Origin of the sequence: Micromonospora sp. NPDC050276 (assembly GCF_044459545.1) — a bacterium.
Taxonomy (GTDB): domain Bacteria; phylum Actinomycetota; class Actinomycetes; order Mycobacteriales; family Micromonosporaceae; genus Micromonospora.
This window is the reverse complement of record NZ_JBITJA010000005.1, coordinates 1-228,565: the sequence shown is the minus strand read 5'-3', so window position 1 is coordinate 228,565 and position 228,565 is coordinate 1. Positions and strand designations below refer to the sequence as shown.

Here is a 228,565-nt window from a genome sequence, read left to right as displayed (position 1 = left end):
GCTCGGCGAGATCGCGCTGTTCTCGTTCATCGTGCTGCTGCTGACCGGTGTGTTCCTCACCTTCTTCTTCGAGCCGGCGATGACCGAGGTGGTCTACGACGGCAGCTACGCGCCGTTGCAGGGCACGCCGATGTCCGCCGCGTACGCCTCCAGCCTGGACATCTCGTTCGACGTCCGGGGCGGTCTGGTGATGCGGCAGATGCACCACTGGGCGGCGCTGCTGTTCATGGCCGCGATCGTCGTGCACATGCTGCGGGTCTTCTTCACCGGAGCCTTCCGCAAGCCGCGCGAGACCAACTGGATCATCGGTTCGCTGCTGTTCTGGGTCGGCTTCCTGGCCGGCTTCACCGGTTACTCGCTGCCGGACGACGGCCTGTCCGGCACCGGCCTGCGGATCGCCTCGGCGATCATGCTGTCCATCCCGGTGATCGGCTCCTGGGTCACGTCGTCGATCTTCGGTGGCGAGTTCCCGGGCACGATCATCATCAGCCGGTTCTTCATCGCCCACGTGCTGCTCATCCCGGGTCTGCTGGTCGCGCTGATCAGCGTCCACCTGGGCCTGGTCTTCAAGCAGAAGCACACCCAGTGGCCCGGCCCCGGCCGGACCAACAACAACGTGGTCGGCGAGCGGATGTTCCCCCGGTACGCGCTGAAGCAGGGCGGCTTCTTCATGGTCGTCTTCGGCGTCATCGCGCTGATGGGCGGTCTGTTCCAGATCAACCCGATCTGGCTGTTCGGCCCGTACGAGGCGTGGGTGGTCTCGGCCGCCAGCCAGCCCGACTGGTACGTCATGTTCCTCGACGGCTCGACCCGACTCATGCCGGCCTGGGAGATCAACATTCCGATCGGCGACGGGTACGTCATTCCGCCGCTGTTCTGGCCGACGGTCGTACTGCCCGGCATCCTGGTGGGCCTGTCGACGATGTACCCGTTCCTGGAAGCCCGGCAACTCAAGGACCGCAAGAGCCACAACCTGCTCGAGCGTCCCCGGGACGCGCCGGCCCGGACCGCGGTTGGCGCCATGGCCGTCGCGTTCTACATCGTGCTGACGCTCTCCGGCGCCAACGACGTGATCGCGGACAAGTTCCAGATCAGCCTGAACGCGATGACCTGGGCGGGCCGGATCGGTCTGCTGGTGGTCCCGCCGCTGGCGTACTACGTCACGTACCGGCTCTGCCTGGGTCTGCAGCAGCACGACCGGGAGGTGCTCGCGCACGGCGTGGAGACCGGTATCATCCGGCGCCTGCCGGACGGCCGGTTCGTCGAGGTGCACCAGCCGCTCAGCGCGTCGAACGGGCACGCGGACGGTCACGGCCAGCTGGAGTACGTCGGCTGGGTCGTGCCGAAGAAGATGAACCGGCTGGGCGCCCTCGGGCCGGCCATCCGGGGCTTCTTCTACCCGATCGAGAAGCCGGTCGAGGCGCCGGTCTCCCCGGGGCACCCGCCGGTCGAGGCCCGACCCGAGCGCGAGGAGATCGGCAGCGGCGAGCGCCGCTAACCGCCCCAGCGCACCGTTACGTGACGCCCGCCGGTTCTCCGGCGGGCGTCACGTCGTTTCCGTACCGGACGCCCATCCGAGGCGGAGTCGGACGGCCACGGCGGGACCGGCCGACCCCGCGCGACGGGCGATCGCAGGAATAACCCCGGTGAGCCGGGTATCCGTGCGGTCCAACGTCTCAAGGGGGGGAAGCATGTTGGGTATCAAACGCCTCGGCCTGTTGGCCGCGCTGGTACTGGTCGGTGTCGCGCCGGCCGCGGCCGCGCAGGCCGCGGCACAGCCGTCGACGCAGGACACCCAGTACCTGCAGGCGGTACACCAGGTCAACCTGTTCGAGATCACCGCTGGTGACCTGGCCCAGCAGAAGGGTCAGGACCAGGGGGTCAAGGACCTGGGCGCGATGCTGAAGACCGACCACACCCAGCTGGACCAGACGGTGCAGCAGACCGCGTCCCAGCTCGGTGTGGAACTGCCGAACGAGCCCAGCGCCGATCAGCAGGCGGTCATCGACCAGCTGAACAACGCCAGCGGTGCGGAGTTCGACCGGCTCTGGGTGACCAGTGAGCTGGCCGGTCACGTCCAGGCCATCCAGGCCACCCAGACGGAGATCTCGCAGGGCTCCGAGCCGTCGGTGGTCCAGTTGGCCCAGACGGCGCTTCCGACGCTGCAGGCGCACTACGACGAGCTGGTACAGCTCGCCAACCAGTTGGGCATCCCGGTTCCGCAGACCAGCCCCAGCGGTACGCCCAGCCCGGGCGGCACCGGCACTGAGTCGCCGGCTCCGGGCGGCACCGGCACTGAGTCGCCGGCTCCGGGCACCGGCACCGAGTCGCCGGCTCCGGGCGGCGGCACCACCGAGGTGCCGGCTCCCAGCGAGAGCTGACGTAGCCGCAGCAGACGGCCGGTCCACCCGCGCGGTGGACCGGCCGCCCTGCGTACCGGGGTCAGTCGGCGTTGGCCAGGCCGATCGCGAACGCCTCTTCCAGGTCGTGCTGGGAGTACGCCCGGAACGCGATGTGCGATTCGGTGTTGAGCACGCCCGGCACCTTGGAGATGCTGCCCGCGATGACCTGGGCGATCTGGTCGAACTCGCGGACCCGGACGATGGCGATGAGGTCGACGTGCCCGGCCACCGAGTAGACCTCGCTGACACCGGGAAGGTTGGCCAGGGTTTCCGCCACCTCGGGGATCGCATCGGTGGCGCAGTCGATCAGCACGATCGCGGTGATCACGGGGCATTTCTCCGTTCGTCGGCGTCGTCGCCCATGCTAGATGTTCCAGCGCGGGGCCGGAGGCGGGAGCCGTCGGGGCTCAGCCCTGGGCGGCGCCGGGCACGGTCAGATCGCTCCCGGCCCGGATCGCGTCGCGCAGCCGCTCGCCGTGGTGCACCGCCGCACGCGGCCACACCACCGCGCGGCACACCTCCCCGTCCACCCGCGCGCCCGCGCCGACCACCGACTCCACGCACCGGCCGGTCACGATCGCGGTCGGGTCGACGAGAGTGCCGCCGGCCGCGGCGTGCAGGTTGGCCGCCAGGTAGTCGGCCGGGGTGCCGGTGTCGAAGAAGGTGCCCGGATAGGGCACCACTTCCAGGGCGCCCGCCGCCTCGGCCGGCCGCCACACCGCCCGGACCAGGTCCGAGAAGACCACCGGCAGGTCGCGGACCAGCCGCCAGGGCAACAGTGAGAAGCCGGTGAAGCAGTGCCCGGCAAAGGTGCCCGGAGCCGCCGGGTCCGCGGCGGGCTGACCGAGCAGGCGTACGGTGTGCCCGTCCCAGCCGTCGAGCAGGGCGGCCACGTCCGGGCCCGGGGGAGCGGCCGGGTCGGCGAGGTACGCGTCGGCGTTGCCGACCAGCACCGGCCGCCCGTCGATCCAGTCCCGCAGATTGGCCACCCCGCCCGCGGTGCCCAGCGGGTCACCCGGCTCCACGGACAGGTGCGCGCGGTCGCCGACGTACGCCACCACCTGGTCGCCGAGGTAACAAGCGTTCACCGCGACCCGGTCGGGACCGGTCAGGCCCAGGCCGGCCAACCGCGTCAACGCCCGTTCCAGCAGGGGCACGTTGCCCACCGGGCAGAGTGCCTTGGGCACCCGTTCCGTGAGCGGACGCAGCCGGGTGCCCTCGCCGGCGGCGAGCACCACCGCGCACAGCTCCGCCGGCACCCCGACCGCGCCGGTCATGGCATCTCGTCGGGCACCGGTGGCGGGAACTGCCCGGCCAACGGCCCGATGTCGTAGTAGGCGAGCAGCCGGGCCGTCGGCCAGGTCAGCTTGGGCAGGTCGTCCAGGGGATGCCAGGCGGCCTCGAAGACCTCCCCACCGTCGACGGTCAGCTCGGTGCTCGACGCCGGGACCTCGGTCTCGAAGACCATGTCCACCCAGCCCTTGGCGTGCACGATCGCGTTCGGCACCGCCGGGCGCAGCCGGGACGGGGGGAGCCGGACGCCGGACTCCTCGAACAGCTCGCGGGCCGCGCCGACCACCGGGGCCTCGCCCCGGTTGAGCAGACCGGCGGGGAGTGACCAGCCCTTGCCGGGTGGCTGGCGCAGCATCAGCAACCGACCCGCGCCCGTCGCCTCGGCGTCCCGGACCAGGGTGACCGCGCCGACGATGTACTTGGGCACGGCCAGCCGCACCAGGCGCCGACGCACCGGCAGCGGCAGCCGATAGAAGGCCTGGTAGAAGACGGCCCGACCGGTGGCGCGGGAGCGGGGGATCATGACTCCAGGCTAGTGGTCACGAATGTCCTTCGGACGCGCTGGGGCCCGCCGGGTCACTGTCGATGGTCGACCAGGTCGATGAGCTGGCGGACCACGGTGTCCGGTTCGATCACCCGGTCGAAGACCGCGACCAGCAGGGTCTCCAGGTCGGGGTAGCCCAACTCCTCGGAGAGGCGCAGCAGCGGCAGGTCACTGGCCAGGCCCCGGTTGTGCTGGCGCAGGGCGAGCCCGATGGTGGCCCGACCGAGGCGGACCTTGTCACTGATCGTGATGCCCGGCTCGGTGTGCTCGGCGAACCACCGGTTGATCTGCATCTGCGCGTGCGGCGACTTGACGAAGCTCAGCCATTCCCGGCGGGGACCGCGCGGCGCCACACCGGCCTCGAAGCCGTTGTCGCCGTCGTTCTCGGTGAAGATCTCCACCACGTCGCCCTCGTCCAGCTCGGAACTGAGCGGGGCTAACCGACCGTTGATCCGTGCGGCGAGGCAGTGGTCGCCCCGGTCGTTGCCCAGCTCGTAGGCGAGGTCGACCGGCGTCGCGCCGGCCGGCAGCACGACCTGCCGCCCGTCGGAGAAGACCTGGATCTGCCCCTCGGCGAGGTCGCAGCGCAGCGACTCGTAGAACTGTGCCGGGTCGGCGGCGTCCGGCTCCCAGTCCAGCACCCGGCGCAGCCAGTCCAACTGCTCGGCCCGGGCCGCCGCACTGCTGCTGCCCGAGCGGGGGAACCGGAAGTCGGCGGCGATGCCGTACTCGGCCGAGCGGTGCATCTCCTCGGTGCGGATCAGCACCTCCACGGTGCGGTCCTGCGGGCCGCAGACGCTGGTGTGCAGCGAACGGTAGAGGTTGTTCTTCGGTGAGGCGATGAAGTCCTTGAAACGGCCGGGCACCGGTCGCCAGGTGCCGTGGATCGCGCCCAGGGCGGCGTAGCAGTCGGTCGCCGGGCCGTCGACCACCACCACGATCCGGGGCAGGTCGTACGGGGCGGTGTGACCGCCGGCGATGGTGTCCTTCCAGATCGAGTAGAGGTGGCGTGGCCGGGGGCTCACCTCGGCGTCGACCCGGCTGCGGCGCAGCGCCACCCGGGCCCGGGTGACCACCGAGTCGAGGTAGCTGTCCCAGCCCGGCCGGTCGTGCACGTGCCGGGCCAGCCGGGCGTGCTCGTCGGGCTCGAGGTGCAGCAGCACCACGTCGTCCAGCTCGCGCTTGAGGGTCTGGATGCCCAGCCGGTCGCAGAGCGGGACCAGCACCTCCTGGGTCTTGCGGGCGATGCGTTCCCGCGACGACGCCGAGCGCACCCCGAGCGTGCGCATGTTGTGCAGCCGGTCGGCGAGCTTGATGATCAGCACCCGGACGTCCTTGGCGGCCGCGACGATCATCTTGCGGATCGTCTCCGCCTCGGCGGCCTTGCCGTAGAACGCCTTGTCGAACTTGGTCACCCCGTCGACCAGGTGGGCCACCTCGCCGCCGAAGTCCTCGGAGAGCGCCTGGAGGGTGTAGCGGGTGTCCTCCACGGTGTCGTGCAGCAGCGCCGCGACCAGGGTGGTGGTGTCCATGCCCAGCTCGGCGCAGATCTGCGCCACCGCGAGAGGGTGGGTGATGTACGGTTCCCCGCTCTTGCGGAACTGCCCGCGGTGCATGTTTTCCGCGATCGTGTAGGCACGGCGCAGCACCGCGGGGTCGGTGCCGGCGTGGATGCCCCGGTGGGTGCGGACCAGCTGGGTGACCGGGTCGGAGTCGGTGGTCGGCCAGCTGAGCAGCGACCGCAGCCGGCGGGCGAGCGGCAGCTCACCCGGCTGTGTCGGCAGGGCGCCCCCCAGGGCGGCGCCGTGTCCGGCGTCGACGTCCACGAGGGACACCTCCTCACCCCGGCTCCACACCGCCGGGACCCGGCGGCGGGAGCAGGCCCACGAAACGGGCAGGACTGCACTTCTCTAACAGCCTAAGCGAGTCGACGTAGTCCGATCGGTCAGTTGGTCATGAGCGTTCGGTCGAGAGTTGGTGGGACGCGCCGTTCTCGGCCTTCGCCAGCAGGTCACGGAACCGGCCCGCGCCAGTCGCCGGAGAGGACCAACCGGAGGACATCTCGACGAGTCGGGTCTCCGGTCGCTCCAACCAGGACAGGATTCGCTCGGACTCCTCGGCGGTCGCCGCCGGCACCGGGCCGTGCCCGCCCGACACCGTCTCCGCGGTGGCCCGGATCGTGGTCAACGTGGGCCGCGGGTGCGCGCCCGGCGGGGACACCCCCGCGCCGGCCAGCCGGCCGTGCCGGACCAGCGCCAACTCCCAGCCGCCCCGGGCGGCCGGCCGGGCCGCGGCCAGCTCGACGATCCCGGTCAGCGCGGCCAGCCGCTGCATCCGCAGGGTGGCCCGCAGCACGGCCGCCAGCCGGGACCGCACCACGGCGGCCTCCTCGTAGCGCTGGTCGCGGGCGAGCACGTCGATCCGGGCGAGCAGCGCGTCCACCACCGGCTGGGGGTCGCTGGCCGTGGCGGTGCGGAAGGGCGCGGCGGCGCTGTGGTCGTACTCCTCAGGGGTGATCTTGTGCTCGCAGGGTGCCGGGCAGCGACCCAGCTCGGCCAGCGCGCAGGCCGGCGTGACGGTGCGCAGCGAGAGCCGGTGCGTGCACTGGCGCAGCGGCACCGCGTCGTGGAAACCGGCGGCGGCCAGCTCGGCGGCCCGCCGGGAGGTGAACGGCCCGAGGTACGCGGTGTCGGTGGGGGAGAGGTCGCGGACGATCGACAGGCGAGGGTACGGGCCGTCGGTCAGCTTGAGCCAGACCATCCGTTCCGGATATTTGCTCCGCCGGTTGTACGGCGGGGCGTGCGCGGCGATCAACCGCAGCTCGCGGACCTCCGCCTCCAACGAGTGGGCGCACTCCACCGCCTCGACCCGCTCGGCCGCGCCCAGCATCTCGGAGATCCGGGCCCGCTTCTCGCCCGCGGTGAAGTAGCTGCGCACCCGGGTGGCGATGTCGACGGAGGTGCCCACGTAGAGCGGTCGGTCGTCGGCGGCCCGGAAGATGTAGACCCCGGGAACCTTGGGCAGCCCCTCGGCCAGGTGCCGTTTGCGGCGTTGGGTCGGGGTGACCGCGCGGGCGAACTCGATGGCGTCGCCGACGGTGTCCACCCGGTGCCCGCCGAGCCGACCGATCAGCCCGTGCAGCACGTCGACGGTGGCCTTCGCGTCGTCCAGGGCCCGGTGCGTGGGCTGGGTCGCGGTGCGGAAGTAGGCGGCCAGGGTGCCGAGCTTGCGGTTGGGCACCTCGTCACGGGTCAGCACCCGGCGGGCGAGCGCCGCCGTGTCCAGCACCCGGGGGTTGGGCCAGCGGTAGCCGTGTTTCGCGCAGGCGGCCTTGAGGAAGCCCACGTCGTACGGGGCGTTGTGGGCCACCAGCACCGCGTCGTCGATGAACTCCAGGAAGCTCGGCAGCACCTGCTCGATCGGTGGCGCCGGCACCAGCATGGCCTGGGTGATGCCGGTCAGCACGGTGATGAAGGGCGGAATCGGCTGCCCCGGGTTGACCAGGGTCGCCAGCACGCCCAACTGCTCGCCGCCGCGCACCTTGACCGCGCCGATCTCGGTGATGCCGCCGCCGTCCGGCGCGCCGCCGGTGGTCTCCAGGTCGACCACCACGAAGGTGGTGGCGTAGAGCGGCAGCGCCGGGTCCACCCCGCCCACCGCCGGGTCGAGACCGGCCAGTGACTCCTGGACGTACTCCGCCTGTGCCATCGGCGGCACGCTAGCGCCCCGGTCCGACACTCCCGTCGCAGCCGCCCCACCCGTCACCATGGGGCTAGGATGAGAGATCGGCTCACTCACCGGGCGGTGGGCCCGGTCGCGGTGGGAGACTTGCCACATGCCCCTCACCGAGCCGTACGACGACCACCTCCCGCAGGAGGATCAGGTCGCGCTCGACGGTGCCCTGGGCAACCCGGACGACAACGTAGTCAGTGACACATCTGGCGCATCCGACCCGACGACGGGCGACGGCCCCGGTGTCGAGCCGGAGCCGACCCTGCCCGAGCCGGTCCGGCAGCGGATCGTGACACTGACCGCGGCGGTGCTGCCCACCCTTCCCGCCGACGAGGTGCCGGTGCCGTTGCGCCGGGTGGCCAAGTTCGCCCCCAACCGGCGGGCCCGGCTCGGTGCGCCGGCCATCGCCGCCCAGCTCGCCGCCGATCCGCTGTTTCGACAGCGGGTCACCGCACGGGTCCTGGCCGACGCCGGTGATCTCGGTGCGGCCGTGGTCGAGGGCACGGCTCCGGCCGCCGCCGACCCGGTCGAGGTGGCCGCGCTGGCCTACCTGGCCCGCCCCCGTGGCTGGCGGGAGCTGATCGACGCCAGCGGCGCGGCCGTGCGCGCCGAGGCGGACAGCGCCGTCGTCGCCGAGTTGGTCCGCGAGGCCGAGCAGCGGGCCACCCGCGCCGAGCACGACCGCGCGGTGGCCCGGGTCGAGGCCGACAAGCTTCGCGACGAGCTGGCCCGTGTCCGCGAGGAGTTGGGCCAGCTGCGCGAGGAGTCCCGGCAGGTGGCCCGCACGCTGCGGGAGACCCAGGCCCGCGAGCGGAAGGCCACCGAGCTGCTGGCCACCGAGCGCGGCCGGGCCGCCCGCGCCAGCGCCGACGTGGACGCCGAACTGCGCCGCGCCCGAGCCCGACTGGCCGAGGCCGAGGCCGCCGCCGGGGTGGCCCGGGCCAGCGCCAAGGAGGCGCGTTCGGTCGACGACGCCCGGCTGTGGCTGCTGCTGGAGACCATCGGCCAGGCCGCCGTCGGGTTGCGCCGGGAGTTGGCGCTCGACCCGGTCGACAAGCTCCCCGCCGACTTCGTCGCCGACGCGTACGCCGAGCAGCCGGGCACCGCCCCGGCCAGCCCCGCCACCCGGGCCCGCGACACCGACGACCCGGCCCGACTCGACCAGCTGCTCGCCCTGCCCCGGGCGCACCTCGTGGTGGACGGTTACAACGTCACCAAGCGCGGCTTCGGTGAGATGTCCCTGGAGCAGCAGCGCAAACGCCTGATCACCGGGCTGGGCGGGATCGCCGCGCAGACCGGCGACGAGGTCACCGTGGTCTTCGACGGCGCCGAGCGGATGCACGGGCTGCCGCCCGCGCCGCGCGGCGTGCGGGTGCTCTTCTCCCGCAAGGGCGAGACCGCCGACGAGCTGATCCGGCGGCTGGTCCGCGCCGAGCCGGCGGGCCGGCCGGTGGTCGTGGTCTCGTCGGACCGCGAGGTCGCCGACGGGGTACGCCGGCACGGGGCGTACCCGTTGGGAGCGGACTCGCTGCTGCGGAGGCTCGCCCGCTCCTGACCCTTCCCTGTCGTACCCGAGGGCTAGCGTTGCCGCTGTCGTCGACGGGAGGAAGTTGCCATGACCCAGGACAACGCCATGGTCTTCGTCGACAGAGACCTGCGGGGTGCCCGGTTCACCAGATCGACCCTGGCCGGCGCGGTGATGCGCGGCGTCGACGTGAGTGGCCTGGACATCGACGCGCCGTGGCTGGCCGAGTCCGCGCTGCTGGTCAACGGGGTCGATGTGGTGCCACTCGTCGAGGCCGAGCTCAACCGGCGGTTCCCCGGCCGCGAGCTCCGGCAGGCCAACGACCCCGCCGACCTCCGGGCGGCGTGGGCGGCGCTCGAACGGGCCTGGGCGGCGGGGGTCGACCGGGCCCTGTCCATGCCCGAGGGCGCGGTCGACGTCTCGATCGACGGGGAGTGGTCGTTCGCGCAGACCCTGCGCCATCTCGCGTTCGCCGCGGACGCGTGGTTGGGCAAGGCGATCCTGCGCCGGCCGCAGCCGTTCCACCCACTCGGTCAGGCACATGTCGAATACGAGACCGACGGCTTCGACATGTCGGTCTTCGCCACGGAGCAGCCGACCTTCGACGCGGTCCTCCAGGTGCGCGCCGAGCGGCAGGCCATGGTGCGCGACTTCCTGGCGACCGCCACGCCGGAGTTGCTCGCCGAGTCCCGGCCGAGTGCCTGGTGGCCCGAGCACATCGTGTCCGTCCTGCACTGCGTTCACGTGATCTTGGGCGAGGAGTGGCAGCACCTCCGCTTCGCGCTGCGTGACCTCGACGCGCAGGGCTGAGACGGCGGGACGGCGCAGTCTCGCCCGACCGCCGGCCGACCGACACGGGTTGGGCGAAGTCGCGGTGTCCGGGCGGTCAGGATGGCCCGATTTCGCTGATCTGGAGTGGATCTAGCCCCGAAACGGTCGGACGGACGGGATTTCTGTCGTACCCGGTGGTTAGCGTCGATGTGACCGACGGTGCTCGGTCGGCGACGACTGGGCGTCGGCCGGGCACCGCGAGCCGACCAGGAGGCGTGATGCTCATCGACTGCGACCGGTGCGCGAAGCGGGCCGACGGCTGCTCCGGCTGCCCGCTGACCGCCCTGTTCGACGAGACGTCCCCGGCGGCCGGGCTGGTCGCCGCCGAGGTCGAGGCCATCGAGGTGCTGGCCCGGGCCGGCTTCGAGGTGGACGTGCTGGCCGCGCCCGCGCGACCGGAGGCGGCTCGCCGCCGGGCCAACCGCCGGGTCGCCTGAGCGCGACACCGTGCCCGGCAGCGGGCTTTTCGCGGGCCATAGGATGGGCGGTCACGGCGGGAGGAGCGGGGCGATGGGCGGGGCACGACAGGCGGTGACGCGGTGACCCCGCGCGGCTGGGCGCTGCTGGCCCTGGCCGGGCTGACCATCGCGCTGGTCGTGCTGGCCGCGCTACTCATCCCGTGGCACCGCCCGCCGGCACCTCGGGCCGACCAGCTCGCCGCGCTGCGCGACCTGCCCGCCGAGCAGGTGGCCAAGGGTCGGGAGTTCCGCGCCGCGCTGCGCCCCGGCGGCTACGCCGCGCTCGCCGTTGGGCTGCTGGTCGCCCTCGCGCTCGGGTTGACCCCGCTGGGCAGTCGCCTGGTCGAGCTGGTGGGCCGGCCGTTCGGTGGGCACTGGGCCGCGCAGGCAGTGCTCGGCGGGCTGGCGGTGGTGCTCGTCGCCGACCTGGTGACGCTCCCGTTCGCCGCCTGGCGGCAGAGTGTGCTCACCCGCTACGGGTTGAGCACCAACGGCTGGAGCGGCTGGGCGGTCGACCTGCTCAAGTCGTACGCCGTCAGCGCGGTGATCGGCGCGGTGGCGCTGTTCGGCTTCTACGCGGTCATCCGGCTCGCGCCGCGCTGGTGGTGGGCGTTCGGCGCGGCCGGCGCCGCGGTGCTGGTGGTGCTGCTGTCGTTCGTGCTGCCGGTGCTGGTGGAGCCGGTGTTCAACCGGTTCACCCCGATGGAGCAGGGCCCGCTGCGCACCGAGCTGATGAGCATGGCCGCCCGCGACGGGGTGCCGGTGCGTGACGTGCTGGTCGCCGACGCCTCCCGCCGCACCAGGGCGGTCAACGCGTACGTCTCCGGTCTCGGGCCGACCCGACGAGTCGTGGTCTACGACACGCTGTTGCACGAGGCGACCCCGGCCGAGGTGACCGCCGTGGTGGCGCACGAGTTGGGGCACGCGAAGGACTCCGACGTGGCGGTCGGCACGCTGACCGGGGCGCTGGGTGCCGCGGCGGCCGTGGTGGCGCTCTACCTGCTCGGCTCGTGGGGGCCGCTGCTGCGGCTGGCCGGTGTCGACTCGGTGGCCCAACCGCGCGCGTTTCCGCTGCTCGTCGCCCTGGTCACGGTGGCCGGCCTGGTCGCCGCCCCGGTGCAGGCGCTGATGTCCCGACGGGTGGAGGCGCGGGCCGACGCGCATGCTCTCGCGCTCACCAACGACCCGGAGTCCTTCGAGTCGATGCAGCGCCGGCTCGGCTCGGTCAACCTCGGCGATCCCGACCCGCCCCGCTGGGAATACCTCTATTCGGCCTCACATCCGTCCACCGTGGAGCGGATGGCCGCCGCCCGAGCGTACGCCCGGGAGGCCGGCCGATGAGCCGCACTCTGCTGATCACCAACGACTTTCCGCCTCGTCCGGGTGGGATCCAGTCCTTTGTGCACAACCTCGCTGTCCGCCAACCGGCCGGCTCGGTGGTCGTCTACGCGTCGAGCTGGCGCGGGGCCGCGAAGTTCGACGCCGACCAGCCGTACGAGGTGATCCGGGAGCGCACCCGGGTGTTGTTGCCCACCCCGCTGATCGCCCGCAGGGCGGCGCGGCTGGCTCGCGCGTACGACTGCGACACGGTGTGGTTCGGCGCGGCGGCCCCGTTGGGGCTGCTCGCCGGCGGCCTGCGGCGGCGGGCCGGCATCCGCCGGGTGGTGGCGCAGACCCACGGTCACGAGGTCGGTTGGGCGGCGGTGCCGGCCGCCCGGCCGGCGTTGCGGCGCATCGGTCGGGGCGTGGACGTGACCACCTATCTCGGTGAGTACACCCGCAGCCGGTTGGCGCGCGTGCTGGACGGGGTGACCGAGCTGCGCCGCCTCGCGCCCGGGGTCGACGTGGACACCTACCACCCGACCGTGGACGGTGAACAGGTTCGGGCCCGGCTCGGGTTGACCGATCGGCCGGTGGTGGTGTGTGTGTCCCGGCTGGTGCCGCGCAAGGGCCAGGACACGCTGATCCGGGCACTGCCGGAGATCCGCCGCCGGGTGCCGGACGCCGCGCTGCTGATCGTCGGCGGCGGGCCGTACCGGGCGACCCTGGAGAAGCTGGCCCGTCAGACCGGCGTGGAACGGGACGTGGTGTTCACCGGCACGGTGCCGTCGGTCGAGCTACCGGCCCACTACGCCGCCGGCGACGTCTACGCGATGCCGTGCCGCACCCGCAACCGTGGCCTGGACGTGGAGGGGTTGGGCATCGTCTACCTGGAGGCATCAGCGGCCGGCCTGCCGGTGGTGGCCGGTGACTCCGGGGGCGCACCGGACGCGGTCCGCGAGGGGGAGACCGGCTACGTCGTACGCGGTCGGGACGTCGCCCAGCTCGCCGACCGGGTCGCCCGGCTGCTCGCCGACCGGGACCTGGCCCGCCAACTGGGCGCGGCCGGTCGGGCGTGGGTGGAACGGGAGTGGCGCTGGGAGGCGCAGGCGGAACGGATGGCGGCACTGCTCGCCGGCTGATCGCCGCCCGTGATCAGCCCTCCCGGGCCGGCGCGTAGCGCGGCACGTACTCCTGGCCGCTGAGCTGTTGGATCGCCGCCATCACCTCGTCGGTGATCGTCCGGATGTCGCGCGGCCCGTCGATTCGTCCGGCGACCGGGATCGGTGGGCCGAACCGCAGGGTGACGGGGTGTCGGCGGGGCAGCCGCGCGTCGACCGGCAGCACTTCGGCGGTGCCGGTCACGCCGACCGGGATGATCGGCACCTCGGCGTCGCGGGCCAGTCGGGTCATTCCGACGCGACCCCGGTAGAGCCGCCCGTCCGGAGAGCGGGTGCCCTCCGGGTAGACGGCGACGAGGCCGCCGGCCCGCAGCACCGGGATGGCGGCGTCGAGGGCGCGTAGGGCGGCCCGGCCGTCGGCGCGGTCGACCGGGATGGCACCCATGCCGGCGACGATGCGTCGGTTGAGCCAGCCACCCGGACCACGGCCGTTGAAGTACTCGACCTTCGCCCAGAAGGTGACGTGTCGGGGCGTCGCGGTGACGAGGAACAACTCGTCGGCGACGGACAGGTGGTTGCCGGCGAGGATCGCACCGCCGTGTCGGGGCAGATGCTCCAGCCCTTCCACCCGGGGCCGCCAGCCCAGCCGCAGCGTGGTGCCGACGGTCAGCTTGGTGAGGTCGTACAGCAGGGGCACGTGTTCTCCGGGTTCGGATTCAGACGGGGGACGGGCCGAGATGGGCATCGAGCGCGGCACGCAGCAGGGCGTCGTCCTCCGTGGCGCCGGTTGCCAGCGGCAGGCTGCCCCAGGCCCAGAGCTGGGCGATGCCGTGCAGGTTGGCCCAGAGCGCGCCGGCGAGCACCGCCGCCGGCGCGTCGGTCGGCCGGCGTACCTGCGCCACCAGGTCGGCCAGGACACCGAACAGCGGCAGGCTCGTCTCGCGCAGCCGCAGCCGGCCACTGCCCAGCAGGTCGTGGCGGAACATCAGCTCGAACATGCCGCGGTGGGCCGCCGCGAAGTCCAGGTACGTCCGGGCCAGCGCGGTCAATCGGGTACGCGGGTCCGGGCCGACGTCGCGCATCGTCTGCTCGACCCGGGCGGTGAGGTCGGCGAAGCCCTCCCGGGCGATGGCGGAGAGCAGGTCGACGTGGGTGGGGAAGTAGCGGCGCGGCGCGCCGTGCGAGACCCCGGCACGGCGGGCGATCTCCCGCAGCGACACCGCCGACTGGCCCTCGCGCAGCACTAGGTCCACCCCGACGGCCACCAGCCGTGCCCGCAGTCCCTGCTCGTCGGCGTTCATAGACGCTGTCTACCAGGTGGCGTAGACAGTGTCTATCTCTGGTGTGGGATCTCTCCCGGCGAGCCGGGCGGGGTGGCGGGCGCAGATAGTGGTCGGTCACCCGGGCCAGGGGCGGGCGGGCCGACCCCCCAAATCGGGACAGCCCGCGTGACCCGGGATCGCTGGCCGGTGTGATCCACTCGGGTTTCAGGAAGCCGGGGTATCCCTGGCACCAGGACACCCCGGCTTCAGGAAAGACGAGTGGATCATGCTTGCCTCGGGGAGGCTCAGCGGATGCGGGCCAGGATGCGGTCGGCGGGAGCCGGGCGGCCGAAGTGCCAACCCTGTGCGGCGTCGCAGCCGATCGCCCGCAACCGCTCGGCCTGCCCGGCGGTCTCCACTCCCTCGGCGGTGACCGTCAGGTCGAGCGCGTGCGCCAGCGAGACCAGCGAGGCGAGGATCCGCTCGTCGGTGCGGGCGACCGAGGGCGATCGCAGACCGGCCACGAACTCACCGGCCACCTTCAGTTCGGTCACCGGCAGGTCCCGCAGGTACGCCAGGTTGCTGTAGCCGGTGCCGAAGTCGTCGATGGCGATGCGGACCCCGAGGTCGGCCAGGACCCGGAGGGCGCGCACCGGCTCCTCGGCGGTGCTCATCATCGTGCTCTCGGTGATCTCCAGTTGCAGCCGCTCCGGCGGCAGCCCGGTCTGCCGCAGCAGCGCGCGGACCTCCTGTACCAACCCGGGCCGGTGCACCTGCCGCACCGCGAGGTTGACGCTGACGAACGGCGCGGCGGCGCCCCCGGCCGACCATGCCTCGGCCTCGCGGCACGCCTCGGCCAGCACCCACCCGCCCAGCTGGACGATCAGGCCGGTCTCCTCGGCCAACCCGATGAAGCTGTCCGGACGCAGCACCCCCAACTCCGGGTGCCGCCAACGAACCAGTGCCTCCACGCCGACCAGGCTGCCGTCGCGCAGTGAGGTCAGTGGCTGGTAGTCGAGGTAGAACTCGCCCCGCTCCAACGCCGCCGGAATGGCCGCGGAGAGCGCGTACCGGGCCAGCTCACGTTGGTTGCGCTCGGCGTCGTAGAGCGCCCAGCGCGCCCCACCGGCGGACTTCGCCCAGTGCAGGGTGCTGTCGGCGGCCCGCATCAGGTCGGTGGGATTGGCCCCGGCCACCTGCCGCTCGACGATGCCGATGCTCGCCGAGATCTGCAGTTCGTGCCCGTCGACCAGCGCCGGTGTCCGGACCGCGGCGAGCGCGGTCTCGGCCACCGCCACCATGTCCTCGGTGCCGCCGGTGCGCTCCACCAGGATGACGAACTCGTCGCCGCCGAGGCGGGCCACCAGGTGCTCACCCATGGCCTTGCACAGCCGCTCGGCCACGGTGGCCAGCAGCAGGTCACCGATCTGGTGCCCCAGGGTGTCGTTGACGACCTTGAAGCGGTCCAGGTCCAGGAAGCACACCCCGACCCGTTGCGCCCCCCGGCCCGGCTCGTTGAGCGCGGCGGTGAGCCGCTCGGTGAACAGCGTCCGGTTGGGCAGGCCGGTCAGCGGGTCGTGGGTGGCCTGATGCCGAAACCGGGCCTCGCTGGCCCGTAGCGCCCGCTCGGCCTGGGTGCGGGCCTGCATCGCGGCCCGGCGGATCGACTCCTGCTCGTCGAGCGTCCGGTCGCGCAGCGCACGGGCGTAGCCGGTCGCCACGGCTGCCAGCAGGCGGGCCATCCGGTCCTCGACGTCCTCGGCCACCAACCCCAGGTCGCGCACCAACCGCAGCTGGATGACCTCGACGGTACGGCCCAGCCCCTCGGCGGAGGCGATGTGCGCGGCGACCAGCTCGGCACCGACCCGATGCCCGGCCCGCAGATCGAACGGGTCGGTGAGCAACGCGCCGGCCAACTGCCCGGTGAGCCGGTCCAGCAGGGTCTCCAACTGGGCCTGGGTCATCGGCAGATAACTGGTGCCGGAAACCGCCTTCGCCCAGGCCCGGGCGAACGTGCCCGGGTGGGAGGTCACCCCGGGCGACTCAGTCACCGAGGCGCCCGACGCCGCCCATGAAGACCGCTTGCTCGGCGTTCTCGGCACTCTCCGGAGTGTCCGGTCGCCACTGGGGCACCCAGACCACGCCGGGGTCGAGCAGCTCGAACCCGTCGAAGAGCGCGGTCAGCTCGTCCCGGCTGCGCACCCACAGCGGGTTGTCGGTGCGCCGGTAGACCTGCTCCGCCACGAGGCGCTCGTCCTCGCTGCGCCCGTCGTCGCTGGCCTGCGACAGCACCAGATAGCTGCCGGGGACCAACGCCTCGCGCAGCGTCCGCAGCAGCTCCGCCGGCCGGTCGTCGTCGGAGACGAAGTGCAGAACGGCCACGACCATCACCGCCACCGGCTGGCTCAGGTCGAGCAGCTTGCGCACGTCCGGATGGGCCAGGATCGCCTCCGGGTTCCGCAGGTCCTCCTGCACCACCGCGGCCCGCTCGTTGCCGGCGAGGATCTCGCGGCTGTGCGCCACCGCAACCGGATCCACGTCCACATAGACCACCCGCGACTGCGGGTCGAGCCGCTGGGCGATCTCGTGCACGTTACCGACGGTCGGGATACCGGAACCGATGTCCAGGAACTGCCGGATCCCGGCCTCGGCGAGGTGGTGCACGGCCCGGCGAAGGAACGCCCGATTGGCCTGGGCCATCAGCGGCGCCTCGGGCACCGCCGCGACCATCGCCTGTGCCGCGGCCCGGTCGGCGGCGAAGTTGTGTGAACCACCGAGGTAGTAGTCGTACATCCGGGCGACGCTCGGGCGCTCGATGTCGATGGTGTCGGGTGCCCAGTCCGGCCGCTGCATGCGTTCACCCCTCGAGTCCGCGACGCGAGCGTCGTCGCCCGCGCGGGTATTGTGCACCCGCCACGCACGCCAGACCATAGCGCGCCGAAGGTTCGCCGCCGACGTCGGTCGATGCGCGACGGTCCGCGCCGGGGAGAAGCTGGCGCGGACCGCCGGCCGTGTCGTGCCGCTCGACGAACGGGCGGTGGGTCAGAACTTCGGCGCGTCCGGTGCCTCGAGCAGGCCGAGCCGGAGCGCGGTCATCAGGGCCTGGGCCCGGTTGGCCGCGCCGAGCTTCTCGTAGAGCTTGGAGATGTGCGTCTTCGCCGTGGACTCGCTGACGAACAGCTGCTTGGCGATGCCGGCCACGCTCATCCCGTCGGCGAGCAGCCGCAGCACCTGCCCCTCCCGGGGAGACAGCTGCGGGCCGGACGGGGCGAGCCGGCGCTTCATCGCCTCGGCGAGGTCGGCGGCCGTGAACGCGCTGGGGGAGGAGGCGGCGTGCCGTGCGGCGGCCACCACCTCGTCGGCTGGGGCGGTCTTTGGCACGAAGGCGCTCGCGCCGGCCTCCAGGGCGCCGAAGAGCTGGTCGTCGCCGGCATACATGGTCAGCACCACGATGCCCATCGACGCGCTGGACTTGCGCAGCGCGCGGGTGGCCTCCAGGCCACTGCCGTCGGGCAGCCGCAGATCCATGATCACCACGTCCGGCTGCAAGGCGCCGGCCTGGCGTACGCCCTCCGCCGCCGTGGCCGCCTCACCGACGACCTCGAACTGGCGGTCGCGCTCGAAGGCGTGCCGCAGGCCCTTGCGAATCAGGTCATGATCGTCGACAAGGAGGACCTTGGTGCGGGTGGCCGGTATCGGACTTGTGGTCATCCTCGGGTTACTCCCCTTCTGGTGCTGCGCTACCGCGCACGTTATCGCGCCGGGCCGAGGTACCGAGAACCACCGCCACGGTCGTGCCGCTGGGTTGCCGCGGCCTGATCTCCAACCGGCCCCGGATACGTTCCGCCCTCTCGGCCATGATCGCAAGACCGTACCGCCCGTCGGGGCGCTGGTCAGCCATCCCCTGACCGTCATCCGACACTTCTATTTGCGCGTACGGGGGGTCGACCTCACAGGTGACCCACAAATTCGACGCCCCGGCGTGCTTGCGCGCGTTGGTCACCGCCTCCTGCGCGATGCGCAGCAACTCGGCCTCGGTGGCGGCCGGCAGTCGGGCGGTGGACTCGTCCAGCGAGAGGTGCACCCGCAGCCCGCCGGACGCGCCGACGGTGCGCGCGTACTCGGCGATCGCCGCGGCCAACCCACCCTGCCGGTCCACCTCGCTGCGCAGCTCGAAGAGGCTCAGCCGCAGCTCCTGGATCACCCGGGTCACCTCGCCGCGGAGCGTACGCAGGGCCTCGGCGGTCTCGTCGGCGTCGTCGAAGACGGTGGCCATGGCGTTGTCGATGCCGTAGCCGACCATCACCAGCTCCTGCGCCACCCCGTCGTGGATCTCCCGGGCCAGCCGCTGCCGCTCCTCGTTGGTGGCCAGCGAGCGCACCTCGTCGAAGAGCAGCGCCGCCTCCAGCCGCAGCGCGGCCGGACGGGTCAGCGCGGTCACCCGGGACACCACCGGCGGCGGGTACGCGTGCGCGGCGTCCGCCTCCAGCACCACCAACCCCACCGTGCGCACCCCGGCGACCAGCGGCACGATCAGCGCCGACACGTCGCCGCCACGGTGCGAGCGGGACTGCGACCGGGCGGCCGTGGTGGCCTGCTGGCTGGCCCAGGCGTCGGCGATCGCCGAGTCGGCGTCCAGCGTCGTCTCCCAGTCCACCCGGTCGACGCCGGCCTGGGCGAGCACCACGAGCCGGCCGCCGCCGCTGGCCGACAGGACCGCCCCCCGGTCCGCGCGGGCCACCGTGCGCAGCTCCTCCAGCAGGTGCTCGGAGATGCCGCCCGGGTCCAGGGTCGCTCCGGGCAGCTGCCGGGCCACCGTCCGCAGCTGGGTCAGCAGTCGGGTGGCCTCGGCGTACGGCTGGGGTTTGCCCTCACCGCGGACCGCCAACACCCGGTGCAGGGTGCCGGCGGCGTAGAGCCCCAGCGCCGCCAGGATCAGCCACTGCGCGCAGACCGCGAGGTAACCCGGCTGGCCGAGCTGCGGCCCTGCGCCGACCTGGGTCAGCGCGCCGCTGACCAGCAGGGTGGCGGCGGTGACCGCGAGCAGGGCGGCGCCCTCGGAGAACCGGCGACGCAACGCGGTGACGGTCACCGGGACGGCCAGGTAGGGCAGCACCGCCGAGGCGCCCAGACCGTCGACCGTGCCACCGATGGACGCGACCGCAGCGACGTGACTCGCGGCCAACCCCAGCACCACCACCTCGGCCACCCGGCTCAGTGGGCCGATCAGCCGGTGCTGCGGCGCCAGCAGCGATGGCAGCCCGGCCACCGCCAGCAGCGCGATCCACCACAGCTGGGTGACGTCGCGGGTGGCGAACAGGGTCAGGATGGCGATCAGCGCCAGCATCACCAGGCGGGCGGCCGCGGCGAGGGGATGCGGGTGCGGTGCGGTGGCTGTGGATGCGGGCACGTGACGGATGGTAGTCAGCCTCGGTAGATATCGGCGATCTCTGCCGCGTACGTCTTGTGCACAACCTGGCGCTTGACCTTGAGCGACGGGGTCAGTTCGCCGGTGGCTTCGGCGAAGTCGCGGGGCAGGACCCGGAACACCTTGATCGCTTCGGCCTTCGACACCGCCTGGTTCGCGGTGTCGACGGCGGTCTGGATCTCGTTGCGCAGGCCCTCGTGCTCGCGCAGCTGCTCGACCGAGGTGTCGGGGGGCATGCCGACGTTCTCCAGCCAGGTCGGCAGCGCCTCCTCGTCGACGGTGACCAGCGCCGCGATGAACGGCTTGGCGTCACCGACCACGACACACTGGCTGATCAACGGGTGCGCCCGGACCAGGTCCTCCAGCACCGCCGGGGCGACGTTCTTGCCGCCGGCGGTGACGATCAGCTCCTTCTTGCGGCCGGTGATGCTCAGGTAGCCGTCGGAGTCGAGCTGGCCCAGGTCGCCGGTGCGCAACCAGCCGTCGGCGCTGATCGTCTCGGCGGTCGCGGTCTCGTTGCGCCAGTAACCCTGGAAGACCAGCTCGCCGGAGATCAGGATCTCGCCGTCGTCCTCGATCCGCACGGTCACGCCCGGCAGCGGGCGGCCCACGCTGCCGATCCGGGTGCCGGTGGGCAGGTTCGCCGCGGCGGCGGGGGAGGTCTCGGTGAGGCCGTAGCCCTCCAGAACCGTCACGCCGATACCCCGGAAGAAGTGACCGAGCCGGGCGCCGAGCGGCGCACCGCCGGAGATCGCGTCCCGGCACCGTCCGCCGAGCGCGGCGCGCAGCTTGCGGTAGACCAGCCGGTCGAAGACCACGTGCTGGGCGCGCAGCGCCAGACCCGGGCCGCCCGGGGTCTCCAGCGCCTCGCTGTACGCGATGGCGACCTGCTCGGCGCGGGCGAAGATGCCACCCTTGCCGTCCGCCTCGGCCTTCTGCTTGGCCGCGTTGTAGACCTTCTCGAACACCCGGGGTACGGAGAGCACGAAGGTCGGCCGGAACGCCTGCAGCTCGGCGACCAGGTTCTTGGTGTCGGCGCAGTGCGCCATGGTGGCCCGCGCCTGCACGACGCCGATCTGGATGAGCCGGGCGAAGGCGTGCGCCAGCGGGAGGAAGAGCAGGGTGCTCGCGCCGGCGTTGAACAGGTTCGGCAGCACCGGCACCGCGTTGGCGATGTCGGCGTACATGTTGCGGTGGGTGAGGACGCAGCCCTTGGGCCGGCCGGTGGTGCCGCTGGTGTAGATGATCGTGGCCAGGTCGCCGGCGCGGATGGCCTTGCGCCGCCGCTCGACCTCGGCCAGCTCGACCGTGGCGCCGGTGGTGACCAGCTCGTCGACCCCGCCGAGGTCGATCTGCCAGACCTGACCCAGCTCGGGCAGCCGGTGCCGGACACCGGCGATCAGGGCGGCGTGCGCCTCGGTCTCCACCACCACGGCGACCGCGTTGGAGTCCTCGAGGATCCACGCGGCCTGCTCGGCGCTGGACGTCTCGTAGATCGGCACGGTCACCGCGCCGACGGCCAAGATGGCGTAGTCCAGCAGCGTCCACTCGTAGCGGGTGCGGCTCATCAGCCCGACCCGGACCCCCGGCTCGATGCCGGCGGCGATCAGCCCGCGGGCCACGGCGGCCACCTCGTCGCGGAACTGGAGGCAGGTCACGTCGGTCCAGGCGGTGACGGTGCCGTCGGCGCCGGGGACGGGACGGGCGAACTGGACGGTGTCGGGCGCGACCTCGGCGTTGTCCCAGACCGGATCCGTGAGGTTGGCCGCGTCGCCAACGGTGACGATCGGCGGGACGGAGAACTCGCGCACCTGCACTCCTTCGTGCTCGCACTGGCCGGGCCGGCCGCCACCGTGGGCGTCGGCTGTGTCGAAACCTACCCGGCGGGCGGTCGGGGTGGGACAGGCAGGAGGTACTCGCCGGGTAGCCTCCCCCCATGGCGGACTCCTCCACTCAGTCGATCATCATCGGCGCCGCACCGGATCGGGTGACGGCGGTCATCTGCGACTTCGCGCGCTACCCGGAGTGGACCGACGCGGTGCGTCGCGCCGAGGTCGTCGAGGAGTACGAGGACGGATACGCCAGTCAGGTGCATTTCACCATCGACGCCGGGGTGATGGCCGACGAGTACGTGCTCGCCTACGAGTACGCCGAGGACCTGTCCCGGATCGAGTGGCACCTGGTCGCCCCGTCGAAGATGCAGAAGGCCCAGCGCGGGTCGTACGACCTGGTGGGTAATCCGGACGGCAGCACCACGGTGACGTACACGCTGGAGGTCGACCTGTCGGTCGGCATGCTCGGGATGTTTCGGCGCAAAGCCGAGAAGATGATCATGGACACCGCGTTGAAGCAGCTCAAGCGTCGGGTAGAAGCAACCGGTGCGGCGCAGTGACGGGTCCGGTGGCACGGTAGAGGAGCCGACGGTGGGCGGAACGGATCCGGGTTCGGCCCGGGAAGAGGCGGAGCGGCTGGTCGCCACCCTGCTCGCGGGGGCGCGACTGGCTTCCGCCGGGTCGGCGGGTGGCGCGTTCGGCTCGTTGGGCGGGATGCTGTCCGGTGTCCTCGGTCACAGCGCCGGCCCGGACGGGCGCCCCGGCGCGGGCGGTGCTTTCGCCACCGGTTCGGCCGAATGTTGCGTCTGCCCGGTCTGTCGGGGCATCGCCGCGTTGCGGGACCCGAGTCCGGAATTCGCCGAACGTCTCGCCACCGGCGCCGGAGACCTCGCCGCGGGCGTCGCCAGCCTGCTCCGCGCGTTCTCCCCGCCGGAACCGCCCGCGACGAGCCCATCCGACCCGGCCTCCGAGCCGACCGCCGGTCCAGCGCCGGCACCCGACGTGAGCACCGACGACATGCCCCCGAAGCCAGCCCGGAGCACCCCGTCCAGCCCGACCGGCGACGACCACGTGTGGCGCGATGCCACCCGCAGCGGGCATGATTCTCAGCCGGCGCCGGAGCGGGATGTCTGGTCGGTCGCCACCCGGACGGCGGACCCACTCGCCCCGGCCGCCGTACCACCCGTCGACGACGCCGGGCCGGCGACCGTACCGGCACCGACCACCCGTCCCGTGGTGCCCGCCTCGCGGGTGTCCGACGACACCGGCGCGGAAGCATCGGGCGACGGCGCCTGAGCGCGGGACATTCCGACCCGGACCGGCACTGGGCCGGCACGCGGGCCGGACAGCACAGCAGAGGGGGGCGGCAGCGGTGACGCTGACCATCGGAGTCGACGTCGGTGGCACGAAGGTGGCCGGCGGTGTCGTGGACGACACCGGCACGGTCCTCGTGCAGGCCCGACGGGACACTCCCGCCGATGACGTCGCCAAGACCCGCGACGTCATCATCGAGCTGGTCGGTGAGCTGGCTGCCGGGCGGACCATCGAGGCCGTCGGCATCGGCGCGGCCGGTTGGATCGACGCCAGCCGTTCGACCGTGCTGTTCGCCCCCAACCTGGCCTGGCGGGACGAACCGCTGCGCGAGTACGTCGGCGAGGCCGTCGGCCTCCCGGTGATCGTGGAGAACGACGGAAACGTCGCCGCCTGGGCCGAGTTCCGCTACGGTGCGGCCCGGGACGCCGACGACTCGATGATCATGTTCACCATCGGTACCGGCGTGGGCGGCGGCATCGTCCTGGGCGGCGAGTTGATGCGCGGGGCGCACGGCATCGCCGCCGAGCTGGGCCACATGCTGGCCGTGCCGGACGGACACCAGTGCGGCTGCGGCCGGTTGGGCTGCATCGAGCAGTACGCCAGCGGCAGCGCCCTGGTCCGGTTCGCCCGCGCCGGCGCCCGGCAGGAGCCCAACCGGGCCACCGCCCTGCTGGACCTGGCCGGTGGTGAGGCCGAGGCGATCACCGGCCCGATGGTGACCGCCGCCGCGCAGGGCGGCGACCCGGTCTCCGCCGAGGCGTTCGCCCAGATCGGCCGGTGGCTGGGCACCAGCCTCGCCGACATGGCGCAGATCCTCGATCCGCAGACCCTGGTGGTCGGCGGTGGTGTGATCGACGCCGGTGACCTGCTGCTCGGCCCGACCCGCCGCTCGTACCGCGACGCGCTCGCCCAGCGTGGTCGCCTGCCGGTGGCCGAGGTGCTCCCCGCGGAGCTGGGCAACAGCGCCGGGGTGATCGGCGCCGCCGACCTGGCCCGCCGGATCTGAGACGGTCCGGGATGGGCGTGCCGCTGCGGGTGGTGTCGTACAACATCCACAGCCAGCGTGACGACACCGCCGCGCTGGCGGCGGTGGTCCGGGCCGCGACGCCGGACGTGGTGATCGTGCAGGAGGGGCCGCGCCGGTTCCGGTGGCGGCAGAAGTCCGCCACGTTGGCCGAGTCGTTCGGTCTGGTGGTGGCCGCCGGCGGGCTGCCCGCGCTGGGCAACCTGCTCTTGACCAGCCTGCGGGTCCAGGTCCGGGGCACCCGCTGCCAGCGCTTCCCGCTGACCCCCGGCCGGCACCTGCGCGGTGCCGCGTACGCCGACTGCCGGGTCGGCGACGCCCGGTTCACCCTCGCCGGTTCGCACCTGTCCACCGACCCGGCCGAGCGGCCCTCCCAGGCCGCCGAGTTCAAGCGTGGCCTGGACGCGGCGACCAGCCCGGTGCTGGCCGGGGCGGACCTCAACGAGGGTCCGGACGGGCCCGCCTGGGCCACCGTGTCGCGCGGGTTGACCGACGCCGCGGTGGCGGCCGACCGGGCCGACCGACTCACCTACCCCTGCGCCGACCCACGCCGCCGCATCGACGCGCTCTTCGTCGACCCGCGGATCACCGTGGTCGACTACGACGTGGTGGACACCCCGCAGACCCGCCGGGCCAGCGACCACTTCCCGGTCCTGGTCGACCTGCTGCTGCCCACCGACGGCTGACCCCCGACCCCGGCCCGACCGTCGACGTGTCCGCCGCAGGACTGGACATCCGGCTCCGTTGTGGAGAGGATTTCGCGGCGACCGGCACGCCTGCCGTACCAAAAGGAGATGTCCCCGGTGTCCACCTCCACCGACCACGGCCGGCCCGACCCGGAGGCGACCTCGCCCGCGGCGAACAGCGACGGCCGCCCGGTCTCCGACCGGGGCGACACGGTCTGCGTCATCGGGGCCGGGGCCAGCGGCCTGACGGCCATCAAGAACCTGCGCGAGCACGGGTTCGGCGTGGACTGCTACGAGCGGGAGACGGGCGTCGGCGGCGCCTGGAACTGGCGGCACGACCGCAGCCCGGTGTACGCCAGCACCCACCTGATCTCGTCGAAGCCGTTCACCCAGTTCCCCGACTTCCCGATGCCGGACTCCTGGCCGGACTACCCACACCACGGTCAACTGTTGTCGTACTTCGAGCGGTACGCCGACCACTTCGACCTGCGCTCACACATCTGGTTCGGCACCGAGGTGATCCGGGTCGAGCCCGCCGAGGGGGAGCGGTGGGACGTGACCACCCGCTCCACCGGCGGGTACGGCCCGGAACGCACCTCCCGGTACGCCGCCGTGGTGATCGCCAACGGCCACAACTGGTCGCCGAAGCTGCCCCGTTACGAGGGTCTCGAACAATTCCGCGGCGAAATCATGCACGCCTCGTCCTACAAGGACCCGGCGCAGCTGCGCGGCAAGCGGGTGCTGGTCGTCGGCGCCGGCAACACCGGCTGCGACATCGCGGTCGAGGCCGCCCAGCAGGCGTCGCGTTGCTGGCACTCCACCCGCCGTGGCTACTGGTACGCGCCGAAGTACGTGCTCGGCCGTCCCGCCGACCAGGTCAACGACACCCTGCTGGCGTTGCGGGTGCCGCTGCGGGTACGCCAGTGGCTCTACCACTGGACGTTGCGGCTGACCGTCGGCGACCTGACCCGCTTCGGCCTGCCCAAGCCCGACCACCGGGTGTTCGAGACGCACCCGATCGCGAACAGCCAGCTCGTCTACTACGTGGGCCACGGCGGGATCGGCCCGGTGCCGGACATCGCCCGGTTCCACCCGTACGCCGTGCAGCTGACCGACGGCCGCGAAATCGACCCCGAGGTGGTCGTCTTCGCCACCGGCTACCTGCCGCGCTTCGAGTTCCTCGACGCGTCGGTGTTCGGCGACAGCGCGGGCGCGGGCCGGCCCACGCTCTGGCTCAACGCGTTCACCCCCGGGCACCCGACGCTGGCCGTCGCCGGCCTGCTCCAGCCGGACTCCGGGCTGTTCACCCTGTCGCACTGGCAGACGGTGCTCTTCGCCCGACTGCTGCGGGCCCGCCGGGACCGACCGGAGCGGGCCGCGGCGTTCGCGCAGCGGGTGCGGGACCGCGCCGGGGAGCGGTACTCCGGGCCGGTCAAGGACAGCAGTCGGCACTGGTTCGAGGTCGGGCACGCCGACTACCTGCGCGCCATCCAGCGTGCCCTGGTCGAGTTGGAGGGCAAGTGAGCCGCCGGCCCCAGCGTCGTGAACGAGAGGCAGACCAGTGAGTGAGCTGCGGATCATGCGGGGCCGGGAGTGGTCCCGCCCGGTCCGGCCGGCCCGGCGCGAGGTGCTCAGCGCGATCCCCGAGCTGGAGGAGGGACGTCCGCCGCTGCTCTTCGTCCCCGGGTTCGGGCACGGCGCGTGGGCGTTCGCCGAGCACTGGTTGGGTCACGCGGCGTCGCGGGGTTTCCCGGCGTACGCGGTGAGCCTGCGCGGGCACGGCGGCAGCGAGCCGGTGCCGGAGGCGACGCTGCGGGCGTACGCCCACGATGTGGTCCAGGTGGCGGCGAGCCTGCCGCGGCAGGCGGTGCTGGTGGGGCACGGCGCCGGCGCTCTGGTGGTGGCGCACGCGTTGGCCCGCTACCCGGCGCGCGGCGCGGTGCTGGTGGCGCCGGTCTTCGGCGGCTGGGCCGTGTTGGGCGCGGCGTTGCGCCGCAACCCCGCAGGGACGCTGCCGGCGGTGTTCGGCGGGCCGTTGCGGCTCAACCGGGGGCAGTTGTTCAGCCGCGAGTTGCCCGACGAGGAGGCCCGGCGGTACGTGGCCCGGCTGGGTCGGGCGGGCCGGAGGGCGCAGTGGGCGCTGCTGGGTGAGCCGGCGGCCGAGCCGGCCGTGGGCGCGCCCCCGGTGTTGGTGCTGGGCAGCCCGGACGACCGGGTGGTGCCGGCGTCGACGTTGACCCGGGTGGCCCGCCGGTACGGTTCGGCGCCGCTGCTCTTTCCCGGGATGGGCCACGACCTGATGCTGGACGCCCGGTGGGCGGAGCCGATCGACGCGATCCTGGACTGGTTGGAGAAGGAGCCCGCGGCGCACTGAGACGACCAGGTTGCCGCCGCCGGTCAGCCGCTGACCTGGTGGGCGGCCGGGCTGTCGGTCGGGGTGGTCGGCCGGGGCACCAGAGCGGTGCCGTCGGAACTGGTGTCGGTGCTGGTCAGGCGATTGATCAGCGCGCCGCCCTCGTCCAGTGCGCGGAGGTAGGAGCGGGCCCAGGCCCGGATGTCGTGCTGGTGCAGGTGGGCGCGCATAGCCCGCATCCGCTCGGTGGTGTCGGCCGGGTTGGCCCGCAACGCCGCGCGCAGGCCCTGCTTGAGCCCTTCCAGGTCGTGCGGGTTGACCAGGTACGCCTGGGACAGCTCGGCGGCGGTACCGGCGAACTCACTGAGCAGCAGAGCGCCCGTGTCGTCGACCCGCGCGGCCACGTACTCCTTGGCCACCAGGTTCATCCCGTCGCGCAGCGGGGTCACCGCCATCACGTCGGCGACCCGGTAGAGCGCGGCCAGCTCGGCCCGGTCGAAGGGCTGGGTGAGGTAGTGGATGGCCGGTTCGCCGACCCGGCCGAACTCGCCGTTGATCCGGCCGACCTCGCGCTCGATGCGCTCGCGCAGGATCTGGTACTGGCCGACGCGTTCCCGGCTCGGCATGGCGACCTGCACCAGCACGGTGTCGCGGACCTTGACGTCGCCGGTGGCGAGCAACTCGCTGTACGCCTTGAGGCGTTGCTCGATGCCCTTGGTGTAATCCATCCGGTCCACGCTGAGGACGACCTGCCGGGGATCGCCGAGGTCCTGGCGCAGCCGGCGGGCCCGAGCGGCGACGTCCGGGCGGGCGGCGAGCGCGGCCATCTCGGCGGTGTCGATGGAGACCGGGAACGCGCCGATCCGGACGACCCGGTCGTCGATGCCGATCCGCCGGTCGGTGGCCGGCAGCTCCAACACCCGGGTCACCAACTGGGCGAAGTTGTGTGCCGCCTGCACGCGCTGGAAACCGACCAGGTCGGCGCCGAGCATGCCGCGCAGCAGTTCGGCCCGGCGGGGCAGTTGCATGAAGAGCTCGGGCGGTGGGAATGGCACATGCAGGAAGAACCCGATGCGGAGGTCCGGGCGGAGCGCGCGCAGTTGACCGGGGACCAGCTGCAGGTGGTAATCCTGCACCCAGACCACCCCGCCCGGCTCGGCCACCTCGGCGGTCGCCTCGGCGAAGCGCTGGTTGACCCGCTGGTACGCCTCCCACCAGCGGCGGTGGTGCTGCGGCTGCTCGACGGCGTCGTGGTAGAGCGGCCAGAGGGTGGCGTTGGCGAACCCCTCGTAGTGGTCGCGCAGGTCTTCCGGGCTGAGCGCGACGGTGTGCATCCGCACGCCGTCCACGTCCGGCAGTGCGGGGGCCGGCCCGGTGCCGCCGGCCCAGCCGACCCAGGTCGCCGGGGTGTGCCGCAGGAGTGGGTGCAGCGCGCTGACCAGCCCGCCCGGGCTGCGCCGCCACTCGCAGGCCCCGTCGGGCGCCTGATTGTCGTCGATGGGGAGGCGGTTGGCCACCACCGCGAGGGAACTCTGTCGCATCTCGGGCATTCCGATCAGCAGAGGACTGACCGCCGCGAGCAAGGGAAAACCGGTCAGTCAGCGGGGGAAGTGACGTACAGCGGTATTCCTACTGACAGTAAGTTACACCACTGTTACGCCCCCGGCGGGGCGCTGCTGTCCCGGGATGCGGGCCGACCTCAGACGACGGCGCCGTTGTCCGGGTCGTCCTCGTCCTCGTCACCGGGGCGGAGCCGCCAGATCAGCGTGACGAAACCGGCCAGGATGCCGGTGAACCCGAACAGGGTGACCGCCGAGCGGTCGATCGGGAGCAACCACGGGAAGAGGAACAGCACGAACCCCACGACCACGCCCAGCACGCCGATCACGGCGTACTTGCTGAACCGGGGCAGCGGCGGCGGCGGGGGCGGGTGGTAACCCTCGTCGTCCTCGTCGTCGGGCAGGTCGGCGCCGAAGGTGTCCAACCCGTCGAGCAGGGAGGGCTCGTCCGGCCGGGTGCCGCGCCCCACGGAGATCCCGGAGATGTCCGTCGCGGACGGTAGCCGGCGAACGTCGGTGGCGGTCGGACCGGGCTCGTCGGCGCCGGAACGGGTCAGCGGCCCGGAGGTCGGCTCGTCCCGCGCGTCCCGTTCATCCACGTCCTCCGCGGCCGGCCACGGGTGCTCGCCGGGCGTGGAGGTGGTGTGGAAACCTTCCACGATCCGCGCCCACTCGGCGTCGATGTCCGGTTCGTCGCGAGCCGGCGGCTGCTCCGGAGCGGTCTCGTCGGCGAGCTGGGTCAGATAGTCCCGGGCGGTGGTCAGGTGCGAGCGGTCGACGTAGAGCCGGTCGACCGGACGGGCCGGCACGGTGGTGGTGCGGGTGACCGGGTTGAGGTCGGCGGAGGGCTGCAGGTAGGCGGCGATCCCGCCGGCGGCCAGCACGTCGAGCAGGTGCTCACCGACGCGCGGATCGACGTCGCCGACGACGGCGTACTCGTTCGCGTCGAGCCCGTTGTCCCGCCGTCCCCGGCGGGCCCCACCCGCTGACACCCGGACAACCCCCTTAACGCGCCTTCCGGCGCGGCCACCGCTGCCCTTCGGCGCCCGTCCGCACGCCGTGCTCTGAATCGTGACACGTCAGGGCATGGTTCCGGGAGTGCGTTGTGTCGCGTCTTCCAAAGTCAGCGCCCCTGCCGCTGGTCACGGCGGGGGCTCTTTGTCCGTTCTTGCTCAACAAGTGCGATCTCGATGATCGTTGGCACCTGGGCGGCTCGACACGCCGAGCGTTGTCCTGCTGGACTGACAGACATCGGGAACGGAGAGGCACGCGTGGCTGGTGGTGAGTACGAGGAACTTGACATCCCACCGCGGTTCCAGACCTTCGCGGACCGTCACCACCTCGAATACCGACAGACGCCGCCCGGGATCGCGCTCTATCTGGGCCTGGGCTCGGTCTTCCTGGGGCTGCTGCTCGCCACAGCCCCGAAGATCCCCGACGACCGGATCCTCGGCTACCTGATGCTGGGTGGCGGTGCCGTGCTCCTCATCGCCTCCCGGGTGCTGCACCGGCGCCTGCGACGGCGGGAGGAGGAGTTGTACCGCGGGTACCTACAGTGGAAGAAGGGGCGGGACGAGTAGCCAGCCGAGCGTCATCGACGTGACTTGGGTCACACTCGGATCTGCACGCCCCGTCTGCCGATCGCACCACACCCCGAGTGACGAGGACCTGTCCGACGAATCCGACCGATCCGTTCCGGCGCGCATTGACTTGTCAATGCATTGATCAACGCATACGGGTGTTCCTATGCTGCGCCGACATTCGGACCCGATACGGGGGCTGTGGTGGACGAGCAGTGGGGTACCGGCGTTTTCGTGGCGCTGACGGGTGGGGCCTTCGCCCGCTGGGCGCGACGGGTCGTGGTGCTGATGCCGAAGGCGCACCCGCGCGGCCTAACCTTCGGAAGCAGGGTGAGTAGGTGGCGAGGCGGGTGGATCTGACAGACGAGTGGCCGCACGGGAGGACGCTGGCTGACCCGGGCAGCCTCGCGGTGCGCCTGATGGCCGCTCCGGTGGCCTGGTTGACGGCGCTGGCCGACGACGCGTCCACCCTGCGTCGGGAGACTGTCCAGGCGCCCACGCACTCCGTCGAGGCGAATCTGCGGAGTCAGGAGCGGGCTTACGCCTGGATGGTGCTCGCCGCGGCGTGGGGGGCAGCGGGCGTGGCGGTCGTACTCCTGATTGAACCGGTGGTCGGGGAGGCGACGGCCGACATGGCGTTCGGCGTGGTCCTGTTCGGAGTGGCGTTCGCTGCGCTCTGCGCCGGTCTGAGCGGGTTGCGGGCTGCGGTCGCAGATCGTTGGGGCTGGATCGTGTTTCCGGATGACGCGGCAGAGAAGCCGACCCGGCTGCGATTGGCCCCCCTGTTAGGCCGGAAAGGGTCCGCCCACCGACGGCGGGTTCAGGTCCTCCGATGGCTCTGTTGGCCGTCATCTTGGGATCTACTATTCGCGGCGGTTCTCGCCACACCCTTCGGTCTGGCCGGCGCTGCCATGTGAACAGGAAGCACCAGCGTCACCGGTCGTGTCGCAGGACGACGGTCGTTCGTCCGTTGTGGGTAGAGCTGACGCTTCGTAGGCTCGTCGGCGACGGCGTTCCCGGCCTGGCGCTGTCGCGGGCACACCACGGGAAAGGACGCCGGTGCTCTACTGGCTGCTGAAGTACGTCATCCTCGGTCCGCTGCTCAAGCTGATCTTCCGCCCGCAGGTGGAGGGGCTGCGCAACGTGCCGGCGACCGGTCCGGTGATCCTGGCGAGCAACCACCTCTCCTTCTCCGACTCGATCTTCACACCGTTGATCACCGCGCGGAAGGTCACCTTCGTCGCCAAGGCCGAGTACTTCACCGGCAAGGGGATCAAGGGTTGGCTGACCAAGATGTTCTTCGTCGGCACCGGCACGATTCCGGTGGACCGTTCCGGCGGCCGGGCCGCGCGCGCCGCCCTGGACACCCAGTTGCAGGTGCTGCGGGCCGGGGGAGTGGCCGGCATCTACCCCGAGGGCACCCGCTCCCCGGACGGGCGGCTCTACCGGGGCAAGACCGGGGTGGCCCGGCTCGCCCTGGAGAGCGGCGCGGTGGTGGTGCCGGTGGCGATGCTCAACGCCGACGAGATCCAGCCGCCGGGCAAGCTCATCCCCAAGATCGACCGGGTGAAGATCCGCTTCGGGGCGCCGCTGGACTTCTCCCGCTACGCCGGGCTGGCCGGCGACCGGTTCGTCGAGCGCGCGGTCACCGACGAGATCATGTACGAGTTGATGGAGCTCTCCGGCCGGGAGTACGTCGACATCTACGCCCAGAAGCTCAAGGAGCCCGTCCCGGCGCCGCTGGCCGCCTAGCCACCCGCCGCGCCCGACCAGTCGGCGGTCACGGCAGGTGCAGCAGGGTGGGCGCGTGGTGGCGGGCGGCGAAATCGTGCAGGCGGGCGCGGGTCGTCTCGGCGGCGGGTGGGTCGGTCTCGGTCAGCGGGCCGATCGCCAGCGCCAGCGTGATGATCTCGTCGGTCACGTCGGTCATCCGGGCGTAGCTCGCCGCCGCCGAACGCAGCAGGTCCGCGGCGGTCGAGACGTCGCCGTCGTGCCGGGCCAGCGTGGCGTCGGCGACCTGACCGGCGGCGCGCGCCCACGGGGTCACCCGGGGCGCCCGGTCGAGCATCTCCCGGACCAGCCGGGCAGCGTCCGCGCCCAGCACTCCGGCGACGTGCCCGACGGCCGGCACCCACTCCGCGAACGGGATCATCCGGGTCCGCCGCCAGTCGTCGTCCAGCTCGGTGAGCAGCGCCATCGCCTCGTCTCGGCGGCCCTGCACCGCGCGGCACAACGCGGCGTGCGCCAGGGTGGAGCGCAACACCCGGTGGAATCCACTGCGCCGTGCCGCGACCAGCGCCTGCTCGACCAGGTCCGCAGCCGGCCCCGCGGCGCCGTCCGGCCTGGCCAACCCGTCCGGCCTGGCCAACCCGTCCGGCCTGGCCAACCCGTCCGGCTCGGCCAACCCGTCCGGCCCGGTGCCGGCCAGCCCGCGCATCCAACCGGAGACGGCCACGATGTGCAGATCCCACTCCGCGGTCGGCCGTCGGGTCGACTCCGCCGCCATCGCCAGCGCCGCCGTCCAGTCGCCCGCGTAGTACGACCGTGCCCACTGGTCGGCGAAGCTGGTGGCGAGGCTGTGCTCGCCGCCCAGGTCGAGGGTGAGCTGCTCGTCGACCAACCGGGCCGAGCCGGCCAGGTCACCCTCCTCCTGCAACGCCCAGGCCAGGTTCTGCACCGCCCGGCGCCGGCTGGTCAGCCGCTCCACCCGGCAGTGCTCGGTCACCTCCGCCAGCTCCGGGAACGCCTCGGCGGAGCCGGCCAGGTAGCGGGCGACGGCCAGGGTGATCCGGGCGTTGGCCTGGACCTCCCGCAGCTGGAGCCGCTCGGCGAGGGAGGCCGCCGCGCGGGCGGCGGTGCACGCCGGGTCGGTCTCCGCGTTCAGCATGTGCACCCGGGCCAGCTCCAGCAGGGCGCCCGCCTTCTCCTGACTGTCCGGTAGGTCGTCGTAGATGGCGATCGCCTGGTCCAGGCAGTGCAGGGTCGCCGAACGGTCGGCCCGACTCCACGCGGCGGTGGCGAGCAGCGTCCAGGCCCGCGCCGCACCCGTCCGGTCGCCGCTGGTGGCGAGCCGCTCGGCCAGCCGGGCCAGGGTGTCCGTGCCCCCCTCCACCAGAAAGGCGTCCCCGTCCCGATAGAACGCCAGCTCGGCCTCGAACAGCTCCAGCGCCGGGTCCGGCCCGACGTCCAGGGCCAGCGCCCGGCCGACCAGCGCGGCGGCGGTGTCCAGCGCGTGCAGCTCGTACGCCCGGCGGGCCGCCCGGTGCAGCGCGGCCCGCGCCGCCGGGGCGTAGGGGGCGGGGTCCAGCCCGACGGTCCGGGCGATCTCGTGTGCCGCCCAGCGGTGGTTGGCCAGCACTTCGGCCAGGTCGTACTGCCGGCCGTCGGTGAGCTGCGCCATCCAGTCGGCGGTGCGTTGGTGGCGCAGCACCCGCTCGGCCCGGGGCAGCCGCTGATAACAGACGTCCCGGACCAGGATGTGCCGGAAGCGGTACTCGGACTGGCCGAGCATCGTCGACGTGCTCTGCTCGTACACCAGGTCGCGACGTTGCAGCCGGTCCAGCGCGCGCTCCACCCACTCCACCGGTCGCCCCAGCGCCGTCGCCACCGGCGCGGCCCAGAACTGCACGCCGACCACCGCGGCGGCCTGGAGCACGGCCCGGTCGGCCGGGTCCAGCAGGTCGAGCCGGTTGGCGATGACCGCCTGCACCGTCCGGGGCATCTCCGCGCCACCGTCGAAGTCGAGGCGGGGGGCCGAAGGGACCGCGTCGAGCAGGCCGCCGTCCAGCAGCATCCGGGCGTACTCCTGGGCGTAGAGCGGGTTGCCGTCGGCGAACTCGATCAGCGGGGTACGCGCGCCGCTGGGCAGCGTCGCCTGCCCGAGGAGCAGCGAGTAGAGCGTGTCGATGTCGGTGTCGTGCATCGGCGGCACCGAGATGGACATCGCGCCACTGATCGTGCCGGTCCACGCCGGGTGCCGTTCCCTCAGCTCCGGCCGGGCGGTCGCGACGACCAGCAGCGGTACGCCCCGCGCCGTCGCGCCCAACTGCTCGACGAAGGCGAGCATCGCCTGGTCCGCCCAGTGCATGTCCTCGAAGACCAGCACGGTCGGGCCGGTGGCGGCCAGGGCGAGCAGGAACCGCCGCCAGGCGGCCTCGGTCTCGCCAGGGGTGAGTCGTTCGCCGGGAACGCCGATCAGCGGGCCGAGCGCCTCGGCCAGCCGGGTCGCGTGCGGGTCGGCGAGCTGCCCCAGACGGGCCCGCAGCCGCTCGCGCAGCGCGGCCGGGTCGTCGACCTCCGGCACACCCACCCAGGTCTTCACGATGTCCGACAACGCGGCCCAGGTGACGTTCTCACCGAACGGCGGGCACTGGCCGACGAGCCAGGTGATCGGCGCGCCGGGCAGGCTGCCAGCGTGGCGGGCCAGCTCGCGTAGCAGTCGGCTCTTGCCCACACCGGCCGGCCCGAACACCGTCACCAACTGGGAGGTCCGCTCGGTCACCATTCGGTGCAGCGCGTTGACCAGCAGGCCGCGCTCGTGCTCCCGGTCCACCATCGGCGTCAGCTCGGCGGCGCGCGGGTCCCGATGTGGCCGTACCTGGACGGCCAGCCAGATCCGGCTCACCGCGGAACGGCCGCGCAGGGTGACCGGCGGTTGGTCGGCGTACTCCATCTCGTGTCGGGTGGCCGACCAGGTGCTCTCGTCGACGACGACACCGCCCGGCGGGGCGAACGCCTGCAGGCGGGAGGCCGTGTTGACCACGTCTCCGGTCACGAAGGCCTGCCCACCGTCCCGGGTGGCCGAGAGGTCGACCAGGGCCTCGCCGGTCGCGATGCCGACCCGGAAGCCGAGCGGCGGCTGCGGACCAGCGGGCTGGCGGGCCAGGTTGCGTTGCAGCTCCAGGCCGGCGCGGACGCACCGCAACGCGTCGTTGTCGGTGGCCACCGGAGCGCCGAACAGCGCCATCGCCGCGTCGCCGATGTACTTCTCGACCACCCCGCCGTACTGGTGCACGATCCGGCGCACGGTGGCGAAGTAGGTCTGCTGCAGACTGCGGGCCTGCTCCGGGTCGGCCCGTTCCGCGTACCGGGTGAAGTCCACGATGTCGACGAAGAGCACGCTGACCTGACGCCGGTCCTCCTGCACCACGGCGACGTGGTCGCGCAGCGGTTGTCCGCAGCTGGTGCAGAAGTTGACCTCGGTGTTGTTGGCGTGCCCGCAGTGCGCGCAGTTGACCGTGAGCGGCTGGCCGCACCCACCGCAGAAGCGGTCGTCCGGCCCGGCCGCGCGTGCGCAGTGTCCACACTTGAGGTCGATGTTCAGCTCCGTGGGCGAAAGAGGTCAGTATCGCGTCCGGCCTTACCAGTCGGGTACCCGACGTGCGGACGGGCAACGTCATCGATCGGTCGGGGTTAGTGTTCCGTACCAGGAAGTTTCATGTCAGGGAGAGTGCCGTGCAGGTACGACTGTCCGCCTCGTGGACCGATCCGGGTGGCACGCTGTGGGCTCCGGGGGACACGATCGACGTCGATGCGGTAACTCTCGCCGAACTGGAGGAGCAGGGCATGGTGGAAGAGCCTGAGGGTCAGTCGGGCGGGTCGGGGGAGACCACGACCACCTCGTCGAGCACGTCCACGGCCGACAAGCCGACCGATCCGAAGAAGATCGGTCCGGGGCCGGGCGCGCCGCCGGCCGACACCACGAAGAACTGATCGCCCTGGGTGCGACCGGCGGGCCATCGATCCGCCGGCCGCACTCGTTCGGCGTGCGACATCGCTGACGCCGGCTGCCACTGGCAGCCGGCGTCAGCCATGCGTACGGGCGGGGGAGTTGGCCGGCGACGGATGCCGGGCGTCCACATAGCTCTGGTCGGCGACGAACGCGGGTCGGGTCGGTCGGTCAGCGGTCGGCCATGCCGGCGCGGCGGCGCAGCGCGGCCACGTCGGTCACCACGATCCGGCGGCCCTCGGTACGCAGCCAGCCACGGCTCGCGAACGAGCCGATCGCCTGGTTGACGCTCTGCCGGGAGCCACCGGCCATCTCGGCCAGCTGACTCTGGTTGAGCTCGATCGTGATCATCGGTGCCTGGCTCTCGCCGGCCAACCGGACCAGCGTCTTGGCCACCCGACCGGGCAGGTCGAGGAAGACGTGGTCGGCGTTCTGCTCGGTGAGCCGGCGGATCAGCCCGCCCAGCGAGCGCATCACCGCGTCCAGGATGCGCGGGTTGGAGTGCACCAGTTCCATGAACGCCCCACGGGAGAGCGCGAGCGCCGTGCAGTCCTCGATGGCCTCCGCCGAGGCGGACCGGGTGGACGCGTCGAGCAGGGAAACCTCACCGAGCACGTCCGGCGGACGGATGACCGACAGCACGGCCCGCTCGCCGGTGGGTGCGGTGCGGAACACCGCCACCGCGCCCCGGCGCAGCACGATCAGGGACTCGCCGGGGTCGTTCTCCACGAAGAGCAACTGGCCCTTGCGGTAGGTACGCGGAACGGCGGCAGCGATCACGCGCTGCCGCACCTCGGGCTCCAGCCCAGCGAACATCTCCACACCCGTGAGCGCGTCACCCGGCTCTGGCAGGCGAACCTCCACGGCCCAACCCCTCCCCATGGACCACAACTCGCTCACCGGGCGAACCTGATAGGCCCCGACAAGGTGAACTGACACCGATTCGGTGTCCGGTAGCGGTACACATCAGATCATGACGGTCCGGTCGCTTGCTGTACACCCCTCGAAGCACTTCCGTGACCGTCGCGAGCTGCGGCGTACCGTTTTCGGAGGTGTCGATGCGGCTCGGCCCCCGTCCGGGCGGCCCCGCCGGGCACGGCCGCCCGGTGGTGGGCGAAGATGGCCGGAATGGTCTACCGCTACTTCTACGACTGCGAGTTCATCGAGGACGGCACCACCGTCGACCTCGTCTCGATCGGTGTCGTCGACGAGTACGGCCGCGAGTTCTACGCGGTCTCCACCGAGTTCGACGACTCCCGCGCCGTGCCCTGGGTCCGCCGCAACGTGCTGGACAAGCTGCCCTCCCCGGCGGACCGGGCCTGGCGCTCCCGCGAGCGCATCCGCGACGACCTGTACGACTTCCTGGTCGAGCCGATCCGGGACCGGCCGGGGGAGCAGCTGGAGCTGTGGGCCTGGTTCGCCGCGTACGACCATGTGGTGCTCGCCCAGCTCTGGGGCGCGATGCCGGCGCTGCCCCGGGAGATTCCCCGCTACACCAAGGAACTGCGGCAGCTCTGGGACGACCGGGGCAGGCCGCCCCTGCCGGACGCGGACGCGGCCCGGCACGATGCTCTGGTCGATGCCCGGCACAATCTGGCCCGCTGGCGGGCGATGACCGCCAGCTGAGGGGACGGCCGCACCGCTGTAGGTTTGACCGGTTCTGTCCCGGGCAACGGTTCGACAGCCGAGCCGAGGGAGATTGCCATGAGCGACCAGCCGACCAGTGCCGCGCAGGCACGGGCCAGGGTCACCGAGCTGGCCCGGGCCGCGCGGATCTGCATGCTCACCACGACCGCTCTGGACGGGCGGCAGGTGAGTCGGCCGATGGGCCTGCAGGAGGCCGAGTTCGACGGCGACCTGTGGTTCTTCGCCTACGCCGACTCGGCCAAGGTCCGCCAGATCCGGGTGAACCCGGAGGTCAACGTCGCCTTCTCCGACCAGCGGCACAACGCCTGGGTGTCGATCTCCGGTACCGCCACCGAGGCGTTCGACCGGGCCCGGGCCGAGCAGCTGTGGAACCCGCTGCTCAAGGCGTGGTTCCCCGACGGGCTGGACACCCCTGGTCTCACGCTGATCAAGGTGCACACCAGCTCCGCCGAGTACTGGGACTCGCCGAGCAGCACCGTGGTGAACCTGCTCGGTTACGCGAAGGCCGCGGTCACCGGCCGGCCACCGAAGGCCGGCGAGAACCACGAGGTGACCTACTGACCGGGGGTGGGTGGCCGGGGCGCGCTGTCGCCGTACCGGCGGGCCGACTACAGTGCGCAGTGACGGCCCGCCCCGGGCCGGCAACGGCGCCGATGGTCTGACCTGACACATATCCTGGGGCATATCGGGCTTTACCTGATGCTCCAGGAGGATGAGCGGATCATGCGTATCGGCGTGCTCACCGGCGGCGGGGACTGCCCCGGTCTCAACGCGGTCATCCGGGCGGTGGTCCGCAAGGGCGTCGCCACTTACGGTCACGAGTTCGTGGGCTTCCGGGACGGCTGGAAGGGCCCGCTCGAGGGTCTCTCCCGGCCCCTGGGCATCGCCGACGTCCGCGGCATCCTGCCCCGCGGCGGCACCATCCTCGGCTCGTCCCGGACCAACCCGTTCAAGATCGAAAACGGCGTCGAGCGGATCAAGGACAACCTCGCCGCACAGGGCGTGGACGCGCTGATCGCGATCGGCGGCGAGGACACCCTCGGCGTGGCCACCAAGCTCTACGAGCTGGGCGTGCACGTCGTCGGCGTGCCGAAGACGATCGACAACGACCTCGGCGCCACCGACTACACCTTCGGCTTCGACACCGCTGTCAACATCGCGATGGAGGCCATCGACCGGCTGCACACCACCGCGGAGAGCCACCACCGCACCCTGGTCGTCGAGGTGATGGGCCGGCACGCCGGCTGGATCGCCCTGCACGCCGGCCTGGCCGGCGGCGCCAACGTGATCCTGCTGCCCGAGCGGCAGTTCGACGTCGACCAGGTGGCCGGCTACGTCGAGAAGCGCTTCCAGCACCAGTACGCCCCGATCGTCGTGGTCGCCGAGGGCGCCCAGCCGCTCGACGGCCAGATGGTCCTCGCCAACCAGGAGCTCGACTCGTTCGGCCACGTCCGCCTCGGCGGCATCGGCCAGTGGCTCGCCGAGCAGCTGGAGGCCAAGACCGGCAAGGAGGCCCGCACCGTGGTGCTGGGCCACATCCAGCGCGGTGGCACCCCGACCGCCTTCGACCGGGTGCTCGCCACCCGCCTGGGCCTGCAGGCCATCGACGCCGTGAACGACGGCGACTGGGGCAAGATGGTCGCGATGCAGAGCACCGACATCGTCCGGGTGCCCCTCGCGGATGCCACCCGTGAGCTGAAGACCGTGCCGCTGGAGCGGTACGCCGAGGCCGAGGTCTTCTTCGGCAGCTGATCGACGGTCGGTGGCGCGGCGGGCCTGCGGGTCCGCCGCGCCGCGACCCAAGGCGAGGGGGTACGGCCCGACATGTCAGCCGGTGTGCACACGGTCGCGGTGATCGGCGCGGGCAAGATCGGTGAGCTGATGCTCTCCGGGCTGCTGCGCTCGGGATGGCCGGTGGACCGGCTACTGGCCACCGCCCGCCGACCCGCTCGCGCCGAGGAGTTGACCGCCCGGTACGGCGTACGGGTGGTCGACAACCTGACCGCGGTGGACGAGGCGGCGGTGCTCGCGGTGTCGGTGAAACCGCAGGACGCCGCCGCGCTGCTCGACGAGATCGGCCCCAAGGTGCCGGCCGACAAGCTCGTCATCTCGCTCTGCGCCGGCCTGCCCACCAGCTTCTTCAGCCGCCGGTTGCCCGACGGCACCCCGGTGGTGCGGGTGATGACCAACACCCCGGCGCTGGTCGACGAGGCGATGACCGCGATCTCCGCCGGCGCGTACGCCACCGGGGCGCACCTGACGTTGGCCGAGGAGATGTTCAAGCCGCTCGGCCAGACGATCCGGGTGCCCGAGTCGCAGCAGGACGCGGTCACCGCGCTCTCCGGCTCCGGCCCGGCCTACTTCTATCTGCTGGTCGAGGCCATGATCGACGCAGGCATCCTGCTCGGGCTGCCCCGCCAGGTGGCGCACGAGTTGATCGTGCAGACCGCGATCGGTTCGGCGGTGATGCTGCGCGACTCCGGCGAGCACCCGGTCAAGCTCCGCGAGGCGGTCACCTCGCCCGCCGGCACCACCATCTCCGCGATCCGTGAGCTGGAGAAGCACGGCGTACGGGCGGCACTGCTCGCCGCGCTGGAGGCCGCCCGGGACCGCGCCCGCGAGCTGGCGGCACAGGCCGACTGAGCGTTCGGGGCACGTCGCGGGCCCGTGCGTGCCGCATACTGGCCCGGTGTTCACACTTGCCCAGGCCCGGCACCTGGTGGCCACCTTGCAGCCGCGCGTCGACGAGCTGATCCGGGTCCGGGCTGACCTGGCCGAGTTGCGCGCCGACCTGGCTGACCACGGCGTCAGCGCGCTCGGCGGGCTGGCCGAGGTGAAAGGGCTGGAGGCCCGGCTGCACGCCGTCGTCGACGAGCTGCACCAGCACGACATCCAGGTCAAGGGCATCGCCCCGGTGCTACTCGACTTCCCCGGCGAGCGAGCCGGCCGCGCCGTGCTCTGGTGCTGGCTGGAGGGCGACTCCGACGTGCGCTGGTACCACCGGGCCGAGTGCGGCTTCGCCGGCCGCCGCCCTCTCTGACACCCCGCCCGTGGGGCCGTGGGGCGCTGCTTGATCCACTCGGGATCCTGAAAGTCGCGGCATCCGGGCCCGCCGGACACCGCGACATCCTTAAACCCGAGTTGATTAAGCGGCACGCCGGACTTCGCGGCGGGCCCATGCCGGCCGAAGGCGTGGGTTCAGCCCGCCGCCGACGTCGGCAGGACCGGGCCGGGGGCCTCGGTGACCGCGAACACCACCACGTTGTCGACGTAGTGGCCCCGCCGCCGGTCGAAGTCACCCCCGCAGGTGACCAGGCGCAACTCCGCCCGGGGCGTCGGCCCGTAGACGACGGCCGTCGGGAACCGGTCCTTGCGGGTACGCAGCGACCCGGTCACCCGGAACGACAACCGCTGCCCGCCGCGCCACACCTCCACGCGGTCGCCGGGCCGTAGCTCGCCGAGCCGGGCGAAGACCGCCGGGCCGCGTCGTGAGTCCAGATGCCCCGCCAGCACGGCCGGGCCGGTGTCACCAGGGGCCGGGCCCCCGCCGTACCAGCCAGCGGTGTCGAAGTCGGCGGGCGGAATCAGCGCGCCGGCGCGGTCCAGACCCAGCACGGTGAGCGGAGAGTCGACGCCGATGCGCGGTACGCGTACCCGCGTGGGTGGACCCTGCGGCGCGGGCGCGGCGGCCACCGACGGACAGTCGTCGACGCAGCCGGGGTGCCACCTGGCCACCGGCGGCGGCGGGCCGGTGGTGGCCAGCCCGACGCCGGTGCCGGCGGCGACCAGACAGACCGCCGCGCCGGCCGCGACCAGCGCGGCCAGCGGCGCTCGGCGGTCCCGGTGCCGCCGGATCGACAGGTCCGGCCCGGCGCTCACCAGGTGGTGCGCCGCCGCCGACGCCAGAGCAGCAGGGCCACCGCGCCGGCCGCCGCGGCCAGGGCGCCGGCAACCAGGGGGTACGCGTCGAGCCCGCGGTCCGCGGTGCCACCGGCGCCGGTGTCCACCCCGCCGGCCGGGACGACGGTGCCGCCCTCGGCGTCGCGGCGCAGCTCGGCGGTGAGCCCGCCCTGCTTCGCGTCGAGCACCAGCAGCGAGTAGACCGCGCCGCCGGTGAGCCGGACCTCGGCGTCGGTGCTCGGCCCGCCGGCGCCCGTCAGCTTGAGCCGCCAACTGCCCGGCTCGACCTGCTGGTAGTCGGTCGTGGTGGCGAACTGCACGCCGCTGGCGATCATCGGACCGTCGGCGGCGGCCACGTCGAGCACCGGGGTCCGCACGGACGCCTGCACGACCCGCACCTTGGCGCGACCGTCGGCGGGGGCGCTGAGATCGTCGTTGAGTACCCGCAGACCGAGGTCCGCGTGCCGACCGACACCGGCCACCGTGTAGGCGGCGCCGCTGGTCACCGCGACCTCGGTGGTGAGCACCGGGGGATCGGTGGCGGGGGCGCCGGCCTCGCGCATGGCCACCGCGTACCGGCCCGGAGGCAGTTCCAGGTAGTCGGAGACCACGCCGTAACCGACCCCGGGGAACACCTGCGGCTTGGTGGCGTCCGGCGCGGCGAGATAGACGTCCACCGCTGGGGTGTCCGGGGAGAGGTGCGCGAGCCGGACGTAGCCGACGGTGTCCGCCGCGCTGGCCGGCACCGGACTGGCGGCGGCGGCGAGGGCGGTGCTGAGCAGGAGCGCGCCGGAGCCGGCCAGCAGCCGGCGGGGCACGGTACGGAGCGTGTGCATGTCGCCTCCGGGGGCACGTTCGGTGAGCGGGCGGCAACCCAGGGGAACAGGGTCCCGTGAACAGGACTGCGACGCAAGTTGCCGCGTCGATGTTTTTGCCGCCCCACGCGCAGAGGCCCCGCGCGGGTGCGCGGGGCCTCTGCGGGGAACTCCCCTCGTCGTCGTCCTCCACGACCAACCCCATGGGCGATCGTGGGCCGGGCGGCGGCGGTCCTCAGCGGGTGGCGGCGGCCAGGGCGGCGCGCAGCTTCTCGGCGTCGCCCGGGGCCGGGTGCTCCCAGTCGGTCGGGCTGGCGGAGTAGAGCGTGCCGTACGCCGGGGTGTCCGGCTGGTAGCGCCACCCCTCGGCCAGCGGGCCGACGTCCACCGCGTCGTAGCCGATGCGGTCCAGGAAGGCGGTCACCTCGGCCTTGGCGGCGGCGTCGTCACCGGCGATCGCCAGGGCGCTGCGGTCGGCGGCGCCGGACGGCCGGTGCAGCGTGGCCAGGCCCTTGAAGTAGATGTTGTTGAAGACCTTGACCACCCGCGACTCCGGCAGGTGCCGCTGGAGCAGCTCACTGCTGGTGGTCTCGCCCGAGTCCAGCTCGGGGAAGGTCCCGTCGCGTTGCGGGTAGTAGTTGTTGGTGTCGATGACGACCTTGCCGGCCAGCGGCTGCACGGGCACCGCGCGGTACGCCTTCAGCGGCACGCTGACCACCACCAGGTCCCCCACCTGTGCCGCGTCCTGCGTCGTGCCGGCGCTGGCGTGCTCGCCGAGGGTCTCGACCAGGTCGGTGAGGGTTTCCGGGCCGCGCGAGTTGCTGAGCACCACGTCGTAGCCGGCGTCGACGGCCAGCCGGGCCACGGTGCCACCGATGTTGCCGCTGCCGATCAGTCCCACAGTTGTCATGCTCGTTCCCAACTCCGTCCACCCACGACGCATTCCCGACCGGCCTGGTGGGGTATTCGGTTGCCCGCTGCCGGCCGCTGCGCAGACTGCCGGGCATGCGCTGTCTCGTCGAGGACCTCGCGACCTTCGCCTGGTTGCGCCGCGAGCCCGTCCCGCACAACGTACTGCGCACGCTGGTCGCCGACCGGCTCTCCGGGGACGTGCCACTCTCCGGTGACGAGCGGCGGGGTCGCGGAGGTCGGGAGGGGCGGTGCGGTCGTCGATCATGGAGTTGTGGTGGGGGATGATTTCGGCGTACCGGGGCACCCCGGGCACCACGATTCCATGATCGACTGGGCTGGGCTGGGCTTCAGGCGGGCAGGACCTTGTTGATCGCCGCCTGGAGGTCGGTGGACTCGGGCTCGACCGTGGGGGCGAAGCGGGCGGCGACCGAGCCGTCCGGGGCCACCAGGAACTTCTCGAAGTTCCATCGCACGTCACCGGTGTGCCCGTCCGCGTCCGGGGTGTTCACCAGCGCGGCGTAGAGCGGGTGCCGGTCGGGGCCGTTGACGTCGACCTTCTCGGTCAGCGGGAAGGTGACCCCGTAGTTGACCTGGCAGAAGTCGCTGATCTCGGCGGCGCTGCCCGGCTCCTGCCCGGCGAACTGGTTACACGGCACCCCGAGCACCACCAGGCCCCGGTCGGCGTACGAGTCGGCGAGGGCCTGGAGGCCGGCGTACTGGGGGGTGAGGCCGCAGCGGGAGGCCACGTTGACGACCAGCAGTGCCTTGCCGCGGTAGCGGTCCAGCTCGGCGGGGCCGCCGCTGAGGGCGTCGATCGGGATGTCGAAGACGGTCATGGCCCGAGGCTACGCGCCGGCGGGGCGGGAGCCCGGGGTGGGCGCAGCGTACGCACTCCATGCACCAGGAGAAATCGAAACATGCACATCTTGACGAAGTGATGACGCCGTGAGTACCGTCTCACCATCTCTTTTGGAAAGTTTCCTAACAGTTCGGGAGACGCCTCATGAAAAGATCGCTCCGCCGGGCCCTCTGGGCCGGTGCCGTGGTCGCCGTGACCGTCGCGGCGGTGCCGGTGACCACCGCGTTCGGTGCCGGCACGGTCACCACCACGTTCACCAAGGCGCAGGACTGGGGGACCGGTCACGAGACCAGGGTGACCGTCACCAACGGTTCCAGCGCCACGGTCACCACCTGGCGTATCGAGTTCGACCTGCCGTCGGGCACCACCATCAGCAGCGCGTGGGACGCCGACGTCACCAGCAGCGGCAACCACTACGTCGCGGTCAAGAAGAGCTGGGCCGGCGGCCTCGCCCCCGGCGCCTCGTTCAGTTGGGGCTACAACGGCACCGGTGCCTACAAGGCGCCGCTGAACTGCACCATCAACGGTGCCGCGTGTGGCGGCGGAACGACCCCGCCGACGACGACGCCACCGACCACCACCCCGCCGACGACGACGCCGCCCACCACCCCGCCACCCACGACGCCACCGCCGACCACCAACCCGCCGAACCCGGGCGGCAAGAAGGTCGTCGGCTACTTCGCCGAGTGGGGCGTCTACGGGCGCAACTACCACGTCAAGAACATCCAGACCAGCGGCTCGGCCGCCAAGCTGACCCACATCCTGTACGCCTTCGGCAACACCACCGGCGGCCGTTGCGCCATCGGTGACAGCTACGCCGACTACGAGAAGGCGTACACCGCCGCGGACAGCGTGGACGGCGTCGCCGACACCTGGGACCAGCCGCTGCGCGGCAGCTTCAACCAGCTGCGCAAGCTCAAGCGGCTGAACCCGCACCTCAAGGTGATCTGGTCGTTCGGCGGCTGGACCTGGTCCGGCGGCTTCACCCAGGCCGCGCAGAACCCGGCCGCGTTCGCCGAGAGCTGCTACAACCTGGTCGAGGACCCGCGCTGGGCGGACGTCTTCGACGGCATCGACGTCGACTGGGAGTACCCCAACGCCTGCGGTCTGACCTGCGACAGCAGTGGCCCGAACGCGTTCAAGAACGTGATCAGCGCGTTGCGGTCGAGGTTCGGGTCGAGCGCCCTGGTCACCGCCGCCATCACCGCGGACGGCAGCAACGGCGGCAAGATCGACGCCACCGACTACGCCGGCGCCATCGGCAACCTCAACTGGCTGATGCCGATGACCTACGACTACTTCGGCGCGTTCAACGCGCAGGGCCCGACCGCCCCGCACTCGCCGCTGACCTCGTACACCGGCATCCCGCAGCAGGGCTTCAACTCCGACGCCGCGATCCAGAAGCTCAAGAGCAAGGGCGTCCCGGCCAACAAGCTGCTGCTCGGCATCGGCTTCTACGGTCGCGGCTGGACCGGTGTGACCCAGGCGGCACCGGGCGGCAGCGCCACCGGCGCGGCACCGGGCACCTACGAGGCCGGCATCGAGGACTACAAGGTTCTCAAGAACACCTGCCCGGCCACCGGCACGGTCGCCGGCACCGCGTACGCCAAGTGCGGCAGCAACTGGTGGAGCTACGACACCCCGTCGACCATCAACGGCAAGATGACGTACGCGAACAACCAGGGCCTCGGTGGCGCGTTCTTCTGGGAGCTCTCCGGTGACACCAGCAACGGCGAGCTGATCGGCGCCATCAGGGGCGGTCTCGGCTGAGCCGACGGCCGACGCACCACCCACACGGCGGGAAGGGGCCCGCACCGCCCCTTCCCGCCCGTGCCACCGCGGCCCGGTCGACGCCTCGCGTCGGCCGGGCCGACGCCGTTGGGCTCGACCAGCTCGATGTGGCAGACTCGCGGCTCGGTACGTCTCGATCTCACCGTCGACGGAGGTGATCATGCGCCCGATCCAGCGCAGGCTGGCGGCGACCGCAGCCGGGTTGGTGCTGCTGCCGATCGCCCTGGTCGGCTGCGGCATCGGCGGCGAGGACACCGACGAGCCCGCGAAGCCGGCGCGCGTCCCCGCCGAGGAGGCCACCGCCCGCTCCCGTGAGCGCGTGCAGGCGTACCTCGACGCGATGGCGGCCAAGGACGTGGCGGCCGGCCGCAGCCAGCTCTGCGCACTGCTGCACGACGGCTTCGACCTGGGCGCCACCGGCCCCAACGGTGACTTCGCCGATCACTTCCAGGTGCCCGAGGCGGCCATCACCGACATTCGGTCCGGTCCGCTCGGGCAGGAGGTCAGCGTCTCGGTCTCGGTCGCGATCGGCAAACGCACCGTCGCCCGGCCGCTGGTGTTCACGGTCACCCGCGACGGAGGCGACTGGTGCATCGCCGGGGAGGCGCCGGGCAGCACCCCGGCGGCCAGCCCGTCGCCGAACGGTCCCGTTCCCTCGCCCGCGTCCTGACCGCTCGTTCCCTCGCCCGCGTCCTGACCAGCGCCTGGCGGATTGATCTCCCATCTGCCGGAACCGTCCCCCTCGCCGCCCGGGCACCCCGACCGTCGCCGTACGCTTTCTGTCATGCGCCATGAGTGGCATCAGCTGAGCCATCCCGCGGTGGGCAGCCCGGGCCTGCAGACCAGCCGACCGACCGTCGACTCCGCCGAGGACGCCGCGCTCGGCCTGGACCGATGGCGGGAGCTGCCCCGCGAGCAGGTCCCGCCGTGGTCCGACCCCGCCGCGGTGGCCGAGGTCTGCAAGGTCCTCGACACCGTGCCGTCGGTCGTCGCGCCCTACGAGGTGGACCAGCTCCGGCAGAAGCTCGCCCTGGTCTGCGAGGGCAAGGCGTTCCTGCTGCAGGGTGGTGACTGCGCCGAGACGTTCGTCGACAACACCGAGAGCCACCTGCTGGCCAACGCCCGCACCCTGCTCCAGATGGCGATCGTGCTCACCTACGGTGCGTCGCTGCCGGTGGTCAAGGTGGCCCGGGTCGCCGGGCAGTACACGAAGCCCCGCTCGCTGCCGACCGACGCGCGCGGCCTGCCCGCGTACCGCGGCGACATGATCAACTCGCTGGAGGCCGACCCGGCCGCCCGGGTCGCCGACCCGCAGCGCATGATCCGCGCGTACGCGAACTCGGCGGCGGCGATGAACATGCTCCGGGCGTACCTCGCCGGTGGGCTCGCCGATCTGCACGCGGTGCACGACTGGAACAAGGGCTTCGTGAAGAACTCCCCGGCGGGAGAGCGCTACGAGGCGATCGCCCGGGAGATCGACCGGGCCCTGGCGTTCATCCGGGCGTGCGGCATGACCGACGACGAGGCGCTGCGCACCGTCACGCTCTACTGCTCCCACGAGGCCCTCGCCCTGGAGTACGACCGGGCGCTCACCCGGGTCTCCGACCGCCGGGCGTACGGGCTCTCCGGGCACTTCCTCTGGATCGGCGAGCGCACCCGGCAGATCAACGGCGCGCACATCGACTTCATCTCCCGGATCGCCAACCCGATCGGGGTCAAGCTCGGCCCGACCACCTCGCCGGACGAGGCGATCGAGCTGTGCGAGAAGCTCAACCCGGACAACATCCCCGGCCGGCTCACCCTGATCAGCCGGATGGGCAACCACCGGGTGCGCGACGCGCTGCCGCCGATCGTCGCCAAGGTCACCGCCGCCGGGGCCAAGGTGGTCTGGCAGTGCGACCCGATGCACGGCAACACGCACGAGTCGTCCAACGGCTACAAGACCCGGCACTTCGATCGGATCGTCGACGAGGTGCTCGGCTACTTCGAGGTGCACCGCGGGCTGGACACCCACCCCGGCGGCCTGCACGTCGAGTTGACCGGCGAGGACGTCACCGAGTGCCTCGGCGGCGCCCAGGGCATCGAGGATCTCGACCTGCCCGACCGGTACGAAACCGCCTGCGACCCGCGACTGAACACCCAGCAGTCGTTGGAGTTGGCGTTCCTCGTCGCGGAAATGCTCCGTGGCTGAGCTGGCTGAACCCGCAGTCGGCGGTCGAAGGGATGACAGTGGCTGATCTGTTCGTGGACCTGCGGTCCGACACGGTGACCCGACCCACCGCCGGGATGCGCGAGGCGATGGCCACCGCCGAGGTCGGTGACGACGTCTACGGCGAGGACCCGACCGTCAACGCGCTGGAGGCCGAGGTCGCCGCGCTGTTCGGGCACGAGGCGGCGCTGTTCGCCCCGAGCGGGTCGATGGCGAACCAGATCGCCCTGCAACTGCTGGTGTCGCCCGGCGACGAGTTGCTCTGCGACGCCGACGCGCACGTGGTCACGTACGAGATCGGTGCCGCTGCCGCGTATGGCGGGATCTCCACGCGGACCTGGCCTGCCGTCGGCGCGGACATCGACCCGGAGGTCGTGGCCAGGATGATCCGGCCGGACGGTTACTTCGCCGTCCCCACCCGCGCGATCGCCGTCGAGCAGACCCACAACCGCGGTGGTGGCGGGGTGATCCCGCTGGCGACGCTGCGGGATTTGCGGGGCGTCGCCGACGAGGCGGGCGTCGCGCTGCACTGCGACGGGGCCCGGATCTGGCACGCGCACGTCGCCGACCGGGTGCCGCTGATCGAGTACGGCCGGCTCTTCGACACGCTGTCGGTGTGCCTCTCCAAGGGGCTCGGCGCGCCGGTCGGCTCGCTGGTGGTGGGCAGTGCGGAGAAGATCGAACGTGCCCGACTGATCCGTAAGCGGATGGGCGGTGGCATGCGCCAGGCCGGCATCCTCGCCGCCGCCGGCCGGTACGCGCTCGCGCACCACGTCGACCGGCTGGCCGAGGACCACGCCAGGGCGGCTCGGCTGGCCGAGACGGTCGCGCCGTTCGGTGTGCTGGCCACCACGGTTCGTACCAACCTGGTCGCACTGGACCTCACCAAGCACACCCTGGACGCCCGTGCCCTGGCTGCCGCCGCGCGAGCCGAGGGCGTACTGATCTCGGTGCTTGGCCCCCGCACCGCCCGCCTGGTCACCCACCTGGGCCTCAACGACGCGGACATCGACCGCGCCGTCGCCGTCCTACCCCGAATCCTCGCCGCGCCCTAACCCGCCCCCAACCCCCAACCCCCCACCCCCCTACCCCCTACCCCCCGCTCCCCTCGGTGATCAAGAGGTTTGCGTCACTCCGGACCCGGATTCTGACGCAAACCTCTTGATCACCGCGGCGGTCCGGGTGGGGTGGGGTGGGGGCAGGGGGTCCGGGTGGGTTAGGGGTTGGACAGGCGGGTCAGGGTTTCGATGTCGGCGGTGTGGCCCAGCTGCTTCTCGCTGGGGGTTTCCACGACGATCGGGACGCCGGCGGTTGCCGGGTGGGCCATCAGCTCGGCGAAGGCGGGCTCGCCGATGGTGCCCTTGCCGATGTTCTCGTGCCGATCCCGGGTGGAGCCGCACAGATCCTTCGAGTCGTTGGCATGGACCAGTCGCAGCCGGTCCGCACCGACCGTGGCCACCAGGGTGTCCAGGGTCGCCGTCATGCCGCCCTCGGCCGCCAGGTCATGGCCGGCCGCCCAGGCGTGGCAGGTGTCGAAGCAGACCCCGAGCATGGGGTGCCGGTCCACCGCGTCCAGGTAGGGCCCGAGCTGCTCCACCCGGGAGGCGAGTGACCGGCCTCCGCCCGCGCTCGGCTCGACCAGCAACATCGGCCCACCAGCGTCGGCGGCCCAGTCGAGCAGTGGCAGCAGCTGCTCGCGGACCTGTCGCATCGCCGCCTCGGCGTGCCCCTCGTCGACCGAACTGCCCGCGTGGAACACCACCGCCCGCGCGCCGATCGCCACGCCCCGACGCAGCGCGTGCGCCAGCGTCTGGGCCGACTTCTCGACCGTGGCCGGGGTGGGCGAGCCGAGGTTGACCAGCAGCGAGGCGTGGATGAACGCCGGAATGCCCCGTTCGGCGCAACCGTCGCGGAACAGGGCGTCCTGCGCGGGGTCACCGTTGGGCAGTGCCCAGCCCCGCGAGTTGGAGACGTAGACCTGCACGACCCGCGCACCGGTCGCGTCGGCGTACGGCAGGGCCGCCTTGGCCAGCCCGCCGGAGGTCGGAGTGTGCGCGCCCACCGGCCGCGCGGAGATCGCCGGCATCAGAAGCACGTGATGACGACCGGGGTGCCCGGCGGCACCTGCGAATTCTCGCTCGGGACCTGGATCCGGGCCACCGCATTCGGGTTGACCGCAACCGTCGTCGGCAAGCCCTGGCTCTCCAACACCTGCTTGGCCTGGAGGCAGGGCAGGTCGATCACCCGGGGCACGACGACCAGCGGCGGGCCCTTGCTGACGTCCAGCTTGACCTGGGTGCCCTTCTCCACGCCGGTGCCATCGGCCGGGCTCTGGCCGAGAATCTCGTCCTTCGGCTTGTCCGAGTCCTTGTAGGTCTCCACCAGCACCAGCTCCAGCTTGGCCAGGGCCGCCCGGGCATCGGTCAGGCTCTTACCGACCAGGTTCGGCACCGTCACCGGCGCCCTGCCCCGACTCAGAATGAGGGTGATCTTCGCACCTGGCTTGACCTCGGTGCCCACCTTGGGGGAGCTGTCCACCACCACCCCGGCCGGCAGGCTGTCGTCGTAGCGGGCGGCACCCTTGGCCACCACCAGCTTCACGTTGACCAGGTCTGCCTCGGCGAGCTCGAACTCCTTGCCGATGACGTCCGGCACCGGAAAACGCTCCGGGCCGAGGGAGAGGGTCAGGGTGATCGTGCCACCCTTGACGATCTTGGATGCGGACGCCGGACTCTGCCCCAGCACGCTGTCCTTCGGGGCCTTCTCGTCGAAGCGCGGCTCCGCGTACCTGAGGACGAGCCCGGCACGGTCGGCCTGCGCCTGCGCCTCGGCCTTGCTCAGGCTCACCAGCTGCGGAGCATCCGTGTAGCGGCCGACGCCGAACCACCAACCCCCGATCGCGGCCACCAGGCCCAGCGTCACCACCACGGCGGCGACGGCCAGCCGGCCACGGGGGTTGCTCAACATCGTGCCGCGCAGCGCGGCGAGCCGGGCACCCAGGCCCTCCGCCGGCTCCGGGGTCGCCCGACGTCGGCCCGGCCCCTGGCTGCTGGTGCCCTCGGGCAGCCGGGCCCAGGCCGGGCGGTTGGGCGGCTGAACCGTCGCGACCATCATGGTCGCCTGCGAGATCGGCGCCTCGTCGCTGACCGGACGGAGTACGGCGGTGTGGCTGTTGACATCGCCGAGACGATCCCGGGCGACCTGCACCTCGGCCAAGAGCGCGCCGGCGTCGGCGGGCCGGGCGCCGGAATCGCGTCGAGTGGCCCGCTGCACCAGGTCGTCGAGCACCGACGGCAGGCTGGGCACCAGCGTCGAGGGAGCCGGCACGTCCCGATCGACGTGCTGCCAGGCGACGTCCACCGGGCGGTCGCCGTCGTACGGCACCCGGCCGGTGAGCATCTCGAACAGGACGATGCCGGCCGAGTAGACGTCGGTGCGGGGATCGGCGCGGCCCTCGGTGACCAGTTCCGGGGCGACGTACGCCACGGTGGCCATCAGCTGGTTGCCCTGCTCCTCGTCGGCGCTCGCCTCGACCGCCCGGGCCAGGCCGAAGTCGGCCACCTTCACGACGCTGTCGACCAGGTTGGCGACGCCACCGGTGGGCGCCTCCGCGACCAGCACGTTCTCCGGTTTGACGTCGCGGTGCACGAGACCGGCCCGGTGCGCGGCGGCGATCGCGGCGAGCATCTGCTCGGCGATGGCCAGCGCCTCGTCCGGGTTGAGCCGGCGTCGCTCGGCCAGCACGTCGCGCAGCGTGCGGCCACGGACGTACTCCATCACCAGGTACGGCAGGCCGGCGTGCGTGCCCTGGTCGTAGACCGCCACCACGTTCGGGTGGGTCAGCCGGGCGATCGTCTTGGCCTCGTCGGTGAATCGGGCCACGAAGTTGGCGATCCGGGCCCGTGCCTCGCTGGCCTGGGTCGGATGAATGATCTTGACTGCGACGGTGCGCTCAAGGCGTTCGTCGGTGGCGGTGTACACGGTCGCCATGCCACCACGGGCCACGCGACCGCGAATGCGGTAGCGCCCGTCGATCAGCGAGCCCAGCAACGTGTCGGCGACCTGTGTGTCCATCGGCAGGCAGTCTATGTGTCCAGGGGGTGAGGGTTGAACAGGATGCTACAGCCGTACGCCTAACTGGGCCGTCCCCGCCGCGCTCGCCGCCCCTTATCGGCTGGTCAGCGGCGGTCCAGGGAGTGGGCGCGGATGGCTCGCCCGGGGTGCCGGTGGCTCGTCGCGGCGGCGGCGTGGCAGGGTGGTCGGGTGACCGAACCCGTACCCCACCAGGCCGCGCCCGACCTGGAGCTCGCCGGACCCACCGACCCGGCCGGCTGGTTGACTCTGCCCGACGTCGCCGAACGCCTCGACGTGTCGATCAGCAAGGTGCACCAGATGATCCGTGACCGGGAGCTGCTGGCGGTCCGCCGTGACGGCGTCCGCCGGATCCCAGCGGACCTGGTTGCCAACCAGACCGTGCTCAAGCACCTGCCCGGCGTGCTCAACCTGCTCTCCGACAACGGCTACGACGACGAGGCCGCCCTGCGCTGGCTCTACGAGCCGGACGACACCCTTCCCGGCGCCACCCCGGCCGCCGCCCTCTCCGGCGACCAGGCCCGCGAGGTGAAACGCCGAGCCCAAGCCCTCGGCTTCTAACCTCCCGGGGCGTCCCCGCGCCCGTCTGCGTTGATCATGAAGTTATTGCCACGACACGCCGAGCGGGCTGGCAACAACTTCATGATCAACGCGCCGGGGAACCGGGGAGGGGGAACCGGGGAGGGGAGGGGAGGGCTGGTGGGTGGGGTTGGGTTAGTCGGCTCGGCGGGTTGCGGCTATGGCCAGGTCCACCAGGGCCTGGCGGGCCTCGGTGTCGAGGTCGACGGCGGTCAGTGCGGCCAGGGCGGCGTCGGTGAGCGTGACGATCCGCTGCTCGGTACGGGCCAGTGCCCCGCTCGCCGAGATCACCTCGCGTAGCCGGGCCACTCCCTGCTCATCCAGCTCCGGGTCGCCGAGCCGGCTGAGCAGCAGCTCGCGGCCCGCGTCGTCGGTGGCCTCGACGGCCGCCGCCACCAGATAGGTGCGCTTGCCCTCGCGCAGGTCGTCCCCGGCCGGCTTGCCGGTCAGCGCCGGATCACCGAAGACCCCCAGCACGTCGTCACGGAGCTGGAACGCCTCGCCCAGCGGCAGCCCGTACGCCGAATAGGCCGTCCGCACGTCGTCCGTCGCGTCGGCCAGCGCGGCGCCGAGCAGCATCGGCCGCTCGACCGTGTACTTCGCGGACTTGTACCGGGCGACCTTGCTGGCCCGTTCCACCGAGGTGTCCCCGGTGACCTGGGTCAGCACGTCGAGATACTGCCCAACGGTGACCTCGGTGCGCATCTCGTCGAAGACCGGTCGGGCCCGGGCCAGCGACCACAGGTCCAGGCCCGCGGAGTGCAGCAGCTCGTCGGACCAGACCAGGCACAGGTCACCGAGCAGGATGGCCGCGGCGTCGCCGAAGCCGTCCGGGTCACCACTCCAGCCAGCCTCCCGGTGCCGGGCGGCGAACCGCCGGTGCACCGCCGGCTCGCCGCGACGGGTGTCGGAACGGTCCATCAGGTCGTCGTGGATCAGGGCGCTGGCCTGAACGAACTCCAGCGCGGCCAGGGCGGTGAGCACCTGGTCGCCGTCCACCCCACCGGCGCCCCGGAACCCCCAGTACGCGAATGCCGGACGCAACCGCTTGCCCCCGCCGAGCACGAACGCCTCGATCGCCTCGGCCACCGGACCCAGGGCGTCGTCCACGGCGGCGAGCCGGACCCGTTGGCTGGCCAGGAACTCGGTGAGCGCCTTGTCGACCCGCTGTCGCAGGCCGGCGCGGTCGACGGGAGAAACGGGAGCAGCGTGGGTCACGCTCCGACGCTAGCGGGTGGCCGTGGCTCGTGCTCCACCGCCACGCGTAGTGCCACCGGTGCGGCCAGGGCCCGCTCGACCGGCCCGTCGCGCGCCGGACCCGGCGGCGCGGCCCGGCCCGGTGACCCGTGTCGCGCCGGCTCGACGGGTGGTTGCGGCGGCCTCGGCGAGCGCCAGCAGCGGCACGTCCAGGACGACGGCGAGCCAGCCGAGCCAGAAACCGCCCGGCACGCGGCGCTGTCGTTCCCACCGGGAGACCTCGTGCCGACTCAACGTCGGCACCCCGGAGGCGGCACACAACTCGGCGGCGGTGCGTTGCTGGCTCCAGCCACGGGCCAGCCGGCACCGGGCCAGCAGCGGCCCGAGCTGCGCGGGGCGCGGCGATGCGGGCGGAATCATGGGTCCTCCTGGCGGGCGTCGGTGCGATGACGACCCACCCGCCCGACCGGACGGGACCGGCGTCACCGCTCGGTTGCTGACCCCCGTGCGGGGACCCCCGGGCCGCCCCCGCCGCCCCTTCCGCACCACCCATTCCTACCTCGGAGGTACGACGCCTTTGCCCTGCACCGGGCCGGAGCGCGCCGGTTCGGCACCGGCCGCTGGGTGGGAAGGGCCTGGGTCCTGGTGACATCGACCGCTAGAGTCGGGGCGTGGCGCTCGGTCTTCCCTCGATACTCCCCAATCCGCAGCCGGCGATCGGGGAGCTCATCCGTGAGCACCAGCCGACCTTCTCGTTCGAGTTCTTCCCGCCCAAGACCGAGGCGGGCGAGCAACTGCTCTGGCAGGCCATCCGCGAGCTGGAGTCGCTGCGCCCGTCGTTCGTGTCGATCACGTACGGCGCCGGCGGCTCGACCCGGGACACCACCGTGGCGGTGACCGAGCGGATCGCCACCGAGACCACGCTGCTGCCGATGGCCCACCTGACCGCGGTCAACCACTCCGTCGCCGAGCTGCGCCACGTGGTCGGCCGGCTCGCCGGGGTGGGAGTGCGCAACGTGCTGGCCGTTCGTGGCGACCCTCCGGGCAACCCGGGCGGCGAGTGGATCCGCCACCCCGAGGGCGTGGACTACGCCGAGGACCTGGTCCGCCTGGTGCGGGACGCCGGCGACTTCAGCGTCGGGGTGGCGGCCTTCCCGTACAAGCACCCTCGCTCACCCGACGTGGCCAGCGACACCGCGCAGTTCGTCCGCAAGTGTCGGGCCGGCGCGGAGTTCGCGATCACGCAGATGTTCTTCGACGCCGATGACTACCTGCGGCTACGCGACCGGGTGGCCGCTGCCGGTTGCGACACCCCGATCCTGGCCGGGGTGATGCCGGTGACCCAGATCGGCACCATCGAGCGATCCGTGCAGCTGTCCGGCGCGCCGTTCCCACCGGCGCTGGCGGCCCGCTTCGAACGCGTCGCCGACGACCCGGAGGCCGTCCGCCGGCTCGGCATCGAGCAGGCCAGCGAGATGTGCCGCCGACTGTTGGACGAGGGCGTGCCCGGAATCCACTTCATCACCCTCAACCGGTCCACCGCGACCCGCGAGGTCTGGCAGAACCTGAAGGCCGGCGCGCGCGTGTGAACGCTGCACCTGCGACACCTGTTGCCCGGCGCGACGGTTGATCCGTGGTGGGCACACAGCTGAACTGGGATCAGTACGCCACGGCGTGGGCGCGGTTGCACGGCGGGTTCGACCCTCGGGTCGCGGCGCCGGTGGTGCGCGCCTGGCTGCGGTTGGCGTATCACGTCGGGTACGTGCTGGGTCGGCTGCGGGTCAGCCCCACCGCGGTCACCGTGGCCGGGGTGCTGCTCTGCTTCTGCGTACCGCTGCTGGTGACCCGGCCCGGCGACGGGCCGTTCCTCGGCGCGTTGTTCGTGCTGCTCGCCGCCGTGGCGGACAGCGTGGACGGCGCGGTGGCGGTCGCCACCGACCGCACCACCCGGCTCGGCTACGTCTACGACTCGGTCGCCGACCGGCTCGGTGAGGTGGCCTGGCTGCTGGCGTTCTGGCTGGTGGGCGCGCCGGGTGGGCTGGTCGTCGCGGGCGGCGCGCTGTCCTGGCTGCACGAGTACGTCCGAGCGCGGGCGGTCGCCGCCGGGATGCGGGAGATCGGCGCGGTGACCGTAGGCGAACGCCCCACCCGCGTCTCGGTGGCGCTGGCCGGCCTGCTGGTCGCCGGGCTGGCCGGCCTGATCGAGCCGGACCTGGCCGCCGGCACCATCACCATGGCGACCGCCGTCTGGGTGCTGCTGGCCGGCTTCGGTCTGGGGCAACTGCTCTCCAGCATCCGTCGCGCCCTGCTCGACGCCGGCTGAGCGGCGGGCCGGGCCAGCTCACGCCGGCTGAGCGGCGGGCCGGGCCAGGCGCCGGCCGACACCGGCACGTCGCCCTACCAGGCGGGGCCGATCTCGTCGGCGACGATCTGCGCGGAGAGGGTCACCATCGGCAGCCCGCCGCCCGGGTGGGCGGAGCCACCCACCAGCCACAGCCCGTTTGCCGGGCCCCGGTTGGCCGGGCGGAGCAGCCCGCCGGCGGTGCCGTAGATCGCGCCACCGGGCGCGCCGGTCGCCACGTCCAGGTCGGCGGGGGTGCGGATCTCCCGGAACAGCAGCCGGTCGCGCACGTCCACGCCGCGCCGCGCCAGCACGTCCAGGATCCGATCGGCGTACGCGTCGGCCAGCCCCGGCCGGCGCCAGTCGACCGCGCCCGCTGCGGTGCCCTGCCGAGGGGCGTTGACCAGCACGAACCACGCCTCGTGTCCGGCCGGGCGGACCATCGGGTCGTCGGCCACGGTGACGAACACCGCCGGGTCGGCCGCCGGCCGGGCCGGTACGCCCCGGCCGGGGTCACCGAAGACCGCGTCGAACTCGGCGTCGTAGTCGTCCGGGAAGAAGACGTTGTGGTGGGCCAGCCCGGTGCTGCCGGAGACGCCCAGCAGCAGCACGAAGCCGGCGAGGCTGCGGTCGGTCAGACCGGCCAACCGGCGCGGGTGCGGCAGCAGGTCACGGTAGACGGTCAACGCGTCCACGTTGGCCACCACCACGTCGGCGGGCACCGGCGCGGCGACGCCGGTGAGGCGTACCCCGTGCACCCGGCCGCCGGTGGCGTCGATCCGGGTGACCGTGGCGTCGGTCTGCACGACCACGCCGAGGTCCAGGCAGCGGGTCAGCAGCGCGTCGGCGAGCGTGCCCAGCCCGCCGCGCAGGTACCAGCCGCCGAAGGCCAGCTCGGCGTAGGGGACCGCGACCAACGCCGCCGGTGCCCGGCGGGGGTCGGCCCCGGTGTAGGTGGCGTACCGGTCCAGCAGCATCCGCAACCGTGGATCGGACAGGTGCCGGCGGCCCAGGCCGCGCAGACTGCGGCCCGGGGCGATGGCGGCCAGGTCGCCGACGCGCCAGGCCAGCGACGCGAGGTCGCGGGGAGAGTCGACGGTACGGCGCAGGATGTCCCGCGAGGAGGCGTGCCACACGCGCGTGGCTCGACGCCACAGCCGCTGCCAGTCGGCTGCCGCCCGGTCACCGAAGGCGGCCCCGATCCGGGCGGTGAACTCCACCGGGTCGGCGCACGAGTCCAGGGTCGGGCCGCCACCTCCGAAGACGTGCCGGACGATCGGGTCCAGCGGGACCAGGTCCAGGTATTCGTCGAGCTTCGCCCCGGTCGCCTCGAACAGGTCGTGGAAGACCTCGGGCAGGGTGAGCAGGCTCGGCCCGGTGTCGAAGTGGAACGACCCGGCCGGGGTGTCGTGCGCGTACCGGCCGAGCTTGCCGCCGACCGTGTCGGCGGCCTCGAAGACGGTCACCTGGTGCCCGGTGGCGGCCAGCCGGGCGGCGGTGGCGAGGCCACCCACCCCGGCGCCGACGACCACGATCCGCGCCATGCCGCGCCCTCCCTAGCTGACCGGGCGGCCCCGCCAGGTCAGGCGGCGTCGCTTTCGCAGATGGTACGACCGCAGGGTCAGCCAACCGAGGACCACGACCGACACGGGGTGTGCGAGCGCGTCGGGCCACCACCGGCCGCCGGTCGCACGGGCGGTGAGCACCCGTCCAGCCACCCCGAGCAGGTAGCCGGCCACTCCCACGGCGACCACCCCCGGCGCGCTGGCCGCCGCACCCACCAGCGCGATCAGCGGTGGGGCGGTGTAGAGCAACAGCAGTGCCGCCACCACGGCCGCCGCCGCGCCCGGGTGCCCGAACGACGCCCAGAGCGACTTCGAGTACCCGTCGCGCAGTTGCGGCCAGTCGTCGTACATCCGGCAGGTGGCCAGCCGGGAGCCGTCGGCCAGGGCGATCCGCCCGCCGGCCCGCTTGACCGCCCGGGCCAGCTCGACGTCCTCCAGGATCCTGTCGGCGACCGCGGCGTGCCCGCCGGCGGCGGTGTAGCCGGCCCGGTCCACCACCAGGAACTGCCCGCCCGCCGCCGCCAGCGACGGCCGCGGCGAGCGTTCCATCGCGCGCAGCGGCAGGAAGGTCAGCCAGAGCCACTGCAACAGCGGCTGCACCAACCGGTCGGCCGCCGTCGCCACCACGATCCGGGGGTACGGCGACAGCAGCGTCACCCGGGCGGCGCGCAACTCGGTGACGGCCGCGGCCACGGCGTGCGGGGCGAGCACCACGTCGGCGTCGACGAAGACCAGCGCGGTGGCGCTCGGGTCGGCCCGGGTGGCCAGCTGCCAGCAGGCGTGCGGCTTGCCCAGCCAGCCCGGTGGTGGGGCGACCCCGGTGAGCAGCGTGACCCGGGGATCGTCGCCGGCCACCGCGCGGACCACGTCGGCGGTGCCGTCGGTGGACCCGTCGTCGAGGACCACGACGCGCAGCCCGGGTACGCCGCGCTGGGCGAGCAGGGCGCGCAGGCAGGGCGTGACGCGGGTGGCCTCGTCGCGCAGCGGCAGCAGCACGGCGACCGGCTCGTCGACGTCGTCGGGCCGGTCGGTGGGCCGACGCAGCCACCGGGTGGCGTTGAGCCAGGTGTGCCCGGTCAACGCGGCGACGGCGGCGATCAGCAGGGCGAGCAGGACGGTCATCGGGTCGCGTCGACGCCGGGGCGGTGCGGCTGGCGGTCCGCTGGCCGGATGCGCCGGCCGCGTTGGGCGCGCAGCAGGGTCACCGCCAGGGGTACGGCGGTCACCGACATGCCGGCGGCGCCCCAGAGCGCCGAGGCGGGCAGGTCCAGGAAGACGGCGTGGGCCAGGATGCTGGAGAAGTACGTCCACAGGTAGAGCGCGATCATCGGGTGGTCCCGCCGATCGGTGTGCGCGGCGGCTGGCCCGGCCAACGGGCGCAGCGCGCTCATCAGCAGCACCGCGAAGAGCAGCCAGCCCAGGTAGTTGCTGACCGGGATGCCGGTCAGGCCGGGTAACGCCGGGGTGGCGTCGCGCCAGATCCAGTAGCCCTCGGCCACCATCTGCGGGTCGAGGAAGAGGTCCCAGGCGGCCAGCCCCACCGTGGCCAGCGCGATCCTTCCCACCCATCGACCGATCGTCGATCCGCTGCCGCTGGCTGTCAGCCCGGCGGCACCGGCCGTCGTGGCGCTGCCGCCGGTCAGTCGGACCGCCGTCAGCCAGGCCGGCCAGGCCATCCAGGTCCAGGCCAGCGGAATGATCAGTGGCACGCCGGCCAGCTTGGGGCCCAGCTCGCCGGAGTAGTCGTAGCTGCCGAACGGCACGCCGGTGGCCACCCCGATCGCCTCGATCGCGAACCCGCCGCCGGTGGCCACCGCGACCAGCGCCGCCGCCACCCGTGGGCCCCGGCTGAGCAGCGCGTGGCCGACCGAGAGCAGCCAACCGAGGACGACGGTGGCCACGGTGAGCCCGGCCCGGGTGGCGCCGGTGGTGAGCGGATAGCAGATCTGGGCGAGCACCAGGACGGCGAGAAGCGTCCAGGAGATCCGCCGGGTCATGGCGCCGGTGGCTCGAGCGGCAGATCCCGACCGAGGACACCGAACGGTCGCTCGTCGCCGGGGAAGTGGAAGTCGCGCAGCACGTCGACGAAGCCGAACCGCCGGTACAGCCGCCAGGCCCGCGAGGTCTTCTCGTCGGCCTCCGGGGTGGACAGCAGCGTGGTGTCGCCCTCGGCCATGCCGAGCAGCGCGCGCAGCTGGCCGGTGCCCAGACCGTGCCCCTGCGCGGGTGGCCGGACGTGCAGCTCGACCACCTCGAAGCAGTGGGTGAGCCAGCGCGTGCGGGTCGGCGCGTCCAGCGCCCGGTGCACCTGGTCGTGCCACCACTGGCCGGAGGCCCCCAGGTAGCCGTAGCCGAAGCCGGCGAGGTGACCCTCGCTGGTCAGGCTGGCGACCGCCCGGAAACCCGGTCGGCGGACGTGGGTGGCGATGTAACCGCGCCGGGCCTCCAACAGGTCGGTGCGGTATCCCATCGCCTCGCCGTAGACGGCCACCACGTCGTCCAGCCGCCGGACGAGATCGTCCGGCGTCCAGCGCACCAACCTCATGCCCGTCCACCCTTCACCGTTTCCGGGCCGCCGTCGGCGACCCACCCGAGCACCGACCGGTCGCCGACCACGTCGCGCACCTCGAACCGGGCGAACAACTCCTCGGCGTACCAGCCCGCGGTGGGGGTTCGCATGATCGCCGCCCGGTGCTCCGGGTGACGGTACGCGAACGCCACCAGCTCCGTCGGGTCGCGCCACACGCTCACCGTGCCCTGCCAGCCCAACGGTGCCTCGCCGACCCCGAACCGGGCCAGCAACCCGGGCGCGTCGCGCAGGGCGGCGGCCACCGGCGGGATCGCCCGCCAGAAGGTGGCGGCCCGGCGGGCCCGCAGCCGAGCCCGGGTCAGTGCCAGCACCGGGCCGGTGACCCGGCCGCCCGACGGATCACCGAACGGCCGCTGGCCGGACCACTCGCCCCGGCTGGTCAGCGGACGCAGGTCGATCCGGGCCTGGGCCTGGGCGATGCGCGCCCAGGCGCGCCCGACCGACGAGTCGTCGAAGTCGGCCGCCGCGGCGGGGGAGTCCCAGACGGTCAGCGCGGCCCACCGGGTCAGGTCGGCGTCCCTCGGCCCGAAGTCGGTGCCGGTCCCGGTGCCCAGCAACTTGCCGAACCGGGCGCCCGGGAGGGCGCGCAACCGGCGTGGGTCCACCGCCATCCGGGTCAGCGCCCGGGGCAGCGCGCCCCGGGAGGTCCGCCACACGTGCAGCGTGACCAGCTCCGGAGCCGTGCCGCTGTGCCGGCCGGTTCGCTCGCTCCGCTCGCTCACGCCACCGCTTCGCGGCGGCGCGAGCGCATCGCTGCTGTGCCTGCTGGTTCGCTCGCTCCGCTCGCTCACGCCACCTCGGCCGGGGTGCCGGCGGTGACGCGCAGCAGTTCGGCGTAGGTGGTCGGGAAGACCGCCTGGGGTACGCCACCCGCGGCCCAGATCTCCGGGAACGCCGCCAGCGCCGTGTCCACCAGGGTGCGCAGGGGGTGCGGGTGCCCGAGTGGGGCGACCCCGCCGATCGGTTGGCCGGTGTGGGCCCGGACGAACTCCGGGGTGGCCCGGCGCAGGCGGGTGACACCGATCGATGCGGCCAGGCCGGCGGTGTCCACCCGGTGCGCGCCGGAGGTGAGCACGAGCAGCGGCGCGTCGTCCGCGTCGAAGATCAGTGAGTTGGCGATCTGGCCGACCTCGACGCCGAGCGCCGCGGCGGCCGCGGCGGCGGTGTGCACCGCGTCGGGCAGCAGACGGACCGTGCTGGGCTCACCGGCGCCGTCGAGCGTGCTGGCGGCGGTGAGCGCGTCCTGCACCGCCCGTATGTTCGGGTGTGGCTGCATCCCGCCATTCTTCCCGGTTCGCCGGTGCGGGTTCACCCGGCCGGCGCGTCACACGTTGCATTTTCGTCGGAGGGGAGGTGTACTGTCAGCAGCAGTTAGAACGAGTGTTCGATTGCCTCGAACGCTCGTTCCAACCAGCCGGAGCGCGGCGTTTCGCGGCGCCACCTCCGGGCGGTGCGGCTCCGCGGGCCGCACCTGGGGTTCCGGGCAGTCGCGAGCCTGGTCCCAACAGGCAGGAGCGTCGCCCGCCGCCCACGACCCCCGGGCGGCGGGCGACGCACCCGCCGGTCCGCCGGCCGGGTGTGGTGTGGGGAAGCATCCACACCCGGCCGGCCACACCCGGTGCGTCTTCCTCCGCACCACCCGACCTCGGCGTCTCATCGGCGGCATCAGCCCACCGGAGCGACGCCTCGGCCACGTGGAGGAGAGACACTCATGCCGACCAACCCGGCTCAGGCACCGACGGTGCCGGCGCACGTGCTGCCGCACCGCACCCCCGCCCAACTCCTCACGTTGGCCCGCCGTGGGCTGGTCGAGGCCGGCCAGACCCGACCTGACGGCCTGCGTTACGCGGCTGCCCACCTGGCGGCCCTGCGCGCGGCGGCCGCCCTGCTCGCCGCCCGTGCCCGACCCGCGCCGAGCCGGCGCAACCGGATCACCAGCGTCTGGGTCCTCCTCTGCGCCGTCGCTCCGGAGCTCGACGAGTGGTCCCGGTTCTTCGCCGCCGGGGCCAGCAAGCGTGCCGCCGCCGAGGCCGGCATCCCCCGGGTGGTCAGCGCCCGGGAGGCCGACGATCTGCTCCGCGCCGCCGAACAGTTCGTCACGGTGGTGGAGACCGCGCTCGGCGTGGCCCACCAACCGGCCCTGGACGGCCTCGCCGCCTGATCCCGCCGTGTCACCGGCCGCCTCGTGGGGGAGCCGGGCGGCCGGTGGCACGGCGTGCCGGTCCTGATCTGATCCACAGCAACGACGGGGGAGTTGGTCCAATGGCGGGCCGCATGGTGGTCGGTTCCGCCGCACTGGCCGATCTGGTGCGCCCGGCGAGCGCACCCGACCCGGTCGGTGGCCACCGGGTGCTGCCGGTGGTGCCCGAGCTGACCGGTCTGCTGCCCAACCGGGGCCTGCGCCGGGGCAGCACCATCGCGGTCGCCGCCGGCCAGCCCCGCCGCAGCGGCGGCACCTCACTGATGCTGGCCCTGCTCGCCGAGGCGTCCCGGGCCGGCTCGTGGTGCGCCGTGGTCGGGGTGCCGACGTTCGGCGCGGGCGCCGCTGCCGAGCTGGGCATCGCCCTGGACCGGTTGGCCCTGGTGCCGAACCCCGGCCCCGAATGGGCCACCGTGGTCGCCGCACTGATCGACGGGGTGGACGTCGTGGTCACCACCGTGCCGGCCACGGTCTCCGCCTCGGTGGCCACCCGGTTGGCCGCCCGGGCCCGGCAGCGCGGCAGCGTGCTCGTCCCGTACGGCCGGTGGGACGGCGCCGACGTGACACTGCAGGTGGTCCGTGGAGTCTGGGAAGGGCTCGGGCGGGGCCGGGGACGGCTGCGCCGCCGGGAGATCACCGTCTCGGCGCGCGGGCGCGGGGCGGCCGCGCGACCCAAGGAGATCAAGGTCTGGCTCCCCGGTGACGAGCTGACCCGGGTGATCCCTCGTACGCTGCCGTCGCCGGTGGGCCGATCGGCCGTGCCACTCGCCCTGGTCGGTCGGGGGTGACCGGCTCGCCGGCACGCACCCTGCTGCTGTGGTGCCCGGACTGGCCGGTGCTCGCCGCCGAGATCGTCGACGGGGTGCCGGCGACCGGCCCGGTCGCCGTGCTGCACGCCAACCGGGTGGTCGCCTGCTCCGAACGGGCCCGCACCGAGGGGGTGCGTCGCGGGCTGCGCAAGCGGGAGGCGCAGGGTCGCTGCCCGCAGCTCACCGTCGTGGAGTACGACCCGGGCCGGGACGCCCGGGCGTTCGAGCCGGTGGTCGCCGCGGTGGAGGAGCTGGTCGCCGGCGTCGAGGTGGTCCGTCCGGGCGCCTGCGCGGTGGCCGCCCGGGGGCCGGGCCGCTACCTCGGCGGCGAGGAGGCGGCCGCCGAGCGGATCATCGAGCACGTGGCCCAGTCGTGCCTGGTGGAGAGCCAGGTCGGCATCGCCGACGGGGTGTTCGCGGCCGGGTTGGCCGCTCGCGCCGGCCGGGTGGTGGCACCGGGCGGAACGCCGGAGTTCCTGGCCGGGCTGCCGGTCGAGGCGCTCGGCCGGTCGGCGTTGGCCGACCTGCTGCGCCGGCTGGGGGTGCGGACCCTCGGCGACTTCGCCGCCCTGCCGGCCGGCGACGTGCTGGCCCGGTTCGGGTTCGACGGTGCGTTGGCCCATCGGCTGGCCGCTGGGCGGGACCACCGCCCACTCGCCGTCCGGCAGCCGCCGGCCGACCTGACGGTGACCGCCGAGCACGACGAGCCGATCGACCGGGTCGACGCGGCGGCGTTCATGGCCCGGGCGCTGGCTGAGCAGCTGCACGAGCGGTTGGCCGGGCACGGGCTGGCCTGCACCCGGCTCGGCATCGAGGCGGTCACCGAGCACGGGCAGGAGCTGCACCGGGTGTGGCGGCACGATGGCCTGCTCACCGCCGCGGCCATCGCCGACCGGGTGCGTTGGCAGCTCGACGGGTGGCTCTCAGGCAGCAACGGCCGCGCCGGTGCCCGACCGGCCCGACCGACGGCCGGCATCATCCGGCTGCGACTGATCCCGGACGGGGTGATCGCCCAGACCGGTCTGCAGGCCGGCCTCTGGGGGGAGACCGGCGAGGAGCGGGAACGCGCGCACCGGGCGTTGAGCCGGGTGCAGGGCATCCTCGGCCCGGAGGCGGTGGTCACCGCGGTGCTCGGCGGCGGGCGCTCCCCGGCCGACCAGGTGCGGCTGGTGCCGTGGGGCGACGAACGCCTCCCCGCCCGCCCCGGCCCCGCACCGCTGCCTGGCGATCCGAGCGGCGCCGACCGGGCCGTCAGTGCCGGTCGGTCTGCCGACCGTGGCGGAGGCGGAGCGCCACCGTGGCCGGGTCGGCTGCCGGCGCCCGCGCCGGCGGTGGTGCTGCCCAGCCCGCTCGCGGCGACCGTGCACGACGCCGCCGGCGAGCCGGTGGTGATCAGCGCGCGGTTGGCGGTGAGCGCCCCACCGGCCCGGCTGGTGGTCGGCACCGGCCAGCCGGCGGAGATCGTGGGCTGGGCCGGCCCGTGGCCGGTGGACGAGCGGTGGTGGGCGCCGGCCGAGGCCCGTCGCCGAGCCCGGTTCCAGGTCAGCCTGGCCGACGGTGCCGCCCTGCTGCTGGCCGTCGAGGCCGGGCAGTGGCTGGTGGAGGCGATCTATGACTGAGCCGCTGTTCCCCAGGCCGGATCCGGCCGTCGGGATCCGGCCACCCCGGAGGGTGGCTCGATGAGCTTCCACAACCCGAAGATGCCCTGGTCGGAGTTGGAGCGGGTGCTCTCCGGGCGGTCCAGCGGCGGCAACGGCAGGTCGGGCGGCGGGCGGTCGCGCGAGGACCGGCACCTGCACGTGGTGGACCCGCTCGCCGTGGACGCCGACGGGGGCGACTCCCCAGCCTGGAGCCGCCACCGTGAGCAGTACCAGCCGCCGGAGCTGACCCGCCCCGACGACGTGGTGCCCTACGCGGAGCTGCACGCGCACACCAACTTCAGCTTCCTCGACGGCGCCAGCCACCCCGAGGAGTTGGCCGAGGAGGCGGCCCGGTTGGGGCTCACCGCGCTCGCCGTCACCGACCACGACGGCTTCTACGGGGTGGTCCGCTTCGCCGAGGCGGCTCGTACGCTGGGCCTGCCGACCATCTTCGGCGCGGAGCTGTCCCTCGGGCTGCCCGGCCCGCAGAACGGCGAGCCCGACCCGCACGGCGCGCACCTGCTGGTGCTCGCGCACGGCCACGAGGGGTACGCCCGGCTGGCCACCACCATCGCCCGCGCCCAGCTACGCGGCGGGGAGAAGGGTCGCCCGGTCTACGGGGAGCTGGAGGAGGTCGCCGCCGAGCTGCGTGACCACGTGCTGGTGCTGACCGGCTGCCGCAAGGGGCACGTGCCGGGGGCGCTGCTCACCGAGGGGGTGGACGCGGCGGCCCGCGAGTTGGACCGGCTGACCGCGCTCTTCGGCGCGGAGACGGTGGCGGTGGAGCTGACCGACCACGGCCATCCCGTCGACGCCGACCGCAACGACGCGCTCGCCGATCTGGCCGCCGCGGCCGGGCTGCCGACGGTGGCCAGCAACAACGTGCACTACGCCAGTCCCGGCCGGCGTCGGCTGGCCACCACGGTCGCCGCGGTCCGGGCCCGACGCAGCCTGGACGAGATCGACGGCTGGTTGCCCGCCGCGGCCACCGCCCACCTGCGCAGCGGCGCGGAGATGGCGGCCCGGTTCGCCGCGTACCCGGGCGCGGTGGCGCGGGCCGCCGAGTTCGGCGCCGAGCTGGCCTTCGACCTGCAGCTCGTCGCGCCGCAGCTGCCGGCGTACCCGGTGCCGCCGGGGCACACCGAGATGAGCTGGCTGCGGAAGCTGACCGCCGACGGGGCACACGAACGCTACGGGCCGCCGCAGGCGCACCCGACGGCGTACGCGCAACTCGACCACGAACTGAACATGATCGAGGAGCTGGGTTTCCCCGGCTACTTCCTGGTGGTCTACGACATCGTCACGTTCTGCCGGGAGCAGGACATCTACTGCCAGGGCCGGGGTTCGGCGGCCAACTCGGCGGTCTGCTACGCGCTGCGGATCACCAATGTGGACGCGGTCCGGCACCAACTGCTCTTCGAGCGGTTCCTCGCCCCGGAGCGGGACGGCCCACCGGACATCGACGTGGACATCGAGTCCGACCGCCGGGAGGAGGTGATCCAGCACGTCTACACCCGCTACGGCCGGGAGCACGCCGCCCAGGTCGCCAACGTCATCTCCTACCGGCCCCGGTCGGCCGTGCGGGACGTGGCCAAGGCGTTCGGCTACTCGCCGGGGCAGCAGGACGCCTGGAGCAAGCAGATCGACCGGTGGGGCTCGGTCGCCACGGTCGATGTGGAGAACATCCCCGAGCAGGTGGTGGAGTACGCCAACGAGTTGCAGACGTTCCCGCGCCACCTGGGCATCCACTCCGGCGGCATGGTGATCTGCGATCGGCCGGTGATCGAGGTCTGCCCGGTGGAGTGGGGGCGGATGCCCGGACGCAGCGTCCTGCAGTGGGACAAGGACGACTGCGCCGCGGTGGGCCTGGTCAAGTTCGACCTGCTCGGCCTGGGCATGCTCTCCGCCCTGCACTACGGCTACGACATGATCGGGTCCCGGCTCGACCTCGGTGACATGACCCTGGACGACCCGGAGGTCTACGACATGCTCTGCCGGGCCGACTCGGTCGGGGTGTTCCAGGTGGAGAGCCGCGCCCAGATGGCCACCCTGCCCCGGCTCAAGCCCCGCGAGTTCTACGACCTGGTGGTCGAGGTGGCGCTGATCAGACCCGGCCCGATCCAGGGTGGCTCGGTGCACCCGTTCATCCGGCGCAAGAACGGCCAGGAGCCGGTGACCTTCGCGCACCCGCTGATGCGCAACGCCCTGGAGAAGACCCTGGGTGTGCCGCTGTTCCAGGAGCAGCTGATGCAGCTCGCCATCGACCTGGCCGGCTTCGACGCGGCCGAGGCCGACCAGTTGCGCCGGGCGATGGGCGCCAAACGGTCGGTCGAGCGGATGACCCGGATCGCCGACCGGCTCTACGCCGGGATGGCCGAGCGGGGCATCACCGGTGAGCTGGCCGACGACGTCTACCGCAAGCTCACCGCGTTCGCCAGCTACGGCTTTCCGGAGAGCCACGCGATGAGCTTCGCCTACCTGGTCTACGCCAGCTCCTGGCTCAAGCGCTACCACCCGGCGCCGTTCCTGGCCGCGCTGCTCAACGCCCAGCCGATGGGGTTCTACTCGCCGCAGACCCTGGTCGACGACGCCCGCCGGCACGGGGTGGAGGTCCGTCGTCCGGACATCAACGCCAGCGGGGCAAAGGCGGTGTTGGAGTCCACCCCGGAGACCCGGTGGGGCAGCGGGCCGGGGGAGCCGCCGCACGCCTGGGGGTTGGGCGGCCCCGCCGTCCGGCTCGGCCTGTCCAGCGTGCGGACCCTCGGCGCCGACGTGGCCGAACGGATCGAGGCCGAACGGGTCGCCGGTGGGCCGTACCGGGACATGCCGGACCTGGCCCGGCGACTCGGTCTCACCGCCGCGCAGTTGGAGGCGCTGGCCACCGCGGACGCCTTCGCCGGTTTCGGGCTGACCCGGCGGCAGGCGCTGTGGGCCGCTGGCGCGGCGGCCCAGGACCGGCCGGGCCGGCTGCCCGGCACGGTGACCGACGCGGCGGCACCCACGCTGCCCGGGATGGAGGCGGTGGACCGGCTGGTCGCCGACGTGTGGGCCACCGGGCTGTCGCCGGAGAGCCATCCCGCCCGGTTCATCCGGGGCCAGCTCGACGTGCTCGGCGCGGTGCCGATCGCCCGGCTCGGTCGGGTGGAGCCGGGGCAACGGATCCGGGTCGGCGGCATCGTCACCCACCGGCAACGTCCGGCGACCGCGGGCGGGGTCACCTTCCTCAACCTGGAGGACGAGACGGGGATGCTCAACGTCACCTGTTCGCCGGGGCTGTGGCAGCGCTACCGGCGGGTGGCGCGGACCAGCGCCGCGCTGGTCGTCCGAGGGCGGTTGCAGCGGCACGAGGGGGTGACCAACCTGGTCGCCGACCGGCTGGACGCCATCGAGCCGCCGGTCAGCCCCGCCTCCCGTGACTTCCGCTGATTCAGTGATCCACATTACGGTTTCCCGAGCCGTCGAGCGGGAGACTCGTCCCGAGCGGGCAGAGCGGCCCGTGATCCGTAAGGGGGAACGACAGTGACGGGAAATCACGCGTACACCGGTGGAATCGCCAACGCCCGGCGGACCCGACTGGGCACCGGCTGGGTGCCGTCGCACCTCGCCGACCCCCGCGAATACGAAGTGACCAACGGTCCGGTGGCCAACGAGCGTCGGTCCCGGGCGGAGGACGAGGCCGAGGGCACCGAGGCCTGACCAACCGCCGCACCACGCACCGATCGGGCGTGTGGCGGGAGCGCCCACCACACGCCCGCACCACGGCTGGGCCGGGTGACTAGGCTCGACCGGGTGGAGCAGACCCGAGGCCGGTTCGCCGGGCCGCCGCTGACACCCCGCACCGCCGTGATCTGGTCGGTGCTGCGCGCCGAACTGGACCGGCGCGGCGACGCCGAGCTCACCGTGTTGGACGTGGGTGGCGGCACCGGCGGTTTCGCCGTTCCGCTGGCCCGCGCCGGGCATCGGGTCACCGTGGTCGACGCCAGCCCCGACGCGCTCGCCGCGCTCACCCGCCGCGCCGCCGAGGCCGGGGTGGCCGACCGGATCGCCGCCGTGCAGGGCGACGGTGACGCATTGGCCGGGCTGGTCGAGCCGGCCGGCGTCGACCTGGTGCTCTGCCACGCCGTCCTGGAGGTGGTCGACGATCCCACACCGGTGGTGGCCGCGCTGGCCACCGCGCTGCGTCCGGGCGGTGCGGCCAGCGTGCTGGTGGCCGGCCGGGCAGCCGCCGTGCTGGGCCGCGCCATGAACGGGCACCTGGACGTCGCGACCGCCCTGGCCGCCGATCCGGCCGGCACCGCGGGGCCGCGCGACACGCTGCGCCGTCGCTACGACGCGGCCGGCGCCGCCGCGCTGCTCGGCGCCGCCGGGCTGGTGGTCGAGGAGATCCACGGGGTACGCGTGTTGGCCGACCTGCTGCCGGCTGCGGTCGCCGACGGGCAGTCCGCGGCCCTGGTCGAGTTGGAACGCGCGCTGGCCGCCCAGCCGCCGTACCGGGACCTGGCCGCCCAACTGCACCTGTTCGCCCGCCGGCCGGCATGATCGGCGGGTCGGGGAGCATGCCGGCACCGCTGGAGGTCCTCGGGCCGGACCACGGCGGCGGCCGTCTCGCCGACGTGCTGCCCAGCGCGCTGGCCGTGCTGGGCGTGCCCGGCTCGACCGACCCGCTCGGGCTGGTGCCCGCGCTGGCCGGGGTACGCCGGATCGCCGTGCTGCTGGTCGACGGGCTCGGCTGGTACCAGCTGCCGACCGCGGCGCCGTACGCGCCGACCCTCGCCGGGCTCGCCGCCACGGTGGCCCGGCCGCTCATCGCGGGTTTCCCGTCCACCACCCCGACCAGTCTGGTGTCGCTGGGCACCGGAGTCGCGCCGGGCGCGCACGGGGTGCTCGGCTTCACCGTCCGGGTGCCCGGCACCGATCGGGTGCTCACCCACACCGACTGGGCCGCCGACCCGTCGCCGCTGGCCTGGCAGCCGGTGCCCACCCAGCTGGAGCGGGCCCGTGCCGCCGGCGTGACGACCACCGTGGTGAGTCGGCCGGAGTTCGGCGGCAGCGGGTTGACCCTGGCCGCCAACCGGGGTGGCGACTTCCGGGGCGCCGCCGGCGGGGACGCGGTGGCCGCCGCCATGCTGGCCGCGCTGGCGGCCGGCGGCGGGCCCACCCTGGTCTCCGGCTACCACGCCGACCTGGACCGGTACGGCCACGTCAGCGGCGTCGACTCAGCACCCTGGCGTAGCGCCGCCACGGAGGTGGACGCGCTGGTCGCCCGGCTGGTCGACGGGCTGCCGCCGGACGCGGCGCTGCTGGTGACCGCCGACCACGGGCAGCTCGACATTCCCGCCGCGCATCGCTTCGACCTGGACACCGATCCGCGACTGCGGGCCGGGGTGCGGCTGGTCGCCGGCGAGGCCCGGGTGCGCTACCTGCACGTCGAGCCGGGCGCGGTCGACGACGTACTGGCCGCCTGGTCGGCGGTGCTGGGCGTCACCGCGCGGGTACGCACCCGCGACGAGGTGGTGGCCACCGGCTGGTTCGGGCCGGTGTCCGAGGAGCACCTGGGGCGGATCGGCGACGTCGTGGTGACCTGCAACGACACGTACGCGGTCATGGCCAGCCGTACCGAGCGGCCGATGGCGTCGAAGCTGGTGGCGTACCACGGGTCGGACACCGCCGCCGAGCTGACCGTGCCGCTGCTGGTCGTCCGGGGCTGACCGCTGGCCGGTGGTGGTGTCGTACCCCCGGGTTAACCTGCCGGGATGGGCCGCAGTCAGTCGTTGCCCCGGGGCGACGATCCGCGCTTCGGGCCGGATGCCGACGACTCCGGCAGCCCGATCCTGCACGTCGACATGGACGCCTTCTTCGCCGCCGTCGAGGTGCGCCGCCGACCCGAGCTGCGTGGCCGCCCGGTGGTCGTCGGCGGCGTCGGGCCGCGTGGGGTGGTCAGCTCGGCCAGCTACGAGGCCCGCCGGTACGGCGTACGCAGCGCGATGCCGACCAGTCAGGCCCGGGCCCGCTGCCCCCAGGCGGTCTACCTGCCACCGGACTTCACCGCCTACACGGCCGCCTCCCGGGCCGTCATGCAGATCTTCCGGGACGTCACGCCGCTGGTCGAGCCGCTCTCGCTCGACGAGGCGTTCCTCGACGTGACCGGCGCCCGCCGGCTGTTCGGCTCCCCGGCCGGCATCGCCCGGCTGATCCGTCGACGAGTCGCCGACGAGCAGGCGCTGACCTGCTCGGTCGGGGTGGCGCCGAGCAAGTTCGTGGCCAAGCTGGGTTCCACCCGGGCCAAGCCGGACGGCCTGTTGGTCGTGCCCGCCGGGCAGGTGCTCGACTTTCTGCACCCGCTGCCGGTGGATGCGCTGTGGGGGGTGGGGGAGCGCGCCGCCGAGGCGCTGCGCCGGCTCGGCCTGGCCACCGTCGGCGACCTCGCCGAGGCGCCGGTGGGCATGCTCCGCCGAGCGGTCGGAGCCGCCTCGGCGGCGCACCTGCACGAGCTGGCCTGGGGACGCGACCCGCGTCGGGTCAGCCCCGAGCACGTCGACAAGTCGATCGGCGCCGAGGTGACCTTCGACGTCGACGTGGCCGACCCACTCGAGATCCGCCGGGCGTTGCTCGCGCTCAGCGCGAAGGTCGGCGTCCGGTTGCGCGGCTCCGGGCAGGTCGGGCGCACCATCGCCCTCAAGGTCCGGCTGGCCGACTTCCGCACCGTCAGCCGGTCGCGCACTCTCGACGTTCCCACCGACACCGCCCGGGAGATGTTCGACACGGTCTGGGCGCTCTACACCGCGTTGGACCCGGGCGAGCGGATCCGACTCGTCGGTGTCCGGGTGGAGGGGCTCGCCCCGGCGCAGGCCGCCCCCCGGCAACTCACCCTCGGCGCGCCCGAGCGGGGTTGGCGCGAGGCGGAAGCTGCCGCGGACGCCGCCGCTGCCCGTTTCGGGCGGTCCGTCATAGGTCCGGCCAGTCTGATGGGCGACCGTGATCCCCGTCGAAACGAAAATCCACCCCGCCCGTAGGTCGTCCCGCTTTCCGACGCGCGACCCCCCTCGTAGACTTGCGGGTAAGCAGCCGGTTGGCTGCCACGGTCTGTCGGCCCGACCGGGCCCGACCAACGTGACCGGGGAGGAGTGCCGTGCCGCTCTCGGAGCACGAGCAGCGGCTGTTCGAGCAGATCGAGCGGTCGCTTGCCGAGGACCCCAAATTCGCCTCGGCCGTGCGCGCCAGCGATCCGCGCTTCCACGCGCGGCGTCGCCTGCTCGTCGCCGCCGGCGTCATCATCGCTGGCTTGGCTCTACTGGTCTATGGCGCGGTGATCAAGACTCCACCACTGGCGGTGGCGGGCTTCGTCGTCATGCTGGCGTCGGCCGCGTTCGCGGTGCAGTCGCATCGGCGGGCGCAGTCACCCGACCTGCACGTGGTGGGCGGCACGACGAGTCGTCGTCGTCCCCGCGGTGGCCGATCCGGTCGCCGGTCGTCAATCCTGGACCGCATGGAGGACAGGTGGCGGCAGCGCCCGGAGGGGCACCGCTGAGCCGGTCCCGCCACTGAGGCGGGCCGTACACCGCGACGAGCGGTCGCCGGGCACAGCGTCGGCGACCTCCGTCGTATCCGCACGTCCTTTTCCCACTGTCCGCCCCGCCGCTCCCCGGCCCGTTCGCGCCGCAGCGGATGCGGCGGTCCCCGGTGTCCGACGCATGATCAGGTGATGAGAAGTAGGCACGGGACGTCCCGCAGACCTATTTCTCATCACCTGATCATGGGAACGGTAAGCCAGGTACAGGGTGGGGCGGCGGTGGTGGGCCGCCGCCCCGGGCCTGGAACTAGTTGGTCAGCGGGCCGCTCGGTCGGCCAGCAGCCGCCGTGGGTTCCAGCGCAGCAGGCGATACCGGGTCCGCCCGCTGAGCGCCACCATGCGCCCGGACCGGTCCGCCACGGCGGTACGCCAGCGCAGCAGCACCGACGGCGGCAGCACGGCGGCGAGCAGGCGGGTCCGTCGGTCCGCCCGCGCGGTGAGGGCGCCACGGATCGCGCGCAGCGCCGGCAGCAACTGCTCACCGGTCAACGGATCCCGCGCGTAGCGGGCCCGCTCCTCCGCCCGCCCGAGCAGCCGCGCCGCTCCGATCGCCGCCGAGTCGTCGTCGAGGGCGTCCCGGACCAGCCGATCCGCGGTCGCCCTGGGCGTCTCGGTCGGATCGACCCGGACCCGGAAGTCGACAAGCGTGTCGAGCAGCTCCGCCCAGGCGGCATGCGCGTCCGCGCGGGCCCGGTTGGCGTCCGCACCGACCACCACCGGTCGCGTCCCCGGCTCGCCGCTGTCGTCGACGCTGGCGGGAACCGTCGCCGCGGTCGCCGCTCGGCCACCCCGACGGCGGCGCAGCGCCATCCGGCGCAGAGCGGGCACCGCGAGGAGTGCCAGCAGGGCGAACAGACCCGCCGCCCACCAGGGCCAGACCGGGGGCTGCTCGTTCGGCGTCGTCCCGCCGAGGGCCAGCCCCTCGTCGGTGTCCCGGTCGGCGTTGTCCGGCCCGGCCGGCCCGGTCGACGCCTCCGGGCCCGTCGGGGTGTCCGTGACGCCGCTGCCCGGGGTGGTCGGCTCCGGCGCGTCCGTGTCCGGTGCCCAGGCCGACCTGGTGGAGCCGGGCACCCCGTACGCCGGGGTGGCGTCGAACGGCACCCAACCGGCCCCGTCGAAGTAGACCTCGGTCCAGGCGTGCAGGTTGAGGTTGGTCAGCGTGAACGTGTCGCCGTCGCGATTGCTGCCGTTGGTGAACCCGAACGCCACCCGGGCCGGGATGCCGGCCGAGCGGACCAGCCAGGCCATCGCGGCGGCGTACTGCTGGCAGTAGCCGACCTTGTTGGTCAGGAAGTTGACGATGTCCTGACCGCTGCTGCCGCTCTCGGTGCTCAACCGGTACTTGAACCCGTTGTCCGCCGAGAAGTGCTGGTAGATGGCCAGCACCCGGTCATAGTCCGTGCGCTTGCCCTGGACGAGCGCCTTGACCAGCTCCTCCACCTCGGGCACCGCACCCGGGGTGGCGGTCATCTGTCGGCGTACCGGGTGGTCGGTCGGCAGTGACGGGGCGGCCCGCAACGCGGCGGGCGTGAAGGTCGAGCGGACGTAGTCGAAGGAGTACTTCCGGCCCCGGGAGTTTTCCCGGTTGGAGAAGACGACCTGCTGGTTGCTGTCGTAGAGCCAGTTGCCGCTGAGGTCCTCGGTGCGGGTCGGCTCGGCGTAGACCGGCATCAGCGACATGCTCAGGCTCTTGGTGACCTCGACGGTCGCCCGGTAGGAGGTCTGCTGCACGCCGCGGCCGGCACGGTCGGCGGGGTTCGGCAGATCCCGGTTGACCGGCCGGCCGCTGGGGCTGCGCGCCTGGAAGCCACTGGGGCGCAGCTCGTCGGCGACGGCATAGCGCAGGTAGAACGGGTCCGGCTCGGATGTGGTCACCTTGACCAGGTCGGCCACCTGGGACTGATTGAGTTGGCCGGCGAGCGAGGCGAACAGGTCGATCCGACCCGACGTGCCGCCCGATCCGGCCCCGTTGCCGGTGCCGTTGCCCGGCCCGCGGCTGAGGGAGTCGAGCAGCCCGCCGGTCATGCCGGGCACCGCCAGCGGCAGCACGACCGCCAACGCCACCCCGACCGCCGCGAGCCGCCGGCCGGCGGACGCCAGCGGGGAGGCCTCCCACACGTCGACGTCGCGGCCGTCCCCGGTGAACCGGCGCCCGAAGCGGCGTACCCGGTCGACGTTGTCGGTGACCAGCAGCCAGAGGTAACCGGCGGCGCCCACCACGAACGGGACCGCGGGGACGCTGTCCACGTAGACGGCGACCGGCACCGAGTAGATGGCGAGCATCGGCAGCCCCGCCAGCGCCGGCCGGCGCAGCCCGACGGCCAGGACGTCCACCAGCACGGCGACCCCACCGACGCCGAGCACGGCGATGAACAGCAGCGGGTCGGTGTCCGGGACCTCCACCCCGTACGAGCGCATGTCCTGCATGGAGCCGGCGAGCAGATCACCGAAGTACGCGAACGTGCCCGGCGTGGGCACGATCGCGAGCAGCTCCCTGCCGCTGGGGAACAACCAGGTCAGAGCGAACATCAGGCCGGCCAGCATGCCCAGCACCTGACCCCACAGTGGCGCCCGGGCGAGTCGGGTCAACGCGGCCACCCCGGCCACCACGGCGACCGCGATGATGGACTCGATCAACCACGTCCAGCTCTGGAAGATGGCCGACAGTGGCGCGGCGGCCAGCAGCGTGGCGGCGGCCGCCACCACGCCGATGTTCCGACTGCTGATCATGAGGGGAGCCTTCCGTTCATCGCACACCGCCGGCGACGGTCTCGGCCAGCGCGGCACGCAGGGCGAAACCCTGGGAGCCCCGGCCGGCCTGCGGCCACAGCGCCGGGAGTCGGGCGCCGTGGTCGACGCCGACCACCCGCCAGCCGCTCTGCAGCATGGCGAGGACGGCGGCGGCGTGTGCGTGCTCGGCCTCGGCCCGGGCCTTCTCCGGCAGGCTGAGCCAGGTGGAGCTGTTCAGCAGGAAGCCGACGCAGGTGGCGCCGTTGCCCCGCAGCCCGGCCAGCAGCTCCGCCTCGGCCACGCTCACGGTGCCGAACAGGCCGATGATCAAACCGCCGTCGGCGCGCTGGCGGACCCGCTGCACGAGACCGGTGACCTCGGCGCGCTGATCCAGCCGGACCTCCGCGAGGTGGTCGAGCAGCGCCCCGTCACCGCCGGCCTCGGAGGCGTCCACGTCTGCCCCCGAGCCGGTGACCAGGCGCAACTTGTAGCCGGCCTGCCGCAGGTGCACGGCGATGCTCGCGGCGGCCGAGACGGACCACTCGAAACTGGCCGTTGGCCCCTCGCCGCGGTGGCCGTACGCCCGGGTGTCCAGGACGACGGTGGCCCGGCTCTCCCACGGCTGCTCCTCGCGGCGCACCATCAGCTCGCCGGTGCGCGCGGTGGACTTCCAGTGCACCCGGCGCAGGTCGTCGCCGCGCCGGTACTCCCGGGTCGCCGCGTCGTCCTCGCCGTGCACCGCCACCGAGCGGGCCCGGCTGTCGCCGCTGCCCGCGTACTCCCCGGGGAGCCGGACCGACGGCAGCGGGTTGACCTGCGGGATGACCGTCAGGTGGTCGGTGCTGGGGAAGGACCGGGTGAGCTCGCAGAGGCCGAACGGATCGGTCATCCGGACGACCAGCGGGCCCACGTCGTAGCGGCCCCGCACGTCGGCCCGCACGGTGTACGCCACGGAACTGGCCTGGTGTGCGCCGAGCCGCTCCAACACCACTCGGGGTCGGCTGCCCAGCGCGTAGGGCAGCCGGTCCTCCAGGAGCAGGGTGCCGGTCGGCAGCCGGGAGAGGTTCTGTAGGCGCAGCACCACGCGGGAGTTCGCGCCGACCGGAACCCGGTGCGGGTCCAGGGAACGGTTGCAGGCCAGCTTGTAGCGGCTCCGCCCCACGTAGGCGGCGGCCAGCAACGGCAGGATGGCCAACAGCACAGCCACCCGGAGCAGGTCCTTCTCGCCGAGGATGCCGGCCGAGATCGCCGCCGCGACCGCAGCGGCGAGGAAGGAGCGCCCGCGGGTGGTCAGCCCGCGTAGCCCGGCACGCACGTCATGGCCTCCGCGGCTCGTAGGGGGCGCGACCGTTGCCGGTGGCGGGCCGGGTGTCGTACGGGTTGCGCTGCCGGTCGTGTGGCAGCGGCAGGCGGTGCACCAACTCGGAGACGATCGCGTCGGTGGTGCGTCGGGCGAGCTGCGCGTCGGCGGTCGGGATGATCCGGTGTGCGAGCACCGGCACCGCCAGGGCCTGCAGGTCGTCGGGGAGGACGTAGTCGCGGCCCTCCAGCGCGGCGACCGCGCGGGCGGTGCGCAGCAACTGCAGGGTCGCCCGGGGGGACGCGCCGAGCCGCAGGTCGGGGGCCTCGCGGGTGGCGGTGACCAGGTCGATTGCGTACTGCTTGACCGCGTCCGCGACGTGCACCTGCCGGACGGTGGCGATCAGCTGCCGGACGATGGCCGCGTCGGAGACCGCGCGCAGCTCGTGCAGCGGGTCGGTGGCGCCGTGTCCGTCGAGCATGGCCAGCTCGGCGTTGGAGTCCGGGTAGCCCATCGCGATGCGGGCGGTGAACCGGTCGCGCTGCGCCTCCGGCAGCGGATAGGTCCCCTCCATCTCGATCGGGTTCTGCGTGGCGATCACCATGAAGGGGGTCTGGAGCTGGTAGGTCACCCCGTCGACGGTGACCTGTCGTTCCTCCATGCACTCCAGCAACGCCGACTGGGTCTTCGGCGAGGCCCGGTTGATCTCGTCGCCGACCACCAGGTTGGCGAACACGGCACCGGGGCGGAACTCGAAGTCGTGCGTCTCCTGGTTGTAGACGCTGACCCCGGTGACGTCGCTGGGCAGCAGGTCGGGGGTGAACTGGATCCGTCGTACGGTGCAGTCGATCGACCGCGCCAGGGCCTTGGCAAGCTTGGTCTTGCCGACACCTGGGACGTCTTCGATCAGGAGGTGGCCCTCGGCGAGCAGGACGGCCAGGGCGAGCCGCACGGTGGCGGTCTTACCCTCGATGACCTGCTCGATGTTGGCCACGATGGCCTCGCTGGCGGCGCGGAACTCGTCGTGCGGCAACAGGCCGCCCACCTCGTCCCAGGTCTGTTGTGTCACGGGCCTCCTCCTCGTCGCCGTCACGGCAGCTCTGTAAAGAGCACCTGGACCCGCCGTTGGGTTCGCGACGTCGAGCCTCGTTTGCCGCAGGAATCTCACTGGTCTCTCAGGCTAACCATGTTTGTCGTTATCGCCGACCCCCGCAGGTAGTCCGTCGGTTACGCACCGATATTCGCCATCTCGGGGGAACGGGTACGACCCGCCCCCGGCGGCCGGCACGCCAAATCGTGGGCGAGGTACACTGCGGGCATGGCCGGAGTCTTCCTGCTTCTTACCGGGCCGTGCTGATGCGCTGAACGCAGCGACAGCACGGCGGCCCCTCCTGCGCGAGGGGCTTTTTTGTGCCCGCCGCCGGCCCGGCCCGGCGGCGCCGAGACGAAGCGAAGCGAAGCGAGGAGAGACGATGAGTGAGGCAGCCGCACCGGCGGGCGACATCCCCCCGTTCCGGTACACCGCAGCCCTGGCCGACGAGATCGAGATTCGTTGGCAGGACATCTGGGCGCGCGAGGGCACCTTCCACGCACCGAACCCGACCGGCCCGTTGGCCGACCCGACCCACCCGCGCGCCGGCGCGGAGAAGCTGTACGTGCTGGACATGTTCCCGTACCCCTCCGGCGCCGGCCTGCACGTCGGCCACCCGCTGGGCTACATCGGCACCGACTGCTACGCCCGCTACCAGCGGATGGCCGGTCGCAACGTGCTGCACGCGATGGGCTTCGACGCGTTCGGCCTGCCCGCCGAGCAGTACGCGGTGCAGACCGGGACGCACCCCCGGACGACGACCGAGCAGAACATCGAGCGGTACAAGGCGCAGCTGCGCCGGCTGGGGTTGGCGCACGACGAGCGTCGTTCGGTGGCCACCATCGACACCGACTTCTACCGCTGGACCCAGTGGATCTTCCTGCAGATCTTCAACTCCTGGTACGACCGCGATGCCGGCCGGGCCCGTCCGGTCGCCGAGCTGATCGCCGAGTTCGAGGGCGGTAACCGGCCGACCCCGGACGGCCGCGCCTGGGCGGAGCTGAGCGTCGCCGAGCGCCGTCAGGTCGTCGACGACCACCGACTGGCGTACGTCTCACAGGCGCCGGTGAACTGGTGCCCGGGGCTGGGCACCGTGCTGGCCAACGAGGAGGTCACCGCCGACGGCCGTTCCGAGCGGGGCAACTTCCCGGTCTTCAAGCGCAACCTGAAGCAGTGGATGATGCGGATCACCGCGTACGGTGACCGGCTGCTGGACGACCTGGACAGCCTGGACTGGCCCGAGCCGATCAAGCTGCAGCAGCGCAACTGGATCGGTCGCTCCACCGGCGCGCACATCGACTTCCCGACGTCCGCGGCGCCGGTGCGGGTGTTCACGACCCGACCGGACACCGTCTTCGGGGCCACCTACATGGTGCTGGCGCCCGAGCACGAGTTGGTCGACACGCTGGCGCCGGCCGCCTGGCCGGACGGGACGCGGGACGCCTGGACCGGCGGGCACGCCAGCCCCCGGGAGGCCGTCGAGGCGTACCGCAAGGCCGCGGCCGCCAAGACCGACGTCGAGCGGCAGGCCGACACCAAGGAGAAGACCGGCGTCTTCATCGGCGCGTACGCCACCAACCCGGTCACCGGTGGCCAGATCCCGATCTTCATCGCCGACTACGTGCTGGCCGGCTACGGCACCGGCGCGATCATGGCGGTGCCGGCGCAGGACGAGCGGGACTGGGCGTTCGCCGAGGTCTTCGAGCTGCCCATCGTGCGTACCGTGCAGCCGGCGGAGGGCTTCGACGGCAAGGCGTACACCGGGGACGGCCCGGCCATCAACAGCGCCGCGCCCGAGCGCGGCCTGGACCTGAACGGCCTGGGGGTGGCCGACGCCAAGGCGGCGATCATCGCCTGGCTGGAGGCGAACGGGCACGGGACCGGCGCGGTGACCTACCGGCTGCGCGACTGGCTGTTCTCCCGGCAGCGGTACTGGGGCGAGCCGTTCCCGATCGTCTACGACGAGACCGGTGCGGCCATCGCGCTGCCCGAGGAGATGCTGCCGGTCGAGCTGCCGGAGGTGGACGACTTCTCCCCGAAGACGTTCGACGCCGACGACGCGAACAGCAACCCGGAGACCCCGCTGTCGCGGCGGCGCGACTGGGTCGAGGTCGAGCTGGACCTGGGTGACGGGCCGAAGCGCTACACCCGGGAGACCAACGTGATGCCGCAGTGGGCCGGCTCCTGCTGGTACGAGCTGCGGTACCTGGACCCGGCCAACAGCGAGCGGTTCGTCGACGCGGAGAACGAGCGGTACTGGATGGGCCCGCGCGGCGAGGGTGACTGCGGGGGCACCGACCTGTACGTCGGTGGCGCCGAGCACGCCGTGCTGCACCTGCTGTACGCGCGGTTCTGGCACAAGGTGCTGTTCGACCTGGGGCACGTGTCGTCGTTCGAGCCGTTCCGCAAGCTGTTCAACCAGGGCATGATCCAGGCGTACGCGTACACCGACTCGCGCGGCAGCTACGTGCAGGCCGAGGAGGTCATCGAGCGCGACGGCGCCTACTACCTGGGCGATCTGGCGGTCAACCGCGAGTACGGCAAGATGGGCAAGTCGCTGAAGAACGTGGTGACCCCCGACGACATGTGTGCCGCCTACGGCGCGGACACCTTCCGGGTGTACGAGATGTCGATGGGCCCGCTGGAGGTGTCCCGCCCCTGGGAGACCCGGGCCGTGGTCGGCTCGTACCGGTTCCTGCAGCGGGTCTGGCGGGCCGTCGTCGACGAGCAGACCGGCGCGCTGCGCGTCACCGAGGACCCGGCCGACGAGGTGACCCGCCGGCTGCTGCACAAGGTGATCGACGGGGTTCGTGCCGACATGGACGCCATCCGCTTCAACACCGCGATCGCCAAGCTGATCCAGCTGACCAACGGGCTGACCGGGCTGTCGGCCACGCCCCGGGAGGTGGCCGAGCCGCTGGTGCTGATGGTGGCGCCGTTCGCCCCGCACCTGGCCGAGGAGCTGTGGCGCAAGCTGGGCCACGACACCTCGCTGACGTACGCGGACTTCCCGACCGCCGACCCGGCGCTGCTGGTGGCCGACACGGTGACCTACCCGGTGCAGGTCAACGGGAAGGTCCGTGGCCGCATCGAGGTCGCCGCCGACGCCTCCGAGGAGACCGTCCGCGCGGCGGCCCTGGACGCGGTGTCCGCGACCCTGGCCGGCAAGGAACCCCGCAAGGTCATCGTGGTCGCAGGACGAATGGTCTCGGTCGTCGCCTGACGCGCCCGCCGCTGCCCCGTCGATCATGGAGTTGTGGTGCCCGGGTCAACCGGGTTCGGGAGATTCGTCCCCCAGCACTTCTCCATGATCGACGCGGCGGGGCGGGATTAGACCGGCATCGTGGTGCGGCGGCGTTCGGCGCGCCACCAGCGGTAGACCAGGACGACGCTGGCGATCAGGCCGAGGCTGGCCGGGGCGGCGGCGTACCAGTTGACGTGGCCGGGGGAGCTGGCCGCCGCGCCAATCGCCGCGTAGCCGAAGGCGGTCGGCGCGGACGCGATCACGCTGCCGGCCAGGAACGGCAACACTCGTGCGCCGGTCGTGCCGTAGCCGTAGCTGACCAGCCCGAAGCCGGCGATCGGCAACAGTCGGACGGTGACCACACCGAGTACGCTCTGCCGGGCGAACCAGCCGTCGAGGCGGGCCAGACGACCACGGACCCGTTCGGCCACGAACTCCCGACCGAGCAGCCGGCCGACCGTGAACCCGATCGCCGCGGCCACCAGTGCGGCGCCCAGGGCGTACCCGGCACCCTCCAGCGGGCCGAAGATCGCGCCCGCGGCGAGCGTGATGAACGTCCGGGGCACCAGCGCGACCAGCAGCAGGGCGCCGCCGAGGATCGCCGCCACCGGGGCGAGGTCGCCCAGCCGGTCGGCCAGCAGTGGCAGCTGGCCCGGATCCGGCCGGGGCACCAGGAGCAGCAGTAACCCGCAACCGCCGATCAGCAGCACGAGCAGGGTGAACCGGACGGCCGACGGCTGCCGGAGCAGCCGCCGGACGGCGCGGATCATGCCCGGGCGGCGGCCACTGCGGAGCGGCGCTCGTTGCGGAGCCGGTCCGACCAGGTGTCGTCCAGTGGCGGGAGCTGGTGTGCTCCGGTGGCCCAGCGCAGCAGCAGGTCGGCCAGGGCCGGGTTGCGGGCCAGTGCCGGACCGTGCGAGTAGGTGCCCAGCAGCTTGCCGCGCCAGGCGCCCTCGGTGGCGCCGTCGTTGCCCACCCCGGCGGTGACCCGGGCCAGCGGGGAGACTTCCGGGCCGAGGTGGGTGCGGCCGCCGTGGTTCTCGAAGCCGGTCAGCGGGGGCAGGCCCAGCCGGGGGTCGATCTCACCGGCCAGCTCGCCCACGGCCCGGCTCGGGCCCCGGTCGGACTGGAGGTCGAGCAGCTCCAGCCCCCGGCACTGCACACCCTTGGCGAAGAACGAGGTGCCGAGTAGTTGGTAGCCGGCGCAGACGCCGAACACCACCGAGCCCTGGGCGACCGCCCGGTGCAGGCCGCCGTCCGCGATCAGCCGCTGCGCGCCCAGCGCCTGCGGGCCGTCCTCGCCGCCACCGACCAGGTAGATGTCGGCGGTCGCGGGCAGCCGCTCGTCCGAGCGGACCTCCAGCACCTCGACCGGCATCCCGCGTTGGCGGGCCCGGCGGGCGAGGATCAGGGCGTTGCCCCGGTCTCCGTAGGTGGAGAGCAGGTCGGGGTAGATCCAGACGATGCGCAGGCTCTCAGATGACACGGTCCAACTCCGCTCGGATGTCCTGGAACGCGGTGTAGTTCGCGATGACCTCCAGCCGCCCGGGCGGGACCGACCGGATGGCGTCGTCGAACGTGCGGACGTGCTGGAACGGCACGTCGTTGACGTCCAGCCGAACCGCCAGGTCGTATGCCCGGTCGCCGGTGATCAACACCTGCCGGCCGCGGAGCGGGGAGAAGTCGACGTCGAAGAGCCAGGAGGTGTCCAGACCATCGGGGTCGCGCGCGTTGATGGAGAGCAGGGTCGGCGCGTCGTCGGCCATGTCGAACGCCTCCAGCCAACTGGCCGGGTTCTTGGCCAGCAGCAGCCGGATGTTGCGCCCCTCCTTGTCGACCTGCGCGTAACGGCCGGCCACCGAGGTGACGATGCCGAGGCGGGACACCGCGTCGACCGGGCGGACGCCGAACTCGGCGGCCACCGCCAGCGCGGTCGCCGCGTTGCCGAGATTGACCTTGCCGGGCAACTGGAGGGAGACCTTGTGCCAGGCGCCGGTCGGGTCGAGTACGCCCTCGTCCTCGACGACCCACTGCGGCTCCGGTCGGCGCAGCGGGCAGCCGGTGCACCACCACTGCTCGCCGGAGCGCTGGATGGTGGAGCCGCACTCCGGGCAGACCCAGGAGTCGTCGTGCCAGCGCTGGCCGGCGCTGAACCACGTCACGTGCGGCGGTCTGATGCCCCGGGCGGGGTCGCCCGGCGGGGTGGCGGCCCACACCACCATCGGGTCGTCGGCGTTGGCCACCACGCGGACGTCGGTGTGCCGGACCAGCGCCGCGCGCCAGAGCTGCGCCATCATGGCGACCTCCTTGGCCCGGTCGAGCTGATCGCGGGAGAGGTTCAGCAGCGCGACCACGTGCGGCTCGGTCGCCTCCAGCACCTGGGCGAGATAGTGCTCGTCGACCTCCAGCACCGCGTACGGGGTGCTGCCGGCCTTGGCCAGCGCCGAGGTGTGCCCGCTGGGCATGTTGGCGCCGAACGAGTTGGTGGCGACCCGGCCGAGCACGCCGACCGCGGCGGAGGTCAACCGGGTGGTGGTCGTCTTGCCGTTGGTGCCGGAGACGAGCGCGATCGCACGCCCGGCCGACAGGTGGGCCAGCAGGTCCGGGTCGATCTTCAGGCCGATCCACCCGCCGATCACCGAACCGTCGCCACGGCCGGCCGCCCGGGAGAGCGCCGCGGCGGTCCGTGACACGGAGCTGGCCACCTTGGCCCGTAGGGGCATTTTCGCGTCCGTCACGCGAGCGAGGTTACCGGACCGCCCGCCCCACCAGATCGCCGCCGACGGTGAACCGTTCGGCCGTGGTGGCGGCGCGGGCGGCCGGGTCGGCCTCCCCCGGACGGAGTCGATCTATGTCGGAAAGCGGACCACGCCGAGGGGCGGCCACCGCCCTCCACTCCGCTCCACCCCCTGTGACGTGCGGTTTTGCCCCCGGATCAGGCGCGCCACGCGGGCGAATCTGGTTGCGGGTGGAGGGAAGTGGAGTAGAGTGGGGACCAATGGTGAGGCCGGGAGGGCTCACCGGCCCGGGGGGTCAGCGGCGCCGCGAACGCCGCTCAAGGGCGAGGGGGTTGGGCCGATGTTTCTCGGCACCCACACTCCGCGCCTGGACGAAAAGGGCCGGTTGATCCTTCCGGCCAAGTTTCGGGATGAGCTGGCGGGGGGTGTCGTGGTCACCAAAGGGCAGGAGCGCTGCCTCTACGTCTTCCCGACCCCTGAGTTCCAGCGGATCGCGGAGCAGTTGCGCGCGCAGCCGATGACGCACAAGGCGGCCCGGGCCTACAGCCGGGTCTTCTTCGCCAGCGCGCACGACGAGGTTCCGGACAAGCAGGGTCGGGTGACCATTCCTGCCCACCTGCGGGCGTACGCCGCACTGGATCGCGAGTTGGTGGTGATCGGCGCGAGCACGCGGGTGGAGATCTGGGACAAGGTCGCCTGGGAGACCTACCTCGCCGAGAGCGAAGACGACTTCGCCGACATCGAGGAGGGGGTGCTGCCCGGCGGTCTGTAGGGCGGGACGGCGCCCGACGTACTGCGAGATCTCCAGCCGCTTTCGAGTTCCTGGCATCACTTCCCCGGTGCCAGGCGCACGATCCATTCATCGGGCGACGGTCCGGTGTCAGGCGGGAGCGGATGGGGATCTGGCGGTACGACGGCAGCGCCGTCCGACGACAGGCGCACGAGAAGAACGGACGTTTCAACCAGTGGGGGTCGACATGGGGGAGTTGCGCGGCACGCACGTGCCGGTGCTGCTCGAGCGGTGTCTCGAGCTGCTGGCCCCCGCGCTGGGTCGAGGCGGCCGGACGGTCTACGTCGACGCGACGCTCGGCCTGGCCGGGCACGCGGAGGCGGTGCTCGAGGCGCATCCGGAGACGGTCCTGATCGGGCTCGACCGGGACACCGAGGCGCTCGCCCACGCGCGGGTCCGACTGGCCCGGTTCGCCGATCGGGTGCATCTGGAGCACGCCGTCTACGACGAGCTGCCGGACGTACTGGACCGGCTGGGCTATCCGGGCATCGACGGCATCCTGTTCGACCTGGGTGTCTCGTCGTTGCAGTTGGACGCGCCCGACCGCGGGTTCGCGTACGCCCAGGACGCGCCGCTGGACATGCGGATGGACCAGACCCGGGGGGTGACCGCCGAAGAGGTGGTCAACACCTACGCGCATCCGGACCTGGCCCGGGTGCTGCGGGTCTACGGCGAGGAGAAGTTCGCCGGCCGGATCGCCTCGGCGATCATCCGGCAGCGGGAACGGGCCCGAATCACCTCGTCCGCGCTCTTGGCGGAGCTGGTCCGGGACTCCATTCCGGCACCAGCCCGACGAACGGGTGGGCACCCGGCAAAGAGAACGTTTCAGGCTTTACGGATCGAGGTAAACAGAGAGCTGGCAGCGCTGGAGACAGCGTTGCCATCCGCACTCGACGCACTGACCGTGGGCGGTCGCATGGTGGTCCTGTCCTACCACTCGCTGGAGGACAGGCTCACCAAGGCGGCCCTCGCGGACCGGGTCCGCAGTAAGGGCCCGATCGACCTCCCGGTCGAGCTTCCCGGGTCCGGTCCGACGTTCCGGCTGCTCAGCCGGGGCGCCGAACTGCCCGGGGAGGCGGAGGTCGCCGCGAACCCGCGGGCCGCCTCGGTGCGGCTGCGGGCCGCGGAGCGACTCGATCCATACGCGACAGAGCAGGGGCGGACCGACCGCGAACGGTCTCGCCGACGGGTGAAGGGAATGCACCAACCGGGCACGGGGTCCGCCTGATCCGTGGGGGATCAGGGGCACCGGGACGGCAGAGGGACGGACGTTGAGGGGGAGGGACATGAGCATTGACAAGCGCGACCGCCGGGACGTCACCGGCGGCGGGCAGCGCGCACCGCGGTCGGGGGGCCGGATCGCGGCGGAGCGGGCTCCGCGCCAGGGAAACGGTACGCCACGCATCGATCGAGTGAACCGGCAGGGGGAGGCTCGCGCCCGGGGGGCGCGCGAGTTCCCCACGCAGGGCACCGCTGCGCTGCGCCCGGTCGAGAAGGCCACCAGCGCGGCCAGCGCCCGTCCGCCCCGGCTGCGGGTGGCACCGCCGCCGCCGGTGTCGGTGCCGCGTGCGCCGTTCGCGGCGCTGATCGTGGTGCTGGTGGTCGGCGGGGTGCTGGGCATCCTGGCGGTCAACACCAAGATCAATGAGAATGCGTTCCGGCTGCAGCGGTTGCAGCAGCAGCAGGCTCGACTGGACCTGGAGAAGCAGCAGCTGGACAAGCAGATCGCCGAGGCCAAGGCGCCGGGCAACCTGACCGCCGCGGCGCGGCGGCTGGGCCTGGTCGACGCGGGTGAGCCGGGCTACATCCGGCTGCCGGACGGCAAGACCCTCGAGGTGCCGCAGCCGGCGACCGGCCAGCCGTCGGTGACCAGCCAGGGTGCGGGAGGCTGACCGGTGCCACCAAGGTCGGACGAGCCGCGCCGGGACCCCACGGGGTCCCGGCGCGGTTCTTCGCGTGATGCCGGCCCCGCCGATGGCGAGCCGCGCACCGGCGAGCCGGGTATCGGGGGCATCTCCGGCGCGCGGGCGTACACCCCGAGGGGTCGGACCGTCCGCGAGGAGCGCGGCACGCCGGCGCGCAGCGGGGGGGCCGAGCAGCGGCGTACCCCGCGCAGCACCCGCTCCGGTGACCCGTTCCGGCCGGCGTTGCAGGTGCTCGACGGCGGCCGGGCCGCCGCCCGGGCCGGCCGGCGCGACGCGCCGGCCGCCGGCCGCGGTCAGGTGGTGCGCACCGTCGCGCCGCGTACCCCCCGTGGACCGGTCGGGGACGAGCCGCCGCCGCGTCGCCGGACCACGCCGCGCGCACCGCGTCGCGGCGACCGCCCGGCGGCCCGGCGGCCGTCCCGCAAGCCCCGACGCCCGCCGAAGCTGGCCGACTCGCGCCTGCGCTTGCGGCTGGGCACGGTGCTCGCCCTGGCGCTGTTCGCCGTCATCGGGATTCGACTGATCTTCCTCCAGGCGGTCGACGTGCCAGCGTACGCCGGGGGCGGCGTCACCGACCGGCTCCGCACGGTCGAGCTGCCGGCACCGCGTGGCGCGATCTACGACAGCACCGGCGCGCCGCTGGCCCGCAGCGTCGAGGCGCGCTACGTGTACGCCGACCCGACCGAGGTGAAGGACCCGGCGGGCACCGCGAAGGCCCTCTCCCCGCTGCTCGGCATCCCGGTGTCGAAGTTGATGGAGTTGATGAAGCCGCGCAAGCTGGAGGGCGGCAACGAGTCCACGTTCGCCTACCTGGCCCGGGGCGTGGAGATCCCGACCGCCAAGCGGGTGCAGGCGCTGGAGCTGCCGGGCATCGGGGTGCACCGCGACGAGCGCCGCGAGGTGCCCGGCGGTGACCTGGCCGCCAACCTGATCGGCTTCACCAGCCAGGACATGGACGGTTTGGAAGGGTTGGAGGCCCGCTACGACGACCTGCTTGCCGGTCAGGACGGCAAGCGGGTGTACGAGGCTGGCCTCGGCGACCTCGCGGCACCGATCCCGGGTGGCTACAGCCGGACCACTCCCGCGAAGCCGGGCAGCTCGCTCGGCCTCACCGTCAACTCCGACCTGCAGTTCCGGACGCAGCAGATCCTCAGCGCGGGGATGGCCCAGGTGCGGGGCGGCACCGGTGCGGCCGTGATCATGGAGATTCCCTCCGGCGCGGTGCTGGCCCAGGCCAGCAACCCCACGTACGACGCGGCGAAGCCGTTTCCCAGCGACCCGGTCGCCCGGGAGGACGCGGCGACCAGCTTCGTGGTCGACCCCGGCTCGGTGCACAAGGCGATCACCTACGGCGCCGCGCTACAGGAGGGGGTGATCACCCCGGACACCACGTTCCCCGTCGCCAACGCCATCAAGAAGGGCGACACCTGGTTTCCCGACACGCACCCGGCGGACGGCAAGCGGATGAGTATCCCGGGCATGCTCGCCTACTCGTCGAACGTCGGTGCCATCACCGTCGCCGACCGGCTCGGCCGGGACCGGTTGATCGACTACCAGAAGCGGTTCGGGCTGGGCAAGCCCACCGGCGAGGGGATGCCCGGGGAGGCCAGCGGACGACTGCTGCCGGCCGAGGAGTGGAGCGAGTCGTCGGAGGGGTCGGTGCCGATCGGGCACAGCGTCGACGCCACACCGCTGCAGATGACCGCCGCGTTCGCCGCCATCGCCAACAACGGCACCTACGTGCAGCCACACCTGGTCAAGGAGGTGATCGGCCCGGACGGCAAGCGCACCCCGGCGCCGGCCCCGGTGACCCGGTCGGTGCTCAGTCCGCAGAACGCGGCGGCCCTGCGCACCATGCTGGAGGCGGTCACCACGGTCGACCACGCCACCGGCCTGACCGCCGCGGTCCCCAACTACCGGGTCGCCGGCAAGACCGGCACCGGGTGGCGGTTGGTGAATGGCAAGAAGCAGCCCGGCGAGGTGTCCTCCTTCATCGGCATGGCCCCCGCCGAGAACCCCCGGTTCGTGATCGCCGTCTTCGTGTACGACCCCAACGACCGGGGCGCGACGATCGCCGGGCCGGCGTTCCGGGACATGATGCAGTTCACTCTGCGTCACTACCGGGTGCCGCCGTCCGCCGGTGGTTCCGCGCCCAAGTTCGTGGTCTATCCGCGCTGAGCAGCGATGGCGGGACATCATCGGTGAGTGCCGACGAACCACCGGGGCGGCTGTGCGGCCGGAACCGGACGACCGGGTAGGGTCTGACGCCGTGCCCGGCAATCCACGTCCACGTACCGTGACCGGAGTCCGGCTCGGTGATCTCGCCGTCCGGCTCGCCGTCGATCTTCCGGCGGACGCCGCCGCGGTGGTTGTCTCCGGGGCCACCCACGCCAGCCAGGAGATTCGCCCCGGCGACCTGTACGCGGCGCTGCCGGGCGCCCGTCGGCACGGCGCGGAGTTCGCCGTCGGCGCCGCCGAGGCGGGTGCCGTGGCCCTGCTGACCGATCCGGCGGGTGCGGAGCTGGCGGCGGCGAGCGGCCTGCCCGCCCTGGTGGTGCCCGACCCGCGCGCGGTGCTCGGCGAGCTGGCCTCGGCCGTGTACGGCGACCCGACCGCCGACCTCACCGTCATCGGGGTGACCGGCACCGCCGGCAAGACGTCCACCGCTTACCTGGTCGAGTCGGGGCTGCGGGCCGCCGGGCACACCACCGGGCTGATCGGCACCGTGGAGACCCGGCTCGGTGATCTGGTGGTCGACAGTGTGCGCACCACCCCCGAGGCGACCGACCTGCACGCCATGCTGGCCACCGCCCGCGAGCGGGGGGTCACCGCCGTGGTCATGGAGGTCTCCAGCCACGCGCTGGCCATGGGTCGGGTGGGCGGGGTGCGGTTCGCCGTCGGCGGGTACACCAACTTCGGCTCCGACCACCTGGACTTCCACGCCGACAGCGACGACTACTTCGCCGCGAAGGCCCAGCTCTTTGACGGGCGCTGCGCGGTCGAGGTGCTCAACCACGACGACCCGGCGCTGAAGCCGCTGCTCAAGCCGACCACGGTCACCTACTCGGCGGCCGGCGACCAGGGCGCCACCTGGTGGGCCGACGGGGTGGGTGGCGAGGGGTACGCCCAGCGGTTCACCGCGCACGGCCCGAACGGCGTGGCCCTGCCCGCCGGTGTCGCGCTGCCCGGCCGGCACAACGTGGCCAACGCGCTGCTGGCCATCGCCGCACTGGTCGGCGCCGGGGTGGACCCGGCGACCGCGGCGGCCGGTGTGGCCGCCTGCGGTGGTGTGCCGGGCCGGCTGCAGCTGGTCGACGTGGCCGCGCCGGTGCGCGGGGTGGTCGACTACGCGCACAAGTCGGACGCGATCGTGGCCGCGCTGGCCGCACTGCGCGAGCTGAGCGCCGGCCGGCTGATCTGTGTGATCGGGGCCGGTGGCGACCGGGACCGGGGCAAGCGGCCGGTGATGGGCGCCGCCGCGGCGCAGGGAGCCGACGTGGTGTTGGTGACCGACGACAACCCGCGTACCGAGGACCCGGGGGAGATTCGCGCCGAGGTGCTCGCCGGGGCGTACCGGGCCGACACGGGCGCTCGGATCATCGAGGTGGCGGGCCGCCGCGCGGCGATCGACGAGGCGGTTCGGCTGGCCGAGCCGGGTGACGTGATCGCGCTGCTCGGCAAGGGGCACGAGCGGGGCCAGGAGGTGGCGGGCGAGGTGTTTCCGTTCGACGACAGCATCGAGTTGGCCGACGCGCTGCGGGCCCGTTTCGGGGACCTGGCGGGTCAGCGGTGATCGCGCTGAGCCTGGCCGAGGTGGCCGCGGCCGTCGACGGGCGGCTAGTGGCCGCCGACCCGGCCGTCACCGTCACCGGTTCGGTGGAGTTCGACTCGCGCAAGGTGGGGCCCGGTTCGCTCTTCGTGGCCTTTCCGGGGGAGAAGGTCGACGGGCACGACTACGCGGTGCGGGCGATCGAGTCCGGCGCGGTGGCGGTGCTGGGCAGCCGTGAGGTGCCCGGGGTGCCGATGGTGCTGGTCGACGACGCCCTGACCGCGATGGGCCGGCTGGCCCGCGCCGCGGTGGACCGGCTGCCCGACCTGACCGTGATCGGTGTGACCGGCTCGTCCGGCAAGACCACCACGAAGGACCTGATCGGTCAGCTCACCGCCCGACTCGGAGCCACGGTGGCGCCGCCGGGCTCGTTCAACAACGAGCTGGGGCACCCGTACACCGCCCTGCAGGCCGGTCCGGACACCCGGTACCTGGTGATGGAGAAGGGCGCGCGTGGGGTCGGTCACGTGCGGTACCTGACCGAGCTGGTGCCACCCCGGATCTCCGTGGTGCTCAACGTCGGCACCTCGCACATCGGCGAGTTCGGTTCGCAGGACACCATCGCCCTGGCCAAGGGCGAGCTGGTCGAGGCGCTGCCACCGGACGGGCTGGCCGTACTGAACGCCGACGACCCACGGGTGGACGCGATGGCGAGCCGTACCGAGGCCCGGGTGGTCCGCTACGGCGAGGCGCCCGCCGCCGACGTACGCGCCGAGGACGTCACGCTCGACGAGCGGGGCCATCCGTCGTACACCCTGGTCACCCCGGAGGGGCGCGCGCCGGTGCGGCTCCGGCTGGCCGGCCGGCACCAGGTCTGGAACACGCTGGCCGCGGCGGCGGTCGCCCGGGAGCTGGGCATGCCGCTGGCCGAGCTGGCCACCGCCCTCGGCGAGTTGGGGCTGGTTTCGACCCGCCGGATGGACGTCTTCGACCGTCCCGACGGGGTGACCGTGATCGACGACTCGTACAACGCCAACCCGGCCTCGATGGCGGTAGCGGTGCGGGCGCTGGCCAGCATGGGCCAGGGGCGGCGTACCGTCGCGGTGCTTGGTTACATGGCCGAGCTGGGCCCGTTCGAGTACGACGGCCACGCCGAGGTCGGCCAACTCGCGGCCGAGCTGGGTGTCGACCGGCTGCTCGTGGTGGGCGAGCCGGCCGCGCCGATCCACGAAGGCGCGACAGCGGTAGCGAACTGGGGAGGAGAGTCGGTGCTGCTCACCGATCAGGCGGCGGCCATCGAGGTGCTGCGGAGCGAACTACGACCGGGTGACGTCGTCCTGGTCAAGGGCTCCCGGTACCGGACCTGGGAGGTGGCCGACGCCCTGCGCGCCGACGCCGCCGAGGAGTCGACCCGATGAGGGCGGTGATCGTCGCCGTCGGGGTGGCCTTCCTCGTCTCGCTGTTCTGCACCCCCATCGCCATCAAGGTCTTCACCCGACTCAAGGCCGGTCAGCCGATCCGGTCCGACGGCCCCGCCATGCACCAGGGCAAGAAGGGCACGCCCACGATGGGCGGCGTGGTCTTCATCCTGGCCACGGTGATCGCGTACGTGGCCGGACACCTGGCCCTGACCACCCTGCCGGACCTGCAGATCGCGCAGGTGGAGCCGACCATCACCGCGTTGGTGCTGCTGGGGCTGATGGTCTTCTCCGGCGCGGTGGGTTTCCTCGACGACTTCCTCAAGGTGCGCAAGCGCAACAGCGCCGGTCTGAACAAGCGCGGCAAGCTGCTCGGCCAGATCCTGGTCGGCGCGGTCTTCGGCGTGGTCGCGCTGTACTTCCCGAGCACGATGACCGACAGTACGGGCCGGGCGACCAACACCGAGACGGTGGGCAGCACCACGCTGAGCTTCATCCGGGACATCGACGCCCTGGAGGTCAGCAAGGTCGGCGCGGTGATCATCTTCATCTTCGTGGTGATGGCCGCGACGAACGGCGTCAACCTCACCGACGGCCTGGACGGGCTGGCCACCGGCGCGTCGGTGATGGTGCTCGCCGCGTACGCGCTCATCGCGTTCTGGCAGTACCGGCACTGGTGCGCGGACCCGAGCTACACCCAGCCGTACTGCTACTCGGTGCGCGACCCGTTGGAGATCGCACTGATCGCCGGAGCGGCGGCCGGGGCCTGTGTGGGCTTCCTGTGGTGGAACACGTCCCCGGCGCGGATCTTCATGGGTGACACCGGTGCGCTGGGGTTGGGCGGTCTGATCGCCGGCATGGCGATGTCCACCCGCACCATCCTGCTGCTGCCGATCATCGGTGGGCTCTTCGTGATCATCACGATGTCCGTGGTGATCCAGATCATCTCCTTCAAGACCACCGGCAAACGGGTGTTCCGGATGTCCCCACTACAGCACCACTTCGAGTTGGCCGGCTGGAGTGAGGTCAACATCGTGGTGCGCTTCTGGATCATCGCTGGCATCGGCGTGGCCATCGCCCTGGGCCTGTTCTACAGCGAGTTCCTCGCCAACATGACCTGATCCGCGGGGCCGACACGCCCGAGGGGGCGTTCTGGGGGTGCCGGGCGTGTTCAGCGGTGATGATGTCGGGGTGGGGGAGGACATCGGCACTGAGGGCAGAGCGGGCGGCCGGGCGCGGCGGCCGCCGGCAGCGGCGGCGCGTACCGCGGAGGTGATCGCGTCGGCTGACGACGCGCGGGGGCCGGAAGCGGCCGCGTCCCCGCGTCAGGTGGAACCGGCGGCACCCGTGCCGTTGCGCGGGTTCGACGCGGCCGGTGGGCTCGCCGCGCTGCGGGGCCTGCTGGACCGGCCGCTGGCCAGCTACTACCTGCTGCTGTCCAGTGCCGGCCTGCTGCTGCTGATCGGGCTGACCATGGTCTTCTCGGCGACCAGCGTGAAGGACTACGCCGAGGACGGCAACGCCTCGGCGTCGGTGACCAAGCAGGCCATCTTCGCGGTGATCGGCATCGGGGCGTTCTGGGTCTGCCAGCGCCTGCCCGCCAGCACCTACCGGTCGTTGGGCCGGCCGCTGCTGTTCACCTCGGTCGTCCTGCTGGTGGTGCTCAACCTGCTGGTCGCCTACGCCCGGCTGACCAACCAGAAATACGGGCAGATCGGCCCGATCGAGGCTCGGCTGAACTGGCTGTTCATCGGCGGCATCCAGGTGCAGCCCTCGGAGCTGGCCAAGTTCGCGCTGGTGCTCTGGGGCGCGCACCTGATCGCCCGCAAAGGCGCCGCGCTGGGCTGGTGGCGGGAGTTGGCTACCCCGCTCTTTCCGGTGATGGGTCTGCTCTTCGTCCTGGTCGGCTACAACGACACCGGCACGATGCTCTGCCTGCTGGCTCTGGTGGTGGGCCTGCTCTGGGCCGCCGGGGTGCGGATGCGGGTCTTCGGCGCCCTGGCGGCGGCCGGTCTGGTCGGGATCGGTCTGCTGGTCGCGGTGGCCTCGCTCGGCGCCGGCTCCGGCGAGCGGGGCGAGGACAACTACCGCTTCGCCCGGCTGGCCATGTTCTTCAACCCGCCGGACCCGGAGACCTGCAAGCTCGACGGCTGCCTCCAGTTCTACCAGGGGCGGCTGGCCATCGAGCACGGCGGCTGGTTCGGCGTCGGGCTGGGTAAGGGCAGCCTGAAGTGGGACTGGCTGCCCGAGGCGCACAACGACTTCATCTTCGCGATCATCGCGGAGGAGTTGGGCGTGATCGGCTGCGTCGTCATCCTGAGCCTGTTCGCGGTCCTCGCGTACACCGGGTTCCGGATCGCCCGGCGGGTCGACGATCCATTCCGTCGGCTCGCCGCCACCGCCGTGACCACCTGGCTGGTCAGCCAGGCCGTGATCAACATCGGTGGGGTGGTCGGGCTGCTGCCGATCACCGGCCTGCCGCTGCCGTTCATCTCCGACGGCGGAAGTGCCCTGGTGGTGACGTTGGCCGGCATCGGCACGCTGGCGTCCTTCGCCCGCGCCGAACCCGATGCGGCACGAGCACTGCATGCCCGTCCGCCGGCCCGGTGGGTCCGACTACTCTGGGCCCCGTTGCCGCCGCTTCCCGGCCGGCGTCGCCGACCGGCGACGCCGCCCGCTGGCCGAGGGTCCGTGCCCCGGTCCCGCGAGCGGCGCCATGACGACCAGGCCGCGCCGCGCGGGGTCCGACAGGACCGCAGCCGTGGGGGTACGGCGAGCGAGAGGAGACGCTGATGGGTCCGCTGCGTTCGGTGGTGCTCGCGGGAGGTGGCACCGGGGGGCACGTCTACCCGCTGCTTGCCTTCGCCGACTGCCTGCGCCGACACGACCCGGGCGTCCGGATCACCTGCCTCGGCACACCACGCGGCATGGAGAACGACCTGATTCCGCCGCACGGCTACGACCTGCGGCAGATCCCGGCATACCAGCTGCCGCGGTCGGTCAACATGAACCTGGTCCGAACCCCGGGCCGGATGTGGACCGCGGCGCGCGCCGCGGGCAAGGTGATCGACGAGGTGCGCGCCGACGTGGTCGTCGGCTTCGGCGGGTACGTCTCGGTGCCGGCCTACCTGGCCGCGTGGCGTCGTGAGCTGCCCATGGTGATCCACGAGGTGAACGTGCCGCCGGGCGTGGCGAACCGGCTGGGCATGAAGTTCACCAAGAACATCGCCGTCGGCTTCCCCAATCAGCCGAGCCAGGCCGAGTCGCTGCGGGACGCCACCGTGGTCGGGGTGCCGCTGCGCCGGGCCATCACCGGTCTGGACCGGTACGCGCTGCGCAACGCCGCCCGCGCCCACTTCGGGCTTCGCCCGGACCTGCCGGTGCTGTTCGTGTCCGGCGGCTCGTCCGGCGCCCGTTCGATCAATCTGGCGGTCTCCGGCGCGGCCAAGGAGCTGGCCCGCAACGGCGTGCAGGTGCTGCATGTGATGGGCGCCCGCAACGAGCCGGTGCCGATCCCCACCGACCTGCCGGTGCCGTACGTGACGCTGCCGTACCTGTCCGAGATGGAGCTGGGTTACGCCGCCGCCGACCTGATGCTGGCCCGGGGCGGGGCGATGACCGTCGCCGAGGTGGCCGCGATCGGGTTGCCGACGATCTACGTGCCGTACCCGCACAGCAACCAGGAGCAGCGGCGGAACGCGCTGCCCGTGGTGGAGGCCGGCGGCGGGCTGCTGGTCGACGACGCGGAGCTCACCCCGGACTGGCTGGAGCGCACCGTCATCCCCCTGATCCGCGATCCACAGCGGCTGTACACGATGGGTGCCGCCGCGGGGGCGTACGGCCGCCGCGACGGCGACGAGGCGCTGCGCTCCTTCGTGCTGGCGGCGGTGGCCCGATGACCGCGCAGTTCACTCCGGCCGGCACGCTCACCGCCGAGGACCTGGGCACGATCCACCTGATCGGGGTGGGTGGGGTGGGGATGAGCGGCCTGGCCCGGCTCTTCCTGACCCGGGGCATCGCGGTCTCCGGCAGCGAGCTGCGCGAGTGGCCGTCGCTGGCCGGCCTGCGCGCGCTGGGCGGCACGATCCACATGAGTCACGAGGCGACCAACCTCGACGGGGTGGACACCGTCGTCTACTCGTCGGCCATTCCGCAGGACCACCTGGAGCTGGTCGAGGCGCGGCGGCGCGGCCTGCGGGTGCTGCACCGTTCGGAGGCGCTCGCGGCGGCGATGACCGGCCGCCGGGCGGTGGCCGTCGCCGGCACGCACGGCAAGACCACCACCACCTCGATGGTGACCATGGTGCTCCAGCAGGCCGGTGTGGACCCGTCCTTCGTGATCGGCGGGGAGATCTCCGAGGTCGGCTCGGGGGCCCATCACGGCACCGGCGAGCACTTCGTGGTCGAGGCGGACGAGAGTGACCGCTCGTTCCTCATCTACCGCCCGTACGTCTCGATCATCACCAACGTCGAGGCGGACCACCTGAACACCTACGGCGACTACGCGACGCTGGAGGCGGCGTTCGTGGAGTTCGCCCGGCTTACCGACCCGGACGGGTTCATCATCACCTGCGCCGACGACCCGGGCGGGCGGCGGCTGGCCGAGAGCCTGCGGGCCGAGGGGCGGCGGGTGTTCACCTACGGCGAGGCGGCCGACGCCGACCTGCGGTTGACCGAGATGGTCTCCTCGGCGCGTGGGGTGCGCTACCTGGCCGCGATCGACGGCCGGTCGCTGGGCGAGTTCCGGCTGCCGGTGCCGGGTCGGCACATGGGGCTCAACAGCGCCTCCGCCGTGCTGGCCGCGTACCTGCTGGAGTTGCCGCTGGAGGCGGCCGAGGCCGCGCTGGCGGTCTTCCCCGGCGTGCGGCGGCGCTTCGAGCGCAAGGGTGTCGCGGACGGCGTGCTGGTCTACGACGAGTACGCGTACCACCCGACCTCGATGACGTTGGCGATGCAGACGCTGCGGGAGGTGGCCGGGGACGGGCGACTCATCGTCGTCTTCCAGCCGTACCGGCTGTACCGCACCCGCGACTCCCAGGCGGAGATCGCCGCGGCGCTGGCCATCGCCGACGAGGTGGTGTTGTTGGAGGTCTTCGGGCCGGGCGAGCTGCGCCAACCCGGGGAGGGCTCGGCGGCGCTGATCGCGGCGGTGGCGCTGCCCGCCGATCGCAAGGTCTTCGTGGACTCGTGGGAGCAGGCCCCGGTCGAGGTGGCCCGACGGGCCCGCTCGGGGGACGTGGTGGTCACCATGGGCGCCCCGCCGATCTCGCTGATGGGTGACGAGCTGCTGGCCGCCCTGGGTGAGCGGACGGCCGGCTCCGCACCGACCGCGACCGTCGACCCGGTGGCCACCGCCCCGGCGATCGGTGATCCGGTGTCGGGTGGGGCAACGTCCGGCGGCGATGGCGCGGCTCTCGGTGGCACCGCGGTGCCCGGCGGCTCGGCGCCCACGGCCGGATGAGTCCCGGCCCGGCCCGAGGGCGCACCAGCGCCGCCGACGGTGGTGCGCCGCGCCGCGGTCCGGCCCGGCGGTGGCAGCTGGTCCGGGCGGGCCGCGACGCGGTGCCGCCCTCGACCCGCCGGTTCATGGCCCGGGCCCGGCAGCGTCGCATGCGTGCGGCACTGCCGTGGGCGGTGGCCGCCGGGGTGCTCGCCCTGGCGGGGCTGATCGCCTGGGTGGTGCTCGGCACCGGGCTGTTCGGCGTGCGGGAGGTGCGGGTGGAGGGTGCCGGCCTGGTCACTCCGGTGCAGGTACACGACGCGGTGGGGGTGCCGGACGGGGTGCCGCTGGCCCGGGTGGACCTGGCCGCCGCCGCTCGTCGGGTCGGCTCGCTGCCGGCGGTGGAGCGGGCCACGGTCTCCCGGGACTGGCCCGGCGCGCTGGTGGTGCGGGTGACCGAGCGGACCCCGGTGGCGGTGGTGCCGCAGGGGGAGGCGTTCGCCGTGATCGACCGGAGCGGGGTGGCGTTCCGGACGGTGGAGCAGCGCCCCGCCGGGCTGCCGCAGGTGACGGTGGGCCGGCCGGCCGCCGACGACCCGGGCACCCGGGCCGCGCTGGAGGTGCTCGTGGCGCTGACCCCACAGCTGCGTGCGGAGTTGCTGGACGTGAACGTGGAGGGGTTGGCCCGGATCAGCCTGCGGCTGCGGGGGGACCGGACGGTGGTCTGGGGTGACGCGTCCCGGGGTACGGACAAGGCCCGGGTGGCCACCGCGCTGCTGGACGAGAAGACCGATCGGATCGACGTGAGTGCACCGGACGTGGTGACCTTTCGTTGACCGGTGAGCGTGCGCGGAGGTGACCCGTCGCGCTCCGCTCGGCGACACGCCGTCCGGGTCCTTGGCTCCGTGGGCGGTGGCGCTTACGTTGCCCCGAAGAGGATCAGTGGTTGACATAACTGTAAGCCTCTAGTAGAGGGTGAGGGTTTACCCCAATCTCGAAGGAAAGGACCGGAGATGACACCTCCGCACAACTACCTGGCGGTCATCAAGGTCGTCGGCATCGGGGGCGGCGGCGTCAACGCCGTCAACCGGATGATCGAGGTTGGGCTCAAGGGCGTCGAGTTCATCGCGATCAACACTGATGCCCAGGCGCTGTTGATGAGTGACGCCGACGTCAAGCTCGACGTCGGTCGGGAGCTGACCCGTGGCCTGGGGGCCGGGGCCAACCCGGACGTCGGCAAGAACGCCGCCGAGGACCACCGCGACGAGATCGAGGAGGTGCTCAAGGGCGCCGACATGGTCTTCGTGACCTGCGGCGAGGGCGGCGGCACCGGCACCGGCGGCGCACCCGTGGTGGCCAACATCGCCCGTAAGCTCGGCGCGCTGACCATCGGCGTGGTGACCCGGCCGTTCTCCTTCGAGGGCAAGCGCCGCCAGGTGCAGGCCGAGTCGGGGATAGACGAACTCCGCAACCAGTGCGACACGCTGATCGTGATTCCGAACGACCGGCTGCTGGCCCTGGGTGACCGCAACATCAGCATGATGGACGCGTTCCGCACGGCCGACCAGGTGCTGCTCTCGGGTGTGCAGGGCATCACCGACCTGATCACCACCCCGGGTCTGATCAACCTGGACTTCGCCGACGTCAAGAGCGTGATGAGTGGCGCCGGCAGCGCGTTGATGGGCATCGGCAGCGCCCGCGGCGAGAACCGCGCGGTCGAGGCGGCCGAGGCGGCCATCTCCAGCCCGCTGCTGGAGCAGAGCATGGACGGCGCGCGCGGCGTGCTGCTCTCCATCGCCGGTGGTTCCGACCTGGGGCTGTTCGAGATCAACGATGCGGCCCAGCTGGTCACCGACGCGGCCCACCCGGACGCCAACATCATCTTCGGCGCGGTCATCGACGACGCGCTCGGTGACGAGGTGCGGGTGACGGTCATCGCGGCGGGCTTCGACGGTGGCACACCGGCGTACAAGGCGGCCGAGCCGTCCCGTAAGACCAACACCAACCAGCCGGCGCCGCAGAGCACTCCCGTGCCGGCGCCGGCCACCAACCCGGCGCCGGCCCAGTCGCCGCGTCGCGTGCTCTTCGACGACGTGGACGTTCCCGACTTTCTCAAGAACGGGTCCTGAGCACCGCCGATGACCGACAGCTCAGCCACGGTACGACCGGATCGGCGCGCCGAACTCGCCGCCGGTCTGGCCCAGGTCCGGTCCCGGGTCGATGACGCCTGCGCGCAGGCCGGCCGGGACCGCGCCGAGGTCACGATGATTGCGGTGACGAAGACCTACCCGGCCAGCGACGTGCTGGCGTTGGCCGGGCTCGGGGTGACCGACATGGGGGAGAACCGCGACCAGGAGGCGGCCGGCAAGGCCGCCGAGGTGGCTGCGGCCGGGGTGCGTCCCCGCTGGCACTTCATCGGCCAGTTGCAGCGCAACAAGGCCCGCTCGGTGGTCCGCTACGCCGACGTGGTGCACTCCGTCGACAGTGTCCGGCTGGCTCGGGCGTTGGCCACCGCGACGGTCGAGCGGCCGGCGCCGCTCGACGTGCTGGTCCAGGTGAGCATCGACGGCGACGCGGCTCGGGGCGGAGCGCTGCCGGACTCGGCGGATCCGGGCGCCGGGCTGGACCCGGTGGCCGAGGCGGTGGCCGACGCGTCCGGGCTGCGCCTGGTGGGCCTGATGGCGGTCGCTCCGCTGGGGTGGGAGCCGGAGCGGGCCTTCGCCCGACTCGCGGAGGTCGCCGACGCGTTTCGGGCCGTCCATCCGGGAGCCACCGCTTTGTCCGCCGGGATGAGCGGAGATTTCGAAATCGCGATCCGTTACGGCGCGACACATGTCCGAGTCGGTAGCGCGTTGCTCGGAATGCGTCCCACGCTGCGGTAGCCTGACCGCGAGACAAGCAAATTACATCAGTGTTGTTTCAGGGGCGGGCGTCTCCTAGTCGGGGGTCGTGGCGCGCGACGCGAATCGCGCGCTGGGGGATTGCCGTTCCGGTCCGATGGGCATGGTTGTCCACTCGCGACGGGCGACACGGCACGGGGGCGCGTGCCGCACGGCGGACGGAAGGGCGCGGGATGGGTGCACTGCGCAAGGCGGGGGTCTGGCTCGGTCTGGTCGAAGAAGACGACGAGCGGGGCTACGACGACGGTGGCTACGACAAGGGTGGCTACCGCGACTCGCGGTACCGGCAGAGCCGGTACGCCGAGGAGTTCGCCGACGAGGATGAGGACGACACCGAGGAGCCGCCGGCTCCCCGGCCGCGCGACAGTGGGCGGGGTCGACTCTCCGAGCGGGCGAGCGGGCGGTTGAGCGAGTCCGAGCGCGGTGACGGCGAGCGTCCGGAGCGGATCGAGCGCTCCAGCGTACGGTCGATCACCCGGTCGTCGGCGGGCGAGACCTCCGGCGCGTTGACCTACCACACTCGGGACAACCTGGCCCTCGCGCCGCAGGTCACGTCGCGTGAGCGCGCCCTGCCCGAGGAGGAGCAGCGCTACCAGATCACCACGCTGCACCCCACCACGTACCGGGAGGCGCGCACCATCGGTGAGCACTTCCGCGACGGGGTTCCGGTGATCATCAATCTCACCGAGATGGATGAGGCCGACGCCCGCCGTCTGGTGGACTTCGCGGCCGGACTGGCGTTCGGGCTGCGCGGTACGATCGAGCGCGTGACCAATCGGGTGTTCCTGCTCTCACCGGCTAACGTCCAGGTCACCGCTGAGGACAAGGCCAAGATCGCTGAGGGCGGCTTTTTCAGTTTGAGTTGACCCCGCCCGACCCGAGGGACGTCGCTGACCGTGTTGTCGATCTTACTGCAAGTGCTGTACTTGATCCTTTATGTCTTCCTGCTCGTTCTTCTGTCCCGGTTCGTGTTGAGCGCCGTCCTGCAGTACGGCCGTCGCTGGCAACCGGGGCGTGGAGCATCGGCAGGATTGGAATCCGTGTGGAGCGTCACTGATCCCCCTCTCAACGCGTTGAGGCGTGTGATCCCTCCGCTGCGAATTGGTACCGTGAGCATCGACCTGGCCTCCCTTGTGCTCCTGGTTATCCTGTTCGTGCTGATGGAGTTCGTGTTAGGGCCGTCGATCAGGGCATCTGCCTGATGACCGACGCGCTTTCGCGGCCGCAACTGACCCGAGGAGTTTCGATGCCGCTGACCCCGGCCGACGTCCACAACGTCGCCTTCAAAAAGCCGCCGATCGGCAAGCGGGGGTATGACGAGGAGGAGGTCGACGCCTTCCTGGATGAGGTCGAGCGCGAGCTCGCCCGTCTCATCGAGGAGAACAACGAGCTGCGCGCCCAGGTGGAGCGCGGCGGCCGTGGCGGTGCCCCCGCAGGCCCCGGCGGCGACGCCCGACTGGCGGCGGAGCTCAACGACGTCAAGGCCCAGCTCGACCGGGTGCAGCGCGACAAGTCGGCGGCCGAGCAGGCTGCCCGCGCGATGCAGGCCGAGCTGGAGCAGGTCCGCGCGACCGGCGGCCCGGCCGGCGGCGTCACCGGTGACGGTGAGCAGCAGGCCCTGCGCGTGCTGATGATGGCCCAGCGCACCGCCGACGACCACGTGTCCGACGCTCGCCGCGAGGCCGACCAGCTGCTGTCCGAGGCCCGCAGCAAGGCTGAGGAGGTGACCCGGGAGGCGCGCGCGAAGGCTGACGCCCTCGAGCGGGACGCCCGCCAGCGGCACCAGGAGGCCATGGGCGGCCTGGACGCCAAGCGCACGGCGCTGCAGAAGCACATCGAGGAGCTCAAGCAGTTCGAGCGCGAGTACCGCACCCGGCTCAAGGCCTACCTGGAGAGCCAGCTGCGTGACCTCGACGGTCGTGGCCAGGGCCTCGAAGCCGAGATGACCCGCTCCGAAGCCGGCCGGGTCGCTGGCGGCAACGGGCTGGCCGCGGCGGGTCTCGCGGGCTCGTACGGCGGCGGCGGGCGCTCCGGCGCCCTCGAAGCCGGACGCTGAGCACCGGCCGGCGATCGCTGTCCGGCAATGGTGACGGTCGCCGGCCCTGCCTGGATGGTTCGACGCGGCGGGGGTGAGCCGTGATAGTCGCAAGTCTCCTGCTCATCCTCGTCGCGGTGGTGCTGCTGGTGCTCGGCCTGGCCGGTGGCTCCAGCTTCTTGTTGGTCATCTCCATCGCGGCCAGTCTGCTGGCCGCCGTGGCGTTGGTGGTGGGCGCCCGCCAGGCAGCCGCCAACCGCGCCATGGCGGATCCCGGTCGGGCCGACCGGCGGCATCCCGACGCACCTCGCACGGCCAGCCAGGCCACGCCGGGTGTCGCGTACGGGCCGCCACTGGTCGAGCCAGAGGTGCCGGTTCAGCACGTGCCCTCGAATGTTGGTGCCGGCGGCACCGGGTGGCGGCAACCACCCGTGCCGCCGGTCGACCAGGTGCCCCCCGTCGACGCGTCGCCATTCGATCCGCCGCGCGTCGACGACGAGCCGCCGCTCGACGAGGGGTCGCCGTTCGGGACACCGGCCGATGAGGCGCCCGCTCGCGCCAGGCCCGTCAGCCCGGCGTCGCCGGTCCCAGCGTCGACCGACGACGTCGTCGACCGCGTGGCCCCGGCCGACGACGAGCCGGCCGCGCAGCAGGTCACGGCCGCCGAGGCGGCCCGGGTGGCCCGACTGTCCGACGCCGTCGAGGTGGTCGACGGCCGCCCCCGCTACCACCTCGGCAGCTGCCCGCACCTGATTGGCCGGCAGCCCGAGACGTTGCCGGTCGCCGAGGCCGTGGAACTCGGCTTCACGCCGTGTGCGCACTGCGCGCCAGCGACCGCTCTCCTTGCCGACGCCCGGCCGATCTGAAGCGGGCCCCGATGCCCGCGCAGGACACGCTCACCGTGGCGGTACGGGTGAAGCCCGGTGCCTCCCGGGACCGGGTGGGTGGGCGCTTCGACGGTCCGCACGGGCCCGCCCTCGTGACCGCGGTCCATGACCCGGCCGTCGACGGTCGGGCCACCGAGGCGGCCCGTCGGGCGTTGGCCGGCGCGTTGGGCGTCCGACCGGCCGCCGTGTCCCTGCGTACCGGCGCGGCCAGCCGGGACAAGCTCTTCCTCGTCGATCGGCCCGGCCCGGAGGTGCCCGAGGTGCTGCGCCGACTGCGCGACGGATCCGCCGGGTGAGGACAGCCCAGGCAAGGCAGCCGTGACGCCCGGGCTGGAGCAGCCGTGACGCCCGGGCTGGATATCGCGCTGCTGGTCGGTGCGGCCGTGCTGCTGGTCGCGGTCGGTGCGGTGCGGCTCTCCACCCGACTCGGCGTGCCCAGCCTTCTGGTCTACCTGGCGTTGGGTGTGACGATCGGCGAGGGCGGGTTGGGCATCCGTTTCGATGACGTCGAGTTGACCCGGACTCTCGGCTTCTGCGCGCTGATCGTGATCATCGCGGAGGGTGGCCTCACCGCCCGGTGGACCACGCTGCGCCCGGTGCTCGGGCTGGCCTCCGCGCTCTCCACGGTCGGCGTGATCGTCAGCATCGTGGTGGTCGGCGTCGCCGTGCACCTGCTGCTGGGGCTGGACTGGCGGTTGGCGCTGCTCTACGGTGCGGTGCTCTCGTCCACCGACGCGGCGGCCGTCTTCGCCACCCTGCGCCGGCTGCGGTTGCCGCCTCGGCTGGTGGCGACACTGGAGGCCGAGTCGGGGATGAACGACGCCCCGGTGGTGCTGTTGGTGGTGCTGCTGTCGCACCAGGGCTGGTCGCACCCGTGGTGGTACGAGGTCGCGCTGGTCTGCTACGAGCTGGGCGTCGGCGCGGCGGTGGGCGCGGCCGCGGGTGTCGCCGGCACCTGGGCGCTGCGCCGGGCGGCGTTGCCCTCGGCCGGTCTCTACCCGATCGCCGCGGTGGGCATCACCGTGCTGGCGTACGCCGCGGGGGCGGTTCTGCACGCCTCGGGGTTCCTCGCCGTCTACGTGGCCGGGGTGCTGCTGGGCAATGCCCGCCTGTCCCACCGGCAGGCGATTCTCGGCTTCGCGGACGGGCTGGCCTGGCTCGCCCAGATCGGGTTGTTCGTGCTGCTCGGGTTGCTGGCCTCGCCGGGCCGGCTGGACGCCGCGGTGCTACCGGCGGTGGTCGCCGGGCTGGCTCTGGTGCTCCTGGCCCGGCCGCTGTCGGTGGCCGTCTCGGCGTTGCCGTTCCGGGTCGGCCTTCGAGAGCAGGCGTTCCTGTCCTGGGCCGGGCTGCGTGGGGCGGTGCCGATCGTGCTGGCCACCATCCCGCTCTCCGAGCGGGTGCCCGGCGCGGAGCGGCTCTTCGACGTGGTCTTCGTGCTGGTGGTGATCTTCACGCTGGTGCAGGCCGGGACGCTGGGGCCGTTCGCCCGCCGGTTGCGGGTGACCGCGCCGGCCGAGGCCGCCGAGATCCATGTGGAGACCGCGCCGCTGGAGCGGATGCGGGCGGACCTGCTCCAGGTGGAGGTGCCGCCGGGCTCGCGGCTGGCCGGCGTGCACGTCGACGAGTTGCGGCTGCCGGTGGGCGCGTCGGTGACCCTGGTGCTGCGCGACGGCGTGGGCTTCGTGCCCGCACCGGACACCCGGTTGAAGACCGGCGACAGTCTGCTGATCGTGGCGACCGCCGGGGTGCGGGACGCCGCGGAACGGCGGTTGCGGGCGGTCAGTCGGCGGGGTCGTCTGGCCCGATGGTTTGGTGAGTACGGAGATGAGGTGGTCGGTTGATCTGCTAGCGTTCCTTTTGCCCCAGTTGGGCAGGGCTAGGGGCTGTTAGACGGTGCGACGGTGCGGCACGTTGTCGGACGCCTGTACGTTCCGTATTCTTGCCAACCTCCGGAGTGCGCGGCCATCGTCGCCGTGCGCCCCTTTTCGTACATAAGGGGACGCCTTGGTCGGCGCCCCCTGACCAGGCGCCGCGACCGCGCGGTACCCCGGCCGAGGGAGCGACCCATGGCGAAGCCAGCCGACACCAGGACCGCCGGGCGCAAGCCGGCGCCCAAGGCCACCCGCAGCACCGCCGAGACCGAGAAGATCCGGGCGGCGCTGGCGGCGCGGCGGGACGAGCTTCGTGCCGAGTACGATCAGACGCTGAGTGAGATCACCGAGCTGCAGCGCGATCGGCTGACCGACTCGGCCGGGGACGACCAGGCCGACACGGGCACCAAGACGCTCGAGCGGGAGCAGGAGATCTCTCTCGCCAACAGCATTCTGGAACGGATCACGCAGGTGGAGCGCGCTCTGGAGCGCCTCGACGAGGGTGGTTACGGCTGGTGCGAGCGGTGCGGCAACCCGATCCCGGTTGAGCGCCTCGCCGCCTTCCCGTCGGCCACCCAGTGTGTGACGTGCAAGCAGCTGGAGGAGCGGCGCTGAGGTCCGTTCCCCGGCGGCGACGAGACGGTGAGTGATCACCGCCAAGACTGTCGATGGGGAGCGCATGACCGCAGCACCGTCCGCCGAACCCGGCCGCACCGACCCGGGCGGCGGCACCCGCCGGCCCCGGGCCGTCGCGATTCTCGCCGGAGTCGCCCTGGTGGCCCTGCTGGCCGACCTGGTCACCAAGCACCTCGCGCTGGCCGCGCTGACCGGCCGGGAGCCGGTCCGGCTGCTCGGCGGCTTCGTCTACCTGAGCCTGACCCGCAACAGCGGCGCGGCCTGGAGCATCGGGGCGGACCACACCTGGGTCTTCCCGCTGATCACCATCGGTGTGGTCGGCTGGATCGTCTGGATGGCCCTGCGCCTGCGCTCACTGCCCTGGGCGATCTCCCTCGGCCTGGTACTGGGTGGCGCCCTGGGCAACCTCGTCGACCGGATCTTCCGGGCCCCGGCCCCCTTCCACGGTCACGTGGTCGACATGATCAGCCTCTTCGACCCGTACGGTCAGGTCTGGCCGGTGTTCAACCTGGCCGACAGTTCGCTGGTCTGTGGCGTGCTGTTGGCCGTCCTGTTGGAGCTGACCGGCCGCCAACGTGACGGCCGGCGGGCGGGGCGCGACAGCGACCCGGCCGCGACGGACGCCGCGCCGAGCGCCGAGCAGCGGGAGCGGGCATGACCTCCGCGTTCGCCGCTGGCGGCGACCACCGTTCCCTCCCGGTGCCGGACGGCCTCGACGGCATGCGCCTGGACCAGGCGGTGTCCCGCCTGTTCGGGCTCTCCCGTACCGCCGCCGCAGCCCTGGTCGACGCCGGAGACGCGCTGGTCGACGGCTCCGCCCGGCCCAACTCGCACAAGGTCAAGGCCGGCTCCTGGCTGGACGTCACGCTGCCTGCCCCGGTCGCACCGCCGACCGTGGTGCCGCAGGCGGTGCCCGGCCTGCGGGTGGTCTACGCCGACGACGACATCGTCGTGGTCGACAAGCCGGTGGGGGTCGCGGCGCACCCCAGCCCGGGGTGGACCGGCCCGACCGTGATCGGAGCGCTCGCCGCGATCGGGCACCGCATCTCCACCAGTGGCGCCGCCGAGCGGCAGGGCGTGGTGCACCGGCTCGACGTGGGCACCACTGGGATCATGGTGGTGGCCAAGAGCGAACAGGCGTACACGGCGTTGAAGCGGGCCTTCAAGTACCGCGAGGTGGACAAGGGCTACCACGCGGTGGTGCAGGGCCACCTGGACCCGCTGCGCGGCACCGTCGACGCGCCGATCGACCGGCACCCGACCCACGACTACCGGTGGGCGGTGGTCTCCGGCGGCAAGCCGAGCATCACCCACTACGACACCCTGGAGGCGTTCCCGGCGGCCAGCCTGGTCGACGTCCGGCTGGAGACCGGCCGGACCCACCAGATCCGGGTGCACTTCTCCACCCTGCGGCACCCCTGTGTGGGTGACCTCACCTACGGCGCCGATCCCACCCTCTCGGCCCGTCTCGGCCTGGCCCGACAGTGGCTGCACGCCCGCGAACTGAGCTTTTTGCACCCCCGAACGGGGGACGAGGTCCGGTTCGTCAGCGACTACCCTGACGACCTGGACCGTGCGCTCCAGATCCTGCGTGACTGAGCGGCGACCACCCGACACCGATCCACAGAGGGGATCCCGCCCGTGCGCGCCGGCAACCTGCTGCGGCAGCTGGACCAGCGACTGCTGCCGCCGCTGACCCGGGCCGTGGCCCGGCTGGGCGAGCGGTCGGCGCGGTCCGGGGTGCTCAGTTGGGCGGCCGTGCTCTCCGCGGCGGCGGTGCTGGGCACCGCGGTCTGGGCCGTCGACGACACTCCGGTCGGCGACCGCACGGTGGGCGAGGTGACCCGGGTCGGTGTCTCCGACGGCGACTCCGTCCCCGGCTACCTGCGGTCCGCCGCGGCCGACCTGGCCGCGCTGGCCGCGTCCGCCCCGGCCGCCGAGGGCGGAACGTACGCCTTGGTCACGCTCGACGCGTACCTGCCACCGCAGCGGCTGGCGACGGTGCTCGGCGATGTCGGGGTCTCGACCGTCTTCGGGCGGGTTCCGCTGCCCGGCCGGCAGACCGAGATCGTCAAGATCCCCGCGCTGCGGGTGCCCGACGACGTGGTCGCCGGAATGGCGCAGGTGGCGGCCCGCAAGGACATTGAGGCCGCCGACTACCGGGCCAGGGCCGCCGCGGTCGCCGGCGACGGGGTGGGCGAGCGGGAGTTGCGGGAGCAGTACGTCAGCGGCGCCGAGGTGGCCGCCGCCGAGGCGGCCGCGTACCGCACCGGCTGTGCCTGCGTCTACGCGGCGGTGGTCCGCGCGACGCCGGTGGCGCTGCGCGGTGTCGCGGCCCGGCCGGACGTGCGGGCGGTCGACCCCGCCCCCGAGGTGTACCGGCTGGACCGCACGGTCTTCACGCCGCCACTGCCCGAGCAGCGCGACGTGGTGCGCCCGCCGGCCGACACCGGGCCGAGCCCCGCGCCGACCCAGACCGAGCGGCCGGAGCCGGCAACCAGCGCGCCGGTGCCGCTGGCCCCCATGGGCGAATCGTCGGAACCCGCACCAGTCGTGACGATTCCGTCACCCGAACCACCGGAGCCGGAGCCCAGCGAGTCGGCGCCGCCGAGCGTCACCACCTCCCCGGACACCGTCGGCGTCGACCCGCCGACACCGACGTCGTCGTGATCTGCGTCGGCTGGTGTGCGCTCTGAGGTGTGGTCCGAATAGGGTTTGGTTCGTAGCCTGTCAGACGGAGATCGATGGCGCTGGGAGGGCGGGCCGTGGAGGGCAGTGAGACCGGCTGGGGCCGGCCGGCCGAACCAGCGCCGCGGTGGCGTGCGTTGTTGGACCGTGCCCGGCTGGGCGGTCGCGGCGCGGAGCAGACCGAGTCGGACCGGCGTGCCGACGAGGAGACGCCGCCGGATCCGCTGCCCCGGCGTGCGGCCCCCAACGGCTACGCCGGGCGGGCACCCGCCATCGGGCATCCGGCCGATCTGTCGTACGGCGCGGAGCCCGGTTACCGGGCCGAGGCGACCTACCGCGTCGATCCCGCCTACCGGGCCGAGCCGGGTTACCGGGCGGAGCCGGACTACCGGGCCGAGCCCGCGTACCGGGCCGAGCCCGCCTACCGGGCCGAGCCCGCCTACCGGGCCGAGCCTGACTATCGAGCCGAGCCGGCGTACCGCAGCGATCCCCCGGACTACCGCGCTGACCCCGGTTACCGGGCCGAGCCGGGCTATCGCGTTGAGCCGGACTATCGCGCCGCCCCGGGCTACCGGGCCGAACCGGACTACCGGGCCGAGCCGACGTACCGGGCCGAGCCCGAGCCGCCATACCGGGCCGAGCCCGAGCCGCCATACCGGGCCGAGCCCGAGCCGCCGCCGCGCGGCCCCGACCCGGTTCCGTCGCGCTACGCCTTGCTGGACAACGGCTACCGGCCGGGCGACCCGCCGGTGGAGTCGCGCTACGCCCTGCTGGAGACCGGTTACCAGCCGGAGACCGGCTATCCGGCTGCCGCGCCGCCGCCCCCGCCGGTCGCCCCGGCACCCCCGGCGCCGGTCGCCCCGCCAGTCGCACCGCCCGCCGCGCCGCCACCTGCCCCGGCGATCGGCTCGGCCATCGCCGAACGTGCCTACCCGGCCCGGATCGAGTGGCGCCCACCGGCCGTCGACCAGGAGCAGGAGCGCGCCAACGGGGTGCTCCAGCGGGATCTGGGCACGCCCCGGGTGTTCGCCTTCGCCAACCCCAAGGGCGGGGTGCACAAGACCACCGCCACGGTGCTCGCCGCGGCCACGGTCGGCAGCGTCCGCGGCAAGGGCGTGCTGGCCTGGGACGACAACGAGCTGCGCGGCACCCTCGGCCTGCGCGCCGGCAGCGCCCGGCACGCCCGGACGATCCGGCACCTGATCAGCGATCTGGCCCAGATCGAGATCCTGGAGGGCGCGACCCTGCTGGACCGCCTGGACGACTACCTGCGGCACGCCTCCGACGGCTCGTACGACGTGCTGGCCGGCGAGGAGAGCCCGCGCTTCGCCCAGCGACTGGACCAGTTCACCGTCCGCCGGGTGCTGGAGTTGCTGCGGCGTACCCACGACGTGGTCTGCGTGGACACCGGCAACAACGTGGAGAGCCCCAACTGGCGCACCGTGATGCAGGCCGCCGACCAGCTGGTGGTGACCACCGTGCCCCGGGAGGACGCGGCGTTCAGCGCGGACTGGATGCTCGACCTGCTGCACGAGGAGGGCATGGGCGAGTTGGCGGACAACGCGATCACCCTCATCTCCTGCCCGACCCCGGGGCGCTCGACCCTGCAGGACGACCTGGAGCGGCACTTCGCCACCCGTACCCGTGGCGTGGCCGTGGTGCCGTACGACCCGGCACTGGAGACCGGGTCGTCGATCGAGTACCACCAACTCCAGCCGGAGACCCGGCAGGCGTGGCTGCGGGCGGCGGCGATGATGGTGGAGCCGTTCGCCCGGTGAGTTGGTCTGCCGCCCTCGGAGCCCCGGTCGCCCGCCGGGCCTGAGAGGATCATCGGGTGAGCCCGGACAACCCCGACCCTGAGCGGCCCGTCGACGAGCCCGACCAACCTGCGCCAGCCCGTACGCCGGGCGCGACACCGCCACCGGCCGACCCGTCGGCCGTGCCGACGCCGGACGGGTACGACCCGGGTCAGGTGGCCGCGTCGCCGGCGTACCAGAGCTCGTCGGAGCTGACGTCCGACGAGCCGCGTCGTCCGCTGCGGGCCGTGGCCACGGTGCTGGGCGCGGTGCTCGCGCTGGCCCTGCTGGGCGCCCCCCTCGGGCTGCTCTGGGCCGCGCTCGCGCCGGACACTCCGGTGCTGAAGACCGCCGAGGGCGCGATCTACGCCGAGCCGCAACCGGAGCAGCCGATCGCCGCGGACGGCTGGTTCAGCCTGCTCGGGCTCGCCTTCGGGCTGCTCGTGGCGCTCGCCCTGTGGTTCCTGCTGCGTCGGCGGCGCGGCCCGGTCGGGCTGCTCGCCGCGGTGCTCGGCAGCCTGGTCGCCGCACCGGTGGCCTGGCAGGTGGGGCGGCGGATCGGCCTGGCCAGCTTCGACCGGTTGCTGGCGACGGCCCCGGTCGGGCAGGCCTTCAGCAAGCCCGCCGACCTACGGGCCGGCGGGGTCGACTGGCTGCTTGGTGTGCTGCCGGTGCCGCACGGCAACCTGCTCCTGCCGGCGTTCGGCGCCGCGGTCATGTACACCCTGCTGGCCGGCTGGTCGCGGTGGCCGGGGCTGCGTCCGGAGCCCGAGCCGGGGGAGTTCAGTTGGGTGTCGGTGGGGACGCCAGCTCCGCCAGCGGCACCGGAACCGCCCGCACCTGACGCAACAGAGCCGCCTCGCGGTTGAGCAGCCGCAGCTCGGCGCGGAGCCGGGAGGCGGTGTCGTCGATGGCCAGCAGTCGTTGCCGGTCGTCGACGGTGAGCGCCGCGGTCGCCGCCACCAGGTGCGACAGCACCGTCGGATCCTCCGGCAACTGCTCGGAGATCTCCTCCGGGTCGGAGCGGATCAGACCGAGGTACTGCCGGAACACCGCGATCACCCGGGCGGCCAGCAGATCGGCCACCTCGTCCGGACCGCCGGGATCGGGCAGCCACTCGACGTCGGCGGTCAGGTAGGGCGCTGCGTTGTCGTCGACCTCGGCGATCCGGAAACGTCGCCGGCCGACCGTGACGATGTCGAAACCACCATCGGCCAGCTCGGTCACCTGGCGCAGCTCGGCGGTGCAGCCCACCTCGTGCAGGGTGACCGCGCCGACGCCCGAGGTGGGCCGCGACCCGGGACCGGCGGGAGCGACCTCCCACCCGGTCTGGATGGCCACCACGCCGAACTCGCGCGGGGCGCCCTCGGGCAGGTCGACCAGGTGTCGGACCAGTGCCCGGTAGCGCTCCTCGAAGATGTGCAGCGGCAGCACCAACCCGGGAAAGAGCACCGTTGCGAGCGGGAACACCGGCAGCCGTGCGGTCACATGGTCGAGCCTAACCAATCTTGCCCCCGTGGGCGTGGCCCGGCTCACCGTCCCGGCGGACGGGCGGCTCGCGTGCACGTCGGGACGGCCGCCTAGACTCGCAAGGGTGCTGAATCGGATCGACCTGCGCGACGGTCTCGGTGACCCGCGCCGCCTGCTGCCCCGTGCCCAGCTCGACGTGTCGGTCGCCGTCGAGCGCATCCGGCCTCTGGTGGAGGCGGTCCGCGAGCATGGGTACCCGGCGATCCGGGAGGCCAGCGAGCGGTTCGACGGCATCTCTCCGGAGGTGCTGCGGGTGCCGGTCGAGGCGATCACCGAGGCCGAGGGAGTGCTCGACCCGGCGGTGCGCGCCGCGCTGCTGGAATCGATCAGCCGGGCCCGTCGGGTGCACGCCGACCAGCGGCGCACCGACCACACCACCCAGGTGGTGCCCGGCGGCACGGTCACCGAGCGGTGGCTGCCGGTCGACCGGGTCGGCCTCTACGTGCCCGGCGGCCTGGCGATGTACCCGTCGACCGTGGTGATGAACGTGGTGCCCGCCCAGGCGGCCGGGGTGCGCTCGCTGGTGGTGGTCAGCCCGCCGCAGAAGGACAACGGCGGCCTGCCCGACCCCCGCGTGCTCGCCGCCTGCGCGCTGCTCGGCGTCGATGAGGTGTACGCCGTGGGTGGCGCCCAGGCGGTGGCGATGCTGGCCTACGGCGCGGCGGTGGACCCGGCCGGTGAGCTGCGGTGCGACCCGGTCGACCTGATCACCGGCCCCGGCAACATCTGGGTGACCGCCGCCAAACGGCTGCTGCGCGGCGTGGTCGGCATCGACGCCGAGGCCGGCCCGACCGAGATCGCCATCCTGGCCGACGACACGGCCGACCCGGCCCACGTCGCGGCCGACCTGATCAGTCAGGCCGAGCACGACCCGCTCGCCGCGAGCGTGCTGGTCACCCCGTCGCTGGCGTTGGTCGAGGCGGTCGAGGCGCAGTTGGCCCGGCAGGTGCCGGCGACCAAGCACGCCGAGCGGGTGACCACCGCGCTGACCGGTGAGCAGAGCGGCGTGGTCCTGGTCGACGATCTCGAAGCGGGGCTGCGGGTGGTCGACGCGTACGCGGCCGAGCACCTGGAGATCCAGACGGTCGACGCCCGGGAGTGGGCGCTGCGGGTGCGCAACGCCGGGGCGATCTTCGTGGGCGCGTGGTCGCCGGTGTCGCTCGGCGACTACTGCGCCGGGTCCAACCACGTGCTGCCCACCGGCGGCTGCGCCCGGCACTCCTCGGGGCTGTCGGTGCAGTCCTTCCTGCGCGGCGTCCACCTGATCGAGTACACCGAGGCCGCGCTGCGCGACGTGGCTCCGCACGTGGTCACCCTCGCCAACGTGGAGGACCTGCCCGCGCACGGCCAGGCGGTCCAGGCCCGTTTCCCGGGAGGAGCGGCGTGACCAGCCTCGACGAGCTGCCGATCCGTGCCGACCTGCGAGGGCTGTCGCCGTACGGGGCGCCGCAGCTGGACGTGCCGGTGCGGCTCAACACCAACGAGAACTCCCACCCGGTGCCGGAGCCGGTGGTCGAGGCGATCGGCAAGGCGCTCGCGGCCGAGCTGCGCGAACTGAACCGCTACCCGGACCGGGACGCGGTGGCGCTGCGCACCGACCTGGCCGACTATCTCGGGCACGGGCTCACCGTCGAGCAGGTGTGGGCGGCCAACGGCTCCAACGAGATCCAGCAGCAGCTGCTCCAGGTGTTCGGCGGGCCGGGGCGTACCGCGCTCGGCTTCGTTCCGGCGTACTCGATGCATCCGCTGCTGGCCCTCGGCACCGGCACCCGGTGGGTGCCGGCCGAGCGCGGCGTCGACTTCGGGCTGACCGCCGAGGAGGCCGTCGCCCAGGTCCGCGAGCACCGGCCCGACGTGGTCTTCCTCTGCTCCCCGAACAACCCCACCGGCACGGCGCTGGACCCGGCGGTGATCGCCGCGGTGCTCGACGTCGCGCCGGGCATGGTGGTCGTCGACGAGGCGTACGCCGAATTCGCCCGGCCCGGGACGGTCAGCGCCCTCGCGGTGCTGCCCGGCCACCCGCGGCTGGTGGTCACCCGGACGATGAGCAAGGCGTTCGGCTTCGCCGGCGGCCGGCTGGGTTACCTGGCCGCCGACCCGGCGGTGGTACGGGCGGTGCAGCTCGTCCGTCTGCCGTACCATCTCTCCGCGCTCACCCAGGCCGCCGCGCGCGCGGCGGTGGCCCACCGCGACGCCCTTCTCGGTACGGTGAGCGCGATCATGGCGCAGCGGGACCGGATCGTGGCGACGCTGCGCGAACGAGGGTTGCGGGTCGCCGACAGCGACGCCAACTTCGTGCTCTTCGAGGTCGGCGGCGACCAGACCATCGTCTGGAACGCCCTGTTGGCACAGGGGGTGCTGGTCCGCGACGTCGGCCTGCCCGGCTGGCTGCGGGTGACCGCGGGCACCGCCGCCGAGACCGACGCCTTCCTTTCTGCAATGGAGACAACGCAATGAGTCGGACCGCCCGGGTGGAGCGGATCACCAAGGAGACCAAGGTTCTCGTCGAGATCGATCTCGACGGCACCGGCGCCGCCGAGATCAGCACCGGCGTCGGCTTCTACGACCACATGCTGCACCAGATCGCCCGGCACGGTGGCTTCGACCTGACCGTGCAGACGGTGGGTGACCTGGAGATCGACGCGCACCACACGATCGAGGACACCGCGCTCGCCCTGGGCGCCGCCTTCGACCAGGCGTTGGGCGACAAGGCCGGCATCCGGCGGTACGGTTCGGCGACCGTGCCGATGGACGAGGTGCTGGTCCGGGCCGCCGTGGACCTCTCCGGTCGGCCGTACGTGGTGCATGACGAGCCGGTGCTCGCCCCCTACATCGGGCCGGTGTACGCGACCAGCATGACCCGGCACATCTGGGAGTCCTTCGGTCAGGCGGCGCGGGTCACGCTGCACGTCGATGTGCTGCGGGCGGCCCGGCCGGGCGGTCACCCGGACGCGCACCACGTGGTGGAGGCGCAGTTCAAGGCGGTCTCCCGCGCGTTGCGCGAGGCCACCTCGATCGATCCGCGTGCCGTCGGTGCGATCCCGAGCACGAAGGGTGCGCTCTGATGAGCGCGAGGAGCGCAGCGCAGCGGAGCCCCGCAGTCGCGAATGAAGGGTGGCTCTAATGGGTGCCGTGTTGCCGACGTTGTTGCTGATCCTGGCCGGGGTGCTGGTCGGCGGCACCTGGTCGCTGCACCGGCAGGGCGCGCCGAAGGGCGCGGTGGCCCTCACCGCGTTGCTCGCGGTGCTCGCCACGGTCGGCGGGGTGCTCTGGCTGCTGCCGGGGGAGAGCACATGAGTGACGTGGTGGTGCTCGACTACGGCTCGGGCAACCTGCGCTCCGCGGAACGGGCCTTGGCCGCCGCCGGCGCGGATGTCCGGGTGACCGACGACCTGGCCGCCGCGGCTGCCGCCGATGGTCTGGTGGTGCCGGGCGTGGGCGCGTACGCGGCGTGCATGGCCGGGATCGAGGCGTTGGGCGCCGGCCCGGTGATCGCCGAGCGGGTGGCCGCTGGCCGGCCGGTGCTCGGCATCTGCGTGGGCATGCAGGTGCTCTTCGAGCACGGCGACGAGCACGGCGTGGTGACCAAGGGGCTGGGCCTGCTGCCCGGCGGGGTGACCCGGCTGGCCGCGGCCCGGTTGCCGCACATGGGCTGGAACACGGTCCGGGCACCCCGGGAGTCGGTGCTGTTCGCTGGTCTGCCGGAGCAGAGCCGGTTCTACTTCGTCCACTCGTACGCGATGGGCGACCCGGCGGCGCTGGCCGCTGCCGGTGCTACGGTGACCACCGCCCACCACGACACGGATTTCGTCGCGGCGGTGGAGCGCGGCTCGTTGTCGGCGGCCCAGTTCCATCCGGAGAAGTCCGCCGACACCGGTGCCGCGTTGCTGCGCAACTGGCTCGCCACGCTGCCCAGCGGTGGCTGAGCGTCGTCGCGTGACGCCCGGTCGACGGGCGTCGCGGTGAGCCGGGAACGCGCCCGCCGGCGGGCGGAGCGGGAGGCGGAGCAGGCCCGGGAGCGGGCAGTCCGGCAGCGTCGGGTGGCGCGCCGGCAGCGCCGCCGGGCGGTGGTTCGCCGGTTGACGCCGCGGCTGCGGCGGGGTCGCTCCGGGCGGCTGGCCCGGCACACTCGGGGTGAGCGGGCCGCGATCGTGCTGCTCACCGGCGCGGCGGTGATCCTGATCTGGACGTTCGTCGACAACCTGGCGTTGCGTATCGCGCTGATCGTGCTCTTGCTGCTCGTACTGCCGGCGATCGTCGTGATCGCCCTGGACCGTCGTACCTGATCGAGGAGAAGACCGTGAGCCTCACCCTGTTACCCGCCGTGGATGTCGCCGACGGCCGGGCCGTCCGGCTCGTGCAGGGCGCCGTCGGAAGCGAGAGCGTCTACGGTGACCCGTTGGAGTCCGCGCTGGCCTGGCAGCAGGACGGCGCGGAGTGGATCCACCTGGTCGACCTGGACGCGGCGTTCGGTCGGGGCACCAACGCGCACCTGCTGGCGGAGGTGGTGCGCCAGTTGGACGTGAAGGTGGAGCTCTCCGGGGGCATCCGCGACGACGAGTCGTTGCGGGCGGCGCTGGGCACCGGGGCGGCCCGGGTGAACATCGGGACCGCCGCCCTGGAGGATCCGGTCTGGTGTGACCGGGTGGTCGCGGAGTACGGCGATCGGGTGGCCATCGGGCTGGACGTGCGGGGTCACACCCTGTCCGCGCGGGGTTGGACCCGGGATGGCGGCGACCTGTACGAGGTGCTGGAGCGGTTGGACAAGGCGGGCGCGAGCCGGTACGTGGTCACCGACATCACCAAGGACGGCACGATGCGCGGGCCGAACCTGGATCTGCTGCGTGAGGTGTGCGCCCGTACCGACCGGCCGGTGATCGCCTCCGGTGGGGTGTCCACCCTTGACGACCTGCGGGCGTTGGCGACGCTGGAGTCGGCCGGGGTGGAGGGCGTCATCGCCGGCAAGGCGCTCTACGCGGGTGCGTTCACGGTGGCTGAGGCGTTGCGGACGCTGGCCGAGGCGTGACGACGACCCGGCTCGGGTCGGGTGGCCCGTGGGAGCAGCTCTACGGCTATTCCCGGGTGGTCCGGGCCGGTGATCGGGCCTGGACGGCCGGTTGCACGGCGACCGTGGACGGACGGGTGGTGCACGTCGGGGACGCGGCCGCGCAGACCGCGCAGGCGCTGCGGATCGGGCTGGCCGCGCTCGCCGAGGTGGGTGCGGAGCCGGGCGACGTGGTGCGGACCAGGATGTACGTGACGGACCGGCGGCACGCCGACGAGGTGGGCCGGGCGCACAACGCCGTCTTCGGTGCGGTTCGGCCGGCGGCGACGCTGGTGGTGGTGGCCGGTCTGCTGGACCCGGAGCACCTGGTCGAGGTGGAGTTGGAGGCGTACCTCGGCTGAGGTGCGCGTGGTCGGCCGGGTGGCCGACCTGCGGCCCGATAAGTTGTGCGCAACTTAATTGTGGGCTACGGTTCAGCGGTGACCGATGACCTGGTGCTGCGCCGGCAGGTGTGCTTCGCGCTCTACGCCGCGTCGCGCGCACTGACCGACGTCTACCGGCCCATCCTCGACGAGGTCGGGCTGACCTACCCGCAGTACCTGGTGCTGCTGGTGCTCTGGGAGCGTCCCGACGACGCCCCCACGGTGTCCGAGTTGGGCGCCGAGCTGCGGCTGGACTCCGGCACGCTCTCCCCGCTGCTCAAGCGGCTGGAGGGGGCGGGCCTGGTGGTGCGGCGGCGGTCGGCGCGCGACGAGCGGCGGGTCGAGGTGGGCCTCACCGAGCAGGGCCGGGCGCTGCGCGAGCAGCTCTGCGGCGTTCCGCTGCGCATCGCGCAGGCCACCGGTCTGGGCTTCGGTGAGTTGGTCGCGCTGCGCGACACGCTCACCCGGATCACCGACACCATCCACCGACAGAAGGAGCAGTGACCATCATGCAGGTGCTCTACACCGCGTCCGCGACCGCCACCGGTGACGGCCGGGACGGCCACGTCGAGACCTCCGACGGCACGCTCGCGCTCGATCTGGCCGTGCCGAAGGAGATGGGCGGCGCCGGTGGCGCGGCCAACCCCGAGCAGCTCTTCGCCGCCGGTTACGCGGCCTGCTTCCACAGCGCGCTGCGGGTGGTGGCCCGCCGGGTCAAGGCCGACGTGACCGGGTCCGTGGTCGGCGCCGAGGTAGGCATCGGCCCGAACGGCAGTGGCGGCTTCGGGCTCACCGTGCAGCTCGTCGTCGACCTGCCCGCCGCGTCCCGCGAGGTCGCCGAGCAGCTGATCGAGCAGGCCCACCAGGTCTGCCCGTACTCCAACGCCACCCGTGGCAACGTCGACGTCACCCTGACCGTCCGCGAGACCCTGCCCGCCTGACGCGCGGCCCCAGGCCCCATCTGCGGACGAGAGGACGACCACCCCGTGCCCAGCAACCGCGAGATCCACCTGGCCAGTCGCCCCGTCGGCTGGCCCACCGACGAGAACTTCCGGCTCGTCGAGACCGAGGTGCCCACCCCCGGACCGGGCCAGATCGTGGTCCGCAACCAGTACCTGTCCGTCGACCCGTACATGCGCGGACGGATGAACGACGTCAAGTCGTACGTGCCGCCGTTCGCCCTCGACGCTCCCCTCGACGGGGCGGCGATCGGCGAGGTGGTGGCCAGCGAGTCGGCGGAGATCGCCGTCGGGGCCACCGTCCTGCACGGGCTGGGCTGGCGGGAGTACGCGCTGCTCGACGCCACCGCCGCCCGCCCGGTCGACCCGAGCATCGCCCCGGTCAGCGCGTACCTGAGCGTGCTCGGCATGACCGGGCTGACCGCGTACGCCGGGCTGCTGGAGGTGGCCGCGATGAAGCCCGGCGAGACGGTCTTCGTCTCCGCCGCGGCCGGCGCGGTGGGCAGCCTGGTCGGCCAGATCGCCAAGCTCAAGGGCGCCGGCCGGGTGGTCGGCAGCGCCGGTTCGCCGGCCAAGGTCGAGCGGCTGCGGGCACTGGGCTTTGACGCCGCCTTCGACTACCACGACGGGCCGGTCCGCGAGTCGCTGCGGGCGGCCGCGCCGGACGGCGTCGACGTCTACTTCGACAACGTCGGCGGCGACCACCTGGAGGCGGCGATCTCGGTCATGAACCTGCACGGTCGGGCCGCCATCTGCGGCATGATCGGGCAGTACAACGCGACCGAGCCGCCGGCCGCGCCGCGCAACCTGACCCTGGTCATCGGCAAGCGGCTCACCCTGCGCGGCTTCCTGGTCAACGACCACAACCACCTGCGGGCGGCGTTCGTCCGCGACGTCGCGGGCTGGCTGCGCGACGGCACGCTGTCCTACGACGAGACGATCGTGGACGGCATCGAGAACGCCCCGGCCGCGTTCCTCGGCCTGTTGCGCGGCGACAACCTCGGCAAGATGCTCGTCCGCGTGTGACGCCGACCTCTCCCACGGCGGTCGACCCGATCGGGTCGACCGCCGTGCCGGCGCCGGAGGATAGGCTCGCGGCATGACGGTGGCGGTACGGGTAATCCCCTGTCTGGACGTGGACGCCGGACGGGTGGTCAAGGGGGTCAACTTCCTCGACCTGCGCGACGCCGGCGACCCGGTGGAGCTGGCCGCCGCGTACGACCGGGCCGGCGCTGACGAGCTGACCTTCCTCGACGTCACCGCGTCCTCCAGCGACCGGGGCACCATGCTCGACGTGGTGCGCCGCACCGCCGAGTCGGTGTTCATCCCGCTGACCGTCGGTGGCGGGGTCCGGCAGGTCGCCGACGTGGACACGCTGCTGCGCGCCGGGGCGGACAAGGTCGGCGTGAACACCGCCGCCATCGCCCGCCCGGAGCTGATCGCCGAGATCGCCGACCGGTTCGGCCGGCAGGTGCTCGTGCTCTCCCTCGACGTGCGTCGGTCGCCCAACGGCGGCACGCCCAGTGGCTTCGAGGTCACCACGCACGGCGGTCGCCGGGGCACTGGCATCGACGCCGTGTGGTGGGCGCACCGGGGCGCCGAGTTGGGTGCGGGGGAGATCCTGCTCAACTCGATGGACGCCGACGGCACCAAGGCGGGCTTCGACCTGGAGTTGATCGCCGCGGTCCGCGCGGTCGTGGACGTGCCGGTGGTGGCCAGTGGCGGTGCCGGCGAGGTGGCCCACTTTCCGCCCGCGATCGGCGCCGGTGCGGACGCGGTGCTCGCCGCCAGCGTCTTCCACTTCGGCGAGCTGACCGTGGCCGAGGTCAAGGACGCGCTGCGTCGCGGCGGCCACCCGGTGCGCTGAGCCGGTCAGCGCTCGCCCGAGTGCCCCTCCGGTGACCGGCGGGGCGAGGGGATCGAACGGACCGCGTACTCCTGCACGGCAGCCGCGTGGTCGGCCTCGTCCAGCATCCAGTCGGCGCTGCCGGGCGCGTGCCGGCGGGTCAGCACGCCCTGCACGGTGTCCACCATGGTCGCCACACCCGCGCGCGGCCGGGTACGCCACAGCTGCTCACCCTCGGCGGTGATCCGGAACCAGCCGTCGGCGACGCTGACCAGCCCGGCGCCGACCAGCCGCTGAACCGCGGCCTCCACCTCGTGCCGTTGCGGGATCGCGTGGTTGAGGTGGTCGGCGGTGGAGAGCACGTCGGCCAGGCGGACGCCCTCCGGGCGTCGACTTGTCGCCGACCGACGGTGCCGCCCCGCTCCGCTCGCGATGACGAGTGACACGAAGATCCAGGCGTCCGTCCAGCGCCAACCGTTCTCCCCCATGCAGAGATGATGACGGCGCACGTCCCGGAAGGGAACACCCACCCCTGCATCCGGTGCGCCACACCACCGCGACGTACCGGTTCGCGGACGGTCGGTGAGGGTTCAGCCGGTCGGGGCGGCCGGCGCGGCGCTCCCGGGCGGGGACACCGCGCTGTCGGGTGCGGCGCCCTCCGGCACGGCGAACAGCGGGATGAAGAACTGCGCCAGCGGACCGATGGCCAGCGCGTACGCGACGGTGCCCACGCCGACGGTGCCGTCGAGCAGCCAGCCCAGCGCCAGCACGGTGACCTCGATGACGGTGCGTACCAGCCGCACCGACCGGCCGGGTCGGCGGGCCACGTAGCCGGTCATCAGACCGTCGCGGGGGCCGGGTCCCAACCGGGCGCCGAGATAGAGGGCGGTGGCCGCACCGTTGGCGACGATCCCGGTGATCAGCAGTGCGATCCGGACGCTGAGCGGGCCGCCCGCGGGCAGCAGGGCCAGGGTGGCGTCCACGACCAGGCCAATCACCACGACGTTGCTGACCGTGCCGAGGCCGGGTCGCTGTCGCAGCGGGATCCAGAGCAGTAGGACCAGCGCGCCGACGCCGATGGTGACCGTGCCGAAGGACAGCCCGGTCAGCTCGGAGAGCCCCTGGTGGAACACGTCCCACGGGTCGAGGCCCAGGTGGGAGCGGATCATCAGGGCCATGCTGACGCCGTAGAGCGCGAGCCCCAGGTAGAGCTGGACCAACCGTCGAACCGGCCGGTGCCGCAGATTGCCAAGCAGTGCCATGCATGCCACCCTAGATGCCAATCCTCGTCGAGGAAGAAGCCAATATTCGAGGAGTGGCTATGACCGGGCAGGTGCGCGGAGTCCAATTAGCCCGTCTGCTCGGGCAGTGGCATGCGTTGCCGGGCCGCCGGCGAAGCCCGGACTACGCCGCTCTGGCCGGCGCGGTGCGCGGGCTGCTCGCCGACGGCCGGCTGCCGCTGGGCGTCCGCCTGCCGGCCGAACGGGAGCTGGCCGAGGCGCTCCGGATCAGCCGGACCACGGTCACCGCTGCCTACCGGCAGCTGCGCGAGACCGGGCACCTGGCCAGCCGCCGGGGCGCCGGCAGCTGGACGATGCTGCCGGGCAACCACCGGGTGGCCAGCACCGGCCTGTGGACCCCGCTGGACGACCGGGAGATGCTCGACCTCGGCGTCGCCGCGCTGGCTGCCCCGCCCCAACTGCTGTCGGCCGCTCGGGCCGCCACCGAAGACCTGCCCCGCTACCTGAGCGGGGCCGGCTACCACCCGACCGGCATCATCGAGCTGCGCGAGGCGGTGGCCGACGCGTACACCGCCCGGGGGCTGCCCACCTCCGCCGAGCAGATCATGGTCACCAGCGGCACCCAGCACGCCCTGGATCTGGTGCTGCGACTCGCCCTGGCCCCGGGCGGCACCGTGCTGGTCGAGTCCCCGACCTACCCCAACGCGCTCGCCGCGCTGGCCGGCCGGCGGGCCCGCGTCAGCACCCACGGCCTGGCCGCCGACACCGGCTGGGAGCCCGACCTGCTGCTGGGCAGCCTCCGGCAGACCCGGCCCAAGCTGGCCTACCTGATTCCGGAGTTCCAGAACCCCACCGGGCACCTGATGCCCGCCACGCTCCGCGAGCAGGTGGTGGCCGCCGCCCACGCGGTCGGCACCGACCTGATCATCGACGAGTCCTTCGTGGACCTGTCGATGGACGGCACCGAGCTGCCGCCCCCGGTCGCCACCTACGACCGGCACAGCCGGGTGATCAGCATCGGTGGAATGAGCAAGCCCTACTGGGGTGGCCTGCGGATCGGCTGGGTGCGCGCGTCCGCGCCGCAGGTGCAGCGGCTGGCCGCCGTGCGGGTCGGGGTCGACATGGCCAGCCCGGTACTGGACCAGCTGGTCGCGGTGCACCTGCTCGCCGACGCCGAGGCCATCGTCGCCGACCGTCGCGTCCAGTTGGCCGTCCAGCGCGACGCCCTGCTCGGCGCGCTGGCGCACCGACTGCCGGAGTGGCGGGTCACCGTGCCACGCGGTGGCGTGACGCTCTGGGCCGAGTTGGACGGCCCGGTCTCCAGCGCGTTGGCCCGGGCCGCGGAGGAGGTCGGCGTACGGCTGGCGCCCGGCCCCCGGTTCGGCCTGGACGGCACCATGGAGCGTTTTCTGCGGCTGCCGTTCACCCTGCCCGCGGCGGACCTCGTGGAGGCCGTCGAGCGGCTCGCGGCAATCCGCTACGACCTGGACCGGGCCGACCGTCAGCGGTGGCGCGAGCCCGCCGTCATCGCCTGAGCGGCCCTCGGCCGTCGACGCCGGTGGCCCCGTACCCGATCGGGTACGGGGCCACCGGTGACGCGTCAGAGCTCGGCGAGGGTGCCGGCGTACATCTTGTCGATCTCGGCGGCGAAGTTGGTCTCCACGCCCCGCCGCTTGATCTTCAACGACGGCGTGATCTCGCCGTCCTCGATCGTCAGATCACGCGGCAGGATGGCCACCTTCTTGATCGTCTCCCAGCGGTTGAGCTTGGCGTTGAGCTGGGCGACGTACTCCTCGACCATCGTCTGGGCCTCGTCCGAGGCGACGATTTCGGTGTAGCTGCGCCCCTCCAGCGGGCCGCCGGCGACCCAGCCCCGGATCGCGTCCGGGTCCAGGGTGACCAGCATCGTGCAGAAGTTGCGGGCCTGACCGACAACGACCGCCTGGGAGGTGTACGGGCAGATGGCCTTGAACATCCCCTCGATGTGCGACGGCGCGATGTACTTGCCACCCGAGGTCTTGACCAGGTCCTTCTTGCGGTCGGTGATCCGTAGGTAGCCCTGCTCGTCGAGGGTGCCGATGTCACCGGTACGGAAGAAGCCCTCCTCGGTGAACGCGGCGGCGGTCTCCTCCGGCAGGTTGTGGTAGCCGCGCATCACCGGCCGGCCCCGCACCAGGATCTCCCCGTCGGTGTCGATCCGGCACTCCAGGTCACCCATCGCGCGGCCGACCGTGCCGATCCGCAGCCCGGCCGGCGGGTTGACGAAGTTGCCGGCGCTGGTCTCGGTCAGGCCGTAGCCCTCGGAGATCGGCAGGTTCGCGGCGGCGAAGAAGGTAGCGATCTCCGGGCTGAGCGGCGCGGCGCCGGACACCAGCACCCGCATCCGGCCGCCCAGGCGGGCCTGGAGCTTGCTGAACACCAGCTTCTCGGCCAGCCCGTAGCGCAGCTTCAGCCCCGCCGGCACCGGCTTGCCGGCCTGCTCCAGGGCGACCTTCTCCTTGCCGACGCCGACGGCCCAGGCGAAGATCTTCGCCTTCGCCCCGCCGGCGTCCTGCGCGGTGGTCACCGCCTTGTTGTAGACCTTCTCGAAGACGCGGGGAGCGCCGCACATCAGCGTCGGACGGATGACCGAGAGCAGGTCGACCAGCTTGTCGACCCGTCCGTCGACGTAGGTGGGCAGGCCGACGTGGATGGCGCCGCAGAGCAGGGTCTTGCCGAACGAGTGGGCCAGCGGCAGCCACAGGTACTGCAGGTCGTCGTCGCGCAGTAGCCCGACCTCCGCCTGCGCCACGGCCTCCCAGCACCAGCCGCCGTGCAGCAGCTCGACGCCCTTGGGTTGGCCGGTGGTGCCGGAGGTGTAGATCAGAGTGGCCAGGTGGTCCGGGCCGATGCCGGCCACCAGCATGTCGATCAGATCCGGCTCGGCGGCGAGCGCCTGGGTGCCCCGCTCCTCCAACTCCGCGAGCGTCAACTGCGGAATCGCGGCGGCCGGGTCGACGGCGCCGTCGAGGAGCACGACGTGGGTGAGCGCGGGCAGGGTTGCGCCGGCGATCTTCGCCGCCTGGGCCGGGTTCTCCGCGAACAGCACCTTCGACCCGGAGTCGGCGATGATGTAGGTCGCGTCAGCCGGCTCGGTGGTCGGGTAGACGGTGGTGGTCGCGCCGCCAGCGCACATGATGCCGAGGTCGGCGATCACCCAGTCCAGCCGGGTGTTGGCGAGGATCGCCACCGGGTCCTCCGGGCCGACACCCAGGCCGTGCAGGCCGGCGGCGACCGCCTTGGCGCGCTGGCTGACCTGGGCCCAGGTCAGCCAGTCAGCCCCCGAGTCGTCGGAGTTCGGGGACGCGAACGCGAACCGGTCGGGGGTGGCCGCCACGCGCTTGAGGAACATGTCCGGGATGGAGCGGTACGGTACATCGAGAGCCATCGCTGTAGCCGCCTTCGGGGTGGTGGCGTGACGGTCGTCACGTCATGATGGTTACCGAAGAGTATTGCCTGGCACCGTGCATCGGCTAGCCCTGGTGATCGACCGGCCGTCCCATCCCACCAACCGGTACGGTCGGTCAGGCGTACCGGGCAGCCACCACTGACCAGTCGTAGGTGGCCCGGACCCAGTTGCGTCGAACCGTCAACGCGTCGCGGATTTCGTCGTCGCCGGTGGCCAGCAACGCCTCCTCCGCGTCCAGGTACGCCGCCAACCCCTGGTTGAACTGGTTCGCCGCGCTCCGCAGCGCGGTCGCCTCGTCCGCGTCGGTGTCCTGGGCGATCACCGTCACCAGATTGTGCGCGTCCGGGTCGGCCCGGCTCTCCTTGCCGTAGGAGAAGAGGTCGTTGCACCAGCAGACCAGGTCCACCGCCAGCAGGTCCAGGGCGACCAGCCCCGGGTTGGCGCGCTGGGTTGGCCCGGTGGGCCGCGTCGAGGCCAGGTCGGTCAGGGTGAGGCAGGGGTGCACACCGCCGATGTGCCGACGCAGTTGGACGTACTCCGCCACCTCGGGCACCCGCCGTCGCTCCCGGTTGCCCGCCTCCCAGAGCAGCGCCAACAGGTACTCGCGCATCTGGCTGACGAACCGCAGCAGCAACGCGGCGTGGCCGTGCAGCCGGGCCCGACGGCAGAGATCGTGCAGCGCGTCACCCAGCGGCCCGATGGCGGGTGGTACGGCGTCCGGGTCACCGCACCGGTCCAGCACGTCGAGCAGGGTGCTGATCGCCGGGCCGAGGCGAACGGGGTCAGCGCCGAGGCCGTCCTCGTCGCAGGCGTCGTCCATCACGAAGAGCCAGCTGATCAGGTCGGTGAGCAGCCGTAGCCCGTCCACCGAGCCGTCCGGGCAGGCGCGACCGGCCAGGCCGGCGGCGTCGGCCCGTTGCAGGCGATGCACACGTTGACTGGAATCGACCAATCCGAACGCGCGCGCCCACTCGACACTCTCGCTCGCCACCTGCTCCGTTGCGCCGTGGCGCCCCGTGGGAAACGGGGGCTCCCGCAGCGCCGAAATCGCGAAACTCCGCACAGTGCGCCCCCACTTCGTGCCGCCCGGCGCAGAGCGGCGCGGTGAAGCGTACGGGAGGAGGTATCAGCGAGCCTCGCTGGGTGTGGGGAATCGCACACGCGTTCGGTGACTGTTTTTGCACACAGAGTCACATGCCCAGGTTGGCGGTGCGTAGCCGCCGAGCGGCCTCCACCGAACCGTTCAGCTGGACCCGGGCCACCCGTTGCCGCCCGGAGAAGAACAACACCAATTCGGCTGGGGCGCCGACCAGGCGCAGCCGCTCGCCGCCGCGACCCACGGAAACCTCGCCATGGCCGGGCGCCTGCACGTAGAGGTCCGCCGGGAATCGGCGCAGCGCCAACCGGGCCATCGGGGCCGCGCGTTTCCACAGCGCGCTCTGCAGGGCGGCGGGTAGATCGCGCGGCTGCCACCCGGGGCCGGCCCGCCGGACGTCCTCGTGATGGATGAAGAACTCCATCGTGTTGGCCAGCTCGTCGGTCAGCGGGTTGCTGATCGGGCTCCATCGCGGCGGTCGCCGGACCTGCGCCACCAGCTCTGGGTAGGGCAGGGCGGCGAGTCGCCGACGGACCCGCTCGGCGTAGCCGCGCAGTGGCGGTAGCACGATCCCACCCGCCGCGTCCGGGCGGCGCTCCCGCAGCACCAGGTGCGCGGCGAGGTCGCGGGTCGCCCAGCCTTCGTTGATCGTCGGGGCGTCCGGCCCGAGGGCCAGCAGGAGATCGGCCAGCGCCTCGCGCTCGGCTCGGGCGTACCGCGGCATGGCCCGATCGTAGGCCCGGCGGCCCGGCGGCGCGCGACAGCGGACGACGGCCGGCGCGGGTCGCGCGCCCGAGGTCCGGTACGTGACGGTCGACATATCCGGTCCGGGTCGGCGGCGCTGGCTCGGACCGGTAAGGATGAGGGAGATAATTGCGGCTTACGGCGGGGGAGAGCGTGGCGAGCAGGACAAGTCGGGACGTTCTCAGTCGAGGGCTGGGGGTGCTGCGGCAGGCGATCCGTGAGCAGCCGCGGATCTTCGCGGTGGCGGTCGTCGGCAGCGTGCTCTTCGGCGGAATGATCATCATCAGCGCCCGGGTCGTCGGGTCGGTGATCGGTGAGGTGGCGCTGCCGGCCATCGAACGCGGCGAGGTGGGCGCCGGCACCCTGGCGCTGGCCGCGGCGGCGTTGTTCGGGATCAGCGTGCTGCGGGTCGCGGGCATCTTCGGCCGCCGGCTCGGCGCCGGCTACATGCAGTACCGCCTCCAGGCCGCCTACCGCCGCAGGGTCACCCGCCGGTATCTGGAGTTGCCGCTGTCCTGGCACCACCGCAACTCCACCGGCACCCTGCTCTCCAACGCCAACTCCGACGTGGAGGCGGCCTGGTACCCGATCGCGCCGCTGCCGTTCGCCGTGGGCACACTGGTGATGCTGGTCGGCGCGATCGTGTCGCTCTTCGCCACCGACTGGGCGCTCGCCCTGGTCGGCCTCGCGGTCTTCCCCGCGCTGTTCGCGCTCAACGTCGTCTACTCCCGCCGGATGGCCCCCCGGCAGGCCCGGGCGCAGCGGCTGCGCGCCGAGGTCAGCGGTATCGCCCACGAGAGCTTCGACGGCGCCCTGGTGGTCAAGACGATGGGCCGGGAAGCCCAGGAGACCGCCCGGTTCGCGGGCCGCGCCGGCGAGCTGCGTGACTCGTTGATCGCGGTCGGTCGGCTGCGCGGCGTCTTCGACCCACTGCTGGAGACGTTGCCCAGCCTCGGCACCCTCGCCGTGCTGGTGGTCGGGGCGTTCCGGCTGCGCCAGGGCGCGATCAGCGTGACCGAGCTGGTCAGCGTGGCGTTCCTCTTCACCGTGCTGGCCTTTCCGGTGCGTGCCATCGGGTGGGTGCTGGCCGAGCTGCCGCGCAGCGTCGCCGGCTGGGACCGGGTCCGCCGGGTGCTGGACGCCACCGGCGAGATGCCGTACGGGCAGCGCGTGCTCGACCCGGCCGGCTCCGGCCCGGCCACCCTCACCTTCAGCGACGTGCACTACTCCTACCCGCCGGCCGAGGCGCACCCGCCCGGCGCGCAGGTCCTCGGCGAGGTCGGCTTCACGGTGCCGTCCGGTCGGACGGTGGCCCTGGTGGGGCCGACCGGCGCCGGCAAGTCCACCATCGCCTCGCTGGCGGTGCGCCTCGTCGACCCCGACTCCGGCACGGTGAGCCTGGACGGGGTGGACGTGCGCGAGCTGACCGCCGCGTCGCTGGCCGGCACGGTGGCCCTGGTCGCCCAGGTTCCCTTCATCTTCGACGACACGGTCCGCGCCAACATCGCCCTCGACCGGCCCGGTGTCGACGACGAGGTGGTCTGGGCGGCGCTGCGGCTGGCCGAGGCGGACGGCTTCGTCGCGGCGCTGCCCGATGGTCTGGACACCATGGTCGGCGAGCGGGGCACCTCGCTCTCCGGCGGTCAGCGGCAGCGACTCACCCTGGCCCGCGCGCTGGCCGGTCGGCCGCGCCTGTTGGTGCTCGACGACGCGACCAGCGCGGTCGATCCTCGAGTCGAGGCGGCCATCCTGGCGGGGCTGCGGTCGTCCACCGCCGAGGCGGGGGTGCCGGCCGCGTCGATCCTGGTGGTGGCGTACCGCCGGGCCACCATCGCGCTCGCCGACGAGGTGATCTACGTGGAGCAGGGACGGGTGGTCGCCCGGGGCACCCACACCGAGTTGTTGGCCACCGTGCCCGGCTACGTCGATCTGGTCACCGCGTACGAGCAGGCCGAGGTCGACCGCGCGCAGGAGAGCCCGTACGGCGACGACGTGGCGCCGTTGCCGTCGGGCCTGGAAATCGAGGTGGACCGGTGAGCGCGACTACGGAAACGAGTGACACGCGGGAGGCCCGGGAGGAGACGACCTGGCAGACCCTGCGACGGGGTCTGGCGCTCTCGCCGGAGCTGCGGACCGGTCTCGCCGGCACGTTGGCCCTGGCATTGGTCTACATGGTCGGTCGGGTCGCCGTGCCGGTCGCCGTGCAGCAGGGCATCGACCGGGGCATCGTCGGCGGTCTGAATCTGAACGTGGTCTGGTCGGTCGTGGCGATCACCGCGGTGATCCTGACGATCACCACGATCTGCGGCTACCTGATGATGCGCCGGCTGTTCACGGTCAGCGAGACGGCGCTGGCCAACGTCCGGACGCGGGCGTTCCGACACGTGCACGACCTGTCGATGTTGCACCAGCAGTCCGAGCGGCGCGGTTCGCTGGTCTCGCGGGTGACCAGCGACGTCGACCAGATCACCCAGTTCCTCCAGTGGGGCGGGGTGATCCTGCTGGTCAACCTCGGGCAGTTGGTGGTCACCACCGCCGTCATGCTGGCGTACTCCTGGCAGTTGACCCTGGTGGTGTTGGCCGCGTTCCTGCCGGCGGTGTTCGTCATCCGGCAGTTGCAACGCCGCCTCGGCTCGGCGTACGCGACGGTGCGCCAACGCACCGGGACGTTGCTCGGCGCGATCGGTGAGAGCGTGGTCGGCGCGCCGGTGATCCGGGCGTACGGAATCGCCGGGCGCACCGAGCGGCGGCTGGACGAGGCGATCGACCGGCAGCGGCTGGCGCAGCAGCGGGCGATCCGGATCAGCATCGTGGGCAGCTCGGTCGGGGAGTTGGCGGCGGGGCTGGCGCTGGCCGGCGTGGTGGTGCTGGGAGTGGTGTTGGGGGTGGACGGCACGCTGTCGATCGGGCAGCTGACCGCGTTCCTCTTCCTGGTGACGCTCTTCATCCAGCCGGTGCAGATCGCCACCGAGGTGCTCAACGAGGCGCAGAACGCGATCGCCGGCTGGCGTCGGGTGCTGGACGTGCTGGACGTCGCCCCGGACGTGGCCGACCCGGGGGAGCAGGGGCGGCAGTTGCCGGGCGGGCCGCTGGACATCCGGTTTTCCGGGGTGCGGTTCGCCTATCCGGGTGGTCCGCCGGTGCTGCACGACATCGACCTGGAGATCCCGGCGAAGAGCCGGGTGGCGGTGGTCGGCGAGACCGGCAGCGGCAAGACCACGTTCGCCAAGTTGCTGACCCGGCTGATGGACCCGTCGGCCGGGGCGGTGCTGCTGTCCGGGGTGCCGCTGACCGACGTCCGATTCGACTCGCTGCGTTCCCGCGTGGTGATGGTGCCGCAGGACGGGTTCCTCTTCGACGCGACGGTGGGGGACAACGTCCGGTTCGCCCGGCCGGAGTTGACCGACGAGCAACTGAGCGCCGCCTTCACCGAGCTGGGCCTGTCGGACTGGCTGGAGGGTCTGCCGGCGGGCCTGGACACGCCCGTCGGGGAGCGGGGCGAGGCGCTCAGCGTCGGGGAGCGGCAGTTGGTCGCGTTGGCCCGCGCGTACGTGGCTGATCCGGACCTGCTGGTGCTCGACGAGGCGACCAGCGCGGTGGACCCGGCGACCGAGGTGCGGTTGCAACGCACGCTGGACGCGGTCACTCGAGGTCGGACCACCCTCGCGATCGCGCACCGGCTCTCCACGGCGCAGGCCGCCGACGAGGTGATCGTGGTGGACCGGGGTCGGGTGGTGCAGCGCGGGCCGCACGACGAGTTGGTCCGCGACGCCGACTCGGTCTACGGCCTGCTCTACGCCTCCTGGCTGGAGCAGACCCGGTGAGGTGCGGCGGTGTGGTGGACGTCGCGGGGCAGGTGCTCTAGGCTCCAGGTTAGGTAAGCCTAACCTTTGAAGGAGGTCGCGCCCATGCGGCCCAATCCCGCCGAGATCGTTCGTACCCTCGTCGCCGGCCGGCTACCCGGTCTCGTGCACCTGGCCCACCGGCCAGGCCCGCACCATGCCCGGCACGTCACCGACGCGGATGGGCGGGTGCTGCTGCTGGTGCCGGTGGCCAGCCACCTGGCCGCCGCCCTGCAACCGGCCACCGGGGGTAGCGACGTGGCGGTGGTCCTCGACGTGCTCGACCTGCCGCCGGCCGCCGGTGCACCCGGCCTGGGTCGTGCCTGGGTCTCCGGCTGGGCGGCCGAACTGCGCGGCGACGAGGCCCGCCACGCGGCGGTCGACTTCGCCGCGGTGGAGCCGACCGGCGACCTGCTCGACCTGGGTACCCGGTTCCGGCTGTTCCGCTTCGAGGTGGTCGAGGTCCGCTGGGAGCGGGCCGGCGTCGTGCACCGGGTCGACCCGGGGGGGTACGCCGAGGCCGAGCCGGACCCGGTGCACCCGGTGGAGGCGCGCCTGCTGGCCGACCTCGCTGAGTGTCATGGCGCCCAGGTGACCGAGTACCTGCGCCGGCAGCTCGGGTTGACCGAGCAGACCCCGGACGGGCCGCCCCGGGTGGTGCGCATCGACCGCTACGGGCTGGTGGTCGCCCTCGGCCGACCTGGCGCCCGGCGTCGGATCCGGCTGGCCTTCCCCGGCCCGGTAACGGACCCGGCCGACCTGCCGCGGCTGCTCCCCCCACTACGACTCCCGGCCAACGCCCGCCCGCCCCGCTAAGCCCTCCGCCCCGCGCCCCCCGCCCCCCGCCCCCGCCCCCGCCGATCTTGCACTTGCTGTCGTCGATATGCGTGACAGATCCCTTAAGTCGGGACAGAAAGTGCAAGATCGCGAGGGGGTGGGCGGGGTTGGGGTCAGCTCGGCAGCGGGCCGGTGAGGTAACGCTGGATCGTGGGGCCGATCGTGGCCACCAGGGTTTCCGGGTCCGCCGAGGCGACCGGCTCCAGGCGCACCACGTGCCGCATCATGGCCAGGCCGATCATCTGAGTGGCCACCAGGGAGCCCCGCAGCGGTAGCTCGGCCGGATCGACGTCCAGGTTTTCGAGCACCCGGCGCAGTACCTGGGTGGTGACGAACTCACGCAGCAGTCGCGCGGTCCACTCATTGCTCACCGCGGAGCGCAGCAGCGCCAGTGCGGCGCTGCCGACCGGGGAGTCCCAGATGCCGAGGAACGTGCGCACCATCCGTTCACCGAGGGCGTCCCGGTCGCCGGCGAGCACCTTCGGCACCAACTGAGCCGGGTCGACCGGGAAGTTCATCGCGGCCAGGAAGAGCTGATCCTTGCTGCCGAAGTAGTGGTGCACCAGCGCCGGGTCGACCTCCGCCGTCCCGGCGATGGCCCGGATCGAGGCGGCGTCGAAGCCACGTTCGGCGAACGCCGTCCGCGCCGCGTCGAGAATCGCCTCCCGGGTGCCCGGCTTGCCGGGTCGCCGGCCGGTTCGCCGCGTCATCGCCACCCTTCGTTCGTCCGCCTGGGCCCGTCGTGGGCCGACCCGGCCCACGACGGGGTCAGCTGCCGCGCCGGCCGCCGCCCGGCGCTGGCGGTCAGCCGCTGCGTCGGCGCAGGGTGGCCGCCGCGAGCACCAGCGCCAGCACCACCGCGGCGAGCACCACCACCACGTCGCGCCACATCCGGCCGGTCGGCTCGGCGTGGGCGCCGACCTCCTGCAACGCCTCGATGGCGTACGACAGGGGGAAGGCGTCACTGAGCGCCTGGAGCCAGCCGGCCATCTGGTCGCGGGCCACGAACAGCCCGCAGAGCAGCAGTTGGGGGACCACCACGACTGGCAGGAACTGTACTGCCTGGAACTCGGTGCGCGCGAAAGCGCTGCACAGCAGCCCGAGGGCGACGCCGAGCACGGCGTCGAGCACGGCGATCCCGATCACTAGCCCGATGCTGCCGGCGGTTTCCAGACCGAAGATCCAGTACGCCACGGTGGCGGCCACGGCGGCCTGCACGGCGGCGGCCAGCCCGAACGCGATGCCGTATCCGAAGAGCAGGTCGAGCTTGCCCAACGGTGTGGTGAGCAGCCGCTCCAGCGTGCCGGAGGTGCGTTCCCGGAGCATGGCGATGCTGGTGACCAGAAACATGATCACGAAGGGGAAGATGCCGAGCATCACCAGCGCGATCCGGTCGAACGTGCTCGGCTGGCCGGGCGGGGTCGGCTGGTCGGCGTACATGAAGTAGACCAGGGTGAGCAGGACGGCCGGCACCACCACGAGCAGCGCGATGGTCCGCCGGTCGTGTCGGAGCTGGCGCAGGATGCGACCGGTGGTGGCGGCGAGGATTCGCGGGTTCATGCTGTCTCCCGTGCGGCTGTCGCGTCGGTGCTGGTGGAGGCGGCCTCGCCGGCCCGGATAAGGCGCAGGAACGCCTCGTCGAGGTCGTCCACGCCGGCGGCGGCGCGGATCGCGGCGGGGCTGTCGTCGGCGATCAACCGCCCCTGGCGGATCAGCAGCAGTCGGTCGCAGCGCGCCGCCTCGTCCATCACGTGGCTGGACACCAGCAGGGTGGTGCCAGCGGCGGCCATCGCGTGGAACCGAGCCCACAGGTCGGCCCGCAGCACCGGGTCCTGACCGACGGTCGGTTCGTCGAGGATGACCAGCTCCGGCTCCCCGACCAGGGCGCAGGCCAGCGAGGCGCGGCTGCGTTGGCCGCCGGAGAGGGTGGCGACCAGTTGACCGGCCGCCTCGGCCAGCCCGACATCGCTGACCGCCCGGTCGGCCTCGACGCGCCCGCGCCCGTACAGGGCTGCGAAGTAGCGGGCGTTCTCCCGGACGGTCAGGTCGGCGTAGACGCTCGGCGCCTGGGTCAGGTAGCCCACCCGGCGCCGCAGCGCGGGGGTGCCCGCGGGTTGGCCGAGCACGGTGACCGTCCCGGCTCTGACCACCTGCACCCCGACCACCGCTCGCATGAACGTGGTCTTGCCGCTGCCACTGGGGCCGAGCAGCCCGGTCACCGCGCCGCGCGGTACCCGGCAGCTGATGCCGTCCAGCACCCGCCGCCCGCCCCGGTCGACGACCAGGTCGCGGACGGCTATCGCATCGTCCATCACGCACCTTTACAAAACTCATCATCTGTTGAACTCAACGGTAGATGAAATACCGTTCCGGGCGCAACGGCGGCGAGCGGGGCGCCACCGTCAACCGTCGCACGGGGTGCAAGAACGGGCAGTAGGCTCCGGACCGGACACGAAGTCCGCCAACGGGCATTGCGCACCGATCGGACGTGCGGCACGATTGCGCGGTGGGTCACGCTCCGTTACCGGATAGCGGTTTTCTTGCGGATTGGGCCGCGCGGTTGCGGCAGGCCGCCGAGCGGCCGGTCGTCGGCATCCTGTTGCGCGGCAGCCACGCCCGCCGCGCCGCCACCGCGCACAGCGACGTCGACCTCGACGTGTTGGTCGGCGGCGCCCCGTACGCGGCCCGGCGGGCGTACCTGGCCGAGTCGGCGGGCCAGGTCACCCACGTCTCGGTGGCCGCCCGCGATGTCCGCTCCTGGGTGCACCGGCTCGGCGAACCGGCCGACTGGGCGTTCGGGCTGCCGGTCACCGCGCCGGCCCGGCTGCTGTGGGCCGACCCGCACTGGCGCCCCCGGATCGACCTGCCGGTGCTCTGCCAGCCTGCCGAACCACCTCGACTGGAAGAGATGATCGCCACGCTGGGTAAGGCCGCCGCCGCCCGGGCTGCCAACGACCGCCTCGGGGTCCGGCTCGCCGTCGCCGACCTGGCCCGGCTCTGCCCCTCGGTGCTGCGCCCGGCCAACCCGTCCGTACGGGTCTACTCCCGCCGGGCGGCCTTCGCGGCGGCCCTGGACCTGCCGGTGGCCCCACCCGGCTACCGGACGGACATGCTGCTCTGCCTCGGGCTGCGTCCGGGCGCCACCGGGCAGCTGTGGGCCGCCGCCGTACGGCTGGTCGCCGGCACGTTGCCGTTGATCCGGCCGTACGCCGAGGAGATCGCCGACACGGCCGGCGCGGACCTGGCCGCCGCCCTGGTCGACGGCCGGCTGGATCGCTACGTCGCTCAGTTGGCCCGGCCGGCCCGGCCTTCGCCGCGTCCCCGGCCGTCGGGGCCTCCGCCGCAGACCCGGCTGCCGGGGCCTCCGCCGCAGCCCCGGCGGGAGCGGTCGGCGGTGCCCGCGCCGCGTGCGGGAGAATTGGTGACTGTGCCCGTACCTGACCCGCCGGTGACCGGCGTCCCCAGCAATCCGAACGAGCTGGCCGCGTCCGCGCCCGCGCCGGCCCGCCCGTCCCGGCTCGATCCGGCCATCGCGGCCCGGCTGCGCCGCACCGCCGACGGCCTGGTCGCCGCCGTGGTCCGCGCGCACGACTCCGGTGAGGTGTTGATGGTCGCCTGGATGGACGACGAGGCGTTGCACCGCACCCTCACCACCGGCCGGGCCACCTACTGGTCGCGCAGCCGCCGCGAATACTGGGTCAAGGGCGCCACCTCCGGGCACCACCAGTACGTCCGGTCGGTCGCCCTGGACTGCGACGGCGACGCGCTGCTGGTGAGCGTGGACCAGGTCGGCGCCGCCTGCCACACCGGCCACCGGACCTGCTTCTTCACCGAACTGCCCGTCACCGGGACGGAGGCACGGTGAGCGCGAGGAGTGCAGCGAAGCGGAGCCCCGCAGTCGCGAGCGAGAGGCAGGCACGGTGAGCGCGAGGAGTGCAGCGAAGCGGAGCCCCGCAGTCGCGAGCGAGAGGCAGGCACGGCCATGACCGATGGCGTCCTCAGCCCCGACCTGGCCACCTTCACCGAGCTGGCGGCCGACTGGCGGGTGGTGCCGGTGACCCGGCGGCTGCTGGCCGACGCGGAGACTCCGGTCGGGGTCTACCGGAAGCTGGCCGGTGGGCCGGGCACGTTCCTGCTGGAGTCGGCCGAGCAGGGCGTCGGCTCGGCCGGCATGGCCTGGTCGCGGTATTCGTTCATCGGCGTACGCAGCAGCGCCACCCTCATCGAGCGCGACGGCGTGGCGACCTGGCTCGGCCAGCCGCCGACCGGGCTGCCGACCGAGGGTGACCCGGTGCGGATGCTGCGGGAGACGGTGGCGGCGCTGGCCGGCCCGGTCGGGGACCCGTCCGCCGGTCTACCGCCGTTGACCGGGGGGATGGTCGGTTTCCTCGGCTACGACCTGATCCGGCGCTTCGAGCGGTTGCCGGACCTGACCGAGGACGACCTGGGCGTCCCGGAGCTGGGCATGATGCTCGCCACCGATCTGGTGGTGCTCGACCACTACGACGGCTCGGCGATCCTGGTCGCCAACGCGGTGCTGCCGCCGATGGACGCGCCGGACCGCGCGGCGCAGGTCGCCGCCGCGTATCACCACGCGGTGGGCCGGTTGGACGCGATGACCACGGCGTTGTCCCGGCCCATCCCGCCGATGATCTCCACCGTCGAGCGTCCGCCGGCGGGCGAGGTGCTCTGCCGTACGCCCGAGGGTGGCTATCCGAAGGCGGTGGAGGCGGCCAAGGAGGCGATCCGGGCCGGTGAGTGCTTCCAGATCGTGTTGTCCCAGCGCTTCGAGCGGTCGACCCACGCCGACCCGCTGGACGTCTATCGGGTGCTGCGTACGAGCAATCCCAGCCCGTACATGTACCTGCTGCGCTTCGACGGGTTCGACATCGTCGGCTCGTCACCGGAGGCGCACCTGAAGGTCACCGGGGCAGCGGACGGGCGGCGCCGGGCGTTGCTGCACCCGATCGCCGGCACCCGGCCGCGGGGTGGCACCCCGGCCGCCGACGCCGCGCTCGCCGCCGAGCTGCTCGCCGACCCGAAGGAACGGGCCGAGCACGTGATGCTGGTCGACCTCGGCCGCAACGACCTGGGTCGGGTCTGTCAGCCGGGCAGCGTGGAGGTGCCCGAGTTCGCTACCATCGAGCGGTACAGCCACGTCATGCACATCGTCTCCACCGTCACCGGCACGCTGCGTGACGACCAGACCGCCTTCGACGCGCTCGCCGCGACCTTCCCGGCCGGCACGCTCTCCGGCGCGCCCAAGGTGCGCGCCATGGAGATCATCGAGGAGTTGGAGCCGGTCCGTCGTGGCCTCTACGGCGGCACGGTCGGCTACTTCGGTTTCGGCGGCGACCTGGACATGGCGATCGCCATCCGGACCGCGCTCATCCGCGACGGCCGCGCGTACGTGCAGGCCGGGGCGGGGGTGGTCGCCGACTCGGACCCGGCCGCGGAGGACCAGGAGACGCGGAACAAGGCCGCCGCTGTGCTGGCCGCGATCGCGGCGGCCGAAACACTCCGGGCGGCTCGGTGAGCGCGAGGAGTGCAGCGCAGCGGAGCCCCGCAGTCGCGAACGAAGGGCGGGCTCGGTGAGCGCGAGGAGCGCAGCGCAGCGGAGCCCCGCAGTCGCGAACGAAGGGCGGGCTCGGTGAGCGCGAGGAGCGCAGCGCAGCGGAGCCCCGCAGTCGCGTACGAAGGGTGTGCTCGTTGAGGGGCGGGGAGCGGTCTGTCGTGGGTCGGCGCGCGTTGGCGTACGCCGTGGTGCTCTGCCTGGCTGGTGCGGGTCTGGCGCTGTGGGCGGCGACGCGCACCTGGTCGGTGGAGCTGACGGTACGTCCGTCGCCGCTGCCGCCGGTGCGTGACGCCCGCAGCGGCGCGAGCCTGCTGCCCTGGCTGCCGGCGTTGGCCCTGGTGACCTTGGCCGGGGGTGGCGCGGTGTTGGCGACCCGGGGGCGACTGCGGCGGGTGCTCGGTGTGCTGCTCGGCGCGCTCGGTCTGGTCGTGGCGGCTGGTGGCGGGTATGGGTTGGTCGCCGACGTGGGTGGCCCGGTGAGCCGGCAGTGGCCGGCGTTGTGCCTGCTCGGCGGCCTGCTGGGCGCGGTGGGCGGCGGGTGGACGGCGTGGCGCGGCGGTGACTGGCCGGCGATGGGCGCGCGGTACGAACGTCCGGCACGGACCGCTCCGGAGGCCGCCTCGGCGCAGGGTGGCCCGGCCGGGCCGCCGACGCCGCTGGCGGGGCGGCGGACCACGGAGGCGTGGGACGCGCTGGATCGGGGCGAGGACCCGACGGCCGACTGACGCGATTGTTGCGGCCGGCGGGGTGTGTCAGCCGACCGGCTGGCGTTCCCGCTGGGCGCGGCGACTCGCGGCGCGGGCGGCGGTCAGCTCGGCGACCAGGCGGTTCAGCTCGGCGCGCTGGTCGGCGCGGGCCCGGTCGGCGCAGACGGCCTCCCAGGCGTTGCCCCGTGCGGTCCGCATCCGTCCCTCACCCACCACGGCCCGTTCCACGGTGTGCACCACCCCGACGGCGAGCGAGGCCACCGTCCGCGAGATGGTGGTCAGTCCGATGGTCGGGTGCGGCTCGGAAATGCTCATGGTCACCTCGCACGAGGAGTTGCGACGGTCGGGGCAGGCGCGCCATCGAGTCTGCCCGAGGACGATGCTGGCCGGCCGACGTTTCGCCGCGGTGACCGCCCGGTCAACTGTCTCGCCTCGGCCGTGACCAGGGACCGTCCGTTCGGCCTTGAGCTTGCTCACAACATCGACCGGCGTCGCTGGCGTCGGGCGCGGACCGGCAACTGGTGGCATGATCGATGGATCGGCTCGGTCTGACCGTGGCCGTCAGGCTCGTACCGCGTGACGGTGGTCGATACCGGAGGTGGCGCTGCGTGACAACCCGTTCACGGCAAGTCGGCCATTATGCCGCAGCCCTTTTCGTGAGCAGCGCCATACCCCCGGCATTCGGCGTCGGTCGGCTGCCCCTAGCATCGGCCCATGACGCCCGGAGAGGGGAGTCCGTTGGTGACTGCTGAGCATGCGCACGCGGAGGGGGACGACGCCGGCCAGGCAGCGTCCGTAAGCGTGCTCGACGAGATCCTGGCTGGCGTACGTGAGGACGTCGCCCGACGCCAGGAGCAGGTTCCGCTGGAGCGGATCCGTGAACTGGCAGCGGCGGCGCCGCCGCCGTTGGACGCGTACGCGGCGCTGCGCAAGCCCGGCGTGGCTGTCATCGCCGAGGTGAAGCGTTCGTCGCCGTCCAAGGGGCGGCTGGCCGAGATCGCCGACCCGGCCGATCTGGCGGTCGACTACGCGGCCGGTGGGGCGCGGGCGATCAGCGTGCTGACCGAGGGGCGCTGGTTCGGCGGTTCGCTGGACGACCTGGCGGCCGTCCGTGCCGCGGTCACCGTGCCGGTGCTGCGCAAGGACTTCGTGGTCTCCAGCTACCAGATCCACGAGGCGCGCGCGCACGGGGCCGACCTGGTTCTGCTGATCGTCGCCGCACTCGAACAGAACGTCCTGATGGGCTTGCTGGAGCGGATCGAGTCGCTGGGCATGACCGCTCTGGTCGAGGTGCACGACGAGGAAGAGGCCGACCGCGCTCTGGAGGCCGGCGCGCAGGTGATCGGGGTCAACGCCCGTGACCTGCGTACCCTGGAGGTCGACCGGTCGGTGTTCGAGCGGATCGCGCCCGGCCTGCCCAGCAGCGTCGTCAAGATCGCCGAGTCGGGCGTTCGTGGTCCGCACGACCTGATCCGGTACGCCTCCGCGGGCGCCGACGCGGTCCTCGTGGGCGAGGGCCTGGTCACCCAGAAGAGCCCCCGCGAGGCGGTCGCCGAACTGGTCAACGCCGGCAACCACCCGGCAACGCCCCGGCCGGTGCGCTGACTCCGCGCCGGTCCGACGTCCCACTGAGAGGATTCCCGATGAGCGCCGACGCGCTGGCCCCGGTGGCGGGCCCGCAGCCCGACTCCGCCGGCCACTTCGGCCGCTTCGGCGGTCGGTTCGTTCCTGAGGCCCTGGTGGCCGCGCTGGACGAGCTCGACGGGGCGTGGCGCACCGCGATGACGGACGAATCCTTCCGGGTCGAGTTCGGTGCGCTGCTGCGCGACTACGCCGGCACGCCGTCGTTGCTCTACGAGGCCCGACGGTTCTCCGCGAAGGTCGGGGCCCGGGTGCTGCTCAAGCGGGAGGACCTCAACCACACGGGTGCGCACAAGGTGCGCAACGTGCTCGGCCAGGCGTTGCTCACCAAGCGGATGGGCAAGACCCGGGTGATCGCCGAGACCGGCGCCGGCCAGCACGGCGTGGCCACCGCGACCGCCGCCGCCCTGTTCGACCTGGAGTGCGTGGTCTACATGGGCCAGGTCGACACCGAGCGGCAGGCGCTCAACGTGGCCCGGATGCGGATGCTGGGCGCCACCGTCATTCCGGTCACCAACGGTTCGCGCACCCTCAAGGACGCGATGAACGAGGCGATGCGCGACTGGGTGGCCAACGTCGACGAGACGCACTACCTGATCGGCACCGCCGCCGGCCCGCACCCGTTCCCGGCAATGGTCCGCGACTTCGTCCGGGGCATCGGCGACGAGGCTCGCCAGCAGTGCCTGGACCTCACCGGCGCGCTGCCGGACGCCGTCACCGCCTGCGTCGGCGGCGGCTCCAACGCGCTCGGCATCTTCCACGCGTTCGTGGGCGACGAGGCCGTGCGGCTGTACGGCTTCGAGGCCGGCGGTGACGGGGTGGCCACCGGTCGGCACGCGGCGAGCATCACCGGCGGTTCCGCCGGGGTGCTGCACGGCACCCGCACCTTCGTGTTGCAGGACGCCGACGGGCAGACCCTGGAGTCGCACTCGATCTCCGCCGGCCTGGACTACCCGGGCGTCGGACCGGAGCACGCGTGGCTGCACGACACCGGCCGGGCGAGCTACCTGCCGGTCACCGACGACGAGGCGATGGCCGCCTTCGAGCTGCTCTGCCGCACCGAGGGCATCATTCCGGCGATCGAGAGCGCACACGCGCTCGCCGGCACCGTAGCGCTGGCTCCGAAGCTCGCTGCGGAGCTGGGCCGGGAGCCCACCATCGTGGTCAACCTCTCCGGGCGGGGCGACAAGGACGTGCACACCGCCGGCGACTACTTCGGCATCCTCGACAAGGAGCGGTGAGATGAGCCGGATCGGGGTGGCCTTCGACAAGGCCCGCGCCGACGGACGGGCACTGCTGGTCGGCTGCATGCCGGCCGGTTTCCCCACCGTCGAGGGCAGCATCGCCGCGATGACCGCCATGGTCGAGGCCGGCGTCGACGTCATCGAGGTGGAAATCCCCTACTCCGACCCGGTGATGGACGGGCCGGTGATCCAACAGGCCAGTGACATCGCGCTGGCCGGGGGCGTCCGCACCGCGGACACGATGCGCATCATCGAGGCAGTGGCGGCCACCGGCGCGCCGGTGGTCACCATGACCTACTGGAACCCGGTCGAGCGGTACGGCGTGGACGTCTTCGCCCGTGACCTCGCCTCCGCCGGTGGTACCGGTCTGATCACCCCGGACCTCATTCCGGACGAGGCCGACGAGTGGCTGGCCGCCTCGGACGCGCACGGGCTGGACCGCACGTTCCTGGTCTCGCCGTCGTCCACCGACGCCCGGCTGGCGATGACGGTGCAGCACTGCCGTGGCTTCGTCTACGCGACCGCGGTGATGGGGGTGACCGGTGCCCGGGCGCGTACCTCCGACGCCGCCCCGACGCTGGTCTCCCGGGCCCGCGCGGTCACCGACCTGCCGATCGGTGTGGGCCTCGGGGTGGGCACCGGCGCGCAGGCCGGTACCGTCGCCGGTTACGCCGACGGGGTGATCGTGGGCAGTGCGCTGGTCCGGTGCGTGCTCGACGCGTCCACCGAGGCCGAAGGGCTGGCCGCGCTGCGCACGCTCAGCGCCGAATTGGCCGAGGGCGTCCGTAACCCCACCCGCTGAGCCCGGCCCTGCGGAGCTCTCGGCGCGCGCATCGTCGCGGCGGGCCGACCGCGTCGGCGCAGCGCGCGGGGCATGTTCGGATGTGGACTGACGGCGGCGAGGGTGTCCGCGGCCACGTGGCGGACCTCGGGGCGGTGACGGCTTGTCAGGGGTGCAGGGACGGGTTCGCGGCCTCGCCGCGTTGCTCCGGTGGCTGCCCTGCCCCCGGATGCGCGTCCTGGCTGGTGCCGGGCCGCTGCCCGTCCTGGCTGGTCCGCGGCCGCTGCGTGTCCTGGTCGGCTGCCGGCCGGCCCTCCCCGGCTGGGCGAGCCGCCGGCAGTGGCGCGGAGGTGACGCCGCCGGGCATGCAGGGGACCGCACGGAGCACTCCCGAGTGACCGGCGGTCGCGTCGGTGACGGCGGCCCGGGTGAGCGGGGTGACCGCATCGGGCAGCGCGTCGGGGGAGTGCCAGGACAGCCGGCAGCCCGGCGGTGGGTCGGCGGCGGGTCGAACCCCGGCCGCGCGGGCCCGGAACACGTGCACGAGCACGTCGGGCAGCGGCCCGGCGCGTCCGGCCGGGGCTTCCCCCGGCGGGCCGGTCAGATGGTAGACGCCGACCAGGTCGACCACCTCGATGTCCCAGCCGGTCTCCGCGCGGATGTCCCGTAGGGCCGCCTGCACCGGGCTCTCGGCCGGGCGCAGCCGCCCACCGGGCAACGCGTACCGGCGCGCACCCCGGCCCTGCTGGCAGAGCAGCACCCGACCGGAGTCGTCGGTGACGACGGCGGCGACCGCCCAGGTGAGCGCGCTCATGGACAAAGAGCCTACGGCGGTGCAAACCAGAAGTCATCGAGATGCGGACTCCAGCGGCCCGGGGTGCCGCTGCGGGGGTGTGCAGCGGTAGCGTGTGCACCCGTGACCCTCGCCTCGCTGTCCCCCCAGGCGGCCCTGCCCAGTCCCAGCACCGCGGTCTGGCAGCTCGGGCCGGTGCCGATCCGGGCGTACGCGCTCTGCATCATCGCCGGCATCGTGCTGGCCTGCCTGGTGACGGAGCGCCGGCTGCGGCAACGCGGCGTCGCGCCCGGCGCGACGCTCGACATCGCCGTCTGGGCGGTGCCCGCGGGCATCATCGGCGCCCGGATCTATCACGTGGTGACCTCGCCGGAGAAATACTTCGGCGCTGGCGGGGACCCGATGAAGGCGTTCGCGATCTGGGAGGGCGGTCTCGGCATCTGGGGCGCGGTCGCCGGCGGCGCGGTCGGCGCCTGGATCGCGGCTCGACAGCTCGGCATCCCGTTGAGCGTGGTGGCCGATGCGCTGGCCCCCGGGCTGCCGCTGGCCCAGGCGGTCGGTCGGATCGGCAACTGGTTCAACAACGAGCTCTTCGGTGGCCGGACCACCCTGCCGTGGGGTCTGGAGATCCACCGGATGGACCCGGACAACCCCGGGCACGCGCTCCGCGACGACGCCGGGCAGCCGATCCTCGAACCGGGTCTCTACCAGCCAACGTTCCTCTACGAGGCGCTGTGGAACCTCGGTGTCGTCGCCCTGGTCCTCCTCCTCGACCGCCGACTCAAACTGGGCCGGGGCCGGGCGTTCGCGCTCTACGTGATGGGCTACACCGCCGGCCGGTTCTGGATCGAGCTGATGCGCACCGACGACGCCAACCAGATCCTCGGCGTCCGGCTCAACGTCTGGACCGCCGCCCTGGTCTTCCTCGGCGCGCTGATCTACTTCGTGCGGGTGCGCGGCCCTCGGGACTACCTGATCCCGCTCGGCGCGGCGGCGACGACGACCCCGCCCCCCACGTCCGACCTGTCCCAGGTCGACCTCTCCGAGCGGGAGACCCCCACGCGGGCGGCCGCCCCGGAGGGCTACCGGGTGGTGAGCGAGGAGCAGTACGCCGCCTGGCAGGACACCGGTGTCGTACCGCCGGAGCCGGCGACCAACGACGACTCCCGGCCGGATGACGGCGAGCGGTCCGAGGACGCGGCTCCCGTCGACCTCGCGTCGAGCGACGACGACGAGCCGGCGGAGCAGGCATCCGCCTCCCGCACCGACCGGGCCGACGCCACGGGCGCGCGGCCCGCCGACCGGGACAGCTGAGCGGGGGCGGCACCGATGCGAAGCGCGGTGGTGGTCGGCGCAGGGGTCGGTGGCCTCGCGGTGGCCGGCGCGCTGGCCGGGTCCGGCTGGCAGGTCACCCTGTTGGAACGGGCCGAACGGGTCCGCCCCGAGCCGACCGCGGTGGTGCTCTGGCCCAACGGCGTCCGCGCGTTACAGGCCCTCGGCCTCGGCGCGGGCCTGGCCGCCATCGCCACCCCGCTGCCCGACGGCGGGGTCCGCCGCCCGGACGGGCACTGGCTCGTACAGCCCCGTCCCGTTCCGGCCGACCGGATGCCCGTGGTGGTGCACCGCGAGGATCTGCACGACGCGCTGATCGCCGGCCTCGGCGACCGGGTCGAACTGCGTACCGGAGTCACCGTGCGACACGTCCGCGTCGAGCCGGGCGAGCGACCGGGGGTCAGCGACGGACGGCACACCATCGAGGCCGATCTGGTGGTCGCGGCCGACGGCACGGACAGCGGCATCCGCCGCCAACTCGCGCCGGAGTCCCGGGTGGTCAGCTCCGGGTGCGCCGCCTGGCGGGCCGTCATTCCCTGGTACCAGGCGCCTCGACTACCGGACGACCAGCCGCTGGCCGGCGAGATTCTCGGCGCGGGTTACCGGTTCGTGGCCGCGTCGCTGGGCGAGCGCGGGTCCTCGGGTGGGTCCACTCGGGGCGGCATCTACTGGGTGGCCACCGCGGCCGGCGCGCCACGCCCGGAACCACCGGAGACCCAGCTCGCCCTGCTGCGCCGCTGGTACGCGGGCTGGCCCTCGCCGATCGCCGCGCTGCTCGACGCCACCGACCCGGCCGACCTGGTCCAACAGGAGGTTCGCGAGCTGCGCCCGCTGCCCCGCGCGTACGGCTTTCCGGTCGGACCCGGCGGGGTGGTGCTGCTCGGCGACGCGGCGCACGCCATGCCGCCGCACCTCGGGCAGGGCGCCTGCCTCGCGTTCGAGGACGCCGCCACGCTCGCGTCTCTGCTCCGGGAGGCCCGGCTGCCCGACGCCGTCCAGGCGTACGACCGGGTGCGCCGCCCCCGGGCCGCGACCGTGGTCCGGCAGACCCGGCGGATGTCGGCGGTGCTGCAGACCCGGGGCCGGCTGGCGCTGCGTGCCCGGGACGCCGCACTGGGCACGATCAACTCGCGACTGCTCTCCAGCGCCGCCGCCTCCGCCGCGCAGTGGCGTCCCCCAGCCTGACCCCACCCCCGCGCCCACCCTCCGCGCCCGCCCCACCCGCCCACCGCGTCGATCATGGACTTGTGGTGGTGATCGAAGCGTGACAAACCCGTCCTAAACCGGCACCACGACTCCATGATCGACGCGGGAGGAGGGTGGGGTGGGGTGGGCGCGGGGGCTGGGGGGCGGGGGAGGGTGGGGCTAGGGGATCAGGGCTGCGGGTTCGGCGATGCAGGCGGTGCCGATTCGGCGGAAGCCGACCCGCAGGTAGACCCGGGCGATCTCCTCGCTGCCGGCGGACAGGAAGACCAGGTCGGTGCCGGCGGCCAACAGTTCCCGGGCGAGGGCGGCGGTGAGCGCGGCGCCCAGCCCTCGACGCCGGGCGGACGGCAGCGTGGCCACCCCGGCGATCTCGGCGACGTCGTCCACCCGCATTGCCATGCCGCTGGCCAGCGCGCCCTCGGTCGGCGTGCCGGCCAGCGCGGAGATCCGCCGACCATCGGCGATCCGGGCGCGCTCCTCGTCCAACGCGGCCAGTTCGAGTTCGGTGACGGCGGCGTCGCGTTCGGCGGGGCCGGCCTCGCCGGGCGCGGTGCCCGGGGCGGCGAACGACACCGCTGCCACCGCCCGCCGGGCGGCGACGTCGGCGGCGAAGTCGGGAGAGTCCGCCGCCAGCACCCGCACCGCCGCGTCGGAGAGCGTCGCCGGGCTGGGCAGCGCGGTCGGGTCGAGCACCATCAGCGGTGCTTCCAGCACGTTCAGCCCCGCGGAACGGGCCACCGCCAGCAGCTCGGGAGTGGTCTCGTGCACCCACTCGAAGGCTTCCGGCAGGCCCAGCTTCCGCTGCCGCTCGCGCACCGAGGTCACGTCGGCCAGCGACGGCGGCTCGGTGGCGTCGATCCGGGGGCGGGCGTAGAACGGCCAGCCGGCGCCCTCGCGGACGAACAGCACCAGGCCGCCATGGTCCTCCGCAGCGGCGACGTCACGGGGCACCGCGTCGTAGAAACGTTCCAACCGGTCGAAGATGTCCTTGTGTAGCGGATCCACCGCGCGAGACTACACGTCCCAGCCTGTGGACGGTGTGATCAATCTCGGGTGGCCGGGCGACCGCAGCCCTAACGTAGACTCAATAGACCCACGGGCCGACGTCGTCCCCACCATGATTCAACCTGAGTGACGACAGGAGGCCCGGTGGCTCAGCCGTACGCGGACACAGCACGGCCGCACCCGCACAGCCCACAGGCGTCCCCGACGCCCGACCCCCGCCCGTCCGCCCAGGGCCTCTACGACCCCGCGCAGGAGCACGATGCCTGCGGCGTGGCCTTCGTGGCGGACCTGTACGGTCGGCGTTCACACTCGGTCGTCGCCAACGGGCTCGGCGCACTCTGTCGACTGGACCACCGGGGCGCCCGCGGCGCGGAGCCGAACACCGGCGACGGCGCGGGCATCATGATCCAGGTGCCGGACGCGTTCCTGCGCGCGGTGGCCGACGTCGCGCTTCCCCCGGCGGGCGAGTACGCCACCGGGCTGGTCTTCCTTCCCGACGACGACGCCGCCGAGGCGCGTGCCCGCCGGGTGGTCGAGAAGTACGCGCTGGTCGAGGGCGCCGACCTGCTCGGTTGGCGGGACGTGCCGATCGACCCCAGTGACCTCGGCGAGACCGCCCTGGCGGCGATGCCCCGGGTCCGCCAGCTCTTCCTGGCCGCGCACCGGCTCACCGACGCGCCCGAAGGCCCGGCCGGCTCCCCGCTGCGCGGCGTCGAGCTGGACCGGGTGGCGTTCTGTCTCCGTAAGCAGGCCGAACGGGAGACCGCCGAGCGGGGCGTGCCGGCGTACTTCCCGTCGCTGTCCAGCCGCACCATGATCTACAAGGGCATGCTCACGCCCGACCAGCTGCCGGCGTTCTACCCGGACCTGCGCGACGAGCGGGTGGACAGCGCGATCGCGCTGGTGCACTCGCGCTTCTCCACCAACACCTTCCCGTCCTGGCCGTTGGCGCACCCGTACCGGTTCATCGCCCACAACGGCGAGATCAACACGATCCGGGGCAACCGCAACTGGATGCAGGCCCGCGAGGCGCTGCTGCGTTCGCCGAACGTGCCGGGCAACATCCGGCGGGTCTTCCCGGTCTGCACTCCCGGCGCCTCCGACTCGGCGAACTTCGACGAGGTCCTGGAGTTGCTGCACCTGGCCGGGCGGAGCCTGCCACACGCGGTGCTCATGATGATCCCCGAGGCGTGGGAGAACGACCCCGCCATGGATCCGGCCAAGCGTGCCTTCTACCGCTTCCACGCCAGTCTCATGGAGCCGTGGGACGGTCCGGCGTCGGTGGCCTTCACCGACGGCGAGATCGTCGGCGCGGTGCTGGACCGCAACGGGCTGCGCCCGGGGCGCTGGTGGCAGACCGACGACGGGCTCGTGGTGCTCGGCTCCGAGGCGGGCGTGCTCGACCTCGACCCGGCCCGCGTGGTCGCGAAGGGGCGGCTCCAGCCGGGCAAGATGTTCCTGGTCGACACCGTCGCCGGCCGGATCGTGCACGACGAGGAGATCAAGTCCGAGTTGGCCGCCGCCCAGCCGTACGGCGAGTGGCTGCACGCCGGGCTGATCGAGCTGAACGACCTGCCAGCGCGCGAGCACATCGTCTACACGCACGACTCGGTGCGCCGCCGGCAGCAGACCTTCGGCTACACCGAGGAAGAGCTGAAGATCCTGCTCGCGCCGATGGCCCGTACCGGCGCTGAGCCGCTCGGCTCGATGGGCACGGACACCCCGATCTCGCCGCTGTCCACCCGGCCGCGGCTGCTCTACGACTACTTCCACCAGCTCTTCGCCCAGGTCACCAACCCGCCGCTGGACGCCATCCGGGAGGAGCTGGTGACCAGCCTGGCGTCGACCATCGGCCCGGAGGGCAACCTGCTCGACCCGGGTGCCGCGAGCTGTCGACAGATCGTGCTGCCGCACCCGATCATCGACAACGACGAGCTGGCGAAGATCCTCTCCATCGACGAGGACGGCGACCTGCCCGGCTTCAAGGCGGTCCGGGTCTCCGGGCTGTACCGGATCCGGGAGGGCGCCGCCGGGATCAAGGCGCGGCTGACCGAGATCTGCCGGCACGTCTCCGAGGCGATCGAGGACGGCGTCCGCATCCTGGTGCTCTCCGACCGGGACTCCAACGCCGACCTGGCGCCGATCCCGTCGCTGCTGCTCACCGCCGCCGTGCACCAGCACCTGGTGCGCGAGCAGACGCGTACCCAGGCCGCGCTGATCGTCGAGTCCGGCGACTGCCGGGAGGTGCACCACGCGGCGGTGCTGATCGGCTACGGCGCGGCGGCGGTCAACCCGTACCTGGCGTTCGAGTCGGTGGAGGACATGGTCTCCACGGGCGCGCTGACCGGGGTGGACCGGGCCGCCGCGGTACGCAACTACGCGAAGGCGCTCGGCAAGGGCGTCCTGAAGATCATGTCCAAGATGGGCATCTCGACGGTCTCCTCGTACTGCGGGGCGCAGGTCTTCGAGGCGGTCGGCCTGGACACCCGGCTGGTCGAGCGCTACTTCCGGGGCACCCCCAGCCGGATCGGCGGGGTGGGTCTCGCGGGCGTGCACACCGAGGTGGCCGCCCGGCACGCGCTGGCCTGGCCCCCGGCCGGCACCGCCAGCTCCGACCGGCTGGAGGTCGGTGGCGAGTACCAGTGGCGCCGCGAGGGTGAGCTGCACCTGTTCAACCCGGAGACGGTCTTCCTGCTGCAACACGCCACCCGCAGTCGGCAGTACGACGTCTTCCGGCAGTACACCGCCAAGGTCGACGCGCTCGCCGCGCAGGCCGGTTCGCTGCGCGGGCTGTTCACGCTGCGCACCGGGCTTCGCCCGGCGGTGCCGATCGACGAGGTCGAGCCGGCCACCGAGATCGTCAAGCGGTTCGCCACCGGCGCCATGTCGTACGGGTCGATTTCGGCGGAAGCGCACGAGACGCTGGCCATCGCCATGAACCGTCTCGGCGGCAAGTCCAACACCGGCGAGGGTGGCGAGGACGTCGAGCGGCTGCACGATCCCGCTCGCCGCTCGGCGGTCAAGCAGATCGCCAGCGGCCGGTTCGGTGTGACCAGCGAATACCTGGTCAACGCCGACGACCTCCAGATCAAGATGGCCCAGGGCGCCAAGCCGGGCGAGGGCGGTCAGCTGCCCGGCAACAAGGTCTGGCCGTGGATCGCCCGGACCCGGCACGCCACCCCCGGCGTGGGTCTGATCTCGCCGCCGCCGCACCACGACATCTACTCCATCGAGGACCTCGCCCAGCTGGTGCACGACCTGAAGTGCGTCAACCCGGCGGCCCGGGTGCACGTCAAGCTGGTCAGCGAGGTCGGCGTCGGCACGGTCGCCGCCGGGGTGGCGAAGCTCAAGGCGGACGTCATCCTGATCTCCGGCCACGACGGCGGCACGGGCGCCTCCCCGATGAACTCGCTCAAGCACGCCGGCACCCCGTGGGAGCTGGGGCTGGCCGAGGCGCAGCAGACACTGTTGCTCAACAAGCTGCGCGACCGGGTCACCGTGCAGGTCGACGGTCAGCTCAAGACCGGCCGGGACGTGCTGATCGCGGCGCTGCTCGGCGCGGAGGAGTTCGGCTTCGCGACCGCGCCGCTGATCGTCGAGGGCTGCGTGATGATGCGGGTCTGCCACCTGGACACCTGCCCGGTCGGCATCGCCACCCAGAATCCGGTGCTGCGCGAGCGCTTCACCGGCAAGCCGGAGTTCGTGGAGAACTTCTTCCTCTTCCTCGCCGAGGAGGTCCGGGGCTACCTGGCCGAGCTGGGTTTCCGGTCCATCGAGGAGGCGATCGGGCAGTCCGAGCTGCTCGACGTCGCCCCGGCGGTGACGCACTGGAAGGCGCACGGGTTGGACCTGGCACCCGTCCTGCACCTGCCGGAGCTGCCCGCCGGTGCGGCCCGACGCGGGGTGCGCGCGCAGGATCACGGCCTGGAGCAGGCCCTGGACAACGAGCTGATCGCGCTGGCCCGTCCGGCGCTGGCCGACGGGGCGCCGGTGCGGGTCGAGGTGGCGGTGCGCAACGAGCACCGCAGCGTCGGCGCGATGCTCGGCGGCGAGGTGACCCGTCGCTTCGGCGGCGCCGGCCTGCCCGAGGACACCATCGAGTTCGTGCTGCACGGCACGGCTGGGCAGTCGTTCGGCGCGTTCCTGCCGCGCGGGGTGACGCTGCGGCTACACGGCGACGCCAACGACTACGTCGGCAAGGGCCTCTCCGGTGGGCGGCTCATCGTCCGTCCGGACGCCGCCGCGCCGTTCCTCGACCCCGACGCCGAGCCGGGGCAGCGAGCCGAGGATCAGATCATCGCCGGCAACACCATCCTCTACGGGGCCACGGCCGGCGAGGTCTTCCTGCGCGGCCGGGTGGGGGAGCGGTTCGCGGTCCGCAACTCCGGCGCGGTCGCCGTGGTCGAGGGCGTCGGTGACCATGGCTGTGAGTACATGACCGGCGGCACGGTGGTGGTGCTCGGCGCGACCGGCCGGAACTTCGCGGCCGGCATGTCCGGTGGCACGGCGTTCGTGCACCACCTGGACCGGGGCCGGGTCAACACGGAGCTGGTCGACCTGATGCCGCTGGGCGAGCAGGAGCAGTCGCTGCTGCACGAGTTGGTCCAACGGCACGTGGCCGAGACCGGCTCGGCGGTCGCCGAGGAACTGCTCAAGCGCTGGCCGGAGGCGGTGGCCGAGTTCACCGCGGTGGTGCCCCGCGACTACCGCCGGGTGCTGGAGATCATGCGGGCCGCCGAAGCAGCCGGCCGCGACGTCGATGACGCGGTCATGAAAGAACTGACCGCACCCGCTGTGCCGGCGATGCCGGTGCCGCCCGCCCCGCGGGTGGCTGCCCAGGAGGTGGCACGTGCCTGACCCGAACGGTTTCCTGCGCTACGACCGGCGGCTGCCGGCCCGCCGCCCGGTGCCGGTGCGGATCAGCGACTGGCGCGAGGTGTACCCGCCGGCCGGCGAGGAGCTCATCCGTGAACAGGCCACCCGATGCATGGACTGCGGCATCCCGTTCTGCCATGACGGCTGCCCGCTGGGCAACCGCATCCCGGACTGGAACGACCTGGTGCGGACCGGCAACTGGGATGCGGCGGTGGAGTCGCTGCACGCCACCAACAACTTCCCGGAGTTCACCGGCCGGCTCTGCCCGGCGCCCTGCGAGGCGGCCTGCGTGCTCGGCATCTCCGGCGGTCAGCCGGTGACGATCAAGCAGGTCGAGGTGGAGATCGCCGACGCCGCCGCGGCGCGTGGGTTCATCCCCCGTCCGGTGCCGGCGCCGTCGGGCCGGTCGGTCGCCGTCGTCGGCTCCGGGCCCGCCGGGCTCGCCGCCGCCCAGCAGCTGGCCCGCGCCGGTCATGCGGTGACGGTGTACGAGCGCGACGACGCGATCGGTGGTCTGCTCCGGTACGGCATCCCTGACTTCAAGTTGGAGAAGCGGCACATCGACGCCCGGTTGGCCCAGCTCGCCGCCGAGGGGGTGCGCTTCCGCACCGGCGTGAACGTCGGGGTGGACGTCACCGCCGAGCAGTTGCGCGCCGAGCACGACGCGGTGCTGTTGGCCTGTGGGGCGTTGCAGGGCCGGGACACCCCGGAGACCCCGGGGCGGGCGCTTCGGGGCGTACACCAGGCGATGGCCCACCTGGTCGCGGCGAACCGCGCGGTCGCCACCGCGGCCACCGATCAGGCCGGCGTGGTGGCCACCGGCGAGCGGCGGCTGGCACCGGCGGTGTTGCCGGACGGCACCCCGATCGACGCGGCCGGCAAGCACGTCGTGATCATCGGTGGTGGTGACACGGCGGCCGACTGCCTCGGCGTCGCGCACCGCCAGGGCGCGGCAGGCGTGCACCAGCTCGACCTGTACCCGCGGCCGCCGCAGCAGCGTGACGAGGCCCGGGACCCGTGGCCGACCTGGCCGTGGATCCTGCGCAGCTACCCGGCGCACGAGGAGGGTGGCGAGCGGGTCTTCGCCGTGGCGGTGCAGGAGTTCGTGGACGACGGCACCGGCCAGGTGCGGGCGGTGCGGATCGCCGAGGTGACCGTGGAGAAGCGCGACGGCCGGCGGGTCGTCACCGTGGTGCCGGGTTCCGAGCGGGAGTTGCCGGCCGATCTGGTGCTGCTGGCGATCGGCTTCGAGGGCACCGAGCAGCAGCCGCTGCTGGCCCAGTTCGGCGTGACCCGCAACCCTCGGGGCGCCATCGACGCCCGCGACGACTGGCAGACCGACGCCGACGGGGTGTTCGTGGCCGGTGACATGCACCGGGGCGCCTCGCTGATCGTCTGGGCCATCGCCGAGGGGCGGGCGGCCGCCGCCGCCATCCACGGATATCTGGGCGGTGTCGGTGCGTTGCCGGCCCCGGTGGGCCCGGCCGCGCAGGCTCTCGCCGCTCGCTGAGCTGAGGGCGTCCGGTCGGTGCGGCGGGTTGCTGCCGCACCGACCGGACGTTCCCGCTGGTGAAGCCGCTCACACAGGTGGGCAAATAGGTTTAAGGCGGCAAGACTTGTCGGCTGCCGAACCGCCCCGCGATCGGCGTGAATGATCATGCTGCCGATCGCTGGAGGTTCGTCGTGGCCACGGGTGCCACCTTCGCCGCACTGCGCCACCGCAACTACCGGATCTGGGCGCTGGCCGGCTTCGTCTCCGTCATCGGCACCTGGATGCAGGTTCTCGGAGTCAACTGGTACGTCCTGAAGGAGACCGGCTCGGCGACGTCCATGGGCTTCGCCGTGCTGCTCCAGGCGGCGCCCACCCTGCTGCTCAGTGTCTGGGGCGGTGTGCTGGCCGACCGGCTGCCGGCCCGCCCGCTGCTGATCGCCGCCCAGGTGGCCCACGCGGCGCTCGCCGCCGCACTGGCGGCGGTCGCCCTGACCGGTGCCGGCGGCCTGCCGGTGATCTTCGCGATCTCGCTGGCCACCGGGGCCGTCTCGGCCGTCGAAGGCCCGGTGATGGGGCGCTGGGCCGCCAGCCTCGTCGACCGGGAGACGCTGGGCAACGCCCTGGCACTCGGCTCGCTCAGCAACTCCGCCGGCCGCATCCTCGGCATGAGCCTCGGTGCCGTGGTGGTGGCCGCCGTCGGCCCCGCCCTGCTGTTCGGCATCAACGCGGCCAGCTTCGCCGCCGTGGTGGTGGCGCTGTTCGCCGTACGCCCGGGAGTCGCGCCCGGCCTCGCGGTGCCGGACGCCGGCCGGACCCGTGGCGGTGTCCGCGCCGGGTTCGCCTACCTGCGCGGGCAGCCGGTGCTGCTCCTCGCGCTCGCCCTGTCGTTCGTGCTCGGCAGCCTGGGCCGCAACTACCAGGTGACCATGGCCGCGATGAGCGACGGACCGCTGGACAGCGGCGCCTCCGGGTACGGGCTCCTGTCCACCGTGTTCGCGGTCGGGACGGTGCTGGGTGCGCTCGTCGCGGCCCGTCGACGTTCGCTGGGGTACCGGACGCTGGTGGTCGCGGGCCTGTTGGCCAGCGGGTTGCAGATCGTCGCCGGTCTCGCACCGGGCACCTGGAGCTTCGCCGCGGTGATCCTGCCGATCGCCGCCGCCGCGGTCGTCATCGACACCACCGTCGGCACCCGCGCCCAACTCGACACCGACGGCGCGATGCGGGGCCGGGTGCTCGCCGCGTTGGCGGTCACCGGCTCGGTCTCCGCGGCGGTCGGCGCCCCACTGCTCGGCTGGCTCGCCGAACACGCCGGGCCACGCCAGACGCTCGTCCTCGCCGGGACCGCCGCGGCGATCGCCACGGCCGCGGCGGCCGTCGCCCTGGACCGGCAGCACGGCCGCGCGGCGGCCCTCGCGCTCGTCGTGCCGCGGCCTCGCCATCCGGTACGACGAGTGGCGTGGACGGCGGCACGCCTGGTCCGACCCGCCGGGGCGGTCTGTGTCATCGCGCCGGCCGGCCGCGCCGCGGAGCCGATCCGGCTGGGGGAGTTGGCCCTCACCGGACAGGCCACACGCCGCTGAGACAACCGTCACCGTCTGCGGGACCAGGCGGGGGCCGCTGCGTGACCCGCTGCGTGACCCGCATCGGGGCGTGCCCGCCGCTCTGGTTCGCCTACCGGCACATCCGCGCGGTCGAGGCGACAGGTGGCTCAGCGGTTCCGTGAGTGGGTAGCGGTAGGCGGGCGGGATCGGTGAGTAATTCCCCAACAGCGCCTGTCGAGCTGCCCCAGATGTGGGCCGACGACCGTGGGCGTTCGCGTCGAGCGTGCGGCGGGCCGCCAGGTGCCGTCATCGTCGTCCCACCTGTGGGGCAGCTCGACAGGACGCGTACCGCACGGGCGGCTGACCCTCGCGGCCGGAGGCACCCGCGTGAGCGACGGGTGCCTCCGACGGCCCGCCACACCTGGTGTCGACCATCGGCCTCTGGCGCACCTTGTACCGCAAGGTCACACTGTGTGGATCGGAGGTGACGCGTGCGGCGGTCCGAGGTACCCAAGCGGGAGTTGATCGGTCAGCGGCAGTCGTCCGGCGGTCGGGAGCGACTGCCGGCCGGCGGGTTGGAGTTCTTCACGCTGGTCGCCCGGTTGCTACGGCGACCCCGCCGCGGCGACCGCCGGCTGCCGCTGCTGTGGTTGGTCCGCTCCGAGGCCGCGGATCTGATGGTGCCGCTGCGCCGGTTCCTCGGCCAGGGCCCCGGCGGCGGGTCCCACACGCCGTGTTGGACGCCGACGTACCGCCCGGTGCCGGGGACGTGCCGGCGTTGCTGCGCGAGCTGCACCGGCAGCTCTCCCTGGAGGCGTTCGGCGCCGCCCGACTGCGCTTTCGGCACTATCCGCTCGCCGACTGGCTGATGCACCAGAGCCTGAGCTTCGGCACCGACGCCGACGACAGCCGCGCCGCCCTGGTCCGCCGGCTGCGCGACCGCCGGGGCCCGCAGACGCCGGAGGCGTTGCCCTCCGGTGGCGACGCGGTCAGCATCGTCTCGCAGGTGCTGCTCTGGCTGGTCCGCCGCGCCGTGCCGGGGGTGGTCTTCCGGGCCGCCGTCTCCGGCCGGGTGCCGGTGCTGGGCCGGCACTACAACTGGTTCATGCGCCAGCAGTACCTGGCGCCGCGGCAGTCGGTCACCTTCCTCGGCTTCGCCGAGCGCCTCACCGCGGGCTGGCGTGACGGGGAGCAACCCGACCAGGTCAACAAGCTGCTGCTGCACGCGTTCCTGGAGGACCTGCGGCAGGCGTACCGGCGTCGGCCGTGGCGCCCGTCGGACTGGCGGCGCACCGCCTACCCGGCGCTGCTGCTCGATCACGTCGCGCCCGGCAACGTGGGCGGGGAGCTGGTCCGCCTGATCGGCGACGTCCGCACCGAGACCGGCCGCAACGACCCGCTGCTCATCGTCGCGTCCGGCGGGCAACCCCCACCGGACCTGCCCGAACCGCACCCGCTCACCGAGGCCGACGAGGCGTACGACGAGTGGGCCGAGGCACTGCCGGAGATGCGACGGCTGCGCCGCCCGGCCACCTGGCTGGTGGCGCTGCGCCCCGACGAGACCGACACCGGCCCACCGTCACGTGGCGGGCTGCGGCCGTTCTCCGCGCCCGACCCGCCGTGGTGGTCGCGGCGCTTCCTGCCGGCGGCGCTGTGTCTGGTGCTGGTGGCGGCGCTCGGGGTGTGGGTGGCCAGTCGGTGGGGGCCGGGCTGCCACCCCTCGCTCACCGGCCAGGTCTCGGTCGAGGTGGCCGCCAGCGGCGAGTGTGTCGGCTACAGCGACAGTGCCGCCCAGGTGTTCAACAACGACCCCGGCCAGGACCGGCTGCGCACCGTCCAACGACGCATCTTCGCGCAGAACCGCGCCGCCGAGGAGGTCTGGCAACGCAGCGACAAACGTCGACCCTTCCTCACCCTGGTCTACCTGGGCACGCTGACCGGCAACCGGACCCGCGCGGACGAGGAGTCGTACGTCTCCGAGCGGGAGGAGCTCGAAGGCATGGCCACCGCCCAGTACGCGTTGCTGAAGGAGTCGGCGGGCGCCGACGGCGCCGCGCTGCTGCGGATCGTGGTGGCCAACGGTGGCCGGCAGATGATCTACGCCGACCGGGCCGTGGCGATGCTGGCCGAGCTGGCCCGCGACGACCCCACGGTGCTCGGGGTGGTCGGGCTGGTGGAGAGCCGGACCAGCACCGCCCGCGCGCTGCGTGAGCTGAACCAGGTCGGGCTGCCGGTGCTGGCGCCCACCCTCTCCGCCGACAAGATGGACGCCAACTCCCGCCTCTACCTGCAGATCTCCGCGGCGAACAAGGATCAGGTGAAGCTGGTCGACGCGTACGCCCAGCAGGTGCTGAAGGTCGACGAGGCGCACGTCTTCTACACCACCCTGGAGGGCAGCTCGCTCACCGAGGACCTCTACGTGGGCACCCTCGTCGACGGGCTCCGACAACGGTTCGGGACCCGGATCACCCGCCTCGACGAGTGGCGCACCGGGCAGCGGCTGACCGACGAGTGCGGCTACCCCGGCCTGCTCTTCTACGCGGGTCGATGGTCGGAGTTCGACGGTTTCCTGCGGGCGCTGCGCGAGTGCGGCGGCAACCCGCCCCGACACCTCGTCGCCGACGATTCGGCCAACCGGTACATGGCCAATCCGGGGCTGCGCGCCGCCGCGCCCGGCAACCTGCCCGTCACGTACGTCTCGAAGGCGTCCCTGGCCACCTGCGCGGCGCTGCGGGCCGCCCAGGACCGGCGCGACGACGACGCGCGGGCCAGCTTCCTGTCCTGGATCCAGGCCGACGACCTGCTCGACCCACCGCGCTGCCGGCCGGGCTCCGAGGAGCAGGTCGGCGAGCGGGTCAGCCTCGCCTACGACGCCGCGATGATGCTGGTCCGGGCGGTGGAGAGCCTCGCCGCCCGACTGCACCACGCCGACCCACGGCAACGCTGGGAGCCGGATTCGGTCAACCCGGTCGGCGTGCACGCGGAGGTGCTGCGGCAGAACGCCGGTCAGGGCTACCCGGGGGTGGCCGGGCTGATTCGGTTCACGCCCGACTCCGGGGAGCCGGTCGACAAGCGGCTGGCCCTGATGCGGGTGGAGCAGGTGCCCGACGTGGCGAGGGCACCGGTGGAGGTGTTCCGCTGCGGGGTGGCCGACGCGTCCAGCCCGGCGGCGTGCGGCCCCGCCTGACCGGGCCGACGTGACACGTCCTCGCAGGACTGTCCGGGCGCCACCGGTGTCCGTTAGGGTTCCTGGGACCAGGCGGCCGTCGGCGTTGGGGGCAGAGGGTGGGCAGGCTCGCGTCGGCGTACGGGCAGGCGGTCAACTCCCACCGGGCGGCTCGGGCGCATCTGGACACTGCCCGCAGCGTCCTGGGCGCGGCACCGGCCGCCACCGCGCCGGTCGGCGGCGACGACCTGGTGGCCCGCCTCGCCCGCCTGGGCGGCGCCCTGGCCACCCCCGCTCCGGGCGTCACGCCGCTGACCGACGAGCCGGCCGCGGTGCGGATCGGCGAGGCGTCCACCTCGGACGGTGGCTTCCCCGTGCTGGTCCCGCTCGGCGGTGGCCACCACCTGGCCCTGGACGCCGATGCCCGGGATCCGCAGGTCGCCGGCCTGCTGCGGGCGCTGGTGCTGCGGCTGGTCGCCACCGCGCCGCCCGGTCAGGTCCGCGTCGCCGGCATCGACACCGCCGCGCTCGGCGCGACCTTCGGCCCGTTGCGCCCACTGCTCGACGCCGGTGTGCTCGACCCGCCGGCCGCCGGTGAGGCCGAGGTGGCCGCGCTGCTGGACGCCGCCGAACAGCACGCCCGCGCCGCGCAGCAGGCCCTGCCCGCCGCCCGACGGCTGCTGGTGGTGGTGGCCACCGCCGCGCCGCCGCCGCGTGAGCTGGCCCGGCTCGCCGCGCTCACCCACGCCGGCCCGGCCGCCGCCGTGTGCGTGCTGCTCGCCGGCCACCCGTCCCGGCTGCCCGGCGAGACCCCGCCGCCGCTGGGCGGCACCACCGCGCTGCGGCTCAACCAGGGGTACGCGCACGTCGGTGACCCGCCCGGCACCCCGTTCAGCGCCGACGGCAGCGGGCTCGCCGCACCCGTGCTGCTCGACGGCGACCCGCCGCCCGCCTCGGTCCGCGCGCTCGCCGAGCATCTCGGCACCGTCACCCGGCGCGCGGACGCGCTGCCCTTCACCGACCTGCTGCCCGAGCGGCGCTGGGCCGAGTCCGCCGGCAACGGTCTGCGCACGGTGATCGGTCGGGCCGGCGGCGTCGGGTCGACCTCCGCCCTCGACTCCGTGGTGACGCTCGCCTTCGACGACGCCACCCCGCACTGGCTGGTCGGCGGGCGCACCGGCGCCGGCAAGACCGTCTTCCTCCTCGACGTTCTCTACGGGCTGGCCGCCCGCTACTCGCCGGCCGAGTTGCAGCTCTACCTGCTCGACTTCAAGGAGGGCGTGAGCTTCACCGAGTTCGTGCCCACCGGCCGGGACCCGTCCTGGCTGCCGCACGCCCGCGCCGTCGGCATCGAGTCCGACCGCGAGTACGGTCTCGCGGTGCTGCGTGAGTTGCGCCGCGAGGCGCAGCGGCGGGCCACCGCGCTCAAACGGCACGGCGTCACCAAGCTCGCCGACCTGCCGCGGGACAATCCGCTGCCGCGCATCGTGACGGTCATCGACGAGTTCCACGTGCTGCTCGCCGGCAACGACACGCTGGCCCGCGAGTCCGTCGACCTACTGGAGGAGTTGGCCCGCAAGGGCCGCTCGTACGGCATCCACCTGGTGCTCGCCAGCCAGAGCATGACCGGCATCGAAGCGCTCTACGGACGGGCCGAGGCGATCTTCGGGCAGTTCGCGTTGCGGGTGGCGCTGCCCGGCGGTGGCGGGGTGCTCGATCAGCTCAACGACGCCGCGGCGGCCCTGCCGGTCGGCTGCGCCGTCGTCAACACCGCCGCCGGCGCGGTCGGCGCCGACACCGTGCTGCGCTTCCCCGACGCGCACGCCGCCGCGGCGGACCTCGCCGCGTTACGCCACGAGCTGTGGCAGGCCCGCCCGTCGGGCTCGCGGGCACCCGCGGTCTTCAAGGGGTACGAAGCCGCCCGGATCGAGGACGACCCCACCTTCGCCGGGTTGCGCCCCGGCGGTCGACGCCCGATGGCCCTGGTCGGCCGAACCGTCGACGTGCACGGCACCACCGCCCTGTTCCTGATGGACACCACCCCCGGCCGGCACCTCGCCGTGGTGGGCACCGCACCGACCGGCGCGGACGTGCTGCGCGCCGCGACGCTCAGCCTGGCCCGCCAGCACACCCCCGGTGACGCCGTCTTCCAACTGGCCTGCCTGGTCACCGTCGCCGACCCGGTCGCCGACGACACCGAGACGACGCTGCGGGCCGCCGGCCACCCGGTGCGGCGCCTCGACGCGGCCGGGCTGCGCGACCGGATCGCCGCGCTGGCCGCCGAGCCGAACGGCCGCGAATACCTGGTGGTGTTCGGCATGGACGCCGCCGCGCCGATCCTCGGGGCCGCCGACCCCGGCACGTTCCGCTCCGGCCTGGACGACCTGCGCACCGTCCTGCGGCAGGGCCCCGGGCAGGGCGTGCACCTGCTCGCTTGGTGGCGCGGGCTCCGCCGGCTCGCCGACGACCTCGGCGGCACCCAGAACCGCGACGACGTCGCCTGCCTGGTCGCGCTCAACGTGCCCGGTGCCGAGCTTGCCCTGCACCTCGGAGCGCACGACCTGACCTACACGCCCCGCGCCGACCGGGCGCTGCTGATCGACCGGCACGACCAGCGCAGCCGGCTGATCGTCCCGTTCGTCGGCGACGGGCACGAGCCGGACGGGGAGCGCTGACAGTGTCCTTCGAGGAGTACGCGGCGCTGGCCCGGCAACTCTCCGACCAGCGCCGCGCCGGGGAACAGCGCGCCGCCGCCGAGTCCGCGCGCCGCCGCGACCTACACGCCGCCGTCGACTACCTCCAGCAGCGACTGGCCGCCCAGGGGCAGCGCCTCGACCAGCTCGGCCGAGCCATCGGCATCGACCAGCCAGCCGCCACCCCCACGCCTCCTCCCACCGCGCCCGGAACCGGGGACGGCGAACCCGCCGGCGCAGCCGGCGCGCCGGGGCAGGCGGGGGTCGGGGCGTACCCCCAGTTGCCGGCGGGGGAGGCGCGGCTGGCGCTGCCGACGGCGGTGAGCCCGGCGGGCGGCGGGGTGCCGGCGCAGCGCGCGGCGGCGGCCGACCCGGCGGTGGAGCTGGAGTTGGCCCGGCGGATGGCCGACGAGGCCGACCGGCACGGACAGCAGGCGGAGCTGCTGGCCCAGCGGCCGGCGCTGCTGCCGACGTGGTCGCCGCTGGCCCGCGCGGTCGCGGTCTACGCCGCGTGCGGGGCCGCCGCCGGGGTGCTCGTGCTGATCCTGGTGCTCGCCTCCGGGGTCGGTCTGGTGGACGGCTTCACCCTTGGCGCGTGGATCTGCGCGGGGCTGCCGGCGGTGGCGTTCTTCGGTGGGTACCTGGTGTTGGGCCGGTGGGGGAGACCCGTGATGGTCGCCGGCACGCCGCCGCGTTACCTGCCGCTCGGGTTCCTGATCTGCTTCCTGCTGGTGCCGATGGCCTACTGCGCCTACCTGCTGCTGGTGCGCGGCCTGCGCTGACGGTCCTCGTGTCGATCTTCCGCCTTCCGTTGGCTCGTCACGGGAACTGTCCAAGATCTAGGTTGCCGTCCATTCCAGTCGACGTCTTGCGGACAGACTCCGGCAGAGTCGCTCGCTTGGGGCGACCGCCGTCTGCGCGGTGACGCGGGAGCTAGCTGCCGGTCGCGCTGGGTGCGCGGATCTCGTACGCTCCCAGGTGGTCTCCGCCGGCGCGGTGGTGGAGGCGATGGTCGATCACGGGGAGGTGCGCGTGAGCGCAGCACAGATCATCGCGAGGTTGGCGGCGGCGTCGCAGAAGCTGGACGAGGCGAAGGCCAAGACCGCAGCGGCAGCACAGGACGCAGCAGAGGCGCGGGCACTCGTGGCCGGTGCGCTGGAGGGCGTGGCCGCCGGTCCACTGGTTGGCATGATCGACTCGTACCGTCAGGCGCTCGCGCAGGCTTCCCAGGGTGGCGACCCGGCCAAGCAGCACGTGCAGGAGACAATTGCCAAGGTTCGAGCGCTGGGAAACTGACCACGGGTGGTGGCAGCGCAATCCACCGGTCTGCCGAGGCGTCGCTGACCTCGGCCCGGAGCCAGTGATCAGGTGATGAAAAGTAGGTCAGAACCGTCCCTGACACCTACTTTTCATCACCTGATCATCGATCACCCCGTCGTCGGCGTACGGCGGTGGCTGGTCGCGCTGCTAGCGGCTGATGCGGAACGTCTGTTCGAAGGTCGGGTAGTCGCAGACGTCCTGGCTGCAGAGTTCGAATCCTCCGCTGATCAGCGCCACACCCTTGTGGAGCACCAGCCCGCCGCCCTCGACCCATGCTCGCCCGGTCACGGCCTGCGGCTCGCCCGTGCAGCTGTTGAGGGGCGCCCAGCCGCTGGCGTAGGCGACCCGGTCGCCCGACCGCTGCCGCACGATCAGTTCGGTCGCGCCGGACAGGCCGGTCGGGCAGGTCACGGTGAGGGTGATGTCCACGGCGACGCCGCGCGCGACCAGGGTCGCGGACGTGACGTCGACGGTGCTGGCCGCGCTCGCCGGGGTCGGCGCCAGCACGATGGAGAGCGACAGCCCGAGTAGTGCGATGGTGGTGATGATGCGGCGCACGACGGTGCTCCTTGCCGGAGTGGGTGCATACCTACGGTCACCCTAGCCCCCTCCGGCGGTGAGAGATATCAATCGCGTTCGATGACGACGACCGGGATCTCGCGGTCGGTCTCCTTCGCGTAGCGGGCGTACGTCGGGAAGACCTTCGTCATCACCGGCCACAGCCGGACGCGCTCCTCGCCGGTCGCGGTCCGGGCCCGGCCGGCGATGCGCTCCGCGCCGACCTGGATCTCCACGGTTGGGTCGGCGGTCAGGTTCAGGTACCAGGCGGGGTGCGTGGCCGCGCCACCGTTGGAGGCCACCAACAGGTAGGTGTCGCCGTCGCGCCCGTACATCAGGGCGGTGCGGCGCAGCTTGCCCGATCGGCGTCCGCGGGTGGTGAGCAGCAGCGAGGGTACGCCGTGGAAGGTGCCCCCGTCGGCGCCGTCGGTTTGTACGTAGCGCTGGATGTGGCTGGCGACCCAGCCGACCGGGCTGTCCTCGACTGCTTCGTGCTGCTCGTGGGTGGTCACGCCATCGCCTCCATCGTCGAGTCCGGACGGTCGAGCCGGGTGTCGATCCTACGCGGCGGGGGAGGGTCAGCCGCGCGAGCGCGGCAGGCAGCACTTCTTGTACTTGGTGCCGGACCCGCACCAGCAGGTGTCGTTGCGGCCGGGTGGCCAGGCGGTCACGCCGGCCTCGTCGAGGCTGTCGGCGTACTCGTCGAGGGTTTCTGCGTCGGTGGGGTCGCTGCCCGTGTCCCGCGCGAAGGCCGCGAGACCGTCGACGGTGCCGGTGACCAGGCCCAGGTCGGCGCCACCCATCCCGGAGGCCTCGACCAACGCGCGTTCGAGGTTGGCGCGGTGCTCCTCCCAGGCGGGCGGGTAGCTGTCGGCCAACGCCGGCCAGCGCACCAGCATCGCGTCGAACTCGCCCTTTGGCCAGAACAGCAGCGTCGCCGGGCCGTCGTCGAGGGCGTCGAGCGCGTGGGTGCTCGCGGCGCGCAGCCGGTCGGCGAGGTTGTCGTATTCGTCGTGCGGTAGACCCTGCTCTTCGCGCAGGTCGTGCCGTTGTTGGGCCAGGCCGTAGATCATGACGGCGGCCTCGTCCTGGGCGTCCTCGGACGCGTGCTGCTGGGTGCGGGTCCGTTCCAGGATCGCGTCCAGCGCCCCGGTGAGCCATTCCAGTGCCAGCTCGGCGTGGCCGGATTCGGCAAGTTCATCGACCACGTACGTGGCGTCGGGGTCGGTCTCCAGCAGCGGACGCAGGGCGGTCAACTCGGCCATGCCCTCGTCGGAACGGTCGAGGCGCAGCAGCAGGCCGCCGCGCACCGCTCGGGCGTACGCGTTGTCGTCGGGCTGTTCGGCGATGGCGCGGGTGGCCAGGGCGAGCGCGTCGGCCAGGTCGCCGGCCTGCTCCAGGATGTCCGCGGCGACCAGCAGGGCGTACCCGGTGTCGTCGGGGTCCGCGACCCGCCCCTCGTCGACGGCCCCCACCAGTTCGGCGACCAGCGCGGCCGGATTCGGGCTGGCGGGGCCCAAGGCGCCGATCTCGTCGATGCGGTCGGCGGTCAGCAACTCGGACATGAAGGCATCCTGAAGACGACGGAGGGTGGGTGGGGAAGTGGCCAGCGTACTCCGGAACGCACTGGAGCCCGGGCGGCGAACCGCCCGGGCTCCAGCGTGCGTCAGCGGGTCGCGGGCATGGTGGCGAACTCGCCGGCTAGCTCGGACTCGACGATCGTCGCGGCGGACGGCCGGCGACCGGCCGACGCCCGCCGGGCGGACGGGACGGCGAGGGCCGCGAGCGCGGCGGCCAGCGCGATCCCGGTGAGGACGAGAAACCCCATCGTGAAGCCGGCCTCCCGGGGCAGGCCGTTGGCCTGCGGGTGCGCGGTGATCACGCCGCTGACCACGGCCGCGCCGATCGCGCCGCCGATGGTGCGGATGTTGGCGTTCATGCCGGTCGCCACGCCGGTCTGGCTGGCCGGCACGCTGGCCACGATCAGGTTGGCCATCGACGCGAAGGCCAGGCCGATGCCGAGGCCGACCAGGCCACCGGCGATGGCGACCTCCCAGCGGGTGTCGTGCGCGGCGGCGAGCATCGCGGAGGCGGCCACGTTGAACGCGGCACCGGTGGCGAGCTGCGCCTTGGCGCTGAAGACGGCCTGGAGTCGCCCGGCGACGAGGCCGGCGACGAACATCGCGACCAGCATCGGCAGCATGAGCAGACCGGCCTGGCTGATGCTCGCCCCGAAGCCGTAACCGGCGGCGGTCGGGGTCTGCACGAACTGGGGGAGGAACGCGTACACGGAGAACATGGACGCGCCGTAGAGCAGGGCGACCAGGTTGGTGGTCCAGACGCCGGGCAGGCGCATCATCCGCATGTCGATCAGTGGGTTGCTGGACCGCAGTTCGGCGACCAGCCAGCCGACCAGCAGCACCACGGCGAGCGCCAGCAGACCGAGCACCCGGCCGGAGGTCCAGCCCCAGGCCGCGCCCTGGCTGATCGGCAGCAGCAGCGCGACCAGCCAGCCGGAGAGCAGCAGGGTGGCACGCCAGTCGATGCGTCCGGGGGTACGGACCGGCGACTCGGGGATGAACAGGTGAGCGGCCACGGCGGTCAGCCCGACCACGACCATCGGGATCCAGAACAGCCAGCGGTAGTCCAGCGTGCTGACGATCGGGCCGGCCAGCACGATGCCCAGGCCGCCGCCGACCGCGACGATCGCCGAGATGGCGGCCACGGCGGTGGAGACCCGCGCGGCCGGGAACTCGTCGCGGATGATGCCGAACGACAGCGGGAAGACCGCGCCGCCGATGCCCTGGACGACCCGGGCGAGGATGAGCACGCCGATGTTCGGCGCGATGGCGGCCAGCAGGCAGCCGAGTGCGAGGGCGGCGAGCGAGACGACCAGCATCCGCTCCTTGCCGACCATGTCGCCGACCCGCCCGAGGATCGGCGTGAAGATCGACGCGCTGAGCAGATAGGCGGTCAGGACCCAGGTCACGGTGTTCTGGGAGGTGTGCAGGTCCTGCTGGATGGTCGGCAGCACCGGGGTGATCAGCGACTGAAGCATCGCGAAGAACCCGGCACCGGCCGCGAGCACGGTGAAGGTGAGCCGACGCGAGCCGCGTCGGGAGGTCACTGCCACGAGAGAGAACTCCCTGATTACGTACGGGAAGAGGCTTGTCGCCCGTCATCCGTGACGGGTGGTTTGTCGGGTCCGGGCGATCGGGGTGGCCAGGCGGCGATCGGGCGGGTCCCGAGGTAAGCTAACCGGAGGCAGGCCTCCGGGATTCCGGAGGGGTGCCTCCACTAAGCTAGCGGAGGGTTCCCTCCGGATGCAACCAGGGTGAGGTGACGCACGTCATGACCAGCGCAGGGCAGGCGCCCGAGGTCTTCGCCCAGCGGCCCAAGCGGGCCGACGCGCGGCGTAACTACGACGCCCTGATCACGGCGGCGCGCGAGGCGTTCGCCGAGAACGGGGCCGCTGCCTCGCTGGAGGACGTGGCCCGGCGGGCCGGGGTGGGCATCGGCACGCTCTACCGCAACTTCCCGAGTCGCCGGCATCTTTTCGAGGCCGTCTACGTCGAGGAGGTCCGGGCGCTGTGCCACTCCGCGGAGGATCTGGCCGAGCTGCCACCCTGGGACGCGCTCGTCGCCTGGCTGCACCGCTTCGTCGCGTACGTCGCCACCAAGCGGGCGCTCGCCGAGCAGTTGCTGCACGACTCCGAGATCTTCACCAGTTGCCGGGCGGAGATCTTCTCCGCCGGTGAGCCGCTGATGCGTCGTGCCCAGGCCGCCGGTGCGGTCCGTGACGACATCGGCTTCGACGACGTGGTGCGGCTGATCAGCGGCCTCACCATGGCCCAGTTCCCGTCACCCGAGCAGCGCGACCGGGTGCTGGGCGTGGCCCTGGACGGCCTTCGTCCACCGGCCGCGCCGCGCTGACGGCCGCTCACCCGCGGGCCCTCAGCGGTCGACCAGCACCAGCCACTCGTCGTCGAGGCGTTCCACCGTCGTGCCCGCCGGCCAGGCGTGCCCGTCGCCGGCCGCCGCCCGCGCCTGGTCGACCTGCGGCGGCTGGCTGAACTCGGCACCGTCGAACCTGACCGCACCCTGGAACCGGGCCCGGCCGAAGTTTGCCGCGCCCTCGAAGCGGGTCTGCTCGAAGCACGCGTCGGCGGCGAACGCGGTCCATCGGAAGAGCGCCATGTCCGCGAAGCGGACCGAGCGGAACCCGGCGTACCCGGCGAAATCGGTGTGCTCCATCGACAGGCCGCTGCGGAAGATGGCTTCCCGGAACCGGGCCCCGTCACCGAAGTGGGTCGCGTCGAAGCTGGTCGGCTGGTCGAAGACCGCCCGGCGAAATGACGTCGGACCGGTGAAGCGCGACCGCCGGCAGGACAGGCCGCCGGCGAACCCGGCTCCGTCGAAGCTGGCCTGGCCCTCGAAGCGGGCGCCGTCCAGGACGACCTCCGCCTCGGCGGTGAAATCGTCGAAGACCACGTCGCCGAAGGCCGCCGCGCCGAGCCGGAGACGCCCCCGTGCCGTCGCGCCCGCGAAGGTGGTCGTGCCGACGAACACCGCCTCGGTGAAGGTCGCGTCGACGAGCGTGCAGCCGGCGGCGTCGAAGTCGATCAGCGTGGCGCCGGTCAGATCGAGGGTCAGCTCCGGCCAGTGGGCCGGGTCGTCCGCGCGCAGGTGCCGGGTGAGCACGCGCTGCGCGGTGCGCCGAACCTCCGTCTCGCGCGGCTCGCCGGTGGGTGCCGGCATCCGCAGGTACGCGCAGAGCACCGCCGCGATCGTCGGGCGCTGCCCCGGGTTGTCCTGGCCGAGGCGCTCCAGGGCGTGCAGGCCGCCGAGGCGTACCGCCGCGCTGTCGTTGCCGAGCAGCTCGACCGCCCGGGTGTAGAGCTCGGTCAGTCGACGCTCCGCCGCGTCGTGCTCAACGGCGCCGGACTGCCGATCCTGGTGGCGCTGCGCGGCCTCGGCCACCGCCTCGGCGTGCGCCTGCACCCGGTCGCGGTGCGCCTGGTCCCGCGCGGCGACCGCCTCCTGGTGCCGCTGCGCGCGTTCGGCGATCCACTGACGACGGGCGGCCAGCAGCAGCGCGAGCCCGCCGCCGGTGCCGGCGACGACGGTCAGGCCGGTGCGGATCGCATCGATGCGCAGGGTGGCGCGGGTGTCCGGTTGGCTCGCGCGGTCGGCCTCGGTGAGCAGCAGATCCAGCACCAGCCAACCGAGGGCGATGGCGGCCAGCAAGCCGATGAGGACCAACCACCACGGCATGACCCGCAGCTCGCGCTCGCTGGGTTCGTCGACAGCCACGGCCACAGCATGCCAGTCACCGGTCGGCGTCCGATATGGAGCGTGGCGGTATGCCGGTTTGCGCCCCCGCCGGAACAACGGGTTACCGGCGCGTAACAAGTCATTGACGTTTCCGAATTGTTGCGGGCATCATCGTCGCACGGTCGACCGGACACCCCCACCCACCTGCCCGGTTCGCCGGGTGCCTCCCCCCGGAGGTGCAGCGATGCTGCTCCGAAAGACCGCCCTCGTCCTGGCCCTCGCCACCGCCGCCCTGCTCGCGTCCGCCGCCACGGCGACCGCAGCCCCCGCCGATCCCGCCCCGGCGACCGCCACCCCCGCGGCCTTCGCCGCCGCCGCGGCCAACCCCGTCATCGTGGTCGGCGGGCTCAGCGGCGTCGCCGTCGCGTACGAGCCGATCGCCGCCCGGCTGCGCGCCGACGGCTACCGCACCTTCATCTACCAGCTGCCCGGCCTGGGCCTCGGTGACATCCCCACCTCGGCCCGCGCGTTCGCCGGCTACGTCAACCAGGTACGCGCCAGCACCGGCGCGGCGACGGTGGACGTCGTCGCCCACTCCGAAGGGGGCCTGGTCAGCAGGTACTACGTCAAGCGGCTCGGTGGCACCGGCGCCGTCGGCCGGTACGTCAGCCTGGGCACACCCCAGTACGGCACGTACGTCGCCAACATCGTGGCGTTCCTGGGCCTGGGCAGTTGTGCGGGCGTCGTGGCCTGCCAGCAGATGACCATCGGTTCGGCGTTCCTCGCCGACCTCAACGCCGGCGACGACACCCCGGGCGCGGTGCGCTACACCACCATCCGCACCCTGCAGGACGAGTTGGTCCGACCGACCGGGAACGCCGCCGTGAACGACGGCGCGACGAACGTGCTGATCCAGGCGTACTGCCCGCTGCGGGTGGTGGGGCACCTCGGCCTGGTGCTCGACGGTACGGCGTACACCATCGTGCGTGGCGCCCTGGTCGACGGCCCGGTGCGACCCAACTGCCTCGCGCTCTGACCGGCACGGCGAGGTGGTCCCGCCGGGCACCGCCTCGCCGGGCCGGCGACGGTGAGTGTCGGTTGCGCGACGATCCCGCGAAACGGTATGGCAGACATCAGACGTCCTCGATAACCTGCTCCGGCTGTCCATTCCCGACAGACGCCGCCGGCTGAACCGGCGGCGTCCGGACCTCCGGGTCAGCTCGCCTTGGCGAGCGCCTCGAACTCGTCGTCGGTGAGCCGCACGTCGGCCGCGCCCACGTTCTCCTCCAGATGTGCCACCGAGGACGTGCCGGGGATCGGCAGCATCACCGGCGAGCGGCGCAGCAGCCAGGCCAGCGCGAGCTGCGCGGGCGACGCGCCGTGCGCGGCGGAGATGGCGTCCAGTGGGCCGCCCGGGCGGGCCAGCTCACCGGTCGCGATCGGGAACCACGGGATGAACGCGAGGTCGTTGCGCTCGCAGTACTCCAGCACGTCCTCGGCGCTGCGGTTGGCCAGGTTGTAGAGGTTCTGCACCGACACGATGTCGGTGATCGCCCGGGACTCCTCGATCTGCGCGACGCTCACCTCGGACAGTCCGATGTGCCGGATCTTGCCCTCCTCCCGCAGCAGGGCCAGCTCACCGAGCTGATCGGCGAGCGGCACCTGCGGGTCGATCCGGTGCAGCTGGTACAGCGGGATGCTGTCCAGGCCGAGGTGGCGCAGGCTGAGCTCACACTGCTGGCGCAGATACTCCGGGCGGCCCAGCGCACGCCAGTCGCCGGGGCCGGAGCGGCTCAGCCCGGCCTTGGTCGCGATGACCAGGTCATCGGCGTACGGGTGCAGGGCTTCCCGGATCAGCAACTCCGAGACGAACGGCCCGTACGAGTCGGCGGTGTCGATGAACGTCACGCCCAGTTCGATCGCGCGGCGCAGCACGCGTACCGCCTCGGCCGGGTCCTTCGGGTCACCCCAGACACCCGGGCCGGTGAGCTGCATCGCCCCGTAGCCGAGCCGGTTGACGGTGACGTCGCCACCGATCCGGTACGTGCCGGACGCCTTCGCGGGCTGCTCACTGATATTTGTCGCCATTGCCCGATCCCCAATCGTCTTGTCCTGGCGGGCGTGTACAGCGCGGGCGTGAAACGCCCACCCGCCACCGATAGATCATCCCCCGGAACCGGACCGGCATGCCGCCGGACGGCCGACTGTGGGCGCGGACACGCCGTCGGGCGCGCCGAGGCGAGTTGCCGGGAAGCACCCGGTACGACCCGCGTGCCGTGCGACGCTGGCCGGAGCCGGTGCGTTCCGGCGCGACGGCGGAGGGAGCACCCATGGGAGTGCCGCAGGTCAACTTCGCGCTCGACACGTACGAGTGCATCGTGATCTATCCCGGCGCGGCCGGGCGGGCCCTGCCCGCCGAGACCGTGCAGCGGTTGCAGGCGGAGCACGCCGAGCACATGCAGGCGTTGCAGCGACGCGGCATCATCCTGGTCGCCGGCTCGGTGGACGGGCCGGCGCGCGAGCCGGAGCCGCCGATCGGCTTCGGACTGGCCCGTACCGGCAGCGTCGAGGACGTCCGCAGCGTGCTGGAGGCGGACCCGGCGGTGCAGGCCGGGCTCTACCGCATCGACGTGCTGACCTTTCTCTGCCCGGCCGGTTCCCTGGAGTTCCCCCTGGTCAAAGCGGGCAGCTGAGCGGCCCGTCCAGCGGTGGCTGTCGTGATGATGACGGCGCTCGACCGCCCGCCGGTGCTACGGTCGCGCCCAGCGCGGGCTGCCGCCGGGGCGTACCCGGTGTCGTGGGTCGGCCCCGGTCGAGGAGTCGCCATGATCTCCGCCGCCACCCCCGATGCCGCGTCGGCCGCCACCCGACTGCGCGCCCTGCTCGGCGACCGGCTGTACGAGCCGGGCGATCCCGGTTTCACCACCACCACCCGGCTCTGGAACGGTGCGGTGGCCCGCACGCCCGCGCTGGTCGCCCAGTGCCGCGACGCCGGCGAGGTGGCCGAGGCGGTTCGCGTCGCCGCCCGGTGTCACCTGCCCGTCTCGGTCCGCTCCGGGGGGCACGACTGGGCCGGTCGGGCGCTGCGCGACGGCGCTCTGGTGCTCGACCTGACCGGGCTGCGCGCCGTCCGGGTCGACCCGGACGCGGCCACGGTGACCATCGGCGGTGGCACCACGGCGGCCGAACTGCTCGCCGCCGCCCGCCCGTACGACCTGGTGGTGCCCACCGGCACCGTCGGCGGTGTGGGCATGGCCGGGCTCACCCTCGCCGGCGGGTACGGCCCGCTGTGCGGACGGTTCGGCCTGTCCCTGGACAGCCTGCTCGGCGCGGAGGTGGTTCTCGCCGACGGCCGCCGGGTCACCGCCGACCCCCGGCACGACGCCGAGCTGTACTGGGCGCTGCGCGGCGGCGGTGGGAACCTCGGGATCGTCACCGAGCTGCGCTTCCGCGCGCACCGGCTGGCCGGCGTGCTGGCCGGCATGATCATGTTCGCACTGGCCGAGGCGCCGGCCGTGCTGCTCGGCTACGGTGCGCTCGTCGCCGAGGCCCCGGACGAGCTGACCGTGATGGCCGGCTTCCTGCCCGGCCCGGCCGGCGAGCCGGTGATCTTCGTCTGCCCGTTCTACAGCGGCCCCGACCTGGACGCCGGGTTGCCGTGGATGGATCGGCTGCGCGCGCTGGGCACCCCGCTGGTCGACCAGATCGGCCCGATGCCGTACGCGGACGCGCTGCGCATGTTCGACGGCGGGATGGTCGACGGCAACCACTATCTGCTGCGTACCCGATGGTTGCCCGCGCTCAACGACCGCGCGGTGGCCCCGATCGTCGAGGCGGCGCGGCAGGTCAGCTCACCGTTCACCGCGCTGGCCATCCACCACTTCCACGGCGCGGCCACCCGGGTCGGACCCGCCGAGACGGCGTTCGGGCTCCGCACCGACCACCTGTTGACCGAGATCATCGCGGTGTGGCCGCCCGGTGATCCGGCCGGCCCGCACCGGGAGTGGGCCGAGCGGACCTCGGCGGCGCTCGCCCCGCACGCCCTGCCGGGTGGTTACCCCAACCTGCTCGCCCCGGAGGAGACCGACCGGGTCCGGCTCGCCTACGGCGCGAACTGGGCGCGGCTGCGGCAGGCCAAGCGCCGCTACGACCCCCGCGACCTGCTCCACGCGGTGCCCACCCTGCCGCCCTCGGGGCACCCGGAATGAGCCGCCGCCTGCCGCCCGCGGGACACCCGCGGTGAGCTACCGCCGGGAGCACCCCGACAGCGCACGCCACCGGAGGCGTACGATTCCCGGCGCGCGGTCGCTGATGCCCGTCGCCACAACGTTCCCGGTGCGGTTTTACCCGCCGGCCCGACGCGCGCCGCGCGTCGTTGGACACCTGTTCCGCTGCCTGCAAGGGGTCGGCCCCGAGTCCGACCTGAAGGAGAGACTAGCCTGATGGGCGTGACACGCCGCGCGAAGATCGTCTGCACTCTTGGTCCCGCCACCTCGTCCCCGGAGCGCATCCGGGGTCTCGTCGAGGCCGGCATGAACGTGGCGAGGCTCAACTTCAGCCACGGCAGCCACGCCGACCACGAGGCGGTCTACCGACTGGTCCGGGAGGCGTCCGAGGCAGCAGGTAAGCCCGTCGCCGTCCTCGCCGACCTGCAGGGCCCCAAGATCCGGCTTGGTCGGTTCGCCGACGGCCCCCACGAGTGGCGTACCGGTGACTCGGTCGTGATCACCGGCGACGACATCGTGGGCAGCAAGGAGCGGGTCTCCTGCACCTACCGCAAGCTGCCGCAGGAGGTGAAGCCCGGTGACCGACTGCTGATCGACGACGGTCGGGTCGCCGTCGAGGTCACCGACGTCACCGGCAACGACATCCGCTGCCTCGTCACCGAGGGCGGCCCGGTCTCCAACAACAAGGGCGTGTCGCTGCCCAACGTCGCGGTCAGCGTGCCCGCCATGTCGGACAAGGACGCCGAGGACCTGCGCTTCTCCCTCGGGCTGGGCGTCGACCTGGTGGCGCTCTCCTTCGTCCGCTCGGCCGAGGACATCAAGCTCGTGCACGGCATCATGGCCGAGGAGGGCGTGTTCCGGCCGGTGCTGGCCAAGGTCGAGAAGCCGGAGGCGGTGGAGCACCTGGAGGCCATCGTGCTGGCCTTCGACGGCGTCATGGTCGCCCGTGGTGACCTCGGCGTCGAGATGCCGCTGGACGAGGTCCCGCTGGTGCAGAAGCGTGCCGTGCAGCTGTGCCGGGAGAACGCCAAGCCGGTCATCGTGGCCACCCAGATGCTCGACTCCATGATCGAGAATTCCCGCCCCACCCGGGCTGAGGCGTCCGACGTCGCCAACGCGGTGCTCGACGGCGCGGACGCGGTGATGCTCTCCGGCGAGACCAGCGTCGGCAAGTATCCGGTGCTCACCGTCAGCACCATGGCCAAGATCGTGACGACCACCGAGGCGGGTTCGATCGGCGTGCCGCGGCTGCAGCACGACCCGCGTACCCACGGTGGCGCCCTCACCGTCGCCGCCTCGTCGATCGCCCGGGCCATCAACGCCAAGGCGCTCGTCGCCTTCTCGCAGACCGGTGACACCGTGCGACGGCTGTCCCGCCTGCACTGCGACCTGCCGCTGCTGGCCTTCACGCCGGTCCCCGAGGTGCGCGACCAGCTCGCCCTCACCTGGGGCGTGGAGACCTTCCTGATGCCGTTCGTGCAACACACCGACGACATGTTCCGCCAGGTCGACCAGGCACTGCTCGGCCTCGACCGGGCCAACCCCGGTGACTACGTGGTGATCGTGGCGGGCAGCCCGCCCGGCACCCCCGGCTCGACCAACACGCTGCGCGTACACCAGCTCGGCTCGTTGGTCGACGCCGCGTCGGCGCGGGCGCTGCAGTGAGCGACGGTCGGGTCGCGGTCGGCGAGGCGGCAGTAGACCAGCTGCTGGAAGTGCTGGACCTCGACCCGACCGGGGAGATGACCTTCCGGGGGATGAGCCCCCCGGTCGGTCCGCAACGGGTGTACGGCGGCCAGGTCGCCGGCCAGGCCCTGGTCGCCGCCGGCCGCACGGTCGACCCGGAGCGGTTCGTGCACTCGCTGCACGGCTACTTCGTCCGCCCCGGCGACCCGGTCGAACCGATCGCCTACCAGGTGGAGAACATCCGCGACGGCCGGTCCTTCTCGGTCCGCCGCTCGGTCGCCCTCCAGCACGACAAGCCGATCTTCTTCATGTCGGCGTCGTTCCAGCGGGCCGAGGAGGGGCTGGACCACCAGGCCCCGACCCCGCTGGACGTACCCCCGCCGCAGGACGTGCCGACGATGACCGACCGGCTGTCCCGCTACCCGGAGCGGCTGGGCATCTGGGGCCAGATCCCGCGGCCCATCGACGTGCGCTACGTGGGCGAGCCCGGCTGGGTCCGCCCCGGCGACCGGCCCGCCGACCCGCACCAGCGCGTCTGGATGCGCATCGACGGCAAACTGCCCGACGATCCGCTGCTGCACGCCTGCGCGCTCACCTACGCCTCGGACCTCACCCTGCTGGACTCGGTGCTCTCCGCGCACGGCGAGGTGTGGGGGCCGGGTGGGCTGGTCGGTGCGAGCCTGGACCACGCCCTGTGGTTCCACCGACCGTTCCGGGCCGACGAGTGGTTCCTCTACGACTGCCTGAGCCCGTCGGCGTCCGGCGCGCGTGGGCTCGCCACCGGCCGGATGTTCACCACGGACGGTCGGCAGATCGCCAGCGCCGTCCAGGAGGGTCTGCTGCGCCGCGTCGGCGCCTGACGTTGTCGCTCATCCCCGCCAGGCACCTGCTGGCGGGGATGACGTCGATCAGGCCTGGTAGATGGCTTCCCCGGCGATTTCGATCTGCACCGTCTTGCCGACCAGCACCCCGCCGCTCTCCAGCATCACATTCCAGAGCAGGCCGTAGTCCTCGCGGTTGATCTCGGCCGTCGCGCTGAATCCGAAGATGTTCTGCCCGTACGGATCACGACGGGCGCCACCGAAATTCACCTCCAGGTCGACCGCCCGGGTGATTCCCTTCACGGTCAACTCGCCGGTGAGGACGAATCGTCCGGGAATGCCGTCGGACTGCGGCGGGACAATGTGACTCCGGCCTCGTCCGCCCAGCCGATGGTTGCGCAACCGGGCCCACTGGAAAATGGGATCCTCGTGGCCCTGCCATCTAATGCCGGTGCTTCGATATTCGAGGGTGGGATGCCGCTCCACGTCGAGGAAGTCGGCGCTCTTCAGATGGGTGTCCCGGTCGACGCTCCCGGTGCTGATGCTGGCCGACATGATGGTGGCCGTCACCGACGATTGCAGCGGGTCCTCCGCCACGAAAATCTCCGCGGTGGCCTCGGCGAACTCGCCACGCACCGGGCTCACCATCATGTGCCGGGACAGGAAGCCGATCCGCTTGTGCGCCTGATCGAGCAGATAGGTGCCGGCGACCGGGATGGTCATGCCATCCCAGGTGCGTGTGGCGACATCGGTCATCGTGGTGCCTTCCCCCCGAGCACGCCCAGGTGTTTATCAATATGTTGCTGACGGCCGCGTAAAGGGCCGGACATTCGTACTCCCGCCCAGCATAGGGACGCCCCAGAACGGCATTCCGGCCGCCACCGTGCGGTGGATCATGACGTACCTGACGGTCCCGCGCGGCGTCCCGGCCCGGCGCGAACGGCACGACTTTTCGTCAATGCGCGCCCGATCGGCCGAGGGTCGGCCGCCCGCCCGGTTGACCAGCGACTAACCTTGCCGGCATGCGCCTCTCCGCCCGGGTCGACTACGCCCTCCGCGCGGCCGCCGAGCTTGCCGCGACGGCCAGCGGTCCGGGGCGTGGCCGGCCGGTCACGGCCGACCAGATCGCTCGTGCCCAGGAGATCCCGCCGAAGTTCCTGGAGAGCATCCTGCTCCAGCTGCGCCGGGGCGGCATCGTGCACGCCCAGCGTGGCCCGGAGGGCGGCTACTGGCTGGCCCGCCCCGCCGAGGAGATTTCCCTCGCCGAGGTGATCCGGGTGATCGACGGACCCCTCGCCCACGTACGCGGGCAGCGCCCCGAGCAACTCGGCTACCACGGCCCGGCTCGCTCGCTCCAGGAGGTCTGGATCGCGCTGCGGGCGAGCGAGCGGGAGATCCTGGAGCTGGTCAGCGTCGCCGACGTCGCCGCAGGCACCCTGCCCGCGCGGGTCACCGAGCTGGCCGCCGACCCGCGCGCCTGGATCTGACCGCTGGCTCGGCCTCCGGGCACATGGCCGGGCTTTTCCGGCCCGGCGTCGTCCGGCTGCTGACCCGGCCCGGCGCGCGCGGCGTCCCATCCACCGATCGGGGGCTTGACCCTGGCTGCCGCGTCCCGCATTGTCGACCAAGTCGATAGGAGATGCCGAAAAGTCAGGGGGCGCTCGTGCGCAAGCTGTTGGTCCTCGCTCTGGTCGGGCTCGTCGCGCAGTTGATCGATGGTTCGCTCGGCATGGCCTACGGGTTGACCTCGTCCACCCTGCTGTTGGTCGCCGGAGTCGCCCCGGCCGCCGCCTCGGCGTCGGTGCACCTGGCCGAGATCGGCACCACGCTCGCCGCCGGGGTCGCGCACTGGCGGTTCGGCAACGTCGACTGGCGGGTGGTGACCCGGATCGCCCTGCCCGGCGCGATCGGCGCCTTCGCCGGCGCCACCGTGCTCAGCTCGATCTCCACCGAGGCCGCCGCGCCGTGGATGGCCGGCATCCTCTTCACGCTCGGCGCGTACCTGCTGATCCGCTTCGCCCGACCGTTGCGCACCGATCGGGTCGGCGGGCGGCTCCGCGGTCGCTTCCTCGGCCCGTTGGGCCTGGTCGCCGGGTTCGTCGACGCGACCGGCGGCGGCGGATGGGGCCCGGTCGCCACCCCGGCGCTGCTGGTCTCGGGCCGGATGGAGCCCCGCAAGGTGATCGGCTCGGTGGACACCGCCGAGTTCGTCGTGGCCGGCGCGGCCAGCGTCGGTTTCCTGATCGGGCTGGGCGCGGAGGGATTCCTGCTCCCCACCGTCGCCGCGCTGCTCATCGGCGGGCTCATCGCCGCCCCGCTGGCCGCCTGGCTGGTGCGAATCGTGCCCGCCCAACTGCTCGGCGCGGCAGTCGGCGGCGTGATCGTGCTGACCAATGCCCGCACCCTGATCCGCAGCGCCGAACTGACCGGTCCGGCCCGCCCCGCCGTGTACGCCGTACTGGCCGCCGGCTGGCTGGTCGCCCTGGTGTTCGCAGTGGGCGCCCTCCGCCGTACCCGTCGGGCCCGCGCCCAGGCCGCCCAGGCCGCGAACGCTCCCCGCGCCGCCGCTGCCGCGCCCGCCGTCGTGGTCCCGGCCGATCTGGCCGCCACGGGTACGCCCACCCCACGCTGAACCCCCGTTCCCGCGCCTCCGCCAGCCAACGCGCAGGCACTGCGCCCCGCACCCGCGCGTGGTCGCACCCGCCCTGGTCCCCCTAGCGCTTCCCCGTGATCGATCATGGGGTTGTGGTGGGATGAATATCGCCGTTATTGCGATTTGTGCGGCACCACAACTCCCTGATCGACGCGAAGGTGGCGTCGCGCGGGGGGCTACCAAACCCGCGCGGTGATCGCGGCCTGGGACTTCCGCAACGGCACGCTGACCAAGCAGTGGACGTTCGACTCGAACTCCTCTGGCAACGGCGCCGCCGCCGGTCAGGGCAACCACCGGCTCTCCGTCGCCGACGTCGACGCCGACGGCCGCCAGGAGATCGTGTACGGCGCCGCCCCCATCGACGACAACGGTCGGCTGCTGCACTCGACGGGCAACGGCCACGGCGACGCCCTGCACGTCGGGGATCTGGACCCGGGCCGCGCCGGCCTGGAGGTGTTCAAGGTCGACGAGGATGCCAGCAAGCCCAGCTCGGCCGCAAGCCGTCCTCGGCCAACTTCCTCGCCTGGTGGGACGGCGACCCGGTGCGCGAGCTGCTCGACGCCACGAAGATCGACAAGTACGACACCGGCGGTGAGGCCCGGCTGCTCGACGGCAGCGGGGTGGCATCCAACAACGGCACCAAATCCACCCCGGCGCTCTCCGGCGACATCCTGGGCGATGGGCGTGAAGAGGCAACGGAATGGGCAACCCGCCCACGCCGGATATCTACCTGCGTTGATCCGACCCCTGGCGGTCCCGAGTGGGGTCGCCTAGGGTGGCAGGCACCGGGCCGCAGCCGCGGAATCCGCTCAGCTCCGGCCCGGTGCGCCACACCGCGGCATTCCCAACCCGTCCCGACCGGGAATGCCGTACCACCACCGGCACCAACATTAGGCACCGTCCGGGTCGGCGGGGTGACGCTGACGTGAAGATCGTGTTTCACGCGCTCCGGCGCAGACCGCCCGCCACCTGCTCGGCGATCAACTCGTACGACCGCACCCGGTCCTGCACGTCGTACACCAGCGTGGTCAGCATCAGCTCGTCCGCCCCGGTGCGCTCCAGCAGCTCGGTCAGCTGCCGGCGTACCGTCTCCGGCGAGCCCATCGCCTGACCGTCGCGGCGCGCCACGACGAACTCGCGCTCGATCTCCGAGTACGGGTACGCCGCCGCCTCGTCGGGCGTCGACAGCGGCTCCGGCCGCCCGGAGCGCAACTTCAGGAACGACAGGGCGCTCGGCCCGGCCAACCACTCGGCCCGCTCGTCGGTCTCCGCGCACACCGCGTTGACCGCCACCATCGCGTACGGCTTGTCCAGCCACTGCGACGGCCGGAAGTTCTGCCGGTACAGGGCCAACGCCGGCAGGGTGTTCGCCGAGCTGAAGTGATGCGCGAAGGAGAACGGCAGGCCGAGCAGGCCGGCGAGCTGGGCGCTGAAGCCACTGGAGCCCAGCAGCCACACGGCCGGCTGCTCACCACGACCCGGGGTGGCGACGATCTGCCCCGGCTTCTCCCCGCTGAAGTAGTTCATCAGGTCGGTCAGCTCGCGCGGGAAACCTTCCGCCGACAGGCCCTCCATGGTGCGCCGCAACGCCAGCGCGGTCACCTGGTCGGTGCCGGGCGCCCGGCCGATGCCCAGGTCGATCCGACCGGGGTGCAGGGCCTCCAGGGTGCCGAACTGCTCGGCCACCACCAGCGGCGCGTGGTTGGGCAGCATCACCCCGCCCGAGCCGAGACGGATCGTCGACGTGTTCGCCGCGAGGTGCGCCAGCAGCACCGCGGGGGCGGAGCTGGCGATGGCCGGCATGTTGTGGTGCTCGGCGACCCAGAACCGGTGGTAACCCAACTCCTCGGTGCGGCGGGCCAACTCGGTGGTGGCCTGCAGGGCCGCGCCAGCGGTGGTGCCCTTGGCGACCGGGGCAAGATCAAGAACAGACAACGGTACGGTGATCACACGCAGTGCCAACTCCCCGGCCTGCCGGTTCATTCCACCGCCGCTCAGCCCATCCCGCGCGCCTGCTCGAAGATCAGGCTGGTCTGCGTGTGCTGCACCACCGGGTCGACCGCCAGGTGATCCAGCACGAAGTCCCGCAACGCGTCGCCGGAGGCCGCCCGCACGTGCAGCACGTAGTCCTCCGCGCCGGCCACGTGGAACACCGACACCACCCCCGGCAGCCGCACCGACCGGGCCTGGAACGCGTCCACCGCGGCCCGCTCGTGCGCGGTCAACCGCACCGACACCAGCGCCTGCAACGGCAGACCCAGGGCCGCCGGATCCACCTCGGCGTGGAAACCGCGGATCGCACCGCGCTCGCGTAGCGCCCGGGTACGCGTCAGGCACGTCGACGGCGCCACGCCCACCCGCTCGGCGAGGGCGTTGTTCGGCAGGCGACCATCCGCGGCCAACTCGGTCAGGATCGCGCGATCCACCTCGTCCAGGGCCGGATACGGCCGCACATCATTCGGCTCAGGGGGCATCACACCATCCTCGCCCGAATCCGCTGTCGAAACCATCCCGCCTCGCAGAATGATCTGCCGATCTGTTGCCCACATGCCGGCAGATGTTCGACGCTACCGCCATGACAACGATGGACACCCGGGCCGTACACGCCGGCCGCGACGACCTGCGCGCCCTCGGCGTGCACGTACCACCCATCGACCTGTCCACCACCAACCCGCTGCCCTCCGTCGCCGACGGCGGCGCCGCCTACGAGCAACTCGCCACCGGCGGCACCCTGCCCACCGAGGGCGGCACCGTCTACCAACGGCTCTGGAACCCGACCGTCGCCCGCTTCGAAAGCGCCCTCGCCGAACTGGAAGGCACCACCCAGGCCGTCGCCTTCGCCAGCGGCATGGCCGCGCTGACCGCCACCCTGCTCGCGGCCGCCCGCGACGACCGCCGGCACGTCGTCGCCGTCCGACCCCTCTACGGCGGCACCGACCACGTCCTCGCCACCGGCCTGCTCGGCACCACCGTCAGCTGGACGCGCCCCGACGAGCTGGCCGCCGCCATCCGCCCCGACACCGCACTGGTCATCGTCGAGACACCCGCCAACCCCACCCTCGACCTGGTCGACATCGCCGACCTCGCCGCCGCAGCCGGCGACATCCCACTGCTGGTCGACAACACCGTCGCCACCCCCGTGCTGCAACAACCCGCCCGACACGGCGCCACCCTCGTCCTGCACAGCGCCACCAAGAGCATCGGTGGACACGGCGACGTGCTCGCCGGCGTCGTCGCCTGCGACGACGCCTGGGCCGTACGGCTACGCCAGGTCCGCGCGGTCACCGGCGCGATCCTGCACCCCCTCGGTGGCTATCTGCTGCACCGCGGTCTGCAAACCCTGCCGCTGCGGGTCCGCGCCCAGCAGGCCGCCGCCGAGAAACTCGCCGGCTGGCTCACCGACCACCCCGCCGTACACCGGGTGCACCACCCCTCGGTGCACGACCCGGCGGCGCTGGTCGGGCGGCAGATGGCCGGACCCGGCAGCCTGCTCGCCTTCGAGGTACGCGGCGGCGCGCCCGCCGCGGCAGCCGTCGCCGGCGCCTGTCGGCTCATCACCCACGCGGTGTCCCTCGGCGGCGTCGACACCCTCATTCAGCACCCCGCCTCGCTCACCCACCGGCCGGTCGAGGGCGACGCGAAACCCGCCGCCGCCCTGCTGCGCCTCTCGGTCGGCCTCGAAGACCCCGAGGACCTGCGCGCCGACCTCGCCCACGCCCTCGACGTGATCGCCTGACCGGTCAGCGAAGCTCGCGGTTGCCCAACACCCGGGCCGGCGAACCCTGCCGGGCCACCCGCAACATCGCGCGACCGATCCCGTCGGTCGTGGTGACCTGGTTCGGCAGCAACCAACCCTGACCGGACGAATCGGTCCGCTGCCCCGAAACGTAGACGAACGTGACCTACGGGCTCACCTGCGCCAACAACCGTGCCGCCGCCAGCGGGTAGTCGTAGCTGACGCGCGTGTACGCGGCCTCGTCCAGACCCAACGAGGACACACCGGCCACCCACCCGCGCCAGTCAGCCTCCGACGTCGGGGTGATCGCGCGGTAGCGGTCAGGACTTCGGGCCGACGTGCCGGTCCAACGTGACGACGGCGTCGCGCCGCGCCACCGACAGCGAGTTGGGCCGGTTCATCCGCCAGGCGACGCCGAGCAGGTCGAGGCCCCACTGGCAGAGCCCCATGATGTCGGCCGACTCGTTGACGAACATGTAGCGCGGGTAGACGTACGCCTTGCCGCGTACGGTCACCCGGTTGGCGAACCGACAGCCGTCGGAGTGGAACAGCCCCCGCAGGAAGTCGCCCGGGTGCGCCGCGACGAGGTCGCGCTGCCAGCTGGCCAGGATGATAGGCCGCTCGTGCTTCTTGCCGGGCCCATGCTGGGGGAGCAAGCAGGGCCAGTGCTTTCCGGAGCTCTGGACACTGACACCCAACCTGCTGCACGCGCTGCACCCTTGCGGCGAGTACTGCTCGCATGGCGGCGTCACACGCCTCGATCAGGCCTGGCCAGCTGTCGCTGCAGGCGATGCGCAGCACCGGGACCCGGGCGAAGGTGACGAGGTGACCGTCGCCCAGGTAGAGGCCGAGCAGGTATAGGTACGAAGACGGATCTGTCTCGATGTTGACATCGGGCCGGCAGCGGAAACACCGGGACTCGGTGCCCTGCTGGCGGGGCTCAGCCTGCTCCCTGCACCAGCCGCGAACGGTTGGATATGGAAGTCTCAGTCGTCGGGCGACCTCGGCGACCGTGCTGCCGGCGAGGTGCTGTCGCCGTGCTCGCAGACGCAGCTCAGGTGGGTGCACTGCCCGATTTTGAAACAGCCGTACGACAAGTTTGGTGCCCCCGGTGGGATTCGAACCCACACTATATGCAGTTTGAGTGCATCGTCTCTGCCATTGGACTACAGGGGCGTTCGGTTTCCCGGCCCCGATAGATTACCCACTACGCTGGGGGCGGTGACACCCGGCTGGGCGGGTGTCGGGTTCTGACTGGTGGGGGTAGGGCTGGTGGCTGAGATGCCGACGGATGCCGAGCGCAGGCGCGTACTGATCGCCGAGGACGAGGCGCTGATCCGGCTGGACCTCGCCGAGATGCTTGTCGAAGAGGGTTATGAGGTGGTGGGGGAGGCTGGTGACGGTGAGACAGCCGTCCGCCTCGCCGAGGAGTTGAAGCCCGATCTCGTCATCCTCGACATCAAGATGCCGATCATGGATGGGCTGGCCGCCGCCGAGCGGATCGCCGGTGCCCGGATCGCCCCGGTGATCATCCTGACCGCGTTCAGCCAGCGTGACCTGGTGGAGCGGGCGCGGGCGGCCGGCGCCATGGCGTACCTGGTGAAGCCCTTCCAGAAGAGCGACCTGGTCCCGGCGGTGGAGATCGCGCTGTCGCGGTACTCGGAGGTCGCGGCCCTGGAGGCGGAGGTCGCGAGCCTGACCGACCGCCTGGAGATCCGCAAGTCGGTGGAGCGGGCCAAGGGCGCGCTGATGACCACGTACGGGATGACCGAGCCGCAGGCGTTCAAGTGGATCCAGCGCACGGCGATGGACCACCGGATGACCATGAAGGAGGTCGCCGAGCGGATTCTCGCGGAGACCGCCGGCGGCGAGGTGTCGCAGCAGCCGACCGTCTGAGCACTGGTGCGGCTCGGCGGCGGGCGGTCGGATCGATAGCATCAACTGCGTGCCGGTCCGACGTGCGATCGCGGTGTTCGGGGTTGTCGTCACGCTGCTCGCCGGATGCCGGGCCGCCGAGAACGAGCGCCGTCCCGAACCGGTTCGTCCGCGGTGGGAGATGGCGGTTCTGCCGGTGCCGCCGGGCTCACCGGGTCGGCTGATCCTTCGCGATGTGACCGCCTGCGCGGGTCGGTGGTACGCGATCGGCGCGGTGGGTGCGCCGGACGGCGGGACCCGGCCGGCCGCCTGGCGGAGCGCGGACGGTCGAGATTGGACTCCGCTGTCGTTGCGCCCGATCAGTTACTACGGCGAACGCGCGGTCCTCTACGCCGTCGGCTGTCATGAGGGTCGGATCGCCGTCATCGGGGCGCGGGCGGGCGGCGCACACGGCAATCCGCGGGTGCGGACGTGGCGGCAGGACGCCGACGGCGGTCTGACCGAGGTGCCGGCGGAGTTCGAACTGTACGGCGGGCCGGAGGCGGTCAGCGCGAGCCGCATCGCGGGTGGCGCCGCCGGCTGGTTGATCGCGGGAGCCCGGACGGGCGGGGCGGCGGTCTGGCGTTCCCCGGACGCGACTGGCTTCGAGTTGGTTGACGGTGCCGCCGGGCTGGCCAGCGATGTGAGGTTGACGACGCTCGCCGTTGACGCGGCGGCGGTGCCCGGCGGCTGGTTGGTCGGTGGTGGGGGCAGACCGGCCGGTCAGACCGACCGTGATCCGTTTGTCTGGTCGTCGGGCGACGGCCGGGCCTGGACGCGGCTGGCATTGCCGGCCACCAGCGCGGACGAGATCGTGCAGCGTCTCCTGCGGGTCGGTGACGTGATCTACGCCGTGGGGGTGCGGGGCAGCGGGTTCCAGGCGTGGGTGTTCGAGCCCCGCGCCGGGTCGGCGGGGCAGTGGCGGGCGGCCGGGGGGTTCGGGACCACGGGCGCCGGTGCGGTGGCGGGGGCGGAGGCCGTTGCCGGCGACGGTGGTGCCGTGTTGGCGATGACCGTGGCGGCTGACGGGCATCGGCTGTGGCGGTCCGCCGCGGGCGGCTCGTCGTGGCTGCCGGTGGCGCTTCCAACGGATGTTTCCGCAGGTGGGGACAGCTCCGCAGCGGTCACTATGTGGGACGGTCGGATGGTGGTCACACTCGACGACGGGGTGGCGGCGAGGGTGTGGTTCGCGCCGTTGGGGCCCGTCTGACGGGTTGTCGACGGCGTCGATGTGACATCTAAACGCGAGGTTCCCCGCCTCTGGTAACGGTTGAGTCAATGCCGCCTACGACACCTTACGGTGAGTAGTGCTTGTGGGATAACGTCCCGCCCCAGACCGGGTGAACGGTCCGGTCCGTGGCCGCCTTCGGCGTTCTGTCAGGCGACTTCGGGCTTCTGGACGGAGGAGGGTTCCAGCCTTGAGGCAAAACTTCGTGCGCGTCCTCGGCAGCGTCGCCATCGTGGCGCTCGTTGCCGGCGGCGCCAGCGCATGTAAGAAGGACGAGGGCACGTCGGGTGGTTCCGCCAGCAAGGCGTGCGACCTCAAGATCGGTTTCTTCGGTGCGCTCTCGGGCGCCGACGCCGGCCTGGTCACCCCGATGAAGCAGGGTGCCGACCTGGCCGTGGAGAAGTACAACGCGGCGAACGCGGACTGCAAGGTCACCGTTCAGGCGTTCGACTCGCAGGGCAAGGCCGACCTCGCGGGTGGTCTCGCGACCAGCGCGGTGGCCGACGCGAAGATCGTCGGCATGGTGGGCCCGGCGTTCTCCGGTGAGAGCGAGGTCGCGCTGCCGATCTTCGACACCGCAGGCCTTCCCAGCATCAGCCCGTCGGCCACGCGGCCGAGCCTGTCGGAGAAGGGCTGGAAGGTCTTCCACCGGGGCGTCGGCAACGACTTCTCCCAGGGCCCGGCGATCGCCAGCTACATCAAGAACGTGCTGAAGGCGCAGAAGGCGTTCGTCATTGACGACCAGTCGGCGTACGGCGCGGGTCTGGCCGACGAGGCCAAGAAGGGCCTCGGCCCGCTGGTCATCGGCACCGACAAGGTCGTGGACAACGCGCAGGAGTTCGGCGCGCAGATCTCCAAGGTGAAGACCAGCGGCGCGACGGTGCTGTTCTACGCGGGTTACACCGAGGAGGCGGCGCCGTTCCTCAAGCAGCTGCGCGCCGCGGGCTGGACCGGCACGTTCATCGGTGGCGACGGCATCAACGACGCCAACATGCTGTCGGTGGCTGGTCAGAAGGACGTCGAGGGCACCATCGCGACCTGCCCGTGTGGCCCGGCGACCGCTGCCAAGGGCACCTTCGTGGCCGACTTCAAGGCGAAGTACAGCGTGGACCCGGGCGTGTACGCGGACGTGGCGTTCGACCTGGCCAACATCTACCTTGAGGCGATCAAGGCCGGCAAGACCACCCGCGCCGACATCCAGTCCTTCCTCTCCACCTACAACAAGGCCGGCTCCGCTTCGGGCGTGACCTACAAGTGGGAGCCGAACGGCGAGCTGGACCCGGCCCAGGTCAAGGTGTGGGCCTTCAAGGCGACCGCCGGTGCGTGGGCTCCGGACGTGGAGATCCCGAAGGCCTGATCCCGTTGGGGGTCACAGGTTTGAGGGCGTGACGAACAGAGTTGTTTCGATGCGGTCGGGGTGCGTAACCCCGGCCGCATCGGCTCAACGCAACACCCTTCGGAGCATCGGTGGACTTTGCAGAACTCGTCCGGGGCTTCCCGGAACTGACCACAACCGGGTTGGTGCAGGGTGCGATCTACGCGCTCATCGCCCTCGGCTACACCCTCGTCTACGGCGTTCTTCGCCTGATCAACTTTGCGCACTCCGAGGTCTTCATGATCGGCACGTTCGGTGCCATCTGGACCTGGGCGGCCTTCGGGCTCAATAGCAACAGTGGTGCACCCTCGGTGGGTCGTGCGCTGCTCCTGATCGCCCTCGCGATCGTGGCGGCCGCGTTGCTGTCCGGCAGCGTCGCGCTGCTGATCGAGGTCACCGCCTACCGGCCACTGCGGCGCCGCAACGCGCCGCCGCTGGCCTTCCTGATCACCGCCATCGGCGCGTCGTACGCCCTGATGGAGCTGATGGGGACGTTGACCCAGCGTCGGCAGGTCGGCTCGCCGGCCCTGCTGCCGGCCGACACGTTGTTCAGCATCGGCGGCTGGAGCATCACGCCCGTGCAGATGCTGACGCTGAGCGTGGCCATCATCATGATGGTCGGGCTCGACTGGTTCGTTAACCGCACCCGTTTCGGCAAGGGCATCCGCGCGGTCGCGCAGGACGCCAACACCGCCGCGCTGATGGGCGTCAACAAGAGCCGCGTGATCGCACTGGTCTTCGTCCTGGGTGGCCTGATGGCCGGCGTGGCCGCTGTCTTCAGTGACATGAAGAGCGGAAACACCCGGTACAACATCGGCTTCCTGCTCGGGCTCAAGGCGTTCTCCGCCGCGGTGCTGGGTGGTATCGGCAACCTGCGGGGCGCGGCGATCGGCGGCGTGCTGCTGGGTCTGGTCGAGAATTACGGGTCGGCGCTGTTCGGCTCGCAGTGGCGGGACCTCATCGCGTTCGTCGTGCTGATCGTCCTGCTGATGTTCCGGCCGACCGGTCTGCTGGGCGAGTCGTTGGGGAGGGCGCGGGCATGACCGCTCTGCGAGAGCGCTGGCACTCCGCTTCGAGTGCCATCGGTCGGCGGGTCGACGGGCTGCCGAAGTCCGCCCGGATCACCGGGTTGCTGGCCTTCATCGCCTTCCTCTACGTCCTGCCGAACAAGTGGTTCTACGAGTACCTGAACATTCCGGGTCTGTGGATCCCGCTGTACACCACGCGCAACGACATGGCGGCGGTGCTGTTCTACTGCGCGTGGATCGTGCTGCTGTCGCTCGGTCTCAACGTGGTGGTGGGTTACGCCGGCCTGTTGGACCTGGGGTTCTTCGGTTTCTTCGCCGTCGGCGCGTACACGGTGGCGTTGTTGACGTCGCCGGAGAGCAAGCTCATCACCGAGTACAACTGGCTGGAGAGCCCGTGGCCGTGGCTGGTGACGATTCCGATCGCCATCGCCCTGGCGCTGCTGTCCGGTGTGCTGATCGGTGCGCCGACGCTGCGGCTGCGCGGTGACTACCTGGCGATCGTGACGCTCGGCTTCGCGGAGATGATCCGGATCATCGCCAAGAACCAGGACTGGATCCTCAACGGTGACCGCGGCATCCCGCAGGTGGCCCACCCGCCGGGCAAGTACCCGGACGGGACGGCCATCTTCCAGTTCGAGTTCAAGCCGTACTACTGGCTGCTGCTCACCGTGATCATCGGCGTGGTCTTCCTGATTCGTAACCTGGCCAACAGCCGGGTGGGTCGGGCGTGGGTCGCGATCCGTGAGGACGAGGACGCGGCGGAGCTGATGGGCGTTCCGACGTTCCGGTTCAAGCTGTGGGCGTTCGCGATCGGTGCGGCGGTCGGTGGTCTGTCCGGCACGCTGTGGGCCGGTCAGGCGAACTTCGTCAACTCCTCGACGTTCTCCCTGGAGAACTCGATCCTGGTGTTGGCGGCGGTGCTGCTCGGCGGTGCCGGCAGCATCGGCGGCGCGATCCTCGGTGGCTTCCTGGTCATCTACATTCCGGAGTGGCTACGGTCGGTGGGTGACGTGTTCGGCCTGCCGGAGACGGCCACCGTCTTCGGTAACGACTTCGACGTCAGCCCGACGTCGTTGCGCTACTTCATCTTCGGGGTTCTGCTGATCATCGTGATGATCTTCAGACCCCAGGGTCTCTGGCCGAACCGGCGGCGGGCCGCCGAGCTCAAGGACCGGCAGAAGGAGGTGGCTGTCGTTGAGTGAGCCACGGATGGGTAGCGAGCGCGACGTCAGCAGCGAGCGCGACATGGCGATCGACGCGCGGACGACGGTGGGTAGCCCGCCGGAGACGTCGTCGACGCCGGACGAGGCCGTCAGCGAGCCGGCTCCGCCGACCGATGGTCGTAAGCCGCTGCTGGAGGTCGACCACGTCACGCTGCGGTTCGGCGGCGTGGTGGCCCTCAACGACGTCAACTTCACCCTCTACGAGGGGGAGATCCTCGGGCTGATCGGCCCGAACGGCGCGGGCAAGACCACCTGCTTCAACGCGATGACGGGCGTGTACACCCCGACCACCGGGCAGATCCGGTTCCAGGGTGAGAAGGTCAGCGGTCGCAAGCGGTTCCAGATCACCAAGCTGGGCATCGCGCGTACCTTCCAGAACATCCGGCTCTTCCCGGAGATGACGGCACTGGAGAACGTGCAGGTCGGCGCGGACGCCAACCACAAGACCAGCGTCCCGAGCGCCCTGCTGCGGCTGCCGCGGCACTGGCGCGAGGAGCGGCAGGGCAAGGAGAAGGCCCACGAGCTGCTGGAGTTCGTGGGTATCCAGGGTCGCTCCGGCGACCTGGCCCGCAACCTGTCGTACGGTGACCAGCGCCGACTGGAGATCGCCCGGGCGCTGGCCACTGACCCGAAGCTGCTCTGCCTCGACGAGCCGGCCGCCGGCTTCAACCCGGCGGAGAAGGTGGCGCTGCTCCAGCTGATCCGCAAGATCCGCGACTCGGGCGTCACCGTTCTGCTGATCGAGCACGACATGCGACTGGTCATGGGCGTGGTGGACCGGCTTGTGGTGCTGGAGTTCGGGCAGAAGATCGCCGAGGGGTCGCCGGCCGAGGTGCGCGACGACCCGAAGGTGATCGCGGCGTACCTGGGAGGTGTCGAGGATGCTGCTTGAGATCGACAACCTGAAGCTGCTCTACGGCCGGATCGAGGCGCTGCACGGCATCAGCCTGCACGTGGACCAGGGCGAGATCGTGGCGCTGATCGGTGCGAACGGTGCCGGCAAGACCACGACCATGAAGGCGATCTCGGGGCTGCACGCCATCTCCGGCGGCAGCATCAAGTTCGACGGTGTCGACGTCAGTCGGCTGCGTGCCGACCTGCGGGTGATCCGGGGGATCGGGCAGTCGCCCGAGGGTCGTGGTGTCTTCCCCGGCATGACCGTGCTGGAGAACCTGGAGATGGGGGCCTACACCCGCAAGGACAAGGCCGACATCGCCAAGGACCTGGCGATGGTGTTCGACCTGTTCCCACGGCTGCACGAGCGCCGCAAGCAGGCCGGCGGCACGCTCTCCGGCGGTGAGCAGCAGATGCTCGCGGTCGGTCGGGCGCTGATGACCCGTCCGAAGCTGCTGCTGCTGGACGAGCCGTCGATGGGTCTGGCACCGAAGTTGATCCAGCAGATCTTCGAGATCATCACCCGGATCAACGAGCAGGGCACCACGATCCTGCTGGTCGAGCAGAACGCCCAGCAGGCGCTTTCCCGGGCCCACCGGGGGTACGTGTTGGAGACCGGTCGGATCGTCAAGGAGGGCACCGGCCAGGAACTCCTGCACGACCCGGCGGTCAAGGAGGCGTACCTCGGCGTGGCCTGAGGTGTCGCACTGGTGAACCGGCCGGCAGGGAAACCTGCCGGCCGGTTCGTCGTCGTCGAGCCTGTGCGTCCGCTGCGGGCCCGGCCCCGCGCGAGGCGACGCACGGACATGTCGGTGCGACGGACTAGAGTCGCTGCCGTGACAGCTACGACACCGCGCCTGCTTCTCGTCGACGGACATTCCATGGCATACCGGGCGTTCTTCGCCCTGCCGGTGGAAAACTTCTCCACCACGACGGGGCAGCCGACCAATGCGGTGTACGGCTTCACCTCAATGCTGATCAACGTGCTGCGCGACGAGCAGCCCACCCACATCGTCGTGGCCTTCGACGTCTCCCGCCGGTCCTTCCGCACCGACAAGTACGCGGAGTACAAGGCCGGCCGCAGCGAGACCCCGACCGACTTCAAGGGCCAGGTCAGCCTGGTCAAGGAGGTCCTGGCCGCGCTGCGGATCCCGGTGGTGGAGAAGGAGGGCTTCGAGGCCGACGACGTCATCGCCACGCTCGCCTGCCAGGCCCGCGACCAGGGCATGTCGGTGCTGATCAGCAGCGGCGACCGCGACGCCTTCCAGTTGGTCGACGACCAGATCACCGTGCTCTACCCGCGCAAGGGTGTCTCCGACCTGGCGCGGATGGACCCGGCGGCGATCGAGGCGAAGTACGGTGTTCCGCCCCAGCAGTACCGGGACCTCGCCGCGCTGGTCGGCGAGAGCAGCGACAACCTGCCCGGCATTCCGGGCGTCGGTCCGAAGACCGCCGCCAAGTGGATCACCACGTACGGCGGGGTGGAGGGCGTGATCGCCCGCGCCGACGAGATCAAGGGCAAGGCCGGCGACAGCCTGCGGGAGCGGCTCGCCGACGTGATCCGCAACTATGAGATCAACTGCCTCGTCTCCGACCTGGAGCTGCCGCTGCGCCCGGAGGACGCCCGCTGGGCCGGTTGGGACCGGGAGGCGGTGCACCAGGTCTTCGACACCCTGGAGTTCCGCATCCTGCGCGACCGTCTCTACCAGTACCTGGAGGCGGTCGAGCCGGAGGCCGAGTCCGGCTTCGACCTGGCCGGCGAGGTGCTCACCGGGCCCGGCGCGCTGGCCGGGTGGCTGACCACGCACGCACCGACCGGCACCCCGGTCGGGTTGGCGGTCAAGCTCGACACCGGGCCCAACCGTCGGCACACCGCCTCGATCACCGGTCTCGCGCTGGCCACCGCCGGCGGCGCGGCCGCCTGGGTCGACCCGGCCCGGCTCGACCCGACCGATGAGGGCGCCCTCGCCAGCTGGTTGGCCGACGCGCAGCGTCCCAAGGTGCTGCACGACAGCAAGCCGGCCGTGCTGGCCTGCGCCGCGCACGGCTGGCAGCTCGACGGCATCGTGCGGGACACCCAGATCGCCGCGTACCTGGCCCGCCCCGATCAGCGGTCCTACGACCTGACCGACCTGGCGCTGCGCTACCTGCACCGGGAGCTGCGGGTGGACGTCCCGGAGTCCGGCCAGCTCACCCTCGACGGCCTCGGTGACGAGGGCGTGATCGAGCAGAACCTGATGCTCCAGGCCCGGGCCACCCTCGACCTGGCCGACGCGATCGACGCCGAGTTGTCCCGCGACGGCGAGCAGTCCGCCCGGCTGATGGCCGGCGTGGAGCTGCCGTTGATGCGGGTGCTGGCCAGCATGGAGAGCACCGGCATCGCCGCCGACACGCACTACCTGTCCGAGCTGGAGGCACACTTCGCCGCCGAGGTGAAGGCCGCCGCGCAGGGCGCGTACGAGGCGGTGGGTCGGGAGTTCAACCTGGGCTCGCCCAAGCAGCTGCAGGAGATCCTCTTCACCGAGTTGGGCCTGCCGAAGACCAAGAAGATCAAGACGGGCTACACCACCGACGCTGACGCCCTGCAGTGGCTCTACGCCCAGCAGCCGCACCCGGTGCTGGGCCACCTGCTGCGGCACCGGGACGTGGCCAAGCTCAAGTCGACAGTCGACGGGCTGCTCAAGTCGGTCTCCGACGACGGCCGGATCCACACCACCTTCAACCAGACCGTGGCGGCCACCGGTCGGCTCTCCTCCACCGAGCCCAACCTGCAGAACATCCCGATCCGCACCGAGGAGGGCCGGCGGATCCGCCGCGCCTTCGTCGTGGGGGAGGGCTACGAGAGTCTGCTCACCGCCGACTACAGCCAGATCGAGATGCGCATCATGGCGCACCTCAGCTCGGACGACGCGCTGATCGACGCGTTCAACTCCGGCGCCGACTTCCACGCTGCCACCGCCTCGTCGGTCTTCGGGGTGCCGCTCGACGAGGTCACCCCGGACCAGCGCCGCAAGATCAAGGCGATGAACTACGGCCTGGCGTACGGGCTCAGCGCGTTCGGCCTGTCCCAGCAGCTCAGCATCAGCACCGAAGAGGCGCGCGGGCTGATGGAGAACTACTTCGCCGGCTTCGGTGGGGTGCGCGACTACCTCCAGCAGGTGGTCGCCCGGGCCCGCCAGGACGGCTACACCTCGACCATCCTGGGCCGCCGCCGCTACCTGCCCGACCTGGTCAGCGACAACCGGCAGCGCCGCGACATCGCCGAGCGGATGGCGCTCAACGCCCCGATCCAGGGCTCCGCCGCGGACATCATCAAGGTGGCCATGCTGCACGTCGACGCCGCGCTCGGCACGGCCGGGCTGCGCTCGCGGATGCTGTTGCAGGTGCACGACGAGCTGGTCTTCGAGGTCGCTCCCGGGGAGCGGGAGGCGCTGGAGGCCCTGGTCCGGCGGGAGATGGGCGAGGCGTACCCGCTGTCGGTGCCACTGGAGGTGTCGGTCGGCTTGGGCCGGGACTGGAACAGCGCCGATCACTGATTGGGTTGCGGGGCGTCCTGGCCTGTCGCGGTGAGGGGGTTCCGGGGCAGCCCGACCCACTCCGGGCGGTCAGGCTTGATCCCTGCGTGGGTCGGGCTGCCCCGGAACCCTGACCTGGTCCCGCCAGTCGCGTCGCTGCCCGTCCCTAAAGCCGCACTCGATCGCTGGGCCGCGTCTCGTCCCGCTGGGTCGCGCCGTCTCCCCGCCGGGCACGAGCCTGATCCGCGCAACTTCGGGGAAAGTGCTAGGTCGTGGAGTTCTGAGGCACCAACTTCGCCGAAGTTGTGCGGATCTTGCGTCTCGGGAGCCCGTGAGGGCGGCCAGTTCGCTACTTCATCGGGTCGTGGCCCCAGTTCATCAGGGACCAGCGCCACTTGGTGTCGCGGACGTCGCCGGAGGGGCGCTGCGCCATGTGCCGGCGGACGTAGCCGAACAGGTTGCGCATGTGCTTGTAGTCGCCCTCGGACAGGTCGCCGCGTTTGCGGCGGAGCAGATTGATGATCTTCCGGCCGGACTCGTGTCCGACCGACTCGCCACCACCGGCGCGACCGCCCTTGTGCCAGCCGACCTGCTTCGACTCGTCAGTGTCCAGCCAGGTGGACAGCTCGCCGGGCTTCATGTTCACCGCCTCGGTGAACTCCCGGTAAGTGTCCCGGCCGTCATCACTTCTGCTCATGACGAAGCGCCTCGGGGCGGTGGGCCACGTCGCGGCCCGTGCCGTCACTGCGGACCCGGTACTGCGGGTCGTCGGGAGCCGCGTTCACGGCCCTCCCACGGATCCGGGTCCGCTCGGTGATCGTCCCCTGCACCACGCCGTACGCGCGGCTGCCGTGTGCCGACCAGGAGACATGGTCGCCCTTGTGGAATCTCTGTTCGGCCATGGCCCTCGGCTACCCGGCCCGACCGGGGCGAAACGGCTACGGCGTGATCTCGGCGACCGGCAGCTTGATGTCGAACGGCTCGGCCAGCTCGATCACGTCCGCACCGTCCGCGACCAGCTCGTACTGCCGCTCACCGCCCGGCCCCACCCGGTCACCGATCCGGTACGCGTAGACGTGCACCGGGTCCTGCTCGATCCGCCAGTAGAACGGGATGCCGGCGGCGGCGTACTCACCGGGCTTCGCGAACCGGTCGATCCGCCGCGTGCCGGGCGAAACGATCTCAACGGCGAGCACCACGTCCGCTGGCCGCAAGGTGGACTGGGAGGGAGCCACGCTGGCCCGCCGCAGGAGCACGTCCGGCTGCCGGCTGGTATTGGGACTCAGCCCGACTCCAACGGCCTGCACGACCCGGAGGTCGGCCGGCACGTGTTGCAGTAGCCAGTGCGCCAGCAACAGTGAGATGTCTTGATGGCCCAGGGTGGGGGAGGGTGTCACCTGGATAACTCCGTCGACGAGTTCGACGCGGGGGGCGTCGTCCGGCAGGGTGAGCAGGTCCTCCAGCGTGTAGTCGGCACGCTGCTGCCGCATCGGATCCGGACACCAGGGGCCAGGTGATGTCGGGATGGGCTCGGCGCTCATAAGGCGAGCCTACCGGCGATCGATGGGTCGCAGGTCGGACCGCGGGTGCGACGCGCTCACCCGGCGGGCTTCTCGGTGACGAAGATGGCGGTGCCGGGGAAGAGTCGTCCACGCAGCGGACTCCACTGCCCCCAGGTTCCCTCGTGTCCCTCCGGCCACTCCGGCTCCACCAGATCCAGCAGCCGGAACCCGGCGCCGACCAGCTCGCGGATCCGGTCGCCGAGGGTGCGGTGCTGCTCCACGTAGGTGGCCACGCCGGATTCGTCCTGCTCGACGTAGGGGGAGCGGTCGAAGTACGAGTGCACAGCGGTCAGCCCGCCCTCGCCGGGATCGTCGAGGAAGATCCAGCGCATCGGATGGGTCACCGAGAACACCCACCGGCCGCCCGGGCGCAGCACCCGGTGCACCTCGGCGAGCAGCGCCGCCGAGTCGTCCACGAACGGGATCGCGCCGAACGCCGTGCAGGCCGTGTCGAACGACTGGTCGGCGAACGGCAGGGCGAGCGCGTCGGCCTGCACCAGCGGTACGCGTACCCCGGTGCGGTCGGCGGCCTCGGCGGCGTGCCGCAACATGCCGGCGGACAGGTCGAAGGCGACCGGCCGGGCGCCCTGGGTGGCGAGCCAGCGGGCGGCGGCCGCGGCGCCGGCGCCCACCTCCAGCACCCGCCGCCCCGACACGTCGCCGAGCAGTCGGGCGTCGGCCTCGCGCAACCCCTCGGGGCACCACACGAAGTCCACGTCGCCGAGGAACGCGCCGTGTTCGGCCTGGTAGTCGTCGGCGTCGGTGTCCCACCAGCCGCGGTTGGCGCGCCGGGCCTCGGCGTCACCGACCCGGCGCCGGGTAACCCGGCTGTCGTCATCCACCCGCTCACGCTAGGCCCCACCCGCCCGGTTCGGTGCGGCGGCGCGTCCACGATCTGCGCGATCCCTCGCGCCGTGGCGCTTGATCGACTCGCTTTCACGGGAGGGCGCGGTGTCCGGGCGGGCGGGACGCGCCGCCATCCCCGCAAACCGCGTCGATCAAGATCGTCGCCGGATGGCACCGCTGGGGCTGCTGTGACGCAGGAGACAGCAGGGGTGGTTTCCGGGCGATTGTTCGGCTTTCGCAGGTCATCGCACGCAGAGAAGCTGGGAGGGCTTGCACGCTGTGGTAATGCGCACGGTAGGCTAGACGATGCGCTCGCGGATCGCGTTGCCTCGGCAGGGAGCAGGTGCGCGGTCGACGGAGCCACATCATGATCTCACTAGGCGATCGTTCGGTGTGCCCGGCGACGGATCCGCTGGCGCGAACAGGTCACTGCGACACACCAGCCTGCTGTGACAACCCACCGACCGGAGCAACCGCCCACATGACGAGCAGCATCGAGGCCCCCTCGAGCGCCACCCGGGTCACCCACGACGATCTCGGTTCCGAGGAGGCTTTCCTCGCCGCGATCGACGAGACCATCAAGTACTTCAACGACGGCGACATTGTCGAAGGCACCGTCGTCAAGGTCGATCGGGACGAGGTCCTGCTCGACATCGGCTACAAGACCGAGGGTGTCATCCCCTCTCGGGAGTTGTCGATCAAGCACGACGTGGACCCCGCCGAGGTTGTGACGGTTGGTGACCACATCGAGGCCCTGGTCCTCCAGAAGGAGGACAAGGAGGGTCGTCTGATCCTCTCCAAGAAGCGGGCACAGTACGAGCGGGCCTGGGGCACGATCGAGAAGATCAAGGACGAGGACGGCGTCGTCCGCGGTTCGGTCATCGAGGTGGTCAAGGGCGGCCTCATCCTCGACATCGGGCTGCGCGGCTTCCTGCCCGCGTCCCTGGTCGAGATGCGGCGTGTGCGCGACCTGCAGCCGTACGTCGGGCGGGAGCTCGAGGCCAAGATCATCGAGCTGGACAAGAACCGCAACAACGTGGTCCTGTCCCGCCGGGCCTGGCTGGAGCAGACGCAGTCCGAGGTGCGCACCGAGTTCCTCAACAAGCTGCAGAAGGGCCAGGTCCGCAAGGGCGTCGTGTCCTCGATCGTCAACTTCGGCGCCTTCGTGGACCTCGGCGGCGTCGACGGTCTGGTGCACGTCTCCGAGCTGTCCTGGAAGCACATCGACCACCCGTCCGAGGTCGTCGAGGTTGGCCAGGAGGTCGAGGTCGAGGTCCTGGACGTCGACCTGGACCGCGAGCGCGTCTCGCTGTCGCTGAAGGCGACCCAGGAGGACCCGTGGCGGCAGTTCGCCCGCACCCACGCGATCCAGCAGATCGTGCCGGGTAAGGTCACCAAGCTGGTCCCGTTCGGTGCGTTCGTCCGGGTGGACGACGGCATCGAGGGCCTGGTCCACATCTCCGAGCTGGCCGAGCGCCACGTGGAGATCCCGGAGCAGGTCGTCCAGGTCGGCTCCGAGGTCATGGTCAAGGTCATCGACATCGACCTGGAGCGCCGTCGGATCTCGCTGTCGCTCAAGCAGGCCAACGAGGGCTTCGTCGAGGGCGAGGAGCACTTCGACCCGACCCTCTACGGCATGGCCGCGACGTACGACACCGAGGGCAACTACATCTACCCGGAGGGCTTCGACCCGGAGACGGGCGAGTGGCTCGAGGGGTACGACAAGCAGCGCGAGACCTGGGAGAACCAGTACGCCGAGGCTCGTCTGCGCTGGGAGGCCCACACCAAGCAGGTGCAGACCTCTCGGGCCGCCGACGCCGAGGCTGCCGCCAACCCGACTCCGGCCGTCCCGGCCGCTGCCGGCGGTGGCGGTGGCACCACCTCTTCGTCCAGCCCGGCCCCGAGCCGGCAGGCCGAGGAGCCGGCCGGCACCCTGGCCACCGACGAGGCGCTCGCCGCTCTGCGGGAGAAGCTCGCCGGCGGTAAGTGACCCGCTGAACGACGACGGGCCCCGTCCCCGCGATCTCCGGATCGCTGGGGGCGGGGCCCTCGCCGTACCCGGGCGAGCCGCGCCGGCCCGACGGCCGTGCGACTGCCGGCTGCCCGACCGCCGGGTGGTTTGGCGACGGGCTTCTGCATCCGGTTGACTGTTCGGGTGCTGAGGGTGGGGTTGACCGGCGGAATTGGGTCGGGCAAGAGCGCGGTGGCCGCGCGGCTCGTCGAGCGGGGCGCGGTGCTCATCGACGCCGACCGGGTGGCCCGGGAGGTGGTGGCGCCGGGTACCGATGGGCTGGCCGAGGTCGTGGCCGCCTTCTCCGACGCGGTGTTGGACGCCGACGGTGCGCTGGACCGGGCCGCGTTGGGAGCGGTGGTGTTCGCCGACGAGACCGCTCGTCGTCGGCTGGAGGCGATCACCCACCCGCGGGTCCGGGCCCGCACGGCGGAGCTGGCCGCCGCCGCGGCACCCGACGCGATCGTCGTCAACGACGTACCGCTGCTGGTCGAGGTGGGTCTCGCGCCCACGTACCACCTGGTGGTCGTGGTGCAGACGGCCGTGCCGACCCGACTGGAACGGCTGGCGCGCGACCGGGGGATGGGTCGCGCGGAGGCCGAACGGAGGATCGCCGCGCAGGCCGACGACGCCCGTCGCCGGGCGGCGGCGGACGTGGTGTTGACCAACGACGGGAGCCTGGCGGCGCTGCACGACGCCGTGGACGCGCTCTGGCGGCAGCGGTTGGTGCCCTACGAGGACAACGTGCGCCAGCGGCGGGTGGTCCCCGCGGACCGGGCCGACCTGGCCGGGGTCGACGCGAGTTGGCCGGAGCAGTACGCGCGGCTGGCCGCTCGGATCCAGCACACGCTCGGCTCGGACGCCCTGCGGATTGAGCACATCGGCTCGACGGCGGTGCCCGGCCTCGCCGCCCAGAACGTCATCGACGTGCAGGTGGCGGTGTCCAGCCTCGCCGATGCCGACGGGCCGCTGGCCGATCGGCTGGCCAACGCCGGGTTTCCCCGGCTGCCGGGGCAGTGGTGGGACGACCCGCGCCCGGCCGGCAGAGGCCGGTGGGAGAAGCGGCTGCACGGCAGCGCGGACCCGGCCCGCCCGGTTCGTCTGCACGTGCGGGTGGCCGATTCGCCGGGGTGGCGCTATGCGCTGCTGATGCGCGACCACCTGCGCGCCGACCCGGATCAGCGGGCCGCGTACCTGCTACTCAAGCGGGATCTGATCGACGCGGCCCCGGAGGCCGGCGACTCCGGCACGGCCCGGGATCCGTGGTTCGACGAGGAGTACCTGCGGGCCGAGCAGTGGGCCGCGCAGACCGACTGGCACCCCTGAGGGGCACGGTTCAGCGGGCACCGGGGCGAGGGGCGGAGGACCGCGGGGCGGTAGGGCGCGGGGCTGCGGGCCGAGGGGTGGTGGCCCACCGGGGCACGACGGCGGGGTCAAGATCCAGGTGTGCCCACGCGCCGGCGTCGGTCCGCAACTCCAGTCGGCGTAGCGAGCCGTCGCGGTCGATCCAGTAACGCAGCCGCGCGTCGGCCGGGCCGGACTCGATGACGTCCACGGTCCGTCCGGCGGCGACGTCCTCGCGTATCCGCACGGCTGCCCCGCGGTGCCCGACCGTCCCGGCGGACAGCGCGGCATCGACCAGCAGACTCAGATCGTCCGCGCCGGGTCGGGAGACCCGCCAGGCCCCCGCCGCCGCCGGCGGCAGCGGCGGCCGGACCGGCGCCTCGGCACTGCCGCCACCGGCGGAGGCCGCCGGCACGTCCGCCCGCGCCAGGCCGGCGGTGTCGCGCCGCAGCAGGGTCCGCCGATCCGGCACGCCCAGATCGGCGATCGAGAGGTACGCGGTCCGCGCGGTCCAGCTCAACCAGCCGGCGCCCCGCAGGTTCGTGGCCGTGCCCATCGGCGCGGTCAACGCCACGGTGGCACCGCCCTGGGCGCGGAGCCGGGCCGGCAGCCGGTCCAGCCGACGCTGCTCGGCGTCGGTCAGCGCGCGGGGCAGACCGGGCCGGCCGCCGAGCGCGTCCACCGGTTGCAGGGTCGGCCGGTCCGCCCGGTTGAAGATCATCGTGACCGGGCCGGCGTCGGGCAGCCGGGTCACCAGCTTGTGCAGCCGGGCGTCCTGGTCGAGCCAGTACCGGGTCTGTCCGTCCGGCGGGGCCGTCGCGGCGTTGCCCGGTGCCCCGTCGGCGGGTGCGGGGCTGGCGGCGGGTGCTGTGCGGGCGGGCAGTGGCGCCTGGATGACGTCCAACGGGCCGGCCGGCACGCTGTCCCGGGAGATCCAGCGCGCACCGCTGGCCGTCGCCGTCCGGGTCGGGTCCGGGCGGTCGGCGGCGAGATCGAGGAGCAGGTCGAGCACCGGCGCCAGGCGCGCCCCGGCGGCCAGGCGATGCAGCCGCCAACGGTCCGCCGGAGGCACCAGTGGTGGTGCGGCGGGAGTGGGCACCGCCGCCGGGTCGGGGCGGATCACCAGCACCGGCCCGCTCCTCTGCAGCAGCCCGCGCTCGGCACCCGCACCCGGCCCGCCCACGTCGAGGTAGAGCAGTGACCGGGACCAGTCCACCCAGCCCACCAGCTCCAGCCGGGTGGCGCCGGTGCCGGCGGTGACGCGTACGCCGGCGCGCAGGTCCCGCAGGTTGGTGACTCGTACGGCGGCCAGCCGCTCGCCCTCGGCGACGGTCAGCGGTCGGGCCGGCTCGGGCGGGTCGGGCGCCCAGCTCAACAGCCCGAGCACCAACGCTGTCGCGGACGTCACGGCGGTCAGACCGAGCAACAGCAGCACCGTACGTCTGCGGCGGCCGGCCGAGCTGCCAGGGCCGCCGCCGTCGCCACCGCTGTCGCCGCTGTCGGCACCGTCGCCGCCGGCGTCGGTGGCCTCGTCGATGTCATGCGGCCGGGGCGGGCCCGTGCGGGCGGTGGTGTCGGGTGCCGGGGTCGCAGAGGTGTCCACGGAGATGAAACGGGCGGGGAGGCACCGGGGTGACGAGCAGGGGCGCTCGCGGCGGCCGGTCTGCGCCTCGAGCGCGACCACACGGGTGCGCACGCCGGACCAGCCGGGTGCTGCGACCGCAGTGCCGAGGGTCGCCGGCCGTGATGACGGCCTGGCCACCGGCTCGGTCGGCCGCCGCGAGCGGCCTACATGAAGAGGGTAGTCCCGGTGACATGGGCCACACAATGGGAATATCGAAGCCGATCACGTACCTGGCGTGACGGCCGAACCTGTCGGACCTGCGGCGTACCGTTGATGACATGGCGCTCGACATTCCCCGGCTCGACAGCCGCTTCCAGGTCGTCAGTGATTTCCAGCCGGCCGGCGACCAACCGACCGCGATCGACGACCTTGAGCGTCGGGTTCGGCGTGGCGACCGCAACAGCGTGCTGCTCGGCGCGACCGGCACCGGCAAGAGCGCCACCACGGCGTGGCTGATCGAGCGGTTGCAACGCCCCACCCTGGTGCTCGCCCCGAACAAGACGCTCTGCGCGCAGCTGGCCAAGGAGTTCAGCGAGCTGCTGCCGCACAACGCGGTCGAATACTTCGTGTCGTACTACGACTACTACCAGCCCGAGGCCTACATCCCGCAGACCGACACCTACATCGAGAAGGACTCCTCGATCAACGAGGAGGTCGAGCGGCTGCGGCACTCGGCGACGATGTCGCTGCTCACCCGCCGCGACGTGATCGTGGTGGCGACCGTCTCGGCGATCTACGGTCTGGGCACCCCGGAGGAATACCTCGACCGGGCGGTGCGGGTGCAGGCCGGCCAGGAGCTCGACCGCGACCAGTTGCTGCGCCGGCTCGTCGACATCCAGTACACCCGCAACGACATGGCCTTCCAGCGGGGCACCTTCCGGGTCCGCGGTGACACCCTGGAGATCATCCCGGCGTACGAGGAGTTGGCCGTCCGCATCGAGCTGTTCGGTGACGAGGTGGAGAAGCTCTACTACCTCAACCCGTTGACCGGCGACGTGGTCCGCGAGGTCGACCAGCTGGTGATCTTCCCGGCCACGCACTACGCGGCGGGTCCGGAGCGGATGGAGCGGGCGATCCGGGACATCGAGGTGGAGCTGGCCGAGCGGCTCGCCGAGCTGGAGCGGCAGGGCAAGCTGCTGGAGGCGCAGCGGCTGCGGATGCGCACCACCTACGACATCGAGATGATGCGGCAGGTGGGCTTCTGCTCCGGCATCGAGAACTACTCGATGCACATGGACGGGCGGCTGCCCGGCAGCCCGCCGCACTGCCTGCTCGACTACTTCCCCGACGACTTCCTCACCGTGGTCGACGAGTCGCACGTGACCATCCCGCAGATCGGCGGCATGTACGAGGGCGACGCGTCGCGCAAGCGGATGCTCATCGACCACGGCTTCCGGCTGCCCAGCGCGGCCGACAACCGGCCGCTGCGCTTCGACGAGTTCCTGGAGCGGGTCGGCCAGATGGTCTTCCTCTCCGCGACCCCGGGCAGTTGGGAGATGGAGCAGGCCCAGGGCGAGTTCGTCGAGCAGGTCATCCGGCCCACCGGTCTGGTCGACCCGGAGGTCGTGATCAAGCCGACCAAGGGCCAGATCGACGACCTGATGCACGAGATCAAGCTGCGCACCGACCGGGACGAGCGGGTGCTGGTCACCACCCTGACCAAGAAGATGGCCGAGGACCTGTCCGACTACCTCCTGGAGAACGGCATCCGGGTGCGCTACCTGCACTCGGAGGTCGACACGCTGCGCCGGGTGGAGCTGCTGCGCGAGCTGCGCAAGGGCGACTACGACGTGCTCGTCGGCATCAACCTGCTCCGCGAAGGTCTGGACCTGCCCGAGGTGTCGCTGGTGGCGATCCTCGACGCCGACAAGGAGGGCTTCCTGCGCAGCGGCCGGTCGCTGATCCAGACCATCGGGCGGGCCGCCCGTAACGTCTCCGGACAGGTGCACATGTACGCCGACAAGATCACTCCGTCGATGGCGGCGGCGATCGACGAGACCGATCGGCGTCGGGCCAAGCAGATCGCGCACAACGAGGCCAACGGCATCAGCCCGGAGCCGCTGCGCAAGAAGATCCACGACATCCTGGACGACATCTACCGCGAGGCGGAGGACACCGAAAACTCCCGGGTCGGGGGTGCGGTGCGTCAGCTCTCCCGGGGCAAGGCGCCGGTCAAGGAGACCCGCAGCCGCAGCCGGTCCGCCGCCACCACCACCTCACGGGAGGGGATGGCCCGAGCCGACCTCGCCCAGCTCATCCAGGAGCTCAACGAGCAGATGCTGGCCGCCGCCCGCGAGCTGCAGTTCGAGCTGGCGGCCCGGATCCGCGACGAGGTCTCCGACCTGAAGAAGGAGCTGCGCGGCATGGACGCCGCTGGCGTGAAGTAGCGGTGCTGGCCATCGGGTCGCCCACGCCCGGCATTGCCCTGGGGTGTGGGCGAGCCGGGCACGCGAAGGGCGGGCGAGGGGTGACGGCGGTGGCACCGATCGACGAGCTGGGCCTCGGGCTGCCCGACGCCAGCCGCCCGTGACCTGGCCGGCAACGTCTGGTCCTTCGACACCTATCGACCCCGAGCTCGCCGCTGACCTGTGGAAACGGTACGTACAGGATCCGCCCGGATGCCGGCACCGAATGCCCTGATTGCGGTGCGCGAGCAAGCTATTGCACTGGGTGATCGTCCTGCGTAGTCTCCCTGCGTGGGGAGGCCGGGATGCCGCTGCCAACAAGTCCTGTCATTCGACGTGCACGTCTCGGCGCAGAACTGCGCCAGCTCCGTCGGCGCGAGTCGCTGACCCTGGAGCAGGTCTGCGACCGGTTGGGTTGGGCCTCGACGTCGAAGCTGTCCCGCATCGAGCTGGGTCAGAGTCGCCCGGACCTGGCCGACGTGCTCGATCTGCTGGACATCTACAAGGTGCCGCCGCCGGCCCGGGACGCGCTGATCGTGATCGCCCGGGACGCGGCGACCAGCCGAGGCTGGTGGAAGACGCTGGGCGAGATGAGCGAACGGCAGCGCACCTACGCCGAGTTGGAGGCCGGCGCCGCCGACATCGTCGAGTACCAGCCATCGGTCGTGCCGGGGCTGCTCCAGACACCCGCCTACGCCCGGGTGCTGGTCACGGCCGGCGCCCGGCTCACGCCCGAGGTCGACGTGGAGGCCGAGGTGCGCGCCCGGACGCTGCGGCAGGAGGTGCTGCGGCGGGCCTATCCGCCGCGCTACACGGCGGTGCTCGCCGAGGCCGTCTGCGACCCGGGCGACCTGCCGGTGGCGGTCTGGCGTGAACAGCTGCGGCACCTGGTCGCTGTGACCGGGCTGTCCCACGTCACGGTGCGACTGCTGCCGCGCGGAGTAGCCGGCGGCGGGCTGCATCCGCTCACGCCGTATTCCTGCTATGCCTTTCCCGACCCGGCGGACCCGCGCACGGTGATGATCGAGGCGTTGACCACCGACGTGCGGTTGGCCACCGTGCTCGACGTGGACCGCTACGAGCGGATGACCGAGGCGTTGCTGGCCGCCGCGCTGTCACCGGAGGAGACGGTCACCGTGCTGGCCCGCCGCGTCGGCGAGTGAGGCCGGTGGCGCCCAGGCGAGCGCGCCGCGCGGCCACCGGGCCCGGCGCCCCCGAGCCCGTCGGGACCGGCGGCCGGCGCGTGCGCACGGCACGATAACCGTGGGGTACGACAGCGGCGCTCAGGCCGGTACGTCGAGGAAGTGTTCGACCACGGGCGGCCCCGCGAAGTGTGGCCCGATCAGCGCCCGCCACTTCTCGAACCGCTCGGTGGCCCGGAAGTTCTGCTCGTGCGCCTCGACCGAGTCCCATTCGACGAGCAGCACGAAGCGGGTCGGAGACTCGATCCCCCGGGTCATCCGCACGGACCGGCAGCCGGTCGCCCCGGCGAGCACCGGGTGACCCTCGGCGTACGCGGCGGCGAACGCGTCCTCGTGTCCGGGTAGTACGTCGATCAAAGCGACCTCAAGCACCATGTCGGACAGCCTCCCACGGGGGCCGGGGCCGGCGGTGCCGCGGGGTCTGTTCCAGCGTCGACGGCGCACCTAGGGGGGCCTGGTGATCATTGGGCCTGGACGACCGAGCGGTTCCGGGCCGAGCTGGCGGAGTGCGGGGTGCCGGTGGTGGAGCTGACCGGGTCGCACGCCGAGCGGTTGGTCCGGGCGGTGCGGGCCTGCGACGACCTGCTCGCCGCGGGCTGGTCCCTCGCCGACCCGATCGCCGCAACCGACCTGCACTAGCCTCCTAGGAAGCCATAGGCGGTGTGGCGTCGAGCGGGGTGTCCGGAGCCACCGGCTGCCCGGGGTGTGATCACGCGGCGTGGTGGGCAACAATGGTCACCGAGGAGGGGAGTATTCCCCCGCAACGGAGTCGTCAGCACGGTCGATCGCCGGAACCACGGCGGCCCGACCCGGCCCCGTAGGTCGCCGCCCCTTTGCGGGGGTGACGGCGGAAGAGACCTCCGACAGTCACCAGAGTGAGCGACAGCGGCACACCGGCCCTCCCGGGGGCGTACGGTGTGCCCGACGCCGCGTGTCTGCCGGAGGAATGAACGTTGGACGTGTCCGGATTGGTGTGGGCGGGAACGCTTGTCGCACTGACTGCGGTCCTGCTCGTCGACCTATTGATCATCGGTCGACGCCCGCACGAGCCGAGTGTGCGAGAGTCGAGCCTCTGGGTCGGCTTCTACGTGGGGCTTGCCCTGATCTTCGGCGCGGGGGTCTGGTTGACATCCGGGGCCAGCGCGGCCGGGCAGTTCTACACCGGCTGGCTCACCGAGTACAGCCTCTCGGTGGACAACCTCTTCGTCTTCGTGATCATCATGGCCCGCTTCGGCGTGCCCCGGCAGTACCAGCAGAAGGTGCTGCTCGTCGGCATCGTGCTGGCCCTGGTGATGCGCGGTGGGTTCATCGCCGCCGGCGCGGCGCTGATCTCGCAGTTCTCCTGGGTCTTCTACATCTTCGGTGCGTTCCTGATCTACACCGCGGTGAACCTGGCCCGGCAGGGTGAGCCGGACGAGGACGAGTTCTCCGAGAACGTGCTGATCCGGTGGAGCCGCCGGGCGTTGCCGATCTCCAAGGGCTATGACGACGCGAAGCTGGTCACCCACGAGAACGGCCGGCGGCTGTTCACCCCGATGCTGATCGTGATGATCGCGATCGGCACCACCGATCTGATCTTCGCCCTGGACTCGATCCCGGCGATCTTCGGTATCACCCAGGAGCCGTACCTGGTCTTCACCGCGAACGTCTTCGCGCTGATGGGCCTTCGTCAGCTCTACTTCCTGCTCGGTGGCCTGCTGGACCGGTTGATCTACCTGAGCTACGGCCTGGCCGTCGTGCTCGGCTTCATCGGGGTCAAGTTGGTGCTGGAGGCGTTGGCCGACAACAACCTGCCGTTCATCAACGGTGGCGAGCACGTCGGCTGGGCGCCGCACATCCCGATCTGGTTGTCGCTGCTGGTCATCCTCGGCACCCTGGGCGCCGCCACCGCCGCCAGCCTGATCAAGTCCTCCCGGGACCGGCGTCGCGAGTTGGCCGACGCCCGTCGTTGACGGCTCGCCGGCCGGGTGCGGACACGCGCCCGGCCGGTCAGACCCGGTGGGCGCCGACCAAGGTGGCGGTCCGGTCGGCCGGCAGTGGCTCCTCGATGACCCGTCGCCGCCGGTAGCAGGCGTGCAGCATCCGGCGCTGGCCTCCGTCGCCGGGGGTGGCGGTGACGATGCCGATGTGGTGGATCTTGCGGCCGGGTCGGGCGAAGAAGTAGAGATCGCCGGGGCGTTCCGCGCCCAACGGCAGTGGGGTGGTGGCCACGGCCTGGTCGTCGGCGTCGCGGGGCAGCAGCACCCCGAACCGTCGCCAGGCCAGATGCACCAGGCCCGAGCAGTCGATGCCGTGCGCGGAGAGCCCGCCCCAGATGTAGACCACGTCCAGCAGTCGCTGGGCCACCGCGAGCGTCTGCTCGGCGGTCGGCGGTGCGGCCGGCGCGGGGGCCAGGTGGCCGTCGGGCAGCCAGAGCGGGGTGGTCCGGCCGGGGACGTGCACCGGCCGCCAGTCGTCGCGTGCGGCGCCGGCCGGAACGAGACGGGTGCCGACGACCACGCCGGGCAGCACCACCGGGCCGTTCGGGGTGGCGTGCAGCGCGGTCCTCGTGGCGTCCACCACCAGGGGGTGGTCGGTGGTGGTGTGGGCCGGGTCGACGGCGGCCAGTTGGTCGGCGGGGAGCCAGCCCGGGTAGCCGCGGGGGTCGAGCTTGGCGGCTGGTTGTTCGACGGCGACGACCCGGGCCCAGCCGTCCGGGCGTAGCTCGCTGACGAGGACCCGCTCGCCGAGCAGGAGTTGGCTCAGCACGCAGTCGCCGACCTGCTGGTCGGTGTCCATTCCGGACACCCAGGTCGGGATGTCGGCGCCGGCGGTCAGCGCTGGGCGGTCGACCGGGCGGACTGCCTCGGGGGAGGTCCACAGCGTTGCCACCGCGACCCGGACGACGGCCTCACGGCCCGGTTGCAACTCCACGTCAACCCCCAGATCGTCTCGTCTGTCCACGGAAACCCTATGAAGAAAACCAACGATCATCAACCACGGGCCTGCACCTTAGCTTCAGCCAGCCCGGAAATACCCAGGCCAGGGGCGTTCGGCAGCACCACGGACGCTCCGTCGTAGCGGATGCCGCCCTGCACCGGTGACCAGGCCAGCCACCAGGCGGCGTCCAGGTCGGCGACCGCGGTGGTGCCGTACGCGGCGACCAGACTCGCCGCCGCCCCGATGCCGACCTGGCTCTCCATCATCGAGCCGACCACCGTGCCGAGCCCGTGCGCGGTGGCCAGATCGAGGAGCGTCCGGGCCGGGTGCAGCCCGCCACACTTGGCCAGCTTGACGTTGACCAGGTCGGCGGCCCGGCGGCGGATCACCTCCACCAGGTCGCGGACCCCGAAGACCGCCTCGTCGGCCAGGATCGGCACGGACACCCGGTCGCTGACCCAGGCCAGCCCGTCCAGGTCCCAACGGACCACCGGCTGCTCGACCAACTCGACCTCGAGCCCGGCGTCCTCGATGCCGCGGATCACCCGGACCGCCTCCCGGGGCGTCCAGCCCTGGTTGGCGTCCAGCCGGATCCGGGTGCCGGGGCCGACCGCCGCGCGTACCGCGCGGACGCGGTCCAGGTCACTGGCCGCGTCGGTGCCGACCTTCAACTTGAGCACGTCGAAACCGTCGGCCTGCCGCTGCCGCGCCGCCGCCGCCAGGTCCACCGCGTCGCCCGCCGCCAGCGTGACGTCCGTCGGGACGCGCAGCCTGGTGCCGCCGAGCAACCGCACCAGGGGTACGCCCAGCCGTTGCGCGGCGAGGTCGTGCAGGGCGACGTCGACCGCCGCCTTCGCGGCCTCGTTGCCGACCACCGCGCGCTGCACCTCGGCGCAACGGGTCACCAGGTCGTCCGGGTCACGGCCGATCAGCTGTGGGCCGAGCAACTCGCGGACGCACGCCTGCGCGCCGGCGACCGACGCGCCGGTGACCTGCCACACCTGGGGCGCCTCGCCGAAGCCGGACCGGCCGTCGCTGTCGACGAGTTCGACGACCAGGGTGTCCACTGTGGTGGTACGACGCAGGGCGGTGACGAACGGGGTGTGTAAGGGGGCGGAAACCCGGTGGGTGCGTACCGCCGAGATCGTCATGTACGGCACCCTATACGCAGGTTGACGGCGGGAGGGGAGACCGGATGACCGGGCAGGGCTGGGAACTGGTGGGTGCACCGAACGCGCGTGACCTGGGCGGGCTAGTCGGCGCGGACGGGCGGCGGGTCCGGGTGGGTCAGCTGGTCCGTACCCCGGCGTTGGGACGGCTGACCGACGAGGACCTGCCGGTGCTGGCGAAGCTGGGGCCGGCGTGCGTGCTGGATCTGCGCGCCGCAACGGAGATCGCGGTGGCCCCGGCGGATCGGCTGGCCGGTGAGCCGCGGGTGGTGCGCCTGCCGGTGCACGATCCGGAGCACCCGGTCTTCACGTACGTGTCGGCGGTGCTGCTCGGTCACGACCTGGGCGCGTACGCGGAGCTGGCCCGGCAGGGCACGGTGGGGGCGATGGCGGCGATCTACCGTTGGTTCGTCACGGGTGAGTCGGCGCGGGTCGGTTTCGCCGAGGCGGTGCGGTTGGCGGCCCAGCCGGAGAACCTGCCGCTGCTCTACCACTGCTCGGCCGGCAAGGACCGCACCGGTTGGCTGACCGTCATCCTGTTGACGGCGCTCGGGGTGGACGACGCGGCGATCCGCGCCGACTACCTGCGCAACAACGAGCTGACCGACAGCCTGCGCGCGGTGATCGTCGAGGCGATGCGGCGGCGCAGTCCCGAGCTGGACGTCGAGGCGGTGCTGCCGGTGCTGGAGGTTCGCGCCGAGTACCTGGACGCCGGTTATGACGAGGTGCGTCGGGTGCACGGTTCGTTCGACGGGTACCTGCGTGACGGGCTGGGTCTCACCGACGCCGACCTCAGGGCACTGCGGGCGCAGCTGCTGGAGTGACCGGCGCGCCGGTGGGGGTGTCGGCGCGGCCGACGTCGGGCCGCCGGGTCAGAGTTGGTGGCGGGCGGCCCAGACCTGCGCCGAGATGTGCGCGATCAGCAGGCAGGCGTCGTCCTCCACCTGGTCGCCGCCGGCGGTGCCGTCGGCCGGGTCGGTGGTGGTGCAGACGGCGATCAGGTACGGCGGGGCGTCGTCGGGCAGCACCACGCCGACGCCGTGGCGGACGCCGCGTACCCAACCGTTCTTGTGCGCGACGCGGGTGCCCTCGGGCAGGCCGGCGGCCAGGTCCTCGCGGTGTTCCTGGGCGAACAGGACGTCCAGCATGGCGGTGCAGGCGCTCGGCGAGGCGAGCCGGCCGGGGGTGGTGGTCCCGGTGGCCAGCGCGCCGAGCAGGGCGGCCAGGTCGGCGGCGGTGACGGTGTTGGTGATGCCGGCCTCGCGGGCGGCGAAGTCTTCGATGCCGCGGCCGGTGACGCTGTTTCGGGCTCCGGCGCGTGCCCAGACGTCGGCGACCGCGGGCAGCCCGACGTGTCCGAGAACCAGGTTGGTGGCGAGGTTGCTGGAGCGCACGATCATCCGGTCGGCCAGCCAGCGCAGTGACGCGGTGTCGCCGAGCCGGTCCCAGACGGCGTCGTCGTTGTCGTAGGGCTGGGCGCAGCCGAAGCGGGGTGCGCCGGGTTGGGCGGAGTCGAAGTCGTTGACGACCGGGACCGGGGCGTCGAGCTCCAGGGTGCCGGCCTCGGCGGCGCGGTGCAGTGCGGCGAGCACCGCCACCTTCATGGTGCTCGCGGCGTAGTGGGTGGCGTCCGGGTGACGGGTCCAGGTGGGTGGCGCGTCCAGCCGGCCCACGTACGCCGAGACGGTGCCGGGCACCCGGTCCAGGTGGGCGTCGAGATCATCCCAGGTCATGCCGGTGACCGTAGCGGATCACGGGTGGGCGGGATCGCGTACCCGTGGCGGGAAACGGACGGGCGCGCCGGCCGCAAGCGGCCGACGCGCCCGTCGCCGGGTGCTGCGGTGGTCAGCCGGCGTGCTTGCGGCGGGCGGCGGCCCGGCCGCGCTGCTGCTGGTCGAGCACCACCTTGCGGATGCGCACCGCGGTCGGGGTGACCTCGACGCACTCGTCCTCGCGACAGAACTCCAGCGCCTGCTCCAGGGAGAGCTTGCGCGGCGGGATCAGCTTCTCCGTCTCGTCGGAGGTCGACGCCCGCATGTTGGTGAGCTTCTTCTCCTTGGTGATGTTGACGTCCATGTCGTCGGAGCGGGAGTTCTCTCCGACGATCATGCCCTCGTACACCTCGGTGGTGGGTTCGACGAAGAGCTGGCCGCGCTCCTGAAGGTTGATCATCGCGAAGGCGGTGACCGCGCCGGCCCGGTCGGCGACCAGCGACCCGTTGTTGCGGGTGCGCAGCTCGCCGAACCACGGCTCGTACGACTCGAAGACGTGGTGCAGGATGCCGGTGCCCCGGGTGTCGGTGAGGAACTCGGTGCGGAAGCCGATCAGGCCGCGCGCCGGGACCAGCCACTCCATCCGGATCCAGCCGGTGCCGTGGTTGACCAACTGCTCCATCCGGCCCTTGCGGGTGGCGAGGAGCTGGGTGATCGCGCCGAGGTACTCCTCGGGCGCGTCGATGGTCAGCCGCTCGACCGGCTCGCAGGTCTTGCCGTCGATCTCCTTGGTGACGACCTGCGGCTTGCCGACGGTCAGTTCGTAGCTCTCCCGGCGCATCTGCTCGACCAGGATGGCCAGCGCCAGCTCACCGCGGCCCTGCACCTCCCAGGCGTCCGGTCGCTCGGTGGGCAGCACCCGCAGCGACACGTTGCCGATCAGCTCCTTGTCGAGCCGGTCCTTGACCATCCGCGCGGTGACCTTGGAGCCCTTGACCCGGCCGACCAGCGGCGAGGTGTTGGTGCCGATGGTCATCGAGATGGCCGGCTCGTCGACGGTGATCAGCGGCAGCGGAACCGGGTTCTCGATGTCGGCCAGCGTCTCACCGATCATGATCTCCGGGATGCCGGCGACGGCGATGATGTCGCCGGGGCCGGCGGTCTCGGCCGGCTTGCGCTCCAGGCCCTCGGTCATCAGCATCTCGGAGATGCGGACCCGCTGGGTGCTGCCGTCGGTGCGGCACCAGGCCACCGTCTGGCCCTTGCTGATGGTGCCCTGGCGGACCCGGCACAGCGCCAGCCGGCCGAGGAACGGCGAGGCGTCGAGGTTGGTGACGTGCGCCTGCAACGGCGCGCCGTCCTCGAACGCGGGTGCCGGGATGGTGTCCAGCAGGGTGCGGAACAGCGGCTCCAGGGAGGTGCTGTCGTCGGGGACCGAGCCGTCGGCGGGCTGGGTCAGCGAGGCGATGCCGTCGCGGGCGCAGGCGTAGACGATCGGGAAGTCGATCTGCTCCTCGTCGGCGTCCAGGTCGAGGAAGAGCTCGTAGGTGTCGTCCACGACCTCCTTGATCCGGGCGTCGGGGCGGTCCACCTTGTTGATCACCAGGATGATCGGCATCCGGGCCCGCAGCGCCTTACGCAGCACGAAGCGGGTCTGCGGCAGCGGGCCCTCGCTGGCGTCGACGAGCAGCACCACGCCGTCGACCATGGTGAGGCCGCGCTCCACCTCGCCGCCGAAGTCGGCGTGGCCGGGGGTGTCGATGATGTTGATGGTGACCGGGTCGGAGCCGTCCGCCGGCAGGTACCGCACGCCGGTGTTCTTGGCCAGGATCGTGATGCCCTTTTCCCGCTCCAGGTCCCCGGAGTCCATCACCCGCTCGGTGTTCTCGCCGCGTGCGCCGTACGCGCCGGCCTGCCGCAACATGGCGTCGACCAGGGTGGTCTTGCCGTGGTCGACGTGAGCGATGATGGCGACGTTGCGGAGGTCGGTGCGAAGCTGCATACCCTCTATCCTTCCGCCTGCGCTCGCGCAGGCTGCGTCGGGGTCACCCCCAGGTGCCCCTGATCTATGGTGAAACCGCTGTGCCGGTGGTTCCCCCGGCTGGCATGCTGGCTCCCGTGTCCCGGGGGCCTGAGTGCACGACCTGCTGACCTGGGTGCAGGGTCTGCCCACCCAGTGGATCTACCTGGTCGCCGCGCTGATCGTGGCGGGCGAGACCGCGGTGATCTTCGGCCTGCTCGTGCCGGGTGAGGCTACCCTGCTGCTGGTCGGCTTCCTCACCTACAACGGTACCTTGCGGCTCGGGCCGGCGTTGCTCGTGATGATCGTCGCGGCGGTCCTCGGCGACGGGCTGGCCTTTCGCGCCGGGCGGCGGTACGGCCCCCGGCTGCGCGCCGGGCTGGGTCACCGGGTCGGGCCCGCGCGGTGGGCCCGGGCCGACGCCATGCTGGCCCGCCTCGGTGGTCGGGGGGTGTTCGCCGCCCGATGGGTGGCCTTCGCCCGGACCCTGGTGCCTCGGCTGGCCGGTGCGGCCGGCATGCCGTACCGGCGGTTCGGACTGTGGAACCTGGCCGGGGTGGTGACCTGGGTGGGCGGCTCGGTGCTGCTCGGTCACCTCGCCGGTGAGTCGTACGACACGGTCTCCCGGCTGCTCGGCCGGGCCACCGGCGTGGCGCTGCTGCTGCTGGCCGGTCTGGTGGGTGTGGTGCTCGTTGGGCGGTGGTTGGGTCGCAACCCCGACCCGGTACGCGCGCTGCTGTCCCGCGCGGGCGCGCTGCCCCCGGTGCGCTGGCTCACCGCCCGCTACGGGGTGCTGTTCTTCCTGGTCGCCATGCGGATCGGCCCGGCCTGGACGCTGCTGCTCAATCTGGCCGCCGGGCTGGTGCTGCTGTTCGCCGCCGGGCTCGCCATCGCCGGTCTGCTCGCCGTGGCGGTGCGCAACAGCGGGCTGGCCGCGCTGGACGGCGCCATCGCGGGGTGGTTCGCCGCCCGACGTACCCCGGATGCCGCCGAGGCCACCCTGGTCGTGGTGTCGGTGGTACGAGGGTCGGTGTTGATCCTGTTGGTGGCGCTGGTGGCGGCGGTGCTGGCGTGGCGCAACCGGCCCTGGCGGGCGGATCTGCTCGGCGTGGTCGGCACGGTTGGCGCGTTCGTGCCGCTCGTGGTGCTGGCCGTGGTGGCCGAGTTGACCGGCCCGAACGGGACGGCCCCGGGCGGCGGCGAGGTGGCCGCGCTGTCGACCCAGAACGCGGTGGTCGCGGCGAGCTTCTGCACCCTGGCCTGGCTGGTGTCGCGCAGCGCCCGGTGGCCGGTGGCGGTGGCCGCCTGGACCACCGCCGCGGCCGGGGTGCTCGGGATCGGCGGCGCGCGGCTCTATCTCGGTCTGGAGACGGCGAGTGGGACCGCCGCGGCGGTGCTGCTCGGGGTGCTCTGGACGGTGGTGTTCGTGGTGGCCTGGGCCACCCGGGACCGGGCGGTGGGGGACCGCGAGCCGCCGGTGGAGCAGGCCCGTCGGCCGTCGAAGGGGCACCGCCGGCCGGTCGAGCCTTGCTAGGGTGCGGCGACGGTCAAACGGGGGAGGCACGGGCATGGTGCGACAGACCGGTCGGCGGTGCGCCGCGGTGCTCGCCGGGCTCCTGCTGGCGAGCGCGCTGGTCGGCTGCGCCGCCAAGGGGGAGAGCCCGCAGGACCTGGCCGCGCCGGTCGCCGTCACCGACGCGCCGACGGATGCCCCGGCCGACGAGGTCAGCGGGGAGCCCAGCCCGTCGGTGAGCGCCGTGGAGTCGATGGGCGCCGCGCCGACGTCCCGGGCGACCCCGACGCCGACGGCGACGGCGGCGGCGGCGAAGAAGCCGACCCGCGTGGCGCCGAAACCGCGCGCGGTGGCGAAGCCGCCCACCGAGACCGAGGTCCCGCCAGCGCCGCCGAAGCCGGCGCCGACCTCCTGCAAGCCGAGCTACAAGGGCACCCAGGCGAGTCGGGCCGCGGTGAAGGCGGCGTTGACGAACGCGGCGGACCGCACCTACTGGCCGGTCTCCGCACCGGACATCAAGATCCCGCTGAACCTGCTCAAGGCCACCGCCTGGCAGGAGAGTGGCTGGCAGTCCAACATCTACGCCTGCGACGGCGGGGTCGGGCTGTTGCAGGTGATGCCGGCCACCGCGACCTGGATGAACCAGCGGTTCGAGAAGAGCTACGAGATCGACGCCTACCAGGACAACGCCTACCTCGGCGCCACCTACCTGGCCTGGGCGACCAAGTACATCGGTGACATGTACTTCGAGTCCGACTTCCGTCTCGACCCGGCCCTGTGCACCGCCGAGCTGAACTCCTGCCTGCTCAACGCGGTCATCGCCGCGTACAACTTCGGGCACGGGGCGGTGGCGCAGGAGGGAAAGCCGCTGACCATCCCCAACCCGTCGTACGTGCGCAACGTGCGGGCGCTGATGAGCGAGTGCGTCTGCCTGGACTACTGACCTCGACGGACCAGCAGGGTGTCGAGCAGGACACCGATGCAGACGATGATGGCGATCTGGGTCAACGTGATCAGCGGCAGCACACCGAGCACGGCGAAGACCGCGGCGAGCAGGACTCCGGCGCTGGTGATCACGCCGCCGGTGACCCGCAGGGCGGAGAGCATCCCGTCGCGGGTGCCGGCGCTGCGGGCGGGCAACTGGTCCGGTAGGCGCTGCACCTGGGTCGACTGCCACCGGGCGGACAGGCCGGTGGCGGAGACCGGTGCCGCGTTGTCCGGCTGGGGCGTGGCTGACCCCAGGTCTTTCGAAAGGCAAGTATCTTGATAGTCGAGATTATCGACGGCTGCTCTATGCTGCAACCCGGAACCGACGACGGGAAGAGCGGCACGAGGTGGCGACTCACGGCATGTACCGGCGGCGCGACACGCGCCGCGAGCAGCTGGTCGCGGAGATCACCAACAACCTGCGGCGGTACTCGGTGGACGCCCAGCAGGTCGGCCACGCCTTCGCCAACCTGCACGGCCTCAACCCCACCGACCTACAGGCTTTGATCGCGGTGACGGACGCCGAGCTGCTCGGTGAGCCGATCACCCCAGGCCGTCTCGGTGAACAGCTGAACCTCTCCTCGGGCTCGGTCACGGCCCTGATCGACCGCTTGGAACGGGCCGGGCACATCCGGCGCGACCGGGACACCGTCGACCGACGCAAGGTGCTGCTGCACTACGCCGACCAGGGCGCCGCCCTGGCCATGGAGTTCTTCCAGCCGCTGGGCGCCCGTACCGACACGGTGATGGCCCGCTTCGGCGAGGACGAGCTGGAGGTGGTGCACCGGTTCATGGCGGAGATGAGCGAGTCGCTGCGCGGGCACCGGGACGCGGTGCGCGCCGCCCGGCCCGAGCCACCCCGCCGCCCGACGGGCTGAGCGGTGCCGGACCGGCTCGTCGCCCGCCTCGCCAGCGCCGCGCTGCGCCTGGCACCGACCCGCCCCGGCCCGGTGCGGGTCACCCGCGACCGTGCGGTCCGGACCCGCGACGGTGTGCTGCTGCGCACCGATCACTACGCCCCGGGCGTCCAGGACGCGCCAACCGTGCTGATCCGCACCCCCTACGGCCGGGGTGGACCACTGCGGCTGCTCGGCCGGCTGCTCGCCGCACGGGGTCGACACGCGGTGATCCAATCGTGCCGGGGCACCGGCGGCTCCGGTGGGACGTTCGCCCCGCTCGTCCACGAGCGCGACGACGGTCTGGACACCCTGGACTGGCTGCGTCGCCAGCCCTGGTGGTCCGGCCAGCTGGGCATGTTCGGGGTCAGCTACCAGGGCTTCGCGCAGTGGGCGCTGGCCGCCGACGCCGACGAGGAGCTGCGCGCGATGGTCGCGGTGGTCACCGCCTCGGCCACCCGGGACTCGACGTACGCGGGGGAGTCCTTCGCCCTGGACACGGTGCTGACCTGGGCGGAGCTGCTGCACGCGCAGACCGTGCCGTGGCTGGCCCGGCAGTGGGAGCTCAAGCGCGGGCAGCCCCGGCTGGCCGCCGCGCTGGAGCATCTGCCGCTGACCGATGCCGACCGGGTGGCCACCGGCGTGACCATCCCGTTCTTTCAGGAGTGGCTGCGCCACCACACCCCGCAGGCCGCGTACTGGCGCACCCGGGTCTTCGCCGACCGGGTCGCCCGGGTGCGGGCGCCGGTGGTCATGGTCACCGGTTGGCACGACATCTTCCTGCCCGCCCAGCTCGACGACCACGCCGTGCTGCGCGCCGCCGGCACACCGCGGCGCCTGGTGATCGGCCCGTGGACGCACGGCAGCCCCGGACTGTTCGTGGCCGCGCTGCGCGAGGGGCTGACCTGGCTGGACGAGCACTTGCCGACCGGGCCACCGACGAGCGGGCGGTCACGGCCCGCCGTCGCGCCGGTTCGGCTGTACGTCAGTGGTGCCGGTGGCGGCTGGCGGGACCTGCCGGACTGGCCACCGCCGGCGGTCGAGACCGCCTGGCACCTGCATGCCGGCGGTGAGCTGGCGGTACGCCCCCCGGTCGCGTCGACGCCGGACGAGTTCCGCTACGATCCCGCCGACCCCACTCCGTCGGTGGGCGGGCCACTGCTCGTCGCCCAGCGGGCCGGCCCGGTGGACAACCGGCCCGTCGAGGCCCGTTCCGACGTGCTGACCTACACCAGCGCCCCGCTGACCGGGCCGCTCGAGGTGACCGGCCCGGTACGCGCCGAGATCCACGTCCGCAGCGAGTTGCCGCACCTGGACGTCTTCGTCCGGCTCTGCGATGTGGACCGTCGGGGTCGCTCGTGGAACGTCTGCGACGGTCTGGTGCGGGTCACACCCGAGCGCTTCCCGGCCGACCTCGCCGGGGTGCTGCGAATTCCGGTGCCGCTGTGGCCGACCGCCTACCGGTTCGCCACCGGGCACCGACTGCGTGTGCAGGTCTGCGGTGGCGCCCATCCGCGGTGGGCCCGAAACCCCGGCACGGGAGAACCCCTCGGCACGGCGGTGACGCTGCGTGCCGGTTGGCGGCAGGTTCTGCACGACCCGGCGTACCCCTCGGCGCTGGTGTTGCCGATCGTCCACTCTGCCCCGCCTGAGTATCCATTCTGAACGGACCCTTCCTGACCTGGGCGTTTGCCGGAAACGCGGGCTATGGTGGAGTCAACGCCCGGCGCCGTGCACCAGTAGGCCGGGCCCGTCCAAAGCCCAGCACCGCGTACGCGGTGTGATGTCGTGCCCGGCCCCCGTTCATCGGAAAGGGGGACCCCATGACCCGGGCCCCGGCTAATCTCCTGGCCGTCCGAAGCCTGCTCCTCACCCACCTCGACAACGCCCCTGGGCCCGACGACCTCGATCCGGGCGAGGTCGGCATCGTCGGCGACTCGGCCCACCGAGGCGGCTACCACTGTGGTTCGGACCGGGTGGTCCCCAACGACTACTCGGTGGTCGAGTCGCCCCGCGACCGGGCCGGGCTGACCCTCGACGCGGCGGCGCTGGACGTCGGCCAGTTCAATGTCCGCTCGGGTGGTCGTAACAACACCCTGCCCACCTTTTCGATCTGGTGCGTCGCGCAGTGCGCGGCGAACGCGGCCGACACCCGGGACATCCGCGAGATCATCTACAGCCCCGACGGCACCACGGTGAAGCGGTGGGACCGTCTCGGCAAGCGCACCACTGGTGACAGCTCGCACCGCTGGCACACCCATTTCAGCTTCTTCCGCGACGCCATCAAGGCGGGTCGCGACCAGCGGCCGTTGTTCCGCCGCTACCTCAGCTCCATCGGACTCCTGGAGGACGACATGACCCCCGAAGAACACAACTGGCTCGCGACCGTCCACAAGAACCTCACCGTGCTGGACGGCCGCAACCCGGTCGGGCAGATCTACACCCGGATGGCGATGGGTGAAGACGTCACCGTCCCGAACTACACCCCGGCGCACCCGACGCTGAAGTCGATCGCCGCGCAGGTGAGCGCCTTGCAGACCGCGCTGACCGCGTTCTCGAACCGGGACTTCACCGACGAGCCGGCGATCGTGCAGGGCGTCCTGGCCTCGCTGACGCCGGAGAAGATCGCCGCCGCCATCCCACCCACCATGGCCAAGCAGGTCGCCGACGAGTTGGCGCGCCGGTTGGCCGCCTGAGCGGGGGGGCGGCCCGTAGCCGCCGGGCCGCCCCCTCTTGGGCAACAGTTCTTATGCAATAGACGTTGCACAACGGCTGTTGCGAGTGCGATCCTGTCCGCATGGACACCCCCGACGTACGCCAGATCACCGATTCCCGGGTGCTGGCCGCCATGGCCCACCCGCTGCGTCGGCGGCTGATGGACGTGCTCAAGGTGCACGGGCCCGCCACCGTCGGCCTGCTCGCCGAGCGCACCGACCAGGCCCCCGCGAACGTCAGTCACCACCTCAAGGTGCTCGCCGCCGCGGACCTGGTCACCGAGGCGCCCGAGTTGGCCCGGGACCGACGCGAGCGGTGGTGGCGCCTGGTCACCCGAGGGCTGCGCTGGTCCAACGCCGACTTCGACGCCGACCCGGCCTCCCGAGCGGTCGCCGACGCCGCCACCTCGCTCAACCTGGACCGGCACGTCGCCCTCGCGCGGGCCTGGCACGCCGCCGACGAGACCATTCAGGCCACCTGGAACGACGCGCCCTTCTCCACCGACCACTGGCTGCACCTCACGCCCGAGGAGTTGGCCGAGCTGAGCCGCGAGATGATCGATCTCCTCGCGCGCTGGGCCGACCGTGACCTGCCCGACGACGACGCGGACCGTCGCCCGGTCTTCGTGTTCGTCCACGGCGTACCGGCCCGCCCGTGACCACCACCGCCACCCGCAGCGGCCCCACCGAAACCCGGCCGACCGGCGGGCTGCTGCGGCACCGTGACTTCCGGCTGCTCTGGGCCGGCCAGGCGGTCAGCAGCGTCGGCAGCAACGTCACCACGGTCGCATTGCCGCTGGTCGCGGTCGCCGTCCTCGACGCCGGCACCTTCCAGGTGGCGGTGCTCACCGCCGCGGCCTGGCTGCCCTGGTTGCTGATCGGCCTGCCGGCCGGCGCGTGGGTCGACCGACTACCCCGCCGACCGGTGATGGTGATCTGCGACCTGTTCTGCGCGGCGGCCTTCCTCAGCGTGCCGCTGGCCGCCCTGCTGGACTGGCTCACCGTCGGGCAACTGCTGGTGGTCGCCCTCAGCGCGGGCGCCGCGCGGGTCTTCTTCGAAACCGCCGACCAGGTCTACCTGCCGGTGCTGCTGCGAGCCGAGCAACTGCCGGAGGGCAACGCGAAGCTTCAGGCGACCCAGACCGTGAGCTACGTCGTCGGGCCCGGCCTCGCCGGCCTGATCGCCCAGCTCACCGGCGCCGTCGCCGCGCTGCTGCTGGACGCGCTCACGTTCCTGCTCTCCGCGGTCCTCCTGCTGCGGATCCGCACCCGCGAACCACGCGTACGCCGATCGAGCCGCTCCCGGTCGCTGCGCCGGGACATCACCGAGGGGCTGCGCTTCGTCATCCGGGACCCGTACCTGCGGGCGCTCACCGTCTTCGGCGCGGCCAGCAACATCGGGCTGACCGGCTACCAGGCCGTCCTGGTGGTCTTCCTGGTCCGCGAGCTGCGTCTCGAACCGGGTCTGGTCGGCGCGCTGGTCGGGGTGATGAGCGCCGGCGGGATCATCGGAGCACTCCTCGCCACCACGCTCGCCCGGCGTTGCGGCACCGCGCGGGCCCTGCTGATCGCGGCGCTGCTCACCGGCCCGCCCGCGCTGCTGATCCCGCTCGCCGCGCCCGGCATCGGGCTGACCTGGCCGGCTCTCGGTGGTCTGCTGATCGGCCTCGGGGTGGCCATCGGCAACGTTGTCAAAGGTGCCTTCCGGCAGACGTACACGCCGCACCACCTGCTGGGCCGGGTGACGGTCAGCATGCACCTGCTCAACTACGGCACGATCCCGCTGGCAGCCGTGCTGGCAGGCGCGATCGGCGCACGTTACGGCGCTGGGACAGCAATCGGAGTGATGACCGCCTGGCTGGCGCTCACTCCGTTGATTTTGTTGATCGGGCCAATCCGGAGGCGGCGGGACCTGCCCGCCGCCCCGGTGGCGTCTTGAGTGCACTGCGACGGCGGCCGCAGACCGGCCGCCGTCACCGGCACGGAGCTACATCGGGCGGACGTTGTCCGCCTGCGGACCCTTCTGCCCCTGGGTCACCTCGAACTCGACCTTCTGGCCCTCGTTGAGCTCCCGGTAGCCGCTCGTCGCGATGGCGGAGTAGTGGACGAACACGTCCGGACCCCCGCCGTCCTGCTCGATGAAGCCGAAGCCCTTTTCCGAGTTGAACCACTTAACCGTGCCGGTTGCCATGCATCTCTCCCTGTTCAAAGCGGCTGACCCTCGGCCTCTGGCCGATGATCGCCCGTACCTGTTCGACAGTAACGGGCAAAACCCCGATCCGCTGGCCGAAGTGCCGTAGGTCTTCGGGTGAAGTCGGGTGAACTCTGCGCGGCGGCATGCGAAACCCGCCCCGACCAACCGCCGCTGGGGCATGCTTGCGCCGATGACAGGTGCCGCAGCCGACGCGCTGACCGAGCTGGAACGCGAGATCGACGCGCCCGGCTCCGGTCTGGACCGGCTCCGGTTGACGCCCACCCCGTTCGTCCCCGAGGTGCGGCTGTACCTGGCCGAGGACGCCATCGTCTGGTGGTCTCGGATGGAAGCCGCCGCCGGGCACGCGTTGCCCGCGCCGTACTGGGCGTCCGCCTGGCCGGGAGGGCAGGCCCTGGCCCGACACCTGCTGGACCACCCGGAGTTGGCCGCCGGTCGCCGGGTGCTCGACCTCGCCGCCGGGTCCGGACTGGTGGCCATCGCCGCCGCGCTGGCCGGCGCCGCAGACGTGATCGCCAACGACATCGACCCGTACGCCGTCGCCGCCGTCACCCTGAACGCGCGGGCCAACCGTGTGGCCGTCGACGCCACCGGCGACGACCTGCTCGACGGCACCGAAACGAAAGCCGACCTGGTCCTCGCCGGTGACGTCTTCTACGACCGCGCGATGGCCGACCGGATGCTGCCGTTCCTGCAGCGGGCCGCCGCCGGAGGTGCCGACGTACTGGTCGGCGACCCTGGCCGGGGGCACCTGCCGGCGGACCGCCTGACGGTGCTGGCCGACTACCCGGTGCCCACCACCGAACCGTCGGTCGACTCGTCACTCCGCCGCGTGCAGGTGCTGCGACCCCGCTGAACCCGGGGGGCCCGCCTCAGGGGCGACCCCGAGGCGGATACCAGGGGGCACTGGGGGCTACGACCCGATGTCCGAAGTGGTGCGGCGGTCCTAGCGTGATCGCATGACGCAATGGCTGACCCAGATCGGAGAACTACCGGTTCTGCTGCTGATGGGGGCCCTCGGGCTCGTCATGCTCTTCGACGCCGTACCCCTGCTGGGTGTCCTGATCCCCGGCGACGTCGCGATCCTGGCCGCGGTCGGGGTCGGCCGCCCGACCACCGGGCTGGCCACCTTCACCGCGGTGCTGGTCGGCTGCCTGGCCGGCTGGTCGATGAGCTTCCTGATCGGCCGCCGCTACTCCGAACGACTCCGACACAGCCGCGTCGGTGGCTGGATCGGCGAGACCCGCTGGGTGGCGGCGGAAGGAATCCTCCGACGTGGAGGCGGCCGGATGATGGTCGTCGCGCCGTTCCTGCCCGTCTTCAACGCGCTGCTGCCGCTGGCCGCCGGTGGGCTGCGGATGTCGTACCGCCGATTCCTCGGCTGCGCGACGCTCGGCGCGGCCGCCTGGGCCGGTCTCTACCTCGCCCTGGGCGCCGCGTCCCGGTCGGTGGCCGGACTGCTGCCGGGGAGCCCCAGCCCGCTGCTGGTCACGATGGGGGTTGGTCTGGTGCTGGCTTCCGTCGTGTTGCTGGGGGCGCGGCGGCGGTTGTTCTCGGTCGTTGGCTGAGCTTTTTCTGCGGGGGTACGGGGGCACGGGGGCGCGCTCCGGGCGGTCAGGCTTGATCCCTGTGCCGGGCACGGCGGGCCCCCGCCCCCGTGGTGGTTCCGGGTCGTGCGGAGGTGCCGCCGCCGTCGGTGGGTCTAGATCTTCGTGGTCAACGGTCAGCGGTTGGTGTTCTTGGATTGGTGGTGGGTTACCAGCCTCGGGCTTTCCATTGGGGGAGGGCTGGGCGCTCCGCGCCGAGGGTGCTGTCCTTGCCGTGGCCCGGGTAGAACCAGGTGTCGTCCGGCAGTTGGTCGAACAGCTTGTGCTCGACGTCGCTGATCAGCGCGGCGAAGCGCTCCGGGTCGTTGTCGGTGTTGCCCACCCCACCGGGAAAGAGACTGTCGCCGGTGAACAGGTGCGGGGTGCCGGCCGGGTCGCGGTAGAGCAACGCGATCGAGCCCGGGGTGTGCCCCGTGATGTGGATGACCTCCAGCGCGCAGTCGCCGACCGCCACCGTGTCGCCGTCGGCCAGCCGCTCCGCCTCGATCGGCAGCCCCGCCGCGTCGTCGGCGTGCACCAGCGCGCGGGCGCCGGTCTTGGCGACGACCTCCTCCAGCGCCACCCAGTGATCCATGTGCTGGTGGGTCGTCACCACGGCGGTGAGCCCGCCGTCGCCGATCAAGTCCAACAGGCGGGGTGCCTCGTTGGCGGCGTCGATCAGCACCTGGTCACCGGTGCTCGTGCAGCGCAGCAGGTAGGCGTTGTTGTCCATCGGGCCCACCGACAGCTTGCTGATGGTCAGCCCGTCCAGCTCCCGAACCGCCGGCGCTCCGCCGTGGGTGACGTCTCCGCTGTATGTCATGAGGTCTCTATATCCATTCCGGTGGAGTAGGCAGGGGGCCGTCGGGGGTGACGGAGAGCGGGGCGCCGTCGGCGCGGCCGATCAGCCAGGCGGCAAGGTCGGAGACGGGACCGGCGACGATCGGGGCGCCACCGCGATCCCCGATCACCACCTCGTGCCCGCTGCCGTCGAGGCGGAGCACCATCGACGGCGGTGTCGGCCCGTTGCCGTGATGACTGGCCGCCTCGCGCAGCAGTCGGTGGGCGAATGTGTCCGACCAGTCCGCGGCGCGGTAGTCGGCGGCCAGGTCGAGGTGGTGCACCTCGATCTCCCGCAGGCGGCCCCAGACGAGCAGCGCGGCCGGCCACGGGCCCTTACGCGCCTGCACGGTCGCGGCCCAGGCCTCGGCCGGCATCGCCGCGACCGCCTCGGAGAACAGGTCCGCGGTGCGTCGCAGATCGTCCAGGTGCGCGGCCGGTGGCCGGCCGGAACCGGCTTCGATGTCCGCCGTGCGGGTCTCCAGCGAGGCGTACATCGGCAGCGCCGCCCCGGTGCGGGCCGCGGTGAGCAGGTTGACGAAGCCGTCGGCGTTGCGCGCCAGATGCGCCAGCACATGGCCGCGCGTCCAGCCCGGCAGCAGCGACGCGGCGGCCAGGTCCGCGGCGTCGAAAGAGGCGGCGGTACGCAGTAGTCGGCTGGTGGCCGCGTCCACCTCGCCCATCAGCAGCAGCGGATCCGTGGTCACCCGTCGACCCTAGCGGTCCGCCGCCCGCGCCGTCGCCGGGGAAATCGCTTTCGGCGCGTCGGCGCGCCACCTACCGTCAGCGGCAGACGCGGCACCGGGACATCGGACGGAGGTGGTGATCATGCCGGACGTGGCACGCGTGTTCCGCCATCACCAACCGTCGACACCGATGAGGATGCCATGACGATCGATCTGACCGCCCTCGGCTGGGACGCCGAGCGGGCGGCGTACGACGCGCGACGCGGCGAGCACCAGCCGGGCCGGGTGGCCCGGGTGGACCGGGGGGTCTGCACGGTGCTCACCACGACCGGCCCGGTCCGGGCCAGCCTGGGCGGGGCGGTGCTCGCCGCCGCCGCGCCGGATCCGTCCGCACTGCCCTGCGCCGGGGACTGGGTGCTGCTCACCCACTGGCCGGACCGCCGGGTCACCGTGGAGACGGTGCTGCCGCGGCGAGCCGCCCTGATCCGGCGTACCGCCGGCAAGGACGCCAGCGGCCAGGTGCTGGCCGCCAACCTCGACGCCGCCGCCGTGGTGGAGCCGGTGCACCCCGAGCCGGATGTGGGCCGGATCGAGCGGCTGCTCTCCCTGGTTCACGAGTCCGGGGCCCGGCCACTGGTCGTGCTGACGAAGGCGGACCTGGCGGCCGACCCGACCGCGCTGGCCCGCCAGTTGGCCGCGGTCGCCCCCGGGGTGCCGGTGCTGCCGGTCAGCGCCGAACGCGGCGTCGGGCTGGACCCGTTGCGCGCCGAGGTGGTGCCCGGCCGCACGCTCGGCCTGCTCGGCCCGTCCGGTGCTGGCAAGTCGAGCTTGGTCAACGCCCTGGTCGGGGCGGTGATGATGCCCACCCAGGCGATCCGGCGCGTCGACGGCAAGGGTCGGCACACCACCACCTGGCGGGCCCTCGTACCCATCCCCGGTGGGGGTGCGGTGATCGATACGCCCGGTGTCCGGGCGGTGGGCCTGCTGGACGGCGCGGCCGGGCTGGACCGGGCGTTCGCCGATATCGCCGGGCTGGCCGAGGGCTGCCGGTACGCCGACTGCGGTCACGACGGCGAGCCCGCCTGCGCGGTCCGGGATGCGCTGCACAGCGGTGAGCTCTCCCCCCGTCGGTGGGAGAGTTGGCGGCGGCTGCAGGGCGAGGTGGCCCACGAGAGCCGCCGGCGGGAGGCGCGGGTGGCCGCGGAACGGCGTGGCGGGTGGCGTTCGGCGCGGCGCCGGGCGGCGCGTCCGCCGGCGCCCGGGGGCTACTGACCGGGGTTCGCGGCCGACGTCCGACCGCGCGGCCGACCGGGCTGAGCTGGGGGAATGTGCGGGCGGGGGAAACTGTCATACCTCGGGGCTAGAGTTGCCGAGGCGTGTTTTCCGCGCCCGCACGACCGCTCAAGACCACCCAGAGCGGGACAGATCCTTTGCTTCGTCTTCTCCCGGGAGTACACGCACCGTGGCCGACCGACTGATTATCCGTGGCGCGCGCGAGCACAACCTGCGTGACGTCAGTCTCGACCTGCCCCGGGACGCTCTCATCGTGTTCACCGGGCTGTCCGGGTCGGGCAAGTCGAGCCTGGCCTTCGACACGATCTTCGCCGAGGGGCAGCGCCGCTACGTCGAGTCGCTCTCGTCGTACGCCCGGCAGTTCCTCGGCCAGATGGACAAGCCCGACGTCGACTTCATCGAGGGCCTGAGCCCGGCCGTCTCGATCGACCAGAAGTCCACCTCGCGTAACCCGCGGTCGACCGTCGGCACCATCACCGAGGTCTACGACTACCTGCGTCTGCTCTACGCCCGCATAGGTGAGCCGCACTGCCCGGTCTGCGGCGAGCGCATCTCCCGGCAGAGCCCGCAGCAGATCGTCGATCGGGTCCTCGCCATGACCGAGGGCACCAAGTTCATGGTGCTCGCCCCGGTGATCCGCGGCCGCAAGGGCGAATATGTCGACCTCTTCGCCGAGCTGCAGGCCAAGGGTTACGCCCGGGCCCGGGTCGACGGCGTGGTGCACCCGCTGACCGAGCCGCCGAAGCTCAAGAAGCAGGAGAAGCACACCATCGAGGTGGTGATCGACCGGCTCACCGTCAAGCCGAGCGCCAAGCAGCGGCTGACCGACTCGGTCGAGGCGGCCCTGGGTCTGTCCAGTGGCCTGGTGCTGCTCGACTTCGTCGACCTGCCCGAGGACGACCCGGACCGGGAGCGCCGCTACTCCGAGCACCTGGCCTGCCCCAACGACCACCCGCTCGCCATCGAGGATCTCGAGCCCCGGGTCTTCTCCTTCAATGCGCCCTACGGCGCCTGCCCGGAGTGCACCGGCCTGGGCACCAAGAAGGAGGTCGACCCGGAGCTGCTGGTCCCCGACCCGGAGCGCAGCCTGCGCGAGGGCGCCATCCAGCCCTGGTCCACCGGGCACAACCTGGAATACTTCCTGCGCCTGTTGGAGGCGCTCGGCGAGGCCCAGCACTTCGACATCGACACGCCGTGGCGGGCGTTGCCGGCGCGGGCGCAGAAGACGATCCTGCACGGCTCCGACGACCAGGTGCACGTGCGCTACCGCAACAAGTACGGCCGGGAGCGCTCCTACTACACCGGCTTCGAGGGCGTGGTGCAGTGGATCGAGCGCCGGCACTCCGACACCGAGTCCGAGTGGTCCCGCGACAAGTACGAGGGCTACATGCGCGACGTGCCGTGCGCGGCGTGCGGCGGCGCCCGGCTCAAGCCCGAGGTGCTCGCGGTCACGTTGGCCGGCAAGAGCATCGCCGAGGTCTGCAACCTGTCCGTGGGGGAGTGCGCCGACCTGCTCGCCGGCATCGAGCTGACCGACCGGCAGAAGATGATCGCCGAGCGGGTCCTCAAGGAGATCAACGCCCGGTTGCGGTTCCTGCTCGACGTCGGCCTGGACTACCTGTCCCTGGACCGCCCGGCCGGCACGCTCTCCGGCGGTGAGGCACAGCGCATCCGGCTGGCCACCCAGATCGGCTCCGGCCTGGTGGGGGTGCTCTACGTGCTCGACGAGCCGTCGATCGGCCTGCACCAGCGCGACAACCACCGGCTGATCGAGACGCTGATCCGGCTGCGTGGGCTGGGCAACACGCTGATCGTGGTGGAGCACGACGAGGACACCATCCGCACCGCCGACTGGATCGTCGACATCGGGCCCGGCGCGGGCGAGCACGGCGGCAAGATCGTGCACAGCGGCTCGGTGCCGGCGCTGTTGAAGAACAAGGAGTCGATCACCGGGGCGTACCTGTCCGGTCGACGGTCGATCCCGACGCCGACCGGCCGCCGCCCACAGGACCCGGCCCGGGAGCTGGTGGTGCACGGCGCGCGGGAGCACAACCTGCGCAACCTGACCGTCTCGTTCCCGCTGGGCCAGCTGATCGCGGTCACCGGGGTCAGCGGCTCGGGCAAGTCGACGCTGGTCAACGACATCCTCTACGCGGTGCTCGCCAACCAGATCAACGGGGCCCGGCTGGTGCCCGGCCGGCACACCCGCGTCTCCGGTCTGGAGCATGTGGACAAGGTCGTCGGTGTGGACCAGTCGCCGATCGGTCGGACGCCGCGCTCCAACCCGGCCACCTACACCGGCGTCTGGGACCACGTCCGCAAGCTCTTCGCCGAGACCACCGAGGCGAAGGTACGCGGGTACGGCCCGGGCCGGTTCTCCTTCAACGTCAAGGGCGGGCGCTGCGAGGCGTGCTCGGGTGACGGCACCATCAAGATCGAGATGAACTTCCTGCCCGACGTGTACGTCCCCTGCGAGGTCTGCAAGGGCGCCCGGTACAACCGGGAGACCCTCGAGGTGCACTACAAGGGCAAGACCGTCTCGGACGTGCTGGAGATGCCGATCGAGGAGGCCGCCGAGTTCTTCTCCGCCATCCCGGCCATCCACCGGCACCTCAAGACGCTCGTCGACGTCGGCCTGGGCTACGTACGCCTCGGTCAGCCCGCGCCGACCCTCTCCGGCGGTGAGGCGCAGCGGGTCAAGCTCGCCTCCGAGCTGCAGAAGCGCTCCACCGGGCGGACGGTCTACGTGCTCGACGAGCCGACCACGGGTCTGCACTTCGAGGACATCCGCAAGCTGCTGATGGTGCTCGAAGGGCTGGTCGACAAGGGCAACACGGTGATCACCATCGAGCACAACCTCGACGTGATCAAGACGGCGGACTGGCTGATCGACATGGGTCCGGAGGGCGGCCACCGGGGCGGCACCGTGCTCGCCACCGGCACCCCGGAGGAGGTCGCCGAGGTGGCGGAGAGCCACACCGGCGAGTTCCTGCGTCAGGTGCTCAAGCTCGACGGCGCGGCCAAGGGTGCGGCTGCCGCCACCACCCGGGCCGCCAAGGCCAACGGCGCGACCAAGACGCGGGCCAGCCGCAAGGTGCCGGCCGGCGCGCGCTGACCCCGACCCTCCCCGGGGCAGGTTGCGCTCGGCGCTACTGGCGGGTCGCGTGCGTGTCCGTTGGGGCGGGTCGAACTACGGCCCGCCCCGCCCCATTTGCCGGGTCGGACGGATGCCGCGATGAACCATCCGGCACAGTTGCCCGTGTGGAGAAGTGTGGCCGGTTTCTTGCCGGCGCAGCGGGCGAGAGAGAGGCGAGGCATGAGTGACGATCAGGCGCTGACCGGTTCGGGTACGCAGACACGTCGTACCCTGCTCACCGGCGTCGGGGCGGTCGGCGCGGCCGTCGTTCTGGCTGCCTGCGGCAGCGAAGACGGCGGTGGCAGCGCCGCACCGACCAGTGGTGGTCCCGCCGTGCCCAGCACCGGTGACGCAGGCGGCGGCGACCGGCAGAATGCTCAGTCGCTGGCCACCACCGCCGACATCCCGGTCGGTGGCGGCAAGATCCTCGCCGCCGAGGGCGTGGTCATCACCCAGCCCACCGCCGGCCAGTTCAAGGGCTTCAGCCCGATCTGTACGCACCAGAACTGCCCGGTGACGAACGTCGACGGCGGCACGATCAACTGCACGTGCCACTTCAGCAAGTTCTCGATCGAGGACGGGTCGGTCAAGGCTGGTCCGGCCACCAAGCCGCTGCCCCCGAAGCCCGTCAAGGTGGTCGGCGACCAGATTTCGTTCGCCTGACGGCCCGCCCGGCCTGTCCCAGGCTGTCGGCGCGCGGCCTGGTCCGCCCCGCCCCCGCCCCCGCCAGCCCGGCCCGGCTTGGCGGTCCGCCCGGCCCGGCTTGGCGGTCCGCCCGGCCCGGCTTGGCGGTCCGCCCGGCCCGGCTTGGCGGTCCGCCCGGCCCGGCTTGGCGGTCCGCCCTAGTCCGGCCGCTTGATCGACTCGTGTTCTAGGAAGTCGGGGTGTCCGCGGCCTGCCGACACCCCGACATCCGCGAAGGCGAGTGGATCACGCGCCTGCGGTGGGCTGTCGGTGCTGCGGACTAGGCTTGTTGGCGTGGCTGACCCCTCGACCTACCGTCCCGCACCCGGCACCATCCCGGAGTCTCCGGGGGTCTACCGCTTCCGCGACGGCACCGGCCGGGTGATCTACGTCGGCAAGGCGAAGAACCTGCGCAGCCGGCTCAACTCATACTTCGGCGACATCTGGAACCTGCACGAGCGCACCCGGCAGATGGTGACCACCGCCGAGTCGGTGGACTGGATCATCGTCGGCACCGAGGTCGAGGCGCTTCAGCACGAGTTCACCTGGATCAAGCAATACGATCCGCGGTTCAACGTCCGCTACCGCGACGACAAGTCGTACCCCTATCTGGCCGTCACCCTCGACGAGGAGTATCCGCGGCTGCAGGTGATGCGCGGCGCCAAGCGCAAGGGTGTGCGCTACTTCGGTCCGTACTCGCACGCCTGGGCCATCCGGGAGACCCTCGACCTGCTGCTGCGGGTCTTCCCCGCGCGGACGTGCTCCGCCGGGGTGTTCAAGCGGGCCGGCCAGGTCGGGCGTCCCTGCCTGCTGGGCTACATCGGCAAGTGCTCGGCGCCGTGCGTCGGCACCGTCTCCGCCGAGGAGCACCGGGCCATCGTCGACGGGTTCTGCGACTTCATGGCCGGGCGCACCGACACCATGGTCCGCAAGATCGAACGCGAGATGACCGAGGCGAGCGAGCAACTGGAGTTCGAGCGGGCCGCCCGGCTGCGTGACGACGTGGCCGCGCTCCGTCGGGCCATGGAAAAGCAGACCGTGGTGCTCGGCGACGGCACCGACGCTGACGTCGTCGCGTTCGCCGACGACCCGCTCGAGGCGGCCGTGCAGGTCTTTCACGTCCGCGACGGCCGGGTCCGCGGCCAGCGCGGCTGGGTGGTGGAGAAGACCGAGGACCTGACCACCGGCGACCTGGTTCACCACTTCTGCACCCAGGTGTACGGCGGCGAGCACGGCGAGGCCGACGTACCTCGGGAGCTTCTGGTGCCCGAGCTGCCCGCGGACGCCGACGCGCTGGCCGACTGGCTCTCCGACCACCGGGGCAGCCGGGTGTCGCTGCGGGTGCCGCAGCGTGGCGACAAGCGCTCACTGATGGAGACGGTGGAGCGCAACGCCAAGGACGCGCTGGCCCGGCACAAGCTGAAGCGATCCGGTGACCTGACCACCCGGGGCAAGGCACTGGACGAGATCAGCGAGGCGCTGGGCATGAGCACCTCGCCGCTGCGCATCGAGTGCTTCGACATCTCCCAGATCCAGGGCACCGACGTGGTCGCCAGCATGGTGGTCTTCGAGGACGGGCTGCCCCGCAAGAGTGAATACCGGCGGTTCATCGTCCGGGGCGCCACCGACGACCTCTCCGCGATGTCCGAGGTGCTCCGGCGGCGATTCGCCCGCTACCTGGACGCCCGGGCCGAGACGGGCGAGGTGGGAGTCGAGTCGGCCGACGACCCGGCCGCCCCACAGGACGCGGTCGAGCCGCAGGTCGGCGTCCTGATCGATCCGACCACCGGGCGGCCGCGGAAATTCGCGTACCCGCCGCAGTTGGTCGTCGTCGACGGCGGTGCCCCGCAGGTCGCAGCCGCCGCGCAGGCCCTCGCCGACCTGGGCATCGACGATGTGGCCCTGTGCGGTCTGGCCAAGCGGCTGGAGGAGGTGTGGCTCCCCGACGACGCGTTCCCGGTCATCCTGCCGCGCACCTCGGAGGGTCTCTACCTGCTGCAACGGGTGCGGGACGAGGCCCACCGGTTCGCCATCACCTTCCACCGGCAGCGCCGCTCCAAGCGGATGACCGAGTCGGCGCTGGACCAGGTGCCCGGCCTCGGGGAGGTGCGGCGCAAGGCGCTCCTGCGGCACTTCGGCTCACTCAAGCGACTGTCGGCCGCAACGGTCGAGGAGATCACCGAGGTGCCGGGGGTGGGTCGGCGCACCGCCGAGGCAATCCTGGCCGCCCTCGACAAGGACACCAAGGCCGGCGACGGCGCGGAGGCGAAGCCCAGCACCTGAGCACGCTCCTCGCCTCGTAGCCCAGCCGAGCATGATCGACTCGTGTTCCATGATGTCGGGGTGTCCCCGCGGTGCGGGACACCGCGGTTTCCGGGAACGCGAGTCGATCACGCCGATTCGTGCGCGGGGCGGGTTCGCGCGGCGTGTTGTGCGGGGCTGGTCGGGTCCGTGCGGTGCTCTGCCCCGTTCCGGCCGGTCTGCGCGGTGCGGTGCCCCGTTCCGGGCCGGTCCGTGCGGTGCTGTGCCCCGGTCCGGGCCGGTCCGTGCGGTGCTGTGCCCCGGTCCGGGCCGGTCCGTGCGCCCTGCCCCAGTTGAGACCGGGTTGAGTGCGCGAACGGCGCAGCCGGGAGTGATCGACTCGTGTTCCGTGATGTCGGGGTGTCCCCGGCGGCGGTTTCAAGCGGCGGTTGCAACCAGGTGTTTGTGGAGTACCTCGGCTGGATTCTGCCAGTCGAGGGTTTGGCGTGGTCGTCCGTTGAGTTCG

Annotated in this window: 202 protein-coding genes, 1 tRNA gene and 5 pseudogenes (1 of these 208 cut by a window edge); 135 read left to right on the top strand and 73 right to left on the bottom strand. The window is 72.5% G+C overall.

Annotated elements, in window-relative coordinates; translation table 11 throughout:
* Both ACIBF8_RS12435 and ACIBF8_RS12430 read left to right on the top strand, forming a co-directional pair.
* On the top strand, positions 1-1,498 hold the 3' portion of the coding sequence (locus ACIBF8_RS12435; RefSeq protein ID WP_396782743.1) for a cytochrome b N-terminal domain-containing protein. Its footprint begins 131 nt before the window's first position; the window shows 1,498 of its 1,629 coding nt (coding positions 132-1,629); its start codon lies off the left edge, out of view; it ends in the stop codon at positions 1,496-1,498.
* A gap of 193 nt (positions 1,499-1,691) precedes the next feature.
* Complete coding sequence (locus ACIBF8_RS12430; protein WP_396782742.1) at positions 1,692-2,381, top strand: DUF4142 domain-containing protein; 690 nt, start codon at positions 1,692-1,694, stop codon at positions 2,379-2,381.
* Positions 2,382-2,442: 61 nt separating this feature from the next.
* Here ACIBF8_RS12430 and ACIBF8_RS12425 read toward each other — a convergent pair whose 3' ends face one another.
* The 5 genes from ACIBF8_RS12425 to ACIBF8_RS12405 form a co-directional block, all read right to left on the bottom strand.
* Positions 2,443-2,730 (bottom strand): Lrp/AsnC family transcriptional regulator, encoded by a 288-nt coding sequence (locus ACIBF8_RS12425; RefSeq protein ID WP_396782740.1) that lies wholly within the window; start codon positions 2,728-2,730, stop codon positions 2,443-2,445.
* Positions 2,731-2,809: 79 nt separating this feature from the next.
* Positions 2,810-3,679: an NDP-sugar synthase gene (locus tag ACIBF8_RS12420; protein WP_396782738.1), complete on the bottom strand. Its 870-nt coding sequence runs from the start codon at positions 3,677-3,679 to the stop codon at positions 2,810-2,812.
* On the bottom strand, positions 3,676-4,218 hold the full coding sequence (locus tag ACIBF8_RS12415; protein WP_396782737.1) for an NUDIX hydrolase: 543 nt from the start codon (positions 4,216-4,218) through the stop codon (positions 3,676-3,678). Before ACIBF8_RS12415 ends, ACIBF8_RS12420 begins: the two co-directional genes overlap by 4 nt.
* 53 nt (positions 4,219-4,271) lie before the next feature.
* The gene (locus ACIBF8_RS12410; protein ID WP_396783110.1) at positions 4,272-6,065 is read right to left on the bottom strand and encodes a RelA/SpoT family protein; all 1,794 of its coding nucleotides are present in this window, start codon (positions 6,063-6,065) and stop codon (positions 4,272-4,274) included.
* A gap of 127 nt (positions 6,066-6,192) precedes the next feature.
* Positions 6,193-7,947: a DEDD exonuclease domain-containing protein gene (locus ACIBF8_RS12405; RefSeq protein WP_396782735.1), complete on the bottom strand. Its 1,755-nt coding sequence runs from the start codon at positions 7,945-7,947 to the stop codon at positions 6,193-6,195.
* A gap of 127 nt (positions 7,948-8,074) precedes the next feature.
* Between ACIBF8_RS12405 and ACIBF8_RS12400 the strand changes: the two genes are divergently transcribed.
* The 5 genes from ACIBF8_RS12400 (at position 8,075) to ACIBF8_RS12380 (ending at position 13,247) form a co-directional block, all read left to right on the top strand.
* Complete coding sequence (locus tag ACIBF8_RS12400) at positions 8,075-9,526, top strand: NYN domain-containing protein (RefSeq protein ID WP_396782733.1); 1,452 nt, start codon at positions 8,075-8,077, stop codon at positions 9,524-9,526.
* Positions 9,527-9,586: 60 nt separating this feature from the next.
* Complete coding sequence (locus ACIBF8_RS12395) at positions 9,587-10,306, top strand: DinB family protein (protein ID WP_396782731.1); 720 nt, start codon at positions 9,587-9,589, stop codon at positions 10,304-10,306.
* Positions 10,307-10,545: 239 nt separating this feature from the next.
* Positions 10,546-10,764 carry a hypothetical protein gene (locus ACIBF8_RS12390; RefSeq protein WP_396782730.1) on the top strand — a complete coding sequence of 73 codons (219 nt, stop codon included), beginning with the start codon at positions 10,546-10,548 and terminating at the stop codon, positions 10,762-10,764.
* Positions 10,765-10,866: 102 nt separating this feature from the next.
* Positions 10,867-12,126, top strand: coding sequence for a M48 family metalloprotease (locus ACIBF8_RS12385; protein ID WP_396782728.1), 1,260 nt, complete (start codon positions 10,867-10,869; stop codon positions 12,124-12,126).
* The gene (locus ACIBF8_RS12380) at positions 12,123-13,247 is read left to right on the top strand and encodes a glycosyltransferase family 4 protein (protein ID WP_396782727.1); all 1,125 of its coding nucleotides are present in this window, start codon (positions 12,123-12,125) and stop codon (positions 13,245-13,247) included. The genes ACIBF8_RS12385 and ACIBF8_RS12380 overlap by 4 nt, the downstream gene beginning before the upstream one ends.
* A gap of 13 nt (positions 13,248-13,260) precedes the next feature.
* Here ACIBF8_RS12380 and ACIBF8_RS12375 read toward each other — a convergent pair whose 3' ends face one another.
* From ACIBF8_RS12375 to ACIBF8_RS12345, 7 genes are all read right to left on the bottom strand, one after another.
* Positions 13,261-13,923, bottom strand: a complete 663-nt coding sequence (locus tag ACIBF8_RS12375; RefSeq protein WP_396782726.1) for a lysophospholipid acyltransferase family protein — start codon at positions 13,921-13,923, stop codon at positions 13,261-13,263.
* A gap of 19 nt (positions 13,924-13,942) precedes the next feature.
* The gene (locus ACIBF8_RS12370; protein WP_396782724.1) at positions 13,943-14,527 is read right to left on the bottom strand and encodes a TetR/AcrR family transcriptional regulator; all 585 of its coding nucleotides are present in this window, start codon (positions 14,525-14,527) and stop codon (positions 13,943-13,945) included.
* A gap of 266 nt (positions 14,528-14,793) precedes the next feature.
* Positions 14,794-16,452, bottom strand: a complete 1,659-nt coding sequence (locus ACIBF8_RS12365) for a putative bifunctional diguanylate cyclase/phosphodiesterase (RefSeq protein WP_396783109.1) — start codon at positions 16,450-16,452, stop codon at positions 14,794-14,796.
* Between the two features lie 79 nt (positions 16,453-16,531).
* Positions 16,532-17,341 carry an SAM-dependent methyltransferase gene (locus ACIBF8_RS12360; RefSeq protein WP_396782722.1) on the bottom strand — a complete coding sequence of 270 codons (810 nt, stop codon included), beginning with the start codon at positions 17,339-17,341 and terminating at the stop codon, positions 16,532-16,534.
* A gap of 189 nt (positions 17,342-17,530) precedes the next feature.
* Entirely contained in the window at positions 17,531-18,199 is a 669-nt protein-coding gene (locus ACIBF8_RS12355; protein WP_030337723.1) for a response regulator transcription factor, read from the bottom strand.
* A 7-nt stretch (positions 18,200-18,206) separates the two neighbouring features.
* On the bottom strand, positions 18,207-19,898 hold the full coding sequence (locus ACIBF8_RS12350) for a GAF domain-containing sensor histidine kinase (protein ID WP_396782720.1): 1,692 nt from the start codon (positions 19,896-19,898) through the stop codon (positions 18,207-18,209).
* Between the two features lie 14 nt (positions 19,899-19,912).
* Entirely contained in the window at positions 19,913-21,727 is a 1,815-nt protein-coding gene (locus tag ACIBF8_RS12345; protein WP_396782719.1) for an AMP-dependent synthetase/ligase, read from the bottom strand.
* A gap of 125 nt (positions 21,728-21,852) precedes the next feature.
* Between ACIBF8_RS12345 and ACIBF8_RS12340 the strand changes: the two genes are divergently transcribed.
* The 6 genes from ACIBF8_RS12340 (at position 21,853) to ACIBF8_RS12315 (ending at position 27,146) form a co-directional block, all read left to right on the top strand.
* Positions 21,853-22,308 carry an SRPBCC family protein gene (locus tag ACIBF8_RS12340; protein WP_091407559.1) on the top strand — a complete coding sequence of 152 codons (456 nt, stop codon included), beginning with the start codon at positions 21,853-21,855 and terminating at the stop codon, positions 22,306-22,308.
* Positions 22,309-22,339: 31 nt separating this feature from the next.
* Positions 22,340-23,044, top strand: a complete 705-nt coding sequence (locus ACIBF8_RS12335; RefSeq protein ID WP_396782718.1) for a hypothetical protein — start codon at positions 22,340-22,342, stop codon at positions 23,042-23,044.
* Between the two features lie 76 nt (positions 23,045-23,120).
* The gene (locus ACIBF8_RS12330) at positions 23,121-24,068 is read left to right on the top strand and encodes an ROK family glucokinase (protein WP_396782716.1); all 948 of its coding nucleotides are present in this window, start codon (positions 23,121-23,123) and stop codon (positions 24,066-24,068) included.
* A gap of 11 nt (positions 24,069-24,079) precedes the next feature.
* The gene (locus tag ACIBF8_RS12325; protein ID WP_396782714.1) at positions 24,080-24,772 is read left to right on the top strand and encodes an endonuclease/exonuclease/phosphatase family protein; all 693 of its coding nucleotides are present in this window, start codon (positions 24,080-24,082) and stop codon (positions 24,770-24,772) included.
* Positions 24,773-24,889: 117 nt separating this feature from the next.
* A complete protein-coding gene (locus ACIBF8_RS12320; protein WP_396782713.1) occupies positions 24,890-26,296 on the top strand; it encodes a flavin-containing monooxygenase in 1,407 nt (468 codons plus the stop codon).
* Positions 26,297-26,351: 55 nt separating this feature from the next.
* Positions 26,352-27,146: an alpha/beta hydrolase gene (locus tag ACIBF8_RS12315; protein ID WP_396783107.1), complete on the top strand. Its 795-nt coding sequence runs from the start codon at positions 26,352-26,354 to the stop codon at positions 27,144-27,146.
* A gap of 23 nt (positions 27,147-27,169) precedes the next feature.
* Here the strand turns inward: ACIBF8_RS12315 and ACIBF8_RS12310 are convergent, their stop codons facing one another.
* Positions 27,170-28,666 (bottom strand): trehalose-6-phosphate synthase, encoded by a 1,497-nt coding sequence (locus ACIBF8_RS12310; protein ID WP_396782712.1) that lies wholly within the window; start codon positions 28,664-28,666, stop codon positions 27,170-27,172.
* A gap of 158 nt (positions 28,667-28,824) precedes the next feature.
* The gene (locus tag ACIBF8_RS12305) at positions 28,825-29,676 is read right to left on the bottom strand and encodes a DUF308 domain-containing protein (RefSeq protein ID WP_396782711.1); all 852 of its coding nucleotides are present in this window, start codon (positions 29,674-29,676) and stop codon (positions 28,825-28,827) included.
* 279 nt (positions 29,677-29,955) lie between these two features.
* Here ACIBF8_RS12305 and ACIBF8_RS12300 point away from each other — a divergent pair, with 279 nt between their 5' ends.
* From ACIBF8_RS12300 to ACIBF8_RS12290, 3 genes are all read left to right on the top strand, one after another.
* Positions 29,956-30,264 (top strand): hypothetical protein, encoded by a 309-nt coding sequence (locus tag ACIBF8_RS12300; RefSeq protein ID WP_396782710.1) that lies wholly within the window; start codon positions 29,956-29,958, stop codon positions 30,262-30,264.
* 350 nt (positions 30,265-30,614) lie between these two features.
* Positions 30,615-31,181, top strand: coding sequence for a hypothetical protein (locus tag ACIBF8_RS12295; RefSeq protein WP_396782708.1), 567 nt, complete (start codon positions 30,615-30,617; stop codon positions 31,179-31,181).
* Between the two features lie 142 nt (positions 31,182-31,323).
* A complete protein-coding gene (locus tag ACIBF8_RS12290; protein WP_396716665.1) occupies positions 31,324-32,016 on the top strand; it encodes a lysophospholipid acyltransferase family protein in 693 nt (230 codons plus the stop codon).
* A 28-nt stretch (positions 32,017-32,044) separates the two neighbouring features.
* On the opposite strand, the gene ACIBF8_RS12285 is transcribed toward ACIBF8_RS12290, so the two are convergent.
* Positions 32,045-35,581 carry an AAA family ATPase gene (locus ACIBF8_RS12285; protein WP_396783105.1) on the bottom strand — a complete coding sequence of 1,179 codons (3,537 nt, stop codon included), beginning with the start codon at positions 35,579-35,581 and terminating at the stop codon, positions 32,045-32,047.
* 137 nt (positions 35,582-35,718) lie between these two features.
* Here ACIBF8_RS12285 and ACIBF8_RS12280 point away from each other — a divergent pair, with 137 nt between their 5' ends.
* Entirely contained in the window at positions 35,719-35,976 is a 258-nt protein-coding gene (locus ACIBF8_RS12280) for a hypothetical protein (RefSeq protein ID WP_396782707.1), read from the top strand.
* Between the two features lie 187 nt (positions 35,977-36,163).
* Here the strand turns inward: ACIBF8_RS12280 and ACIBF8_RS12275 are convergent, their stop codons facing one another.
* On the bottom strand, positions 36,164-36,856 hold the full coding sequence (locus tag ACIBF8_RS12275) for a Crp/Fnr family transcriptional regulator (protein WP_396782705.1): 693 nt from the start codon (positions 36,854-36,856) through the stop codon (positions 36,164-36,166).
* Positions 36,857-37,120: 264 nt separating this feature from the next.
* Here ACIBF8_RS12275 and ACIBF8_RS12270 point away from each other — a divergent pair, with 264 nt between their 5' ends.
* The 5 genes from ACIBF8_RS12270 to ACIBF8_RS12250 all read left to right on the top strand — a co-directional run bounded on the left by ACIBF8_RS12270 (position 37,121) and on the right by ACIBF8_RS12250 (position 40,679).
* Positions 37,121-37,618: a polyadenylate-specific 3'-exoribonuclease AS gene (locus ACIBF8_RS12270; RefSeq protein WP_396783103.1), complete on the top strand. Its 498-nt coding sequence runs from the start codon at positions 37,121-37,123 to the stop codon at positions 37,616-37,618.
* 78 nt (positions 37,619-37,696) lie between these two features.
* The gene (locus ACIBF8_RS12265; RefSeq protein WP_396782704.1) at positions 37,697-38,200 is read left to right on the top strand and encodes a pyridoxamine 5'-phosphate oxidase family protein; all 504 of its coding nucleotides are present in this window, start codon (positions 37,697-37,699) and stop codon (positions 38,198-38,200) included.
* A gap of 162 nt (positions 38,201-38,362) precedes the next feature.
* Positions 38,363-39,391, top strand: a complete 1,029-nt coding sequence (locus ACIBF8_RS12260; RefSeq protein WP_396783101.1) for a 6-phosphofructokinase — start codon at positions 38,363-38,365, stop codon at positions 39,389-39,391.
* Between the two features lie 72 nt (positions 39,392-39,463).
* A complete protein-coding gene (gene proC / locus ACIBF8_RS12255; RefSeq protein WP_238661521.1) occupies positions 39,464-40,282 on the top strand; it encodes a pyrroline-5-carboxylate reductase in 819 nt (272 codons plus the stop codon).
* 46 nt (positions 40,283-40,328) lie between these two features.
* Entirely contained in the window at positions 40,329-40,679 is a 351-nt protein-coding gene (locus tag ACIBF8_RS12250; RefSeq protein WP_110564124.1) for a DUF2203 domain-containing protein, read from the top strand.
* A 158-nt stretch (positions 40,680-40,837) separates the two neighbouring features.
* Here the strand turns inward: ACIBF8_RS12250 and ACIBF8_RS12245 are convergent, their stop codons facing one another.
* The 3 genes from ACIBF8_RS12245 to ACIBF8_RS12235 all read right to left on the bottom strand — a co-directional run bounded on the left by ACIBF8_RS12245 (position 40,838) and on the right by ACIBF8_RS12235 (position 43,264).
* Complete coding sequence (locus tag ACIBF8_RS12245; RefSeq protein ID WP_396782702.1) at positions 40,838-41,518, bottom strand: class F sortase; 681 nt, start codon at positions 41,516-41,518, stop codon at positions 40,838-40,840.
* Entirely contained in the window at positions 41,515-42,375 is an 861-nt protein-coding gene (locus tag ACIBF8_RS12240) for a DUF4397 domain-containing protein (protein WP_396782700.1), read from the bottom strand. Before ACIBF8_RS12240 ends, ACIBF8_RS12245 begins: the two co-directional genes overlap by 4 nt.
* Positions 42,376-42,589: 214 nt before the next feature.
* Positions 42,590-43,264, bottom strand: coding sequence for an NADPH-dependent F420 reductase (locus tag ACIBF8_RS12235; protein WP_396782698.1), 675 nt, complete (start codon positions 43,262-43,264; stop codon positions 42,590-42,592).
* A 95-nt stretch (positions 43,265-43,359) separates the two neighbouring features.
* On the opposite strand from ACIBF8_RS12235, the gene ACIBF8_RS12230 reads away from it, so the two are divergent.
* Positions 43,360-43,551, top strand: coding sequence for a hypothetical protein (locus tag ACIBF8_RS12230; protein WP_396782697.1), 192 nt, complete (start codon positions 43,360-43,362; stop codon positions 43,549-43,551).
* A gap of 62 nt (positions 43,552-43,613) precedes the next feature.
* Here ACIBF8_RS12230 and ACIBF8_RS12225 read toward each other — a convergent pair whose 3' ends face one another.
* Positions 43,614-44,102 (bottom strand): glutathione peroxidase, encoded by a 489-nt coding sequence (locus ACIBF8_RS12225; RefSeq protein ID WP_396782696.1) that lies wholly within the window; start codon positions 44,100-44,102, stop codon positions 43,614-43,616.
* A gap of 167 nt (positions 44,103-44,269) precedes the next feature.
* Between ACIBF8_RS12225 and ACIBF8_RS12220 the strand changes: the two genes are divergently transcribed.
* The 4 genes from ACIBF8_RS12220 to ACIBF8_RS12205 all read left to right on the top strand — a co-directional run bounded on the left by ACIBF8_RS12220 (position 44,270) and on the right by ACIBF8_RS12205 (position 49,180).
* Positions 44,270-45,895, top strand: coding sequence for a glycosyl hydrolase family 18 protein (locus tag ACIBF8_RS12220; RefSeq protein WP_396782695.1), 1,626 nt, complete (start codon positions 44,270-44,272; stop codon positions 45,893-45,895).
* Between the two features lie 181 nt (positions 45,896-46,076).
* On the top strand, positions 46,077-46,586 hold the full coding sequence (locus ACIBF8_RS12215) for a nuclear transport factor 2 family protein (RefSeq protein ID WP_396782693.1): 510 nt from the start codon (positions 46,077-46,079) through the stop codon (positions 46,584-46,586).
* Positions 46,587-46,700: 114 nt separating this feature from the next.
* On the top strand, positions 46,701-48,107 hold the full coding sequence (locus ACIBF8_RS12210) for a class II 3-deoxy-7-phosphoheptulonate synthase (RefSeq protein ID WP_396782692.1): 1,407 nt from the start codon (positions 46,701-46,703) through the stop codon (positions 48,105-48,107).
* Between the two features lie 38 nt (positions 48,108-48,145).
* Positions 48,146-49,180 (top strand): threonine aldolase family protein, encoded by a 1,035-nt coding sequence (locus ACIBF8_RS12205; protein ID WP_396782690.1) that lies wholly within the window; start codon positions 48,146-48,148, stop codon positions 49,178-49,180.
* A gap of 161 nt (positions 49,181-49,341) precedes the next feature.
* Here ACIBF8_RS12205 and ACIBF8_RS12200 read toward each other — a convergent pair whose 3' ends face one another.
* Positions 49,342-50,211 (bottom strand): deoxyribonuclease IV, encoded by an 870-nt coding sequence (locus ACIBF8_RS12200; RefSeq protein WP_396782688.1) that lies wholly within the window; start codon positions 50,209-50,211, stop codon positions 49,342-49,344.
* Positions 50,211-52,199, bottom strand: a complete 1,989-nt coding sequence (gene pknB / locus ACIBF8_RS12195) for a Stk1 family PASTA domain-containing Ser/Thr kinase (protein WP_396782687.1) — start codon at positions 52,197-52,199, stop codon at positions 50,211-50,213. Before pknB ends, ACIBF8_RS12200 begins: the two co-directional genes overlap by 1 nt.
* Before the next feature lie 189 nt (positions 52,200-52,388).
* On the opposite strand from pknB, the gene ACIBF8_RS12190 reads away from it, so the two are divergent.
* Entirely contained in the window at positions 52,389-52,778 is a 390-nt protein-coding gene (locus ACIBF8_RS12190) for an Rv2175c family DNA-binding protein (RefSeq protein ID WP_396782686.1), read from the top strand.
* 153 nt (positions 52,779-52,931) lie between these two features.
* Here ACIBF8_RS12190 and ACIBF8_RS12185 read toward each other — a convergent pair whose 3' ends face one another.
* Both ACIBF8_RS12185 and ACIBF8_RS12180 read right to left on the bottom strand, forming a co-directional pair.
* On the bottom strand, positions 52,932-54,014 hold the full coding sequence (locus tag ACIBF8_RS12185; protein ID WP_396782685.1) for a polyprenyl synthetase family protein: 1,083 nt from the start codon (positions 54,012-54,014) through the stop codon (positions 52,932-52,934).
* 9 nt (positions 54,015-54,023) lie between these two features.
* Positions 54,024-54,413 carry a helix-turn-helix domain-containing protein gene (locus tag ACIBF8_RS12180; protein ID WP_396782684.1) on the bottom strand — a complete coding sequence of 130 codons (390 nt, stop codon included), beginning with the start codon at positions 54,411-54,413 and terminating at the stop codon, positions 54,024-54,026.
* Positions 54,414-54,664: 251 nt separating this feature from the next.
* Here ACIBF8_RS12180 and metF point away from each other — a divergent pair, with 251 nt between their 5' ends.
* On the top strand, positions 54,665-55,582 hold the full coding sequence (gene metF, locus ACIBF8_RS12175) for a methylenetetrahydrofolate reductase [NAD(P)H] (protein ID WP_396782683.1): 918 nt from the start codon (positions 54,665-54,667) through the stop codon (positions 55,580-55,582).
* 44 nt (positions 55,583-55,626) lie between these two features.
* Positions 55,627-56,316, top strand: coding sequence for a CDP-alcohol phosphatidyltransferase family protein (locus ACIBF8_RS12170; protein WP_396782682.1), 690 nt, complete (start codon positions 55,627-55,629; stop codon positions 56,314-56,316).
* A gap of 74 nt (positions 56,317-56,390) precedes the next feature.
* On the opposite strand, the gene ACIBF8_RS12165 is transcribed toward ACIBF8_RS12170, so the two are convergent.
* From ACIBF8_RS12165 to ACIBF8_RS12140, 6 genes are all read right to left on the bottom strand, one after another.
* Entirely contained in the window at positions 56,391-57,878 is a 1,488-nt protein-coding gene (locus tag ACIBF8_RS12165; RefSeq protein ID WP_396782681.1) for a phytoene desaturase family protein, read from the bottom strand.
* A gap of 12 nt (positions 57,879-57,890) precedes the next feature.
* Complete coding sequence (locus ACIBF8_RS12160) at positions 57,891-59,021, bottom strand: glycosyltransferase (protein ID WP_396782680.1); 1,131 nt, start codon at positions 59,019-59,021, stop codon at positions 57,891-57,893.
* Positions 59,018-59,896, bottom strand: coding sequence for a carotenoid biosynthesis protein (locus ACIBF8_RS12155; RefSeq protein ID WP_396782679.1), 879 nt, complete (start codon positions 59,894-59,896; stop codon positions 59,018-59,020). The genes ACIBF8_RS12160 and ACIBF8_RS12155 overlap by 4 nt, the downstream gene beginning before the upstream one ends.
* The gene (locus ACIBF8_RS12150; protein WP_396782678.1) at positions 59,893-60,444 is read right to left on the bottom strand and encodes a GNAT family N-acetyltransferase; all 552 of its coding nucleotides are present in this window, start codon (positions 60,442-60,444) and stop codon (positions 59,893-59,895) included. The genes ACIBF8_RS12155 and ACIBF8_RS12150 overlap by 4 nt, the downstream gene beginning before the upstream one ends.
* Positions 60,441-61,211, bottom strand: a complete 771-nt coding sequence (locus ACIBF8_RS12145; RefSeq protein ID WP_396782677.1) for a monooxygenase — start codon at positions 61,209-61,211, stop codon at positions 60,441-60,443. The genes ACIBF8_RS12150 and ACIBF8_RS12145 overlap by 4 nt, the downstream gene beginning before the upstream one ends.
* Positions 61,212-61,276: 65 nt before the next feature.
* Complete coding sequence (locus ACIBF8_RS12140; protein ID WP_396782676.1) at positions 61,277-61,765, bottom strand: YbaK/EbsC family protein; 489 nt, start codon at positions 61,763-61,765, stop codon at positions 61,277-61,279.
* A gap of 435 nt (positions 61,766-62,200) precedes the next feature.
* Between ACIBF8_RS12140 and ACIBF8_RS12135 the strand changes: the two genes are divergently transcribed.
* The 9 genes from ACIBF8_RS12135 to ACIBF8_RS12095 all read left to right on the top strand — a co-directional run bounded on the left by ACIBF8_RS12135 (position 62,201) and on the right by ACIBF8_RS12095 (position 72,666).
* Positions 62,201-62,650, top strand: a complete 450-nt coding sequence (locus ACIBF8_RS12135) for an SAV_6107 family HEPN domain-containing protein (RefSeq protein ID WP_007463070.1) — start codon at positions 62,201-62,203, stop codon at positions 62,648-62,650.
* 101 nt (positions 62,651-62,751) lie between these two features.
* Positions 62,752-63,477 carry a hypothetical protein gene (locus tag ACIBF8_RS12130; RefSeq protein WP_396782675.1) on the top strand — a complete coding sequence of 242 codons (726 nt, stop codon included), beginning with the start codon at positions 62,752-62,754 and terminating at the stop codon, positions 63,475-63,477.
* A complete protein-coding gene (locus ACIBF8_RS12125) occupies positions 63,474-65,117 on the top strand; it encodes a DNA polymerase Y family protein (protein ID WP_396782674.1) in 1,644 nt (547 codons plus the stop codon). The genes ACIBF8_RS12130 and ACIBF8_RS12125 overlap by 4 nt, the downstream gene beginning before the upstream one ends.
* Positions 65,118-65,177: 60 nt before the next feature.
* Positions 65,178-68,564, top strand: a complete 3,387-nt coding sequence (locus ACIBF8_RS12120) for an error-prone DNA polymerase (RefSeq protein ID WP_396782673.1) — start codon at positions 65,178-65,180, stop codon at positions 68,562-68,564.
* A 93-nt stretch (positions 68,565-68,657) separates the two neighbouring features.
* A complete protein-coding gene (locus ACIBF8_RS12115) occupies positions 68,658-68,834 on the top strand; it encodes a hypothetical protein (RefSeq protein ID WP_167492956.1) in 177 nt (58 codons plus the stop codon).
* A 75-nt stretch (positions 68,835-68,909) separates the two neighbouring features.
* On the top strand, positions 68,910-69,677 hold the full coding sequence (locus tag ACIBF8_RS12110) for a methyltransferase domain-containing protein (protein WP_396782672.1): 768 nt from the start codon (positions 68,910-68,912) through the stop codon (positions 69,675-69,677).
* Entirely contained in the window at positions 69,674-70,846 is a 1,173-nt protein-coding gene (locus tag ACIBF8_RS12105; RefSeq protein ID WP_396782671.1) for an alkaline phosphatase family protein, read from the top strand. The genes ACIBF8_RS12110 and ACIBF8_RS12105 overlap by 4 nt, the downstream gene beginning before the upstream one ends.
* Before the next feature lie 45 nt (positions 70,847-70,891).
* Positions 70,892-72,151: a DNA polymerase IV gene (locus ACIBF8_RS12100; RefSeq protein WP_396782670.1), complete on the top strand. Its 1,260-nt coding sequence runs from the start codon at positions 70,892-70,894 to the stop codon at positions 72,149-72,151.
* Positions 72,152-72,267: 116 nt separating this feature from the next.
* Positions 72,268-72,666, top strand: coding sequence for a DUF3040 domain-containing protein (locus ACIBF8_RS12095; RefSeq protein ID WP_030334542.1), 399 nt, complete (start codon positions 72,268-72,270; stop codon positions 72,664-72,666).
* 297 nt (positions 72,667-72,963) lie between these two features.
* On the opposite strand, the gene ACIBF8_RS12090 is transcribed toward ACIBF8_RS12095, so the two are convergent.
* From ACIBF8_RS12090 to ACIBF8_RS12080, 3 genes are read right to left on the bottom strand one after another with little or no spacing between them, the layout of a single operon-like run.
* A complete protein-coding gene (locus tag ACIBF8_RS12090; protein ID WP_396782669.1) occupies positions 72,964-75,438 on the bottom strand; it encodes a DUF3488 and DUF4129 domain-containing transglutaminase family protein in 2,475 nt (824 codons plus the stop codon).
* A 16-nt stretch (positions 75,439-75,454) separates the two neighbouring features.
* Positions 75,455-76,753, bottom strand: a complete 1,299-nt coding sequence (locus ACIBF8_RS12085; RefSeq protein WP_396782668.1) for a DUF58 domain-containing protein — start codon at positions 76,751-76,753, stop codon at positions 75,455-75,457.
* Position 76,754: 1 nt separating this feature from the next.
* A complete protein-coding gene (locus ACIBF8_RS12080; protein ID WP_030334536.1) occupies positions 76,755-77,807 on the bottom strand; it encodes a MoxR family ATPase in 1,053 nt (350 codons plus the stop codon).
* A gap of 403 nt (positions 77,808-78,210) precedes the next feature.
* On the opposite strand from ACIBF8_RS12080, the gene leuS reads away from it, so the two are divergent.
* The gene (gene leuS, locus ACIBF8_RS12075; RefSeq protein ID WP_396782666.1) at positions 78,211-81,051 is read left to right on the top strand and encodes a leucine--tRNA ligase; all 2,841 of its coding nucleotides are present in this window, start codon (positions 78,211-78,213) and stop codon (positions 81,049-81,051) included.
* Between the two features lie 107 nt (positions 81,052-81,158).
* Here leuS and ACIBF8_RS12070 read toward each other — a convergent pair whose 3' ends face one another.
* The 3 genes from ACIBF8_RS12070 to ACIBF8_RS12060 are packed head-to-tail and all read right to left on the bottom strand — an operon-like array spanning position 81,159 to position 83,795.
* Positions 81,159-81,842, bottom strand: a complete 684-nt coding sequence (locus ACIBF8_RS12070; RefSeq protein WP_396782665.1) for a TVP38/TMEM64 family protein — start codon at positions 81,840-81,842, stop codon at positions 81,159-81,161.
* Positions 81,839-82,558: a type 1 glutamine amidotransferase gene (locus tag ACIBF8_RS12065; RefSeq protein WP_396782663.1), complete on the bottom strand. Its 720-nt coding sequence runs from the start codon at positions 82,556-82,558 to the stop codon at positions 81,839-81,841. Before ACIBF8_RS12065 ends, ACIBF8_RS12070 begins: the two co-directional genes overlap by 4 nt.
* A complete protein-coding gene (locus tag ACIBF8_RS12060; RefSeq protein WP_396783100.1) occupies positions 82,548-83,795 on the bottom strand; it encodes a MurT ligase domain-containing protein in 1,248 nt (415 codons plus the stop codon). Before ACIBF8_RS12060 ends, ACIBF8_RS12065 begins: the two co-directional genes overlap by 11 nt.
* A 355-nt stretch (positions 83,796-84,150) precedes the next feature.
* Between ACIBF8_RS12060 and mraZ the strand changes: the two genes are divergently transcribed.
* From mraZ to ACIBF8_RS11935, 25 genes and pseudogenes are all read left to right on the top strand, one after another.
* Positions 84,151-84,582: a division/cell wall cluster transcriptional repressor MraZ gene (mraZ, locus tag ACIBF8_RS12055; RefSeq protein WP_030488958.1), complete on the top strand. Its 432-nt coding sequence runs from the start codon at positions 84,151-84,153 to the stop codon at positions 84,580-84,582.
* Positions 84,583-84,787: 205 nt separating this feature from the next.
* A pseudogene (rsmH, locus tag ACIBF8_RS12050) lies at positions 84,788-85,897 on the top strand (16S rRNA (cytosine(1402)-N(4))-methyltransferase RsmH).
* Positions 85,887-86,492: a hypothetical protein gene (locus tag ACIBF8_RS12045; protein WP_396782662.1), complete on the top strand. Its 606-nt coding sequence runs from the start codon at positions 85,887-85,889 to the stop codon at positions 86,490-86,492. Before rsmH ends, ACIBF8_RS12045 begins: the two are co-directional and overlap by 11 nt.
* Positions 86,493-86,495: 3 nt before the next feature.
* Positions 86,496-88,703, top strand: a complete 2,208-nt coding sequence (locus tag ACIBF8_RS12040) for a peptidoglycan D,D-transpeptidase FtsI family protein (RefSeq protein WP_396782660.1) — start codon at positions 86,496-86,498, stop codon at positions 88,701-88,703.
* Positions 88,704-88,755: 52 nt separating this feature from the next.
* Positions 88,756-90,318: a UDP-N-acetylmuramoyl-L-alanyl-D-glutamate--2,6-diaminopimelate ligase gene (locus ACIBF8_RS12035; protein WP_396782658.1), complete on the top strand. Its 1,563-nt coding sequence runs from the start codon at positions 88,756-88,758 to the stop codon at positions 90,316-90,318.
* Positions 90,315-91,712, top strand: coding sequence for a UDP-N-acetylmuramoyl-tripeptide--D-alanyl-D-alanine ligase (murF, locus tag ACIBF8_RS12030; protein WP_396782657.1), 1,398 nt, complete (start codon positions 90,315-90,317; stop codon positions 91,710-91,712). Before ACIBF8_RS12035 ends, murF begins: the two co-directional genes overlap by 4 nt.
* Complete coding sequence (gene mraY / locus ACIBF8_RS12025) at positions 91,709-92,833, top strand: phospho-N-acetylmuramoyl-pentapeptide-transferase (RefSeq protein WP_396782656.1); 1,125 nt, start codon at positions 91,709-91,711, stop codon at positions 92,831-92,833. The genes murF and mraY overlap by 4 nt, the downstream gene beginning before the upstream one ends.
* 226 nt (positions 92,834-93,059) lie before the next feature.
* Entirely contained in the window at positions 93,060-94,505 is a 1,446-nt protein-coding gene (locus tag ACIBF8_RS12020) for an FtsW/RodA/SpoVE family cell cycle protein (protein WP_396783099.1), read from the top strand.
* Complete coding sequence (gene murG / locus ACIBF8_RS12015) at positions 94,505-95,611, top strand: undecaprenyldiphospho-muramoylpentapeptide beta-N-acetylglucosaminyltransferase (RefSeq protein ID WP_396782655.1); 1,107 nt, start codon at positions 94,505-94,507, stop codon at positions 95,609-95,611. Before ACIBF8_RS12020 ends, murG begins: the two co-directional genes overlap by 1 nt.
* The gene (gene murC, locus ACIBF8_RS12010; protein WP_396782654.1) at positions 95,608-97,173 is read left to right on the top strand and encodes a UDP-N-acetylmuramate--L-alanine ligase; all 1,566 of its coding nucleotides are present in this window, start codon (positions 95,608-95,610) and stop codon (positions 97,171-97,173) included. Before murG ends, murC begins: the two co-directional genes overlap by 4 nt.
* Entirely contained in the window at positions 97,170-97,988 is an 819-nt protein-coding gene (locus ACIBF8_RS12005; RefSeq protein WP_396782653.1) for a cell division protein FtsQ/DivIB, read from the top strand. The genes murC and ACIBF8_RS12005 overlap by 4 nt, the downstream gene beginning before the upstream one ends.
* Positions 97,989-98,165: 177 nt before the next feature.
* Positions 98,166-99,281, top strand: coding sequence for a cell division protein FtsZ (ftsZ, locus tag ACIBF8_RS12000; RefSeq protein ID WP_396782652.1), 1,116 nt, complete (start codon positions 98,166-98,168; stop codon positions 99,279-99,281).
* 9 nt (positions 99,282-99,290) lie between these two features.
* Entirely contained in the window at positions 99,291-100,034 is a 744-nt protein-coding gene (locus ACIBF8_RS11995; protein WP_396782651.1) for a YggS family pyridoxal phosphate-dependent enzyme, read from the top strand.
* A 191-nt stretch (positions 100,035-100,225) separates the two neighbouring features.
* Complete coding sequence (locus ACIBF8_RS11990) at positions 100,226-100,918, top strand: cell division protein SepF (protein WP_396782650.1); 693 nt, start codon at positions 100,226-100,228, stop codon at positions 100,916-100,918.
* 30 nt (positions 100,919-100,948) lie between these two features.
* Positions 100,949-101,254 carry a YggT family protein gene (locus ACIBF8_RS11985; RefSeq protein WP_366608769.1) on the top strand — a complete coding sequence of 102 codons (306 nt, stop codon included), beginning with the start codon at positions 100,949-100,951 and terminating at the stop codon, positions 101,252-101,254.
* Between the two features lie 44 nt (positions 101,255-101,298).
* The gene (locus tag ACIBF8_RS11980; protein WP_036411965.1) at positions 101,299-102,108 is read left to right on the top strand and encodes a DivIVA domain-containing protein; all 810 of its coding nucleotides are present in this window, start codon (positions 101,299-101,301) and stop codon (positions 102,106-102,108) included.
* A gap of 80 nt (positions 102,109-102,188) precedes the next feature.
* A complete protein-coding gene (locus ACIBF8_RS11975) occupies positions 102,189-102,953 on the top strand; it encodes a hypothetical protein (protein WP_396782649.1) in 765 nt (254 codons plus the stop codon).
* An 11-nt stretch (positions 102,954-102,964) separates the two neighbouring features.
* Positions 102,965-103,270, top strand: coding sequence for a DUF167 domain-containing protein (locus tag ACIBF8_RS11970; protein WP_396782648.1), 306 nt, complete (start codon positions 102,965-102,967; stop codon positions 103,268-103,270).
* 45 nt (positions 103,271-103,315) lie between these two features.
* Positions 103,316-104,815: a potassium/proton antiporter gene (locus ACIBF8_RS11965; RefSeq protein WP_396782646.1), complete on the top strand. Its 1,500-nt coding sequence runs from the start codon at positions 103,316-103,318 to the stop codon at positions 104,813-104,815.
* Between the two features lie 225 nt (positions 104,816-105,040).
* A complete protein-coding gene (locus ACIBF8_RS11960) occupies positions 105,041-105,460 on the top strand; it encodes a TraR/DksA C4-type zinc finger protein (protein ID WP_110564072.1) in 420 nt (139 codons plus the stop codon).
* Between the two features lie 64 nt (positions 105,461-105,524).
* Positions 105,525-106,139, top strand: coding sequence for a signal peptidase II (gene lspA, locus ACIBF8_RS11955; RefSeq protein WP_396782645.1), 615 nt, complete (start codon positions 105,525-105,527; stop codon positions 106,137-106,139).
* On the top strand, positions 106,136-107,080 hold the full coding sequence (locus ACIBF8_RS11950) for an RluA family pseudouridine synthase (protein ID WP_091407730.1): 945 nt from the start codon (positions 106,136-106,138) through the stop codon (positions 107,078-107,080). The genes lspA and ACIBF8_RS11950 overlap by 4 nt, the downstream gene beginning before the upstream one ends.
* Before the next feature lie 42 nt (positions 107,081-107,122).
* Positions 107,123-108,151 carry a hypothetical protein gene (locus ACIBF8_RS11945; protein WP_396782643.1) on the top strand — a complete coding sequence of 343 codons (1,029 nt, stop codon included), beginning with the start codon at positions 107,123-107,125 and terminating at the stop codon, positions 108,149-108,151.
* 74 nt (positions 108,152-108,225) lie between these two features.
* Positions 108,226-109,947 carry an AAA family ATPase gene (locus ACIBF8_RS11940; protein ID WP_396782642.1) on the top strand — a complete coding sequence of 574 codons (1,722 nt, stop codon included), beginning with the start codon at positions 108,226-108,228 and terminating at the stop codon, positions 109,945-109,947.
* 56 nt (positions 109,948-110,003) lie between these two features.
* The gene (locus ACIBF8_RS11935) at positions 110,004-110,834 is read left to right on the top strand and encodes a DUF2567 domain-containing protein (RefSeq protein ID WP_396782640.1); all 831 of its coding nucleotides are present in this window, start codon (positions 110,004-110,006) and stop codon (positions 110,832-110,834) included.
* On the opposite strand, the gene ACIBF8_RS11930 is transcribed toward ACIBF8_RS11935, so the two are convergent.
* Entirely contained in the window at positions 110,749-111,453 is a 705-nt protein-coding gene (locus ACIBF8_RS11930) for an LON peptidase substrate-binding domain-containing protein (protein WP_396782638.1), read from the bottom strand. The two genes, ACIBF8_RS11935 and ACIBF8_RS11930, sit on opposite strands and share 86 nt — an antisense overlap.
* A gap of 106 nt (positions 111,454-111,559) precedes the next feature.
* Here ACIBF8_RS11930 and hisD point away from each other — a divergent pair, with 106 nt between their 5' ends.
* The 12 genes from hisD (at position 111,560) to hisF (ending at position 119,748) form a co-directional block, all read left to right on the top strand.
* Positions 111,560-112,882, top strand: a complete 1,323-nt coding sequence (gene hisD / locus ACIBF8_RS11925; RefSeq protein ID WP_396782637.1) for a histidinol dehydrogenase — start codon at positions 111,560-111,562, stop codon at positions 112,880-112,882.
* Positions 112,879-113,952, top strand: a complete 1,074-nt coding sequence (locus ACIBF8_RS11920; RefSeq protein WP_396782636.1) for a histidinol-phosphate transaminase — start codon at positions 112,879-112,881, stop codon at positions 113,950-113,952. The genes hisD and ACIBF8_RS11920 overlap by 4 nt, the downstream gene beginning before the upstream one ends.
* Positions 113,949-114,560 (top strand): imidazoleglycerol-phosphate dehydratase HisB, encoded by a 612-nt coding sequence (hisB, locus tag ACIBF8_RS11915; protein WP_396782634.1) that lies wholly within the window; start codon positions 113,949-113,951, stop codon positions 114,558-114,560. Before ACIBF8_RS11920 ends, hisB begins: the two co-directional genes overlap by 4 nt.
* Positions 114,561-114,618: 58 nt before the next feature.
* Positions 114,619-114,792, top strand: coding sequence for a hypothetical protein (locus tag ACIBF8_RS11910; RefSeq protein WP_396782633.1), 174 nt, complete (start codon positions 114,619-114,621; stop codon positions 114,790-114,792).
* Positions 114,789-115,421: an imidazole glycerol phosphate synthase subunit HisH gene (gene hisH, locus ACIBF8_RS11905; RefSeq protein WP_396782631.1), complete on the top strand. Its 633-nt coding sequence runs from the start codon at positions 114,789-114,791 to the stop codon at positions 115,419-115,421. Before ACIBF8_RS11910 ends, hisH begins: the two co-directional genes overlap by 4 nt.
* A gap of 36 nt (positions 115,422-115,457) precedes the next feature.
* Complete coding sequence (locus ACIBF8_RS11900) at positions 115,458-115,781, top strand: hypothetical protein (RefSeq protein ID WP_396782630.1); 324 nt, start codon at positions 115,458-115,460, stop codon at positions 115,779-115,781.
* Positions 115,782-115,795: 14 nt separating this feature from the next.
* Positions 115,796-116,521 carry a bifunctional 1-(5-phosphoribosyl)-5-((5-phosphoribosylamino)methylideneamino)imidazole-4-carboxamide isomerase/phosphoribosylanthranilate isomerase PriA gene (gene priA / locus ACIBF8_RS11895; protein WP_396782628.1) on the top strand — a complete coding sequence of 242 codons (726 nt, stop codon included), beginning with the start codon at positions 115,796-115,798 and terminating at the stop codon, positions 116,519-116,521.
* Positions 116,518-116,901 carry a RidA family protein gene (locus ACIBF8_RS11890; protein ID WP_396782627.1) on the top strand — a complete coding sequence of 128 codons (384 nt, stop codon included), beginning with the start codon at positions 116,518-116,520 and terminating at the stop codon, positions 116,899-116,901. The genes priA and ACIBF8_RS11890 overlap by 4 nt, the downstream gene beginning before the upstream one ends.
* A 78-nt stretch (positions 116,902-116,979) precedes the next feature.
* Positions 116,980-117,426 (top strand): MarR family winged helix-turn-helix transcriptional regulator, encoded by a 447-nt coding sequence (locus ACIBF8_RS11885; protein WP_396782626.1) that lies wholly within the window; start codon positions 116,980-116,982, stop codon positions 117,424-117,426.
* Positions 117,427-117,431: 5 nt separating this feature from the next.
* A complete protein-coding gene (locus tag ACIBF8_RS11880) occupies positions 117,432-117,863 on the top strand; it encodes an organic hydroperoxide resistance protein (protein ID WP_396783098.1) in 432 nt (143 codons plus the stop codon).
* Between the two features lie 45 nt (positions 117,864-117,908).
* The gene (locus ACIBF8_RS11875; protein ID WP_396782625.1) at positions 117,909-118,907 is read left to right on the top strand and encodes an NADP-dependent oxidoreductase; all 999 of its coding nucleotides are present in this window, start codon (positions 117,909-117,911) and stop codon (positions 118,905-118,907) included.
* Positions 118,908-118,980: 73 nt separating this feature from the next.
* Positions 118,981-119,748 (top strand): imidazole glycerol phosphate synthase subunit HisF, encoded by a 768-nt coding sequence (gene hisF / locus ACIBF8_RS11870; protein WP_396782623.1) that lies wholly within the window; start codon positions 118,981-118,983, stop codon positions 119,746-119,748.
* Between the two features lie 5 nt (positions 119,749-119,753).
* Here the strand turns inward: hisF and ACIBF8_RS11865 are convergent, their stop codons facing one another.
* Positions 119,754-120,215, bottom strand: a complete 462-nt coding sequence (locus tag ACIBF8_RS11865; protein ID WP_396782621.1) for a hypothetical protein — start codon at positions 120,213-120,215, stop codon at positions 119,754-119,756.
* 102 nt (positions 120,216-120,317) lie between these two features.
* Positions 120,318-120,989, bottom strand: a complete 672-nt coding sequence (locus tag ACIBF8_RS11860; protein ID WP_396782620.1) for a YitT family protein — start codon at positions 120,987-120,989, stop codon at positions 120,318-120,320.
* A gap of 59 nt (positions 120,990-121,048) precedes the next feature.
* Here ACIBF8_RS11860 and ACIBF8_RS11855 point away from each other — a divergent pair, with 59 nt between their 5' ends.
* The gene (locus ACIBF8_RS11855; RefSeq protein ID WP_396782618.1) at positions 121,049-122,503 is read left to right on the top strand and encodes a PLP-dependent aminotransferase family protein; all 1,455 of its coding nucleotides are present in this window, start codon (positions 121,049-121,051) and stop codon (positions 122,501-122,503) included.
* Between the two features lie 65 nt (positions 122,504-122,568).
* On the opposite strand, the gene ACIBF8_RS11850 is transcribed toward ACIBF8_RS11855, so the two are convergent.
* The 3 genes from ACIBF8_RS11850 to ACIBF8_RS11840 form a co-directional block, all read right to left on the bottom strand.
* Complete coding sequence (locus ACIBF8_RS11850) at positions 122,569-124,395, bottom strand: AMP-dependent synthetase/ligase (protein WP_396782617.1); 1,827 nt, start codon at positions 124,393-124,395, stop codon at positions 122,569-122,571.
* 136 nt (positions 124,396-124,531) lie between these two features.
* On the bottom strand, positions 124,532-125,347 hold the full coding sequence (locus ACIBF8_RS11845) for a terpene synthase (RefSeq protein WP_396782616.1): 816 nt from the start codon (positions 125,345-125,347) through the stop codon (positions 124,532-124,534).
* 259 nt (positions 125,348-125,606) lie between these two features.
* On the bottom strand, positions 125,607-126,236 hold the full coding sequence (locus ACIBF8_RS11840; protein ID WP_396782614.1) for a TIGR03085 family metal-binding protein: 630 nt from the start codon (positions 126,234-126,236) through the stop codon (positions 125,607-125,609).
* Between the two features lie 173 nt (positions 126,237-126,409).
* Here ACIBF8_RS11840 and ACIBF8_RS11835 point away from each other — a divergent pair, with 173 nt between their 5' ends.
* From ACIBF8_RS11835 to ACIBF8_RS11825, 3 genes are all read left to right on the top strand, one after another.
* Entirely contained in the window at positions 126,410-128,293 is a 1,884-nt protein-coding gene (locus tag ACIBF8_RS11835; RefSeq protein WP_396782612.1) for an ABC transporter ATP-binding protein, read from the top strand.
* Complete coding sequence (locus ACIBF8_RS11830; RefSeq protein ID WP_396782611.1) at positions 128,290-130,080, top strand: ABC transporter ATP-binding protein; 1,791 nt, start codon at positions 128,290-128,292, stop codon at positions 130,078-130,080. Before ACIBF8_RS11835 ends, ACIBF8_RS11830 begins: the two co-directional genes overlap by 4 nt.
* Before the next feature lie 84 nt (positions 130,081-130,164).
* A complete protein-coding gene (locus tag ACIBF8_RS11825) occupies positions 130,165-130,914 on the top strand; it encodes a DUF2470 domain-containing protein (protein ID WP_396782609.1) in 750 nt (249 codons plus the stop codon).
* Positions 130,915-131,048: 134 nt separating this feature from the next.
* On the opposite strand, the gene ACIBF8_RS11820 is transcribed toward ACIBF8_RS11825, so the two are convergent.
* From ACIBF8_RS11820 to ACIBF8_RS11810, 3 genes are all read right to left on the bottom strand, one after another.
* Entirely contained in the window at positions 131,049-131,645 is a 597-nt protein-coding gene (locus tag ACIBF8_RS11820; protein WP_396782607.1) for a TetR family transcriptional regulator, read from the bottom strand.
* A 94-nt stretch (positions 131,646-131,739) separates the two neighbouring features.
* The gene (locus tag ACIBF8_RS11815; RefSeq protein WP_396782605.1) at positions 131,740-132,495 is read right to left on the bottom strand and encodes an ABC transporter permease; all 756 of its coding nucleotides are present in this window, start codon (positions 132,493-132,495) and stop codon (positions 131,740-131,742) included.
* Positions 132,492-133,247, bottom strand: a complete 756-nt coding sequence (locus ACIBF8_RS11810; RefSeq protein ID WP_396782603.1) for an ABC transporter ATP-binding protein — start codon at positions 133,245-133,247, stop codon at positions 132,492-132,494. The genes ACIBF8_RS11815 and ACIBF8_RS11810 overlap by 4 nt, the downstream gene beginning before the upstream one ends.
* 596 nt (positions 133,248-133,843) lie before the next feature.
* Here ACIBF8_RS11810 and ACIBF8_RS11805 point away from each other — a divergent pair.
* From ACIBF8_RS11805 to ACIBF8_RS11790, 4 genes and pseudogenes are all read left to right on the top strand, one after another.
* Positions 133,844-134,080 (top strand): annotated as a pseudogene (locus ACIBF8_RS11805) (phosphoribosyl-AMP cyclohydrolase); the annotation flags it as partial.
* A 282-nt stretch (positions 134,081-134,362) separates the two neighbouring features.
* Positions 134,363-134,800: a phosphoribosyl-AMP cyclohydrolase gene (gene hisI / locus ACIBF8_RS11800; protein WP_396783097.1), complete on the top strand. Its 438-nt coding sequence runs from the start codon at positions 134,363-134,365 to the stop codon at positions 134,798-134,800.
* Positions 134,801-134,917: 117 nt separating this feature from the next.
* Positions 134,918-136,471 (top strand): anthranilate synthase component I, encoded by a 1,554-nt coding sequence (locus ACIBF8_RS11795; protein ID WP_396782601.1) that lies wholly within the window; start codon positions 134,918-134,920, stop codon positions 136,469-136,471.
* Between the two features lie 173 nt (positions 136,472-136,644).
* Entirely contained in the window at positions 136,645-137,235 is a 591-nt protein-coding gene (locus ACIBF8_RS11790) for a Trp biosynthesis-associated membrane protein (RefSeq protein ID WP_396782599.1), read from the top strand.
* 27 nt (positions 137,236-137,262) lie between these two features.
* Here the strand turns inward: ACIBF8_RS11790 and ACIBF8_RS11785 are convergent, their stop codons facing one another.
* The gene (locus ACIBF8_RS11785) at positions 137,263-137,532 is read right to left on the bottom strand and encodes a hypothetical protein (RefSeq protein ID WP_396782597.1); all 270 of its coding nucleotides are present in this window, start codon (positions 137,530-137,532) and stop codon (positions 137,263-137,265) included.
* A 486-nt stretch (positions 137,533-138,018) separates the two neighbouring features.
* Between ACIBF8_RS11785 and trpC the strand changes: the two genes are divergently transcribed.
* From trpC to trpA, 3 genes are read left to right on the top strand one after another with little or no spacing between them, the layout of a single operon-like run.
* Positions 138,019-138,822, top strand: coding sequence for an indole-3-glycerol phosphate synthase TrpC (gene trpC, locus ACIBF8_RS11780; protein WP_334631255.1), 804 nt, complete (start codon positions 138,019-138,021; stop codon positions 138,820-138,822).
* Between the two features lie 38 nt (positions 138,823-138,860).
* Positions 138,861-140,099: a tryptophan synthase subunit beta gene (gene trpB, locus ACIBF8_RS11775; RefSeq protein WP_396782595.1), complete on the top strand. Its 1,239-nt coding sequence runs from the start codon at positions 138,861-138,863 to the stop codon at positions 140,097-140,099.
* A 1-nt stretch (position 140,100) separates the two neighbouring features.
* Positions 140,101-140,904 (top strand): tryptophan synthase subunit alpha, encoded by an 804-nt coding sequence (gene trpA / locus ACIBF8_RS11770; RefSeq protein WP_396782593.1) that lies wholly within the window; start codon positions 140,101-140,103, stop codon positions 140,902-140,904.
* Positions 140,905-141,049: 145 nt separating this feature from the next.
* Here the strand turns inward: trpA and ACIBF8_RS11765 are convergent, their stop codons facing one another.
* Complete coding sequence (locus ACIBF8_RS11765; RefSeq protein ID WP_396782591.1) at positions 141,050-141,697, bottom strand: NUDIX domain-containing protein; 648 nt, start codon at positions 141,695-141,697, stop codon at positions 141,050-141,052.
* Positions 141,698-141,799: 102 nt separating this feature from the next.
* On the opposite strand from ACIBF8_RS11765, the gene lgt reads away from it, so the two are divergent.
* On the top strand, positions 141,800-142,990 hold the full coding sequence (gene lgt / locus ACIBF8_RS11760) for a prolipoprotein diacylglyceryl transferase (RefSeq protein WP_396782589.1): 1,191 nt from the start codon (positions 141,800-141,802) through the stop codon (positions 142,988-142,990).
* A gap of 15 nt (positions 142,991-143,005) precedes the next feature.
* On the top strand, positions 143,006-144,193 hold the full coding sequence (locus ACIBF8_RS11755) for an FAD-dependent oxidoreductase (protein WP_396782587.1): 1,188 nt from the start codon (positions 143,006-143,008) through the stop codon (positions 144,191-144,193).
* 180 nt (positions 144,194-144,373) lie between these two features.
* Here the strand turns inward: ACIBF8_RS11755 and ACIBF8_RS11750 are convergent, their stop codons facing one another.
* Positions 144,374-145,219: a GNAT family N-acetyltransferase gene (locus ACIBF8_RS11750; RefSeq protein ID WP_396782585.1), complete on the bottom strand. Its 846-nt coding sequence runs from the start codon at positions 145,217-145,219 to the stop codon at positions 144,374-144,376.
* Between the two features lie 144 nt (positions 145,220-145,363).
* Between ACIBF8_RS11750 and gltB the strand changes: the two genes are divergently transcribed.
* From gltB to ACIBF8_RS11715, 7 genes are all read left to right on the top strand, one after another.
* Positions 145,364-150,076, top strand: a complete 4,713-nt coding sequence (gene gltB / locus ACIBF8_RS11745) for a glutamate synthase large subunit (protein WP_396782583.1) — start codon at positions 145,364-145,366, stop codon at positions 150,074-150,076.
* The gene (locus ACIBF8_RS11740; RefSeq protein ID WP_396782582.1) at positions 150,069-151,604 is read left to right on the top strand and encodes a glutamate synthase subunit beta; all 1,536 of its coding nucleotides are present in this window, start codon (positions 150,069-150,071) and stop codon (positions 151,602-151,604) included. The genes gltB and ACIBF8_RS11740 overlap by 8 nt, the downstream gene beginning before the upstream one ends.
* A gap of 173 nt (positions 151,605-151,777) precedes the next feature.
* A complete protein-coding gene (locus tag ACIBF8_RS11735; RefSeq protein WP_396782581.1) occupies positions 151,778-153,166 on the top strand; it encodes an MFS transporter in 1,389 nt (462 codons plus the stop codon).
* A 694-nt stretch (positions 153,167-153,860) separates the two neighbouring features.
* The gene (locus ACIBF8_RS11730) at positions 153,861-156,314 is read left to right on the top strand and encodes a hypothetical protein (RefSeq protein ID WP_396782579.1); all 2,454 of its coding nucleotides are present in this window, start codon (positions 153,861-153,863) and stop codon (positions 156,312-156,314) included.
* A gap of 98 nt (positions 156,315-156,412) precedes the next feature.
* Entirely contained in the window at positions 156,413-158,968 is a 2,556-nt protein-coding gene (locus ACIBF8_RS11725) for an FtsK/SpoIIIE domain-containing protein (protein WP_396782578.1), read from the top strand.
* 2 nt (positions 158,969-158,970) lie between these two features.
* A complete protein-coding gene (locus ACIBF8_RS11720; RefSeq protein WP_396782577.1) occupies positions 158,971-159,768 on the top strand; it encodes a hypothetical protein in 798 nt (265 codons plus the stop codon).
* A gap of 196 nt (positions 159,769-159,964) precedes the next feature.
* Entirely contained in the window at positions 159,965-160,282 is a 318-nt protein-coding gene (locus ACIBF8_RS11715; RefSeq protein WP_396782576.1) for a DUF6244 family protein, read from the top strand.
* Between the two features lie 171 nt (positions 160,283-160,453).
* Here ACIBF8_RS11715 and ACIBF8_RS11710 read toward each other — a convergent pair whose 3' ends face one another.
* The 4 genes from ACIBF8_RS11710 to ACIBF8_RS11695 all read right to left on the bottom strand — a co-directional run bounded on the left by ACIBF8_RS11710 (position 160,454) and on the right by ACIBF8_RS11695 (position 163,997).
* Positions 160,454-160,864 carry a hypothetical protein gene (locus ACIBF8_RS11710; protein ID WP_396782575.1) on the bottom strand — a complete coding sequence of 137 codons (411 nt, stop codon included), beginning with the start codon at positions 160,862-160,864 and terminating at the stop codon, positions 160,454-160,456.
* Between the two features lie 68 nt (positions 160,865-160,932).
* Complete coding sequence (locus ACIBF8_RS11705) at positions 160,933-161,376, bottom strand: nitroreductase family deazaflavin-dependent oxidoreductase (protein ID WP_396782574.1); 444 nt, start codon at positions 161,374-161,376, stop codon at positions 160,933-160,935.
* Positions 161,377-161,442: 66 nt separating this feature from the next.
* Entirely contained in the window at positions 161,443-162,429 is a 987-nt protein-coding gene (locus ACIBF8_RS11700) for an SEC-C metal-binding domain-containing protein (RefSeq protein WP_396782573.1), read from the bottom strand.
* Positions 162,430-162,530: 101 nt separating this feature from the next.
* Complete coding sequence (locus tag ACIBF8_RS11695) at positions 162,531-163,997, bottom strand: MFS transporter (RefSeq protein ID WP_396782571.1); 1,467 nt, start codon at positions 163,995-163,997, stop codon at positions 162,531-162,533.
* A 218-nt stretch (positions 163,998-164,215) separates the two neighbouring features.
* Here ACIBF8_RS11695 and ACIBF8_RS11690 point away from each other — a divergent pair, with 218 nt between their 5' ends.
* Positions 164,216-164,797 (top strand): TetR/AcrR family transcriptional regulator, encoded by a 582-nt coding sequence (locus tag ACIBF8_RS11690; protein ID WP_396782569.1) that lies wholly within the window; start codon positions 164,216-164,218, stop codon positions 164,795-164,797.
* A 21-nt stretch (positions 164,798-164,818) separates the two neighbouring features.
* Here the strand turns inward: ACIBF8_RS11690 and ACIBF8_RS11685 are convergent, their stop codons facing one another.
* A complete protein-coding gene (locus ACIBF8_RS11685) occupies positions 164,819-166,177 on the bottom strand; it encodes a pentapeptide repeat-containing protein (protein WP_396782568.1) in 1,359 nt (452 codons plus the stop codon).
* 205 nt (positions 166,178-166,382) lie between these two features.
* Between ACIBF8_RS11685 and ACIBF8_RS11680 the strand changes: the two genes are divergently transcribed.
* Positions 166,383-167,174: an esterase/lipase family protein gene (locus ACIBF8_RS11680; protein ID WP_396782567.1), complete on the top strand. Its 792-nt coding sequence runs from the start codon at positions 166,383-166,385 to the stop codon at positions 167,172-167,174.
* 179 nt (positions 167,175-167,353) lie between these two features.
* Here the strand turns inward: ACIBF8_RS11680 and ACIBF8_RS11675 are convergent, their stop codons facing one another.
* Positions 167,354-168,226 (bottom strand): aldo/keto reductase, encoded by an 873-nt coding sequence (locus ACIBF8_RS11675; RefSeq protein ID WP_396782566.1) that lies wholly within the window; start codon positions 168,224-168,226, stop codon positions 167,354-167,356.
* Positions 168,227-168,468: 242 nt separating this feature from the next.
* Here ACIBF8_RS11675 and ACIBF8_RS11670 point away from each other — a divergent pair, with 242 nt between their 5' ends.
* The 4 genes from ACIBF8_RS11670 to ACIBF8_RS11655 all read left to right on the top strand — a co-directional run bounded on the left by ACIBF8_RS11670 (position 168,469) and on the right by ACIBF8_RS11655 (position 172,910).
* Positions 168,469-168,831, top strand: coding sequence for a YciI family protein (locus tag ACIBF8_RS11670; protein ID WP_396782564.1), 363 nt, complete (start codon positions 168,469-168,471; stop codon positions 168,829-168,831).
* Between the two features lie 132 nt (positions 168,832-168,963).
* The gene (locus tag ACIBF8_RS11665; protein WP_396782563.1) at positions 168,964-170,346 is read left to right on the top strand and encodes an FAD-binding oxidoreductase; all 1,383 of its coding nucleotides are present in this window, start codon (positions 168,964-168,966) and stop codon (positions 170,344-170,346) included.
* Between the two features lie 234 nt (positions 170,347-170,580).
* Positions 170,581-172,029, top strand: coding sequence for a pyruvate kinase (gene pyk / locus ACIBF8_RS11660; RefSeq protein ID WP_363615329.1), 1,449 nt, complete (start codon positions 170,581-170,583; stop codon positions 172,027-172,029).
* Positions 172,026-172,910, top strand: coding sequence for an acyl-CoA thioesterase (locus ACIBF8_RS11655; RefSeq protein WP_396782561.1), 885 nt, complete (start codon positions 172,026-172,028; stop codon positions 172,908-172,910). The genes pyk and ACIBF8_RS11655 overlap by 4 nt, the downstream gene beginning before the upstream one ends.
* Before the next feature lie 48 nt (positions 172,911-172,958).
* Here the strand turns inward: ACIBF8_RS11655 and ACIBF8_RS11650 are convergent, their stop codons facing one another.
* On the bottom strand, positions 172,959-173,627 hold the full coding sequence (locus ACIBF8_RS11650) for a YceI family protein (protein WP_396782559.1): 669 nt from the start codon (positions 173,625-173,627) through the stop codon (positions 172,959-172,961).
* Between the two features lie 266 nt (positions 173,628-173,893).
* Here ACIBF8_RS11650 and ACIBF8_RS11645 point away from each other — a divergent pair, with 266 nt between their 5' ends.
* The 3 genes and pseudogenes from ACIBF8_RS11645 to ACIBF8_RS11635 form a co-directional block, all read left to right on the top strand.
* Positions 173,894-174,358, top strand: a complete 465-nt coding sequence (locus ACIBF8_RS11645) for an Rrf2 family transcriptional regulator (protein ID WP_109815925.1) — start codon at positions 173,894-173,896, stop codon at positions 174,356-174,358.
* 176 nt (positions 174,359-174,534) lie between these two features.
* Positions 174,535-175,503, top strand: coding sequence for a sulfite exporter TauE/SafE family protein (locus tag ACIBF8_RS11640; RefSeq protein WP_396782557.1), 969 nt, complete (start codon positions 174,535-174,537; stop codon positions 175,501-175,503).
* Positions 175,504-175,692: 189 nt separating this feature from the next.
* A pseudogene (locus tag ACIBF8_RS11635) lies at positions 175,693-176,246 on the top strand (rhamnogalacturonan lyase); the annotation flags it as partial.
* Positions 176,247-176,463: 217 nt separating this feature from the next.
* On the opposite strand, the gene ACIBF8_RS11630 reads toward ACIBF8_RS11635, so the two are convergent.
* Positions 176,464-177,507, bottom strand: a complete 1,044-nt coding sequence (locus ACIBF8_RS11630; protein WP_396782555.1) for an LLM class flavin-dependent oxidoreductase — start codon at positions 177,505-177,507, stop codon at positions 176,464-176,466.
* 11 nt (positions 177,508-177,518) lie between these two features.
* Positions 177,519-177,998 carry an Lrp/AsnC family transcriptional regulator gene (locus ACIBF8_RS11625; RefSeq protein ID WP_396782553.1) on the bottom strand — a complete coding sequence of 160 codons (480 nt, stop codon included), beginning with the start codon at positions 177,996-177,998 and terminating at the stop codon, positions 177,519-177,521.
* A gap of 83 nt (positions 177,999-178,081) precedes the next feature.
* On the opposite strand from ACIBF8_RS11625, the gene ACIBF8_RS11620 reads away from it, so the two are divergent.
* Entirely contained in the window at positions 178,082-179,260 is a 1,179-nt protein-coding gene (locus ACIBF8_RS11620; protein ID WP_396782552.1) for a trans-sulfuration enzyme family protein, read from the top strand.
* A 320-nt stretch (positions 179,261-179,580) separates the two neighbouring features.
* On the opposite strand, the gene ACIBF8_RS11615 is transcribed toward ACIBF8_RS11620, so the two are convergent.
* Positions 179,581-179,916, bottom strand: a complete 336-nt coding sequence (locus ACIBF8_RS11615; protein WP_396782551.1) for a hypothetical protein — start codon at positions 179,914-179,916, stop codon at positions 179,581-179,583.
* Positions 179,917-180,360: 444 nt separating this feature from the next.
* Positions 180,361-180,436, bottom strand: a tRNA-Leu gene (locus tag ACIBF8_RS11610).
* Positions 180,437-180,532: 96 nt separating this feature from the next.
* On the opposite strand from ACIBF8_RS11610, the gene ACIBF8_RS11605 reads away from it, so the two are divergent.
* The 8 genes from ACIBF8_RS11605 to polA all read left to right on the top strand — a co-directional run bounded on the left by ACIBF8_RS11605 (position 180,533) and on the right by polA (position 190,458).
* Entirely contained in the window at positions 180,533-181,156 is a 624-nt protein-coding gene (locus ACIBF8_RS11605; RefSeq protein WP_130402813.1) for an ANTAR domain-containing response regulator, read from the top strand.
* Positions 181,157-181,205: 49 nt separating this feature from the next.
* A complete protein-coding gene (locus ACIBF8_RS11600) occupies positions 181,206-182,384 on the top strand; it encodes a hypothetical protein (protein WP_396782550.1) in 1,179 nt (392 codons plus the stop codon).
* Positions 182,385-182,592: 208 nt separating this feature from the next.
* Positions 182,593-183,759 carry a branched-chain amino acid ABC transporter substrate-binding protein gene (locus ACIBF8_RS11595; protein WP_396782549.1) on the top strand — a complete coding sequence of 389 codons (1,167 nt, stop codon included), beginning with the start codon at positions 182,593-182,595 and terminating at the stop codon, positions 183,757-183,759.
* Positions 183,760-183,869: 110 nt separating this feature from the next.
* Positions 183,870-184,820 (top strand): branched-chain amino acid ABC transporter permease, encoded by a 951-nt coding sequence (locus tag ACIBF8_RS11590; RefSeq protein WP_396782548.1) that lies wholly within the window; start codon positions 183,870-183,872, stop codon positions 184,818-184,820.
* Positions 184,817-186,007 (top strand): branched-chain amino acid ABC transporter permease, encoded by a 1,191-nt coding sequence (locus tag ACIBF8_RS11585; RefSeq protein WP_396782546.1) that lies wholly within the window; start codon positions 184,817-184,819, stop codon positions 186,005-186,007. Before ACIBF8_RS11590 ends, ACIBF8_RS11585 begins: the two co-directional genes overlap by 4 nt.
* A gap of 43 nt (positions 186,008-186,050) precedes the next feature.
* Positions 186,051-186,920, top strand: coding sequence for an ABC transporter ATP-binding protein (locus tag ACIBF8_RS11580; protein ID WP_396783096.1), 870 nt, complete (start codon positions 186,051-186,053; stop codon positions 186,918-186,920).
* Positions 186,910-187,620: an ABC transporter ATP-binding protein gene (locus tag ACIBF8_RS11575; RefSeq protein WP_396782544.1), complete on the top strand. Its 711-nt coding sequence runs from the start codon at positions 186,910-186,912 to the stop codon at positions 187,618-187,620. Before ACIBF8_RS11580 ends, ACIBF8_RS11575 begins: the two co-directional genes overlap by 11 nt.
* 138 nt (positions 187,621-187,758) lie before the next feature.
* A complete protein-coding gene (gene polA / locus ACIBF8_RS11570; RefSeq protein WP_396782543.1) occupies positions 187,759-190,458 on the top strand; it encodes a DNA polymerase I in 2,700 nt (899 codons plus the stop codon).
* A 331-nt stretch (positions 190,459-190,789) separates the two neighbouring features.
* Here polA and ACIBF8_RS11565 read toward each other — a convergent pair.
* The 4 genes and pseudogenes from ACIBF8_RS11565 to ACIBF8_RS11550 form a co-directional block, all read right to left on the bottom strand.
* A pseudogene (locus tag ACIBF8_RS11565) lies at positions 190,790-191,134 on the bottom strand (DUF3140 domain-containing protein); the annotation flags it as partial.
* On the bottom strand, positions 191,121-191,339 hold the full coding sequence (locus tag ACIBF8_RS11560; RefSeq protein WP_396782541.1) for a DUF2945 domain-containing protein: 219 nt from the start codon (positions 191,337-191,339) through the stop codon (positions 191,121-191,123). The gene ACIBF8_RS11560 and the pseudogene ACIBF8_RS11565, both read right to left, overlap by 14 nt.
* A gap of 36 nt (positions 191,340-191,375) precedes the next feature.
* The gene (locus ACIBF8_RS11555; RefSeq protein ID WP_396782539.1) at positions 191,376-191,927 is read right to left on the bottom strand and encodes a Uma2 family endonuclease; all 552 of its coding nucleotides are present in this window, start codon (positions 191,925-191,927) and stop codon (positions 191,376-191,378) included.
* A gap of 107 nt (positions 191,928-192,034) precedes the next feature.
* The gene (locus tag ACIBF8_RS11550; protein WP_396782537.1) at positions 192,035-192,841 is read right to left on the bottom strand and encodes a class I SAM-dependent methyltransferase; all 807 of its coding nucleotides are present in this window, start codon (positions 192,839-192,841) and stop codon (positions 192,035-192,037) included.
* Between the two features lie 485 nt (positions 192,842-193,326).
* Between ACIBF8_RS11550 and rpsA the strand changes: the two genes are divergently transcribed.
* Both rpsA and coaE read left to right on the top strand, forming a co-directional pair.
* On the top strand, positions 193,327-194,835 hold the full coding sequence (rpsA, locus tag ACIBF8_RS11545; protein WP_363615278.1) for a 30S ribosomal protein S1: 1,509 nt from the start codon (positions 193,327-193,329) through the stop codon (positions 194,833-194,835).
* A 165-nt stretch (positions 194,836-195,000) separates the two neighbouring features.
* Complete coding sequence (coaE, locus tag ACIBF8_RS11540) at positions 195,001-196,182, top strand: dephospho-CoA kinase (RefSeq protein WP_396782536.1); 1,182 nt, start codon at positions 195,001-195,003, stop codon at positions 196,180-196,182.
* A 10-nt stretch (positions 196,183-196,192) separates the two neighbouring features.
* Here the strand turns inward: coaE and ACIBF8_RS11535 are convergent, their stop codons facing one another.
* Positions 196,193-197,896: a hypothetical protein gene (locus ACIBF8_RS11535; protein ID WP_396782534.1), complete on the bottom strand. Its 1,704-nt coding sequence runs from the start codon at positions 197,894-197,896 to the stop codon at positions 196,193-196,195.
* 206 nt (positions 197,897-198,102) lie between these two features.
* On the opposite strand from ACIBF8_RS11535, the gene uvrB reads away from it, so the two are divergent.
* Both uvrB and ACIBF8_RS11525 read left to right on the top strand, forming a co-directional pair.
* Positions 198,103-200,211, top strand: a complete 2,109-nt coding sequence (uvrB, locus tag ACIBF8_RS11530) for an excinuclease ABC subunit UvrB (RefSeq protein WP_396782532.1) — start codon at positions 198,103-198,105, stop codon at positions 200,209-200,211.
* A gap of 323 nt (positions 200,212-200,534) precedes the next feature.
* Entirely contained in the window at positions 200,535-201,392 is an 858-nt protein-coding gene (locus ACIBF8_RS11525) for a helix-turn-helix domain-containing protein (RefSeq protein ID WP_396782530.1), read from the top strand.
* A gap of 120 nt (positions 201,393-201,512) precedes the next feature.
* Here ACIBF8_RS11525 and ACIBF8_RS11520 read toward each other — a convergent pair whose 3' ends face one another.
* Entirely contained in the window at positions 201,513-201,806 is a 294-nt protein-coding gene (locus tag ACIBF8_RS11520; RefSeq protein ID WP_396782528.1) for an antibiotic biosynthesis monooxygenase family protein, read from the bottom strand.
* A 138-nt stretch (positions 201,807-201,944) separates the two neighbouring features.
* On the opposite strand from ACIBF8_RS11520, the gene ACIBF8_RS11515 reads away from it, so the two are divergent.
* Together ACIBF8_RS11515 and ACIBF8_RS11510 are read left to right on the top strand one after the other, a co-directional pair.
* Positions 201,945-202,070 (top strand): hypothetical protein, encoded by a 126-nt coding sequence (locus ACIBF8_RS11515; RefSeq protein ID WP_396782526.1) that lies wholly within the window; start codon positions 201,945-201,947, stop codon positions 202,068-202,070.
* A gap of 314 nt (positions 202,071-202,384) precedes the next feature.
* Positions 202,385-203,383: a TerC family protein gene (locus tag ACIBF8_RS11510; protein ID WP_396782524.1), complete on the top strand. Its 999-nt coding sequence runs from the start codon at positions 202,385-202,387 to the stop codon at positions 203,381-203,383.
* A gap of 37 nt (positions 203,384-203,420) precedes the next feature.
* Here the strand turns inward: ACIBF8_RS11510 and ACIBF8_RS11505 are convergent, their stop codons facing one another.
* The gene (locus ACIBF8_RS11505) at positions 203,421-204,374 is read right to left on the bottom strand and encodes an NlpC/P60 family protein (protein ID WP_396782522.1); all 954 of its coding nucleotides are present in this window, start codon (positions 204,372-204,374) and stop codon (positions 203,421-203,423) included.
* A 29-nt stretch (positions 204,375-204,403) separates the two neighbouring features.
* Positions 204,404-205,501 (bottom strand): mandelate racemase/muconate lactonizing enzyme family protein, encoded by a 1,098-nt coding sequence (locus ACIBF8_RS11500; RefSeq protein ID WP_396782520.1) that lies wholly within the window; start codon positions 205,499-205,501, stop codon positions 204,404-204,406.
* A gap of 44 nt (positions 205,502-205,545) precedes the next feature.
* Between ACIBF8_RS11500 and ACIBF8_RS11495 the strand changes: the two genes are divergently transcribed.
* Positions 205,546-206,343 (top strand): tyrosine-protein phosphatase, encoded by a 798-nt coding sequence (locus ACIBF8_RS11495; RefSeq protein WP_396782519.1) that lies wholly within the window; start codon positions 205,546-205,548, stop codon positions 206,341-206,343.
* A gap of 48 nt (positions 206,344-206,391) precedes the next feature.
* Here the strand turns inward: ACIBF8_RS11495 and ACIBF8_RS11490 are convergent, their stop codons facing one another.
* Complete coding sequence (locus ACIBF8_RS11490) at positions 206,392-207,252, bottom strand: serine hydrolase (RefSeq protein WP_396782517.1); 861 nt, start codon at positions 207,250-207,252, stop codon at positions 206,392-206,394.
* A gap of 112 nt (positions 207,253-207,364) precedes the next feature.
* Complete coding sequence (gene typA, locus ACIBF8_RS11485; RefSeq protein WP_396782516.1) at positions 207,365-209,233, bottom strand: translational GTPase TypA; 1,869 nt, start codon at positions 209,231-209,233, stop codon at positions 207,365-207,367.
* Positions 209,234-209,366: 133 nt separating this feature from the next.
* Between typA and ACIBF8_RS11480 the strand changes: the two genes are divergently transcribed.
* Both ACIBF8_RS11480 and ACIBF8_RS11475 read left to right on the top strand, forming a co-directional pair.
* The gene (locus ACIBF8_RS11480) at positions 209,367-210,785 is read left to right on the top strand and encodes a DedA family protein (RefSeq protein WP_396782514.1); all 1,419 of its coding nucleotides are present in this window, start codon (positions 209,367-209,369) and stop codon (positions 210,783-210,785) included.
* Between the two features lie 34 nt (positions 210,786-210,819).
* Positions 210,820-211,707, top strand: a complete 888-nt coding sequence (locus ACIBF8_RS11475; RefSeq protein ID WP_396782513.1) for a transglycosylase SLT domain-containing protein — start codon at positions 210,820-210,822, stop codon at positions 211,705-211,707.
* Between the two features lie 5 nt (positions 211,708-211,712).
* Here the strand turns inward: ACIBF8_RS11475 and ACIBF8_RS11470 are convergent.
* Positions 211,713-211,898: pseudogene (locus tag ACIBF8_RS11470) on the bottom strand (MMPL family transporter); the annotation flags it as partial.
* A gap of 215 nt (positions 211,899-212,113) precedes the next feature.
* Here ACIBF8_RS11470 and ACIBF8_RS11465 point away from each other — a divergent pair.
* The 5 genes from ACIBF8_RS11465 to ACIBF8_RS11445 all read left to right on the top strand — a co-directional run bounded on the left by ACIBF8_RS11465 (position 212,114) and on the right by ACIBF8_RS11445 (position 217,300).
* Complete coding sequence (locus ACIBF8_RS11465; RefSeq protein WP_396783095.1) at positions 212,114-212,629, top strand: MarR family winged helix-turn-helix transcriptional regulator; 516 nt, start codon at positions 212,114-212,116, stop codon at positions 212,627-212,629.
* Positions 212,630-212,632: 3 nt separating this feature from the next.
* Positions 212,633-214,312 carry a CocE/NonD family hydrolase gene (locus ACIBF8_RS11460; protein WP_396782511.1) on the top strand — a complete coding sequence of 560 codons (1,680 nt, stop codon included), beginning with the start codon at positions 212,633-212,635 and terminating at the stop codon, positions 214,310-214,312.
* Between the two features lie 158 nt (positions 214,313-214,470).
* Entirely contained in the window at positions 214,471-215,343 is an 873-nt protein-coding gene (locus ACIBF8_RS11455; protein ID WP_396782509.1) for a hypothetical protein, read from the top strand.
* A gap of 101 nt (positions 215,344-215,444) precedes the next feature.
* Positions 215,445-216,020, top strand: coding sequence for an ArsR/SmtB family transcription factor (locus ACIBF8_RS11450; protein ID WP_396782508.1), 576 nt, complete (start codon positions 215,445-215,447; stop codon positions 216,018-216,020).
* The gene (locus ACIBF8_RS11445) at positions 216,017-217,300 is read left to right on the top strand and encodes an MFS transporter (RefSeq protein ID WP_396782507.1); all 1,284 of its coding nucleotides are present in this window, start codon (positions 216,017-216,019) and stop codon (positions 217,298-217,300) included. Before ACIBF8_RS11450 ends, ACIBF8_RS11445 begins: the two co-directional genes overlap by 4 nt.
* A 48-nt stretch (positions 217,301-217,348) precedes the next feature.
* On the opposite strand, the gene ACIBF8_RS11440 is transcribed toward ACIBF8_RS11445, so the two are convergent.
* Positions 217,349-217,552: a cold-shock protein gene (locus tag ACIBF8_RS11440; RefSeq protein WP_007072071.1), complete on the bottom strand. Its 204-nt coding sequence runs from the start codon at positions 217,550-217,552 to the stop codon at positions 217,349-217,351.
* 193 nt (positions 217,553-217,745) lie between these two features.
* On the opposite strand from ACIBF8_RS11440, the gene ACIBF8_RS11435 reads away from it, so the two are divergent.
* Positions 217,746-218,429: a class I SAM-dependent methyltransferase gene (locus ACIBF8_RS11435; protein ID WP_396782505.1), complete on the top strand. Its 684-nt coding sequence runs from the start codon at positions 217,746-217,748 to the stop codon at positions 218,427-218,429.
* A 103-nt stretch (positions 218,430-218,532) separates the two neighbouring features.
* On the top strand, positions 218,533-219,141 hold the full coding sequence (locus ACIBF8_RS11430) for a DedA family protein (RefSeq protein WP_396782503.1): 609 nt from the start codon (positions 218,533-218,535) through the stop codon (positions 219,139-219,141).
* Between the two features lie 187 nt (positions 219,142-219,328).
* Here ACIBF8_RS11430 and ACIBF8_RS11425 read toward each other — a convergent pair whose 3' ends face one another.
* Positions 219,329-219,982, bottom strand: a complete 654-nt coding sequence (locus ACIBF8_RS11425) for an MBL fold metallo-hydrolase (RefSeq protein ID WP_396782501.1) — start codon at positions 219,980-219,982, stop codon at positions 219,329-219,331.
* Between the two features lie 7 nt (positions 219,983-219,989).
* Positions 219,990-220,706: a maleylpyruvate isomerase family mycothiol-dependent enzyme gene (locus tag ACIBF8_RS11420; protein WP_396782499.1), complete on the bottom strand. Its 717-nt coding sequence runs from the start codon at positions 220,704-220,706 to the stop codon at positions 219,990-219,992.
* 180 nt (positions 220,707-220,886) lie between these two features.
* Between ACIBF8_RS11420 and rsgA the strand changes: the two genes are divergently transcribed.
* The 4 genes from rsgA (at position 220,887) to uvrC (ending at position 228,081) form a co-directional block, all read left to right on the top strand.
* Complete coding sequence (gene rsgA, locus ACIBF8_RS11415) at positions 220,887-221,957, top strand: ribosome small subunit-dependent GTPase A (RefSeq protein ID WP_396782497.1); 1,071 nt, start codon at positions 220,887-220,889, stop codon at positions 221,955-221,957.
* A gap of 190 nt (positions 221,958-222,147) precedes the next feature.
* Entirely contained in the window at positions 222,148-225,093 is a 2,946-nt protein-coding gene (gene uvrA, locus ACIBF8_RS11410) for an excinuclease ABC subunit UvrA (RefSeq protein WP_396782496.1), read from the top strand.
* Between the two features lie 201 nt (positions 225,094-225,294).
* Positions 225,295-225,777, top strand: coding sequence for a Rieske (2Fe-2S) protein (locus tag ACIBF8_RS11405; RefSeq protein WP_396782495.1), 483 nt, complete (start codon positions 225,295-225,297; stop codon positions 225,775-225,777).
* A 315-nt stretch (positions 225,778-226,092) separates the two neighbouring features.
* On the top strand, positions 226,093-228,081 hold the full coding sequence (gene uvrC / locus ACIBF8_RS11400; protein WP_396782494.1) for an excinuclease ABC subunit UvrC: 1,989 nt from the start codon (positions 226,093-226,095) through the stop codon (positions 228,079-228,081).
* The last annotated feature ends 484 nt before the right edge of the window (positions 228,082-228,565 follow it).

Excerpts from the sequence above, each read along its gene's own strand:
- ACIBF8_RS11880 (WP_396783098.1), top strand. The coding sequence starts at position 117,432 with ATGCAGGTGCTCTACACCGCGTCCGCGACCGCCACCGGTGACGGCCGG.
- ACIBF8_RS11450 (WP_396782508.1), top strand. The coding sequence starts at position 215,445 with ATGGACACCCCCGACGTACGCCAGATCACCGATTCCCGGGTGCTGGCC.
- ACIBF8_RS11940 (WP_396782642.1), top strand. The coding sequence starts at position 108,226 with ATGGCGCTGGGAGGGCGGGCCGTGGAGGGCAGTGAGACCGGCTGGGGC.
- ACIBF8_RS11990 (WP_396782650.1), top strand. The coding sequence starts at position 100,226 with ATGGGTGCACTGCGCAAGGCGGGGGTCTGGCTCGGTCTGGTCGAAGAA.
- ACIBF8_RS12210 (WP_396782692.1), top strand. The coding sequence starts at position 46,701 with ATGCGCCATGAGTGGCATCAGCTGAGCCATCCCGCGGTGGGCAGCCCG.
- ACIBF8_RS11490 (WP_396782517.1), bottom strand. The coding sequence starts at position 207,252 with ATGACCTGGGATGATCTCGACGCCCACCTGGACCGGGTGCCCGGCACC.
- mraZ (WP_030488958.1), top strand. The coding sequence starts at position 84,151 with ATGTTTCTCGGCACCCACACTCCGCGCCTGGACGAAAAGGGCCGGTTG.
- ACIBF8_RS12160 (WP_396782680.1), bottom strand. The coding sequence starts at position 59,021 with ATGACCGTCCTGCTCGCCCTGCTGATCGCCGCCGTCGCCGCGTTGACC.
- ACIBF8_RS11850 (WP_396782617.1), bottom strand. The coding sequence starts at position 124,395 with ATGGCTCTCGATGTACCGTACCGCTCCATCCCGGACATGTTCCTCAAG.
- ACIBF8_RS11950 (WP_091407730.1), top strand. The coding sequence starts at position 106,136 with ATGACCTCCGCGTTCGCCGCTGGCGGCGACCACCGTTCCCTCCCGGTG.
- ACIBF8_RS11560 (WP_396782541.1), bottom strand. The coding sequence starts at position 191,339 with ATGGCCGAACAGAGATTCCACAAGGGCGACCATGTCTCCTGGTCGGCA.
- ACIBF8_RS11435 (WP_396782505.1), top strand. The coding sequence starts at position 217,746 with ATGACAGGTGCCGCAGCCGACGCGCTGACCGAGCTGGAACGCGAGATC.
- ACIBF8_RS11465 (WP_396783095.1), top strand. The coding sequence starts at position 212,114 with ATGTACCGGCGGCGCGACACGCGCCGCGAGCAGCTGGTCGCGGAGATC.
- uvrB (WP_396782532.1), top strand. The coding sequence starts at position 198,103 with ATGGCGCTCGACATTCCCCGGCTCGACAGCCGCTTCCAGGTCGTCAGT.
- ACIBF8_RS12090 (WP_396782669.1), bottom strand. The coding sequence starts at position 75,438 with ATGATCAGCAGTCGGAACATCGGCGTGGTGGCGGCCGCCGCCACGCTG.
- ACIBF8_RS11575 (WP_396782544.1), top strand. The coding sequence starts at position 186,910 with ATGCTGCTTGAGATCGACAACCTGAAGCTGCTCTACGGCCGGATCGAG.
- ACIBF8_RS12100 (WP_396782670.1), top strand. The coding sequence starts at position 70,892 with ATGGGCCGCAGTCAGTCGTTGCCCCGGGGCGACGATCCGCGCTTCGGG.
- hisF (WP_396782623.1), top strand. The coding sequence starts at position 118,981 with ATGACGGTGGCGGTACGGGTAATCCCCTGTCTGGACGTGGACGCCGGA.
- ACIBF8_RS11810 (WP_396782603.1), bottom strand. The coding sequence starts at position 133,247 with ATGGACGATGCGATAGCCGTCCGCGACCTGGTCGTCGACCGGGGCGGG.
- ACIBF8_RS12315 (WP_396783107.1), top strand. The coding sequence starts at position 26,352 with ATGCGGGGCCGGGAGTGGTCCCGCCCGGTCCGGCCGGCCCGGCGCGAG.
- ACIBF8_RS12140 (WP_396782676.1), bottom strand. The coding sequence starts at position 61,765 with ATGCAGCCACACCCGAACATACGGGCGGTGCAGGACGCGCTCACCGCC.
- leuS (WP_396782666.1), top strand. The coding sequence starts at position 78,211 with ATGAGTGAGGCAGCCGCACCGGCGGGCGACATCCCCCCGTTCCGGTAC.
- ACIBF8_RS12340 (WP_091407559.1), top strand. The coding sequence starts at position 21,853 with ATGGCGGACTCCTCCACTCAGTCGATCATCATCGGCGCCGCACCGGAT.
- ACIBF8_RS12390 (WP_396782730.1), top strand. The coding sequence starts at position 10,546 with ATGCTCATCGACTGCGACCGGTGCGCGAAGCGGGCCGACGGCTGCTCC.
- ACIBF8_RS11960 (WP_110564072.1), top strand. The coding sequence starts at position 105,041 with ATGGCGAAGCCAGCCGACACCAGGACCGCCGGGCGCAAGCCGGCGCCC.
- ACIBF8_RS11585 (WP_396782546.1), top strand. The coding sequence starts at position 184,817 with ATGACCGCTCTGCGAGAGCGCTGGCACTCCGCTTCGAGTGCCATCGGT.
- ACIBF8_RS12165 (WP_396782681.1), bottom strand. The coding sequence starts at position 57,878 with ATGGCGCGGATCGTGGTCGTCGGCGCCGGGGTGGGTGGCCTCGCCACC.
- ACIBF8_RS12220 (WP_396782695.1), top strand. The coding sequence starts at position 44,270 with ATGAAAAGATCGCTCCGCCGGGCCCTCTGGGCCGGTGCCGTGGTCGCC.
- ACIBF8_RS11495 (WP_396782519.1), top strand. The coding sequence starts at position 205,546 with ATGACCGGGCAGGGCTGGGAACTGGTGGGTGCACCGAACGCGCGTGAC.
- ACIBF8_RS11680 (WP_396782567.1), top strand. The coding sequence starts at position 166,383 with ATGCTGCTCCGAAAGACCGCCCTCGTCCTGGCCCTCGCCACCGCCGCC.
- ACIBF8_RS12420 (WP_396782738.1), bottom strand. The coding sequence starts at position 3,679 with ATGACCGGCGCGGTCGGGGTGCCGGCGGAGCTGTGCGCGGTGGTGCTC.
- ACIBF8_RS11995 (WP_396782651.1), top strand. The coding sequence starts at position 99,291 with ATGACCGACAGCTCAGCCACGGTACGACCGGATCGGCGCGCCGAACTC.
- ACIBF8_RS12405 (WP_396782735.1), bottom strand. The coding sequence starts at position 7,947 with ATGGCACAGGCGGAGTACGTCCAGGAGTCACTGGCCGGTCTCGACCCG.
- ACIBF8_RS12265 (WP_396782704.1), top strand. The coding sequence starts at position 37,697 with ATGAGCGACCAGCCGACCAGTGCCGCGCAGGCACGGGCCAGGGTCACC.
- ACIBF8_RS12310 (WP_396782712.1), bottom strand. The coding sequence starts at position 28,666 with ATGCGACAGAGTTCCCTCGCGGTGGTGGCCAACCGCCTCCCCATCGAC.
- ACIBF8_RS12005 (WP_396782653.1), top strand. The coding sequence starts at position 97,170 with ATGAGTCCCGGCCCGGCCCGAGGGCGCACCAGCGCCGCCGACGGTGGT.
- ACIBF8_RS12365 (WP_396783109.1), bottom strand. The coding sequence starts at position 16,452 with ATGACCCAGGCCCAGTTGGAGACCCTGCTGGACCGGCTCACCGGGCAG.
- pyk (WP_363615329.1), top strand. The coding sequence starts at position 170,581 with ATGGGCGTGACACGCCGCGCGAAGATCGTCTGCACTCTTGGTCCCGCC.
- ACIBF8_RS12380 (WP_396782727.1), top strand. The coding sequence starts at position 12,123 with ATGAGCCGCACTCTGCTGATCACCAACGACTTTCCGCCTCGTCCGGGT.
- ACIBF8_RS12130 (WP_396782675.1), top strand. The coding sequence starts at position 62,752 with ATGGCGGGCCGCATGGTGGTCGGTTCCGCCGCACTGGCCGATCTGGTG.
- ACIBF8_RS12360 (WP_396782722.1), bottom strand. The coding sequence starts at position 17,341 with ATGCAGCGGCCGGACTGGGCACCCGACACCATCGACATCGAGCGCCCG.
- ACIBF8_RS11500 (WP_396782520.1), bottom strand. The coding sequence starts at position 205,501 with ATGACGATCTCGGCGGTACGCACCCACCGGGTTTCCGCCCCCTTACAC.
- ACIBF8_RS11690 (WP_396782569.1), top strand. The coding sequence starts at position 164,216 with ATGACCAGCGCAGGGCAGGCGCCCGAGGTCTTCGCCCAGCGGCCCAAG.
- ACIBF8_RS12215 (WP_396782693.1), top strand. The coding sequence starts at position 46,077 with ATGCGCCCGATCCAGCGCAGGCTGGCGGCGACCGCAGCCGGGTTGGTG.
- ACIBF8_RS12070 (WP_396782665.1), bottom strand. The coding sequence starts at position 81,842 with ATGATCCGCGCCGTCCGGCGGCTGCTCCGGCAGCCGTCGGCCGTCCGG.
- ACIBF8_RS11785 (WP_396782597.1), bottom strand. The coding sequence starts at position 137,532 with ATGAGCATTTCCGAGCCGCACCCGACCATCGGACTGACCACCATCTCG.
- ACIBF8_RS11865 (WP_396782621.1), bottom strand. The coding sequence starts at position 120,215 with ATGGGGGAGAACGGTTGGCGCTGGACGGACGCCTGGATCTTCGTGTCA.
- ACIBF8_RS12240 (WP_396782700.1), bottom strand. The coding sequence starts at position 42,375 with ATGCACACGCTCCGTACCGTGCCCCGCCGGCTGCTGGCCGGCTCCGGC.
- ACIBF8_RS12395 (WP_396782731.1), top strand. The coding sequence starts at position 9,587 with ATGACCCAGGACAACGCCATGGTCTTCGTCGACAGAGACCTGCGGGGT.
- ACIBF8_RS11840 (WP_396782614.1), bottom strand. The coding sequence starts at position 126,236 with ATGCCGCGGTACGCCCGAGCCGAGCGCGAGGCGCTGGCCGATCTCCTG.
- ACIBF8_RS12260 (WP_396783101.1), top strand. The coding sequence starts at position 38,363 with ATGCGTATCGGCGTGCTCACCGGCGGCGGGGACTGCCCCGGTCTCAAC.
- ACIBF8_RS11425 (WP_396782501.1), bottom strand. The coding sequence starts at position 219,982 with ATGACATACAGCGGAGACGTCACCCACGGCGGAGCGCCGGCGGTTCGG.
- ACIBF8_RS11855 (WP_396782618.1), top strand. The coding sequence starts at position 121,049 with ATGACCGGGCAGGTGCGCGGAGTCCAATTAGCCCGTCTGCTCGGGCAG.
- ACIBF8_RS12270 (WP_396783103.1), top strand. The coding sequence starts at position 37,121 with ATGGTCTACCGCTACTTCTACGACTGCGAGTTCATCGAGGACGGCACC.
- ACIBF8_RS11980 (WP_036411965.1), top strand. The coding sequence starts at position 101,299 with ATGCCGCTGACCCCGGCCGACGTCCACAACGTCGCCTTCAAAAAGCCG.
- ACIBF8_RS11630 (WP_396782555.1), bottom strand. The coding sequence starts at position 177,507 with ATGAACCGGCAGGCCGGGGAGTTGGCACTGCGTGTGATCACCGTACCG.
- ACIBF8_RS12150 (WP_396782678.1), bottom strand. The coding sequence starts at position 60,444 with ATGAGGTTGGTGCGCTGGACGCCGGACGATCTCGTCCGGCGGCTGGAC.
- ACIBF8_RS11650 (WP_396782559.1), bottom strand. The coding sequence starts at position 173,627 with ATGACCGATGTCGCCACACGCACCTGGGATGGCATGACCATCCCGGTC.
- ACIBF8_RS11625 (WP_396782553.1), bottom strand. The coding sequence starts at position 177,998 with ATGCCCCCTGAGCCGAATGATGTGCGGCCGTATCCGGCCCTGGACGAG.
- ACIBF8_RS11580 (WP_396783096.1), top strand. The coding sequence starts at position 186,051 with ATGGCGATCGACGCGCGGACGACGGTGGGTAGCCCGCCGGAGACGTCG.
- ACIBF8_RS12120 (WP_396782673.1), top strand. The coding sequence starts at position 65,178 with ATGAGCTTCCACAACCCGAAGATGCCCTGGTCGGAGTTGGAGCGGGTG.
- ACIBF8_RS12400 (WP_396782733.1), top strand. The coding sequence starts at position 8,075 with ATGCCCCTCACCGAGCCGTACGACGACCACCTCCCGCAGGAGGATCAG.
- hisB (WP_396782634.1), top strand. The coding sequence starts at position 113,949 with ATGAGTCGGACCGCCCGGGTGGAGCGGATCACCAAGGAGACCAAGGTT.
- pknB (WP_396782687.1), bottom strand. The coding sequence starts at position 52,199 with ATGGACACACAGGTCGCCGACACGTTGCTGGGCTCGCTGATCGACGGG.
- ACIBF8_RS11440 (WP_007072071.1), bottom strand. The coding sequence starts at position 217,552 with ATGGCAACCGGCACGGTTAAGTGGTTCAACTCGGAAAAGGGCTTCGGC.
- ACIBF8_RS12430 (WP_396782742.1), top strand. The coding sequence starts at position 1,692 with ATGTTGGGTATCAAACGCCTCGGCCTGTTGGCCGCGCTGGTACTGGTC.
- ACIBF8_RS11820 (WP_396782607.1), bottom strand. The coding sequence starts at position 131,645 with ATGACGCGGCGAACCGGCCGGCGACCCGGCAAGCCGGGCACCCGGGAG.
- mraY (WP_396782656.1), top strand. The coding sequence starts at position 91,709 with ATGAGGGCGGTGATCGTCGCCGTCGGGGTGGCCTTCCTCGTCTCGCTG.
- ACIBF8_RS11910 (WP_396782633.1), top strand. The coding sequence starts at position 114,619 with ATGGGTGCCGTGTTGCCGACGTTGTTGCTGATCCTGGCCGGGGTGCTG.
- ftsZ (WP_396782652.1), top strand. The coding sequence starts at position 98,166 with ATGACACCTCCGCACAACTACCTGGCGGTCATCAAGGTCGTCGGCATC.
- ACIBF8_RS12060 (WP_396783100.1), bottom strand. The coding sequence starts at position 83,795 with ATGCCCCTACGGGCCAAGGTGGCCAGCTCCGTGTCACGGACCGCCGCG.
- ACIBF8_RS11795 (WP_396782601.1), top strand. The coding sequence starts at position 134,918 with ATGACCGATGGCGTCCTCAGCCCCGACCTGGCCACCTTCACCGAGCTG.
- lspA (WP_396782645.1), top strand. The coding sequence starts at position 105,525 with ATGACCGCAGCACCGTCCGCCGAACCCGGCCGCACCGACCCGGGCGGC.
- ACIBF8_RS12355 (WP_030337723.1), bottom strand. The coding sequence starts at position 18,199 with ATGACCACAAGTCCGATACCGGCCACCCGCACCAAGGTCCTCCTTGTC.
- ACIBF8_RS11430 (WP_396782503.1), top strand. The coding sequence starts at position 218,533 with ATGACGCAATGGCTGACCCAGATCGGAGAACTACCGGTTCTGCTGCTG.
- trpA (WP_396782593.1), top strand. The coding sequence starts at position 140,101 with ATGAGCCGGATCGGGGTGGCCTTCGACAAGGCCCGCGCCGACGGACGG.
- ACIBF8_RS11525 (WP_396782530.1), top strand. The coding sequence starts at position 200,535 with ATGCCGCTGCCAACAAGTCCTGTCATTCGACGTGCACGTCTCGGCGCA.
- ACIBF8_RS12415 (WP_396782737.1), bottom strand. The coding sequence starts at position 4,218 with ATGATCCCCCGCTCCCGCGCCACCGGTCGGGCCGTCTTCTACCAGGCC.
- ACIBF8_RS12105 (WP_396782671.1), top strand. The coding sequence starts at position 69,674 with ATGATCGGCGGGTCGGGGAGCATGCCGGCACCGCTGGAGGTCCTCGGG.
- ACIBF8_RS12225 (WP_396782696.1), bottom strand. The coding sequence starts at position 44,102 with ATGACCGTCTTCGACATCCCGATCGACGCCCTCAGCGGCGGCCCCGCC.
- ACIBF8_RS11675 (WP_396782566.1), bottom strand. The coding sequence starts at position 168,226 with ATGGCGACAAATATCAGTGAGCAGCCCGCGAAGGCGTCCGGCACGTAC.
- ACIBF8_RS11665 (WP_396782563.1), top strand. The coding sequence starts at position 168,964 with ATGATCTCCGCCGCCACCCCCGATGCCGCGTCGGCCGCCACCCGACTG.
- ACIBF8_RS11755 (WP_396782587.1), top strand. The coding sequence starts at position 143,006 with ATGCGAAGCGCGGTGGTGGTCGGCGCAGGGGTCGGTGGCCTCGCGGTG.
- ACIBF8_RS11475 (WP_396782513.1), top strand. The coding sequence starts at position 210,820 with ATGGTGCGACAGACCGGTCGGCGGTGCGCCGCGGTGCTCGCCGGGCTC.
- ACIBF8_RS11970 (WP_396782648.1), top strand. The coding sequence starts at position 102,965 with ATGCCCGCGCAGGACACGCTCACCGTGGCGGTACGGGTGAAGCCCGGT.
- ACIBF8_RS11620 (WP_396782552.1), top strand. The coding sequence starts at position 178,082 with ATGTTCGACGCTACCGCCATGACAACGATGGACACCCGGGCCGTACAC.
- rsgA (WP_396782497.1), top strand. The coding sequence starts at position 220,887 with ATGACGATCGATCTGACCGCCCTCGGCTGGGACGCCGAGCGGGCGGCG.
- ACIBF8_RS12200 (WP_396782688.1), bottom strand. The coding sequence starts at position 50,211 with ATGCCGGCGATCTCCGCGCGGCCGGTGGGCGCGCACACTCCGACCTCC.
- ACIBF8_RS11825 (WP_396782609.1), top strand. The coding sequence starts at position 130,165 with ATGCGGCCCAATCCCGCCGAGATCGTTCGTACCCTCGTCGCCGGCCGG.
- ACIBF8_RS11405 (WP_396782495.1), top strand. The coding sequence starts at position 225,295 with ATGAGTGACGATCAGGCGCTGACCGGTTCGGGTACGCAGACACGTCGT.
- ACIBF8_RS11815 (WP_396782605.1), bottom strand. The coding sequence starts at position 132,495 with ATGAACCCGCGAATCCTCGCCGCCACCACCGGTCGCATCCTGCGCCAG.
- trpB (WP_396782595.1), top strand. The coding sequence starts at position 138,861 with ATGAGCGCCGACGCGCTGGCCCCGGTGGCGGGCCCGCAGCCCGACTCC.
- ACIBF8_RS12180 (WP_396782684.1), bottom strand. The coding sequence starts at position 54,413 with ATGATTCCGCCCGCATCGCCGCGCCCCGCGCAGCTCGGGCCGCTGCTG.
- ACIBF8_RS11645 (WP_109815925.1), top strand. The coding sequence starts at position 173,894 with ATGCGCCTCTCCGCCCGGGTCGACTACGCCCTCCGCGCGGCCGCCGAG.
- ACIBF8_RS12230 (WP_396782697.1), top strand. The coding sequence starts at position 43,360 with ATGCGCTGTCTCGTCGAGGACCTCGCGACCTTCGCCTGGTTGCGCCGC.
- ACIBF8_RS12155 (WP_396782679.1), bottom strand. The coding sequence starts at position 59,896 with ATGACCCGGCGGATCTCCTGGACGCTTCTCGCCGTCCTGGTGCTCGCC.
- ACIBF8_RS12045 (WP_396782662.1), top strand. The coding sequence starts at position 85,887 with ATGAGCATTGACAAGCGCGACCGCCGGGACGTCACCGGCGGCGGGCAG.
- ACIBF8_RS12235 (WP_396782698.1), bottom strand. The coding sequence starts at position 43,264 with ATGACAACTGTGGGACTGATCGGCAGCGGCAACATCGGTGGCACCGTG.
- rpsA (WP_363615278.1), top strand. The coding sequence starts at position 193,327 with ATGACGAGCAGCATCGAGGCCCCCTCGAGCGCCACCCGGGTCACCCAC.
- ACIBF8_RS12325 (WP_396782714.1), top strand. The coding sequence starts at position 24,080 with ATGGGCGTGCCGCTGCGGGTGGTGTCGTACAACATCCACAGCCAGCGT.
- ACIBF8_RS11700 (WP_396782573.1), bottom strand. The coding sequence starts at position 162,429 with ATGTCCGAGTTGCTGACCGCCGACCGCATCGACGAGATCGGCGCCTTG.
- ACIBF8_RS11670 (WP_396782564.1), top strand. The coding sequence starts at position 168,469 with ATGGGAGTGCCGCAGGTCAACTTCGCGCTCGACACGTACGAGTGCATC.
- ACIBF8_RS11520 (WP_396782528.1), bottom strand. The coding sequence starts at position 201,806 with ATGGTGCTTGAGGTCGCTTTGATCGACGTACTACCCGGACACGAGGAC.
- murG (WP_396782655.1), top strand. The coding sequence starts at position 94,505 with ATGGGTCCGCTGCGTTCGGTGGTGCTCGCGGGAGGTGGCACCGGGGGG.
- ACIBF8_RS11765 (WP_396782591.1), bottom strand. The coding sequence starts at position 141,697 with ATGAGCGCGCTCACCTGGGCGGTCGCCGCCGTCGTCACCGACGACTCC.
- ACIBF8_RS12135 (WP_007463070.1), top strand. The coding sequence starts at position 62,201 with ATGCCGACCAACCCGGCTCAGGCACCGACGGTGCCGGCGCACGTGCTG.
- ACIBF8_RS12370 (WP_396782724.1), bottom strand. The coding sequence starts at position 14,527 with ATGAACGCCGACGAGCAGGGACTGCGGGCACGGCTGGTGGCCGTCGGG.
- proC (WP_238661521.1), top strand. The coding sequence starts at position 39,464 with ATGTCAGCCGGTGTGCACACGGTCGCGGTGATCGGCGCGGGCAAGATC.
- ACIBF8_RS11455 (WP_396782509.1), top strand. The coding sequence starts at position 214,471 with ATGACCCGGGCCCCGGCTAATCTCCTGGCCGTCCGAAGCCTGCTCCTC.
- ACIBF8_RS11555 (WP_396782539.1), bottom strand. The coding sequence starts at position 191,927 with ATGCGGCAGCAGCGTGCCGACTACACGCTGGAGGACCTGCTCACCCTG.
- murC (WP_396782654.1), top strand. The coding sequence starts at position 95,608 with ATGACCGCGCAGTTCACTCCGGCCGGCACGCTCACCGCCGAGGACCTG.
- ACIBF8_RS11860 (WP_396782620.1), bottom strand. The coding sequence starts at position 120,989 with ATGGCACTGCTTGGCAATCTGCGGCACCGGCCGGTTCGACGGTTGGTC.
- hisH (WP_396782631.1), top strand. The coding sequence starts at position 114,789 with ATGAGTGACGTGGTGGTGCTCGACTACGGCTCGGGCAACCTGCGCTCC.
- typA (WP_396782516.1), bottom strand. The coding sequence starts at position 209,233 with ATGCAGCTTCGCACCGACCTCCGCAACGTCGCCATCATCGCTCACGTC.